The 230,686-nt window shown below is 40.9% G+C and carries 199 protein-coding genes, 1 pseudogene and 1 other annotated feature (2 of these 201 running past the window's edge); of the genes and pseudogenes, 107 read left to right on the forward strand and 93 right to left on the reverse strand.

Annotated features, from left to right (window positions below; genetic code table 11):
- Positions 1–2,054, reverse strand: partial view of a tetratricopeptide repeat protein gene (locus ABKW31_RS01480; protein ID WP_348614383.1) — the 5' portion only. It extends 94 nt beyond the left edge of the window; only the first 2,054 of its 2,148 coding nucleotides appear in the window; the start codon lies at positions 2,052–2,054; the stop codon falls past the left edge of the window.
- A 388-nt stretch (positions 2,055–2,442) separates the two neighbouring features.
- Here ABKW31_RS01480 and ABKW31_RS01485 point away from each other — a divergent pair, with 388 nt between their 5' ends.
- From ABKW31_RS01485 to ABKW31_RS01500, 4 genes are read left to right on the forward strand one after another with little or no spacing between them, the layout of a single operon-like run.
- Positions 2,443–6,150: an ATP-binding protein gene (locus ABKW31_RS01485; protein WP_348614385.1), complete on the forward strand. Its 3,708-nt coding sequence runs from the start codon at positions 2,443–2,445 to the stop codon at positions 6,148–6,150.
- Positions 6,147–6,782 carry a hypothetical protein gene (locus ABKW31_RS01490; RefSeq protein ID WP_348614387.1) on the forward strand — a complete coding sequence of 212 codons (636 nt, stop codon included), beginning with the start codon at positions 6,147–6,149 and terminating at the stop codon, positions 6,780–6,782. Before ABKW31_RS01485 ends, ABKW31_RS01490 begins: the two co-directional genes overlap by 4 nt.
- A 34-nt stretch (positions 6,783–6,816) precedes the next feature.
- On the forward strand, positions 6,817–8,037 hold the full coding sequence (locus tag ABKW31_RS01495) for a phosphoenolpyruvate carboxylase (protein WP_348614389.1): 1,221 nt from the start codon (positions 6,817–6,819) through the stop codon (positions 8,035–8,037).
- A gap of 5 nt (positions 8,038–8,042) precedes the next feature.
- Positions 8,043–8,897 (forward strand): hypothetical protein, encoded by an 855-nt coding sequence (locus ABKW31_RS01500; RefSeq protein ID WP_348614391.1) that lies wholly within the window; start codon positions 8,043–8,045, stop codon positions 8,895–8,897.
- Positions 8,898–8,909: 12 nt separating this feature from the next.
- Here the strand turns inward: ABKW31_RS01500 and ABKW31_RS01505 are convergent, their stop codons facing one another.
- Positions 8,910–9,536: a LysE family translocator gene (locus ABKW31_RS01505; RefSeq protein ID WP_348614393.1), complete on the reverse strand. Its 627-nt coding sequence runs from the start codon at positions 9,534–9,536 to the stop codon at positions 8,910–8,912.
- 154 nt (positions 9,537–9,690) lie between these two features.
- Positions 9,691–10,248 (reverse strand): NAD/FAD-utilizing enzyme, encoded by a 558-nt coding sequence (locus ABKW31_RS01510; RefSeq protein WP_348614394.1) that lies wholly within the window; start codon positions 10,246–10,248, stop codon positions 9,691–9,693.
- Between the two features lie 153 nt (positions 10,249–10,401).
- Between ABKW31_RS01510 and ABKW31_RS01515 the strand changes: the two genes are divergently transcribed.
- Entirely contained in the window at positions 10,402–12,162 is a 1,761-nt protein-coding gene (locus ABKW31_RS01515) for a monovalent cation:proton antiporter-2 (CPA2) family protein (RefSeq protein WP_348614395.1), read from the forward strand.
- A gap of 4 nt (positions 12,163–12,166) precedes the next feature.
- Here ABKW31_RS01515 and ABKW31_RS01520 read toward each other — a convergent pair whose 3' ends face one another.
- The 4 genes from ABKW31_RS01520 to ABKW31_RS01535 are packed head-to-tail and all read right to left on the reverse strand — an operon-like array spanning position 12,167 to position 16,905.
- Positions 12,167–13,777, reverse strand: coding sequence for a TIGR03016 family PEP-CTERM system-associated outer membrane protein (locus tag ABKW31_RS01520; protein ID WP_348614396.1), 1,611 nt, complete (start codon positions 13,775–13,777; stop codon positions 12,167–12,169).
- Positions 13,777–14,664, reverse strand: a complete 888-nt coding sequence (locus ABKW31_RS01525) for an XrtA-associated tyrosine autokinase (RefSeq protein WP_348614397.1) — start codon at positions 14,662–14,664, stop codon at positions 13,777–13,779. Before ABKW31_RS01525 ends, ABKW31_RS01520 begins: the two co-directional genes overlap by 1 nt.
- Positions 14,661–16,241: an XrtA system polysaccharide chain length determinant gene (locus ABKW31_RS01530; protein ID WP_348614398.1), complete on the reverse strand. Its 1,581-nt coding sequence runs from the start codon at positions 16,239–16,241 to the stop codon at positions 14,661–14,663. The genes ABKW31_RS01525 and ABKW31_RS01530 overlap by 4 nt, the downstream gene beginning before the upstream one ends.
- 28 nt (positions 16,242–16,269) lie before the next feature.
- Positions 16,270–16,905, reverse strand: a complete 636-nt coding sequence (locus ABKW31_RS01535; protein WP_348614400.1) for an XrtA/PEP-CTERM system exopolysaccharide export protein — start codon at positions 16,903–16,905, stop codon at positions 16,270–16,272.
- A 172-nt stretch (positions 16,906–17,077) separates the two neighbouring features.
- Here ABKW31_RS01535 and ABKW31_RS01540 point away from each other — a divergent pair, with 172 nt between their 5' ends.
- Genes ABKW31_RS01540 through ABKW31_RS01555 form a run of 4 tightly spaced genes read left to right on the forward strand, consistent with a single transcriptional unit; the run spans position 17,078 to position 21,765 of the window.
- On the forward strand, positions 17,078–18,490 hold the full coding sequence (locus tag ABKW31_RS01540) for a TIGR03013 family XrtA/PEP-CTERM system glycosyltransferase (RefSeq protein ID WP_348614401.1): 1,413 nt from the start codon (positions 17,078–17,080) through the stop codon (positions 18,488–18,490).
- A gap of 3 nt (positions 18,491–18,493) precedes the next feature.
- The gene (locus ABKW31_RS01545; protein ID WP_348614402.1) at positions 18,494–19,342 is read left to right on the forward strand and encodes an XrtA system polysaccharide deacetylase; all 849 of its coding nucleotides are present in this window, start codon (positions 18,494–18,496) and stop codon (positions 19,340–19,342) included.
- Between the two features lie 51 nt (positions 19,343–19,393).
- On the forward strand, positions 19,394–20,881 hold the full coding sequence (gene xrtA, locus ABKW31_RS01550) for an exosortase A (protein ID WP_348614404.1): 1,488 nt from the start codon (positions 19,394–19,396) through the stop codon (positions 20,879–20,881).
- A 35-nt stretch (positions 20,882–20,916) separates the two neighbouring features.
- Positions 20,917–21,765, forward strand: coding sequence for an FkbM family methyltransferase (locus ABKW31_RS01555; protein WP_348614407.1), 849 nt, complete (start codon positions 20,917–20,919; stop codon positions 21,763–21,765).
- Positions 21,766–21,785: 20 nt separating this feature from the next.
- On the opposite strand, the gene ABKW31_RS01560 is transcribed toward ABKW31_RS01555, so the two are convergent.
- The 4 genes from ABKW31_RS01560 to ABKW31_RS01575 all read right to left on the reverse strand — a co-directional run bounded on the left by ABKW31_RS01560 (position 21,786) and on the right by ABKW31_RS01575 (position 27,772).
- Positions 21,786–24,686, reverse strand: a complete 2,901-nt coding sequence (locus ABKW31_RS01560) for a hypothetical protein (protein WP_348614410.1) — start codon at positions 24,684–24,686, stop codon at positions 21,786–21,788.
- Between the two features lie 113 nt (positions 24,687–24,799).
- On the reverse strand, positions 24,800–25,885 hold the full coding sequence (locus ABKW31_RS01565; RefSeq protein WP_348614413.1) for a right-handed parallel beta-helix repeat-containing protein: 1,086 nt from the start codon (positions 25,883–25,885) through the stop codon (positions 24,800–24,802).
- Between the two features lie 73 nt (positions 25,886–25,958).
- Entirely contained in the window at positions 25,959–26,540 is a 582-nt protein-coding gene (locus tag ABKW31_RS01570; RefSeq protein ID WP_348614415.1) for an acyltransferase, read from the reverse strand.
- Between the two features lie 2 nt (positions 26,541–26,542).
- Positions 26,543–27,772: a TIGR03087 family PEP-CTERM/XrtA system glycosyltransferase gene (locus tag ABKW31_RS01575; RefSeq protein ID WP_348614416.1), complete on the reverse strand. Its 1,230-nt coding sequence runs from the start codon at positions 27,770–27,772 to the stop codon at positions 26,543–26,545.
- A gap of 223 nt (positions 27,773–27,995) precedes the next feature.
- Here ABKW31_RS01575 and ABKW31_RS01580 point away from each other — a divergent pair, with 223 nt between their 5' ends.
- Both ABKW31_RS01580 and ABKW31_RS01585 read left to right on the forward strand, forming a co-directional pair.
- Positions 27,996–30,290: a VanZ family protein gene (locus ABKW31_RS01580; RefSeq protein ID WP_348614417.1), complete on the forward strand. Its 2,295-nt coding sequence runs from the start codon at positions 27,996–27,998 to the stop codon at positions 30,288–30,290.
- Positions 30,291–30,371: 81 nt separating this feature from the next.
- A complete protein-coding gene (locus tag ABKW31_RS01585) occupies positions 30,372–31,148 on the forward strand; it encodes a hypothetical protein (protein WP_348614418.1) in 777 nt (258 codons plus the stop codon).
- A gap of 68 nt (positions 31,149–31,216) precedes the next feature.
- On the opposite strand, the gene ABKW31_RS01590 is transcribed toward ABKW31_RS01585, so the two are convergent.
- Genes ABKW31_RS01590 through ABKW31_RS01610 form a run of 5 tightly spaced genes read right to left on the reverse strand, consistent with a single transcriptional unit; the run spans position 31,217 to position 37,131 of the window.
- The gene (locus ABKW31_RS01590) at positions 31,217–32,101 is read right to left on the reverse strand and encodes a glycosyltransferase family A protein (protein WP_348614419.1); all 885 of its coding nucleotides are present in this window, start codon (positions 32,099–32,101) and stop codon (positions 31,217–31,219) included.
- A gap of 27 nt (positions 32,102–32,128) precedes the next feature.
- Positions 32,129–34,054 (reverse strand): acyltransferase family protein, encoded by a 1,926-nt coding sequence (locus tag ABKW31_RS01595; protein ID WP_348614420.1) that lies wholly within the window; start codon positions 34,052–34,054, stop codon positions 32,129–32,131.
- A gap of 23 nt (positions 34,055–34,077) precedes the next feature.
- Positions 34,078–34,902 carry a hypothetical protein gene (locus ABKW31_RS01600; RefSeq protein ID WP_348614421.1) on the reverse strand — a complete coding sequence of 275 codons (825 nt, stop codon included), beginning with the start codon at positions 34,900–34,902 and terminating at the stop codon, positions 34,078–34,080.
- Positions 34,899–36,248: an O-antigen ligase family protein gene (locus ABKW31_RS01605; protein ID WP_348614422.1), complete on the reverse strand. Its 1,350-nt coding sequence runs from the start codon at positions 36,246–36,248 to the stop codon at positions 34,899–34,901. Before ABKW31_RS01605 ends, ABKW31_RS01600 begins: the two co-directional genes overlap by 4 nt.
- A 1-nt stretch (position 36,249) precedes the next feature.
- A complete protein-coding gene (locus ABKW31_RS01610) occupies positions 36,250–37,131 on the reverse strand; it encodes a sulfotransferase (protein WP_348614423.1) in 882 nt (293 codons plus the stop codon).
- Positions 37,132–37,485: 354 nt separating this feature from the next.
- On the opposite strand from ABKW31_RS01610, the gene ABKW31_RS01615 reads away from it, so the two are divergent.
- The gene (locus tag ABKW31_RS01615; RefSeq protein ID WP_348614424.1) at positions 37,486–38,757 is read left to right on the forward strand and encodes a glycosyltransferase family 61 protein; all 1,272 of its coding nucleotides are present in this window, start codon (positions 37,486–37,488) and stop codon (positions 38,755–38,757) included.
- A gap of 166 nt (positions 38,758–38,923) precedes the next feature.
- On the opposite strand, the gene ABKW31_RS01620 is transcribed toward ABKW31_RS01615, so the two are convergent.
- The 22 genes from ABKW31_RS01620 to ABKW31_RS01725 form a co-directional block, all read right to left on the reverse strand.
- Entirely contained in the window at positions 38,924–40,357 is a 1,434-nt protein-coding gene (locus tag ABKW31_RS01620) for an oligosaccharide flippase family protein (protein WP_348614425.1), read from the reverse strand.
- A gap of 35 nt (positions 40,358–40,392) precedes the next feature.
- Complete coding sequence (locus ABKW31_RS01625) at positions 40,393–41,442, reverse strand: glycosyltransferase (protein WP_348614426.1); 1,050 nt, start codon at positions 41,440–41,442, stop codon at positions 40,393–40,395.
- 158 nt (positions 41,443–41,600) lie between these two features.
- The gene (locus ABKW31_RS01630) at positions 41,601–42,605 is read right to left on the reverse strand and encodes a glycosyltransferase family 2 protein (protein ID WP_348614427.1); all 1,005 of its coding nucleotides are present in this window, start codon (positions 42,603–42,605) and stop codon (positions 41,601–41,603) included.
- Between the two features lie 42 nt (positions 42,606–42,647).
- A complete protein-coding gene (locus ABKW31_RS01635) occupies positions 42,648–44,126 on the reverse strand; it encodes an oligosaccharide flippase family protein (protein WP_348614428.1) in 1,479 nt (492 codons plus the stop codon).
- Positions 44,127–44,153: 27 nt separating this feature from the next.
- A complete protein-coding gene (locus ABKW31_RS01640; protein WP_348614429.1) occupies positions 44,154–45,302 on the reverse strand; it encodes a glycosyltransferase family 4 protein in 1,149 nt (382 codons plus the stop codon).
- Positions 45,302–46,345: a sulfotransferase gene (locus tag ABKW31_RS01645; protein ID WP_348614430.1), complete on the reverse strand. Its 1,044-nt coding sequence runs from the start codon at positions 46,343–46,345 to the stop codon at positions 45,302–45,304. Before ABKW31_RS01645 ends, ABKW31_RS01640 begins: the two co-directional genes overlap by 1 nt.
- Positions 46,346–47,479, reverse strand: coding sequence for a glycosyltransferase (locus ABKW31_RS01650; RefSeq protein ID WP_348614432.1), 1,134 nt, complete (start codon positions 47,477–47,479; stop codon positions 46,346–46,348).
- Positions 47,476–49,383, reverse strand: a complete 1,908-nt coding sequence (gene asnB, locus ABKW31_RS01655) for an asparagine synthase (glutamine-hydrolyzing) (protein WP_348614433.1) — start codon at positions 49,381–49,383, stop codon at positions 47,476–47,478. The genes ABKW31_RS01650 and asnB overlap by 4 nt, the downstream gene beginning before the upstream one ends.
- Before the next feature lie 61 nt (positions 49,384–49,444).
- Positions 49,445–50,482: a FemAB family XrtA/PEP-CTERM system-associated protein gene (locus ABKW31_RS01660; protein ID WP_348614434.1), complete on the reverse strand. Its 1,038-nt coding sequence runs from the start codon at positions 50,480–50,482 to the stop codon at positions 49,445–49,447.
- The gene (locus tag ABKW31_RS01665) at positions 50,483–51,493 is read right to left on the reverse strand and encodes a polysaccharide deacetylase family protein (RefSeq protein WP_348614435.1); all 1,011 of its coding nucleotides are present in this window, start codon (positions 51,491–51,493) and stop codon (positions 50,483–50,485) included.
- Complete coding sequence (locus ABKW31_RS01670; protein WP_348614436.1) at positions 51,493–52,608, reverse strand: glycosyltransferase; 1,116 nt, start codon at positions 52,606–52,608, stop codon at positions 51,493–51,495. Before ABKW31_RS01670 ends, ABKW31_RS01665 begins: the two co-directional genes overlap by 1 nt.
- 16 nt (positions 52,609–52,624) lie before the next feature.
- On the reverse strand, positions 52,625–53,575 hold the full coding sequence (locus ABKW31_RS01675) for a glycosyltransferase family A protein (protein WP_348614437.1): 951 nt from the start codon (positions 53,573–53,575) through the stop codon (positions 52,625–52,627).
- An 18-nt stretch (positions 53,576–53,593) separates the two neighbouring features.
- A complete protein-coding gene (locus tag ABKW31_RS01680) occupies positions 53,594–56,182 on the reverse strand; it encodes a hypothetical protein (protein WP_348614438.1) in 2,589 nt (862 codons plus the stop codon).
- Positions 56,179–57,099 (reverse strand): GNAT family N-acetyltransferase, encoded by a 921-nt coding sequence (locus ABKW31_RS01685; protein WP_348614439.1) that lies wholly within the window; start codon positions 57,097–57,099, stop codon positions 56,179–56,181. Before ABKW31_RS01685 ends, ABKW31_RS01680 begins: the two co-directional genes overlap by 4 nt.
- 262 nt (positions 57,100–57,361) lie before the next feature.
- Complete coding sequence (prsT, locus tag ABKW31_RS01690; protein ID WP_348614440.1) at positions 57,362–60,103, reverse strand: XrtA/PEP-CTERM system TPR-repeat protein PrsT; 2,742 nt, start codon at positions 60,101–60,103, stop codon at positions 57,362–57,364.
- Positions 60,104–60,215: 112 nt separating this feature from the next.
- Complete coding sequence (locus ABKW31_RS01695; protein WP_348614441.1) at positions 60,216–61,091, reverse strand: cupin-like domain-containing protein; 876 nt, start codon at positions 61,089–61,091, stop codon at positions 60,216–60,218.
- A 92-nt stretch (positions 61,092–61,183) separates the two neighbouring features.
- Positions 61,184–62,806 carry an FAD-binding protein gene (locus tag ABKW31_RS01700; protein WP_348614442.1) on the reverse strand — a complete coding sequence of 541 codons (1,623 nt, stop codon included), beginning with the start codon at positions 62,804–62,806 and terminating at the stop codon, positions 61,184–61,186.
- 186 nt (positions 62,807–62,992) lie between these two features.
- Positions 62,993–63,814, reverse strand: coding sequence for a PEP-CTERM sorting domain-containing protein (locus ABKW31_RS01705; RefSeq protein ID WP_348614444.1), 822 nt, complete (start codon positions 63,812–63,814; stop codon positions 62,993–62,995).
- A gap of 235 nt (positions 63,815–64,049) precedes the next feature.
- Positions 64,050–64,871 (reverse strand): PEP-CTERM/exosortase system-associated acyltransferase, encoded by an 822-nt coding sequence (locus ABKW31_RS01710; protein ID WP_348614445.1) that lies wholly within the window; start codon positions 64,869–64,871, stop codon positions 64,050–64,052.
- Complete coding sequence (locus tag ABKW31_RS01715) at positions 64,871–65,731, reverse strand: patatin-like phospholipase family protein (RefSeq protein ID WP_348614447.1); 861 nt, start codon at positions 65,729–65,731, stop codon at positions 64,871–64,873. Before ABKW31_RS01715 ends, ABKW31_RS01710 begins: the two co-directional genes overlap by 1 nt.
- 76 nt (positions 65,732–65,807) lie before the next feature.
- Positions 65,808–66,407 (reverse strand): YdcF family protein, encoded by a 600-nt coding sequence (locus ABKW31_RS01720; RefSeq protein ID WP_348614448.1) that lies wholly within the window; start codon positions 66,405–66,407, stop codon positions 65,808–65,810.
- A 213-nt stretch (positions 66,408–66,620) separates the two neighbouring features.
- Positions 66,621–67,640 (reverse strand): NAD-dependent epimerase, encoded by a 1,020-nt coding sequence (locus ABKW31_RS01725; protein ID WP_348614449.1) that lies wholly within the window; start codon positions 67,638–67,640, stop codon positions 66,621–66,623.
- Between the two features lie 111 nt (positions 67,641–67,751).
- Between ABKW31_RS01725 and ABKW31_RS01730 the strand changes: the two genes are divergently transcribed.
- From ABKW31_RS01730 to ABKW31_RS01750, 5 genes are all read left to right on the forward strand, one after another.
- Positions 67,752–68,519, forward strand: a complete 768-nt coding sequence (locus tag ABKW31_RS01730; RefSeq protein WP_348614451.1) for a serine protease — start codon at positions 67,752–67,754, stop codon at positions 68,517–68,519.
- 141 nt (positions 68,520–68,660) lie between these two features.
- Positions 68,661–69,350 (forward strand): hypothetical protein, encoded by a 690-nt coding sequence (locus ABKW31_RS01735; protein WP_348614452.1) that lies wholly within the window; start codon positions 68,661–68,663, stop codon positions 69,348–69,350.
- Between the two features lie 4 nt (positions 69,351–69,354).
- Entirely contained in the window at positions 69,355–69,606 is a 252-nt protein-coding gene (locus tag ABKW31_RS01740) for a hypothetical protein (protein WP_348614455.1), read from the forward strand.
- Positions 69,603–70,457 carry an HprK-related kinase A gene (locus tag ABKW31_RS01745; protein ID WP_348614458.1) on the forward strand — a complete coding sequence of 285 codons (855 nt, stop codon included), beginning with the start codon at positions 69,603–69,605 and terminating at the stop codon, positions 70,455–70,457. Before ABKW31_RS01740 ends, ABKW31_RS01745 begins: the two co-directional genes overlap by 4 nt.
- Entirely contained in the window at positions 70,457–71,560 is a 1,104-nt protein-coding gene (locus ABKW31_RS01750; RefSeq protein WP_348614460.1) for a nucleotidyltransferase family protein, read from the forward strand. The genes ABKW31_RS01745 and ABKW31_RS01750 overlap by 1 nt, the downstream gene beginning before the upstream one ends.
- A 67-nt stretch (positions 71,561–71,627) precedes the next feature.
- On the opposite strand, the gene ABKW31_RS01755 is transcribed toward ABKW31_RS01750, so the two are convergent.
- The 3 genes from ABKW31_RS01755 to ABKW31_RS01765 all read right to left on the reverse strand — a co-directional run bounded on the left by ABKW31_RS01755 (position 71,628) and on the right by ABKW31_RS01765 (position 76,720).
- Positions 71,628–73,802 (reverse strand): malate synthase G, encoded by a 2,175-nt coding sequence (locus ABKW31_RS01755; protein ID WP_348614461.1) that lies wholly within the window; start codon positions 73,800–73,802, stop codon positions 71,628–71,630.
- Between the two features lie 116 nt (positions 73,803–73,918).
- Positions 73,919–74,857 (reverse strand): LysR family transcriptional regulator, encoded by a 939-nt coding sequence (locus ABKW31_RS01760; protein ID WP_348614463.1) that lies wholly within the window; start codon positions 74,855–74,857, stop codon positions 73,919–73,921.
- Between the two features lie 261 nt (positions 74,858–75,118).
- The gene (locus tag ABKW31_RS01765; RefSeq protein ID WP_348614465.1) at positions 75,119–76,720 is read right to left on the reverse strand and encodes an isocitrate lyase; all 1,602 of its coding nucleotides are present in this window, start codon (positions 76,718–76,720) and stop codon (positions 75,119–75,121) included.
- Between the two features lie 266 nt (positions 76,721–76,986).
- Here ABKW31_RS01765 and ABKW31_RS01770 point away from each other — a divergent pair, with 266 nt between their 5' ends.
- Complete coding sequence (locus ABKW31_RS01770) at positions 76,987–77,937, forward strand: chemotaxis protein CheV (RefSeq protein ID WP_348614466.1); 951 nt, start codon at positions 76,987–76,989, stop codon at positions 77,935–77,937.
- Between the two features lie 144 nt (positions 77,938–78,081).
- Positions 78,082–79,374: an alkaline phosphatase gene (locus tag ABKW31_RS01775; RefSeq protein ID WP_348614468.1), complete on the forward strand. Its 1,293-nt coding sequence runs from the start codon at positions 78,082–78,084 to the stop codon at positions 79,372–79,374.
- Positions 79,375–79,458: 84 nt separating this feature from the next.
- Here ABKW31_RS01775 and ABKW31_RS01780 read toward each other — a convergent pair whose 3' ends face one another.
- The 9 genes from ABKW31_RS01780 to ABKW31_RS01820 all read right to left on the reverse strand — a co-directional run bounded on the left by ABKW31_RS01780 (position 79,459) and on the right by ABKW31_RS01820 (position 85,989).
- On the reverse strand, positions 79,459–80,160 hold the full coding sequence (locus ABKW31_RS01780; RefSeq protein ID WP_348614470.1) for a VC0807 family protein: 702 nt from the start codon (positions 80,158–80,160) through the stop codon (positions 79,459–79,461).
- Positions 80,161–80,285: 125 nt separating this feature from the next.
- Positions 80,286–80,852, reverse strand: coding sequence for a rhomboid family intramembrane serine protease (locus tag ABKW31_RS01785; protein WP_348614472.1), 567 nt, complete (start codon positions 80,850–80,852; stop codon positions 80,286–80,288).
- A gap of 76 nt (positions 80,853–80,928) precedes the next feature.
- The gene (locus tag ABKW31_RS01790) at positions 80,929–82,092 is read right to left on the reverse strand and encodes a glutathionylspermidine synthase family protein (RefSeq protein WP_348614474.1); all 1,164 of its coding nucleotides are present in this window, start codon (positions 82,090–82,092) and stop codon (positions 80,929–80,931) included.
- Between the two features lie 14 nt (positions 82,093–82,106).
- The gene (locus tag ABKW31_RS01795; RefSeq protein WP_348614475.1) at positions 82,107–82,721 is read right to left on the reverse strand and encodes a DUF1190 family protein; all 615 of its coding nucleotides are present in this window, start codon (positions 82,719–82,721) and stop codon (positions 82,107–82,109) included.
- Between the two features lie 8 nt (positions 82,722–82,729).
- Positions 82,730–83,146, reverse strand: a complete 417-nt coding sequence (locus ABKW31_RS01800; RefSeq protein WP_348614476.1) for a DUF350 domain-containing protein — start codon at positions 83,144–83,146, stop codon at positions 82,730–82,732.
- 41 nt (positions 83,147–83,187) lie between these two features.
- Positions 83,188–83,832 carry a YjfK family protein gene (locus tag ABKW31_RS01805; protein ID WP_348614477.1) on the reverse strand — a complete coding sequence of 215 codons (645 nt, stop codon included), beginning with the start codon at positions 83,830–83,832 and terminating at the stop codon, positions 83,188–83,190.
- Complete coding sequence (locus ABKW31_RS01810; RefSeq protein ID WP_348615175.1) at positions 83,825–84,883, reverse strand: potassium channel family protein; 1,059 nt, start codon at positions 84,881–84,883, stop codon at positions 83,825–83,827. Before ABKW31_RS01810 ends, ABKW31_RS01805 begins: the two co-directional genes overlap by 8 nt.
- Before the next feature lie 21 nt (positions 84,884–84,904).
- A complete protein-coding gene (locus ABKW31_RS01815) occupies positions 84,905–85,585 on the reverse strand; it encodes a PspA/IM30 family protein (protein ID WP_348614478.1) in 681 nt (226 codons plus the stop codon).
- Between the two features lie 14 nt (positions 85,586–85,599).
- Positions 85,600–85,989, reverse strand: coding sequence for a YjfI family protein (locus ABKW31_RS01820; protein WP_348614479.1), 390 nt, complete (start codon positions 85,987–85,989; stop codon positions 85,600–85,602).
- A gap of 196 nt (positions 85,990–86,185) precedes the next feature.
- Here ABKW31_RS01820 and ABKW31_RS01825 point away from each other — a divergent pair, with 196 nt between their 5' ends.
- The 8 genes from ABKW31_RS01825 to ABKW31_RS01860 all read left to right on the forward strand — a co-directional run bounded on the left by ABKW31_RS01825 (position 86,186) and on the right by ABKW31_RS01860 (position 96,036).
- On the forward strand, positions 86,186–86,476 hold the full coding sequence (locus tag ABKW31_RS01825) for a DUF6471 domain-containing protein (protein WP_348614481.1): 291 nt from the start codon (positions 86,186–86,188) through the stop codon (positions 86,474–86,476).
- Between the two features lie 31 nt (positions 86,477–86,507).
- On the forward strand, positions 86,508–87,002 hold the full coding sequence (locus tag ABKW31_RS01830; RefSeq protein WP_348614482.1) for a TIGR00645 family protein: 495 nt from the start codon (positions 86,508–86,510) through the stop codon (positions 87,000–87,002).
- 244 nt (positions 87,003–87,246) lie between these two features.
- On the forward strand, positions 87,247–88,296 hold the full coding sequence (queA, locus tag ABKW31_RS01835) for a tRNA preQ1(34) S-adenosylmethionine ribosyltransferase-isomerase QueA (RefSeq protein WP_348614483.1): 1,050 nt from the start codon (positions 87,247–87,249) through the stop codon (positions 88,294–88,296).
- 254 nt (positions 88,297–88,550) lie between these two features.
- Positions 88,551–89,663, forward strand: coding sequence for a tRNA guanosine(34) transglycosylase Tgt (tgt, locus tag ABKW31_RS01840; RefSeq protein ID WP_348614484.1), 1,113 nt, complete (start codon positions 88,551–88,553; stop codon positions 89,661–89,663).
- A 76-nt stretch (positions 89,664–89,739) separates the two neighbouring features.
- The gene (yajC, locus tag ABKW31_RS01845; RefSeq protein WP_348614486.1) at positions 89,740–90,078 is read left to right on the forward strand and encodes a preprotein translocase subunit YajC; all 339 of its coding nucleotides are present in this window, start codon (positions 89,740–89,742) and stop codon (positions 90,076–90,078) included.
- Positions 90,079–90,149: 71 nt separating this feature from the next.
- Positions 90,150–91,994 (forward strand): protein translocase subunit SecD, encoded by a 1,845-nt coding sequence (secD, locus tag ABKW31_RS01850; RefSeq protein ID WP_348614487.1) that lies wholly within the window; start codon positions 90,150–90,152, stop codon positions 91,992–91,994.
- A 10-nt stretch (positions 91,995–92,004) separates the two neighbouring features.
- Positions 92,005–92,946: a protein translocase subunit SecF gene (gene secF / locus ABKW31_RS01855; RefSeq protein ID WP_348614489.1), complete on the forward strand. Its 942-nt coding sequence runs from the start codon at positions 92,005–92,007 to the stop codon at positions 92,944–92,946.
- Between the two features lie 177 nt (positions 92,947–93,123).
- Positions 93,124–96,036: an insulinase family protein gene (locus ABKW31_RS01860; RefSeq protein ID WP_348614490.1), complete on the forward strand. Its 2,913-nt coding sequence runs from the start codon at positions 93,124–93,126 to the stop codon at positions 96,034–96,036.
- Positions 96,037–96,114: 78 nt separating this feature from the next.
- Here the strand turns inward: ABKW31_RS01860 and suhB are convergent, their stop codons facing one another.
- Positions 96,115–96,888 carry an inositol-1-monophosphatase gene (suhB, locus tag ABKW31_RS01865; RefSeq protein WP_348614491.1) on the reverse strand — a complete coding sequence of 258 codons (774 nt, stop codon included), beginning with the start codon at positions 96,886–96,888 and terminating at the stop codon, positions 96,115–96,117.
- A 298-nt stretch (positions 96,889–97,186) separates the two neighbouring features.
- Between suhB and trmJ the strand changes: the two genes are divergently transcribed.
- The 10 genes from trmJ to ABKW31_RS01915 all read left to right on the forward strand — a co-directional run bounded on the left by trmJ (position 97,187) and on the right by ABKW31_RS01915 (position 104,746).
- The gene (trmJ, locus tag ABKW31_RS01870) at positions 97,187–97,909 is read left to right on the forward strand and encodes a tRNA (cytosine(32)/uridine(32)-2'-O)-methyltransferase TrmJ (RefSeq protein ID WP_348614492.1); all 723 of its coding nucleotides are present in this window, start codon (positions 97,187–97,189) and stop codon (positions 97,907–97,909) included.
- 2 nt (positions 97,910–97,911) lie between these two features.
- Positions 97,912–98,733 (forward strand): serine O-acetyltransferase, encoded by an 822-nt coding sequence (gene cysE / locus ABKW31_RS01875; protein WP_348614494.1) that lies wholly within the window; start codon positions 97,912–97,914, stop codon positions 98,731–98,733.
- Positions 98,734–98,831: 98 nt separating this feature from the next.
- Positions 98,832–99,320: a Fe-S cluster assembly transcriptional regulator IscR gene (iscR, locus tag ABKW31_RS01880; protein WP_348614496.1), complete on the forward strand. Its 489-nt coding sequence runs from the start codon at positions 98,832–98,834 to the stop codon at positions 99,318–99,320.
- 12 nt (positions 99,321–99,332) lie between these two features.
- On the forward strand, positions 99,333–100,556 hold the full coding sequence (locus ABKW31_RS01885) for an IscS subfamily cysteine desulfurase (RefSeq protein WP_348614498.1): 1,224 nt from the start codon (positions 99,333–99,335) through the stop codon (positions 100,554–100,556).
- A 108-nt stretch (positions 100,557–100,664) separates the two neighbouring features.
- The gene (iscU, locus tag ABKW31_RS01890) at positions 100,665–101,048 is read left to right on the forward strand and encodes a Fe-S cluster assembly scaffold IscU (protein ID WP_348614500.1); all 384 of its coding nucleotides are present in this window, start codon (positions 100,665–100,667) and stop codon (positions 101,046–101,048) included.
- Between the two features lie 28 nt (positions 101,049–101,076).
- Positions 101,077–101,400: an iron-sulfur cluster assembly protein IscA gene (gene iscA / locus ABKW31_RS01895; RefSeq protein WP_348614501.1), complete on the forward strand. Its 324-nt coding sequence runs from the start codon at positions 101,077–101,079 to the stop codon at positions 101,398–101,400.
- An 87-nt stretch (positions 101,401–101,487) separates the two neighbouring features.
- Entirely contained in the window at positions 101,488–102,015 is a 528-nt protein-coding gene (gene hscB, locus ABKW31_RS01900) for a co-chaperone HscB (protein ID WP_348614502.1), read from the forward strand.
- Between the two features lie 36 nt (positions 102,016–102,051).
- Positions 102,052–103,920 (forward strand): Fe-S protein assembly chaperone HscA, encoded by a 1,869-nt coding sequence (gene hscA, locus ABKW31_RS01905; protein ID WP_348614503.1) that lies wholly within the window; start codon positions 102,052–102,054, stop codon positions 103,918–103,920.
- A gap of 42 nt (positions 103,921–103,962) precedes the next feature.
- Complete coding sequence (fdx, locus tag ABKW31_RS01910) at positions 103,963–104,301, forward strand: ISC system 2Fe-2S type ferredoxin (protein WP_348614504.1); 339 nt, start codon at positions 103,963–103,965, stop codon at positions 104,299–104,301.
- Between the two features lie 154 nt (positions 104,302–104,455).
- On the forward strand, positions 104,456–104,746 hold the full coding sequence (locus tag ABKW31_RS01915; protein ID WP_348614505.1) for a YebG family protein: 291 nt from the start codon (positions 104,456–104,458) through the stop codon (positions 104,744–104,746).
- Between the two features lie 566 nt (positions 104,747–105,312).
- Here the strand turns inward: ABKW31_RS01915 and ABKW31_RS01920 are convergent.
- A complete protein-coding gene (locus tag ABKW31_RS01920; protein WP_348614506.1) occupies positions 105,313–107,046 on the reverse strand; it encodes a GNAT family N-acyltransferase in 1,734 nt (577 codons plus the stop codon).
- Positions 107,047–107,268: 222 nt separating this feature from the next.
- Here ABKW31_RS01920 and ABKW31_RS01925 point away from each other — a divergent pair, with 222 nt between their 5' ends.
- A complete protein-coding gene (locus tag ABKW31_RS01925) occupies positions 107,269–108,180 on the forward strand; it encodes a LysR substrate-binding domain-containing protein (RefSeq protein ID WP_348614507.1) in 912 nt (303 codons plus the stop codon).
- A 182-nt stretch (positions 108,181–108,362) separates the two neighbouring features.
- The gene (locus tag ABKW31_RS01930) at positions 108,363–108,761 is read left to right on the forward strand and encodes a hypothetical protein (RefSeq protein ID WP_348614508.1); all 399 of its coding nucleotides are present in this window, start codon (positions 108,363–108,365) and stop codon (positions 108,759–108,761) included.
- Between the two features lie 60 nt (positions 108,762–108,821).
- Here the strand turns inward: ABKW31_RS01930 and glnD are convergent, their stop codons facing one another.
- Both glnD and map read right to left on the reverse strand, forming a co-directional pair.
- Positions 108,822–111,437 carry a [protein-PII] uridylyltransferase gene (glnD, locus tag ABKW31_RS01935; protein ID WP_348614509.1) on the reverse strand — a complete coding sequence of 872 codons (2,616 nt, stop codon included), beginning with the start codon at positions 111,435–111,437 and terminating at the stop codon, positions 108,822–108,824.
- 148 nt (positions 111,438–111,585) lie between these two features.
- Complete coding sequence (gene map, locus ABKW31_RS01940; RefSeq protein WP_348614510.1) at positions 111,586–112,377, reverse strand: type I methionyl aminopeptidase; 792 nt, start codon at positions 112,375–112,377, stop codon at positions 111,586–111,588.
- Positions 112,378–112,677: 300 nt separating this feature from the next.
- Between map and rpsB the strand changes: the two genes are divergently transcribed.
- The 18 genes from rpsB (at position 112,678) to tilS (ending at position 133,187) form a co-directional block, all read left to right on the forward strand.
- Positions 112,678–113,409: a 30S ribosomal protein S2 gene (gene rpsB, locus ABKW31_RS01945; protein WP_348614511.1), complete on the forward strand. Its 732-nt coding sequence runs from the start codon at positions 112,678–112,680 to the stop codon at positions 113,407–113,409.
- Between the two features lie 128 nt (positions 113,410–113,537).
- A complete protein-coding gene (tsf, locus tag ABKW31_RS01950; RefSeq protein WP_348614512.1) occupies positions 113,538–114,410 on the forward strand; it encodes a translation elongation factor Ts in 873 nt (290 codons plus the stop codon).
- Between the two features lie 128 nt (positions 114,411–114,538).
- Positions 114,539–115,273 (forward strand): UMP kinase, encoded by a 735-nt coding sequence (pyrH, locus tag ABKW31_RS01955; RefSeq protein ID WP_348614513.1) that lies wholly within the window; start codon positions 114,539–114,541, stop codon positions 115,271–115,273.
- Positions 115,274–115,295: 22 nt separating this feature from the next.
- Entirely contained in the window at positions 115,296–115,853 is a 558-nt protein-coding gene (frr, locus tag ABKW31_RS01960) for a ribosome recycling factor (protein ID WP_348614514.1), read from the forward strand.
- Positions 115,854–115,871: 18 nt separating this feature from the next.
- Positions 115,872–116,615, forward strand: coding sequence for a polyprenyl diphosphate synthase (gene uppS / locus ABKW31_RS01965; RefSeq protein ID WP_348614515.1), 744 nt, complete (start codon positions 115,872–115,874; stop codon positions 116,613–116,615).
- A gap of 22 nt (positions 116,616–116,637) precedes the next feature.
- A complete protein-coding gene (locus tag ABKW31_RS01970; protein ID WP_348614516.1) occupies positions 116,638–117,501 on the forward strand; it encodes a phosphatidate cytidylyltransferase in 864 nt (287 codons plus the stop codon).
- Positions 117,501–118,715: a 1-deoxy-D-xylulose-5-phosphate reductoisomerase gene (gene ispC, locus ABKW31_RS01975; RefSeq protein ID WP_348614517.1), complete on the forward strand. Its 1,215-nt coding sequence runs from the start codon at positions 117,501–117,503 to the stop codon at positions 118,713–118,715. Before ABKW31_RS01970 ends, ispC begins: the two co-directional genes overlap by 1 nt.
- The gene (rseP, locus tag ABKW31_RS01980; protein ID WP_348614518.1) at positions 118,708–120,060 is read left to right on the forward strand and encodes a sigma E protease regulator RseP; all 1,353 of its coding nucleotides are present in this window, start codon (positions 118,708–118,710) and stop codon (positions 120,058–120,060) included. The genes ispC and rseP overlap by 8 nt, the downstream gene beginning before the upstream one ends.
- Before the next feature lie 60 nt (positions 120,061–120,120).
- Positions 120,121–122,598, forward strand: a complete 2,478-nt coding sequence (gene bamA / locus ABKW31_RS01985; protein ID WP_348614519.1) for an outer membrane protein assembly factor BamA — start codon at positions 120,121–120,123, stop codon at positions 122,596–122,598.
- A 49-nt stretch (positions 122,599–122,647) separates the two neighbouring features.
- Positions 122,648–123,163, forward strand: a complete 516-nt coding sequence (locus tag ABKW31_RS01990; protein ID WP_348614520.1) for an OmpH family outer membrane protein — start codon at positions 122,648–122,650, stop codon at positions 123,161–123,163.
- Positions 123,164–123,189: 26 nt separating this feature from the next.
- Complete coding sequence (gene lpxD, locus ABKW31_RS01995) at positions 123,190–124,224, forward strand: UDP-3-O-(3-hydroxymyristoyl)glucosamine N-acyltransferase (protein WP_348614521.1); 1,035 nt, start codon at positions 123,190–123,192, stop codon at positions 124,222–124,224.
- Between the two features lie 38 nt (positions 124,225–124,262).
- Complete coding sequence (gene fabZ / locus ABKW31_RS02000; protein WP_348614523.1) at positions 124,263–124,709, forward strand: 3-hydroxyacyl-ACP dehydratase FabZ; 447 nt, start codon at positions 124,263–124,265, stop codon at positions 124,707–124,709.
- Positions 124,710–124,711: 2 nt separating this feature from the next.
- Positions 124,712–125,479, forward strand: a complete 768-nt coding sequence (gene lpxA, locus ABKW31_RS02005; protein WP_348614524.1) for an acyl-ACP--UDP-N-acetylglucosamine O-acyltransferase — start codon at positions 124,712–124,714, stop codon at positions 125,477–125,479.
- A gap of 3 nt (positions 125,480–125,482) precedes the next feature.
- On the forward strand, positions 125,483–126,634 hold the full coding sequence (lpxB, locus tag ABKW31_RS02010; RefSeq protein WP_348614525.1) for a lipid-A-disaccharide synthase: 1,152 nt from the start codon (positions 125,483–125,485) through the stop codon (positions 126,632–126,634).
- On the forward strand, positions 126,635–127,228 hold the full coding sequence (gene rnhB / locus ABKW31_RS02015; RefSeq protein WP_348614526.1) for a ribonuclease HII: 594 nt from the start codon (positions 126,635–126,637) through the stop codon (positions 127,226–127,228).
- On the forward strand, positions 127,229–130,702 hold the full coding sequence (gene dnaE / locus ABKW31_RS02020; protein ID WP_348614527.1) for a DNA polymerase III subunit alpha: 3,474 nt from the start codon (positions 127,229–127,231) through the stop codon (positions 130,700–130,702).
- A 44-nt stretch (positions 130,703–130,746) separates the two neighbouring features.
- The gene (accA, locus tag ABKW31_RS02025; RefSeq protein WP_348614529.1) at positions 130,747–131,703 is read left to right on the forward strand and encodes an acetyl-CoA carboxylase carboxyl transferase subunit alpha; all 957 of its coding nucleotides are present in this window, start codon (positions 130,747–130,749) and stop codon (positions 131,701–131,703) included.
- Between the two features lie 86 nt (positions 131,704–131,789).
- Positions 131,790–133,187, forward strand: coding sequence for a tRNA lysidine(34) synthetase TilS (gene tilS, locus ABKW31_RS02030; protein ID WP_348614530.1), 1,398 nt, complete (start codon positions 131,790–131,792; stop codon positions 133,185–133,187).
- A 235-nt stretch (positions 133,188–133,422) separates the two neighbouring features.
- On the opposite strand, the gene ABKW31_RS02035 is transcribed toward tilS, so the two are convergent.
- Positions 133,423–133,818: a DUF3718 domain-containing protein gene (locus ABKW31_RS02035; protein WP_348614532.1), complete on the reverse strand. Its 396-nt coding sequence runs from the start codon at positions 133,816–133,818 to the stop codon at positions 133,423–133,425.
- Positions 133,819–134,189: 371 nt separating this feature from the next.
- On the opposite strand from ABKW31_RS02035, the gene ABKW31_RS02040 reads away from it, so the two are divergent.
- The 5 genes from ABKW31_RS02040 to ABKW31_RS02060 all read left to right on the forward strand — a co-directional run bounded on the left by ABKW31_RS02040 (position 134,190) and on the right by ABKW31_RS02060 (position 141,444).
- Positions 134,190–135,143, forward strand: coding sequence for a DnaJ C-terminal domain-containing protein (locus ABKW31_RS02040; protein WP_348614533.1), 954 nt, complete (start codon positions 134,190–134,192; stop codon positions 135,141–135,143).
- Positions 135,144–135,145: 2 nt separating this feature from the next.
- Positions 135,146–135,478, forward strand: a complete 333-nt coding sequence (locus ABKW31_RS02045) for a chaperone modulator CbpM (protein ID WP_348614534.1) — start codon at positions 135,146–135,148, stop codon at positions 135,476–135,478.
- A 160-nt stretch (positions 135,479–135,638) separates the two neighbouring features.
- Positions 135,639–136,916 (forward strand): exonuclease subunit SbcD, encoded by a 1,278-nt coding sequence (gene sbcD, locus ABKW31_RS02050; RefSeq protein ID WP_348614535.1) that lies wholly within the window; start codon positions 135,639–135,641, stop codon positions 136,914–136,916.
- Entirely contained in the window at positions 136,913–140,584 is a 3,672-nt protein-coding gene (locus ABKW31_RS02055; protein ID WP_348614536.1) for an AAA family ATPase, read from the forward strand. The genes sbcD and ABKW31_RS02055 overlap by 4 nt, the downstream gene beginning before the upstream one ends.
- Positions 140,585–140,904: 320 nt before the next feature.
- The gene (locus ABKW31_RS02060) at positions 140,905–141,444 is read left to right on the forward strand and encodes a GNAT family N-acetyltransferase (RefSeq protein ID WP_348614538.1); all 540 of its coding nucleotides are present in this window, start codon (positions 140,905–140,907) and stop codon (positions 141,442–141,444) included.
- Positions 141,445–141,530: 86 nt separating this feature from the next.
- On the opposite strand, the gene ABKW31_RS02065 is transcribed toward ABKW31_RS02060, so the two are convergent.
- Both ABKW31_RS02065 and ABKW31_RS02070 read right to left on the reverse strand, forming a co-directional pair.
- Positions 141,531–141,830 carry a HigA family addiction module antitoxin gene (locus ABKW31_RS02065; protein WP_348614539.1) on the reverse strand — a complete coding sequence of 100 codons (300 nt, stop codon included), beginning with the start codon at positions 141,828–141,830 and terminating at the stop codon, positions 141,531–141,533.
- A 61-nt stretch (positions 141,831–141,891) separates the two neighbouring features.
- Complete coding sequence (locus tag ABKW31_RS02070) at positions 141,892–142,197, reverse strand: type II toxin-antitoxin system RelE/ParE family toxin (RefSeq protein WP_348614540.1); 306 nt, start codon at positions 142,195–142,197, stop codon at positions 141,892–141,894.
- A 597-nt stretch (positions 142,198–142,794) separates the two neighbouring features.
- On the opposite strand from ABKW31_RS02070, the gene ABKW31_RS02075 reads away from it, so the two are divergent.
- The gene (locus tag ABKW31_RS02075; protein ID WP_348614541.1) at positions 142,795–143,127 is read left to right on the forward strand and encodes a type II toxin-antitoxin system RelE/ParE family toxin; all 333 of its coding nucleotides are present in this window, start codon (positions 142,795–142,797) and stop codon (positions 143,125–143,127) included.
- Positions 143,114–143,428 (forward strand): type II toxin-antitoxin system MqsA family antitoxin, encoded by a 315-nt coding sequence (locus ABKW31_RS02080; protein WP_348614542.1) that lies wholly within the window; start codon positions 143,114–143,116, stop codon positions 143,426–143,428. The genes ABKW31_RS02075 and ABKW31_RS02080 overlap by 14 nt, the downstream gene beginning before the upstream one ends.
- Before the next feature lie 550 nt (positions 143,429–143,978).
- On the opposite strand, the gene ABKW31_RS02085 is transcribed toward ABKW31_RS02080, so the two are convergent.
- Entirely contained in the window at positions 143,979–145,763 is a 1,785-nt protein-coding gene (locus tag ABKW31_RS02085; RefSeq protein WP_348614543.1) for a DEAD/DEAH box helicase, read from the reverse strand.
- 296 nt (positions 145,764–146,059) lie between these two features.
- On the opposite strand from ABKW31_RS02085, the gene ABKW31_RS02090 reads away from it, so the two are divergent.
- Positions 146,060–147,466: a M20/M25/M40 family metallo-hydrolase gene (locus ABKW31_RS02090; protein ID WP_348614544.1), complete on the forward strand. Its 1,407-nt coding sequence runs from the start codon at positions 146,060–146,062 to the stop codon at positions 147,464–147,466.
- 322 nt (positions 147,467–147,788) lie between these two features.
- The gene (locus ABKW31_RS02095; RefSeq protein WP_348614545.1) at positions 147,789–148,658 is read left to right on the forward strand and encodes a DMT family transporter; all 870 of its coding nucleotides are present in this window, start codon (positions 147,789–147,791) and stop codon (positions 148,656–148,658) included.
- A gap of 100 nt (positions 148,659–148,758) precedes the next feature.
- On the opposite strand, the gene mtgA is transcribed toward ABKW31_RS02095, so the two are convergent.
- Positions 148,759–149,439 (reverse strand): monofunctional biosynthetic peptidoglycan transglycosylase, encoded by a 681-nt coding sequence (gene mtgA / locus ABKW31_RS02100; RefSeq protein ID WP_348614547.1) that lies wholly within the window; start codon positions 149,437–149,439, stop codon positions 148,759–148,761.
- Positions 149,440–150,315: 876 nt separating this feature from the next.
- On the opposite strand from mtgA, the gene ABKW31_RS02105 reads away from it, so the two are divergent.
- Positions 150,316–152,031 carry an amidohydrolase gene (locus tag ABKW31_RS02105; RefSeq protein WP_348614548.1) on the forward strand — a complete coding sequence of 572 codons (1,716 nt, stop codon included), beginning with the start codon at positions 150,316–150,318 and terminating at the stop codon, positions 152,029–152,031.
- Positions 152,032–152,237: 206 nt separating this feature from the next.
- Here the strand turns inward: ABKW31_RS02105 and ABKW31_RS02110 are convergent, their stop codons facing one another.
- Positions 152,238–153,122 carry an aldo/keto reductase gene (locus tag ABKW31_RS02110; RefSeq protein WP_348614549.1) on the reverse strand — a complete coding sequence of 295 codons (885 nt, stop codon included), beginning with the start codon at positions 153,120–153,122 and terminating at the stop codon, positions 152,238–152,240.
- A 253-nt stretch (positions 153,123–153,375) separates the two neighbouring features.
- Between ABKW31_RS02110 and ABKW31_RS02115 the strand changes: the two genes are divergently transcribed.
- Both ABKW31_RS02115 and ABKW31_RS02120 read left to right on the forward strand, forming a co-directional pair.
- Positions 153,376–154,236, forward strand: a complete 861-nt coding sequence (locus ABKW31_RS02115) for a type II CAAX endopeptidase family protein (RefSeq protein WP_348614550.1) — start codon at positions 153,376–153,378, stop codon at positions 154,234–154,236.
- Positions 154,237–154,392: 156 nt separating this feature from the next.
- Positions 154,393–154,691, forward strand: a pseudogene (locus ABKW31_RS02120) (transposase); the annotation flags it as partial.
- Between the two features lie 523 nt (positions 154,692–155,214).
- Here the strand turns inward: ABKW31_RS02120 and ABKW31_RS02125 are convergent.
- The 3 genes from ABKW31_RS02125 to ABKW31_RS02135 form a co-directional block, all read right to left on the reverse strand.
- On the reverse strand, positions 155,215–155,610 hold the full coding sequence (locus ABKW31_RS02125; RefSeq protein WP_348614551.1) for a DUF3718 domain-containing protein: 396 nt from the start codon (positions 155,608–155,610) through the stop codon (positions 155,215–155,217).
- A gap of 463 nt (positions 155,611–156,073) precedes the next feature.
- A complete protein-coding gene (locus ABKW31_RS02130) occupies positions 156,074–158,524 on the reverse strand; it encodes a CHRD domain-containing protein (RefSeq protein ID WP_348614552.1) in 2,451 nt (816 codons plus the stop codon).
- Positions 158,525–158,730: 206 nt separating this feature from the next.
- On the reverse strand, positions 158,731–159,201 hold the full coding sequence (locus tag ABKW31_RS02135) for a hypothetical protein (RefSeq protein WP_348614553.1): 471 nt from the start codon (positions 159,199–159,201) through the stop codon (positions 158,731–158,733).
- 337 nt (positions 159,202–159,538) lie between these two features.
- Between ABKW31_RS02135 and ABKW31_RS02140 the strand changes: the two genes are divergently transcribed.
- Entirely contained in the window at positions 159,539–160,108 is a 570-nt protein-coding gene (locus ABKW31_RS02140) for a gluconate 2-dehydrogenase subunit 3 family protein (protein WP_348614554.1), read from the forward strand.
- A 2-nt stretch (positions 160,109–160,110) separates the two neighbouring features.
- Positions 160,111–161,805, forward strand: a complete 1,695-nt coding sequence (locus ABKW31_RS02145) for a GMC family oxidoreductase (protein WP_348614555.1) — start codon at positions 160,111–160,113, stop codon at positions 161,803–161,805.
- Positions 161,806–161,811: 6 nt separating this feature from the next.
- Here ABKW31_RS02145 and ABKW31_RS02150 read toward each other — a convergent pair whose 3' ends face one another.
- Positions 161,812–162,360 (reverse strand): hypothetical protein, encoded by a 549-nt coding sequence (locus tag ABKW31_RS02150; protein WP_348614556.1) that lies wholly within the window; start codon positions 162,358–162,360, stop codon positions 161,812–161,814.
- A 139-nt stretch (positions 162,361–162,499) separates the two neighbouring features.
- Between ABKW31_RS02150 and ABKW31_RS02155 the strand changes: the two genes are divergently transcribed.
- On the forward strand, positions 162,500–163,099 hold the full coding sequence (locus ABKW31_RS02155; protein ID WP_348615176.1) for an ATP-binding cassette domain-containing protein: 600 nt from the start codon (positions 162,500–162,502) through the stop codon (positions 163,097–163,099).
- Positions 163,096–164,229 carry a DUF6136 family protein gene (locus ABKW31_RS02160; protein WP_348614557.1) on the forward strand — a complete coding sequence of 378 codons (1,134 nt, stop codon included), beginning with the start codon at positions 163,096–163,098 and terminating at the stop codon, positions 164,227–164,229. The genes ABKW31_RS02155 and ABKW31_RS02160 overlap by 4 nt, the downstream gene beginning before the upstream one ends.
- A 43-nt stretch (positions 164,230–164,272) precedes the next feature.
- On the opposite strand, the gene hisIE is transcribed toward ABKW31_RS02160, so the two are convergent.
- The 10 genes from hisIE to hisG all read right to left on the reverse strand — a co-directional run bounded on the left by hisIE (position 164,273) and on the right by hisG (position 173,497).
- Positions 164,273–164,893: a bifunctional phosphoribosyl-AMP cyclohydrolase/phosphoribosyl-ATP diphosphatase HisIE gene (gene hisIE, locus ABKW31_RS02165; RefSeq protein WP_348614558.1), complete on the reverse strand. Its 621-nt coding sequence runs from the start codon at positions 164,891–164,893 to the stop codon at positions 164,273–164,275.
- A 197-nt stretch (positions 164,894–165,090) separates the two neighbouring features.
- The gene (locus ABKW31_RS02170; RefSeq protein WP_348614559.1) at positions 165,091–165,438 is read right to left on the reverse strand and encodes a four helix bundle protein; all 348 of its coding nucleotides are present in this window, start codon (positions 165,436–165,438) and stop codon (positions 165,091–165,093) included.
- Positions 165,439–165,623: 185 nt separating this feature from the next.
- A complete protein-coding gene (hisF, locus tag ABKW31_RS02175) occupies positions 165,624–166,397 on the reverse strand; it encodes an imidazole glycerol phosphate synthase subunit HisF (protein ID WP_348614560.1) in 774 nt (257 codons plus the stop codon).
- Between the two features lie 170 nt (positions 166,398–166,567).
- Positions 166,568–167,566: a branched-chain amino acid aminotransferase gene (locus ABKW31_RS02180; protein WP_348614561.1), complete on the reverse strand. Its 999-nt coding sequence runs from the start codon at positions 167,564–167,566 to the stop codon at positions 166,568–166,570.
- 178 nt (positions 167,567–167,744) lie between these two features.
- Positions 167,745–168,479, reverse strand: coding sequence for a 1-(5-phosphoribosyl)-5-[(5-phosphoribosylamino)methylideneamino]imidazole-4-carboxamide isomerase (gene hisA / locus ABKW31_RS02185; RefSeq protein WP_348614562.1), 735 nt, complete (start codon positions 168,477–168,479; stop codon positions 167,745–167,747).
- 2 nt (positions 168,480–168,481) lie between these two features.
- Positions 168,482–169,084, reverse strand: a complete 603-nt coding sequence (gene hisH, locus ABKW31_RS02190) for an imidazole glycerol phosphate synthase subunit HisH (RefSeq protein WP_348614563.1) — start codon at positions 169,082–169,084, stop codon at positions 168,482–168,484.
- 2 nt (positions 169,085–169,086) lie between these two features.
- Positions 169,087–170,157 carry a bifunctional histidinol-phosphatase/imidazoleglycerol-phosphate dehydratase HisB gene (hisB, locus tag ABKW31_RS02195; protein WP_348614564.1) on the reverse strand — a complete coding sequence of 357 codons (1,071 nt, stop codon included), beginning with the start codon at positions 170,155–170,157 and terminating at the stop codon, positions 169,087–169,089.
- On the reverse strand, positions 170,154–171,263 hold the full coding sequence (hisC, locus tag ABKW31_RS02200) for a histidinol-phosphate transaminase (RefSeq protein WP_348615177.1): 1,110 nt from the start codon (positions 171,261–171,263) through the stop codon (positions 170,154–170,156). The genes hisB and hisC overlap by 4 nt, the downstream gene beginning before the upstream one ends.
- Before the next feature lie 20 nt (positions 171,264–171,283).
- Positions 171,284–172,582: a histidinol dehydrogenase gene (hisD, locus tag ABKW31_RS02205; RefSeq protein WP_348614565.1), complete on the reverse strand. Its 1,299-nt coding sequence runs from the start codon at positions 172,580–172,582 to the stop codon at positions 171,284–171,286.
- Positions 172,583–172,597: 15 nt separating this feature from the next.
- A complete protein-coding gene (gene hisG / locus ABKW31_RS02210; RefSeq protein WP_348614566.1) occupies positions 172,598–173,497 on the reverse strand; it encodes an ATP phosphoribosyltransferase in 900 nt (299 codons plus the stop codon).
- Positions 173,498–173,577: 80 nt separating this feature from the next.
- Positions 173,578–173,689 (reverse strand) — a sequence feature (His leader region).
- A gap of 287 nt (positions 173,690–173,976) precedes the next feature.
- On the opposite strand from hisG, the gene ABKW31_RS02215 reads away from it, so the two are divergent.
- Together ABKW31_RS02215 and ABKW31_RS02220 are read left to right on the forward strand one after the other, a co-directional pair.
- A complete protein-coding gene (locus tag ABKW31_RS02215; protein ID WP_348614567.1) occupies positions 173,977–174,279 on the forward strand; it encodes a hypothetical protein in 303 nt (100 codons plus the stop codon).
- 298 nt (positions 174,280–174,577) lie between these two features.
- A complete protein-coding gene (locus ABKW31_RS02220; protein ID WP_348614568.1) occupies positions 174,578–174,955 on the forward strand; it encodes a hypothetical protein in 378 nt (125 codons plus the stop codon).
- A gap of 208 nt (positions 174,956–175,163) precedes the next feature.
- Here ABKW31_RS02220 and ABKW31_RS02225 read toward each other — a convergent pair whose 3' ends face one another.
- The gene (locus tag ABKW31_RS02225) at positions 175,164–175,613 is read right to left on the reverse strand and encodes a hypothetical protein (RefSeq protein WP_348614569.1); all 450 of its coding nucleotides are present in this window, start codon (positions 175,611–175,613) and stop codon (positions 175,164–175,166) included.
- Positions 175,614–176,021: 408 nt separating this feature from the next.
- On the opposite strand from ABKW31_RS02225, the gene ABKW31_RS02230 reads away from it, so the two are divergent.
- Positions 176,022–176,759: an AAA family ATPase gene (locus ABKW31_RS02230; protein WP_348614570.1), complete on the forward strand. Its 738-nt coding sequence runs from the start codon at positions 176,022–176,024 to the stop codon at positions 176,757–176,759.
- Positions 176,760–176,966: 207 nt separating this feature from the next.
- On the opposite strand, the gene ABKW31_RS02235 is transcribed toward ABKW31_RS02230, so the two are convergent.
- Positions 176,967–177,419 (reverse strand): c-type cytochrome, encoded by a 453-nt coding sequence (locus ABKW31_RS02235; RefSeq protein WP_348614571.1) that lies wholly within the window; start codon positions 177,417–177,419, stop codon positions 176,967–176,969.
- Between the two features lie 409 nt (positions 177,420–177,828).
- Positions 177,829–180,090, reverse strand: a complete 2,262-nt coding sequence (locus tag ABKW31_RS02240; RefSeq protein WP_348614573.1) for an MMPL family transporter — start codon at positions 180,088–180,090, stop codon at positions 177,829–177,831.
- A 271-nt stretch (positions 180,091–180,361) separates the two neighbouring features.
- Between ABKW31_RS02240 and ABKW31_RS02245 the strand changes: the two genes are divergently transcribed.
- Together ABKW31_RS02245 and ABKW31_RS02250 are read left to right on the forward strand one after the other, a co-directional pair.
- Positions 180,362–181,234 (forward strand): alpha/beta hydrolase, encoded by an 873-nt coding sequence (locus tag ABKW31_RS02245; protein WP_348614574.1) that lies wholly within the window; start codon positions 180,362–180,364, stop codon positions 181,232–181,234.
- Between the two features lie 137 nt (positions 181,235–181,371).
- A complete protein-coding gene (locus ABKW31_RS02250; protein ID WP_348614575.1) occupies positions 181,372–182,274 on the forward strand; it encodes a fatty acid desaturase in 903 nt (300 codons plus the stop codon).
- A 1-nt stretch (position 182,275) separates the two neighbouring features.
- Here the strand turns inward: ABKW31_RS02250 and ABKW31_RS02255 are convergent, their stop codons facing one another.
- Positions 182,276–183,313, reverse strand: coding sequence for a fatty acid desaturase (locus tag ABKW31_RS02255; protein WP_348614576.1), 1,038 nt, complete (start codon positions 183,311–183,313; stop codon positions 182,276–182,278).
- A 161-nt stretch (positions 183,314–183,474) separates the two neighbouring features.
- Here ABKW31_RS02255 and ABKW31_RS02260 point away from each other — a divergent pair, with 161 nt between their 5' ends.
- From ABKW31_RS02260 to ABKW31_RS02275, 4 genes are all read left to right on the forward strand, one after another.
- Positions 183,475–184,299 carry a hypothetical protein gene (locus ABKW31_RS02260; protein ID WP_348614578.1) on the forward strand — a complete coding sequence of 275 codons (825 nt, stop codon included), beginning with the start codon at positions 183,475–183,477 and terminating at the stop codon, positions 184,297–184,299.
- 201 nt (positions 184,300–184,500) lie between these two features.
- Positions 184,501–186,096 (forward strand): GH3 auxin-responsive promoter family protein, encoded by a 1,596-nt coding sequence (locus ABKW31_RS02265; RefSeq protein WP_348614579.1) that lies wholly within the window; start codon positions 184,501–184,503, stop codon positions 186,094–186,096.
- Positions 186,086–187,138, forward strand: coding sequence for an aromatic ring-hydroxylating dioxygenase subunit alpha (locus ABKW31_RS02270; protein WP_348614580.1), 1,053 nt, complete (start codon positions 186,086–186,088; stop codon positions 187,136–187,138). Before ABKW31_RS02265 ends, ABKW31_RS02270 begins: the two co-directional genes overlap by 11 nt.
- Entirely contained in the window at positions 187,138–188,283 is a 1,146-nt protein-coding gene (locus ABKW31_RS02275) for a hypothetical protein (protein WP_348614581.1), read from the forward strand. Before ABKW31_RS02270 ends, ABKW31_RS02275 begins: the two co-directional genes overlap by 1 nt.
- Before the next feature lie 40 nt (positions 188,284–188,323).
- Here the strand turns inward: ABKW31_RS02275 and ABKW31_RS02280 are convergent, their stop codons facing one another.
- From ABKW31_RS02280 to folE, 4 genes are all read right to left on the reverse strand, one after another.
- Entirely contained in the window at positions 188,324–189,319 is a 996-nt protein-coding gene (locus tag ABKW31_RS02280; protein ID WP_348614582.1) for a hypothetical protein, read from the reverse strand.
- A 414-nt stretch (positions 189,320–189,733) separates the two neighbouring features.
- Positions 189,734–190,687, reverse strand: a complete 954-nt coding sequence (locus ABKW31_RS02285; protein ID WP_348614583.1) for a family 16 glycosylhydrolase — start codon at positions 190,685–190,687, stop codon at positions 189,734–189,736.
- Positions 190,688–191,152: 465 nt separating this feature from the next.
- Positions 191,153–191,869 carry a PEP-CTERM sorting domain-containing protein gene (locus ABKW31_RS02290; RefSeq protein WP_348614585.1) on the reverse strand — a complete coding sequence of 239 codons (717 nt, stop codon included), beginning with the start codon at positions 191,867–191,869 and terminating at the stop codon, positions 191,153–191,155.
- Between the two features lie 430 nt (positions 191,870–192,299).
- Positions 192,300–192,977, reverse strand: a complete 678-nt coding sequence (gene folE / locus ABKW31_RS02295; protein WP_348614586.1) for a GTP cyclohydrolase I FolE — start codon at positions 192,975–192,977, stop codon at positions 192,300–192,302.
- A gap of 142 nt (positions 192,978–193,119) precedes the next feature.
- Here folE and folM point away from each other — a divergent pair, with 142 nt between their 5' ends.
- Entirely contained in the window at positions 193,120–193,827 is a 708-nt protein-coding gene (gene folM / locus ABKW31_RS02300; protein ID WP_348614587.1) for a dihydromonapterin reductase, read from the forward strand.
- Positions 193,828–193,857: 30 nt separating this feature from the next.
- On the opposite strand, the gene ABKW31_RS02305 is transcribed toward folM, so the two are convergent.
- Both ABKW31_RS02305 and ABKW31_RS02310 read right to left on the reverse strand, forming a co-directional pair.
- Complete coding sequence (locus tag ABKW31_RS02305; RefSeq protein ID WP_348614588.1) at positions 193,858–194,808, reverse strand: MBL fold metallo-hydrolase; 951 nt, start codon at positions 194,806–194,808, stop codon at positions 193,858–193,860.
- Entirely contained in the window at positions 194,801–196,024 is a 1,224-nt protein-coding gene (locus tag ABKW31_RS02310; RefSeq protein ID WP_348614590.1) for a saccharopine dehydrogenase NADP-binding domain-containing protein, read from the reverse strand. Before ABKW31_RS02310 ends, ABKW31_RS02305 begins: the two co-directional genes overlap by 8 nt.
- A 181-nt stretch (positions 196,025–196,205) precedes the next feature.
- Between ABKW31_RS02310 and ABKW31_RS02315 the strand changes: the two genes are divergently transcribed.
- Entirely contained in the window at positions 196,206–196,724 is a 519-nt protein-coding gene (locus ABKW31_RS02315; protein ID WP_348614591.1) for a nuclear transport factor 2 family protein, read from the forward strand.
- A gap of 94 nt (positions 196,725–196,818) precedes the next feature.
- On the opposite strand, the gene acnA is transcribed toward ABKW31_RS02315, so the two are convergent.
- Complete coding sequence (gene acnA, locus ABKW31_RS02320; RefSeq protein WP_348614592.1) at positions 196,819–199,557, reverse strand: aconitate hydratase AcnA; 2,739 nt, start codon at positions 199,555–199,557, stop codon at positions 196,819–196,821.
- Positions 199,558–199,884: 327 nt separating this feature from the next.
- Here acnA and ABKW31_RS02325 point away from each other — a divergent pair, with 327 nt between their 5' ends.
- The gene (locus ABKW31_RS02325) at positions 199,885–200,589 is read left to right on the forward strand and encodes a tellurite resistance TerB family protein (RefSeq protein WP_348614593.1); all 705 of its coding nucleotides are present in this window, start codon (positions 199,885–199,887) and stop codon (positions 200,587–200,589) included.
- Positions 200,590–200,828: 239 nt separating this feature from the next.
- Positions 200,829–201,935, forward strand: a complete 1,107-nt coding sequence (locus tag ABKW31_RS02330; protein WP_348614594.1) for a DUF2855 family protein — start codon at positions 200,829–200,831, stop codon at positions 201,933–201,935.
- Between the two features lie 11 nt (positions 201,936–201,946).
- Here ABKW31_RS02330 and ABKW31_RS02335 read toward each other — a convergent pair whose 3' ends face one another.
- Positions 201,947–202,447, reverse strand: a complete 501-nt coding sequence (locus tag ABKW31_RS02335) for a DUF2244 domain-containing protein (RefSeq protein WP_348614596.1) — start codon at positions 202,445–202,447, stop codon at positions 201,947–201,949.
- A gap of 203 nt (positions 202,448–202,650) precedes the next feature.
- On the opposite strand from ABKW31_RS02335, the gene ABKW31_RS02340 reads away from it, so the two are divergent.
- From ABKW31_RS02340 to ABKW31_RS02355, 4 genes are read left to right on the forward strand one after another with little or no spacing between them, the layout of a single operon-like run.
- The gene (locus ABKW31_RS02340; RefSeq protein WP_348614598.1) at positions 202,651–203,547 is read left to right on the forward strand and encodes a sulfite exporter TauE/SafE family protein; all 897 of its coding nucleotides are present in this window, start codon (positions 202,651–202,653) and stop codon (positions 203,545–203,547) included.
- A 49-nt stretch (positions 203,548–203,596) separates the two neighbouring features.
- A complete protein-coding gene (locus ABKW31_RS02345; RefSeq protein WP_348614599.1) occupies positions 203,597–204,478 on the forward strand; it encodes a formate dehydrogenase accessory sulfurtransferase FdhD in 882 nt (293 codons plus the stop codon).
- Positions 204,479–204,485: 7 nt separating this feature from the next.
- The gene (locus ABKW31_RS02350; RefSeq protein WP_348614601.1) at positions 204,486–206,783 is read left to right on the forward strand and encodes an FdhF/YdeP family oxidoreductase; all 2,298 of its coding nucleotides are present in this window, start codon (positions 204,486–204,488) and stop codon (positions 206,781–206,783) included.
- A 21-nt stretch (positions 206,784–206,804) separates the two neighbouring features.
- On the forward strand, positions 206,805–208,115 hold the full coding sequence (locus tag ABKW31_RS02355) for an alpha-amylase family glycosyl hydrolase (RefSeq protein WP_348614602.1): 1,311 nt from the start codon (positions 206,805–206,807) through the stop codon (positions 208,113–208,115).
- Positions 208,116–208,192: 77 nt separating this feature from the next.
- On the opposite strand, the gene yeiP is transcribed toward ABKW31_RS02355, so the two are convergent.
- The 4 genes from yeiP to ABKW31_RS02375 all read right to left on the reverse strand — a co-directional run bounded on the left by yeiP (position 208,193) and on the right by ABKW31_RS02375 (position 211,966).
- Positions 208,193–208,762, reverse strand: a complete 570-nt coding sequence (gene yeiP / locus ABKW31_RS02360) for an elongation factor P-like protein YeiP (protein WP_348614603.1) — start codon at positions 208,760–208,762, stop codon at positions 208,193–208,195.
- Positions 208,763–209,234: 472 nt separating this feature from the next.
- Positions 209,235–210,131 carry a sensor domain-containing diguanylate cyclase gene (locus ABKW31_RS02365; protein WP_348614604.1) on the reverse strand — a complete coding sequence of 299 codons (897 nt, stop codon included), beginning with the start codon at positions 210,129–210,131 and terminating at the stop codon, positions 209,235–209,237.
- Positions 210,132–210,470: 339 nt separating this feature from the next.
- Positions 210,471–211,247, reverse strand: a complete 777-nt coding sequence (locus ABKW31_RS02370; protein ID WP_348614605.1) for a hypothetical protein — start codon at positions 211,245–211,247, stop codon at positions 210,471–210,473.
- A gap of 212 nt (positions 211,248–211,459) precedes the next feature.
- On the reverse strand, positions 211,460–211,966 hold the full coding sequence (locus ABKW31_RS02375) for a GAF domain-containing protein (RefSeq protein ID WP_348614606.1): 507 nt from the start codon (positions 211,964–211,966) through the stop codon (positions 211,460–211,462).
- Between the two features lie 191 nt (positions 211,967–212,157).
- Here ABKW31_RS02375 and ABKW31_RS02380 point away from each other — a divergent pair, with 191 nt between their 5' ends.
- The 12 genes from ABKW31_RS02380 (at position 212,158) to ABKW31_RS02435 (ending at position 222,739) form a co-directional block, all read left to right on the forward strand.
- Positions 212,158–214,089, forward strand: coding sequence for an ATP-dependent DNA helicase (locus ABKW31_RS02380; protein WP_348614607.1), 1,932 nt, complete (start codon positions 212,158–212,160; stop codon positions 214,087–214,089).
- Positions 214,086–214,772 carry a tRNA (adenosine(37)-N6)-threonylcarbamoyltransferase complex dimerization subunit type 1 TsaB gene (gene tsaB / locus ABKW31_RS02385; RefSeq protein WP_348614608.1) on the forward strand — a complete coding sequence of 229 codons (687 nt, stop codon included), beginning with the start codon at positions 214,086–214,088 and terminating at the stop codon, positions 214,770–214,772. Before ABKW31_RS02380 ends, tsaB begins: the two co-directional genes overlap by 4 nt.
- Before the next feature lie 126 nt (positions 214,773–214,898).
- Positions 214,899–215,207 (forward strand): hypothetical protein, encoded by a 309-nt coding sequence (locus ABKW31_RS02390; RefSeq protein WP_348614609.1) that lies wholly within the window; start codon positions 214,899–214,901, stop codon positions 215,205–215,207.
- 100 nt (positions 215,208–215,307) lie between these two features.
- Positions 215,308–215,913 (forward strand): Slp family lipoprotein, encoded by a 606-nt coding sequence (locus ABKW31_RS02395; protein WP_348614610.1) that lies wholly within the window; start codon positions 215,308–215,310, stop codon positions 215,911–215,913.
- A 125-nt stretch (positions 215,914–216,038) separates the two neighbouring features.
- Complete coding sequence (locus tag ABKW31_RS02400; RefSeq protein ID WP_348614611.1) at positions 216,039–216,887, forward strand: alpha/beta hydrolase; 849 nt, start codon at positions 216,039–216,041, stop codon at positions 216,885–216,887.
- 140 nt (positions 216,888–217,027) lie between these two features.
- Positions 217,028–218,683 (forward strand): long-chain-fatty-acid--CoA ligase FadD, encoded by a 1,656-nt coding sequence (gene fadD / locus ABKW31_RS02405; RefSeq protein WP_348614612.1) that lies wholly within the window; start codon positions 217,028–217,030, stop codon positions 218,681–218,683.
- Between the two features lie 64 nt (positions 218,684–218,747).
- Complete coding sequence (gene rnd / locus ABKW31_RS02410) at positions 218,748–219,914, forward strand: ribonuclease D (protein ID WP_348614613.1); 1,167 nt, start codon at positions 218,748–218,750, stop codon at positions 219,912–219,914.
- 11 nt (positions 219,915–219,925) lie between these two features.
- On the forward strand, positions 219,926–220,213 hold the full coding sequence (locus tag ABKW31_RS02415; RefSeq protein ID WP_348614614.1) for a YcgL domain-containing protein: 288 nt from the start codon (positions 219,926–219,928) through the stop codon (positions 220,211–220,213).
- A gap of 16 nt (positions 220,214–220,229) precedes the next feature.
- Positions 220,230–221,183, forward strand: coding sequence for a lytic murein transglycosylase (locus ABKW31_RS02420; RefSeq protein WP_348615178.1), 954 nt, complete (start codon positions 220,230–220,232; stop codon positions 221,181–221,183).
- Between the two features lie 3 nt (positions 221,184–221,186).
- Positions 221,187–221,867 (forward strand): fumarylacetoacetate hydrolase family protein, encoded by a 681-nt coding sequence (locus tag ABKW31_RS02425; RefSeq protein ID WP_348614615.1) that lies wholly within the window; start codon positions 221,187–221,189, stop codon positions 221,865–221,867.
- Positions 221,868–221,870: 3 nt separating this feature from the next.
- Positions 221,871–222,248: a hypothetical protein gene (locus tag ABKW31_RS02430; RefSeq protein WP_348614616.1), complete on the forward strand. Its 378-nt coding sequence runs from the start codon at positions 221,871–221,873 to the stop codon at positions 222,246–222,248.
- Positions 222,245–222,739: a YcgN family cysteine cluster protein gene (locus ABKW31_RS02435; protein ID WP_348614617.1), complete on the forward strand. Its 495-nt coding sequence runs from the start codon at positions 222,245–222,247 to the stop codon at positions 222,737–222,739. The genes ABKW31_RS02430 and ABKW31_RS02435 overlap by 4 nt, the downstream gene beginning before the upstream one ends.
- Positions 222,740–222,818: 79 nt before the next feature.
- Here ABKW31_RS02435 and dsbB read toward each other — a convergent pair whose 3' ends face one another.
- Entirely contained in the window at positions 222,819–223,331 is a 513-nt protein-coding gene (dsbB, locus tag ABKW31_RS02440; protein ID WP_348615179.1) for a disulfide bond formation protein DsbB, read from the reverse strand.
- Between the two features lie 23 nt (positions 223,332–223,354).
- Entirely contained in the window at positions 223,355–224,944 is a 1,590-nt protein-coding gene (gene nhaB / locus ABKW31_RS02445; RefSeq protein WP_348614618.1) for a sodium/proton antiporter NhaB, read from the reverse strand.
- 247 nt (positions 224,945–225,191) lie between these two features.
- On the opposite strand from nhaB, the gene fadR reads away from it, so the two are divergent.
- The 3 genes from fadR to ABKW31_RS02460 all read left to right on the forward strand — a co-directional run bounded on the left by fadR (position 225,192) and on the right by ABKW31_RS02460 (position 227,167).
- The gene (gene fadR / locus ABKW31_RS02450; protein ID WP_348614619.1) at positions 225,192–225,902 is read left to right on the forward strand and encodes a fatty acid metabolism transcriptional regulator FadR; all 711 of its coding nucleotides are present in this window, start codon (positions 225,192–225,194) and stop codon (positions 225,900–225,902) included.
- Between the two features lie 209 nt (positions 225,903–226,111).
- Positions 226,112–226,468, forward strand: a complete 357-nt coding sequence (locus ABKW31_RS02455) for a hypothetical protein (protein ID WP_348614620.1) — start codon at positions 226,112–226,114, stop codon at positions 226,466–226,468.
- A 111-nt stretch (positions 226,469–226,579) separates the two neighbouring features.
- A complete protein-coding gene (locus ABKW31_RS02460) occupies positions 226,580–227,167 on the forward strand; it encodes a hypothetical protein (RefSeq protein WP_348614621.1) in 588 nt (195 codons plus the stop codon).
- Between the two features lie 309 nt (positions 227,168–227,476).
- Here ABKW31_RS02460 and ABKW31_RS02465 read toward each other — a convergent pair whose 3' ends face one another.
- A complete protein-coding gene (locus tag ABKW31_RS02465; RefSeq protein ID WP_348614622.1) occupies positions 227,477–228,949 on the reverse strand; it encodes a DUF3336 domain-containing protein in 1,473 nt (490 codons plus the stop codon).
- A 271-nt stretch (positions 228,950–229,220) separates the two neighbouring features.
- Between ABKW31_RS02465 and ABKW31_RS02470 the strand changes: the two genes are divergently transcribed.
- Positions 229,221–230,438 (forward strand): DUF445 family protein, encoded by a 1,218-nt coding sequence (locus ABKW31_RS02470; RefSeq protein ID WP_348614623.1) that lies wholly within the window; start codon positions 229,221–229,223, stop codon positions 230,436–230,438.
- Between the two features lie 48 nt (positions 230,439–230,486).
- Positions 230,487–230,686, forward strand: the 5' end (the start) of a protein-coding gene (locus tag ABKW31_RS02475; RefSeq protein ID WP_348614624.1) for a TetR/AcrR family transcriptional regulator. Its footprint extends 457 nt past the window's final position; 200 of the gene's 657 nt are visible here — the first part of the coding sequence; it begins with the start codon at positions 230,487–230,489; its stop codon lies beyond the right edge, outside the window.

Consider the following 230,686-nt stretch of genomic DNA (forward strand, 5'->3'; position numbering starts at 1 on the left):
TTTATGAATCTCTGGTCGTCAGCAAGGGCTGAAAACAAAGGGTCATATTCAGTCCACCACTCACGCCAACCAGTTTGATAAAGCTCCTCTAACAATTTTATTGCTTCTTCATTTTTATTAGTTAGTGCAGCAATTCGAGCGGTAAGGAAGGTATGATTTTTTTCGACAATGTTACTTTTTATCGCCTGATTTAATTTGATTTCACACTCTTTCAACAACAGTTGTGATTCATTGATTTTATTCAGCTGTTGCAGGGCCCAAGCTAACTCAATGGCTGGGCTGCAATATGGCATTGCATACAATTCATTCGGGCCTAAGGTTTGATAAATGTCTTGCATGTTTGAAATACCCTGTGATTTATCACCAAGTAAAAGTTGATACCAACCAGCTTCAAATTTTATCCAAGGGTCATCTGGATTAGCCGCAATTTGAAAGCTCATGTATTCAAACAATTCAGAGAGCTTATTTTTATTGATTAAAAGTTGCGGCCGATAGAACGGGTCGTCAGTTAACTGTTCTACTGCTTGATCAAATTTAAGCATAATAAGAATTCCGATAAATCGAAACTTGTAGGTCGTATTATCTGGTGATAGTTGACTCGCCTTGTGCCAATTCATCATACTCATGGCCAGTTTACCAACTTGAAAATCAATATCAGCTAACCCAGCATAACCTAGGGGTGAAGAAGGATATTCTGTTACCAAGTTGTTGAAATGGTTTTTTGCTTCATGCAAATCACCTCTGCGGCTAAGCTCCGTGCCTAAATTAAATTGCAGAGTTCTAGATTCGGGATCCAAACTTAATGCGACCTTAAGAGTAGAAAACGCTTCACTTTCTCGTCCAATGTCCCGTAGTAACAAATATTTCCACATATGGGCAATGGCTAAACTGGGATTAAGTTCTATTGCTTTGTTGAATGCTGAAAGCGCTGAATCTTGCTCATTGCCTAAATCAAATACTCGCCCTTGTACCGCATAGGCTTCTGCATACTCTGGTGCTCGTACCAGCGCCTTAGCTAAATGTTGGCTGGCAAGCTGTTTTGCTATCTCAGGTTTTAGTATACCGAAATTACGACTACCGTCAGCCAGTAAGGCAACCGTATCAGCCAAGGCCACATAAGCTTGGGCATATTCTGGGTCAAGGCCGATAGCTTGCTCAAACAGCTTTCGCGCCTCTTTCAGAGATTCAGTGGTTTGTTTGAGGTATTCCTCACGGCCTTTGAGATAAATCACGTAGGCATCAGTGCTTTTGGTGGCAGCATTGTTGGTTAATGAGCCGGTTTCGATATAGGTGTCTTGCAGCATATTAACCGTTGAGCGGGCGATTTCACTTTCAACGGCGAAGATATCGCTGAACTTACGTGCAAAGGATTCACTCCACAAAACTTTGGCATCAAAGGCATTTATCAATTCTACGCGGATTTTAAGTTGGTCACCGGTGACTCTTACACTGCCAGTTAATACAGTATCTACCTGTAAGCGTCTGGCTATGCTGACGGGATCAAGGCCCTTGTCTGCCAATATGCTTGTTGAACTGGATGCCGCGACTTTTAAACCATTAGTGCGACCCAATAAGCTGGTGATTTCTTCAGCTAAACCTTGGGCTATAAAGGCTTGGTCTTGGTCTGCGCTGGCATCTTTAAAAGGCAGCACGGCAATAGAGTTGGCAATAAAAGTTTGCTGAATACCGTCGTTGGCCTTGGCAAACTCAATTTGTACCGTTGAAAAATAGCGATAGGCCAAGAAACCTGAGCCCAAAGTAATGAGGGTGAGCACTGCCCAGCGAGATAGACCAAAAGGTGATACCTCCTCTGACTCTGCATCAGGGATAGGCAATAAACCATCTAGGGTAAAGTCAAAATACCACGACAAATACAGCATAATGGGCATGCCGGCGAATAAGATGACGGCCACTAAGGTATTGAATAAGGGTGAAAGATTGAACATGGGGGTAATAACACTGATTATTTGCAAAATCAGCCAGACAAAACCTAAGTAAGGCACAAAGGTTTGAAATACTTTACGGCGGCGAATTTCAGCAAATAATGCGGACACAATGCCTCTCATGTTAATTATGTGAAAATGACGAGTAACTCACCAATGCACTCAACTAAATGAGACAGCTGCAAACTTCTGGCTAGGCCTATGATATTACGCAGTTTATCTCGAAAGTTAAGCCCAAAGACAAAATAATCTGTCGAAATTCGTTAATGGGTAAGTATAGGTGGCGGCCAGTGAGTTGTTGGTTATTTAAGCAAATAACTAGCTTCGTTTTTAACAGACAAGCCATTTACTTAAAACTGGGCTTCTTCGGCATAAAACCAGACTTGCTAGGGTATGCATTAGCATTAAAACTCGGTAATATTCGGCCCATTCTTTTTGCTAGCCACTCAGCATTTTTGTGCTGTTGGTAAGCGTTAATTTAGCTAGTAGTAGGTTGTTTATGCCTGGTTTACATCGCATTATTCTTATTGATACTCATCTACCCGGCGTGGTGGAATTAAAACTAAATGGTCACACTAATATTTGTGGCACAAACGCCTCGGGTAAAACCACCTTACAACGTTTGATCCCGGTTTTTTATGGCGAATATCCTAGCCGAGTTGTGCCGGCGACTCGCGATAGTTTTGAGCGTTGGTATTTGCCGCGTGAATCCAGTTTTATTATTTACGAATATGAGCGTAATGAGCTGGACTTATGTCAAGTCGTCTTGGCCTCTGGCGGCAATGGGGTGAATTATCGTTTTATCGGTAAACCTTTTGAATTAAGTGACTATTTGTTTAAAAACAATGCGGGCGAACATGTCAGCGTGTCGATGAATGAACTAGCGCGCAGCTTAAAACGATCTAATATCTTGGTCACCAACCTGCTTAATACCAAAGACTACCGGGCGATATTGCAAAATGACCGCGGGGTATTAAATGGTTCAGCCAATAACCGAGAGTTACTCGGTTATGCACGTATTTTTAGTTTATGCGATAGCAGTCATCATTTGCGTCATATCGAAAAGCTAGCCAAGGCCGTGCATTCAAAAGAAGGCAAGATGGAAACCATCAAGGCCATGATAGCTGCCATCTTGGAAGAAGATGGCGTGCAACCGCCTACCTCGAGTTTAAGTCGCAATCGGGTTGAAGATTGGATCCGCGAATGTCATTTAATCAAAGAGTTTGATGAAATTCGCCCGCAATTTGCCAAGTTAGAACGGGCCGATCATGAACTCAGTCAAAACGAAGGGCGTTTAGCCGAGTTGAAATTACAATTTGATTTTGACCTGAGTAAATTAGCCGCCAATATTATTAAGTTACAAGGTCAGTTTGACGAGACTTTACTCGACGTCAAAAAACAAGAAGGTGAGTGGGCCAATAAACGTGATGTGCTTAATCAGCAGTTGTCTGCCGCCAAAGCCGACAGCCGTAAACTTGAAAAAGATCTCGAACAAGTCGAAAAAGAATTTGATGACTGGCAAAGCCAAGATATTGAAACCTTGCAGGCTAATTTGCAATTGCTGCCTCAATGGACAAGTGAACTCGACACGGCCAATACTCGCTATCAACTATTGACCGAAAAACACCAAGACGTTGAATCTGCCTTTAATAAACGCATTGCTGAATTAACCGAAAAGCTAAATTTGGATCTTGAAGCTTTTGGCGAGCAAAAGCAGCAACTACAAGACAAGTTATCTGAGCAGAAATCGCAAGAACAACAGCACTTACAAGAAATTAAACAAGACTTTGCTGAGCAACAAACCCAGTTAAATGATGAATTTCAGCAGCGTTTAGGCGAGCTTAAAATTCAGCAGGCGACCTTAAGTGCCAGCATAAAAAATGCCGGCTTTAGCGAGTTTGAACAAAGCCAAATCGACTTACTGGACGCCAGTATCAGAGAGTTGAGCCTGATTGAAGATGATACGCGCGACAAACTGCGCGCGGCCCAGCAAGGTTATCAAACAGCACAGCAACAGCGCAGTAAAGCCAATGAGGTGTTGGAGCAAGCAAGAAAACAGTATTTACAACAGCAACAGCAAGTGAATAAAGTTGAAGCCTTGTTATACCCTGGTCATAACAGTTTGTTAGAAGTGCTGCGTAAAGAACAGCCTGGCTGGGAGCAAAAACTGGGTAAGGTCATTCATCCAGAATTACTTAAACGCAGTGACTTAAAACCCAGTTTTAGCCAAAAAAACGATAATCTTTTTGGTTTACAACTAGAACTTGGCAATGTATCGGTGCCTGAATATGCCCAGTCTGAGCAAACCTTACAACAGCGTTTACATGAGGCACAACAGACTTTGGCCAGTTTGTTAGATAGTCAAAATGACGCCGAATTATTGCTTGCTAAAGCCAGCGAGGAAGTGCGCAACAAAGAATTACTCTGCGCTAAATGTGAAAGTGATACTCGTACAGCTGAAGCCAAGCGGAAGCGTGTGCAACAAGACAAAGAGCTATTGCAGCAAGAATACGCCCAAGCTCTAAGTGAGCGTAAGCAGCATAATAAAACCGCCCTAAAGAAAAATGAAACACAGCAAAGCAAAGAACAAACCTTGCATGCTGAGTCTAAACAGGCCTTGCAAGATCAACTACGTGAAGCTCAAACTGAACACCAATTTCATTGGCAACAACTACTAGGTGACACCCAGCAACAAGTCAATCAGGTTGAGCAATATATTCAAAAGGCTCGGCAAACAGCAGCGCTTGATAAGAAAAAATCTGAACAGTGGTTGGCTGATGAATTAGCTAATCGGGGCGTGGATGTGGATGAAATAGGTGGTTTACAAAAACTGATCAAACAGCTTAAGCAGGATATTCAGCATACCGAAACCCATCGCCATAAAGTGAAAGATTATGAACATTGGTACAAAACTATTTTTACTGGGCATAAACTCAGTTGGCAGCAGCAACTGGCAAAAGCCAAAAAAGTGGCCAGCACTGCCGAGCGCGAGTTAAGCCAAGAACAAGCCGCGTTTAAAGCCTTAATAGGCCAGTTGAAAGAACAACAAAGCGAATTTGAACAAGGTCTAAAAACCGCTAGAGAACAGGAATTAGATGTCCAGAATATCAAACGCTTATTAGCTAAAATAAGCTTAGTAGCGGTGGAGTTAGCCGCACAGAATACCGGCTCAGAAACCTTAAATATTGCCCAGCGTATTTCTGAAGGTCAGGCCCTATTGCAAAATCGCGAAACATTGTTGAGTGATATTAAAGCCTATGTCGAACATTTTGACCAGCTTATTGCCGCGCAGGCTGGAACAGGTTTATCGGATACCTGGGAGCGTTCGCGAGAAGAGTGTGCTTATGTGAATGATAAGGGCATAAGAGGGGTGGATCACCGCCGTTTGGTGAGCCACTTAGCCCGTTTGTTAAATGAAATTGTGCCACAAAAAATGCAAGGTTTACGTGAACAAGGCAGAATTTTTGGGGCGGATTTAACTCAGTATTACAACGTACTGGAAGACATTGATAAACGCATTGCCAGTCAAAGCAAACGCATCAGTAAAGAAGTTGATGATGAACTGTTTTTAGAGGGTGTATCGGAGTCAGCAGTTAAAATACGTTCGCGCATCAGTGAGTTAGAATTTTGGCCAGAGCTCGCACAATTTCAAAAACTCTATCACGAGTGGATGAGTGAAGGGGCCAATGAGTTGCCAGACGATGATTACGCCCAAAGTATGCGCAAGGTCTTAGATATCCTAGGGCGGGCGGCCTTAACTGGCGGGATCAGCAAGTTACTCGATATCGAATTACATTTACGTGAAGGCAACAGTGATTTGATCATACGCACCGATCGCCAACTGAATGAGTCCTCTAGTCATGGTATGGCTTATTTGATTTTATGTAAGTTTTTATTGGCCTTTACCCGTTTATTACGTGGTAGCGCCAACGCGACCATTCATTGGCCAATCGATGAGCTGGGTACCCTGCACCAAAGCAACGTGAAGAAAATTTTTGATGCCTGTCAAAACAATAATATTTGCGTTGTGGGCGCCTTTCCTAATCCTGAATCAGAAGTACTGACCTTATTTGAAAATCGTTATCTGATTGATAAAGGTACACGGCAATTACAAGTGGTTGAGCCTAAGGTGAGTGCCATTACTGAACGCCTTAAACAGGCTAAAGCTCGTCAACAGCAGACCAGTAAACCGGAGGCACAAGCATGATCACTGAACAAGGCCGTATTTTAGAATTATTGTTGTCTGGTGCTTTTATCTGTCAAATTAGTGATGAAGAGGCTTGGCGTTATTTAAAAACCTCGGGCAACAGCGACAAAGTCGAAACTCAGCTGAATATACTCAACCGGACCTTGGCCAGTGCGGCTGAGGGGGATGTGTTTTTTGCCGCATATCAGAGTTTGTATGATAACGAACGCAAGCAACTGGGTAGTCAATTTCAAGAGATATCCAGTCAACTGATGCCCTTGGTTGAATGGCTATTATTGGTGCAGCAAGCCAATGGGTCCGATGTGCCAGTCACGCAAGGGGCGGCAATTCGTTTAAACGAATTGCAAACCACCATTGAAGATACCCCAGCCTTTGCCGAACAGTTAGAAAAAATCTCGCGTAATCGTTTATTTGGCTCCACCAGTACTCAATTGGATGGCCAACTTAAATTGGTATTTAACCGCTTAACTCAACTTGGTTACTTGCTAAAACCCAATGCTGAAAAACAAATTTATATCGGCACCGGTAAAATTGAGTATTTGTATGACGTGCTGAAATTTATCGATGAAACCGAAGCCTTGTCCTTAAGCGAGCAAGCCGAAAACGCGGTGCAACAGGGCAACTTATTATGATTTTGCTGCTAAGTAAGCTGAGGAGTTTTGGCCTATGAACCAACATTTGCAACAAGCGGGCGTTAAGCTACTTAATGCCCTTAGTCGCCATGCTGAGATGATTATGCAGGTGTATTTGTCAGGCACCTTGGATGAGAGTAAATATAGCCCGAAAGTCATAGAAGGCCTTTGTCAACTGGGTATCTTGTGGCGGCCAGAGTCAGATACACAACTGCGTTTAAAAAGTGCCGTGCGCAATCTATTAGAAGGCAGTTTACATGATGAACGCAATCGTCAAATTGATGCCAATATAGGTTCGGCGCTGGCCAGCTTAAAAACCTTGGCTCAGCACTACAAAGAAGCCCTGTATCATAACCGCTATGCTGAAGTTGATGCGCATTTATCCGACTTAAGCGAACACGTTTATGCCTTAACGGAGTCCTTATCAAATAGTGTGCGTTTATTGTTTAGCCGGATTAACAATGAATTTGGTTATGTATCGTCTATCGATGCAAAAATTCGTGAAAACGAGTTAGCGCAAAGCCAAGTGAGTGAATTGCTTAATCAACTTGAAATGTTTCGTTTTGATGAATTAAGTGAACTGGCTGGCAGTAATCGTGAGCTTCGTCATTTGCTAGTGGTGATCTTACAGCACAGTTTTTCAAAAGTGATCCAAGAGTTGTCGATCGTGCAAGCGCGCTTACTCGAGTTAATCGGGCGTTTTCGTGAATTTAAAGGCCGCACCCAGTTACTCAAAGGCTTTCTATTGCACATGGAACAAAAGCCCGACTTTAGGCCAGTCAATTACAGTCAACTTAGCCAAGTGCCGATGTTATTTAACCAAGCTGCGGCCCTAATTAAACCGGCGGCAGTGGATGTGCATCGCATTGAACATGAGCAAGATTTACAACAATTAGTAGGTGCGATAAAAGCCTTTAATCGCTCCAATACGGCCAATCAACCAGAACGTGCTGCGCAAAAAATTAATGTGGAACAACAAAGCGCTGCACAATTTGCCGAAGACAAACTAAGACTAGCGGTAGAGGCTTATTTTTGTCAGGTAATCGACAGTGGTGAACGTTTGACTGCCCTCGATTATCACCAACAACACGAGCTGGAATTTGATCCAGAAGTATGGATTTACCAAGTGGTCGGCGGTTACCAGGGTTTAACCTTAGAAGAGCAAAGTTACTTCGCCTTAGACACTAATGGCGAGGTTCATCCAATCTATTCAGGCAACTACATTATTCGTGATGTGGAACTGGGGTTACGGTAATAGCAATGGAACTGGGTAAATCAGAAATAACTGCATTAAGTCGCTTTTTTCGTGATGAGTCCAAGTTATTACTGAGCAGTAAAGGCAAGCTAAAGCAGTGGCTAGAGCAGAATTTTGATTTGTATCACAATGGTAAAGGCTTTGTGTTTGACGCAGCGAGTAAAGAGCAATTACGCAGCGAAATTGAGTTGAGCTATCCGCGATTGAATATGCGTGCAGGCTTGCCCAGCGAGCAAGACAGAATTGCCATTAGCCAATACATCAATAATGAAAAATTGGCAGATATAAAGCCGAGTGATCATCATGTACTGGTTAAAAGCCACAATACGCCTTTGATTATTGCGGGCGACACATTTCACTTGCCCCAAGGCACGAGTTTGCGCCTTGCAGTTGATGATATCGACTTTAGTCAGTTCGCTTCGATTATTATTGTGGAGAATCTCGATGTATTTGATGTGTGGCACAAGATCAATTTGCAACACAGCATACCGTCAAGTTTAATCGTTTACCGTGGTCATGAGCATGCCACAGCCAAAGGCCTTAAGTTGTTATTGGCAACCCTACCCAACAATATTGCGGTCATCATGTTTGCTGATCTCGACCCTAAAGGTCTAGAAATAGCACTTACCACCGAACGAGTGATAGGGGTATTAGCACCGAGTATCGACGATATTAATAAGCTTTTACTTGCTTACTCACAATCTGCGGTCTTTTTACGCCAACATAGTTCCGTTACTTATATAGCGCAGCGCCAAAATATTGCTTGGCAGGGGGTATTGGAGTGCGTGCTTCAACACAAACTAGCTGTGATGCAGCAAGTATTTGTTGCCTTGAATATGCCCTTGATTTGCTACAAATAAGCCAGCATTCACTCAGGCCGTCGCCATATCAAATAGTTCTGTCACCACTGGCACCAAAGATAATAACAACAAGGTTGCCATCACAATATTGAAAATTCTCAGATGGCGCGGACTGGCTAAATAACGCTTTAAGGCTGTACCAAAACCAAGCCACAAAAAGGTGCAAGGTGTGCCAAAAGCCAAGAAAAACATAGCGATGATAGACACCTGCAAGAGATAACTTATATCTGCCACTGTGTAGGTCACAATAGCGCCAATAATCATGATCCATGCCTTGGGGTTAACCCATTGAAAAAGTGCCGCTTGTATGAAGCTCAGAGGCTTCCCTTGTATTATATTCGACGTATCCGCTACCAATGGTGTCGTTTGACTCGTTGCGATGCGATAGGCCAAATAAGTGAGATAAATAATCCCAGCTAGTTTGAGCCAAATTAATAAAGCAGGCACTTGCACAAAAAGCTGACTTACGCCTAAACCAACGGCAATAATCATCAAAGTAAAACCAATATCAATGCCTAATAAATGCGGGAGACTGCGGCGAAAACCATAATTAACCCCAGAACTCATGATCATCAAATTATTGGGGCCAGGGGTAATGCTGGTGGCAAGAGTAAACAGAAAAAGAGCACTGTATTCCATGGTATTCGGCTGATGGTTTTAATCGGGAGGGTATTGTGCGATGGCGCAGGGCAAATGCCAAGACAAGCTTGCATTAAAACTGGCCAATAGATTTTTGGAGTAAGTAAAAAACGTGGAGCAGCAAGTTTTACTTGCCGCTCAGGTATTTAAGAGTCTAAGGCATGACTTTCATCAGATGACTAAATCGATCTTGGCTTTTGACTACCCAGCCTGGGGTTGCTTTGCCGGTGCCAGCAAAAAGCAGTTTTGGGTGACGAGTAATGATGGCGTCTAAAATGGATTGTTGCTCCTGACTTATATCTACAAAAAAAACATGTTTACCTTTACTCAGCAGCTCTTGAAATTGTTTAAATTGATGGTTGGGTAATTGGATACCAATTAATCCACCTTGCCATGTGCAAAAACCCAATACGACAAAGGCGGAGAATAAAAAAGGTACCCAACCAACCGCACTTAGGTGCCACTGCATTAAAAAGGCAACCGCCAAAAGTATACTTGCACCGAAAAGGCCAAATAGCGCGCCTATTTGGGTTGAGCGCACCACATCTTTTTTCAATACAGGCTCTATGGCATGTAAGTGATGCTTTTCTACTTCGGCATCATTTTCACTGAGTACATGAAATTGTGGCGTCTTGATACCTTGTTTTTGCAACTCACTTTCTAAACGCTCTAATTCATCTAAATCGTCGCTAATATAATAATGTCTTTGCATGATGCTTCTCCAAAAAAGTTTGATTGATTGGCATAAGACCGAAAACCTTAAGTATAGCAGCGTTTTGAAAATGTCTCGGACCACTTGTTAGTTATGCCATTTACATAATTCTGATATGCTATTTTCAGCAAACAATGGAATAGTAGAAAGTCGATGACAGGTCTTGGTTTAGGGTTGGTATTTTTGGTCGCCACTGTGGTGGCAGTGCCTATTTTTAAAAAGTTAAAATTAGGCGCCATACTGGGTTATTTGGTGGCGGGGTTGGTCATCGGGCCGCAGGTCATGGATTGGGTAAACGACCCTCAAACGATCTTACATGTTGCTGAATTAGGTGTGGTGTTATTGCTGTTTCTGATCGGTTTAGAACTCGCCCCCGAAAAATTGTGGAAAATGCATAAACAAATTATCTTTTCCGGTGGTGGGCAATTAATTGTTAGTGCCTTAATTATTGGCGCAATTTTGTATTTCTTATTAGGTTTTAGTTTCGTTATTTCTAGCATTATCGGCTTGTCATTAGGTTTGTCTTCAACCGCATTTGCAATACAACTAATGACTGAGCATAAAATACTCAAGTCGCCACCGGGCCAACAAGGTTTTTCCATCTTATTGATGCAAGATCTCGCCGTTATCCCCATTTTGCTCTTAGTAGAAAGCGTGTCGACGACTAATATTACTGGCGGACCCGAGTGGTGGGTGAGTATTCTGGCGGTAGCAGGTATATTGGTTATCGGACGTTTTTTAATTAATCCATTTTTAGGCCTAATCTCCTCCTATGGTAGCGCCGAAGTGATGACTGCGGCGGCACTGTTAATTGTTATTGCAACGGCCTTAGGTATGGAAGAGGCTGGCTTGTCGATGGGGATGGGTGCTTTCATCGCCGGAATACTTCTAGCCAACTCGACTTTCAGGCATCAATTAGAAACCGAAATAGAGCCCTTTAAAGGTTTGCTATTAGGATTGTTTTTTATAGCCATTGGCATGAATTTGGATTTAAGCCTACTAGTCTCTGAACCGCTATTTATTATCTGTGCCAGCGTTATTTTGGTCTTGATAAAAACGACAATTATTTTTGCTATTTTAAAAGCCAACAAACAACTCACGACTGATGCCATGCGGATTGGACTGATGTTGTCCCAAGGTGGCGAGTTTGCCTTTGTCGTCATGGCTCAAGCTGCCAGTAACGGTATATTGCCCACTGAGGTGGCAGCCCAAGTTACCCTTATTGTTGGTATCTCAATGGCGCTTACTGCTCCTTTGGTCATATTACATAGTCTTTGGTTTACCAGTAAAAATTGCCCTGCGGTGTATGACAGTCACAGTGATGAAAGTGAACCTCAAGTGATTATTGCCGGTTTTGGCCGTTTTGGACAGGTCAGCGGTCGCATATTGGCTGCCAACAATATTCCCTTTACCGCCTTAGACAAAGACGCCAAGCATATTGAGTTTGTAAAGCAGTTTGGTAATAAAGTGTTTTATGGTGATGCCTGCCGCTTAGACTTATTAGAAACCGCAGGTATAGAGCAAGCTAAAATTTTGCTGATTGCCGTAGATGGTGAAGATGAAGGCTTAAAGATCGCTGAATTAGTTCATCATAACTTTCCACATGTGCGTATTATTGCTCGGGCTAGAAATCGTTTTGCCGCCAGACGTTATGCTGAAATTGGCGTTAACCACTATGTGCGTGAGTTATTTGCTGGTGGGCTTGAAGCCGCCAGCATGTTGTTGACAGAATATGGTTTTAGTGACGAGCAAGTAAGAGAGATGGTGGATATCTTTGCCAAACATGACAAAACCCTGCTAGATAAAACAGTTCATGAACAGATGAGTATGGATGACTTAATCAAAACCAGTAAACAGGGTAGGGAGGAATTGGCGACCTTGTTTAAACGTGATCGCCATTTAAATGAGAAATAATGAACTAGAAGGTGTAGTTGAGGCCCACTGTTAGACGGTTATCGGTTATGTTGCGCTCACTGCTGTCAGAGTCTCTATCTAAATATCGAAAGGAAGAACTAATAGAAGTCCTTTTACTTACGTTTCTATTTAAACCAAGGGTTATCGTTAAAGTATCCTCGTTGCCAATTGCATTCTCAGAGTCACGATTTCTTTTCGATAAGTTTGTGGTTAAGGACAGAGTAGTAGACTTTGCCAACTGGTAACTTGCATTAACTGAAAGCGTTTTGTTTTTTTGTAAGCGTTGAGACTCTAAATATTCGGTGTTTGCATAACGATAATTCAAAGATAATTTAAGTTTTTTCTTGTCATAGCCTAAGGCAATTTGCCCTACTTTATTTAAAATTACTTCATCTGTTATATCAGACGTAATATCGTTATAACTTCTAAACTCTTCTCCTGGTTCAAGAACATAGCTTAAGTCATTAGGTTGAAAACATTCAAAGAATTCTATTGAACCGACGGGACAAACGAATAAGCCAAGGGAAACTTCTGAAAAGCTGAGTCTAGAATAGGAAGTAACGTCCTCACTGTATGACATTGAACTACGAAAAGACTTTAAATTATAGCTTAAATTAGCGCTATAAGCATCACCATAAAAACGCTTGCCGTATTCTAAACCAAGTCTAGTTCGTTCGGTAAAGGCCCAGCTAGAACTCAAGCCTAAATACTTGGTTTCTTGTAAATCTTGTTCAAGCTTATTATAAGATAACTCTATGTACCTTGCGTTGCTTGGAGACCACCTCAAACCGGCACCATAACTAGTGGTATCGATGTTTCTTCGATTTGCACTAGCGTTTTCTGATGAGATATTATAAGCAGAATCACTACCTAACAGCACAAAGCTTAAATCTTCGAATAAACCAAATCTTATGTTTCCATTTATTATCTGAGATTCAAAGTTTTGATTATTTCTGCGTGTTGTATCATTGTATTGAGCGCCAAAATTAAAACTAATACGTTGTAAATTTCTACCATTATACAAACTTAGTGTAAGACCTTTATTATCAGAGCTCAAAGCCGAACCATCGTTAATTGAGTTATCTGCCGATGTTTTAGAATAAAGTGCCTGCCAATTAACACCTACAAAACTTGGATTTGGGGTTGTAAAGTTAAGCAGTCCAGTATGTTTCTTAGTTTTGGATAGCTCATTGGCAGATAGAAGTCTGTCTGTAACAAATCCATCTAACTGACTTCCTGCTCGATAACCTTGGCTAGCATTGACTGACAACCTGAGCATATTTTCGATTAAAGTTGCGGTGGAGTTTAAATTATAATCAGTGTAGCTTCTATCGTACGCTTCATCATAACCACCTTGCTCTACTTTTGTGTGATTAATGGTAAAGTCACCATAACCCCCCTTACTTTGAAAAATGGAAACTAAGGAAGGATTCACAGTAAGTGCGTATCCCTCTTGGTTTTCTTCGTTATCTCTTTTGGTTTCATAAACTATCCCTTTGGTATTTAGAGCCTTATTAAACGTTAATTCGCCTGCAATTAGCGTATGAGGCACTAAAAGTGTCGTTGCAATGATAGCTCGAGGAATTAATTTAAAATACGAATCTGCCAAAGACACTAACGAGCTCCCGCATAATAATATCCATAACCAGTACCATCGCTATTAGATTGTTGTGATTTATTGACCACGAAACCAATGGCCATTTCTGGGTTCAATTGACTGATAGCTTTTTGGATATCATTCATTTTTGATTTATTCTCTTCCGTCACCACAATAGCTTGACCGGCGAGATTAGCAAGAATAGCTGTTTCATTAATGCCTAGTAGTGGCGGTGTGTCAACAATGACAATACGATCTGAATATCGATTTGCCATTTCTTCTACTGCTTGATACATCCTTTCACTTGCTAATAACTCGGTCGATAAATGGTGAGATTTCCCAGCCGATATAATGCGCAAGTTAGGTATATTCGTTTTACAAAGTATTTCGGCCAAGTTGTTTTTTTCACCTAGCAAAAACTCCATCAAACCTATTTCATTTTTTAGTTCTAAAGTGCGCATTACGTTTGGCCTTAATACATCCGCATCAACAAGTAATACAGTTTTATCTTGCTCAAGAGCAATACTGAGTGCCAAATTAATTGCGGTAAATGTTTTACCTTCACCAGCTCGAGAACTTGTAACCATTATTATATTGCTGTTCGTCAATGATTTAGATAAAGGTCCAAACGCGTTGTCAATAATTTTACGTTTTATCGCTCTATATTCTTCATTAATTAGTTGTCTACTTGTAGTAGTTGACACAAAACCTTTAGCACTCAATTTGTTTAAGTCTATTTCAATAAAATTAGCTGCCATAGATTCAGGTTTAACTGCTTCAGCCTTTGCGGATAAATGCTCTGCGCGTTCAATGGTGCTATCCGGCAATGGCGTTTTCACAATTTCGGGCTCTTTATTAGCCTGACTATTCTGCTGTTTCAATAATGCTTTCTCAATAGAATTCATGAAAAAATCCTCGCATATACATTAATATGAAGCAGTTCAAAACCAACTAACGCCGCAAAAGTGAATAAAATCACTCCACTTGAAGCAATAAATACCAAGAGCCTATTCCTATTACTTTTGCGAATTTCTTGTGTATTTAAATGACTCACTATGCCAAACACAGGGTAGGAAGTTAGGGATGTTAATTGATTAGCTCTGAGTAATATCGGGTTGATTTGGCTGATTAAAAAAGCAATGGCTAAACCAGAAGAAAATCCTATGAGTAACACTGCAATATATCCAATAAGCCTATTAGGACCACTCGGTTTTTGGGGAGCCAGCGGTGGGTCTATCACTCTAAATTTAACATCATCTGAGGATACTTCTGCTTTCTTAGATAGTTCATTTGATTCCTTTCTTGTCAATAACTCTTCATATTTCTTCTTAGTTATTCCGTAGTCACGATTCAGGGCTGTTGATTCGGCTTCTATCTGCGGAACTAAATCTATTTTTTGTTTGATAGCATTGATCTTAGATTCGTAGTCTGCCTGTCGTACTTTCAATGAAGCGATTTGTCCCTGCAAACGAGTGGCTTCTAATTTTAACTCGCTAGAAATTGAACCTGCTGGTGCGCCATTTTCATTATTTTCATTTGAAGAGTAATACTCTTCGATTTCTTTTTCTCGTAGTTCTTTTAACGACTGCAGGAGATTATTTGCTTCAATGACATCCGGATGAAACTTGGTGTATTTAAGCATTAACTGATCTAAGTTAGCTTCTAAACTCTCTATTCTGGTGTCATAGCGCGTCGTTAGCGCAAACTTTGAGTTAGAAGGCCTTACAGAGAATTGATCACCCTCAGCTCTAGAACCATTCGCTTCACCAATTAAGGTTTTCATTTGTTGTTCAGTTTCTTTAATCGTTAGTTTAGTGTTTTCCAATTCCTTTTCTAGCTGATTATAATTCTGTAAGAAAGAACCTTGATTGGGTAACATATCGGCATATTTTCTTTTGAAGTCAGCTACCCGTTGCTCAGCTGCAACTAACCTGGTCTCGTATTCATCTATTTGCTCTTCAATAAATTGTGTCGCAGAGTCTGAGTCCTTACGACTATTTCCATGCGTACCCTCAACAAATAAATCTAAAGTTTCTTGTACAATAGTCTTAGCCATTTCTGCGTTTGGATTGAAATAAGATATGGTATAAATATTGTCTCTACCTGCAGATTTAAGTTGGATGTTGTTACCTAAAGAAGCTATTAGATTTTCGTATTCTGCAGCGCTCTTAGCGGTAATATCCAAATCAGCTTCGCGCGCTATGATCTCCAAATTAGATCGACTAAGAAGAGTCTTAACCATCATTGCAATTTCTTGTTGAGGGTTTGATTGAATAGCGAGTCCTCTTAATAATGGCTGTAAAACCGAACGGGTATCAACAAAAACCCTTGCTTCGGATTTATATACGTCAGGCATAGATGCGACATAAATAAAACCGATTGGACAAATTAACCACGAGCAAATCATAACATACCGCTTTTTTATCCAAACTCCCTTTAGATAATCGATAATCTGTTCAATTGTTTGTTGTAAATCCTGCATTTAAGTAATTTTCCGTATTATAGCGTTTCTAGAACCAAGCTTCAGGGATAATCAGAATATCACCGGGAAGAATATCGATATTTTGTAATATGTCGCCTTCTCTAATCAGGTCATCTATTTTTACAGTGTAAGTCTTTTGTTTGCCATCAATAGTCCTAACCAATTTAGCTTTGTTACCTGCCGCAAAATCTGTTAATCCACCCACTGCGATCATTAAATCTAACATGGTCATTTTTTCAACATAGTTGATGGCTCGAGGGTTAGTAGCTTCACCGATAACCCTAACTTGTTCACTGAGTGGCCCGTTAAATCCGTTCACACTCACTGTAACTCTAGGATTGTTTATATACTTTGAAAGTTGTTGTTCGATTTCGCGAGCCAACATTGTAGGTGTTTTTCCTGACACTGGCACATCTTCAACGAGTGAGGTGGTTACCTTACCATCGGGTCTTACGATAAATGACCCCGAAATATCTGGATTTCGCCAAACAAATATTGATACTGAATCCCCAGGACCAATTAAATATTGATAATCATCAACTGATGTCGTTATTGAGGGGTAGGTTGTGGCTGTTGGTAAAACACCATCACTACTTGCACACCCTGTAAGAATAAAAATAGGTAAAAAAAACAATTTGAACAATGCTATTTTGTTAGTCTTCATGTAAATTACGACTCCGTGTGTTTAAACTTGTTGTTCAACAATGTAACAAGTTTTAGACTTGCTCTACAACAATAATATATTGTTAATATTTAAAATTTGTCAGTATTTTACGTTCAATGCTCATAGATGAACGAACACTGTGTATTTTGCACAGCCCATGAGGAAGATGTAAATGAGTTTTGGTAATCGCAAAGAAGTTCGTCGCTCAAACATTTTAATGATGCTTGAGGCGATATTCGTTAGTTATGTAGGGTATTTATCCTTCGAATTAGTGACTCAATTTTACAGTTCTCCGCCCTTAGGTTTAGTTGATTTATTTACTGTTATTGGATTGTTTACGTTTTTGGTCGTAGTGTCAGCATTGTCAGTTGGCCTTTACGAAACTAAACTCAGAGAAACCTTCAGAGGTATTATTCGTCGTATTTTTGTCAGTGTGGCCCTCGCTTATTTCGTCATGGAAGTATTAAGAAATACCTTTATTAGTCAACTTGAAATCCATCAATATTTTTTACCTTTTTTTGCCGGACTTACTATCTTAGTCATTGTGATTTTTCGTTATTTTGTCAACAGACTCGGAATTTTGGGACTTGGCCAAACTAAAATCATCGTTATTGGCGCAGGTGAGAGAGCTTCAATAATCGAAAAACGTATGCGTCGCGAAGTTGACCGAGTTGGTTTTGAGTTATTAGGGTTTATTCCAATTCCAGGTGATAACCGCGAAGAAGGGATTCAAAATGAAAAACTTATTCATGTAAAAATTGATGAAAACTTTAGAAACTTCATTTCAGATAATGACATTGATGAAGTCGTTATTGCCTGCGACCAACGTCGCGGCACTTTGCCTGTTGAAATCTTGTTTGATTGCCGCCTAAGAGGCGTTGAAGTCACAGATTTACTCGACTTCATGGAACGTGAAACAGGGCAGATAGTTGTGAATTTGATGTACCCAAGCTGGGTTATTTACTCAAACGGCTTTAACTCGCAAAACTACTTACGTGATGCCCTTGATTACGGCGTTAATTGTATTCTTGCTTCTCTGGTGCTTCTAATTGCATGGCCCTTTATGTTGTTAACCGCCATTATTATATTTTTTGAAGATGTGCGTAATTCCAAGGCGTCCATTTTTTACAAGCAGGAAAGGGTTGGACTAAATGGAAAACTCTTCAATATTATTAAATTTAGAAGTATGCGACCTGACGCAGAAAAAGACGGTGCGAAATGGGCTACGACTAATGATTCGCGCGTGACCAAGATAGGTCTGTTTATCAGGAAGTATCGTATAGACGAGTTACCACAGCTTCTCAATATTTTTAGGGGTGAAATGTCTTTTATAGGGCCAAGACCTGAGCGCCCCCAATTTGTTGAGCAGCTTATAAGAGAAATACCTTATTACAATCAGAGGCATAATGTTAAACCAGGTTTAGCAGGATGGGCGCAGCTTAACTATCCCTATGGTGCGAGCGTTGAAGATTCGATGGAAAAACTTAAATTCGATCTCTATTACGTCAAACATCAGAGCTTGATGTTAGACATACTCATACTGATCCGTACGGTTGAAGTGGTTTTATTTGGCAAAGGACGATAAGCAATGAAAGATGCCGTACTCAATGCAATGACGGTTGATGTGGAAGATTTTTTTCATGTTTCAGCATTTGAATCGATCATTTCGCCAGAACAATGGAAAGATTATCAACCCAGAGTTGAGGCTAACACCAAAAGATTGTTAGAACTTTTTGCAAAACATAAGGTTAAATCTACGTTTTTTGTTTTGGGCTGGGTTGCAGAGCGCTATCCTCAACTTATCATAGATATACATCAGCAAGGTCATGAAATTGCCAGCCACGGCTATGCTCATAGACGGGCAACCGAACAAACTCGAGAAGAATTTACTACCGATGTAAGACGATCTAAAGATCACTTAGAAGACTTACTCGGCATAAAACTGACCGGTTACCGGGCACCCAGTTTTTCGATTGGTTATAATAATGAATGGGCGTTTGAGGTCCTAGCTGAGTTAGGTTTTAGTTACAGTTCGAGCACCTATCCAGTAAAACACGACCTTTATGGTACACCTGATTGGCCTCGATTTGCGTATAAACGCAAAGAAGGAATTATAGAGATCCCTATTCCAACTCATAGAATACTGGGTCGTCAAACACCCATCGGTGGTGGTGGATATTTTAGACTTTATCCTTATGGTCTAACCAAACTTTTGGTTAACAGTTACCTTAAGAAAGAAAAACAGCCTTACTCATTTTATTTTCATCCATGGGAAATAGATAGTGAGCAACCTCGCCTGAACAATGCTCCTTTAAAGTCTAGATTTAGACATTATGTCAATCTTGACAAAACCTATGGAAAACTAGAGCGCCTGTTGACAGACTTCTCGTGGGGTACCATGAAGGACGTATACAATATCGATGCTAAACAAAACTAAGGCCTAGTTAATGCCGGGTGTAAAGCATGAATTATCGCAAGGAATGAAACATTGTCGGTCAATAAAGTTTTTGTAGCAGGGCTTTTCTTAACATTATTTTGGTGTTTACTTTTTTGGCAAGGCATCACAACGGCTGTTAGCATCTGGCTAGAGTCAGATGTTTTTAATCATTGTTTATTTGTATTGCCAGGTGCATTTTTTTTGATGTACATGAATCGAGATAAACTATCGATTAATGAAATATTACCTAATCTTTGGGTATTACCACTGTGCATTGGTTGCTTGGTTTTATATGCAATAGGCTTAGCCGGCCAACTTCAATTGTTTATGCACATAGCTACTTTTAGTTTCCTACCTTTAGCAATTTGGGCCTATATCGGCAATAAACTTGCTTACAAACTGATGTTTCCTTTATTTTTTATTCTTTTTTGTATTCCAATTGGTGAAGAACTGGTACCCAACTTACAAGAAATTACCGCTGATTTATCAGTCGTTATGCTCAACTGGACCAGTATTCCGATTTACCGCAGCGGTCTTTATATTGAAATTCCCAATGGCCGGTTTTTAGTGGCTGAGGCATGCTCTGGTATTAGCTTTCTTATTGCTTCCATAGTGATTGGCAGTCTTTATTCCTACCTTAATATTCGCTCAACAAAACGCAGAATATTGTTTGTTAGTATTTCGATTTTATTTCCTATCATAGCCAATGCCATTCGCGTATTCGGCATAATAGTTATTGCCTATCTCTCTAATATGGAATACGCAGTTGGCGCAGATCACCTGATTTACGGTTGGTTTTTCTTTGCGTTTGTTCTTATTTGTCTTTTGGGCATTGGCGAGTTAGTGCGCGAAAAAGGTATAGTTGAAGAAAAGTTAGATACACTAAACCCCGAAATTACTAAGTCGCTCAAGACGAATAAAATCAAAGTGCTTTTTGCGATACAAGGCATCGTTTATTTAATTTTTCTCTGGTGGTTTAATAATATTCAACATCAATTGGAAATTGTTTCTGAACCCACGAAAATCCAACTAAAACTCGAGGGTGCAGAGTTATTAGAGCAGCACAAGATCAAGCAAAGTCCATGGGAGCCATTGTTCCCTGAATCATTTGATGCAGCTAAACTGATAATAAATGTTGATCCTCTTGAGCTTGATATTTTTGTAGCTTGGTATCCTGCAGGTCAGGGTGAATTGATCAGTTCATTAAATCGTTTTTATCAGCAAGAACGTTGGACGCAAGAATCTGTTACATCTATTTCAGTTTCTGAAAAGGCTAAGATAAGCTTACTGACTCTGGTAAGCGCAAATGAAACACGCTTACTCAGTTACTGGTACGTAGTGGATGGCAAAATATTTGGTGATCAAAAACTGGCTAAGCTTTATGAGATTTATCGCGTTTTGTTGGGTGAATATCGTGGTGGTGGTGTTGTAGCTATTTCGTCATCTATAGAGCGTATGTCTCTTGATCCGTACACCAAAGAATTTGAGAAAAACATCGGAAAGCTTATGCCTTCTCTCAGTCAGAGTTTTGAATTTTAGCCATGCTGACTAAGGTAAAATTTAACAGGTTCAACGTGCTTACTAATGCTTTATTATGTAAAATACAGCAGCACGATTGGCCGGGAAAATATCGTTTTTACCAGTGGTTTTCAAAAAGATTTGGCGATCACATTATTCAACATCAACTTGGTAAAAAAGCGTTTGTGGTACCGGTTGATGAGTGGTGTTTTTGGTTGGAATTTGGTCCGCAAAACTATTATTTGAATGAGTTTGTGCCTTTTTTTGACATCATAAATGCGTATGAGCAAGAGTTTATTTTTATCGATCTTGGTGCTGACATTGGCACTGTAAGTGCCTTGGCAAATGCCTACTGCCCTAAGTTACTCAATATTATTGCCTTTGAACCAAACCCTCAGTCGTATAATCTTTTACATACCAATTTAAGTAATATAAATAAACCCAGCCTTGCTATTAATGCTGCGGTATCTGATTTTGTTGGTAAAGCTAGTTTTAATCATTCGACAACATCAACTATCGATCACGAAGGCCATATTGACCTGACTAAAGAAGGTAATACTGCTGTTACCAGTCTCGATGCTTGGTTTGCGCAAAATGAAATTGAGTTACCATTGTTAGTGGTGCTTAAAATTGATGTAGAGGGACAAGAAGATGCAGTGTTTAGAGGTGCGCAACACCTGCTTAAACAATGTCAAAACTGTGTTGTGTTACTCGAAATTCATCCCGATGTGCTCAGCGCGAGCAATATGCAAGCTGAGCATTTATTTGAACAAGCTGAAGCTATTCGGCCTCTCACTTGGATGGTTCCACTGCTGGGAAATCAAATCGTAAACCGAGATTTACCTTTGTTTGACCAAGTGCCGCGTGGCCAATACGACATTATTGGGGTTTCATCCTTAAACTGACAAGTATTTGTCCTATCAATCTAGTTTTTTATCGGGCTCACCGTAAAGGTCCTAACAATTTTATTAATATTGCCTTGTTTATCTTTAATAGAAACATCTAACATAGCTTCTGGCAACATGGTTATGGGCGTTTTTAGTACATACTCATAAACACCGGGGCTGGTGTTTATGAAAAATTGACTTAATTGTGTGTTTGCTGCTTTATCATCTACATCAAAATTGGCTGTTACCGAGAAGCTTTTTAGATCGATACCTGAATAATAATCATCGAAGCCAATAATTATGCGGGTCAATGGTCCTTGTTGTTTACTTGATTTTGGTGAGGTTAAAGTGAGAGTTGGTCTAGTTTCATCTAAAAACCAACCGAAACCATCTTTGTCAGTATTTTTAGCGGTATCAATAGGACAGCCTAAATCAATCCAACGTATGAATGCGAGTTTTTGTGCGTCATCTAGTGGCGCAACATTAGAGTTAGGGGGGGGCATTATTGAGCCCGTATAATCGATATCAACCAAGCCCGTGTTTGCCCCAGCAGGAATCGTAGAGGGGTCACCGAGCACGGTTTCTGTTGGATGATCGGTATTGCTCCATCCATCTACTCGTTTACCTAAAAGTTTCCATGTTAATAAACTTCGACGGCTTTGAAACATACGGATATAACGGCTGGCATTGGTTTGATTCCAGCCAGGTTTTTTATTCTTACCAGCATACAAAACAGGCGGGTAGCCCCAATTAGCCTCCTTATCTGCACAGAGCCTTGCATAATCGTTAGGTATCAGGGAATTAGAAGGCAATTCAGTGTTATCTAAGCTCAGCCTTCCAGGGGCTTCCTCGTCACTCCCCTTATGGCAAGACACGCAACTGTTTTGTAATATTGGACGTATATCTTTGTAGAACTCAACATCGACAGCGGGGGATTGAGCATAAACTATCTTTGGTTCGCCTGAATTTGAGTGACTTATTAAAGGTGTGTTTTGGGTTAAATCCCACACTTTGTATTCTTTATTTGCCGCGGCAGTGTTTTCAAAATCTACTGGAATCTGACTATGAGCATGACATCCTCCGCAATTTGTTCGTACTTCTCCGGGTCTTACTTGATGCCAGGTTTGTGACATATTTAGTACACTGCCATTGCGGTCTAGGGCTTGGAAAGTAAAGGGGACATCGGCTGGTATTTTAGCTAAAAAGCTAGTGTCAGGATCTCCAGTATAATCTAACAATTCAGCGCCATCAGGTGATATTTTTCGAAGTGGTATCTCTCCTAAAATCCTGAGTCTCTCTCGAGCGTGATTGATATAAAATTCACTTCTATGATTACTTCCACCAGGACCATAATTTTTATCGCTGTAAGGTTCCATAGCTATGATTCGAACGGCCCAAATGTCGTCGTTGGAATATTTACCGGCATCTGCACCTTGTAATACCCAATTGCTACTTTTGCTTTTGCCTCTAGTATTAAATTCATCTAAGCCATCAAACGGCAATTTTGCTGCGTGTCTGGTGGCACCTGGCGACGATTCTCGATTGTAAAAACTCGATGCGCCTACAAGTCCATAAGGCGAACCTTTAGCGAGGTTTGAGTTAATCTTGCCATCATTTGGCAACCAAGCTAACTGTTTAGGCTCTTTAATACCGTGAATAGCTTCATATGGAACTACCGCTCGCGGCCAGACTTCGTTGTAGGCAGGATCATTTCTGACTTTTATTAGTTCTTTAGCATCTTTTACAATATTGCTTTTTTCAATTAAGTAAATACCTGAATCAACAGAAGGGAACGGCCAAGGTCGTTTTAATCTGTTGACTGGACCATCTGACCAGACGACCAATAAGTCGTTATCAGGCGCTGCAGATGGGTGAGTATACTTACCTTGTCCGTCTACCGCAGCACTATCTGAGGAGCTTGTAGTAGGAGTCACTGCGTAGATCCCTTTTGGTGAAAACGGGAGTCGATAAGGACGCAACTTCCCTTTTACTGTTTGTAGGATTGGGGGGGCTTGTACAGCACTAGCACTAAAAAATTGCGGATAACTCGGCGCTGACATATCTGGTAAAGCATAAAGGGTGCCAAAACCAAAATTATTTCTGTTGTAGTAGTCTTCGAAGATAAATTTTCCATCACTAATTTGGGTCATAAAATGAAAGACACTTGCGTGTCCAAAAGCACTCACTATAGGCTCCCAATTTTGACCATCAGGATGTATTGCCCACAAACCCCATAAGCGCAAATCTCGTAAACCCTGACTTTCGTAAGTGCTAAATACTACTCGACCGTCGGTTAGTGGTGTTGGGTGCAAGGCGGACCCGAGGGTCATTGGAGAAACTAACTCGACATTTTTACCGTCTTCATCCATGACAAAGAGCTGCAGATTAAGCGTTGTGTAAGCGTTAGCCGGTTTAAAGCCGTTACGATTACTAGTGAAAATAATTTTACCACCAGCAATTGGCGCTGGACCTAAGTTAAATATTCCATAACCTAAGGCATTATATTCTGGACCAGGGTTTGCTGGATTATTGGTATCCCAGTTGCCACTGCCAGTATTTGGCGTAAATTCTTGATGGGTTAATCTTATTATCTCTCTAGTCTCAATATTTATTTTATAAATATCTGCCCCTAAACGAGATAAATTGTTTTGTTGTGAATTAATATTATCTTTGACTAAGTCAGGAAAAAAACTGTAGTAAACCCAATTACCATCAAATGAAACAAAAGGATCGGTTACCGCGCCATACCCAGCGTCTACTAATATTTCTTCACTACCATCTGGCTTGAGTAACATGAGATCTGAACCGGGCGGAACAGAGGCTGGGCTAAAGGCTTCCGGCCACAGTGTGTGCTCATTATCACCTAAACGCGGTTGTCTTACATACACGACACTATAATCGATGGCTATGACATCGAAGCTCGCAAGGAGAAAAAGCAAGAATATTTTAATGCTTTGCTTTAATTGCTTTGGATTTAAAATTCGGAATAAAAACACAAGAAAACGAAGATTCCTTTAGTTAACGTAAATTGAGTAACCAGTCTAACAGAATACTACGGTGCATCGAATGCCCATTTTTTTATTTGCTCATCGGATAGAAAATCACTAATTAGATTGCTACGTTGATTATTGTTGACGGTGGCTTGGGCACCATTCCGTCGTCGAATTGCTTTGTTGGTCAAATTCTCGGAAATTGTGACGTTAGTGGTGTTTGAAAATCGATACTCTATGGCGTTAGGGTAGTCATGCAGTAGCAATATTTTATTGTTTTTCACTAGAGTATTTGGGCTTTCTTCAATGATGATACCAGCATCAGCATAGGGGTGCTGATTATTACTGTGAATGATCAGATTATTACTAATGGTACCACCAAGTGTTGGTCTGCCTTCTAAGCCAAAACCAATACCTCTATCGCAATTGATAATAATATTTTGGTCGACTAATGTGTGTTCAGTATTATTCCAAAAATGAATTGCATGTTCAGCAACATGGTTACTTGGACTAGCAATATTGCGAAACGTGTTGTGTTTAACTGTCCAATTTTTTCCTCCATGTATATCAATTCCACCAATATAATACTGGGGACCAATGCCCGCACTATAACTAAATTGACAATTTTCAATCAATCCATGATCGCTGGCGACTTTTGTTTTACGGTTATAACTGACTTTAAAAAGTTGCTCATAACTGTCTCTTAGGATGCAGTTTCTTAACACTGGAAAATCTGCATTTTCTTCTCCCGCTATTTGAACTAAATGATTGCCTGCTTGTTCAAGTGTTATTCCGTCAAGTGTGAAATATTTACCAGATACTCTGATTAAATTGTCTACTTTTTTAGACGCTCGCATGCCATTACCACTAATAATAACTTGCTGAGGGTCCTTTGATTGCGAATACAAACCGATATGGTCGCCGCTAATCACTAAGGTATTAAAAACAGAATAGTGGCCGTCCGTTAAAATTATGTCAGTATTACCCGTTTTATTGGCTAGAGTTATTGCAGTAAAAAGCTGATTTTCATTATTGACAATTAAACTTCGAGGTTCTTCATTAGATTGAACATGTGTTGATAAAATTGTGCATAGCAGTGAAACACAAATAGTAGAAAAGAAACTAGTGTATTTAATAGGTAAACCCATGGTGGTTGTATTCCCAATTTTTGCAGGAGCAAAATAAATTACTGCACATAGCAGAGTGATAAATCCCTCTTAGCTATTGTCGCATTTTTATAATTTTGGCCGGATTGCCGCCAACTATCGCATAGTCTGGTATGTCATTGACAACCACCGCGCCTGCAGCGACAACGCATTTTTTACCTATGTTTGCCATAACAATTGCACCGTTCCCTAGCCAACTGTCTTCACCTATGGTGATTTTAGTAAAACTTCCGCCTTGGTCTTTTAATGGTACATCGATATCAGAGAAATTATGTTGTGCTTTACCGCTTAATATATGTACCCCACTGCCAATTAGGCAGTATGCACCTATAACACATTTACCGATATTGCATTGTGGACCAATATACACGCCTTCTTCTATCTCTGTATTCTGTTGTGAAAACAAAGTACCAAAAGAAATGACCGTATCTTTATTACAGGTTTGCATACTGAGTCTAAAAAAAGCGACTCGTAAATAGGTGCCGAATTGACCTGGAATCAAGCTGAACAATTGTGAAAAAGAAGAGAAGACACGGTCTTTATCACCGATCAATAAATTTATTAAGTAGAGAATATAAAGTGGTAATGCTGCGACTAAAAAAAGAGCTTGAATAATAGATTTTAAGAGAGTTTTCATGACTAATTCGCTTGAGTTTTCAAAGCATTAGATACAGCTAAAATTTGTTCAAAAGGCAATAAAATACTATCCCAACTATAATGCTGTTGAATAACAGTAATCGCATTTTCACGGATAAACCGATAGTGACTATCGCTGTTTAGCAAATCTTCAATCTGCTTTATAAATTCGTTTGGCGTCTCTGCCAGCAATATACTCTCTCCATTTAAGCAGCGTATACCCTCTGCACCCATTGGCGATGCAATAACCGGTAATCCGCAAGCAAAAGCTTGCAAAACCTTATTCTGGACACCTCGCGCTATCCTAAATGGCGCCACAAACAAATTGGCTTGATCAAAGTAATGTATTATATCTTCGACAAATCCGGTGACTTCGATTCCTTTTAAGTTTGCTAAATCTTTAATTTTTTCAGTCGGGTTCATTCCAGCAATTATAAATTTTGCTTTCGGCCACTTTTCAATAATTGTTGGCCAAACATGAAGCGAAAACCAAAGTACAGCATCAATATTTGGTGGGTAGTCCATAACTCCCGTAAACAAGATTATGGGGTTAGTGTGGTCATGATGAACTAACGAAGGTTTAAATATACTGTTATCTATTCCGTTTTCTACAGAATGGATATTTTGCAATTGTGGATGTTGTTTTAAAAACAAGTCTTTTTCTGCATCGGTAATAAAAAAACAAGCAAAGAATGCCTTAGCTATTTTGAGTTCAAAGGTAGAGATTAAATTCGCCTCTCTTAAGTAAACCGCTTTCATCAGGCCTTTGGAACGTTGTGAGTACTGACGCCATTTATCTGAGTCAAGATCCATAAAATCCATCACTAATTTAGGGGGATTTTCAAGATTTAACAGAGCTTTTGATTTAAACACATATTCAGCCATGCTTGAGGCTGTGCATAAAATGACGTCGATTTTATTTTGATTAAGAAACTGATCTATTTTTTTTTGCAAGGCTATAGAGTAAAAATTGGCCACACTCAATGCTTTACCAGTGAGTAACGCTAAAGGTAATCTAAAAATTTTATGAGGTAATTTATGATTTATAACGCCTTCGCAATATTCGTCTTCTAACGCTTTGAAATTAGCGATCTCGATTGATTCTTCAAAAGGAGCGGCCAACGTTATGTTGTGCCCTTGTTTAGCTAAATATTGCAGCTGGTGAAACGTTCTTATCTTTTCTCCTTTGTTAGGTGGAAAGGGGACACGTTGTGAAATAATTAAAATATTCATTCAATTGATATTTTTCTAAGTTTTAGGCCGTTTAAAACTGACATGAAGCAAATCTAATTAACGACGAATTGCGATTTTGACACTTAGCTTATATTGCATTAATGGTAGAGGCAATGACATACTTCCAATCCAACTTTAGATATGAAACTCAATTATTTTTAATATTACAAAAAATGTTAAGGATTTGTTCTAAATGATAAATAGTTTATTTAAGGTGTATTAATTGCAAAATTCAATTCGAGGTTTTGCCTTATGGTTTTGTTTTTTATATGGCATATTTATTGTTTATGGGAGCTTTGTTCCACTTAACGTCAACAGCCTAAGTTTTAACGAAGCAGTAAATCAATTTTGGGCCTTACAGTTCTTAGATTTTAAGATTATCAATCGTTCTGATTGGTTTACTAATTATCTGTTATTTATTCCTTTAAGTTACGCCTTGCTATTTGTTTTGCCTGCAACCAAAAATTTTGCCAGTTTAATGGTTAAGTTAGCTGTTATTTTGATTTTTTTAATGGCCCTCTCCATTACAATTGAGTTTTTTCAGATGTTTATTTCGGTTAGGGTGTCTTCTTTTAAAGATGTTTTTGCTCAATTCTTGGGCACTCTTACCGGATTTACTCTGTTTTATTTTAGTCGTCATACTGCTCGTAGCTACTTTTCCCTTTGGATGAATGGAGAAGCCAACGACAAGTGGTTGGTTTATGCTAGTGGTTTAGTGGTGGTATTTACCTTTTACAATCTTATGCCTCTCGACCTGTCTATTAGTCCAGTAGAAATTTACAACAAGTGGCATGCTGGAAAAATTAATTTATTACCTTTTTATAAAGGTCCCGATCCTATCATCCCCTATGTGTTTGGCATCGTATCGGACTTCGCGATTTGGTTTGCAATAGCTACGCTTTATTTAAAAAGTGGTAAATATACCGTTCAGAAAATTCTACTGATTTGTGTACTTTTGTCTTTGATAGTAGAATTTTTACAGTTATTTGTACTAAGCCGATACACCGATATCACGGACGTTATAACCGCTACAATTGGCGGCATATTCGCCAGTAAAGTATCTCCGTTTTTTGATACTTCCTCAACGTCGCTGCCTTCAACTACAAAATTGCACAGCACCTACAAAATCATTAGTGTTGAGTTAATATTAGTATTGTGGTGTTTAATTCTATTGTTTTTTGCCCTTTTCCCAGCAGAATTAATTCAATCAAAATCTGAATTTCTTTATAAATGGCGAGCTTTTTTTGCTGTTCCATTTGAAACATATTGGCGCGGAAATCCTTACTCTGCAATAACGCAACTTTTACGCAAAGTGGTATTGACCATCCCCTTAGGCATGCTTATAACGGCAGTTACTTTCAAATATCAAGTAAGAAAAAAATACTTTATTTTCCCTATCTTATTTGGGTGTTTTTATGTCTTGGGACTGGAGCTTTTGCAATTACTCTTAGTTAACAAAGTCGCGGTATTGAGTGATGTTATTTTAAATATTGGTGGTTTATGTTTGGGATATATCATGTTTAAAAAACACCAAAATAAGGGACAATATGCAGTGAATAATGCTAATCAACATACAACGACAACATTTCCGGTACGTTTATTTCTGAGTATATTAGCTGTGTATGTGTTTCTACTGGCGATGATTAATTTTGACAAGACGCCTTATAACGTTAAAGAATTATTTGATCAGTTTCCCCCTTTTGTCAGTGCAGGTTTAATCAGCATAGTGCTATTTTTTGCCATGGGCTTTCCGAAAAAGTGGGTCGAAATTTTAGTAAGTAAAGACAGGTTTGATTTAGTCACCTTAGTTTTTAGTCCAATTTTACATTGTGTAATATTATTTAATTTAGTCTATCTTACGTTTCCGCTTGAAAGCATTCACGACATCTTGGGGTTTCCAGTATGGCATAGTTGGCCAACATATCTTGAGTTAGGCTATCGCTTTATCGGCTTTTACTTATTTATATCGGGGGCATTTTTTGCGGTGGCAAGCTGGTATGTTGAGAGCAATATCATTGCGGTTAAAACAGTTAAAATATTGTTTTCGTTAATTTATATGTTCATATTCTTACCTGTTAGTTTTATAGTCATCGTAATACAAGCTGGAACCGACAATATAGTAGAGTTACTACAAAATAACGGTTACTCGTTTAAGCTACTTTGGATTTCACTTTATTTAGTAGTGTTAGTTTTTTTGAGCACTAGTTGGTTGCCAAAAAATCGGCCAGCGAAAACCTTCTATCTTGGTTTTTTAATACTGCTAACAATAGGGACCGGGCCTTTAGGATTTTTTTTAGTCGAAGCAGGTTTGCAAGAATTGCTGATTAAATATGGGCAACCGTTCTCCGCATTGCAGTTTTTATTGAGCCCATCACGTGAACAATTATTACAAGAAAATCAATTATTTCCATTATTTTGCATTTTGCATTTTTGTATTTTAGTCGTGATATATTGTGTGATTTGGTCTTTGGATGGCCAAACGGGTCGTCGAGCTAACACTGTAATGAGAGTTAATTAAACTCGTTAAACGTATTGTGTATTTATAAAAACAGTTAATACCTATTAAAAATAAAACTCTGTAAATTCTCCAAGGGAAAACATGAAACTAGGCATTGTCATACCTCTTAAATCAAAGCAAATATCACGTGATTGGAAAATAACGAGTGACACTTTGCAACAATCACTTGAATCTTTAAAGAATCAAACCTTACAAAATTTCGAGGTTATGGTTGTGGGTCATGAATGCCCTACATTTTTACAAACTAGTTTTGGTGAAAACATCCATTTTACCGCGGTTGATTTTGCAGTACCAAATAGAAGTGCGGCTGATTTTTCTCACCAGAAGTTAATCCAAGACAAAAACATGAAGATCGTTACAGGCCTTAAAGCCTTGCAAAATAATAACATCAGTTATTGGTATCAACTCGATTCAGATGATGTACTTAGAAGTGACTTTATTGAAAAGATAGCGGTTGTTGAAGGGCAATCAGGCGCAGTTATTGAGGGTGGATACTTAATTTATAGCGAGCAAAAACGGTATATTGAAACAAAACAGATGTCACAATATTGTGGCTCTACATCAATAATCGCTAATGACTATATGACTATTCCACCTAATGTATCGCCAGATTCGATAAAGACAGTGCCTTGGGCTCGTTATTCACATCGAAATATAAAACAGTTTTTTAGTAAAGAGTTAAAACAGCCAGTAACGCTCATTAATGACAATATTCTTGGTTATGTACTCGGTAGTGGCGATAATATCAGTGACAGATGGAGAGACTCACCGATCAAGGCATTAAAAGCATATTTGAAGCCGTATATTAAAGGCTCAAAAATAACTAAGCAATTCTCTAAAGAATTCGCCTTAAAATAAATGTTTGTAATTACATCCTTTTTCCCTATTCTTGTTATTACAGGGTGGCGTTGTGCTCTGGCTTTAACTCAAAATACCTTTTTGCCGGTTATTCGTGTTTTTTGCCAAGAATACATCGATTTAAGGCCAGAAAGAAAATCTCGAATGTATAACTTTAATGAGGCTCTATTTTCATTTTCTAATTCATCAGGTAAATGAAATGTCTTAATAAATTGATTATCCATAGGTAAACCCGCATCACCTCCAGCGGTGTTTGATACATTTTCACCTGTACCTTGAATCCAGCAAGCTGAATAAAAGGGAAGGGCTTTAGGAATAAAACCTTTATTTTTGAAATAATTAAAATTAATCAAATGGTTAGATAACAGATTAACGACGAAAAAATGTGAGGTGGCGTCAATGAGTTCTTTCTGGGTAGATTCGCTACTAATGTTTTGATGGATATTTGCTTCAGACATTAAGAATTGGTAGTCGTAAACAAACGTACTGCCACAATAGCGAACTAAACCACTGCGCTTTTTATATTCTTTTTTGTCAAGATTGACAAAATAACCTTTATCGACATACCAGATGGGATGTGCTGGGGCGCTATTTAAGAATGCTATAAAATTAGTATTGACCCAATCATCAGAATCCAGAATGTAGACATAGATAGGATTAAACTGTTTTGCGTAAAGTAAGCCCGATAAATATTTACTACCCTTGTCAGTAAACTTCTGTTCTACATTAAGTTTGCCGTTTTCTTTAGCTACAGCTGGAAAATGAACTACATGAAAATGGATACGGTCATCTTGAATTGAAACCTGCGGTAAGCGATTGCAAACTACAACTACTCTGAAATCTTCAACAGTTTGACCAACGACTGAATGCAAAGTATTACTTAGTAAACGCTCTACATTCTGATAATCATTAGCGGTATCCGGGTGCTTCAAAGCAAGTAAAAAAATAAACATATAGTTTCCAAGTTGTTAAAGGTCAAGCTATTGACTTATTTGCTCGAGGACTAAAGATGCCCCAAAATTACTTAAGTGGTTATTATCAAAGTAAACAGCTTTGCCATTTATTACAGAGTGACAATAAGAATCATCGCACAGTTGAACAGCAGGTTTTAAACTGGATATGGCGTACTTTTTTACTAATCTTTCTAGGTTGTCATTCGCATAACTCGCAAAGTTGTCAAATTGACCTTTAGGTCTGTTTAATAAACTCTGATTTAATGTAACATTAAAAATCGTATTTGGCGTTGTAAGCTTCTTTATGTCCGCTATGGGTTCAGGCGTAGGAAATAATACGGTAATTTGTTTGCCACTATCTTTTAGTTTTTTGATTATCAATTCGAAACTTTGCCAATAGAGGGCATGCAATTCTTCCTTGCTCGCTTCTTCTTTTTGTGACAAAACCTTTCTGGGTCGATTTAATTCGCCATGAGGTTTACTTATATAGGTCGTATGTCTAAATGCCAACAATACATGAGTTACTTGACTATTTTCTACCAAATACTCAAGCGCTTTTACCATCCATTCATGACACCCTTTTACAGGTGTTTCAAACTCTATAGCTGGTGGACAACCTGAATATGTGAGTTGTTGGACTGCGGTTTTTTCTCTTAGTTGTTTACCTAGAGCATAACTTAATTCAACTCCGTGACTATCTCCCAAGACAGCCCAATTGTTTTTCGTAAGCTTAGCATTAAATATACAGGGATTCGCAGGGGGCGGACCCACGCCGAAATTTGCATGGCATGAGTAGCGCTCTGGACTAAAATCAATTGAACTAAAATCAAAATCCACCTGGAATCGCTGTGGCCACCCCTTGTATAAGTGCCCTAAGATGCCAATCGTAATAAAAAATAGTAGGCCTATAACCGACAAAGTGAAAATCTGTTTTTGATTTAAAAAATCTTTTTGCCGAAATGGGCTTTCAATAATACGATAACTCAACCATGCTGCAATTAGAGATAAGGTAATAGCCAATAGAAAGGCCAAATCTGATGGAGAGTCTAACGATTTAATGCGAAGAATAGCAAAAATAGGTTGATGCCATAAGTATAAAGAATATGAAATGAGGCCTATAAATACTAATGGACGAATACTTAATATTTGTGCTGTGAAGGTGTTTTTTGCAAAAGCAATAATGAGTAAGGTTCCAATGACTGGCAATAGGGTTGGAAAACCGGGATGTGCTAGATTTTTGTTTAAGACCGTCAAACTGAAAATCAGTAAGAAAATTCCTAGTGCACTTAATATTTGACGAGTATTACTCTTAACTGCGGCTAAGGTTTGATAGTTCAGAGCCACTATTGCGCCGACAAACAACTCCCAAGCACGGCTAGGAAGTAAGTAAAAGTTGGCAGAGGGGTCGCTATCAATAAGGATCAAACAAGTAATAAATGACGCACCCGACAGTATAAAAAGAGTGCTTAGTAGTGACTTGCGGCTGAACCATAAAATAGACATTAATATTGGGAAAATAACGTAAAACTGTTCTTCTACCGCTAAACTCCATGTATGCAACAATGGTAACTCTTCAGAAGCGGTAGCGAAATAGCCACTGGTTAAGTAGAAGTATATATTGGATGCAAAACCATTTACTGATACTAGACTTTGGCTATAGGATTTGAGTTCTTCTGGACCAAGCATGAAATAAGCTATGACTGTTGTAACAAACAACACTGAGAATAATGCGGGCAAAATGCGTCTAGCGCGTCTTTCGTAGAATCTCATAATGGAATATTTATTGTGGCTTAAGTCATGGGCAAGGATGGAAGTGATTAAAAAACCACTTATAACAAAAAAGATATCCACTCCTAGGTAGCCACCGATAAAAAACTCACTGCCAGAGTGATACAATATAACCGGTATTACTGCGACAGCACGCAGCCCATCTATGTCTTTTCTATATTCCATTTGTTTAGCCTAACTATAAATCGTTACAGGGTTGTTGATTTTGATTGACGTCGAATTATTGTTAGCCCAATTAAGAGAAATAAGGCTGGCAAAGGCCATTTTAGCCAATAGGTAATACGTTCAAAATAATACTTCTTTGTTATAAAGTGCGAGACACCATCCCAGCGCTGATAGTCTTGTGCATAGGCGCGCCTCAGCGTGGCAATTTCTCGCTCACTAAATCCTTTTTCTTGGTAAAAACTTTCAATTAACCAAGGAGCTGCTTGTATTTCTTCAATTGTATGCGGGACTAGTACTCCAAAGTCGGCATCATAGGTAAACTCGCTACCTAGACCATTTTGTGCCGCTACCACAACATGCCCAGGGAAACTTACGATCTGGTTAGTCGTTCCCTGTTGATTGAGGACTTGAGACATAATCATTGACGCATCACCACAAATGCCAATTCCACGTTTTAAGCTGCGCTTATAATCTGCAAAGTGGTATTTTTGAAACTCTGGCATGTCAGTAAATTGTCCGACAAAGTATAAAAAATAATTTTCCCATATGGGCACTAATTGATTGTAAACTGTATTGTCTTCTTCCTCATTCCAATGAATATGAGCCAAGCTGTCTGCAATTACGTCAGTTATTCTCTTATTAAAGTCAGACTGAGACTCCTGTGGTTGTTTTTTTAATGAATGTATTGCTTGCTCATAGGTCATTTTCAAGTCATCTTTAAATCTATAATCTTGATGATTCATATTCTCAGGTCGAATATTTTGAGTCAGACCAAAGAGGTTTATACCTGTCAAAGTTAAACCGACTAAGATGAGTAAAATGGTCAAAAAACGAATTATATATTTCATGTTTTTACTAATTTATTCCGTTGAAGTAAACGTTGTGCGGCAGCAGTAATTGGTGCAGTCTGAAATTTCAAATAGTAGATGTTATAGGCACATGCTATATATAACAAACACCAATACAATATTTCTGCTCTCAGACGATTTAAGAAAGTCATCGAAACTATAAATGAAATACAAGCAGCTTCTATAGCCAGCACTTTAAAGTAATCATCTATATCTCCTCTTTCTTTCAACAGTATTCGGCTTTTTTTCGCCACTCTATATGCACTAAACAACATTGCTACGAATGCAAATAAGCCCAAGTAACCTATTTCTGTTAGTGTTTCAAACCAAGTTGAGTGAACCGTTCGCTGTAATCTTTTACCTGTATTTACATTTGCGGGCATGTATAGGTAGCCAAATCGATTAAAACCTAAATAACCCGCACCAAATGGATGATCTTTGGCCATTTCCCAAGCTGCGCCCCAAAAAACTGTGCGAGTCGCAGCTGTTTCTCGATCTTCATTCACTTCTGTATCAGTAATTGTTCGCATACGCTCAATAAAAGAGTCATCTGCTAAAGTAGCAGCCCCCATAAGGCCGAATACGGTAATAAATACAGCCATTAGTTTCTGCTTAGGGCGTTGAAAAGAGGATGTATACATATGGTACATAAAGTAAGCTAAGCTGACTGCCGCAGCTAAAAATGCGCCTCGACTGTTAATTAATACCAACCCATTCGCAATAAATACGCCCGCGACAATAAATAAGGCTTTTTTCCACCACTCATTCGATATCCAAAAATAGTAAAGACTCAAAACTAAGGCAGGAGCGATAGCTGCTGCAATACCGTTGGCATCAGGAGAATCAACGGTGCCTATGCCTTCTAGTCGGTCTCCACTGGTGCGTCCGGTTTGATATGCGACAAACCCGATGTACCAAGCACCAAAAATGTACCCAAATAGCGCATAGTCTAGCTTTTTACTCGTATCAATCAGTTTGTAGGCCAAACTGACGATAAGTATTGTTTTGAAATAGTAATCAAGATAACGGGCGTGAGTTTCTGGATTGTTAGCATAGAAGTAGGCTATTGCATAAAGTATTAAAACAAAGTACATCCACCGAAAATGTGGTACGGATAATAATTTATTTTCTTTGAATGTCTTATATTTAATAATTACTAAAGTGAGTACCAGTAGCGATACATACAATGAGTAACTGAGGTCTGGCACCATTGGGGCCCACCAACGTTGTTGGGGGTTATAAAAATAGACTGCTTCGTATAATACAAAGGCAAAAACCGGCATACGCCATATGGCAAGTACAAATCCAGCTAAATATGTGGAATAAAACATTAAAACATTCAACATATTATTTAATCCGTATCGATGGTTGTTTGCTGTTTTTTTTGAAGGATTTATAACGGGCCTTGCGCCATTGCCATTGCAGCTGTAATTCACCTACTATTTGCTGATGCATCTTGTAATACAGGCTTTCATAAAAACTAGGTTTAAGCGGTGGGATTGATAAATCATAACCCTGTGACTTTAACGTATCTTGTGCAACAAAATTGATAATGCCTATTTGGCGAGAGCTTAATTTATTTTCCCACTTAGTCGCTAATCTTAAATCGGGTGGCTTTTTAGTGTTGATATTACTGGCATTTTCTTTAAATTGCGCTTCTTTTTTATTATATTTGAGCATGGTTTCGTCAAATACAATATCTAAGTGAAAACAAATTTGACGAAGTGAGTGTTCCATGTCGCTGATAAAATCTTCGAAACGGATAACGAGAGTTTGTTCTGGAAATTTTTTGGCAAAGGCAATTTGTTTATCGACCTCCATTTTCCAGCGTTTAGCCCCTGTATAGGCATTGGTGCCCAATCCCCACCTATTATCTATATAGGAATTAACAACCCCTCTGGCATCCCTAACAATAATAATAAACTTTGATAATGTAGAAAATTTTTCGAGGGCGCTAAGATGATCGGTTAACTCAGGGTCTTTTATGCCCCAATACTGCTTCTTTTGCGACAGCATTATTTGATTAATATTTTGTTTATGCCGTTTTAGAATTTGTGTATCCATCGCATCAAGCATGGCACTAGCGTCTATTTTTTCTGGAAACACTTGCTCCACACTGATTTCATTTTGGATAAATAAATCTTTATGGGCGGAAAGCGCCCGAGTCAGTAAAGTCGTACCTGCCCTTTGAGTGCCTAAAATAAAAAGAAGAGGACTTGATACTGTCATATACATTGAATTCCTTGGGAAAGCTGGCCAAAGCCATTGCCTCTCGTTACCTAGTTAGTATGTCAAAGCTACAATTCTGTGAAACAACTATATTGGTTAAGTTGTAGTCTCAATAATTGGTATTTTAAATTATTCAGTTACAAAAATTCACTAAAATAAAAAGAGTAAAGCTACAAGCAAATTCGGGTTAACTCAATTACACTTTTAACAAACATTAAAAGTAATCTAATAAAGCTACAGCCATTAGCAGTATATTATAACTTCTTCTCATATTATCAAACGATAAGGTATATTATATAGTACGTATTGAAAAGGGGTGTGTTACAGACTAAATATTTTTCACAAGGAAACTAGATGAGTAAAATAAAAAAGGCAAAAAAAGTCTTTTACAAAATATTATTAAAAACAGGAATGATTAAACAATTTAGTTTGTTTGCAGTGACCGATTTTCAGAATATTCATATTGTTCCATATGAAGACTTGTTAGACCTTCCATTCGGTCGCTCAGATCACAAAGGGGGGCCAATTTGGTCGGTTTGGAATGATACAAACAATTTACGTCACAAAAGGGATGAGTATGTAGATGTTAGACCAACATTGCCTAGCACTGAGGATATTTACGAAGAAGAGCGCGAACTTTTTTGGTGTGGCGCAATAGCAGAGCATTACGACCAACAGAGTGACAAAATTTCTGGTCACTTTGGTCATCAAGTCGCTGACTTTATGTCAAGAATTCCAGCGTATAAAGAATACGAAAAAACCACAGGTAAACAGGGCTATTATTGTTTTGCAGTAAGAAATAATAGTCTGATCACTCAAATAAAAGATACTCCAAGTTACTTTCAACAAATCCTAAGGTGGTTTGAAATAGACCCAACTAGGGTCGTGATTGTAAACAAACCAATTTTGGCTAAAAAGTTGTTAGTTACCCCCCAACTTGAATGTTTGAATCCAAATGGACCTGTTTTAAATGATCGTTACTTATCTCTTCTCAATGAATATGTTAATAGCAGACTAGGAGTGGCTATCACGAATGATAAGACGCTTTATATATCGCGCAGTGCCATAAAGGGAGGAGAATTAGCCGGGGAAAGTTATTTGGAACGGTTCTTAGAGAAAAACGGAGTTGTAGTGATTCATCCTGAAAAACTGCCTTTAACAGAGCAAATTAAAATGTATCGGGAGGCAAAACACTTAATCTTTTTAGAGGGCTCATCATTGCACTGTTTACAATTTTTAGGCAAGTCAGATGCTAAGGTGTATGTTATTAATCGACGACGTGGTTCTAATTTAATGAGGAGCTCTCTGGAAAGTCGTTTCCCCCGAGTCGAATATCTTGATATCACCGATTTGGTTCACGGTTTGTCTGCAGCGGGTAAAAAGGCGAGGTATGATGGCATTTCTATCTTAAACAAAAATTTACTTTTTAAGTTTTTTGCAGATGTTAAATTCGATAGCACATTTTGGGAACAAGAAGAATTTGAGAAGATTCAAAAAAGTCATCTGAAAATTTGGTATCAAAGGAAAGAAAAGGCCCAAGTTTCTGGGCACAAAAACTCATTGATTCTAATAGATAATATGTTTCATGAATTAGGTATTAAAGTTGAAGACCTAAAGAAATACTAAAAAAGACCAAGCAATCTATTTGTAAAGATCGATTTTGCTCTTCCTACTTAAGATAATCATCTCAAGTTATTACATTACAAACTAGTTGTTTGTTCACCTCATTTACTTGTTTCAGTATATTGATAATCTGAAATAAATTCATATTGTTGTCGGTAACGACCATACATTATTTTTTACTGACCACTCTTTTTAGCTCGATTTTTAGCGGATGGTTAGTTAAGATTATTGTGCTTATCCAAACTAAAAAAGTCGAAACACCTAATAAGGGAACAACTATTGCCGCATTTTCTGCGCTAAAAGGCATAATAAAATGATCAAAGATAAACGCCCAAGCAGAACACGTTGCCGTTAATGTAATTATAGGTAAGAGCGACGATAATTGGGTTTTAATTGAAGCTTCAAACTTTACTTTAAATAAATAGCTAAGAAATACAAATCTCATAATAGCCGTCACCACATCAGCTAAAGGCACATAAATAAGGCCAAACGGATAAAGAAAGTAAATTAGGATGGTATTGAGTATTAATGTCATTAGTCCTAAAAGAAACATTGTTTTTTCTAATCCGCCAGTGAGTAAAAGAGAGGGGGCTAGGGTATTAAGAAAATGAATCGAACTGGCAATGCACATAATAGACACGAGCGGCGCACTGGCCCCCCATTGGTCACCAAAAAAAAGAGTAATGACGGGTAAACTGGCTATACCTGCTACGGCTAATGCTGGAATAACAATGCTACTCATTAAACTCGCTGCATGGAAATAGGCTTCGGCATACCGTTCTCCGTCACGTTTTTTACTCGCCAAATAAGGTGTTACAACGGGTCTGATGCCACTCGTAATAGTACCCGCCAAAAAACTGATAAAGCCAGAGGCTCTAGATAGATAAGCAACTTCCTCTGCCGTTCCCCGTTTTCCGACAATCAGGGCGGTCATATTTGCATTCATACTCATTACAAAACTAGTGCCCGTGACATAAATGCCAAATTTTGCAATACCTTTCATTTTATTAAAGGCAGGCTTTACTGTGTACAAGGCTGGTTTAATCATCAAGATAATTAATAACTCAACACCAAAGCCTATTGCATTTGAATAGGCGAGAGAGAAATAGCTTTGTCCTAGGTATATAAAAGTAATCGCTGCTGCGAATTGACAAACTTGGCTCGCAATTTCTGCGACCATTTTGTGTTTAAACATAAAATACCTATCTAGCAATGACTTACCAATACCAATATGCGGGGATAAGAAAAAACTAATAGATAAAAATTGAACAAGAAAAACCAGATCGGGCATTTCGTAATAATCGGCAATAGCCCAAGAACCTATTACCATGACCAGACCTGCACCCCAAGAAAGTATCATGCTTAAACCAAGAGCATTTGATACTTTCTCTGCGTTTATTTTTTCTTCACGGATTAAATAACCACCTACACCAAAAGATTTAAGTTCTGCTGCTATTAGGGTAATGGCACTGGCAATTGAAAATAATCCTAACTCCTCCGGAGTTAATAAGCGTGCAATTAAGACAATTGAAGCCATATTTACAGCACGGCTTAACCATTTTGAGAATACTGAGTAGCCTAGAGCACTACGAACTTTACTCATTTACTTTTCCTGTGAAAATGTTTCTGTATTAAGAGTTAATCAATTTCTCTATCTAAATTATTGAACATGATTTTTGCAGCGTTGAAGAAGGTAAAGAGTTCTGCGTGTTTAATTATTCTAGTCGCATCCCAATTAGTAGCTTGTGCTTTAGAGATGGCCTTTTCAATTTCAGTATCTGTAATGTCACTGATAAAAACACCCGTTTCAGGTGTAATGACATCCCGTAAAAATCCTGCTTCAATAGACATTATCGGGCAACCATAACTTATCGCTAACATTGCTGTTCCTGAGGTCAGAATTTCTGTGTAAGGCATGATCATAATATCACTCGCGGCTAGATACATTGGAACTTCTTCATTGGGAATAAACTTGGCGTCTAGTCGAATATTGGATGGTTCGGATTTTAATAAGTCGGATATCTCACGTTGATAGTCATCGTCTTTAAATTGGCCTGCAATTAAAAGGTAAAGATCTTTGTTTTGATTTCCTTTTAGTAATTCAATTAAAACATGAATGTTTTTGTATGCTCGTAATTGCCCAAAAACTAATAATACAAATTTGTCCTTTGGCAAAGATAAAGCGTCCTTAGCAAAGTTTTTTTCCGAAACAGAACCATAGTAGTTGATCCAATTTCCATGTGGTATTTCTATATTTTTATGTCTGCTCGATGGGAAACGTGTTTCAAGTTGTTTGCGAGCAAAACTACCATGAACAAATATGCGTTTACTGAAGAAAATTATTAAATGTCGAGCAAGAATGTCAAAACTGGAAATAAAGTTGCGGTCATGCGGTAATAGATTATGTGCAGTCCACCAGATTTTCGCACCTGATAGGCGGATAACTATAAGAATAACGAAAAATTTCAAAAAACTTATAATAGCAGGAAGTGTCGACTTTGTTGTGTTGTATGCGAAAGAAGGCCAATGAATGTGGACTATATCTTCTCTACGTAAATGTTGCCTAAACCAACCAAGGGACCAGACACCTTCTTTTACACTAACGCCACAATCAATCATACATCCGTACAGTGGGCTTGTGTAGGAGCCCTTCATGGGGAAGGCCCAAATATGTTTATTTCGTTTCATAAAAAAGGTTCTTTTAGGGTTAATTTTTTCTGATCTAAATTAGGCAAGACATTTAAGTTCTATTTATTTTAAAGGTGGTAAAAATATCTACAAACTGTGTCAGGTAGACATTATTTAATCCTTAAAACTAAGAGTCGCACCTAAACATCTACCGATGCTCACTTAAATGAATAATAAGCGTATTTTACTAAACAAACTAAAAAAGATTTTATATATAAAAGGTTCTTTGGTTGTAATCTCCAAGCATTAAACATGGCTTTTGAGGCTTGTCGGTATTGTTGTTTTTGTTGTAAAGCAATGGAAAGCTCCCATGCATTAACTCTTGCTAATTCGTGTTTAATAGCGTCAGTTTCATTTTGATTTTTAGCTAAATCAAGTAACTCACCATAACCTTTCAGCATTGTTTCTGCACTTTTTTGCAATTTATTTGCATCAGCACCAGCCACAAGAGAGATATGAGAGTCATGTATATGGTATATTTGGTGGGTATTTTTTACGAATGCAAATGTAAAGCCTGACATTACTGCTTTGATTGCAAAAAATCTATCATAAGCAGTTCGGTAACTATCATCAAAAAGATTATTTTCAAACAAAGTTCGTCTAATTAAGGCACATTGGGTACTGCCAGGTACACAATGTAGAATTGCTGTTTCGCTTGCTTTTACATCATTTATAACGTTTATTTTTCCTCTTTTATCATTTTGTAATCCGATAAAAGGATGTGTTGTACCAGATTTCATTATGAAATTACTGGCTTCTTTTATTTTTCCTGTGCCATGTTCTATGCGACGTAAGCTACCAAAAAGCCAATCAACATTGGAGTATTTCTCAAGCGCTTCGACAAATTCGGATAAATGATAATCTGGCCATTCATCATCACTGTCTTGAAATGCAATATACTTGCCCATTGCTATGTTCAGCCCTCTATTGCGAGCAGAATAAGGACCACTATTACTCTGTTTCAAGTAAACAGTCGGCTGTCCAGAAATCAATTTATGTTGGTTTATCCATTGCTCAGTCCCATCAGTACTGCCGTCGTCAACGAGGACAAGTTCAAAATTCTGATAAATTTGTTGAGCTAAATTTGCAAATAGCTGAGGTAAAAATTGCTCTCGATTATAAAGAGGGATAATAACACTCACTAGAGGAGAATTGTCTGACATTTGCGTTAAGCCTTTATTACATATTTATATAATTTAAACAAATTAGCGTTTCAGCTTGTTTATCAATGTTTTACTCAAAGTGTCCGAAATGACTTTTTTTATATAAGCAAACTCTGCCGATATGAACGAAAGTCCAAAAATTAAACCTGACATTATGCCAATATAACAAGTTACATACACACTACCAGTGATAAAAAATTTAAGGATTGTAGGTATATCATCTAAAGGCAAATATATATTTAGTAGATTGGATATGCCTAATGCAATTAAACAACAAAGGGTTGTGAGTATTACTACAACAATTACTTTCAATTTAATGAATTTATTGACATAGATGAGCAAGGCAAAAGTAACGAAACATCCAAGTAATCCTCTAACAAGAGCAAAACTCTCTATTTGACTATTTCTAGCCATTAATAGTCCAACGGCAATGATAACTAAACTGACTATATCAAAGTAAAAAGCTTGTTTTAATTTATTGGCCGCGAGTAAGTACTGCTCAAGAATTAAAAGAAATGGAAAATAGAATGCCAAAATTGCCAAATTACCTAAAATTGGTGCGGTTTGGTTCCATTTTACACCTAAAAACGTTTCTATTAATAAAGAGGGATATTGATAAATAAATACCGTCAGTGGCGCCACTATCATTCCCACAATATATAAACTCAAACGAACGTGAGATGCCATTTTTTCTGGAAAATAACGATAGTTTTTTAGTACAGCCAATAATGGCTCAATCGCTGGGGCAAGTAAGTTATGGCTGGGTAAAAGTGCTACATTTCTAGCAATATAGTATTGGCCTAAAACAGTTTGAGAATACAATAAAGAAACAGTAAAAGTATCTATTTGTGAGCGAAGATAACCCACTATACTTTTTGGAATCATCCATTTAGAAAAACTCCATTGATGCTTAATTTCAGCAATTGAAAAATGGGGGACGTACTTGATAATTAAATAAGAGCCAATAGTAAAAACTGCACTTGCAACTAAATCTGCAATAATAATTGCCCAATAATTTTCATATAAAAAGGCTAATAAAACCACGGTCAAAAACGAGCTTACTTTTTGAATCAATGAAAGCCAGAATATTCCGTTGTAATTTAACTCTCTCTTTAACTTAAAAAGTGCGGGATTTCTAAGGGAGTTGATCGGTAATACAAATGAGGCAGCTATTAATGCATACATGAGCTCAAATTTATCGTAAAAATTTGCGATAAGGGGAGTTGTTATGATTAACAATATAAAAAGACTAGTTTTTATTAAAATATCTAACGACCAAGCAGTATTAAGGTCTGTGTCGGCTAGCTTTTGTTTTTGAATAATGTACTGTTCACTTCCAAAATTGGACAGAACATCGAAAAAGTATATAAAAATAGAAACCAGAGCTGCAATTGCGAAATCACCGGGTGATAATAATCTTGCTAATATTAGTAAACTGACAACACCAATTAAACGCTGTGAAAACGTTATCAATATAGACAGAGCGGAGCTATTTATTAGACTAGCGGAAGGGGAAGCCATTTTTTATTTAAGTGCCAACTATAAATACTAGTTAAAATGCTGTTTTATTAATATTATTAATTGCTTCCAATCTAAAGTACTTTCAACATGCGCTCTTCCTAATTTTCCCATTTCATTGGCTTTGTCGGGGTAGGAAAACAAGTAGCTTATTTTTTTGACTAGTTCATTTGGAGTATTACAGTCAACAATAAACCCACTTTCATTAATTTTCATCGTTTCGGATGTTCCTCCAGAGTTACCCGCAATGACAGGCTTGCCACAGGCTTGTGCCTCGACTAAGACAATCCCAAATCCTTCAATATCATTGTCAACGGTTCTGTTTGGCAAAACAAAAACATCACACTGTTGATAACATTGGATCATTTGTTGATCGTTTATCTCATCCATAAACATTACATGCTTTTCCATGCTTAAGGTTTCAACTAGCTTCTTCAAGTGTTCTTTCTGTTCGCCATTTCCAATAATTGCGTAAAGTGTTAAAGGAAATTTATCAACAATGGCGGGCAGTGCTTTCATGAGCATGTCATGGCCTTTTCGCTCTTGTAAGCGACCTACTGTCAAAATTACATTTCGATTTTCCCAATTTAGCGTCGCTTTGATATTTTCATCGGGCGTTGCTGGACTGAATTGCAGAGCATCGACGCCGGGATTGATTACAAAAGTTTTCGAAGGGGGAGAATCCCATTTGTCCAAAAGTATTCTGGCGCTGTTTTGACTGTTACATATTAATTTAGTTGCCCCATTCAGTGCTTTGTTAACAATCCAAGTCAATTCTCTGCTTGTTGCTGCTGTTTCAACATCTTCGCCATGTATGTAACAAATATAGGGAATACCGTGGAGCTTTTTAATTAAGTATCCAATAAATCCTTCTGGTAAACATCGTCCGCAATGTAAAATTTCTATTTTTTCATTTTTGATTAAACGCCTAACTTCGCGATAAACCCGCCAATAGTAAAGTAAGCCACTTTTACTTTTTAAGCCCCAGCTATGTGAACTTAAGGGCAATCTGTAAGTTTTTAAAGGACTTGTAGTATCAAAATTATAGGCTGATTCTGTTTGTCCAGCCGCTACAACAATATTTTCTGCCGGAAGACGAGTATATACCTCCCAAAACCAACGTCCACTGCCGCCTTTGACCGGGGGGAAAATTTCACTTAGTAACAAAGTTTTACGCACTATTCTTCCCTCGTTGGGCTTATTTTACCCAACATTAACGTTAAGTTTTCTTCACAAATATTTTCATGTTGTTTAAACCAACTATCATCTGCATAGCCTTTCCAACGGTTTGATTTTGGAGCCTGAATAATAGAACTAAGTTTCTCTACGTTTACATTTTGAATATTTAACTTGTTAAGCAGAATGGATATGTGTTTTTTGGGATCTTCAGTTAGTTCTTCAAAACTCAAACTATAGTTACTATATTTAAGTCCATGTAAATAGCTGAGTTTCCACAAATAATAAAATCGCTGATAAGGATGTGGAGTATGTTTCATATCGAGAATTGGGTAATAGCGCGCTAAGTCGTTACACCAAATATCAAGATAAAAGCCATCAACATAGGTGTCTTGTACATCGTCTTTATTCATTTTCTTTTGGTCAAGTAAAAACGAACACCATTGATCTCTAGGATTCCTATATAGATGTATTATTTGTGCATCAGGAAAATTATGTTTTATCCAAGGAAGACGGAAATCAATCCGATTAAATTGTAACACTGGACGTAATGGGGCTGCGGAGATTAAGCTCTCTATGTACGCTTTCATTTTTGGCAGCCAACTCTGTTCGGTCATTAATAAATCAGAACGGATCCACTCTTCATCATACAAATCATTTAAGTGAGCTAGATTGTCGTATTCAGACCAATAGTCATCTACACCACGATGGCTATTATCAACCTCAACACCACGAAGTTCTCGATTAAACCATTGTCGTTCATTAAAAGGTTCATAAAATGAAGTACAGACACCTGACTGTCGAAACAAATTCCACAATAGAGTTGAACCACTGCGAAAGCGGCTTGAAATAAAAATAGCGTTTTCATTTGCGCTATCTCCTCTCTTTTGAGCACTCGTTGTAGCATAGGGAGATAGATCATTGTTTATCTTAGGTAAATTTAGTGCACCTTTTCTAATAGCATGTTGTAGCACCTTTGAAATATTGTCTTGCTCTAGAAATTTAATAAAGATGTAACTAGCTAGTTTTTTAAAATAAGAAATCATTCAATTATCCAAATTATTATTGGAGGCAATATACAATTTTTGGTAAGCCTGATTCATTTTTTGTAAACTAAAACAGTTATTGAAGCGCTTTTTAGCTTCAACTCCAAACTGAGCCATTAAGTTCCGGTCACTACTTAAGCTGATGATTGCTTCAGCGAAGGCCAGTGCATCATCGTTGGGAGTAACTAAACCGACCACATTGTTATCTATGATTTCTGGATTACCGCCTGCATGAGTAACTATACAGGGTTTACCGATAGACATTGCTTCCAATAAAGTTATCGAAGTTCCTTCACTTAAGGATGATAGTAAATAAATGTCCATCATAGCGAGCAAATTTTGCGGTTTTGGTTCATAACCAGTTAAGATGACGTTGTTTTTCAGGCCCAGAGTAATTATCGTATTTTCAATATTGACGCGTTCTTCGCCATCTCCGACTATGAGTAATTTTGCATCGATGCCTGACTCTAATACAATTTTGAAACTCTCTAACATCATTCTATGATTTTTGATTGGATCTAACCTAGCAATGGTGCCTAAACAAAGTTGTTGCTCGGTAATGTTATAGTATTTTTTTAACTGGCTGATTTTATTATCGTCATAATGTAAGGCGGCAGTACCATTATAAACCACTTCTATACCTTCACGCGGTAAGTTTTCAAATATAACTAAAGCATCTTTAGTCGCGGCTGAAATGGAAGTTGTAGCTGCGGTAAGACGGTGCAGTATCGGATTAATTAATTTACGTTTCCAAGTACCAGAATCAGGATAAAAACGCCCATGTTCAGTAAAAATAACTTTTGTTGACGTCAGCATAGCGGCAAATACCCCATAAATATAAGGGGTATACTGATGACAGTGCACGATATCAATCTTATGTTGCTTAATATGTTGTCTGATAGCTTTTATCAGACTCAAGTCAAAGCCTGGTTTTCTAGCATGTTTAACTATTTTAATACCAGCGTCGAGTAACTCAGCGGCAAAAGGACCCAAAGGCGATTCGATACAAAAAATACTCATTTCTAGCAAGCTATGGTCAGAACCTTCAATGATACTTTTAATGACCATTTCGGTGCCACCGATGCGCATATCATAAGTGATGTGCATGACCGAAATTTTAGCTTGTTTCTTCATTGAGCTTGTTCGCCTTCACTACCTGTTTGCATATAGCGAAACCACCACATTTGAAACATCAACATGCTCCACAGTACGGTGGCATGATCGGCTTTTTGTGACTGATGTTGTTGCCATAAGTCTTGCACAACCTGCATATCAAAAAACTGTTGAATACCTTGGCTTTTGGTAAACAAGTAATCGTGGGCTAAGTCCTTAATTTCGTGCCTAAACCAAGACGCGAGGGGCACAGAAAAGCCCATTTTTTTACGATACAGAATGCCATCCGGTAGTAGAGGCTTAAAGGCCTCTTTTAGTATGTGTTTCTTTTCGCCGTTTTTGAATTTCATGTTTGAGGGCAGGGTAGCGGCAAATTCGACGATGTCTTTATCTAGTAAGGGCGCTCTGACTTCTAAAGAGTTTGCCATGCTCATGCGGTCTACTTTGACTAAAATACCGCCAGGCAGATAGGTCTTCAAATCGGTATACAAAATTTTAGCGAGATGGTCGGGACCATCAGCCTTGTTATATGCGTCTAAGGTTAACTGTGCTGGATGATAGCCGGCTAACTTCTGTAGTGTGTCACTTGTGGCTAAACGCTGCCATAGGCGGTCTTCGATTTGCGCATTCGTGATATAAAATCCCATCGCTGGTTCGAGGCTCAGACTGTTGAGTAATGATTTTGCCTTGCGAAATACTGTCATCTCACTTTTAGCAAAAAGGTTTGCTAGTGGCGGAAACACAGACTTGCGAATCAATTTTGGAAACTTCTGGCGTAGTTTATTTTCAATATCATCGGTGGTGTATTTTTCGTAACCAGCAAATACTTCATCGCCACCATCACCTGCTATGGCTACCGTTACCTGCGCACGCGCTAACTCAGAGACAAAAAATGTGGGCACTAATGAAGGATCTGCAAAAGGTTCGTCAAAATAACTGACGATATGCTCTAAATTTTCAGCCACATTTTGATGCACCATAAATTCATGGTGCTCTGTGTGGTATTTTTCGGCTACTTCACGGGCAAATTCAGTTTCGTTGAATTTTTTGTCATCAAAACCAATAGAGCAAGTTTTAACCGGCGTTTTACTATTCAATGCCATCATGGCTACAACACCGCTTGAATCAATGCCACCGCTTAAAAATGCGCCCAAAGGTACGTCACTGACCATGCGATCTTTGGTGCGTTGGGTCGCCAAATCAAGTAACTGTGTGGTTAATGTCGCTTCATTTTCAAGACTGGTATTTTTAAAACTTACATCCCAATATTGTTGTATTTCTATACCATCGGCACTTACCCACATATAGTGGGCTGGGGGTAATTTGTGGATATTGGTAAAAATTGTTTTTGGGTCTGGAACATATTGATAAGCAAAAAAATCATGTACTGCGTCTATGCGAATATCTTTTGGTACATTAGGCAAGGTTAAAATTGCTTTTATTTCTGAGGCGAAGGCAAACTGCTTGTCTGTATGCAAATAGTAAAGTGGCTTTTTACCCAAGCGGTCTCTAGCAATAAGTAATTTTTTGTTTTGGGTGTCCCACAAGGCAAAGGCAAACATGCCATTCAGTTTATCGAGCATTTTAATCCCGTCGCGAGCATACAGGGCCAATATGACTTCAGTATCTGAATGGGATCTAAACACGTAGCCTTCGTCGACTAAGATTTGTCGATGCTGCTGAAAATTATAAATTTCACCATTAAAAGCGATGATATAACGCCCATCAACTGAGGTCATGGGTTGCACACCAAGTTCGGATAAATCAATTATGGCTAATCGTCTGTGGGCTAATCCGACATGCTCATCAAGATACTCTTTACCTGCATCGGGCCCACGGTGGATGATACTTTCACCCATACGTTTAAGGGTGTCTAGGTTACCCATGTTACCTGAAAAGTGCGTAAACCCAGCAATTCCACACATTGATGTTTATCTCCAAAAAATTTAGTTGGTCGACTAGGCTAGTGTGCTTTGATGTCGATTATTACAAGCTGATATATTTTCTTAGTTGTGGTCCCAGGGTTGTTGTTAAACCTAAAGGTAAACGAGACCATACTGTTTCAACTAATGCTCTTAATTGGCTCTTCTCGACCACGGCAGCATTTTGTTCTGAGGTTTGACTGGCTAAGTCAGACCACACTAAATGAACGGGTTGTGCTCCCCATTGCTGCTTGAATTTATAGGTACCTTCTCCAAAAGTCGAACGACCGAAATCAAACTCGCTGCCTCCCACGTCACAGGCATGCTTGAGTAAAGACCAATAGAGCATCATATTTGGCGCAAGATAGTTAAAATCTGCATCTGTAGAAGCCCACGGAATGGCGAATTTATGATTGTTGCTAATAATAATGCCAGCGCCAATAGGGGTGGATTGTTTATATACCACGCCGAGGAAAATATCGTCTTTGTAATGTTTAAATAAGCTTTCGAACCAAGCCTTGCTGTGCACAGGAGAGCCTAATTTACGCATATTCTTAGCAAAGATAAGATAAAAATTATCGATTGCCTGCTGATTGTTATTAATGGTGCAGCTTAAACCATTTTTTTCAGATTTACGGATTTGGCTGCGCAACTTAGACTTAAATCCATCAAATAAAGCGGCAGAAGAATCAGGTAAGGCCATCAGCATTCTTACTTTTTGCGAGGCTATTTGCTGTTCTGTGATGGTTAACTCAGTATCACGATATTCGAACACTTGACCTTTTTGCTTTGCCAATAGATTCAGGGCATGGTCTTGCAGGGCACTAACAATGTCTTGATTATCAGCAATGGCGTGACCAATATCGCAAAAGGGTAAGGCGCAAAACTTGGTTTTGGCAAATGGTCGAGACATAGCAACGCAGGGTAAAACACCCACGATTTTAGTATCATGAGTGGCTATTAAGCCAATATTTTGATGTTGATAGGCCTCTTCAACTGACTGCAGCCAAGCATATTTATGATAAGGCGAGCCTTGTGGATGACGAGAAACATAGTCATCCCAGGCAACTTGGTCGATGGCAATTACAATTGATATAGACATTTAGCGCAGTGCTTCCGATGATTTATTGAGTTTTTGAGCTGCTTCTGAAATGGTACAAAACTCGATATTATAGTGTTCTGTCAAATGCTTGGTGACCTCAGAGACTGCCTGTGTAATAAAGGAAAACGCATTCTTATTGCCTAACAAACTATTCTGATTATCAAGTAGACTTGAGCTATGCATGTACATATGCAGTACCGGATAGCCTTTAGCGATGACCTTGTCGCACAGGGCTATCATATCCTCAACGGCTGAAAGTTCTGGGCACAAATAGTTCTTGCGTAACAATTTGGTATGCCAAGCGAAGCCATTAAATCGGGTTAAACTCAATGGTGGCAACGAACAGGCTTGGTGTATGGCATTGCAAAATTCAAAGTTATCTCGATTAAAGCCTACGGTAACCGGTAATTCAAAAATTTGACGCTGTTCTGATGCTTTAAGTGGATCATTTAAGTCAGGCCAATAGGGTAGTTGGGGAGCCCCTAGACAAGTGAAAAATTCATTTTGATAAAAAGGATATACGCTGGAGTCAACATTAAAACCGTACTTGACTAATAATTTCATCACCTTGCTGTCAATACCCCAGCGCCCCGTTCTGAAGGAACTAGGCTGGACATTTAAGCTACTCTGAATTTTTGCCACTAAGCTGTCTAATTTTTGTTCAACTTGAGCTATGGGCAAGTTGATCACGTGGGATTCTGCTTCTCCTACTTCGCCAAAATAGGGGGGATTACACCATGGGTGCAAGTGAGCACCAATCTCACAATCAGCCGACAAACAAAACTCCAACATTTTGGCACTAGCGCTAGTTGAATTGACTACTGCATAATCGACGAAATAAGTCGGTTTGATCCCTAAGCCAGTGCACAGTTTATGGAAATCTGGCAAGCGGTCTATGTTTTGCACTTGTGCTTGTTTTTGAGGGAAAGGGCCTGACCAATCCCATTCTTCTTCAGTATCAACAGAAAGAATAAATAGAATAGTGGGCTTGTCATCCTTGTGCTTATTCATTAATCCAGTCCTACTAACTCTGAAAATAACTCAGTATATTCTGCGGCCATGCGATTGGCTGAATAATGCTGATAAACATAGTCTTTTGCAGCCGCGGCTAATTTGGTTGCATGTTCGGTATCAAATAACAGCTCTTCCCAATATGTTAACAGAGTCTCTTTATCGCCCAATGTGGCAAGTAATCCGGTTTCCTGATGGCTAATTAATTGATCAATACCAGCAATGTTATAGGCAGCTACTGGAATACTGGCTGCGGTCGCTTCCATAAGACAGCGAGGAATACCTTCTAAGGTTGAGGTCATGACAAACAAGTCAAAGGATTTAAGTAAGGCTAGGCGGTCATCACGAAAGCCAAGAAATTCTATATTATTTTTACTTTTTAAGTTTTGACTGTAGCTCTCTAACTCTTGACGGGAGTCACCGTCACCCAACAGCAATAAACGTGTATTAGGGTGTTTTTGATGCAGTGATTCAAAAACATCGAGTATATCAACAATATTTTTACGGCTGATCATTTGCCCAACGAAACCAATTCTTTTTTCGCCGTCTTGGGGGCGAACAGGCGCAATGGTGGCCTCTACTTCGGATAAATCCACGCCATTTTGAATATATAAGGTTTTATTTTTATTTACGCCCATTCTTAATACGTCACTCAGCAATTGCTGTGACAGAGGCACAACTTTGGTGCCGTATTTCATAGCTTGGCAGCCTAACCAAATGAAAACACGCAATTTGATATCTTTTGCATTTTCGAAGCCATGGGGAGTAACCACAGACTTTATGCCTGCTTTTCGAGCCGCTAATACGCCGATGATGTCAGATTTGTAACCATGGGTATGGATAATGTCGATATTGTTAGCTTTGATTAAAGCGGCAAGTTTACTTACTGCAGATAAATCGAATTTATTTTGCATTGGCACAATATGGGAAGCTAAACCAAGTTTGTTATATTCACTCACTAATTCAAGCTTTTTCTGGCTAGGCTCCATCGTGACTGCTAATTCGCAGTCTACTTTTTGTGGATCTAAATGCTTAGCCAGGGCCAAAACCCAACGTTCAGCGCCATAGAAACCTGTGGGGCAAATAAATTGTAATACTTTAATTGGACGCGTCACGTCATGCTTCCTTGTTCTATTTTACTTTAATGGTTTTAAAAAGGCCGGCAAACGTTCCTATTGCTCTAGCAGGAAAATACACCATATAAAACCATAATATAGGAATTAATTGTACTTTAGATTGTGCCAAAATAAACAAGCGTGAACTGTAAACAACAACTGGCAGCATGGCGAATACTAATGAGACCATAGCTAACTCTGGCCAACCACTGAGCAAGCAGAAGACAGATGCGACTAGAAGGAATAAAATTGCTGGAGGTACAAAAAAGCTGGGTAGTTCTCGCAGTGGTATCTTTCTTCCCGCTAAGGATTGAATATTAGATTGTCCGCGCCATATTTCTTTTTTGAACATAGCACTAAACTCTTTGTCTTCGCCAATGTGTCGATAATTCGCTAACGAAGTATAATAGAGCTTACCTAATTTGGCAGCTTGATCGGTAAAGTAGTAATCCTCACAAGTCACTAAGTGTTCAGGAAAACCACCAATTTTTTTAAATGAAGCCTTGCTCATAAACAAGTTCCGACCCGGTAAAAACGCCACATCTTGGTCTATTTCTACATTGCTTAAACTCGTACGGATTTGTTCAAGCGCCGGAGCATCGGCGTTACATACCTGCATTGCACTTACTATGATTCGCTCAGGTGAACCGAGAAGCGCTGAAAACATCTGCTCAACCCAATTTGATGACAAATAAATGTCAGCATCTAAGAAGGCTAAGTAGTCTCCTTGGGCCTGCTCTACGCCAAAGTTCCTAGAGCTGGAAATTGTATCTTCAACTGGACGAGTGAATACCTTTAGCTCGAGTTTGTCAGACGTCGTTAATATGCAATCTTTTATCTCGTCAGTTTGGCTCACCACTATGACTTCAAAGCTATGGTCTGACGTTTGCTGATTAATAATAGATTCAATTGTTTCAATCAACATTTCGAATCTACCCTTGTGGGGAATTATAAAAGACAGTTGCATTAAAAAGTGTATCCCCAGTTATTTTAATCGCTTCTTGAGCCAATTAATTTCATTTTTTATTGAAAGTTTTAACAAACGTTGACTAAAGGATTTTATAATACTGATAACTAGGTTGCGACTTTCATAATTTGGTCTCGGCCAATCCTGTCTGCAGGCCTGCTCAAATATAACCTGTTTACGGTTTTTATAAAAATCAACCATTCCACAATTTTGTAAGACTAGCACTAAAATTCGGGTGTAAGTTTTGGTTAGCGAACTATTTAGCCTGTGTGCTACTTCATTTTCAAAATATATAGCTTTTGTTAAGTAATCTTGTTTTTTGTCCGGCGCATAGTAATAAGCTGCAGCAAGGACATTAGCTTTTCTTAAGTCCTGGGCCGTCCATGTATCATTCGGATATTCCAAAATGTCGGGCTTATCGAGATACATGTATTCGTTGTCTGCCATCCAGTCAGCAAAGTTAATTAAACAATCTCGACAATAATAAAAATTGTCATCCATTTCGTTGCGCGTTTCTTTGACAGATAAATAACGCACTACTGCTTGTAAAAACACCGTATAAAACCACGTAGTTTCAACATCGGTAAGCTTGCGCTGCTTGATGTCTTCATTGGGATGAACAGTGTTGATAATGACATGTTCTGCTTTGAGCAAATAATGGTGCTCATTGGTTAGTTCGAAACTATCTAATAAGGCAATAATATAATTTGCAGTACCTCTGTCGAGTGGATACTGGCCAGTAAAATGATTTTTAATACCTAATAAATTACGATTTTTAAGGGCTAGTAACAATTCTAGGCAGGTACCAGAGCCTTCATAAACATGAGTTATCCAATTAGTTAAGGTCAAGACTGCCTGCTTGGATGTCTCTTCTCCGGCAATAAAATAGTGCAGTGCCATTCCGCTGGTATAACAGTGCTGACCACCAGGTCCACCACCACCAGCATGATCTTGATATGCATTGGCGGTTTGATGTTTAGAATACGAGCGATGACTAGAAGTATAAGCCTGCAGATAATGATCGGTATGCCAAAATAAACCACCGTTATATTCAGCTTTATCTTCTGTGGTTTGATAGATGTCAATATTCTTTACATGTCTTGCTAAGTCATCAGCAAGTTCAAACCAACGTTTGTCTTGAGTAGATAAATACTGTCTTAAAAATCCTAAAATAGGATCATATTGATTATTATAATGAGAAACAAAGGTGTCACGGCTATTGTATCCTGCCGTTTCATGGTCTGCGTAGATATCACCAAAATTTCTCCAACCAAATTCATCGAGTTTTTCACGTTTGTTAAAAAAGCTTTCCTTTCCGCTTATTCCAATCTCAAATAAGTCATCAAACAGACCCTTTCCTTGGTTTAAAACATAGGGTGTATTTAATAAAACTTGTTGCGTCCATGTGGCTGGAGGGATTAGATAAATCCGCTTATGGACCCAATCCAAATTTGTTTTACTTTTACCTAAAGAAAGCCACATTTTGTGGGTTTTACTCTCTCCACCTTGAAGTTCATGTGGTGAATTTTCAATTGTTGGAAATAGTGAGCAAATAAAACTATTTCCTTTTTGAACAAGGGCTTTGGGGAAGTTCTGCCAGAATTTCTCAAACGTAAACAACACAATATCATTAATATAAACAGTGGGTGTTGCTCTTAAAATCTCTATTTCGACCTGATTGTGAAAATCTAATAATGCTCCTTTTTTTGAAAACGGTATCTGCCCGCTACTATTTACATGGACAGGGCTAAGCCAGTTTTTCCCACCACTACTGGCTTGGAATAAAGTAAATTGGTTTTGAATTGTTTCGTGCCACTGTCCCTTAACCTGAGATTGTAGTTGCAATACCTTGATTGAATTGAACTCTAAACATATGTTTGCAGAGTCAAAGAGTATCGAACCTTTATCGCCTAAGTCCCAATGCCCATTTGTGTGAGTTGCTGCTTTGGAATTATGCAGGGTGTGTTCAATACTAACTGTGTTCTGTTGATTATAGAAAGTAAAGTAAAGCGTGTTCTTGATGTGTGATGTTTGCGCTGTCACTCCACATAGCTCTAATATCAATTCGACTTTTTGCACTGAGCCGTCAAATAAATCTATAAAAGATTCCAATTTATGGCTGGTTATATCAAAGGACTGGGCTACTTGGCTTTGATCAAAGAGCTGTAAATAACCCTCAATAGTCTCGTTTTTACGATTTTTTTGATGCAGGGTAAACCTTGCCGTATCAAGCAATAATTTAAAACAAAGTTCATCGATTACTATTTCTATGTTGTCTTGGTCTGTCTGACAGGAGATTTCTGATTGGGCTTTATTTTTAAGCCTTTTAACATCACTAAGCTGTAATGAATATTCCGCATTATCTACGTTACAAAAAAAATCAAAGGTAACCCATTTGATACTGTCATCTTGCCATCTTGATGTGATTTTAGCATTACAACTGATTGCTTTATCATTTTCGAGCAGAGATAGTTGACTTAAACAAATGACTCTTTCTTTTGGCAAGGGAACAGCAAAAGAGCAAAGTGATGACCTTGTTAGTCCATCTGACACAATGAGGTTTATCAGATTTACATTGTTCGTGTTTTGAGATGAAGGGCTTGTCATTCAATTTTCTTTTCTGTGTTTATATTCAAGTAATTTTTGATGTATCTTAAACCCTCCCTAAGCTTCAAAGATAAAGTGGGTTTATAAAAACACACTAACTTTTGAAGATACTCCTCGGTGTTACTGAGAGATTTCTTATATCTAGCATCACCAGCTAAGAACCGATATTGGAGAGCTCCACTGGCAATGGCCTCTTCTATGACTAATGTATGGATGACTAAACCTACTTTAATTCGATTATCGCTGTGTGGTTTAATCGCAGATAAATAGAAATTCCAACTTGTTTCCTCGGCTAAAATGTATATATATCCCAATGCTTCATTATTTAAAAACAAGCCGTATAATTTAGAATATTTTTGAGATTCGTCTTCCAGTATAATTTTTCTATGAAATTTGTTGAATACAGGATTGTTAAATCCACTGCCAAACCTTGTATTACTCCATTTATCTATGTGTATTTCCGCAATTTCACTTAAAAAATGTTGTTTTTCTTTGATATCATTGGCCTGCTTTAACTCCAGTTGTCCCTGATTTTCCAGTAGTCTCTTTGACCGCAAAATTTGGCTACGGGAGTTTTTAGAAAGATCCGCAAGGTAACTGTCGACCGAATACTTGCCGGTTAAATTGACGGTAAAACTCGGAGATTCAATTTCAGTTCGACTACTAGCTAATTGTTCATGAAAAGCAGATAAAATTGGGACCTTAGACAAACCAACAAATATTTCGTGCCATTCTAAGTTGTTACCAACTAGATAGTTTATCATGGCATTTCGAATCATTGACGACGACTGGGCATCTACCAAAAAGTCATTATGCTCAATCCAAACTTGGTCAATTGATTCACAGCCATATCGATGCAGCCACAACTGCTTGATTTTGCAGCCAGGGAACAGATTATAGTGTTTAGTTGAGAACATAGCTAAACCTACAGTCTCATTCTTGTCATTCGCTTCTAAAACAATTGGAGGCTCAGGTAACGTTTCTATCCAAGCAGAAATCCAGTGCCATGAAATAAAAAAATTGGGACTGGATTTCTTGGTAAGGTTAATCCACTTATCCTTAAATTCGGCATTTTCCTGATATGTGTAATGGTTAACAGATATAATGACACATTTTCCTTAGCAAAAATAACATGACTAAAACGTAATAATTTTAAGTTAGTATTACTGTATGGTGATGCTAAACATTAACCAATAATTTATTCAGTCTTGCTAATGTTACTTTATCTGATTCCTTCAAGACTTTTATTTCACTGAGCATATTTTTTGCTTTGTTAATATTTCCATTTGCGATCAGTACTTCTACTAAATGAAGCTTAATTTCAATGTTTTGAGGTTGTTCTTCATTTGCTTTACTTATAAAAGTGAGTGCTTCAGCGAATAATCCTTTTTTGAACAGAACCCAGCCATAGGTATCTAAAGCAAAATGTGACTTTGGCTTTAAGTTTATGGCCTCTGTTGCTAATTTTTCGGCACTATCTATATTTTCCCTTTGGAGTTCAACCAACGCATAGTTATTTAGGGTAATAAAATGCTGTGGATTCTTTTCGAGAAACATTTCGTAATATTTTGCTGCTTTATCATACATTTTGTTTGCCGTAGCGTATTCAGCTACAGTATGAAGTTCAACAAAAGCTCTTCCCAGTTTTTGCAATTCAAGCTCTAATATTTTGATACCCTCGTCAGATTTGTTGACACCCTGCAAAGCATAAGCAAGGAATTTGGCATTTTCGAAAGTTGGGTATTCATCATAGTGGGGGGATAATATTGAGACGGCCTTTTTAAAGTCGTTTTGATATAATGCTAACTTACCTTCAAAGAGTGGAAAACCGACAAGTCTATTTCGGTACTGATTGACGGATTCTAATTGTATCTTTGCTTCGGAAATACGACCCATTTCAAGTAAAAAATTGCCATATAAAGCTGTGAATCTAGGATCATTTGGAAATAAATTAGATGCTTTGAGAGCCGTATCACTAGCAAGTGCTATTTCTTTATTGAGTTCGTAAGCTGATATCAATCTAAACCACGCTTGTGAGTCAATTGGGAATTTACTGGTCGATATTAAAAAAGTAGAAATGGCTTTAGTAAATTGGCCTTCTTTTAAATAAATATCACCTAAAACCTTGAGCATGTTGGAGTCTGCACGATCTATGTTTTTCGTTACAAGTTCAATACCTTTAGTTGGTTCGCCCTGCCAAGCATACAATAAGCCTAAAGCTGAAACTGGTGCAATTTCTTCTTTATTTTCCTCAATAGTTTTGTTGAAGAAGTTTTCCACTGATTTCAAATCGTCTATGGCGATGCCAAAGTTTATTAAGTCAATCATTAAATTGAAATTGCTTGGGTTATTAGCAATTAGTGGTTTGGCAATATTAATTGCTTCTGTAAATTTCTCCTCTTTTGCGTTCAATAACATTAGAAATCTTGATGTACTCAAATGCAGCGGCTCGAGTTCTAAAACACTATTAAATATATTTCGAGCCTTATCATTTTTATCTGTTTTAAGATAGATATAACCTTCAATAGAGAGTCCACGAACTTTATCAATTTCTTGCCACTCTTTAGCTATTTTAAGCGCTTCTATTGGTTTATTGTCTCGCAAGTTAGATTCAATAAGTAACATCCAAGCTTCATTAATACTGTCATCGAATTTCACAGCATTCTCTAAATTTTCAATCCCACTGGTATCATTCGAACTCAACTTCACTAAACCTTCTTTTAGTTGGTTCTGTGCATTCTTGTTGTCTAATGCATTCACCTGAGCAAAATACTTGGCCGCATTGACTAAATCACCTTCTTGAAACTTTTTAATGGCAACGGCGCTTAGTAACTTAGTATTTTCTTCGTCAGAAACTTCAAGCGTTTTTAATTGTTCAAGCACTTCATCTGTGTATCCGAGTTGAAGACGTACTTCAGCAAAAATTCGATTAACTATATGTGTTGGAGGAAACTTGTCTGAAATTTGAGAAAGATAAGAATATGCGGTTTCTGGTTTACGCAGTTTAAAGGCTGATACGCCACCTATGAAGCTGGCTTCTATACTTCCAATACCCCTTGGGTTAGCTTTTTCCGCATATACTAGCGCTTGCGGAAAGTTTTCTTTTTTAAAGTATATTTTAGCTTGGAGTAAATTAGCGTAAGCGCTATCAGAATTAATATCTAATAAAAAATCCACATGTTTTTGGGCTTTATCGAGTTGATTTACTTTTACTAAAAGGTCTGCCAACTGAAATCTGACAAAATAATAGTTAGGCAGCATGTCCATTATCTTGGTGTAATGTTCAACGGCAGCTTCATTCAAACCTAACTGAACATTAATGAATCCTGCAAGCAGTAATTTTTCAATCGCTTCGTTAGATGGATCAGTAAATTTGTCTAAATATTCAGCAGCTTCTGACAGCTTCCCTAGAAAAAGTGCTTGATAAGCTTGAGCAATTACATAATCATCACCTATCAGATTAGAAGGGAATTGAAGCGCGGTTTCATCCTGTATCCCACTTTTTAACGCTGATAAATATCGAAATAGTTCAATCTGACTTTGTACTTTACTTTCTTCACTTTGGAACGCTTTTGTAAATAAATAAACCCTGTCAAAATCATCTTGGTAATACATCGATTTGGCTAATAAAGGACCTAAATTGTCATTTTCTTCACCTAGTTCTTCTGCTTTACGTAATTCTTTTTCAGCATTAGCAAATTGGCCTGAGATAAAATAAAGATTACCTAAGTTAAATCGGGCTTCTTTACTTTTCGGTGCATCAATAAGGGCATTTTTAAGTTCAATAATTGCTTTATCGATTTCCCCATTTTGTTGCAACAGGCTTGCTTCCTGCAGTCGCTCTTGTATTGTTTTTTGTGAACAACTCGAAATGGATATTAATGCGCCTAACAGGCAACAAATTAAAATTCTTTTACTCACCAAATATCTCCTTTTAGCATTTGATTCAGTTCCAATCCATGTTTCAAAACATTAATTTGTAAACTTTCTTTGCTTTAGACTAACAATGTTATTTTAAAAAATATGATAAATTTTACTTAACATTAAAATTGTTTTTAGAAAACTCAGCAGCTCGTTGCTTTATTTGCTTCGCCAAAATTAATAATTTGGGATAGCCAGCCAATTCTTGAAACAATCTTCTTAACATTTTCCAATTTGAAACATCTTTACTGTATGCATCAATTAATTCCTTTCCTTGTCCGCCATAATTGGAAAACTTATCTGGAAAGAATGCTGAGTTTACCAAAGGCATTGTATTTCTCAATTTTACTATTTCAACTTCCCTCCGACCTAATATACTATTTAAGTTAGGTGTTGTGGGAGTAAAAACCCAATTTAAATTTAAGTTAATGGGTTCCATAGAGTGTACCTCATGATACCAATATCTGGGCAAAAACAATATGTCACCGGGTAAAGTGTCAAATTCGTAGAAGTCAAATTTATCCGGGTTGTAGGTGAAATCTTTTCCAACTAACCCAGCAAACATGAAAGGAATACTGGGTAAGGGAGTATTCGGAGACGTGATAATCCAGTGCTTTTTACCAAGTACCTGCTGATTGAGCCCGTGTAAACTATTCCCATCATAATGAGGCAAGGTAACATGACCTTGTGGCTGCATAAACAATCGCATTGGAGATTGTCGCACCGACATATCCTCTCTGGCCAAAATCATTTTTACTATAGTTGGAATTTGGATTGTTCCATTGTCGACTAAATCGGCATCAAACCAACCCGCTTCTCTTTTTGTTTCATCAGTGAAATGTTCTAAAACATAATTAGGCGTTAATATATTTGTATCAAATGTATTGACCTGACTGATTATCAGAGGCTTTTCTGGGATCAGATACTGTTCTATAAAAACGGAGTCTTTTAAGTCGGGTAATGCAACCTTATCGATATCTAATTTCATTATTAATTGCTCTCTGTTAGGTCAAACAAGTGGTTAAATATTATACTTATTACTAAATAAAAATTTAACTTGTTATGTTGCAAAGTACACTTTTACGGATTATACCTGTTGGGAGCTAGTATTCTGTTCGGATCCAATGTTGATTTAATAAGGTCTGTAGTTTCCCAAAATATGTGCTCGGATTCCAATTTTTTCTGTTGTGTAGTATCCAGCCTATAAGGTACAAATCCATATTTTGCCCCCTCATTTATAAGGTGATCTAGACATGAATGGGCGTTTTTTACTTCTGTGGCATTGCTTAAGTTAAAAACCAGAGGAACAGTAGAATCAACACAATCATGTTTAAGGTTAGTAAACGTTATCAAAGGTTCGATACCGTATAGAGGTGTTATTTTTCTAACGAAATCAACAAACTTACTGAGTGATTGCGGTTCCATTTTTATAAGGGGCGCATACCACAGTAAACCACATTCGTCCTTTGATGGAGACATAATCTTAGATTTATCAGGTCTAATTTTAGCATTTCGCCAATAGGGTAGGGGCAGCGCGACTTGATTGGGTATTCCTAACATAATGTCAATTCCTTCTCGCAAAGACTCCAATTTTTGTTTTGTATCGCCTAAAAAATTATTATTAGGCGATGTGAATTTTAAGAAAAAGTCAGCCAATCGTATTAATAATGAATCTGAGTAAAAAACAGTACCTAGTTTTTTCGCTTTCTTGCGGAACAACTTTTTACTTGCTTTGACGATGTCTTTATCACCATACATTGATCCTACTACCATCCATTGAGGCAGCTTTTTATTCTCTGATTCTTTAGCTATTTGACTCTCAGTCATTAGTTTTCCGTTTTCATGACCATTAGGGTTTTCAGAGGTGATAGATATTAGTCTGCGCTGATCCATAAGGTTGATTGAACCGACAATGCCAGAATAATTTTTAAGCGTGTCTTTAATCAATGAAACCGCGTCCTCAAAACTTTCACTTTTGGGAATTTGTAGATAAAAAGCGCAAAAATACTTAGGTATCGGGGCTAGCCTAATAGTCATTTCTGTAACAATAGCTAAATTACTTTGTGTGAAAAGTCCATCGATATACGGACCTAGTCCCCATTTATACGTTTTATCTGTAAAATCTTCTCCTGATTTATCGATCGCACTAATTGCTGATTCGTAAATTCGCTCACAAAATTCTGGATGTGGCAGGTAAGCCTTTAAAGCAGTGCAGGCATAAAAATGATCGTTGTGAGGGGTAATACCATAACCTCGTTCTAGTGCATTACTCAACAAGCTACAAGTTGGACCCGCACCGGTGACAGGTACCATGTACTGCCAATTATTTTTTGTAAGAAAATCATAAAGTTGCTGTTGTGTCACTCCAGGTTGTACGGTGACCAATCCGAGCTCTTTACTCGTAGGAATTATTTTTTTTAGTTTACTAAAATCTAATATTACATTGGGCCTATTATCGGAAACATTGAATGAACCATAACCCCAATTATTGTTTGTTGAGACAGGATAAATATTGAATAGATACTTATTAGCCAATTTTAAAATCAAACTGATTTCTTCAATATCATTGATTACCACCGCCGCATCCAATGCTACTGGTTCCGAAAATGTTGTTTTGCCATATTTATTGGTGGCGTCTTGAAGTGATAGTATTTCAGTGTTAAAAATTTTAGTTTGGTCTTTAAGTATCTCTACAACGTCCATCTACTGATCCTACAGCTCTAAATCATATAGTGAGTATGGAGAATTTTGTGTTAGAAGACTATTTAATTTATTTAGATAAAATATGAAATCGAAACTTGATAGGAGTTTACGTAATAATGGATGAGATTTTTTCAGAAAAAAAAAGGCCGGATTATCCGGCCTTTTTTAAACTAATCTAATTTTTGACTATTTTTTCATTCTTTTTGCTAAGCCCAAACCTAAAAGACCAAGACCTAAAAAGGCTAAGCCTGTAGGTGCTGGAACTGGGCGATTTCTCAAACCGATAACAATGTTATCAAACTCACCAGCTACACCGGTTGAGGTTATTCTTACTCTGTCAAAAGCATCAGCGAACGAGAATGCAATATTAACATAGACGTTTGAATCACGGTTAGTTTGACTACCATTTACACCGCCAAGCTGTGCCAATAAAGATGACCCAGTAATTGTTTCTATCAATGAACCACCTGAGTAAAACTCAAAATCGTTATAATCGTCAACTGAGCCCCAATAGAAACCTAGGTAAGTAATACCAGTGTCCAATTGAGCAGCTAAGAAACCAGAATAATCGATTTCAACCCAAGAAGGTAATGCACCACCCTGACCAGGAGTATAACCGTAACAAGTTTGGTCACCTAATGGAGCAGCTGCAACATTACTTACAGAACCACTACGAACACCTAAAGCATTTGCTGCACTTGCTGAAACCACTATGCCAGGAGTACCAGCACCGTTTACAGCGCACGAACTTGCAGGGTCAACATTATAATCTTTAGAACCAGGGCCTACACCTACTGTTTGAGTGGCATCATCAAATGTTTCAACGAAGAAACCAGTAGATCCATCTAATAGGTTTGACGGATCAACAAAGCTGCTTGTTAAGCCAGAAAGGTCAGTTGCAGCTTGGCCACCAAAAGAAACGGTAGCAGCGTTAGCGCCAGAAGTTACTGCTAAGCCAAATACCATGCTTGCAGCGAGAAGTTTTGTTTTTGTTAACATATTTTTCATATTTTCGTCCTTTTTTGGAATTGAATGTATCGGTAAACTGTTACGGAATTAAATGCAGGAGCTGTGCCAGAAATAATAATTCCTTTTATAACAATGCCTTATGGTTTTTGCTTAAATTTTTTTTTTGCAAAGTGTAAAGAAATCCGACAATTTGATGTTCTGAAAACGCCCTATATTATACATTTAAGAACATTTGTTATTGGTCACTATTTTTTGGCATTGCTTTAAAGTAAATTTAATTGTTTTTTTGTTTAAACTGCAGGGCTACTCTTTTTTCTATGTTTTGAAGCATTTTTTTAAATCCCGGGCTCAAACCCTCCATTAAGAGTTTGCGACTTATATAGTAAGGCGCTCTTTGTCCGTGGTATTCAACTACTGGGCCTACTTGTTGAAACGGAATGCCGACGAATCTCAAACTTCTGGCCAATCTGGGTTCCATCATAACAAAGCAATGTTGAATGCCATGGTGCAGTGTTATGGATGCTGCAGATAAATACAAACCAACAGCGATGAAAGGAAAACATCTGAGTTCTCGTTCAGAATAAACATGTTCATTAATCGCACCTGTTGCTGAACCTGAAAATTTATCCGTTGCACGTTTTCTAAATTGTGCCGGTATGGCTAGCCTCGATATTTCACAAATTTGTTCTCGCGGAAAATCACTAGGGTGAACACTTTTTTCATCGATTGAACTGATGCAATATTTTTCAATAGGTAATAGTTGTTCAGCGCTGTTGGTTCTTACAATTCTTACTGTTCCTGCATAAGCTCCAGTTGGAATATGTTTAATCAGGCAGTGGGTTGAATGTAAATCAAAGTCGTCAGTTTCTTGGGAATTCTCTTTTAAGTCCTCAAACTTAAGTTCTTCACAGTAAACATTATGGCGAATTTTAAAAGACTCACTTTTAAATTCATTTGAGAAAGCCACTATTGGATGTAAATATTCAGAAAAATGCTGTGAAATTTGATTTGCTTTGCGGCTTACCACAAAGTTCATTATTTGCTTAACCAATCTTCCAATGACAGGTTTATCTGCGTATTTTCTTAAGTTATTCATCAATTGCGGTCCAAAAGAACAGGTTCCATTATAATCTCTTTTTTTCTAGCAGCTAAGCGTTTGGGTACAAAGGTAAGGGCGGTTTCATATCCTACTTTAAATAGATATTCCTTTTGCTCTAATGACATGTTGAAATCCACTGGCGATAGCAGCCCAGTGTTGATAACAATCGTATTTTGCCAATGATTGTCATGCACATACTCTCTCGACATTGCGGTCATAAATGTTCTTATTAGCATCATCACATATTGCTTTAGGGGTAACCAACTTTTTTTAAAACGCGGTTCAGTAATCTGCTCACTTTTAAGTCTAAAACACAGAATGTTGGTGCCATCTCCCGCCCAATCATTATAAAGAGCATCTTCAGAGAGTATCGCACCATCTACTAGTATATGTTCTTTGTAATTTTGAAAACTAAAAAATAGTGGGATCGACATCGAAAATCTAACCGCTTTTGAAATTTTTAGGTCAGGTGAGTTGATTTTGTTAAAGACAACTGGACCTCCGCCATTAACATCTGTCGCTAATACGTGAAGGTTTAACTCGATGTCTTTGAAGGTTACCCCGTTGAGGAGTTCGTCCATCCATTGCTCAAAACTATCCCCAGAACAAAGGCCACCTTGTGTGATAAGTCTAAATAATGAAAAACCACGAAACTTTTTAAAGTCGGTTTCGAGGGCAAGTTGTTGAATCTTTTCAATTGATAAACCACATGCAAATAACGCTGATACGATGGAGCCTCCCGATACGCCGACAATATGTTCAAACTTAATATCTAACTCAGTTAAAGCCTTTAATATGCCGATATGAGCAGATAATTTGGTTCCACCACCGGAAAAAATAGGAACAATTTTACTCATTTAATCAAGGGCCTATTCATATTATTTCCATTAAACGTTTGGTAAATTATCGTGCAGTTTCTGGTAAAGTAAAATTTTATAAAAACAAATTTTGATGTACCAAACCTAAATACTCATGAATAGCTCGTTCACTGCGGTATAAACTTCGCGCACTGGGTAAACTTAAACTCATTTCAATATTTATTCGACTTAGATGCTCAACAGGCACAGGGACAACCTGTATGTTTTTGTCAGTAAAATATCGCATAGCTCTTGGTAAATGGCTGGCGGAGGTGACAAGGGTGATTTTGTCAGTTTTTAGAATTGACAAAAGGGCGCGAACTTCAGTTTCAGTATTTTTACCCTTTGTAACAATGTGAATGTCTTCGGCTTTAACGCCAAATTTTATTAAAAAATCTCTATTATGAACGGCTTGTGGCACCTTATCTTTGTAACCAAGTATATCTCCAGCTAAATAAACGGGCATTCTGTGTGCTTTATATAAGAGAACTGCTTCCATGTTCCGTTGCAACGAACAATTTGGCCATCGAGATAAAAATGGCAGGTTTTCGTCTTCAAAATAATTACAAGCTAGCACTACAATCGCACCGGTATTGCGCCATTCTTCCGATTCAATCTTTATAACGGGGTATTGGTCTTCAAGTGGTTTTATCAGCACTACACTTGGATAGGTCATACTACATAAAAAAAACCAAACGATTGGTATATAAGACAGAGCTCTAAATAGCACTTTACTAGCCGAAAAGTGAAGCGCTACTCTTAATGATAAATATATCAAGGGAGCATGGACTAAGGGAGAGCTTAATATGTTGGCAATTTCCGATAACATAACTTTAATTTCTTCCTGTCATTTATGCTAGAGAGTTTAGACTCGTTTGGTGGCACAAGTTTACCCTATTTTGTAAAAATGCTTATACCATTCAACAAAGAGCTTGATGCCGTGTACTAGATCCGTACTGGGTAAATATCCAACATCTGCCGATAAAGCTGACACATCAGCATAGGTATCTGGAACATCTCCAGCCTGCATGGGGAGAAGATTCTTTTGGGCATTTTTACCTAAGGCTTGTTCTAGTGTTTCTATAAATTTAAGTAAATTAACTGGGGTGTGTGCGCCAATGTTATAAATTTTCCATGGGGCTTTACTTGTACTGGGATCAGGACTTTTACCCGCCCATTGCTCATTGCCCTCTACATTTTGATCGAGAGAAAGAATTATCCCTGAAACGATGTCGTCTATATAAGTGAAATCTCGACGATGATTACCGTAGTTATATACGTCAATTGATTCATCTTGCAGGATAGCTTTGGTAAATTTGAAAAGCGCCATGTCTGGCCTTCCCCAAGGTCCATAGACGGTAAAAAAACGAAGTCCAGTGGTTGATAAATTATATAAATGGCTATAAGTATGGGCCATTAATTCGTTGGCTTTTTTACTTGCCGCATACAATGAAACAGGGTGATCAACATTATCTTTTACTGAAAAAGGCATTGTTTCATTCGCCCCATAAACGGAACTCGATGACGCATAAACTAAGTGTTTGACTGCGTTATGACGACAACCTTCTAGTATGTTTAGAAAACCGACTATGTTGCTTTCTACATAGGCGTGCGGATTTTCGATTGAATACCGTACCCCAGCTTGCGCAGCCAAGTTGATAACCTTGTCAAACTTTTCGGTTTCAAACAGACTTGCTATTTTATCTCGAGCGGCAATATCTAATTTAATAAAAGTAAATAAGCTGGAGCTTTCATGTTTAGCTAGTTCTTCGAGACGTCCTTGCTTTAAACTTACATCATAATAATCATTTAGGTTATCAATGCCGACCACAGTGTCACCGCGAGTAATAAGGTAACAACAAACATGAAAACCGATAAATCCAGCTGCGCCCGTTACTAAAACTTTCATTTAAATCCTTGATTTATACTGTACAGTTTTACATCTACTACTAGTAGAGCCTCTTAATGTTTGTAATCATAACAAAAATTAATTTAAATATTGAATAGTAAGGTCTAACTCATGAATTTAATTTTAAAAGTAGCATCAATTTTTGTTTTTATACTTAGTGCGACGCATGTTGAAGCAAGTTCCGTTTCAGACATTGTTACAAAAGTAAAACCTTCAGTAGTTGGAGTTGGTTTGTATGATGCAATGTCGGCCCAAACCCATCAACTAAGAGGTACCGGGTTTGCCTTTGGTGATGGCAGTCTTATTGCCACTAATCATCATGTTGTCTCGATTGTGCTTGACCCTAAAATAGTCCAGTATCTTATCGTGTTTGCAGGTCAAGGTGCTCACCCAACTATTTATCGAGCTGAAATTGTAGCAAAGGATATTGAACACGATATAGCGATTCTTAAAATTGCTGCAAATTTGCCTGCACTTAGATTAGCTGATGATTCGGTGGTTGCTGACGGCAATGAAGTGTTACTTACCGGCTTTCCTATTGGTGCTGTTCTTGGTTTATATCCTGCCACACATAGAGGTATTGTCGCAGCTTTTACGCCTGATGTAATCCCAAGTATGAATTCGACCCAGTTAAGCAATCGGATATTAGATAGACTAGACAAACCTTCAATGATTTATCAGTTAGACATTACTGCCTACCCGGGCAATAGCGGCAGTCCGCTTTATAATGCTCAAAATGGCGATGTGATTGGTATTTTAAATAAGGTATTTGTTAAAGAAACCAAAGAATCAGTGATTGAAAAACCCAGTGGTATTAGTTACGCCATCCCGGTTAAATATCTGAGAGGACTTACATTACAAAGTGGATTGGCGCTATAATAAGGCATAAAACACAAGGAATGTGTCAAAAAAATTTACACATTAATTTCTTGCTAAATTTTTTTCTATATAATTCATGCGCTTGTGTTTTGGCGTGTTTTTTGCATTTGATATTTAAGATTAAGTTTTGGGAAAATGACAATGAATGAACTAGGGAGTGAAAAAATGCCTAAAGTCGAGAAAATACAACAAAATGCTAGACGTAAATTTTTAATTCAATCATCTGCTGGTGTCGCGATCACGACCTTACCAGCCCAATCTGTTTGGGGTGCGTGCAATACCTCTGGTTTGTCTGGTGGTTCACGCAGCGCAGGGACGGTTTGTATTATACCTCACGTAACTGGTGGGCGTTCTCCCGGAAGCTGGACAAAATTTGTTGACTTGGCGGCCCCAGACAATTTAGCTCGCAATAAAGTAAGAGAAATGTTTAGTCTTGGGCCAGGCGGTGGACCGAGTGCACCATCAGAGAGCTCTTTGAATGCTGCATATTGCAACGTACGGACCCACATTAGGGGCTTACCTACATTGACTCTTGTTGACCCCCAAGGGATTTTTGCTGACGTAGATTTCAATGTCGAAGATTACTTAAATGATAGTGGGCCAGAGAAAAATTTTGCTGCCTATTATTTGAATGCTCTATTTGGCTTTTATGGCCCATTAGCACCGCTGGCGGACGCTGATGAATTAATCCAACATGTATGGGGTGTTATGCTGGTTAAAGGTGATGCAAACTCGACAGGTCCTACCAACACGGCAGACCTAGAAGCCGCATGGGTACCAGAAACCTCAACTACCTCAGCTTATCTCCCCAGTGGAAGCGGTTGCTCTTAAGACTTTGACGAAGTATAACATCGCTCCTAATATGGTTTGTCATATTACATCTGACTTAAGTGGATTAGTTTTTTTTTCGACCCAAGACTTTTCCACTTCTTGTATTCAATTTGATTTATCGCCCTACAGAGATTGCCGCTTAGCTGATGGCCAAATTGATTTACATCGCTTTAATTTGGCATGTAAAGTTGATGAGGCTATTAGTGAGTTGAAACGTCAGTTACTGAAATACAATTTTTTAACTGAGCAACTGTGAACTCGATACTAGACTTAGGCATTTATCGCTTTAATATTGAACATTGTCCTAAATTTATTCAGCCCAGTTTACGGCTGCTGTACGATGAAAGTGTAAATTTACACCCAGACAAACCCATCGATTTCCATCTGACCATTAAGAATACTTCTTTTTTGCGCCGCTTTATCAAACCTCAGGTATGTATTTATATTGATCAACAAAGGCCCTTTCATCCCTTGAAAAAAAGCTTGTTGTTGCCTTCTTTAGAATGGGGATTAAACTGGTGTATTGCCTCTTTTGATTTTAATCATTTATTGATTCACTCTTCAGTCATTGTAAAAAATGGCAAAGCCATTATTTGTCCTGCCCAGCCAGGCTCAGGTAAAAGTACATTAGCCACTTATTTTGGTCTTAAAGATTGGCGAGTGTATTCTGATGAAATGGCGATTATTAGTTTAAATACTAATCGAGTGAGGCCGATGCATCGGCCAGCGTCCCTTAAAAACAAGTCTATTGATGTTATAAAGAAATTGGTCCCCGAAGCTGCTATGTCCCCTATTGCTCATGGCACTCACAAAGGTGACATTGCACATGTAAAATTGATGACTCGTGCCCAGTACAATGAGCTTGGCGATGTTGAAGTTGTCGCTGTGGTTTTTCCAAAGTACCAAGCGAATAGTCAACTTAACATTAAAAAAATATCCCAAACTGATGGTTTTTCGCGTTTAGTGCATCATGCGTTTAATTATAATGTGGTGGGTGAAGATGGCTTTAATACTCTAAAAGCAGTTGTGGATAGCAGTCAATTTTTCGGGATTAGCTATTCTTCGTATGATGGCCTGAGTGCATTTTTAGATGAACTGGTAAGGTAATGACGAGTCTATTTACCGCACAAAAATTTTTCGCTCTATTTGCTCACTCTGAGTCAATCGCGGGGCTTAGTCTGAAACAGTGGGAGCAGTTACTCAGAATTTTGCGTGGTGCTGATATGCTGGGCTCGTTCTATTATTTTTTGCAACGACATGAGCAACTGAGTCATGTTCCTGATTTTGCCCTTGGTCATTTATTATCGGCTAAACGCTATGCTGACCGACAGGTCCAACAAGTTAATGCTGAGGTGAGTTTACTAGCAGCTTGTCTGGCGATTATTGACTGCAAACCGGTGTTTCTAAAAGGTGCGGCGTATGTGCTCAATAATTCCAGTAATCACTTTGGTCGTGTCATGAGTGACATAGATATACTCGTTCCTAAAGTTGATTTACTAAAAGTTGAGAATGCATTAAAAAGCGACGGCTGGCTTGAAAAGAAATTAGATGATTATGACGAGCAGTATTACCGAAAATGGGTACATGAACTCCCGCCATTCACGCATCCCGAACGTGGTGTTTCTTTAGATGTGCATCATACTATTATCCCACCCATTACTGGTATGATTATTCCTCAGCATTATTTATTTGGTAATAAAATTAAAACCGAATTCGGTCATCTGACTTTAAGTGCAGAAATGGTTATTATGCACTGTATTATTCACTTATTTTACAACGAAGATTACGAAAAAAGTTTCCGGGATATTGTTGATATCCATATGTTATTGCTAGATTACGAGAGTGAGCATAAGTTAACGGCAATTAACCAAGTTGCCAATGATTTACATTTTGCCAAAGAGTGGCATTACGCTTTGTATTTATGTGATCATCTGTTTAACGTTAAGCGAATTGATACTCTATCAAAAGACACTCGCTTTTATTCTCTTGCTTCTATAAATACCTTGTTTATCAAAGTTATTATTCTACCTGCACTGATACCAAGTCATGATTTATTTGACAGTCGATGGAATAAATTTGCTCGTTTTGTGATGTTTTTACGTGGTCATTTTTTAAAAATGCCTTTAAAGATTTTAATTCCCCACTTTTTTGTGAAGTCACTCAGAGCATTAGTTATGCTAATAATGGGGCCTCACCATTACGAGAAGTAGTGTTTCAGCGCAATGTTGAGGCAACCAGTATTTGTTCTTTCCTAACTTAGCTAAGTTGAGTGTTTAGTTAAAGTGTTTTCAAACTTCTTTTCATTACTATTCTCTTGGCATGCAACACCGGCTCAGTATAACCATTAGGCTGTTCTTTCCCTTTAAATATCAATTCTTTGGCCGCATCAAAGGCGATAGAGTTTTCAATATCATCCGTCATAGTAATATAGTCGGGATCATTGGCATTTTGTTGATCAACTAAAGCAGCCATTTTTAGCATTGAGGCGCTTACTTGCTCTTTTGAGATAATATTATGTTCTAACCAATTCGCAATGTGCTGACTTGATATACGCAGCGTTGCGCGGTCTTCCATCAGTCCAACATTATTAATATCAGGTACTTTTGAACAACCTATGCCCTGGTTTATCCAACGTACAACATAGCCTAATATGCCTTGTACATTATTATCCAGTTCTTGTTGAATAGTGGTTTTATCAAGCACTTCATCTTTATTTAATAGCGGAATGTCGAGTATCGCGTCGAGCATGCCTTCACTGCGTAAATTGAGTTGCTCTCTTAAAGTAAATACGTCGAGTTGGTGGTAGTGCAATGCATGCAATGCTGCCGCAGTAGGGGAGGGTACCCAAGCGGTATTGGCGCCAGACTGAACATGGCCGAGCTTAGCTTTCATCATGTTGGCCATTTCATCGGGAATGGGCCACATGCCTTTACCTATTTGGGCTTTGCCTGACATGCCTGTTTGGATGCCGTTGATTACATTGAATTTTTCATAAGCCATTAGCCAGGGGCGTGTTTTAATCTCGGCTTTAGGCGCAAATGCCCCGAGTAACATAGAGGTATGTATCTCATCACCGGTTCGATCTAAAAAGCCGGTATTGATAAAAACCGCACGGTCTTTAGCGGCAAATATACAGGCTTTTAGATTAACACTGGTGCGACGCTCTTCATCCATAATGCCCATTTTTATTGTGTTTGCAGGTAATTCGAGTAAGTTTTCTACGCGCGCAAATATTTTGTCACTAAACGCAACTTCTTCCGGTCCGTGCATTTTGGGTTTGACGATATAAATACTACCAGCTTGGCTGTTTTTGAATTGGCCGTGATCAAGTAAATCATGTTTAGCGATTAGTGAAGTAATAACCGCATCCATTAGTCCTTCAGGGATGGGCGCACCGGCATATAAAATCGCATCATTGGTCATTAAATGTCCTACGTTGCGGATAAACATTAAACTGCGGCCCATTAGGCTCACTTGGCCACCATTTAAGTCATGGTAGTTGCGGTCTGGGTTTAACTTTCTCGAAAAGGTAGTGCTACCTTGTTGAATCTCAGCACTGAGGTCGCCTAAGATTAAGCCCAGCCAGTTTTTGTAGACTAAGGTTTTGTCTTCGGCATCAACTGCCGCTACTGAGTCTTCACAATCCATAATGGTGGTCAACGCGGCTTCAACAATAATATCTTTAATGTTTGCCACATCACCACTGGCGTTTTGACTATCACCGTCAAACACCATCTCAAAATGTAAATTATTGTGCTCAAACAAAACAAGGCTTGGCTTTTGTATCGTGCCATCAAAACCCTTCAATTGCTTGGGGTTTTGTAAGGCTGTTGTGCTGCCATCGGCTAAGGTAACAATAAGGGCACCAGATGAAATATCGTACTGTGTGCTACCTGTATGGCTGCCAGTTTGTAAAGGAAGCAAAGTATCAAGCCAATGCCTAACATACTGAACAACGGCTTTGCCTCTAAGCGGGTTGAAGCCTTTAGATTTCAACTTGCCATCTTCTTGGTCAATAATATCTGAGCCATAGACGGCGTCATATAAACTGCCCCAACGCGCGTTAGCTGCATTAATGGCAAAACGGGCATTGTTGATGGGAACGACCAGTTGTGGGCCTGCCATCGTTGCGATTTCTGGATCAACATTTTCTGTAGCAATGCTAAAGTTTTCAGGCCCTGGCAACAAATAGCCTATTTCAGTTAAAAACTGTTTATAGTCTGTTAACGATGTCGTCTTGTGACTTACACAATAATTGTCAATTTGACCTTGTAGCTCATCCCTTTTGTTTAATAAACGCTTATTCTCTGGGATTAATTCAGCTAACAGGTTTTCGAAACCTTGCCAGAATAAAGATTCATTTAAACCTGAATTGGGCAGTACTTCATGACTTAAAAAGGCATGGAGTTGTTGTGCAACTTGCAAATTGCCGAGCTTGATATAGTTGTTCATGATTGACTCTTATAATGCTGATCATTGCTCAATACTATTAAATTTAAAGTATATTGTTTAATTTATGTTGAACATCCTAGCTATTTATTTTATGAATGTTGTGTGCTTTATATCCATCAGCTTAATTCTGCACCAATATCGGTGATCAAGCGTCTTAACCAAATATGGCCGGCGTCATGCTGTAACAGTGCGCTCCATGCCATTTTTAAAGCAATAGGGGGAATATCAAAAGGGGGCGCTAATATAACCATCTCTGGGTCATTTTTATATAAGTTAGCGGCTTTCGACGGTAAGGTCGCCACCAGATTTTGCGCCTTAGCTAATTGTAAAGCCACATGATAGTGGCGAGTAAATACACAGATATCACGTTTCTTACCAATTTTGGTTAGCTCAGCATCGACCCAGCCTAGTTTTTGTACTTCAGTAGGGTCAATACCGACACCGACACCGAATCCGGTTTTACTTACCCAGATATGGCGGCTAGTCAGATAATTATTTAAATCAAACTGTTTAACGATAGGGTTTTTGCTGTTCATTACGCACGAAAAACCGTCATACCAAATGACTTTTTGATGGAATGACAGAGGTAGTTCTTCAAAGCGATTGATGGCCATATCGACCCGGCCCTGCTCAACATCATGAAATGTCACATCACTAGGTGTAATCAGATCTAAGGTAATGTTTGGCGCTAATAAACTTAAGCGCCGAATCACTTCGAGTAGTAGGGTCGATTCAGCATAGTCACTGGCCATGATCCGAAATGTGCGGCTACTCGTTTGTGCAGTAAACTCAGTTTCCGGTTGTATGGCTGATTCTAGTTTTGACAATACATCTCTAATAATCGGCTGTAATTCTGCAGCGCGTTTAGTCGGCGTCATCCCTTCGCTTGTGCGCACTAGAAGCGGATCTTTAAACACATCACGTAAACGTTTTAAGCCGTTACTCATTGCCGGTTGAGTGATACTCAAATGATTTGCCGCTTTCGTCACACTGCCTTCACGGAGTAAGACGTCGAGATAAACCAGCAAATTAAGATCAATTTTAGCTATATTCATATACTTGATGCTCGCAAAATAAATATTGTATTCATGAATTCTACAAGGCCACATAAATATTGCTAGAGAATTGTAAATTTAATTTAACTTTTATATAAATATTAATCAGAACAAGTGCTTAGCTTATATTTTTGTCTTCTTATTTAATTGTCAGGAAGGAGAGAATGATATTTTTTATAAAATATATGAATTGATTTAAAAATATTTATAGTTAAAAGTGATAGCGAGCTAGTTTAGCTCGCTATCGTTTAAGACCTAAGCTTAAGAAACCATATCAAATTGGTTCATAGTGTTGTCTTTACCAGACGCTTTAAGAGCCTGTTCACCTGAAAAATATTCTTTGTGATCGTCACCTAAGTTTGACCCAGCCATGGCTTGGTGTTTAGCACAAGCCAAGCCTTGACGAATTTCTAGTCTTTGCACACCTTTGACATAAGCCAACATGCCTTCTTCACCAAAGTAACCTTTAGCCAAATTGTCTGTTGAAAGTGCAGCAGTATGGTAAGTCGGTAATGTAATTAGATGATGGAAAATACCCGCTTCACGCGCCGCATCGGCTTGGAAGGTTCTAATTTTACTATCAGCTTCAGTTGCTAACTCAGTTTCATCATAGCTTGCAGACATTAACTTATCGCGTTGGTAAGCACTTACATCTTTTCCTGCTTCTACCCATAAATCAAAGATTTGCTGACGGAAATTTAGTGTCCAGTTAAACGATGGTGAATTGTTATAAACCAACTTAGCGTTTGGAATGGTTTTTCTGATTGCTTTTACCATGTCACCAATTTGGCCGACATGAGGTTTTTCAGTTTCAATCCACAAAAGATCAGCACCATTTTGAAGTGAAGTAACACAGTCTAGTACTACTCGGTCAAAACCGCTGTTCTCTTTAAATTTGTATAATCCATTAGGCAAACGCACTGGCTTAACAAGTTGCCCGTTTTGTTTTAGAACTGAATCACCTTCCTTTAAATCATCAATAGAGTCGACTTTTGAGGTCTCAAGAAAGTTGTTGTACTGAGTGGCCAAGTCGCCAGGCTTTTGAGAAACGGGGATTTTCTGGGTTAAGCCTGCGCCCAATGAATCGGTGCGAGCAACAATCACTCCGTCATCCACACCCATCTCTAAAAAGGCGTAACGAACTGCATTTATTTTTGCTAAGAAATCTTCGTGTGGCACGGTGACCTTGCCATCTTGGTGGCCGCACTGTTTAGCATCAGAAACTTGATTTTCAATTTGAATACAGCAAGCCCCTGCTTCAATCATTTTCTTAGCTAATAGATAGGTTGCCTCTTCGTTACCAAAACCGGCATCGATATCTGCAATAATTGGCACAACATGAGTTTGATAGTTTTCGATTTCTTGCAAAACAGCACTATGCTCTGGTGTATTAACTGCAGTTTTGTCGAGTTTTTGAAATAGTTCACCTAATTCACGTGCATCCGCTTGGCGTAAAAAGGTGTAAAGCTCTTCGATTAATGCAGGTACAGTGGTTTTTTCGTGCATCGATTGGTCAGGTAATGGACCAAATTCAGAGCGCAGTGCTGCTACCATCCAACCTGAGAGATAGAGGTAACTTTTATCGGTAGTACCATGGTGCTTTTTAACCGCCAACATTTTTTGTTGGCCAATAAATCCATGCCAGCAACCTAGTGATTGTGTGTATTGAGCAGGATCTTTATCATAATCAGCCATGTCTTTACGCATAATTGCCGCAGTATATTTAGCGATATCCAATCCTGTTTTAAAGCGATTTTGCATTTTCATGCGAGCGACATAAGCTGGACTAATAGCGTTCCAAGTGCCGTGTTGCTTGGAAACAAGTTGTTCAACTGCAGTCATATCTTTTTGATACTGTGACATAAGGATGTTCCTTTTATTGTAGAGTTAATCAGCATGGAAGACATATTTTGGTATTTGTCCACCGCGATGAAGCTATCCTATGCTAAAATAACACCATATAAATAGTGTATATATTTCATTTTCAGTATTCACTATGTGAATGAATGGTGGAAGTCTTCGATAAACAATTAGGTATTTAGTCTATTCAGTGACTACTATTGTTTATTGTGAATCTAGCTTAATATCCAACTATTAACAGGAGTTAGTGCATCCAATGGTGAAAAGATATGTCTGAGTTATTAGCATCTATAGACTTACGAACCCAGTTAGTGGGTGAAAATAGACTAGAAATATTGATGTTTAAACTGGGTACCCGTCATACCTTTGCGCTCAATGTATTCAAAGTACGCGAAGTTATAACCGTACCTTCGTTGAATCAACTGCCTGGCTCTCACGCCCATCTTAAAGGTGTGACTAATTATCGCGGCGCTTCGATACCCATAATCGATTTACGTGCCGCCATAAAAATGAATGACAATTCAGAATATAAACCGGCTAATGTCATCATTACTGAATACAATCGTAGTGTTCAGGGATTCTTGATAGGTCAGGTAATGAATATCATCAATACCTCATGGAGCGATATTCAACCACCCCCATCTACTGCAGGAAAAAATCATTATTTGACCGCCATCACCCAAGTCGATATTGATGGTAAGCGAGAGCTCGTTGAAATTATTGATGTTGAAAAAGTCTTGGCTGAAATCATTGAATACGACACGACTATTTCAGCAAATATTCTAGAAGATCCTGTTTCCGAATATTTGAAAGGTAAAAAGGTATTAATTGTTGACGATTCTGCGACGGCCCGCTGGCAGATTAGAGAAACATTACAGCAACTAGGTATTGTTATTCTTGAAGAAAAAGATGGCTTGAAGGCTTTAACAAAATTGAGGCAATGGGCCGATGAAGGTAAGAAAGTCACGGATGAAATTTTAATGATGTTTACTGATGCCGAGATGCCAGAAATGGATGGTTATCGTTTAACCGCTGAAATACGCCAAGATCCTCGAATGAGCGACCTGTTTATTGCACTTAATACTTCGTTGAGTGGCAGCTTTAATGAAGCAATGGTAGAAAAAGTCGGATGTGATCGTTTAATCTCGAAGTTTCAACCTGATTTATTGGTTGAAGTGGTACAACAACGCATGCGTCAGATACTCGACTTAGCGGATTGATTCATCTTTAGCAGTAAACTCTTTCAGCCTATTGGCAGCCAATATACTTAAAAAGTGTAAACAGGTTTGTTTTCCTTACCCATTGCTATCAGACCTAGCTTATACTCCTATCTGATAAATATAATGAACTCTCTTGGAGAATTGATGAAAAAGAGTGCAATTTTACTTTTAGCCTGTTTGTGTGCGCCAATTTATGCCAATCCAATGCCGAAAAATATTATTATGGTAGTGGGTGATGGCATGGGCCCAGAGTACACAACTGCTTATCGAATGTTTATGGATGACAAAAGCACGCCAGAAGTCGAGTTAACCATCTTTGACCAATTACTAGTCGGTATGGCAAGTACCCATCCTGCTCATTCACAAGGATTTGTCACTGACTCGGCTGCAGGCGCTACAGCACTCTCTACAGGTGTTAAAACCTACAATGGTGCCATTGCCGTAGATGTAAATAAACAGCCTGTATTAACAGTGCTTGAATATGCCAAGCAAAATGGGCTTAAAACAGGGGTAGCTGTGACTTCGCAGATTAATCACGCTACACCTGCAGGCTTTGCTGTGCATAACATTAGCCGTCAAAATTATGATGAAATAGCTGATAGCTACTTTGATGATAAAATTAATGGCCAATATAGGCTTGACGTTATGTTAGGTGGCGGTTGGAAGTATTTCATTCGTGACGACCGTAATTTAGTCGAAGAGTTTAAAGCGGCTGGTTACCAGTATATTGATGATCGTCAACAGTTAGACAACATTAAGGCTAAAACACCCTTGTTAGGTTTGTTTGCTGATGTCGGTCTACCTTGGGCCTTAGACGAACAAGATAAACAGCGTTTACCTTCGTTGGTTAAAGCGGCAGTTAAGCAATTAGAGAACGATAAAGGTTTCTTTTTATTGGTTGAAGGAAGTCAAATAGATTGGGGCGGGCATTCTAACGATATTGCCGCATCAATGGGCGAGATGCATGACTTAGCTATAAGTTTAGAATGGATGTTACAATACGTTGACAGTCATCCTGATACTTTGTTTGTGGTAACGGCTGATCATAGTACCGGCGGTATGACAATTGGGGCAAATGGAGAATATAACTGGGAGCCTACTTGGTTAAAAAATCTTAAAAGTTCGCCAACCAATATCGCTAAGATGCTAGTAGACAGCAAAGACCGTAGCGCAACCGCAAATGAACAACTTGGTTTTGCATTAAATCAGGATGAACAAACTCAATTAAGTAATATTAAGTCAAATGACTATAAAGTGTTTTATAAGGCGCTAAAATCTATCCTAGATCAACGCAGTTTTACCGGTTGGACAACCACGGGTCATACTGGCCTAGATGTGCAAATATTTGCCAAGGGGCCAGGTAAAGAGCTGTTTAAGGGCCATTTAGATAATACTGATATTGCCAAAAAAATATTCAGTTTACTGGGCCAAAAGTAATCGCTCAGATTTATATTGAGTGAACAAAAAAGCCAGTTTCCACTGGCTTTTTTGGGTTTTAATCCTGAGGGATAATCTTAGCTTTTACTTAGTTTCAGCTAAGAAGTGGTCGAGATCTTGACCAGTTAGTTTCTTGATTTGTGCAAACACATACCACAAGGCGCCAAGCAGCATGATCATGCTGGGGATCACGATAACAGGGTAGCTTAACGCCGTCATGTGGCCAAGTTCTTCAGTATATTCAGTGGTGCCAGGAGGGCTAACCAATATGACCTTAGCCAGGATATAGTTGAGTGCTGATGACAGAAAAAATGACCCGGCAACAATATACGAACTGATCGCTAGCTTTTTCTCGAATAAGTCAGCTGTACCCGTTTCTTCGAGTGACTTATTTAAATTATGCCAATTTACAATCTGCTCGTTGAGTACAAATACTTTTAGCAATGGCTTACTAGTGCGTTGAGTAATCAATACTGCTAAGCCAATTAATGCCGGTATAGCCGCTTCTTTAATCGCGATATATTCAGCGGGCAATTGTAACAAACTGATACCGCCGGTTAAAATAACGCTAACAATACCTAAAATTGAGAATGCGTTCACTTTGCCTGATTGTTTTAAGTCCCATAAACCAAAGCCAATTGGGAAAATTAACGCAACAACAATGCTCCAAGCCGGCCCTAAACTGTCTTCACCACTTAGTTTGGTCATGATCAACACAGGAATGATAATGTTAAAGGCTAAGTTACCTAACATTCCGCCTGGTTTTTTTTCGATATTTTCGCTCATTTAAACCCTATTTAAAAACGCTAATTTCAGCTGCATTATATGGTTATTCTAAAGGTAGACCTACCAATAATTTGATTTAAGCTGAACTGTGCCTCGTGATCGGTGCTACTTATTCATAGTTCAGCTTATTTTGTTGGTTTAGCCCATAACCTAGCGGCAATGACGCCAGCAATAAATCCAAATAGATGGGATTCCCACGATACAAATGGGGTGGTTGGCATAACCCCAAAAATGAGTCCGCCGTAAAAGAAGGCCACAATAATAGAAATAGCCAGTAATTTAACACTTTTACTTAAAAAGCCTGCCAGTAATAAAAAGCCAAAATAACCATAAATGAGCCCGCTGGCACCAATATGGCTGGCAGAGCGTCCAAACAGCCACACTAATAAACCTGACAGCAGAACAATCCATACAGTCACAAGCCAATAGCGTTTAGCGCCGTATTGCAGTGTTAAATAAGTGAAGATACCTAAAGGGATAATATTAGCGAAAAAATGTTGCAAACTACCATGTAAAAAAGGCCCAAAAATGATGCCTTTAAGCCCAGGAACATAACGCGGAATATTGCCAAATTGATTCAGAGAGCGACCGCTTAATAGATTGATAACCTCAATGGCAGAAATGACAGCGAGGACTAACAGGACCCACTTTATTTGTTGTGTTGTATCTAAATTTTTCCAACGTATATTCATATAAGCCAATTTAATTATGCCTGTTAACTTCAGTCATATTCTGAGCGTATTTGTGTTTAAAAGACGTGTCAAATTGTCACAAAATAATATGAGGCAAATAACGGGATAAATCCTGAGTGATAAGTGACTTATCCTCGCGAATTGATATACCGGCTGCTTGATCGTCCACTAACCAAGAGCCAATTAAGGTGTGTTTTTCGCCGAAGGTAGGTAAGGCATGAAAACTTTGATAGATAAACCCTTCTTGTCCATAAGGGCCGTCACCATCGATAATAGTGCGACCTTGATCTAACAAACTAATATTGGCGCCCTCTCGCGAAAAGAAGGGTTTTTTAATTAATTTATGCTCTGTGGCCAAGTGCAGTTCATTCTCAAAATAGGAAGGTAATAAATTGGGATGGTTTGGAAATAACTTCCATAACATCGGTAATAGCGCTTTATTGGATAAAATGGATTTCCATAATGGCTCTAACCAATTGACTTGAGCGGGCATGATGAAAGGGGCAAACTCCTCTCTTTGCATAAACTCCCAAGGATACAATTTAAATAAGGTTTCAATAGGGCGGTTATTCAAATCGGTAAACCGTTCACATTCGCTAATACCAATATCTTCAATAAACACAAAATCACTATGAAGCTGGGCCTCTAAAGCACAATCTTGTAAATACTGTACGGTACCACGATCTTCGATCGTGTCTTTACAACATGCAAAATGCATTGAATCAATATCGTAATGCTGGGCGATTTTAGAAAACTGTTTTATGAGTTTTTCTTGCAGTGAATTAAATTGGTCTGCTTGTCTACTAAGCCTGCCCAAATTAACTTGTTCTTCAAGCCATAACCACTGCCAAAAACCAGATTCATACAAGGATGTAGGCGTATCCGCATTATTTTCAAATAACTTTGCTGGTCCAGAACCGTTATAGGCAAAATCTAAACGTGAATAAAGGCTAGGGGCTTTGTTGGTCCATGAGTCTAAAATAGCTTGCCAAAATAACTCAGGTATTTGAAATTTACTCAGCAGTTCATCGTCTTTGGCTACAAGGTCAACTACTGCAAGGCATAGTTGATGGATTTCTTCTGTTGGTCCTTCAAGATCACGTTCTATTTGCTGCAGAGTAAATTGATAATAAGCACTCTCGTCCCAATAAGGTTCCCCATGCATAGTATGAAAAGTAAAACCAAACTCGGCGGCCTTTTTGCGCCAATTATGACGCTCTGCAATATCTATTCGAAACATAATTTCAGCCGGACTTAACTGCCCCAACTACTTTTAGATGATGAGCTTCCCCAGCTTGATTTGGCTCTGACACTGCTGCCAAACCCGCCTCGGCTCATGGTTTTTGTCACGGATGGTTTTGCTTTCAAGGCCTCTTTATTGACGCGCATCTTACGTTGGCGTTGGTCGCCAAAATCATAACCATCTGAGCCTACCCAGCGATTACGGTAAGAAGAATAAGGTGAATAAGACGTATACATTGGCTGACTATTAAAGCCTCTAGGAGACATTAAATTACTCAACATATAGCCGGCCATAAAGGGCATAAAAAACGAGCCACTGTCTTGGCGAACCACTTGGCATTGATTCGCACCAAACTCGGCTTCACAGTCTCTGGCTGAGTTGTATTTGGGGCCAGTGCGCTGTGCTTCTGCAATGGCTTCTTGATACGCCGTTTTGCATTGTTCGACCATGTTAGGGTTGGCGTCGGCACATTCATCTGCATTGGTATAAATGATTGCGTCTTGCTTTTCTTCTCCACAGGCGGCTAAAAATATGACTGCAATGCCCAAAGCCAAGGGTTTAACCGTAAAGCTTTTGCGCATTCTGGTTAGATTGATAGACCTTGAGCGTTTTAGCTTAGCTTGCATATTGCCTCCTAGTAAGTCATGCAGGCGGCGTTAAGCAGCCCAACAGAAATTGACATCGCCGCTAACATAGTACCGGCAGAGACCTCATTTTGATTTATGCGCTCAGCAATTTTGGGCATAAACGTAAAACGTAAGAGGGCAAAGGCAAATGATTGAGCAATCATGGCGACAATTCCCCAAATGATAAAATCAACCAATGATAAAGAGTTTGTAGCGGCACCTGCTAAGGCAATACTGAAACCTATCATTGCTCCACCAAAACCCACCGCAGCAGCAACATTTTTATCTTCTTTAACCAGTTTCCACTCATCATGAGGCGTCACGAGGGCATAAATAATTTTGAAGACAAACAACAGCGCTATTGAGATTGCAAAATACATGGCAAAATTTCCTAAGCCCGCAATTGAATGTAATATTGTTTCCATGTCGACTCCTCTTATTTGGGGTTTTTAAATATTAAAGGTGACTAACCGTTAATGGTAATGTCACCTTGGGTCAAATTAAAACCAGTGCTGATAACTAAACAGCGGTCAAGGTTACCATTGACTAATTTTTCTTCGCCAGTGACCAACAGGGTTTCAACCTGATCATCGTCTAAATTACGTTCGTATAACATTACAAATTGATCGGTTTCACTTATGTCACCGTCTTCTTCATAGGTGCGCTCTGTCATCGCCACAGGCGGAGAGTTGTCACCCACTGCATCCCATACTCGCGAAAAGGTGTAGCCCTCGACGTTATATTGCGGTTGTGAAATATCAGTATTAATGAGTGATTGCCACTGTTTTTCACTACCGACGGTTTTCGTCTCGTAAAAGTACCATAGCTTGACATCAGTTATATGACTTTCAGTCACACCGCCATCCAGAATAACTTGTAAATAAGCATCATCGTCAGTGTAGAAGCGCAGTATCTTGCCACCCGTATCTAAGTCAACTTCACCAACAGCTTGAATAATATGGGTTGATGCGGCTTTATCTATAATTAATTGGGGCTCGAGTAAGCGCAGTTTTAACGGCTCGATCTGAAACGAACCACCAAGGTACAAGCCCATGATTTCTGGCGTTTTTGCCTTTTCTGGCGGTTTTTTACCAAATAAACGACTAAACATAAGTTTCTCCAGCAAGCGCGTGCCAATCAAAGTTTCTAATTCTGTCATCAGCAATGTAAAATATTTTATCCTCAGCAAACACTTCTTCGTGTAGGTCTGGGTTAACTTGAATCTTGAGTCGGTCTTGGGCTCTGGCTACCCCAATCAGGGTGGCGCGATAATCTCTTTTTAGAGCGATAAACAATTGGGCAACTTTAACCGAGGGTGTGCCTGGGGGTAAGGTGACTGAATATTGCGCATTACCCTCATCCACATCGAGCAAATCATGATGTAATAAACTTGAACCGGGATCAAAAGCCGCTTTAGCCAGCATTTCTACCGCAACACTCGGGGTGCATTCAATATTGGGGCAATGTTTTTGTAATAAGGGCACTAGGCTTTCGTCATTAAAATAGGCAACCATTTGCGCATGGGGATTTCGTTGACTGCAATACAATGCGGTAGTCATGGTGAGGTCATCTTCAGGATTATCCATCAAGATCACTTTGGCAGCAGCGACACAGGCTCTGTCCATATCGATGTCATTACTAAAGGTGCCGACTTTAACAAACTCAATATCATCTGGCATGGGGTTAGTAATTTCAGCTCTAACACACAATACTATTGTTGGATTACCCTCTACTGAAGCACGTTCACGCAGTAATAATTTTAACAAACGCAAGGTACGATGACCGTTCCACCCTAAGACTAGTATATGTTCGTCAACATCTAAATCTTTCAAACCTCTTGCTCCTTTTTGCCATTGATCGGATACCCAAGCGGCGATACGACCTAGTACTAAAGCAAAAATACTGAGGCCCATGGGAATAATATAAAAAGCGACTAAGTATTTACCCGCGTCAGTAGAAGGCGAAAAGTCACCGTAACCCACAGTGGAGCCGGTGACCACCAACCAATAAATAAAGTCGCTACTTTGGGTTAATTCTTTTTCGCCCGCAAACCATAGCAATAACCACGTGCTCAAGGCATAAAAAGTGAGCGCCAGTACAATAGTGTACCAGCGCATTTCTGAGAAAACTTTAGCAAAAAGTTTGCGAAACTTCCGACTAATCATTTAACTTGAGCACTAGTATCATTTACCTAATATTCGGCTTAGTTCATCATCAGCAGAAACATTGCTACCTTTGATTCCCGCGGCCGCTAAACGTTTTTCAAGATCGTCACTACTCTCATCGGCAGCCAGCTCTTCTGCGGCTTGCAATTCTGCCGTACGCATCGTTTGCTTTTCTTGGATTCGTTGCAACGATTCCGTAGCCGTTTTCATTTTACTGTTGGCGCCTAAGTGGCGTGATGAAACCGCTACTTGTGCTTTTTGCACCGATTCAGTGGCCTTGACCATATCAACTTGTTGCTCAAGTCTTTTCAAATTAGCCTTGGCTTGTTTAATATTATTGGCCAATTGCTTTTCTGATTGACGGAACTGGGTAAGAAACTGATTTTCAGAATCTTGTTCAACCTTCAAATCTGCAACTTTCTGGGCGCAATCTAAGGCCAATTGACGATCCGTATCTATGGCTTTACGAGCATGTGTTTCATATTGCTCAATTGACCCTTGCAAGCTGTCCACCTTTTGTTGAGCGAGTTTGCACTTCGCTAAAATTTGGGTTCTTGCATGATCTGATTTACGTAATTCGTCTTTCGCTTCACGAATTTCCTGCTCAAGAATGCGAATTGCCTGACCATCAACTACAGATTGGGCTGCTTCTGTTGCACCACCTTTAATTGCGGTGACTAATTTTCTCCAAACTGACATAATCTTTTCCTCAATTATTTTAAATGTACTTGGTAAGCGTCAATAAAAGCTTCTACATTTTGAAATAGTGTATTTAGTTCAATAGCAATACTTTCAGCTTTAGACTGAGAGCTCAGTGAACCAAACGCAGTGTAATATTCATCACCACCCACTTGCGAAATACCTACGGTTGTGAGGGGGAACAGCATGTGTGTCTTTAGAATTTCTTCATTTAATACCGCACAGTCCTTGACCTCACTTTTGGCAAATAATAAGGTTTCAATGATGATTTGTTCTCCACTTATGGCAAGCCACGCATCAATTCCATCGCTATTGGCGATCATCAAGCAATTTTGTTCTTTAGTCACAACTAAATCTGCGTTATCACCCAATAGGGCCTCAAGTTGGTTAAGATCCCAAGTCATGGTTACTCTCCTGTAAGTCGTATGACCATTAAATGATGTACATCGATGACATCACGGGTCATAGTTTAGCCAGTAAAAAAGTAAATAGTCAAATATATTTTCAACATTTGATTATTATTTGTTTTAAATGTAAATTATACGTCACATTAAGCGGTTTAATCTAAATCACAAAACGTAACTTGAAAGACTCATATTTATGAATATATCCATTGAAAATAAACCTCGTCCTGCCGATTGGCGTCAACTTGTTCAACGTTTATTAAAAGCTGAAATGTCAAAACGCGGCACAAAATATCAAGATTTGAGCGACCGGCTGCTAAGCATAGGGGTCAATCAAAGCGCAGACAACTTAAGAAATAAAGTAAATAAGGGCATTATGGGTGCGGATTTGTTGTTACAAATCATGTATGTGCTTAATATGCGCCGCATTGAACGAGACGAGATTATTGATATCTTTAACGACTTAGGGCGACAATTAGATAATTAATTAGACTGAGGTCTATTGCGGAGAAGCGTGAATGGAAAAATATATAGAGAATTTACTCTACAATGCTCGATGGTTATTAGCACCGATTTATTTGGGCCTTAGCCTGGCACTTTTTGCATTAGTGGTTAAATTCTTTCAAGAGCTTATTCACTTAGTGCCAGTCTTGTTTAGTATTAAAGAGACGGATCTGATACTAGTGATTTTATCCTTGGTGGACATGTCTTTAGTGGGGGGGCTGCTAATAATGGTCATGTTTTCAAGTTATGAAAATTTTGTCAGTAGAATCGATATTGAAGAAGGTAAAGAGAAACTGGGTTGGTTAGGCAAAATGGACGCCGGCTCTCTCAAAAATAAAGTGGCTGCGTCAATTGTAGCTATATCGTCGATTCATTTATTAAAGGTGTTTATGAACGCTGATAATATCAGCAATGATAAATTATTTTGGTATGTGGTTGTACATTTAACCTTTGTGATTTCTGCTTTTCTGATGGGCTATTTAGATAAGATTACCCGTATTCAGCATTAAAAAACCATATATTGGTGCTAAGCATGTACTCCAAAATATTGAATTTCTACCCAAAATAAAAAAAAAGCCCGACACTCAAATAGAGGTCGGGCAAAAACAGTCTTAGGAGAAACGTCAATAATATAAACTGTGAACTTAGTCTAAGGGTTTTAACCTCAACATCAACTTAGATTGGGTATCCAGAATGGATTGCAGGTATAGATAAATATACGTAAAATAAACAATAAACTTTTTTGAGACAGCTATGAAACTTGCCGATTTTCGCTTTGAATTACCTGAAGATTTAATTGCTCGCTATCCCACACCTGAAAGAACCGCTAGTCGTCTTATGCACTTAGATGGCAACAGTGGCAAAATTGACCATTGCCACTTTACAGACATCGTCAATCTAGTTGAAGCAGGTGATTTACTTGTATTTAATAACACTCGAGTTATTCCGGCACGGCTTTTAGGGCAAAAACTCTCGGGTGGAAAAGTAGAAGTATTAGTGGAACGTATACTGGACGAGCACCGTGTATTGGCCCACATCAGAGCGAGTAAATCACCTAAAGTAGGCAGCCAGTTGTTACTTGAATCAAGTCTGAAAGTTGAAATGCTGGCCCGCCATGACGCGCTTTTTGAGCTGCAATTTCTATCGGACGAACCGGTATTGGCCATCCTAGAAAAGTTTGGCCACATGCCATTGCCCCCCTACATAGACCGACCTGATGAAGATTCGGATAAAGAGCGTTATCAGACTGTCTACAATCAAGTACCGGGCGCAGTAGCCGCACCGACGGCGGGTTTACATTTTGACCAAGCTATATTGCAAGAGTTAAGGGATAAGGGCGTTAATATTGAGTTTGTTACTTTGCACGTTGGTGCTGGAACATTTCAGCCGGTTAGAGTTGACAACATTTTAGAGCACAAAATGCATGCAGAATATGCCGAAGTAGGTCAGTCAGTTATTGACGCTATTCAAGCAGCTAAGGCTGCGGGCAAACGTGTGGTGGCAGTGGGCACAACTTCAGTTCGTTCATTAGAATCCGCTGCTCAGCATTCTCTTGAACAAAATAGTCCTTTGTCTCCCTTCTTCGGAGATACCAGCATTTTTATCTACCCTGGTTATCAGTTTCAGTTAGTAGATGCCTTGCTGACTAACTTTCATTTATCTGAATCAACTTTGCTGATGTTAGTGAGCGCTTTTGCCGGTAAACAACATATATTTGATGCGTATGAGCAAGCAATAGCCGAGCGATATCGCTTTTTTAGTTATGGCGATGCTATGTTTTTGGAGCGTAAAACCAGTAACTAAAACAATTACAGTGCTCAATTTATCTAGCTGGGGCATGTGGGCTGCAACAAATTATCGCTGTTTTGGCTCACCTTAGCATCGCAGTCGTTGGAATTTTGTACACTTTGTAACTCTAAAATCGAATTGTCGGCTATTAGTTTTGTTCATAGCCGCATTTCATATATAATCCTGCGACTTTTTTGCATCACATCGAAACGATGTTATGCCACAGATATTGAGCACTGGACTGTATTCCGGTTAGCAGGGTGGATTAAATGAAATTTGAATTAGATAATACCGATGGCAAAGCGCGCCGTGGGCGACTTATTTTTGAGCGCGGCATAGTCGAAACCCCTGCTTTTATGCCAGTGGGTACCTATGGCACCGTAAAAGGCATGACGCCCGAAGAGTTAGATGATACCGGAGCGCATATTTGCTTAGGTAATACCTTTCATTTGATGTTGCGACCGGGCACCGAAATTATCAAACTACATGGTGATTTGCATGACTTTATGCATTGGCATAAACCGATCCTAACGGATTCAGGTGGTTTTCAGGTTTTCAGTTTAGGTGAGTTGCGCAAAATTACCGAAGAAGGTGTGACTTTTCGTTCGCCCATCAATGGTGAAAAAATTCTGCTTACGCCAGAAAAATCTATGCAAGTCCAGCGTGATTTGGGTTCTGATATCGTGATGATTTTTGATGAATGCACCCCTTATCCGGCGACTGAAAGTGAAGCTCGAGTGTCAATGGAGTTATCATTGCGCTGGGCAAAACGCAGTAAAGATGAACATGGTGATAGCTCCTCTGCTTTGTTTGGCATTGTTCAAGGTGGCATGTATGAGGGGCTGCGTGATATTTCATTGCGTGGCTTAGAAGATATCGGTTTTGATGGATATGCCATTGGAGGCCTTTCAGTCGGAGAGCCGAAAGAAGATATGATCCGGGTTCTCGATCATATGGCAGATAAAATTCCAGCGCATAAACCTCGCTACCTGATGGGTGTGGGTAAACCAGAAGATATCGTTGAGGCGGTGCGTCGTGGTATTGATATGTTTGATTGTGTGATGCCGACCCGTAACGCTCGCAATGGTCACTTATTTGTCACCGCAGGTGTGGTGAAAATTCGAAATGCAGCTCATAAAACCGATACGGGTCCGCTAGACGAAAAATGTGATTGTTACACTTGTAAAAATTATTCTCGGTCATATCTCCATCATCTAGATAAGTGCAACGAGATACTTGGGGCTCGATTGAACACCATTCACAATTTGCATTATTATCAAAGAGTGATGAAAGGGTTACGGGATGCCATAGCGAGTGAGAGCTTAGCTGATTTTGTGGCAGATTTTTATGCGCAAAAAAACATGGCAGTGCCTGATCTATAAAGGCTTTTATGATGAGGTTGGCGCAAAAGTCGGCTTATCTATATTTTTAATTATATTATTACAATAAGGAAGAAAAATGAGTTTATTTATATCTGATGCATATGCGCAAGGAGCTCCTGCTGGTGGCTCTGGTGGTGGTTTTGAAATGTTGATTATGCTGGGCGTGTTCGGTTTGATTTTTTACTTCATGTTATACCGTCCACAAGCGAAGCGCGTTAAAGAACATAAAAACCTTGTTTCCTCGTTAAGCAAAGGTGATGAGGTCTTAACGCAGGGCGGAATGGTGGGTAAAATCACCAAAGTATCTGAAGATAAAGACTTTATTGAAATTGGCTTAAATGATTCAACAAATATTGTTATTCAAAAGTCAGCAGTCTCAGCAGTGTTGCCAAAAGGTACAATGAAGGCCATTTAATGGCCTTTTGTTTAAGCTCAAATAGCGCCTATTTGAGCTTAGCCAATTTTGCAAAAAGAAAGGAATAACTTGTGTTAAACCAAACTCCATTATGGAAGTACATTTTGGTGATCTTCGTGATCGGCATTTGTACTTTGTATGCCTCCCCCAATCTCTATGGTGAAGACCATGCAGTGCAAATTTCAGCTGGTCGTAACGCGGTTGTTGATGCTCAATTGGTAGAAAGAGTTAAAAATGAATTAACCCAGTCGAATATTGATAGTAAAAGTGTTGTGCTGGAAGGTGACCAAATACTGGTTCGTGTAAAAGATGCTGACACTCAATTAATTGCCCGCGAAACCCTCGAAAAGAATCTTGGCGAAAACTATTTCGTTGCGATGAATCTAGCGCCAGATACACCAAGTTGGTTAAGTGCTTTAGGCGGCGAACCCTTAAAGTTAGGTCTAGATTTACGTGGTGGTGTGCACTTCTTGATGGAAGTGGATATGAAAAGCGCCTTGGATAAAACGCTTAAAGATTCAGACAACGATTTTCGTACTGCTTTGCGTGAAGAAGATATTCGTTATCGCACCGTTAAACAACTTGAAGACGGCTTGGAAATATATTTCCGTGATCAAGATACCTTAGAAAAAGCCGAGACTTTCTTAAAAGATCGTAACCGCGATTTCATTTTTACTGAAAGAGCCGATTTGGTTTTGTTTGCCACTATGTCTGAGCAAAAATTACTTGAAACTCGGGACTATGCAGTAAAACAAAACATTACCATCATTCGTAACCGTGTTAACCAACTGGGTGTTGCTGAACCTACCGTGCAAAAACAAGGCCCTGATCGCATTGTTGTGCAGTTACCGGGTATTCAAGATACTGCCAAAGCTAAAGAAATTTTGAACGCGACAGCCACCCTTGAATATCGTGAGGTGGATATTGAACATGATATCAGTGACGCGGTTGCCGGACGTGTTCCTCCTGGCTCTGAATTATTACCTGATGAAAACGGTATTCCTCAGTTATTGAAAAAGAACATTATTGTTGAAGGTAACCACATTATCGATGCCACTAGTGGCGTTGATCAAAACGGCATGCCTAAGGTATCGATTAAGTTAGACTCCAAAGGTGGAGCTAAAATGTTAGCCTTTACCAAACGTGCCGTAGGTAAACCGATGGCAGTGGTATTTATAGAGTACAAAGCGACTGGCGATAGAGATGAAGCTGGTAAATTAATTTTTGAAGCCAAACGTACCGTTATTAGTGTTGCTAGAATTAATGGTGTTTTTGGTAATCAATTTGAAACCACTGGTTTAGATTCTCCTAAAGAAGCCCAAAATTTGGCCTTATTGTTGCGCGCCGGAGCACTTATTGCACCCATTCAAATTATTGAAGAACGCACAGTCGGTCCAAGCTTAGGTAAAGAGAATATCAAACTAGGCAAAGAAGCCATTGCCGCGGGATTTATTATGGTTTTGGTTTTCATGCTCATTTATTATAAAAAGTTTGGTTTTGTTGCCAATATCGCCTTGGCCCTAAACTTAGTCATGATGATAGGTATTATGTCGATGATCCCGGGCGCCACATTAACCTTGCCAGGCATGGCGGGTATTGTATTGACTGTGGGTATGGCAGTGGATGCGAATGTACTTATATTTGAACGAATAAGGGAAGAAATTGCAGATGGGCGCAGTCCACAGCAAGCGATCCATTTTGGCTACGACAGTGCTTTCTCGACTATTTTAGATGCCAACATTACCACTTTTATTGCGGGTTTGATTTTGTTTGCCGTGGGTACAGGGCCGATAAAAGGCTTCTCAATTACGCTGATGATAGGTATTGCTACTTCAATGTTTACTGCCATCATCGTTACACGAACCATAGTCAATGCATGGTGGGGCGGTAAACGTCTGACCAAGTTGTCAATTTAGGAGTCAGACCATGCAAATCTTTAACGGAAAAAACACCGTCAACTTTATGAAGTTGTCGTTGCCAGCAGCAATCATTTCGACAATATTAGTTATTGGATCGTTTACTACGCTGGCCATTAATCAACTCAACTGGGGCTTAGATTTCACCGGGGGTACACAGATTGAAATTGGCTATCAGGACACTGCTAATCTAGATACTATTCGTGAACAACTAGCCGCGTCTGAATTCAATGATGCAGTTGTGCAAAACTTTGGTTCAAGCAAAGATGTGTTAATTCGTCTTGCTTCTCGTGAAGGGGTCAAACCCTCTGAGTTAGGCGATAAAGCGATTGCCATATTAAAACAAGCTGACAGCAGCGCAGAAATGCGTGGAAGCTCTTATGTCAGTGCCAGTGTAGGTGAAGAACTCACCGAGCAAGGCGGTTTAGCGATGTTGATTTGCCTATTGTGCATACTCGTCTATGTCACCATGCGATTCGAATGGCGCTTTGCCTTAGGCTCGGTAATTGCTCTGGCCCATGACGTGGTTATCACCTTGGGTTTATTCTCTATTCTTGGTTTAGAGTTTGATTTAACGGTACTCGCTGCCGTGCTCGCGGTCATCGGGTATTCGTTAAACGATACCATTGTTGTATTTGACCGAATCCGCGAAAATTTCAGAAAAATCCGTAATATGGAGCCGACTGAAATTATCAATACTTCTTTGACTCAAACGCTCAACCGAACCACGATTACCTCGGGTACAACCTTGTTGGTTTTGTTTGCCTTGTTCTTTTTAGGCGGCGCGACTATCCATGGTTTTGCTACAGCCCTATTGTTTGGTATTTTCATCGGTACTTATTCATCTATTTATATCGCCAGTTTGGTGGCCTTAAAATTAGGTGTAAGCCGAGACGATTTGATGCCAACCGTGATAGAAAAAGAAGGGGCCGATCAAGATCCCATCTTGTAGTTTTAGTATCAGAAAAAATAAAAACCAGTGTCTAGCCGAACTGGTTTTTTTTTGCTTTGTTATCACTGAACACAGATTGAGAACACATATTTACTAACAGATTAATCAGGCGTTGAGCTAGTAAGTCAGTTATATTTGCCAGCCTATTCGATTGTCATGCGATTACAAGGTACGTTCATGATGTTAAGCAAGTCCTCATTTGTTCCAATCATTTTAGCTATTTGCCATATTTTACTGTTAAGCGCTTGCAGTAATGTGGCACCTAAAGCACCAGCGGTAGTTTCTGTTTTACCCGAGCCGCAACAGAAGATAGTCAAAAGTCCTAACGATAAGCGTTTATACAAGTCGATTATTTTAGACAATCAACTAGAAGTGATACTTGTCTCTGATCCGACTATCGAAAAATCGGCCGCGGCCTTAAGCGTCAACGTGGGTTCATTTCAGGAACCCAAAGAGTTTGGTGGTCTGGCGCATTATCTTGAGCATATGTTGTTTCTCGGTACTATTACTCATCCAGAAGTAGGTGACTACAGCGAGTTTATTAGCCGCAACGGTGGAACACAAAATGCCTACACTCAATTGGACCACACCAATTACATGATGGCGGTAAATAACGACGCTTTTGAAGAGGCCTTAATGCGTTTTAGTGGTTTTTTCTATGAAGCCACCTTAGACCAAACCTATGCAGATAAAGAGCGCAATGCCGTGCACTCTGAGTGGTCTATGAAAAGTCCCAATGACTGGGTTATGTTAAGTCAATTAGATGGTCTAACCTTGAATTCAGCTCATCCTATTCACCAATTTAACTGGGGTAACTTGAATTCCTTGTCCGATAAAGGTGAGCTTAAATTGCAAGACGCCTTAGTTAAGCTCTATCAAACGTATTATTCAGCTAATTTAATGAAAGCCGTGCTGATCAGTAATTTATCATTGGATGAGATGCAAACGCTGGCTAAAAGTTATTTTGGTTTAATACCCAATAAACAAACCCCTGCACCCCAAGTACTTGTGCCAGTCGCCACTGCCGAAAACTTGAAAAAGATCGTCCATTACGCCCCGCAAACAGAAATGAAACAACTGCGGATCAGCTTTGTGATGGCCAATAATGCAGATCAATTTGCGGTAAAGCCAAATGGTTATGTGAACTATCTATTGAATAACGAAATGCCTGGCACCCTCGCTTCAACGCTCAGAGATTTAGGTTTAAGTGAAGGCCTGTATACCAGCTTTGATGCTAAAGAATATGGCAATGCAGGTAGTTTTAATCTGTATATTGATTTGACTGAAACTGGTTTGAATAATCGAGATAAAGTAATGGCAATAGTCTTGCAGTATCTTGATTTGTTAAGGGCCAAAGGTGTCGATCAAAAGTATTTTTCTGAGATAAAACAATCGTTAAGTAATAGCTTCCGCTTTAAAGAGAAAAGCAATGATTACAATTATGCCATGCAAATTGCTGCCGATTTACAGCACCTGCCAACCGAATACGTATTAAGCAGTGATTACGAGTATCAACGCTTTAACCCACAAGCCATTCAGCAAGTATTAGATCAATTAACCTTGGAAAATGCCCGAGTCTTTTATATTGATCAAGCGCAAGTTACAGATAGTGCAATGGAAAACTTTGTCGGGCGTTATTCAGTGGAGGATATTGATCCTGCTACAGAAGCATTATGGGGTTCCTTAGGTCAAGATATTACGCTTAATTTACCGCGTATTAATCGATTGATGCCTGAAAATTTCACCCTAGTAAGTCCTCGTTACATCGACAAGCCCATTCAATTGGTAAATGAAGCTAACTACAGCGCATTTTTAGGACATTCTTCTCACTTTGAGCAGCCTAAAGGTTTAGTCACTTTGGACTTAAACAGCGGCGTAACTAAGGCCAGCGCGGGTAATCAAGTTATGGCTGAGTTGTTGAATCGAGGCTTAAGCCAAGCCTTAGTTGAATTGCAAAATGAAGCAATTGGCGGGGGCATGGGGCTCAATGTTAGCTTGTTCAATGGTTTATCCATTACCACTAACGGATTTAGTGATAAACAAGGGGTGCTTTTAGGGCAGGCAATCCAAGAAATTATCAAATACCAAATGACTGAGGAAGAATTAGCTAATTTTAAAGCGGCATTTAAATCAGACCTCATCAGTAAAACCAAAGGCATTTTGCTCAATCAACTTTTTCCTAAATTTAGCCAAATATTTGCTTTAGATGAATTTAGTGATGAAACGATGTTGGCAGCGGTTGATGGGATTAAGTTGTCTGATATTTCTGCTTTAAAGACCCAAATTCTGCAGCAAGCTAATTTACGTGTATTCGCCTTTGGTAATTACAGTGAAGAGCAAATTAAAACTATGTCGCAATTGGTCTTAAGTGAATTGCCTAAGGGACGCAAGGTGGGGCCTATTTATGAGTCGCCAAAATTCAAACCGCAAGCAGGACAAATATATAATTGGCAAGAAGAAACGCAGTTAACCGATGTGGGTTTGGTGAGAGCCTATTTGTCAAAGCGTAATGCAAAAGATACGGCGACCGCAGAGATATTATCGCAACTGCTTCAGCCAGCCCTGTTTAAACAAATTCGTACGGAAGAGCAGCTAGCCTATGCGGTGGGTTTTTTCAGTCAAACCAATAAAGAGCAGATGTTTACCGCCTTTTATATTCAGTCGCCTGCTAAAGGCTTGGCCGAAGTAGATGCACGTATTAACGATTTTCGTCAGAAATTTACAACTCAATTGTCACAAGTTTCAGCACAAGAGTTTGCGACTACTAAAAACAGTGTGCTTATTTCTTTGACTCAGCCACCAAAAAATTTGAATGAAGAAATGTCTCGATTCATTGGTGATTGGCGGGAACAAAATTATGAATTCGATACACGAGCTCAACTTATCGATGCCCTGAACAGCGTTTCACTCCAAGACATTATCGATTTTTATAATAAATTAGAAAAAGGGCAGGCCTTTGGCCAATTATTAGTGCAAATGCGGGGTACTCAATTTAGCGATAAGGATTTTGTGACGCTTGAAGGGGCAAAAAATATTAACAATATAGATGAGTTTCATCAAAGCCAGTTAGCCGTACAAAATCCAGAATAAGAAGTTAAATGGCATAAAAAAGGTGAGCGCAAGCTCACCTTTTTTATAAAATTTGAGATTAACTACGCTAATTTCAACTTATTTAAGATGCTTAACTAGCGCCTGAACCACTTTGGGTGCACCAGCAACAATCTCACCTTTTTTCATCGGATCGTTACCACCGCTAAAATCTGTTACCAAACCACCGGCTTCACGCACTAACAGTTCGCCGCCAGCAATGTCCCAAGGTTTTAAGCCACTTTCCCAATATCCATCATAGCGTCCGCATGCAACGTAAGCTAAGTCTAAGGCGGCAGAACCACAGCGACGTATATCACCCGCTTCCATATATATTTTGCTAAAGCTTTCTAGACACTTTGGAAATGCGGCTTTATTTTTGAAAGGAAAGGCTGTGGCTAATACGGTTTGACTTAATTCACGTGCTTTACTCGCACGAATACGAAAACCATTAAGCTGGGCTCCGGCGCCTTTGCTTGCGGTAAATAACTCACTACGAATAGGGTCGAATACTACGGCTTGATCTAAGCGGCCTTTGTGCATTAGCGCAATAGAGACTGCAAAGTGAGGAATGCCTTTGATAAAATTAGTGGTGCCATCTAAGGGGTCGATGATCCATTTGTAATCATCGTCGCCTGCAACTAAGCCGCCTTCTTCACCCACAAAACTGTGCTCAGGGTAAGATTGTTTAATTTTGCTAATAATTGCTTGTTCAGCTTCTTTATCGATTCGTGTGACATAGTCATTGTCACCTTTGGCTTGAGTCATTAAGTCAGACTGATTCTCGAAACCACGAGAAATAATTGTACCGGCAACACGTGCCGCACGCACTGCAATATTCAGCATAGGATGCATAGATAAACCACCAATTGTAAAAGAACGTTAGCTCAGGCCAACCCATAAGATTGACCAAAAAATCGCCGCGCAGTTTACCAGCTATTCATATTTACGCAATCATAAATTGCTGACCTTTGATTTTAAGCGTATTGCTACACAGTTCATTATGAGGCATTTTTGCTGGAGATTTTTATAACAAAGACAGGTTAAGATGATGAATTTGAGCTAAAAAATCCTAGATTGACCTTGTCAGCAAACTGTTCAGTGAGTTGAATTATTGCTATTATCCGCGCCCTTATTTAATTAGCGTAAAGTCATGTTAGAAAATATCCGCATCGTATTAGTTAACACCTCTCATACTGGCAATATTGGCTCAACAGCGCGCGCCATGAAAACGATGGGTTTGAGCCAACTGGTTTTAGTCGATCCGGTGACGCCTCCTGATGGTCAGGCTAGTGCTCTTGCGGCAGGTGCTGGTGATGTACTTGCTGGTGCGCGTCAAGTTGCCACTCTAGCGGAAGCAATAGCAGGCTGTGGACTGGTCGTTGGCACGAGTGCCCGTTCGCGTACCTTGTCATGGCCGATGTTAGAACCCAGAGAATGTGGTGAAAAACTCGTTGCTGAAGTCAGTCAATATCCAGTTGCCTTGGTCTTCGGACGCGAAAATAACGGTTTGAGTAATGAAGAATTACAACAATGTCATTTTCATGTGTGTATCCCTGCCAACCCTGAATACAGCTCTTTAAATTTAGCCGCAGCAGTGCAAACCCTGTGTTATGAAATTCGCATGGCTTCTTTGCAGATGACCCGAGAGCAAGAAGTAGTTGAACCTTATCCCTTGGTTGATGACCTAGAGGCTTTTTATAGTCATTTGGAACAAACCCTACTTAAAACGAATTTTATAAAACCACAACATCCGGGTATGGTAATGCCCAAGCTTCGTCGCTTATTTAACCGCGCTCGGCCGGATGAGCAAGAATTCAATATCTTGCGTGGTATTCTGGCCTCCATTGAAAAAACTATTAAAGCGAAAGACTAATTATGTTTGAACGCATTAAAGAAGATATTCAAAGTGTTTTTCATCGCGATCCAGCAGCGCGTACGACGATGGAAGTGTTGTTTAACTATCCAGGTTTACATGCTATTTGGTTGCATCGTCTAAGCCATCGACTTTGGAAGGCGAATTGGCTGTGGTTAGCGCGCTCTGTTTCAACTTTTTCACGTTGGTTAACTGGCGTCGAAATTCACCCAGGCGCCACCTTAGGGCGACGGTTTTTCATCGACCATGGTATGGGAGTGGTAATTGGTGAAACCGCAGAGATTGGCGATGACGTTACTATATATCATGGGGTAACCCTCGGCGGTACTAGCTGGTCTGCAGGTAAACGTCACCCTACTTTAATGGATAACGTGGTAGTTGGGGCAGGGGCCAAAGTGCTGGGTCCTATCACCATGGGCAAAGGTGCAAAAGTGGGCTCAAACTCAGTGGTGGTTAGAGATGTGCCTGAAGGAGCCACCGTCGTCGGCATTCCTGGTCGGGTGGTCATGCAAAAGTCTCAAGGTGAGAAAGAAGCAGACAAAGCTAAAAATGGTTATCGCGAAAAAATAGCGAAAAAATATGGTTTTGATGCCTATGCTGTTGCCGCAGATAACCCTGATCCCGTTGCTAATGCCATTGGCATGATGGTTGATCATGTGCATTTAATCGACATTAAAGTGGAAGAAATGTGCGCTGCCATCAATAAAATGGGCGGTGGTGTGTGTGGTAAATCCTTGCCAAGCTTAGAACTAGAAGAGTTTACTAATCAACAGGTTGAACTTAATAGTAAACAAGCCAAAGAGTCCTTTGACCCGCAAATATAAAGTGCATAATTAATACCCTACTAAAACACTCAGGTATATACTTGACTAATTTAGTAGGGTATGTGAGAATTTAGTCACTTTTTGAGCGAGTAATGTCTATGAAATTAACATCTAAAGGCCGTTATGCGGTGACAGCAATGCTGGATGTATCCTTACATTCACAACGTGGGCCGGTGTCTTTAGCTGACATATCTGAACGACAAGAAATTTCTCTCTCTTATCTTGAACAATTGTTTTCAAGATTACGTAAAGAACAATTAGTCGAGAGTGTGCGTGGTCCTGGTGGTGGATATAAGTTAGGGCGAGAAGCTGCACTCATCTCTATTGGCGAAGTGATTCGTGCGGTAGACGAGTCTGTTGACGCGACACGTTGTCAAGGCATGTCAGATTGCCAGAGTGGCGTGCGTTGCCTAACTCACAACTTGTGGGAAGGTTTAAGCGAACGCATCAGTATGTTTCTAAACAATATTACTCTCGGTGAACTCATGACGCAGCAAGATGTTAAAATAATTGCTGAGCGTCAGGATAAAAACAAACATTTTAATCAATTAGCTGCGAACGAAATTTCAATTAACTTGCAGTTGTAAGCGGAGTAAAAAATGAGCGATATGAAGCTTCCCATTTATTTGGATTATTCATCAACAACTCCTGTGGATCCTAGAGTTGCAGCCAAAATGGCTGATTGTTTAACCAGTGATGGTGTTTTTGGTAACCCAGCAAGTCGGTCTCACCGTTTTGGTTGGGTTGCAGAAGAGGCAGTCGATATTGCCCGGAATCAAATTGCCGAGCTAGTTAATGCTGATCCACGTGAGATCGTATTTACCTCTGGTGCCACAGAATCAAACAACTTGGGCATAAAAGGCGCGGCTAATTTTTATGCCAAGCAAGGCAAACATATCATTACGGTTAAAACTGAGCATAAAGCAGTATTAGACACTTGCCGTCAGCTTGAGCGTGAAGGATTTGAAGTTACTTATTTAACGCCTGAGCCTAATGGTTTAGTCGATTTAGACAAGCTAGTGGCTGCAATCCGTCCTGATACGATTTTAATCAGCATCATGCATGTCAATAACGAAATTGGTGTGATTCAAGATATTGCCGCTATAGGTGAAATCTGCCGTCCACGTAAGATACTATTTCATGTTGATGCAGCCCAAAGTACAGGCAAGGTGCCGATTGACTTAGAAAATTTGAAAGTCGATTTAATGTCCTTTTCAGCACATAAAACTTATGGTCCCAAGGGTATTGGTGCTCTGTATGTAAGACGTAAACCACGTGTGCGCCTAGAAGCACAAATGCACGGCGGTGGTCACGAGCGCGGCATGCGTTCAGGTACCATGGCAACTCACCAAATCGTTGGAATGGGTGAAGCTTTCCATATTGCCAAATTGGAAATGGGCGCAGAGAACGAACGCTTAATGATGTTGCGTAATCGTTTATGGGACGGTATTAAAGATATCGAAGCTGTTTATATTAACGGCGACCTAGAACATCGTATTGCTGGTAATTTAAATGTCAGTTTTGCTTATGTTGAAGGCGAGTCATTAATTATGGCGCTTAAAGATATGGCTGTATCTTCTGGTTCTGCTTGTACCTCAGCCAGTCTTGAGCCTTCTTACGTATTGCGTGCCTTAGGTTTGAATGATGAATTGGCGCACAGTTCAATTCGCTTCACCATGGGCCGCTTTACAACTGAGGCAGAAATTGATTATGTGATTGGGGTTATTCGTAACGCCATCGACAAATTGCGTGAAATGTCACCCTTGTGGGACATGTATAAAGAAGGTATCGACTTAAGCACAGTTGAATGGGCACATCACTAATAGTGTCGCCCTCAGTGTTCAAAACAAACGAGCACTAAACGGTTTAAGAGTAAAGAACGTTAATTTTAGTTAATAACGAGCGCATTAGCTCGAACGAAGGCAAATACCATGGCTTATAGTGAAAAAGTAATCGACCATTACGAAAATCCCCGCAACGTTGGTGGGTTTGATAAGAACGATCCAAGTATCGCAACTGGTATGGTAGGGGCTCCTGCTTGCGGAGATGTGATGAAGTTGCAACTTAAGATAGATGCAAATGGCATTATCGAAGATGCAAAATTCAAAACCTATGGTTGTGGCTCAGCTATTGCCTCTAGCTCATTGGTAACTGAATGGGTCAAAGGCAAATCTATTGACGAAGCGATATTGATTAAAAATACCGATATTGCCCACGAGTTGGCCTTACCGCCAGTTAAAATTCACTGTTCTATCTTGGCAGAAGATGCCATTAAAGCGGCAGTGGCTGATTATAAAAGTAAACATAATCAATAAATTGGCAAATGAGTTAGAGGACCATACCTTGGGTATTAAAGTATCTGAAGCGGCAGCAAATAGAGCTCTGAGCTTTCTGAACAACAGAGGTTCAGGGATCGGTTTGCGGCTGGGAGTAAAAACAACAGGTTGTTCAGGCTTGGCTTATGTACTTGAATTTGTAGATGAGTTGAATGCGGATGACTCAGTTTTTGAAGATAATGGCTTAAAAGTCATTATTGATGGAAAAAGCTTGGTTTATCTGGATGGCACTCATCTCGATTTTGCTAAAGAAGGCTTAAATGAGGGGTTTCAATTCAATAACCCTAACGCTAACGGTGAATGTGGCTGTGGCGAAAGCTTTAATGTGTAAATAAGACAATATTCAAGTGGATATTGTCTTATCTCCTCAATGCCTAAGGCTTACTTTAGCCGTCCTTATCAAGGTAAATCGAGCCCTATGAATTATTTTGAGCTGTTTAACCTCGAAGTCAGTTTCAACATCGACTTAGGCAAACTGGCAACAACCTATCAAAAACTGCAACAACTTACCCATCCAGATAAGTTTGCCACCGCCAGCGATCGAGACCGTCTGCTCTCGGTGCAAAAAAATGCGCAAGTGAATGATGCTTATCAAACATTAAAATCGCCACTGTCTCGCGCTGAATATATGCTCAGCCTTAGAGGTATTGATTTACAGCACGAGCAAATAACATTGCAAGATAATGCATTTTTAATGCAACAAATGGAGTGGCGAGAACAACTCGAAGAGCTTGATAGTGAAGCTGAACCAGAGAAAAAGCTGACGGAACTTGATGGCGAAATAAAAAACATCATACAGTCAGAGTTAGGTGCACTTGAGCAGGCTTTGGTTTCAAGTAGTGAACAGGCTAATCAGTCAGCTGCACTTGTCATCCGTAAATTAAAATTTATGTACAAATTACGTCAAGAGATTGAACGTAAAGACGAACAGCTTAACGACTTTTAATTTTTACTTTAAACGACTAATAGACGAAACGAGATTATGGCATTTTTGCAAATATCCGAACCCGGCCTCAGCGCCGTTCCTCACCAACGTAAATTGGCCATTGGCATCGATTTAGGTACCACTAATTCTCTGGTAGCCAGTGTACGTAGCGGGCAAGCAACTACGCTAAGCGATGAAGATGGCCAAGATTTATTGCCCTCAGTTGTACACTATCAATCTGATGAAGTTGTTGTTGGCAAAGCAGCAGCACAACAGGCAAGTCTCGACCCAGCCAATACGATAGTGTCAGTAAAGCGGTTTTTGGGCCGCGATTTGAGTGATATCCAACATGCTTATCCCAACTTGCCCTATATCTTTAACGAGCAAGAAAGTGGCTCGGTGCAAATGCAGGTAAGTAGTGGCCAAGTTAACCCTATTCAGGTCTCGGCTGAAATTTTAAGTGCCTTACGTATAAGAGCAGAACATACTTTAGGTGATGAACTAAGCGGTGCTGTAATCACGGTGCCTGCTTATTTTGATGATGCACAGCGTCAAGGCACCAAAGATGCTGCGACGCTTGCTGGTTTAAAAGTACTGCGTTTATTAAATGAGCCCACCGCGGCTGCGATTGCCTACGGATTAGATTCAGGTCAAGAAGGGCTAATCGCCGTTTATGATCTAGGCGGAGGCACCTTTGATATTTCTATTTTGCGCTTAAATAAAGGCATATTTGAAGTACTTGCCACTGGTGGAGATTCAGCCTTAGGTGGTGATGATTTTGATATGTTGCTGGTGGAATACATCCGTCAAAAAAGTGGGCTAAGCGGTCAGCTTTCTAAAAACTTGCACCGCACTTTATTAGATCAGGCGAAAATTGCTAAAGAAACCCTCAGTCAAGAGTCTGCAGTAACAGTGGTGTTTAGTGATGATCAGCAAAATGAACATAATGTCGTTATTAGCGTTGATAAATTTGAAGCGCTAATAGCGACACTGGTTAAGAATACTTTGCGTGCTAGTCGTCGTGCACTGCGCGATGCTGAATTAGAGAAAGAACAGATACTGGCCGTTGTATTGGTCGGTGGTTCGACACGTGTGCCCTATGTACGTCAGCAAGTTGGTGAGTTCTTTGGTCAAAGTCCTTTGACATCTATTGACCCTGACAAAGTTGTTGCCATTGGCGCAGCGATCCAAGCTGATATACTAGTGGGTAATAAACCTGACAGTGATATGCTGTTGCTTGATGTATTGCCCTTGTCGTTAGGCATTGAAACGATGGGCGGCTTGGTAGAAAAAATTATTCATCGCAATACCACCATTCCCGTGGCCAAGGCCCAAGAGTTTACTACCTTTAAAGACGGTCAAACCGCAATGATGGTGCATGTCCTGCAAGGTGAACGAGAGCTGATGGACGATTGCCGTTCATTAGCAAAATTCACCCTAACAGGTATACCACCTATGGCCGCAGGTGCTGCGCATATTCGAGTAACATTTCAAGTTGATGCAGATGGGCTGTTAAATGTTACTGCCATGGAAAAATCCAGTGGAGTGCAGGCTGAAATTGTGGTTAAACCCTCATACGGCTTAGATGAAAACAGTATCACAGCAATGCTGAGTGCATCGATGGAGCATGCTAAAGAAGATATGGCTGCGCGTATGCTAAAAGAGCAACAAGTTGAAGCAGCCCGAGTAGAGGAAACCTTGCGAGCTGCGCTGCAAGCAGATGGCCAAGACTTACTTAGCGCTGAAGAAATTGTAGTTTTGGAGCATAGCTTAAGTCATTTAAATCAAACGGCTTTGGGTGAAGACAAAGACGCCATTAAGCAGGCGATTGAGCAAATAGATAAACTCAGCCAAGCCTTTGCAGAGCGTAGAATGGATCATTCAATACGTAAGGCTTTTGCGGGTCAATCAGTTGATACCATATAAAAAATTAATAGATAATACCGATCTTAGAACAGGAATAATGTAATGCCTCAAGTGATATTTTTACCTCATCCAGAACTTTGCCCAGATGGTGCAGTAATCGAAGCAAAGTCTGGCGTATCAGTGCTCGATGTGGCTCTGTCTAATGGCATCGGGATAGAACATGCTTGCGAAAAAGTCTGTGCCTGTACCACCTGCCATGTATTGGTTCGCGAAGGTTTCGATTCCTTAGACGAAGGTGATGAACTAGAAGAAGATATGCTTGATAAAGCTTGGGGTTTAGAGTCAGACTCTCGTTTAGGTTGCCAAGCAATTATTAAAGACGCAGATCTAGTGATTGAAATCCCAAGATATACTGTTAATCAAGTCAGTGAAGGCCATTAAAATATAGTGCCAACCAACTAACAAAAAAGCCAACATATGATGTTGGTTTTTTTATAGGCGAAATAAATTAATAAATACTGTTTTAATATACAGTGTTTGTGGTAGTCTAACTGTGTTGTATATCAATTCATTGTAATAAACAGAGGAAGCTGAAATGGCCATTATCATTCGCTATGTTGTAGAACATAAAGGGGTAGAGAAGTTTGTGACAGCAGATAAAAAAGAAGCAGACAAATATGACAAAATGTTGGATTTGGCTGATAACCTTAGTGAGTATATTGAAGCTAAAGGCCTCGCTATAGAAGGTGCTGTACTTGAAGAGTTAGGCATAATGCTGGCTAAAAATTCAGGCGCCCTAGCTAAGTTACTAAAAGGCACTACTGCCGAACAAGTATTAGCTGAAGACAGTGCCGAAGTGATTACTTTGGACAAAAAGAAAGCCTGATAGCAGGACTTTTTTAAAGCGTTGAGCGCATGCACTACTGACACGGAGCATGCACTGTGCCCATTAATCTTGGGCTGCCGCCACCAAGACCAAGTGCTGCGCCACAAAAGCATGTGCTTAGTATTGTTATCACCACTAGGTGATAAAGCATGCGCTTTGCTTCCCACGACCCACACTGCACTGACGCCATCCCTGGCGATGTTTAAAACTCATACCGAGAGTTTTACTGACGGCTGTAAATAGTAAGAAAAAAATTGCTGTTCTGCGCCTAACTTATTATTCAACTTTAAGCCTCTACTTTTTGACCAAACCGGTGTTAATAATACCTGTATGCACTCACTACGCCTTGTTTGGGATAAGAGTAACCGTTTGGATCATGACATTTTTAGAGTTGAGAGTTAGCACGTTATTGACGATCTGCTTGGTAAGGGACCAACATCTATGCAGCAAGGCAGAACATCATATACACCTTATCGATACATCGTTTCAAAAACGCAACGCAACACATTGCAGTCGCTAAGCGTTTACCTAGGCTACGCTTGATACGCCCAGCGAAGGCCGGTTGTCTAGCGACAATCTGGTGCGGAGTCTACTATGGCTGCATTGGGCATATACCGTTTACGTTTTTTGGCTTTGAGTTTACTGATATCAGCCAATATCAAGCCGTCAATACAATCACTAAAATCGGGGTCAACATTAAAGTCTATAAAGTGCACTCCACCTTCTTCGTAGGTTTCAGTGTATTGCTTGTAAAGAATAGGCACGGCTACGCCCGTATTGGCGAGTAAGTGCTTCAGTGTTGAAAAGTCTTGTTGATAGTTGTTACCGACAAAATATTCTATATCTGTTGGCTTGATTATATAGGGAGTTTTAGATTTTGCGGTGGCTACGGGATGTTTAAAATAGAGGGTGTAAAAACTAACGAGTAGATCTTTTGCGGCTGCGGGGTAGTTGTTGCTCATACTAACCGGGCCAAATAAATAACGGTATTGCGGATGACGTTGCAAGAATGCACCTATCCCATACCACAGGTAGTCTAAACTCCGTTTACCCCAATATTTAGGTTGTACAAAACTTCGTCCTAGTTCAAGTCCTTGTTCAAAATATTGGTCCATGCCCGGGCCGTAGTCAAACAACGTCGAAGAGTAAATACCTTTGAGACCCTTTGATTGAATTAATTTTTTAGCATCACCAAAGCGGTAGGCGCCAGCAATTTCTAGCTCTTCTGGATCCCATAAAATTAACTGAAAATAATCTTGATCATATTGGTCAAGATCACGCTTTTTATTCGTTCCTTCACCTACGGCGCGAAATGCTATTTCACGCAATCTGCCTATCTCACGCATTATTGGAGAGCTGTCAACGTGCTGATAAAGATAGATTATTTTTCCGTCTAGCGTTGCGCCCAAACGTTCGCAGTTTTTCTTCAAAGCATGGATCAGTTCAACTCGACTTTCAGGTAGGGCAATGGGTTTTTGGGTTTTAAATATGCCGGCTTTATCATGTCCAATTTTGTAGAGATGTTTTTTAAATAATGAGACTAGATGTTTTTTACGTAAATTTAGCTTATTGAAAGCATCAAGGGGAATGATCTCACCGATGCGCATAGGTAAGTGTTTGTGTTGCTGTTTAAACATTTCAGTAACTAACAACATGGCGGCCAATGGTTTGTAAACCATTGATAAGCTGTAAAATAACGGCGAATTTTTAGCATCAATGAATACTGGCAAAATAGGTGACTTACTTTGTTTGGCAATGCGTAAAAAACCACTTTGCCAAGCCGTGTCCCGAATACCTTGCGGGCGTAATCTCGATACCTCTCCGGCTGGAAAAACAATAATAACGCCTTCTTTTTCCAAGTGCTGTTGAATATTCTGAATGTGCTGTTTAGGTGTGCCACCTTGCATATTATTGACAGGTAATAGTAGGGGTTGCAAAGGTGATAAGGCCATTAAGAGTTGATTAGCAACAACCTTGATATCGGCTCTGATTTCAGCCACCAACTTAATAAGAGCTAAGGCATCTAAAGAACCGATAGGATGGTTGGCAATAATGACTAAGCGACCTTCACTGGGTATATTTTGCTTTTCTACATCTCTTACCGAATAAGATATTTTGAAGTGATCGAGGACTTGCTCAACAAAATCAATACCTCGCACATGAGGATATAGTTGAGCAAATTCATGCATTTCGCGCTCATGCAGCAGTCTGCGTAATAAAAATGTGAGCGGTTTAGATAAAAGCGGATGGTTGGCTACGCCAGGGTAGTGTTTAGTCAGTACTTCATCAACAGTAAACATAAAGCTCACAAATAAATTAAGGCAGTTGCATTAGCGTATTCAGGGTTTGTGACAAATGAGTGCTATTTTTATGGCGTTTAGATGAACTAAATTGCTCGGATGAATAAATTTTACTTGATACAGTTTAAGGCTCATGTAATTTATGCTCTTGGTGCTTGACGATATTAGCGCAAAGGCATTTTATATTCATACAATGACACAGCCGTTGTTCTGGAGTTGAAGTTGAATAAACAAAACAATCACCGTTTACCTTCATTAAATATACTGCGTGTGTTTGAATCGGCTGCGCGTCATTTGAGTTTTAAAAAAGCGGCTGAAGAATTGTGTATTACTCCCCCTGCAGTCAGTCACCAGATCCGGACTTTAGAGACGCAACTTGGGATTGTGCTATTTACTCGTCTGAACCGTTCGCTAGTTTTGAGTAGCATAGGGGAGCAGTACTTTGCTCAAGTGCAATCTGCTTTACAGCAATTGCAAAGCGCCACCAATGAATTGCTTACAAATAATACTAAATCGACGTTCGTTATTAACACCGTGCCGATGTTAGTCAGCACCTTGCTTGCGCCGCATATTCACTCTTTTCAAGAATCTCAAGCGAGCTTTAATATTCAAATTGATTCAGATGCATCCAGAACGGACTTTGCAATTAACAATATTGATGTGGCTATTCGTCGGGTAAAAGGCGATGAACCTAATTTGATCTACAAACCTATTTTTAAGATCGCTATTGCGCCGGTATGCAGTCCTAGCTATTTAGATAAAAACCCACAAGCAAATTTAACCACCTTAGAAAATTGTCGCCTTATCCGCACATCAGTTGATATGGGCAACTGGCCTTTGTGGCTTAAACAATGGGGTTACCAGGCGCCCTCCACTAATGAATTATTATTGAATAGTTTTCGTGCTGTATTAGATGCCACACAAAGTGGGGCAGGAATTGCCATGGGATATTTACCTATTATTTCTGCCTCAATAAAACGCGGAGACCTAATAACTCCCTTCGGTAATAAAAGCAGTTTTTATGGTGAACCTTGTTTGGTTTATCGTAAAAAAGATCAAGACAAACCGATATTAAAGGCTTTTGAATCTTGGCTTGATGAACTGTTAATTCAGTTAGGGTGGTCAGATAAATAAAACTAACCCGAAGGTAATTAATTTTGCATTTGTCACACATTAATTCGTAATTTAAGCTATTTTTAGTTTATCAAAAGTTTTCTATCCCTTTGTTTTAAAGCGTTTTTGTGAAAAAAAATACTCTGGATTAGAATATTTTAAAAACGTGGGATAGTAGTTTATAGAAGGGAAATGTGATCATCATGCTAATAATATTGAGGAGTTTTGTATTACTTTCGTTTAGTTTTGTTTTTCTATCCTTAAGCTTTGTACTCAAAGCAGCTGAAGTGTCGTATGAACAAGGCTTGAATTGTTACGTATTTAAAACAACGAACTTAGACTTAGGCAGTAACCTAAGTAATTTGAGTGAGTTAAGCATCGAGCAACAGTACTCGGCGCTTAGCGGAGATTTGGACCCAAGAATATCTGCTAGTGATCAAACGGATACGACAGTAAATAAGCCTGACTGGTTTACATATGGGCTTTCATTTTACCGTTTTGCAATGATGATCCCGGCACCTATTGTTTTTATCTGCTTGTGGCTCATCGCGTTTAAGTTACTGCGTATACCTAAACCAGAACTTAATAGGGCCAGTGCGTAACAAAAAAGGCTTTGAAAAGCCTTTTTTGTTACACCAATAGATATTAGAAAAACCTTATATTCAGTGCAAGGTCTCGTTTAATCGAGCTTTGAATTGCACTTGCTGATTTTGCGTTAACTGGGTGTTGTCTTTGCTGCTCACAATAAATAAATCTTCTGCTCGTTCACCAATAGTGGAAATTTTAGCCATGTGTAGGTTGAATTCTAACTCGACAAAAAGTTCACCAATCTTGGCTAATAAACCGGGCGCATCAAGGGCTTCTAATTCGACTAAGGTAACATTACTGTGGCCAGGATAAAAACGGACCTTGGTCGGCACGTCTAGTTGTTTCATTTGTCGTGACATTTTGCGTTTATTACTGTGGTCTTGTCCCGGTTTGGTGAGCTGGGTCTCAACTGCTTTTTTCAAGCTATTGAGTCTTGAAAGGGATTCAATGCGGTCACCGTTTTGTTCAAGTATGATAAAACTATCAAACACATATCCGTCATGAGTGCGCATTATCTGGGCATCATGGATAGACACATTGCGACTATCGAGAACTGATGCTATTTGGGCAAACATGTTTTTCTTCATCTTGCCATAAACAATCAGCTCAGTACCTGATTTTGCAGTGGACTCATTGGCTTCAACCAGTAAAAAGTCATCAGTCATTGGATGTGAAGCAAGAATAACATTGGCATGCCAGGCTATTTGTTCCGGTTTAAATCGGGCAAAATAGTCGTCACTAAGGCGCTTCCAAAATTGTTCAATTTGCGTAGAGTTCACACCATTCTCTAACAAAATGGCTTTAGCTTTGGTTTGATGTTCATCCACCCTATCTTGAATAGCCACCTTGCATTCAAGACCATTATCCAAGGCTTTTTGAGTTAATAAATATAGCTCACGTAACAATGAGGCTTTCCAATCATTCCATAGATTATCGTTGGTAGCGCGAATATCAGCCAAAGTGAGCACATAAAGCGTATTCAGATTATTATGCGTGCGCACTTGATTGGCAAAATCATTGATAACATCCGCATCGTAGATATCTCGTCGCTGAGCAATGACTGACATCAATAAGTGGTTTTCTACCAACCACTTAATTAACTCAGCGTCCTTATTTTCAATTTGATGGGCGATACAAAATTCTTCGGCGTCTATGGCACCTAATTTCGAATGGTCACCGTTACGCCCTTTGCCAATATCGTGAAATATGGCGGCAATGTATAATAACTCTGGTTTATCTAAGTTTTTAACAATGCGCCCACAGCGCGGAAAATCTTTGTTCTCCGGCAAACCATAGTGATGTACATTTTTAACCAGTCGATGGGTGTGTTCATCCACCGTGTAAGCATGAAATAAATCGAATTGCATCATGCCCACAATATGATCCCATTGGGCTAGGTAGGCTTGAATGATGCCGTGTTTGTGGGTGATATCCCAGGCAATGGCAAAAAAGTTGGGATGTTTCATTAGCTGCATAAACAAAATGCGCGATTCAGGGCGTTCAGAAAAATACTGGCTGTGAAACTTACGTCTAGCTAAGCGTAACTGACGTAAACAACTGGAATGTAAGCCTACGATACCGGGATGGTCTGCGATAAGTAATAAAAATCTTAGAATATCTTCTGGGACGTCAAAAACATCATTACCGCGAGGTGCAATAAGACCATCAAGTGATTCAAAATCGGTATTAATTACCTCTATAGACTTAACCTTAGTGGCCAGTACGTCTGAACTAAAACGTTGCAATAACATTTCGTTCAACTCACTAATGCGACGGACGGTGCGGAAAAAGCTTTTCATCATGCGTTCGACAGAGGCTTTACCATCTTCACCGTAACCTAGTTTAGCCGCCACATCCGTTTGGAAGTCGAATAATAAACGGTTTTCACTGCGTCCAGCGATAAGATGCAAAGCAAAACGAATACGCCATAAATGATCGCGGCATTCGATTAACTCTTCAAATTCTTGTTCGTTAAAATAGCCTTTTTCAATCAGTTCAGTGCCATCAACTACTTTAAAATGTTTTTTAGCCACCCAACCGATAGACTGAATGTCACGCAAACAGCCGGGACTTTCTTTTATATTTGGTTCAAGATTATAGGAAGTGCCTTTAAATTTAGAATGCCGGTGTGTCTGTTCTTCCAGTTTAGCTAAAAAGAAATCTTTGCTGCTCCAATAAGAGCGAGATTGTAACTTGTTGTGAAGTTCATCAAAGGTATCTTGACTACCTGCCAGTAGGCGAGCTTCGACTAAATTGGTGGCAATGGTGACGTCTTGTTTCGCATTATTGAAGGTTTCTTTAATAGTACGCACTGATTGACCAAGATCTAGACCAATATCCCACAGCAAGGTAATGAATCGGCTAATGCTTTCTTGTTGGCTTTTGGAATATGTTTTACTGCTCAATATGAGTAAATCAATATCGGAATAAGGTTGTAATTGACCCCGACCATATCCTCCCACAGCAACTAAACTGAGATGCTTTTGCTGATTAAGCTCGACTAAACGCCATAAGTGCCTTAACAAACTATCGATAAATGTTGCACGGCCGGTGACTAAGCCTGTCACGTCTCCACCGCTAAACTCACTGTTTAGCCAATCATAACTGTTGGCAATGCAAGCCTTGAAACCTTTAATGTTATCGGCTGAATTTATGAGTTTAATTTGTGCAATTAGGCTTTGTAACGACAAGCTAGATTCCTTTTAATAGACGTCAGGGAGTCACTCTACAAAGAGTTTTTAATAACGTTAAACACTGTTAAGTTAATGTTTTTGTTGAGAGTTACTGTGTCAGTTAACAAAGTATTTTGCTAGCTTGATATCAAGCTAGCTTATAATTTTAATGACTAATGATGCGGTCAATCTGTTCGTCATCTCTGAGGGTCAGGATTTCCACCCCATCTTTGGTGACTAATAAGGTATGTTCCCATTGGGCACTTAAACTACGATCTTTAGTGACGACCGTCCATTTGTCAGGTAGGACCTTGGATTGTCTCTGACCGGCATTGATCATCGGTTCGATGGTAAAACACATACCTTCCTCCAATACTTCCCCAGTGTTGGGTTTACCGTAATGCACTACTTGCGGATCTTCATGAAAGTTTGCGCCAATTCCGTGCCCGCAATATTCGCGCACAATAGTATAATTATGGCTTTCAGCGTACTGCTGAATAACATGGCCAATATCGCCTAAGCGTATGCCAGGTTTAACTAATTTGATGGCTTTGTACAAAGACTCTTGGGTAACTCGAATTAACCGTTCCGCGAGAATACTGGGTTTACCCACCACAAACATTTTAGATGTGTCACCATGATAACCATCTTTTATGACGGTTACGTCAATGTTGACTATATCGCCATCTTTAAGGTTTTTATCAGATGGGATACCGTGGCAAATGACATGATTCACTGAGGTACAAATTGATTTGGGGAAGGGAGGACGGCCATAGTTGAGCGGTGCAGGAATCGCTTGCTGCACGTCTACAATATAGTCATGGCAAATCTGGTTCAATTCTTCAGTCGTCACCCCTTTTTTTACAAAGGGACCAATCATTTGTAATACATCGGCGGCAAGACGACCCGCTACACGCATTTTCTCTATTTCAGGGGCTGTTTTTATCGTCGCAGGCAAAACGTTTATCCTATTTAAAAGTCAAATTATTCACAAACGGTGAATGCTGGTTGTATCTTAACTTTTCAGCAAAGTGATGTATAGACTCTGCAGCTTAAACTTGAATATTGTCTTTTTGCATGGTATAAAGCGCCCCGCTGAAATTAGCATGGTTAAAATAGCCGTGTTAATTGTCGGTAAACTAACTTAAATAACACACATATATCGACACAGTGTTCGGGGTGTCTTCTACCAAGATATTAGGTAGGCGATCGAGTGCTGGGATATATGGAGGCCTAACCCCATATTGAGGAATTTATAATGGCAAATGTATCTATGCGCGACATGCTTCAAGCAGGCGTTCACTTTGGTCACCAAACTCGTTATTGGAACCCAAAAATGAAACCTTTCATTTTCGGTTCACGTAACAAAGTTCATATCATTAACTTAGAAAAAACAGTTCCAATGTTTAATGAAGCATTAAGCTTTGTTGGCAGTGTTGCTGCTAAGAAAGGTAAGATCTTATTCGTTGGTACCAAACGCGCAGCAAGTGACGCAGTTAAAGAAGCTGCTGATAAATGCGACCAGTTTTATGTAAATAAGCGTTGGTTGGGTGGTATGTTGACTAACTGGAAAACAGTTCGTCAATCAATCAAACGTTTAAAAGATCTTGAGCAGCAAAGCCAAGATGGTACGTTTGAAAAAATCGGCAAAAAAGAAGTACTGATGTTACAACGTGAAATGGCCAAACTAGAAAGCAGCCTAGGTGGTATCAAAAACATGGGCGGTTTACCTGACGTCTTATTCGTTGTTGATGCTGACCATGAGCACATTGCTATCACTGAAGCTAGAAACCTTGGTATTCCAGTTATCTCTATTGTTGATACTAACTCAAGCCCAGATGGTGTTGATTACATCGTACCTGGTAATGACGATGCTATTCGTGCTGTTCAATTATATTTGAACGCCGCAGCAGCAGCTGTTATTGAAGGTCGTGAAAAAGACCTAGTAGTTCAAGCTGAAAAAGGCGAGTTCGTAGAAGCAGCTGAGTAATCACCTGCACAACGGAGTTATCTTGTCTAGGTGCAGGCCTTTCTGCACTAACGAAAAAATAAATTTCAGGGGCAACTGCCCCTGTTTTTAATAGTTAACCAAGAATTTTATTTGCTGAGGAAACGAAAATGGCAGTGACTGCAGCCCTAGTTAAAGAATTGCGCGAGCGTACAGCCGCCGGCATGTTAGATTGTAAAAATGCATTGGTTGAAGCCAATGGTGATATTGAACTTGCAATTGAAAACATGCGTAAGTCTGGTCAAGCAAAAGCCGCGAAAAAAGCTGGCCGTATAGCCGCTGAAGGCGTGATTTTGACCAAAGTTGAAAATGGTGTTGCCACCATGTTGGAATTGAATAGCGAAACTGATTTTGCCGCTCGTGACAAAAGTTTTGTTGCCTTTGGTGATAAACTCATCAATGTGGCTCATGCTAACAAAGCAAACGATATGGAAACCTTAAATGGTCTTGATATTGATGGTAGCAAAGTAAGCGAAGTACGTGACACTTTGGTTTCTAAAATCGGTGAAAACATTAGTCCGCGTCGTGTTATCTCTTTAGAGGGTGACAATCTTGGCGCTTATGTTCACAGTGCACGTATCGGCGTTCTAGCTATCCTTAAAGGTGGTGACGAAGAATTAGCTAAAGATATCGCAATGCACGTAGCGGCGTCTAATCCTCAGTTCGTAAGACCTGAAGATGTGCCTGCTGAAGTTGTTGCTAAAGAAAAAGAGATCCAATTAGACATCGCTATGCAGTCAGGCAAACCTGCTGATATCGCTGAAAAAATGGTTTCTGGTCGTATGAACAAGTTTACTGGTGAAATTAGTTTAACGGGTCAACCGTTTATCAAAGATCCAAGCATACTTGTTGCTGCTTTACTTAAATCAAAAGGTGCAGAAGTGGTTAGCTTCGTGCGTTTTGAAGTGGGTGAAGGTATTGAAAAGAAACAAGATGATTTCGCAGCTGAAGTTGCCGCTCAAATGGCTGCTGCTAAGAAATAAATGTGCCTTTGGCTTTTGCCAAAAGCCATTGTCATATAAACTACGGGCACCTCAACTTGAGGTGCTTTTTTTTAAGCATTAAATAGCTTACCTTCGACACAGTTATAAACCTAAGGAAATGCCAATCTATGAATATTGCTCCTAAATCCGTCTATCGCAGAATTTTGTTGAAGCTCAGTGGAGAAGCGTTAATGGGAGAAGAAGGCTTTGGCATCGATCCCAAAGTACTTGAGCGCATGGCGCAAGAAATCAAAGAATTGGTTGAACTGGGTATTCAAGTTGGTCTTGTTATTGGTGGTGGTAACTTATTTAGAGGTGAAGGCCTAGCCAAAGCCGGCATGAACCGTGTTGTAGGGGATCACATGGGTATGTTAGCGACGGTAATGAATGGCTTAGCTATGCGAGACGCACTACACCGTGCTTCTGTGAATGCCAGATTAATGTCTGCTATTCCACTTAATGGTGTATGTGATGACTATAATTGGGCTGAAGCCATTAGTTTGCTGAAGTCAGGTCGTGTAGTGATTTTTTCAGCAGGGACTGGAAATCCATTTTTTACCACTGATTCAGCTGCGTGTTTGCGCGGTATTGAAATAGAAGCAGATGCGGTATTTAAAGCAACTAAAGTGAATGGTGTATATAACGCAGATCCGGTTAAAAACCCAAATGCAGTGATGTATAAAACATTAACTTACAATGAAGTATTAGATAAAGAATTGAAAGTAATGGATTTAGCTGCCTTTACTTTAGCTAGAGACCATAATATGCCAATCAGAGTATTCAATATGAATAAACCTGGCTGCTTAAAAGCAGTGGTAATGGGTGAAGATGAAGGCACATTAATTTGCCACCCCGAAAAATGACTACAAAAATAGGAAAATTATCGTGATTGATGACATTAATGAGGACGCGCGCCAGCGCATGGAAAAAAGTATTGTTGCTCTACGTGGCCAGTTAGCGAAGATTCGCACTGGTAGAGCACATCCAGGATTACTGGATAGTATCATGGTGCCTTATTATGGCACCCCAACGCCAATCAGGCAGTTGGCGAATATCATCGCAGAAGATTCACGCACGCTTGCGCTAACCGTTTTTGACAAAGCAGCGGCAACAGCGGTTGAAAAGGCCATAATGCAATCTGACTTGGGTCTAAATCCAATGAGTGCAGGCTCTGTTATGCGCATCCCAATGCCAGCATTAACTGAACAGCGCCGCAAAGATTTAATCAAGATTGTACGTGCTGAAGCCGAAGGTGGCAGGGTTGTGATACGTAGTATTCGTCGTGACGCTAACAATGATATTAAAGAGCTGCTGAAAGAAAAAGAGATCAGCGAAGATGATGCACACCGCGGTGAAGACTCAGTGCAAAAAACGACTGATGTTTTTATCAAACAAATTGATGAAATTCTTGCTCAAAAAGAACACGATTTAATGGAAGTCTAAGTAGGTGTCGTTAATTTAATGGAAATGGAAAATCATATTGTTGACCCTATTATGCCTAAGCATGTGGCTATTATCATGGATGGTAATGGCCGTTGGGCGAAACAAAAAGGTAAGATTCGTACCTTTGGCCACAAAGCTGGTGTTGATGCAGTAAAGGCGTCGGTATCTTTTGCAATTAAGAATGATATTGCTGTGCTGACCTTATTTGCCTTTAGCAGTGAAAATTGGAATAGACCGGTAGAAGAGGTCAGAGTATTGATGGAGCTGTTTAAATTAGTGTTAAGCAGTGAAGTTAAAAAATTACATAAAAATAAGGTGAGACTGAGAGTTATTGGAGATATCAGCCGTTTTGATGCTAAATTAGTCGATAAAATAAGCAAAGCTGAAACGATGACAGCCAATAACACTGGTTTAACCTTAAACATTGCTGCGAATTACGGTGGAAAGTGGGATATAGTCAACGCCGCGAAGACAATGTGCGCGCAAGTGCAAGATGGAAAGATAGTATTAGACGATATTTCTGAAACGCTATTCCATTCTTATACCTGCGCAAATGATCTGCCGGAAGTGGATTTATTAATTCGTACCGGTGGTGAACAACGCATCAGTAACTTTTTATTATGGCAATTGGCTTATGCCGAGTTGTATTTTACTGATGTATATTGGCCTGATTTCAGTGAAGAAGTGTTTCTTCAGGCTGTAACGAATTTTTCTGAGCGTCAACGTCGTTTTGGATTGACCGGCGAACAAGTTTGTAGTTGAACGCTCAGTTTGGAATATTAATGTGTTAAAACAACGTATTATCACCGCTTTAATTCTGGCGCCTATGGCGCTATTTGCAATTTTATTCTTGCCGTTAATCGGCTTTGAATTATTGATTGCTTTGGTCGTAGGGCTCGGCGCTTGGGAATGGTCCAGCATGTCGGGTATGACTCGTGCCGCCACTAAATTTGCTTATGCTGCGGTGATTGTGGCTACGTGTTTGGTTTTAGCGTGGCTATTACCTATCCACATGATTTGGTATCAAGGGCAATTAAACGGCCTATATCAGTATATATTGTCAGTGGCTGCTGCTTGGTGGTCGATTTCGTTATTGATGATCATCCTGTACCCTAAATTTAGCTCTGTATGGCATACAAGTAAGATATTACGGGCCATCTTCGGCTTGTTGACTTTGATCCCCACTTGGGTGGCCGTTGTGTCATTGCGTACTAGCCTGTATGAGGTTGATCCTTTCTATGGTGCTTCATTAATTTTTTATGTACTGGGTATTGTGTGGGCGGCCGATATTGGTGCCTTTTTTGTTGGGGTTAAATTTGGAAAACATAAACTGCGTCCAAACGTTTCACCAGGCAAAACAATTGAAGGACTGATGGGCGGTATTTTTGCGTCTTCGGCTATTATTGCATTTGCGGCCTTGCATTATCATGTTGAACCCTCACGAATTTGGTTACACATTTTGGTCGGAGCGCTTACCGTAGGCGTTTCAGCCCTGGGCGATCTGAACGAAAGCATGTTCAAACGTTGTGCAGGTCTTAAAGACAGTGGCACATTATTGCCCGGACACGGTGGCATTATGGATAGAATAGATAGCTTGACCGCCGCATTTCCTGTATTCGCTTTTTGTTATGTGCTGTGGATGGCTTAATGCAATCAATTTGTATTTTAGGCTCAACGGGATCCATCGGTCAAAGCACCCTTGATGTTGTTCTCAGGCACCCAGAACAATTTCAAATATTTGCTCTGTCTGCACATAAAAACCTCAATTTATTGATTGAGCAAGCCGTTTTGTGCCAACCACAATATATTGTATTGGCAGGTGAAGAGAATTACGTCCAAGCAAAAACTCTAGTACAGCAACATGGTTTACAGTGTGAGATCTTGTGTGGGCCAGAAGCGTTGCAGCAGGTGGCCTGTGCTAGTCAAGTTGACGTTGTTATGGCCGCTATTGTCGGTGCGGCTGGATTACTGCCCACGATGGCCGCAGTAAACGCAGGTAAAAAAGTTTTGTTAGCGAATAAAGAAGCCTTAGTGATGTCGGGTAACTTATTCATTCATGCAGCAAATCAATCTAAAGCCCAACTGTTACCTATTGATAGTGAACATAATGCGATTTTCCAATGTTTACCCGTCGATTTTGAATATGGAAATTTAGCCGCTAGCGGTATCAGTAAAATATTATTGACCGGCTCAGGTGGACCCTTTTTAAAAACCCCAATGGAACTGCTTAGTAGCATGACACCACAGCAAGCCTGTGCGCATCCTAACTGGGATATGGGTCGTAAAATTTCTGTCGATTCAGCCACAATGATGAACAAGGGGCTAGAATTTATCGAAGCCCGTTGGTTGTTTGGTCTGCAAAGTAAAGATATTGAGGTGGTCCTGCATCCGCAAAGTATCATTCATTCAATGGTACAATATTGTGATGGTTCGGTATTGGCGCAGTTAGGGAATCCTGATATGCGCACCCCAATTGCACATGCCTTGGCTTATCCACAGCGTATTGAGTCAGGTGTTGCACCACTCAACTTCATGCAATTGGCTGACTTTAGTTTTTGTGCGCCAGATGTGCAGCGTTACCCTAACTTAAAATTAGCTATTGATGCTAGTAACGCCGGACAAAGCGCGACCACGGTATTAAATGCGGCGAACGAAATAGCCGTGGAGGCTTTTTTACAAGACCAAATCAGGTTTACTCAAATTGCCACAGTAAATGAAAGTTGTTTAAACGCCATCGCAAGTCAAGAGGTTAGCGACATCAACAGTATTATTGAGTTAGACCAACGAGCCCGCCGCCAAGCTCTAGTGGCCATCGAACAACTGAATCAATCTTCGTCACGCATAAGTGCCAGTCATGCTTGATATTCTCCAAACTATCATCGCTTTTATCGTTGCAATAGGTATTTTAGTTGCTGTGCATGAATGGGGACACTTTTGGGTTGCCCGTCGTTGTGGGGTGAAAGTACTGCGCTTTTCTATCGGGTTTGGCCCTACCTTGTGGTCTCGTACTGATAAATTAGGTACCGAGTACGTAATTGCAGCTATCCCCTTGGGCGGTTATGTAAAAATGTTGGACGAGCGAGTAGAGGAAGTATCTGCAACTGATCTGCCTTTTGCCTTTAATCAGCAAGTAGTATGGAAGAAAATAGCGATTATTGCGGCTGGCCCATTAGTTAATTTTATTTTTGCGGTCTTTGCCCTCTACGTGATGTTTTTAATCGGGGTGCCGACCAGTAAGGCCATGTTAGGTGAAGTAGTGCCAGACTCAATTGTCAGCCAAAGCTCGATAACAAGTCATGCAACCATCACGGGCGTAGGTGAGCGACAAACTCGCAACTGGGAAGAAGTTAATCTCGAGTTAATGTCATACATCGGCCAAGACGCAATTGCTATAACCTGGCAACCAGAAGGCCAACAGTTTATAAAAACCACCAATCTAGATATTAAAGAATGGAAATTTGACCCCGACAAAACTTCAGCAGTTAGTAGTCTAGGCTTCAGTGTATACCGTCCTGATATCATTTTAGTGTTGGCGCAAGTGGTGAAAAATTCGGCTGCTGAACAGATTGGTTTACAGGTTGGCGATAAAATTCTGCAGTTCGATGGAACTACTATGCAAAATTGGGAACAAATAGTGGGTTATGTTACTGAAAGACCCAAACAGCCAATAGTTATTAAGGTTGAACGCGATGGCCAGATACTGGCGTTGAATGGTTTAATTGGTGAAAAAACTGATAAAGGCATTACGCGAGGCTATATGGGTTTCTTACCAACCTTAGAAGCTTGGCCAGAAGGGGTGTTGTTCGACTATCAATATGGTGTTGTTGATGGTGTAGCTAAGGCCTTAGATAAAACCTGGCGCTTAATGACAGTGAGTGTTGGGATGTTAGGAAAACTGATAACAGGAGATATATCAGTTAAAAATTTGAGCGGGCCTATTGCTATCGCTCAAGGCGCAGGAATGAGCGCGAGTTCTGGATTAGTCTACTTTTTGGGCTTTTTAGCGCTAATTAGTGTCAATTTAGGAATTATCAACCTATTACCTCTACCAGTGCTTGATGGTGGCCACTTACTCTATTATTTTATAGAGCTTGTTAGCGGTCGGCCTGTGCCTGAGTCTGTGCAGGAAGTAGGTTTTAAAATCGGCGGCGTTATTTTGCTGCTGTTAATGAGCATCGCGATTGTAAATGATATAACGCGTTTGTAGTTTTTATCGGCCGATTTGGTCATGCGCAAATTGTTGTGCGTTTAGGAAGAATATTAATAAATGAAGTTTAAACAGTTAGTTGTTGCCGGATTGATTCTTTCCATTACTAGCTTTGCTAATGCGGCTGCCAAAAGTGAATTTGTTGTTCAAGATATTAAAGTCGAGGGCCTACAAAGAGTTGCCTTAGGTGCGGCATTGACCTATCTGCCGGTTAAGGTTGGTGATGAGATGAATGGTTTCAGGGTAAGCCAACTGATCCGTTCTCTTTATTCTTCCACGCATTTTGAGAGCATCCAGATCCTACGTGATGGTGATACCTTATTGGTGCGAGTTAAAGAACGCCCCACGATCAGTAGTATTATTTATGATGGTAATGATGATATTAAAGATGAGCAGTTGCAGGAAAGTTTAGATGGCAGCAACATCAAAATTGGCGAGCCTTTAGATAAAACAGTGCTCACCTCAATAGAAAATGGTTTAAAAGACTTTTATTACAGCATTGGTAAATATAACGCGGATGTTACCGCTATTATTACCCCGCTGCCACGTAATCGGGTCGATGTGAAATTACTGTTTGAAGAGGGCGATGCGGCAAAAATTCAACAAATTAATATTGTTGGTAATCAAAAGTTCGCTGATCAAGAGTTGTTAGACCAAGTTGAACTGCAGTTTGACACACCGTGGTGGGATTTCATGTCTGAAACCCGCTATCAGAAGCAAAAGCTCTCCGGCGATATGGAAACGATTACCAGCTATTATAAAGATCGCGGCTACTTACGTTTCAGTATTGATTCAACCCAAGTATCAATGACCCCTGAAAAAAGCGGTATTTACATTACGCTAAACGTTGATGAAGGTGAGCAATACACTATTTCTGATGTAGAGCTCATAGGTGATTTACTTGGGCACGAAGACTATATCAAATTAGTTTTACCATTGACCAAAGGTGAGCTGTATAACCAAGCTGAAGTCACCTATACAGAAGAATTTATCAGCAAGTATTTAGGCCGCTATGGTTATGCTTATCCTACCGTTACCACTATTCCTGATATCAATGAAGAAGATAAAACCGTCAAGTTAGTCTTGTCCGTCGATCCCGGTAAACGTATCTATGTGCGTCGTATTAACTTTCAAGGAAACGCCAGTACCTCTGATGAAGTATTACGCCAATCGGTTACACAGATGGAAGGTACATGGTTATCTAATGCCACACTGGAGTCTTCCAAAAACAGTTTGTCGCGTCTGACTTATATGGAAAAAGTTGATTTTGAAACCATTCGTCTACCTGGTGAAGATGATAAAGTTGATGTGAATTTCGACGTGAAAGAACAAGCTTCTGGTTCATTTAACGCGGGTATTGGTTATGGTGATAGAACCAAACTGAGCTTACAAGCCGGTATTCAACAAGATAACTTCCTCGGTACAGGTAAGCGTATCGCATTTAACGTCAGTACCGTTTCTTATCAGAAAAGCGTGCAAATATCTTATACCGACCCTTATTTCACCATCGATGGGATCAGTTTGGGCGGCACCATTGCTTATAGTGAGTTCGATGGTAGTTCAGCTAACTTAATTCAATATAATAGTAAGCAATACTCTATAGGTGGCAATATTGGTTATCCAATTGATGAGTTTAATCGTATTAACTTTGGCTTAACTTATAGCAGTGTAGAATTATTTCAAAACACGCCTTATATCCAAACTACGCGCTTTAATAATCAATTTATTGACCCCAATAACCCTGATGCAGCGATTAAATACGACAGCTATTTGGCTTCAGTAGCGTGGTTACGTACAACTCTTAACCGAGGTGTATTTCCCACTGCAGGTTCGTCACAACGAGCATCGTTTAGTATTACCACACCAAATTCTGACGTGAATTACTTTAAAACGGAAGTCGATACAAAATGGTATTGGCCTTTGTCACGTAATCAACGTTGGTCTTTCTTAGCACGCTTTAAAGCGGGCTACGGTAACGGTTATGGTTCAGTCAATGGTATCGATCAAATATTACCTTTCACTCAGCACTTTACTGCGGGTGGTAGTGATTCCTTGCGTGGATTTGAAAATAATACCGTCGGGCCTCGTGGTATTCAGGTTTCACCCAGTTTAGTATTAACCGATCCAAATGGAGTACCGATTTATTCAGGTCCAGAAAACGATACGATTAGCATTTCCAGTCGTTCTCTAGGCGGCAACGCGATGGCATTAGGTGGCTTGGAATTGATTGTTCCGACCCCATTTGTAGATGTTGACTTTGATAACTCGGTTCGTACTAGTATCTTCCTCGATGTAGGTAATGTGTGGGATACTGAGTTTGATTATAATAAATATAAACAATTAACCATCAACAAAAGCTTTAACAACGATGATTTGCTTGATTACAGTGATCCAACTCTTTTTAGATCTTCTTACGGACTCTCTGTACAATGGTTATCCCCTATGGGACCCATGGTTTTTAGTTTTTCTAGAGCTTTAAAAGAACGTGAAGGAGATGATATTAAGTTCTTCTCTTTCAACATTGGTCAAACATTTTAATAATTACATTGGCAGTAATGCCAGTTATCGATAGAAGTAGGAGTGTGTTTTGAATAAGTTTACTAAGAGTTTAATTGCCAGTGCGTTGTTGACTACAGCTATGGCCAGTACAGTTGCCATGGCAGAACAAAAAATCGGCGCCGTTAATGTGCAAGGCATTTTTCAATCCATGCCACAAGCAGCCACTATCCAGCAAACTATTGCCGCTGAATTTAAAGACAAAACCGAAGAAGTCAGCCGTTTAGAAAAAGATATTAAGTATTATCTTGAAAAAAACCAACGTGATGCGGCGACAATGAGTGCCAAAGAGAAAAAAGAATTAGAAGATAAAATCATTGCATTACGTGAAGAATATACGGTTAAGGCCCAGCCTTTACAGCAAGAAATTCAGCAGCGTTTGAAGGATGAGCAAAACAAGCTACTTGGTTTGATTAAGCAAAGTATCGATGTTGTAGCGGCCAAAGGAAAATACGATGTTATCTTAAATGCTAATGCCGTGGCCTTCATCAGCCCTGATCACGATATTTCTAAGTTGGTTCTAGACCAAGTTTCTAAAGTTAATTAACCCGCAAAGGTTTAAGCAAGGTTCACTTGATTAATGCCATTAGTTTAAAAGATATTGCTTCAGCCATCGGTGCACAATTGCACTTGGCTGAAGGCGATAGTGAAAATACGCTAATTCACTCAATCTCCACTCTAGCGAAGGCCGGCGATGGTCAGATTTCATTTTTGGCCAATAGCAAGTATCGTAGTCAGTTGTCTAGTACATCTGCCCAAGCGGTTATTGTTAATGCTGATGAGCAAGCACACTGTCAACGTACTGCCTTAGTGATGGCTAATCCCTACGTGGGTTTTGCCAAAGTAGCGCAGTTGTTAGATACCACGCCAGCGGCTGCCCATGACATTTCGTCAAGAGCGGTCGTAGCCGATGACGTCGTTCTGGGGCACAACGTTAAAATTGGCCCTAATGCGGTCATTGAGCGGGGTGTGCAGTTGGGCGATAACGTAGAAATTGGCGCAGGCTGTTTTGTAGGACAAGACACCGTTATTGGCGCTGATACCAAGTTATGGGCCAATGTGACTATCTACCATCGTGTGGTAATTGGTAAAAATTGTTTGTTTCAAGCCAACACTGTTATTGGCAGTGATGGCTTCGGTTACGCCAATGAAAATGGTCAATGGCTCAAAATACCTCAACTCGGGAGAGTTTTGATTGGTGACCGTGTTGAAATTGGTGCAAGTACCACGATAGATCGCGGTGCACTAGATGATACGATATTGCACGACGGTGTTATAATTGATAATCAATGTCAAATAGCACACAACGTAGTCATTGGTGAAAATACCGCAATGGCAGCGTGTTCAGTGGTTGCTGGAAGCACTAACATTGGCCGCAACTGCAGTATTGCAGGCTTAGTCGGGATCAATGGTCACATTGATATATGTGACGGTGTCTTTATGACAGGCATGAGTATGATCACTAAAAATATTTCTGTGCCTGGGGTTTATTCGTCTGGAATGCCAGCGGCACCCAACAAAGATTGGCGCAAAAACATGGTTGCACTGAAAAATATTGATAATCTCAATCAGCGCATCAAAACTTTGGAAAAGTTACAAACCAAATAGTCTGACTATTTGGTTGTTGTAGTGTGAGGAGACGCCTTTTGGCAAACGAATTACAAACTATCGAGATAGAAGAAATACTCAGTCTTCTGCCACATAGATACCCATTTTTATTGGTTGACCGTGTCACAAATTACACTCTGAATGAGTCAATTAGTGCCTATAAAAACATCACCTTTAATGAACCTTGTTTTACTGGCCATTTTCCTGGGAAACCCATTTTTCCGGGGGTACTAATTCTTGAAGCGTTGGCACAAGCTGCCGGTATTTTGGGTTTTAAAACCTCAGGTAACTCAGACGATTTGTATTTGTATGCTGGCATCGATAAGGCGCGTTTTAAGCGACCAGTGGTGCCAGGAGATAGAATGGATATGGATGTCATATTGAAGAAAGAACGTCGTGGCATCTGGATGTTCCAAGGTGTTGCTAGCGTCAACGGTAAAAGCGTTTGCGAAGCCGACTTTATGTGTGCAATGCGGAAAATGTAATTGTGATCCATTCAACAGCTATTATTCATCCTGAAGCAGAACTCGGTAACAATGTCTCGGTGGGCCCATTTTGTATTGTTGATGCAAATGTGACCATCGGCGATAATACCAAGCTAGAATCGCATATTGTGGTAAAGGGAAAAACCACGATTGGCAGTGGTAATCACTTCTATCAGTTTGGTTCTATTGGTGAAGATTGCCAAGATAAAAAGTACAAAGGTGAACCAACAGAATTGATTATTGGTGACAATAATGTATTCCGTGAAGGTGTCACTGTACATCGTGGCACTGTGCAAGATAAAGGCATCACCCGCATTGGTAATAACAATTTGTTTATGACTAATGCGCACATTGCCCATGATTGTGTGATTGGCGATAACAGCATTCTAGCAACACTGTGCACGTTAGCGGGCCATGTAACCGTAGATGATTGGGTGATACTAGGTGGCATGACTGCTGTTCATCAGTTCTGTCATATTGGCTCCCATAGTTTTGTCGGGGGTGGGGTCATTGTACTACGTGATGTTCCGCATTTTGTCATGCTCGGTGAGGGCAGCGTACCGCGTGGAATTAATACTGAAGGCTTAAAACGCCGCGGATTTTCTGCCGCAACAATTATGCAAATTAAGCGCGCTTATAAAGTACTCTATCGTAATGGTAATTTGGCTGACGAAGCTGTTGTCATCTTGCGAGAAATGGCGATAGAGACACCTGAAATTATGGCTTTGGCAGACTTTGTTGAACATTCAGTACGAGGTATTGTACGCTAACTCATGCGCGACAAACCTCTTAGAATTGGCATAGTAGCCGGTGAATCCTCCGGTGATATACTCGCTGCTGGTTTAATAAAACAAATCAAACTGCGTCATCCAGATGCACACTTTGTGGGCATCGGTGGGCCAAAGATGCTGGCCTTGGGCTGCGAATCCTTATTTGAGATGGAAGAGCTCTCGGTAATGGGCTTAGTCGAAGTTTTATCGCGTATTCGCCGTCTATTGTTTGTACGAAAATCCTTACTTAATTACTTTTTAGCCAATCCTATCGACTTATTTATTGGTGTTGACGCGCCTGATTTTAATTTAGGTTTAGAGCTTAAGTTAAAACGTCAGGGCATACTTACCGTGCAATATGTTAGTCCCACTGTCTGGGCTTGGCGTGAAAAACGCATATTCAAAATTGCCAAAGCAACTAATCTAGTACTCAGTATTTTTCCCTTTGAAAAAGCGGTATACGACAAACATGCTATTCCCTGTGCTTTTGTTGGCCATACCTTGGCCGATGATATTGCAGTGGAGCCTGACAGAAACGCGGCACGCAAAGCTTTGAATTTAAAACCGCAAGATTGTGTACTAGCCGTGCTGCCGGGTAGTCGTCAAAGCGAAGTTGAAGCCTTATTAGAGGTCTTTATGCAAAGCTGCGAGATCCTTACTCAGGCCAAACCAGACTTAAAAATACTCATACCTGTGGTAAATCGTCAGCGTAAAATTCAAGTGGAAAGTTTTTTTGCTAATCATGCAATGTATGTTGATTATCGTATTGTGATCGGTCATGCCAGACAAGTGATGATCGCGGCGGATGCCGTGTTATTGGCATCAGGCACCGCGACGTTAGAAGCCATGTTATGCAAACGCCCTATGGTTGCAGCTTATCGATTGAATAAACTTACTCATCTGATGATGAAATGGTTATATAAAGCCAAATTTTTCGCTCTGCCTAATGTACTAGCCGACGAAAAAGTAGTACCAGAATTATTGCAAGAAGAAGTCAATGCTCAAACCATTAGCGAGTTACTGTTACCGATGTTGAGCGATGATAATGTGCAACAACAGCTCAACGCTAAATTTACTGAGCTGCATCTCGCCTTAAAGAAAAACGCTGATGTACAAGCTGCGGATGCGGTACTTCAGTTAATTGAGGCCAAGTAAGTGATCAGGCTGCTTGCGGGAGTGGACGAAGTGGGTCGCGGCCCCTTGATTGGTGATGTAGTAACCGCAGCGGTGATCCTTGATCCCAATAAACCTATTTTAGGTTTAGCTGATTCAAAAAAACTATCTGAGAAAAAACGTGAAGCTTTAGCGCAGATTATTCGTCGCGACGCATTGTGTTGGGCTATCGGGCGCGCGTCGCCACAAGAAATTGATGAGTTGAATATATTACAAGCTACTCTGTTAGCGATGACACGAGCAGTACAAGCTCTGTCTGTGCAACCTGATCACGTATTAGTAGACGGTAATCGTTGTCCTAAGTGGGCTTATTCTAGTGAAGCGATTATCAAAGGTGATGGGCTGATTGCAGAGATATCTGCCGCCTCAATCATTGCTAAAGTGGCCCGTGATCATGAAATGCTGTCGCTTGATAAGCAGCATCCAGAATACGGTTTTGCCAAACATAAAGGCTACCCGACACCCTTACACTTAGCTAAATTGAATGAATTAGGACCTTTGTCCTTACATCGTATGAGTTTTAAGCCAGTGCAGCTTGCTTTAGCGGCACGTGACGGCCAATTGGCAGGAAATTAAATGGCACAAGCGCCGGTAAACTTTGTGCATCTGAGAGTGCACAGTGACTATTCAATGATGGATGGCTTAAATAAAGTTAAGCCATTAATCTCGAACATCAAAAAACTTGGCATGCCTGCGGTCGCAATTACCGACCAGATGAACATGTGCGGCTTAGTTAAATTTTACAGTGCCGCCCACGACAATGGTATAAAACCTATTGTGGGTGCCGATTTTTGGGTACAAAGCACTGAGTTAGAAGACAGTATCTTTCGACTAACTATCTTGGCCATGAATAATGCGGGATACAAAAATGTCACTTTGTTGATTTCCAAGGCGTATTTACGCGGTTCAGTAAAAGACAAAGCCGTGATAGACCAGCAGTGGTTAGTGGAACATGCCGAAGGACTGATTGTATTATCGGGAGGGCGTGTAGGTGACTTAGGCCTGACGCTTACCAAAGGCAATGTAGAAGCGGCAGAACGCATCACGCAATTTTATCAACGCCATTTTAGCGAACGTTTTTATCTTGAGTTAACGCGCACCGGACGACTGGGCGAAGAAGATTATATTCATCGCGCAGTAGCTTGGGCCGCCAAACACGATTTACCTGTCGTGGCGACCAATGAAGTGTGTTTTATTGAAGAAAAAGGCTTTGCTGCTCATGAAATTCGGGTCGCAATTCATGACGGTTTTACCCTTAATGATCCAAGGCGTCCTAAACTCTACAGTGAACAACAATATTTGCGTAGCAGCGAAGAAATGGTGGCATTGTTTGCTGATATTCCCGAGGCCATTGAAAATACCGTAGAAATAGCTAAACGTTGCAATGTCACCATCACTTTGGGTGAATACTTTTTACCGCAATTCCCCACTGGCGGTTTAACCGATTCAGAATATTTAGTAAAAGTGTCTAGAGAAGGTTTAGAAAAGCGTCTTGCCTTTTTATTCCCAGATGAACAAGTGCGGCTCGAACGTCGTCCAGAATATGACGAACGTTTAACCATAGAGATGGAAGTGATTAACCAGATGGGTTTTCCCGGTTACTTCCTGATAGTTATGGAATTTATTCAATGGAGTAAAGATAACGGTATTCCTGTGGGACCCGGTCGTGGGTCGGGTGCCGGTTCGCTGGTGGCCTATGCTCAAGGAATTACTGACCTTGATCCCCTGCAATTTGATTTATTATTCGAACGTTTTCTTAACCCCGAACGGGTATCCATGCCTGACTTTGACGTCGATTTTTGTATGGACAGACGGGACGAGGTGATTGAGCACGTTGCTGAACTGTATGGCCGCCAAGCGGTATCACAGATAATCACTTTTGGTACCATGGCCGCTAAAGCGGTAGTGCGCGATGTAGGTCGAGTACTTGGCCATCCTTACGGCTTTAATGATCGCATATCCAAGCTTATTCCGCCCACTCCAGGTATGACCCTTGAAAAAGCCTTTGCTGAAGAGCCGCGTTTACCTGAGTTATATAATGAAGATGAGGATGTCAAAGAACTCATCGATATGTGCCGCATACTGGAAGGTGTAACACGTAATGCTGGTAAACATGCCGGTGGTGTGGTCATTGCCCCGACCCAAATTACCGACTTCGCCCCCCTGTATTGTGATGATGAAGGCAAGAACCCAGTAACCCAGTTTGACAAAAATGATGTTGAATATGCCGGACTTGTTAAGTTCGACTTTTTGGGTCTGCGCACCCTGACGATTATTCAGTGGGCCATTGATATGATTGCCAGTGGCCGCGGAGTTAAAATTGATATAACCGCTATTCCATTGGTGGATGCCAAGTGTTTTAAATTACTGCAAAATGCTGAAACGACGGCGGTATTCCAATTAGAATCCCGCGGTATGAAGGAGCTGATCAAACGACTGCGGCCTGATACTTTTGAAGATATTATCGCTCTAGTGGCCCTGTTTCGCCCCGGACCCTTGCAGTCAGGCATGGTAGATAACTTTATCGACCGTAAACACGGTCGTGAAGCCATTTCTTATCCAGATGCGCAATATCAGCATGAATGTTTGAAAGAAATCCTAGAGCCTACCTACGGTATTATTTTATACCAAGAACAGGTTATGCAGATTGCCCAAGTTATGTCGGGTTATAGTTTGGGCGGTGCAGATTTATTACGCCGGGCTATGGGTAAGAAAAATGCTGATGAAATGGCCAAACAGCGTGAATCATTTGAGACCGGTGCCAAAGATAATAATATTGATCCCGACTTGGCGATTAAAATATTCGATTTGGTTGAAAAGTTTGCCGGTTATGGTTTCAATAAATCTCACTCTGCTGCTTATGCACTGGTTTCGTATCAAACCTTGTGGCTTAAAACCCATTATCCAGCTGAATTTATGGCGGCGGTTATGTCCGCTGATATGGACAATACCGACAAAATAGTTACCTTGGTTGATGAATGTCAACGCATGGGCATCGAAATATTACCACCTGACCTTAATGCCGGTGAATACAAATTCACCGTCGATGAGCAGGGTCGTATTGTCTATGGCATCGGTGCCATCAAAGGGGTGGGAGCCGGTCCTATCGAGGCGATTATTGCCGCCCGTGAAAAACATCAAAAATTCTCAGATTTGTTCGACTTTTGTGCCAAAGTTGATGTTAAAAAAATCAATAAACGTGTACTAGAAAAATTGGTTTACGCTGGTGCCTTTGATACCTTTGGTCCTCATCGTGCATCGATTATGGCCACCTTGCCCAATGCCTTGGCAGCCGCTGATCAACACGCCAAAGCCGAATCCTATGGGCAGTCAGACATGTTTGGTTTACTAACCACCGAGCCTGAATTAGTTAAACAAGCCTTTGTTGATGTACCAAAATGGCCGGAAAAAGTCTGGTTAGACGGCGAAAAAGAATCTTTGGGTTTGTATTTAACCGGACACCCCATTAACCAATATCTTGGTGAAATAAAGCACTATTCGCCAACTCGCTTGGTTGACCTTAAACCCACCCATAAAGACCAAACATCCTATGCTGTGGGCCTAGTGCTGAGTGTTAGGGTGATGACTAATAAACGAGGCAAACGTTGGGCTTTAGTCACCTTAGATGATAAAAGTGCGCGGATTGATGTTCGCTTTTTCCCTGAGATGTATGAACAATACGAAAGTATGCTGTTGGCAGACAAAATATTGGTTATTAGTGGACAGGTCAGCTTTGATGAATTCTCTGGGGGCAATACAATGCAAGCCCGCGATGCCATGGATATTGTGCAAGCCCGTGAAAAAAATGCCAAGGCTGTGCAAATACAATTGGAATCAAGCTGGTGCAATCCTGCAAGTCTGGCTAAACTGCAGACTATACTAAAGCCTTATCAAGGTGGCAGTTGTCCGGTGCTGGTGCGCTATCGCCACCCCGATGCAGAGGCAAATTTAGCCTTTGGCGCGCAGTGGTATATAAGCCCTGAAGATGAATTATTATATGACTTACAGCAGTATCTGGGTGCGACGCAGGTCGAACTCGTCTTTCATTAAGGCACAGTGTTTACTCTGCTGTAAGCAAAACAATTAGGTGTGTAATGAGTGTAAATTTCTTAGAATTCGAAAAACCTATCGCCGTATTAGAAGCGAAAATTGAAGAATTGCGACAGGTCAATCAGGGTGGTGAATTTGACGTTAGCATCGAAGAAGAAATTACTAAATTGCGTGAAAAATGCGCAGAGCAAAGTAAAAAGATCTTTGCTAATTTAGGTGCGTGGCAAATTTCGCAATTAGCCCGTCATCCGATGCGTCCTTATACCTTTGATTATGTCTCTAGAATATTGACTGATTTTGAAGAGTTGGCTGGTGATAGAGCCTTCGCGGATGATAAAGCCATCGTAGGCGGTTTAGCCAAATTGGATGGTCGGCCTATTATGGTCATCGGCCATCAAAAAGGCCGTGATACTAAAGAAAAAATTCGTCGTAACTTTGGCATGCCCAAACCTGAGGGATACCGCAAAGCATTACGATTGATGAAAATGGCTGAGCGTTTTAATTTACCTATCATTACCTTTATCGACACCCCTGGTGCCTATCCTGGTGTCGGTGCTGAAGAGCGCGGTCAAAGTGAAGCCATTGCCACAAATTTAAAAGTCATGTCAGGTTTAAAAGTGCCGATTATTTGTACGGTAATTGGTGAGGGTGGCTCAGGTGGCGCCTTAGCCATTGGTGTAGGTGACAGAGTGAATATGCTGCAATACAGTACTTATTCGGTTATCTCGCCCGAAGGTTGTGCATCGATTCTGTGGAAAAGTGCTGACAAAGCACCGCTGGCGGCAGAGGCGATGGGCGTGGGGGCCAAACGAATTAAAGAATTGGGTTTGATTAACCATATTGTAGAAGAGCCATTAGGTGGCGCGCATCGTGACCACGACAGTATGGCCGCCAATTTGAAAGCGACTCTGAAACAACAGTTGGCTCAATTGTCGACCTTATCGACTGAAGATTTATTAGAGCAACGCTATGAGCGTTTAATGTCGTTTGGTTATTGCTAAACCAAGCTACATGACAAATATAAGCCATTGGTTGTAACAACAACCAATGGCTTTGTGCTTTTAAAAGCAGAGTAAACTGAGCCCTTATGGATTTGATAGCTACCTTAGATCACCAATTTAAATGTGTTGCTTTGCAATCCGAGCAAACGCTAGTGCTTGCTTACAGTGGTGGTATTGACTCGCATGTCTTGCTCCATGCTTTAGTTGCCTTGCGGGATAAAGGTTTGGTGACTAATCCTATCAGTGTAGTGCATATTCATCATGGTCTTAGCCCGAATGCTGATAAATGGCTAGCCCATTGTCGGCAGATTTGCTTAGATATGAAGGTGGCATTTCAAGGGGTAAAGGTAAACCTCGCGAGTGACTCAGGTCAAAGTCTAGAAGCACTAGCGCGTGAAGCCCGTTATGCAAAGTTACTGGAGCTTGCGCCAGCTAACAGTGTTATTTTGTTGGCTCAACATCAAGATGATCAACTTGAAACCTTTCTATTACAGCTAAAGCGCGGAGCAGGGCCTAAAGGCTTAGCGGCCATGGCATTGTATAGTACTAAATCCGTTGGCCAACTCAATAAAGTGGTTCACCTGTTGCGGCCATTTTTAGCCCTTACTCAGCAAAACATCAATGACTATGCGAAACAGCAAGACTTAGTTTGGGTTGAAGACGAGTCGAATCAAAACACCCATTTTGAGCGTAACTTTCTGCGTCATGACATTCTGCCTAGTTTAATAAAAAAATGGCCTGACATAGCTAAAACTGTGTCGCGCAGTGCAGCCCTTTGCGCCCAACAGCAAGATTTACTTGAAGAAGTGGCCCAAGAGAAACTGCAAGCAATACGCACAAGTGATAACACCTTGTGCCTGCAAGCCTTAAGTAAACTAAGTTCCGCATGGTTACATCAAGTGGTGAGGCAATGGTTAGATGAACAAGGCATTTCAAGTCCTTCACAGGCGGTTTTACAGAAACTGCAACCTGAGCTGATTGACGCTAAAGAGGATGCTAAGCCCATCATTCAATGGGGCAGTTGGCAGTTTAGACGCTTTAATCAGCATTTATATATATTAGCACTTGCGCCCACAATACCAGCCCATACCTTGTTGTGGCAGGGACAAAAGGTAGTCAGCCTACCAGCGCCGCTCGGCACTTTAAGTAAATCCCCCTTTCAGCAAGGAGACCCTGGTGATCTGGGCTTGCTCTTAGACCCTCAACTAGGCGAAATTAAAATACAATTTGGCGGCTTTGCCCAACGTTTTACTCCGGCAGGCGGGCAACATTCTAAACCCTTAAAACAGTGGTATAAAGAATGGCGAATACCGCCGTGGCAACGAGATAAGATTGCCTTAGTCAGCCAAAATGATATGCCTCTCGCCCTGCTAATTAATGGTGTTTGGCGCTTGGCCAACAGTGCAGTGCAGCAAGACGAGAGGGCAAGTCTGATGGTATTGCGATATAGAGCTTCGAGCGGCGAGTCATTAGCTTCGAGCTAAAAAATATAAAAGCAAAGGCTGGTGTATTTTGCCTGTTGCTATCTTTTCAATGCATAAAAAAACGGCCTCAAAAGAGGCCGATTTTTTAGGAGGAGAGATTAATCTCCACCCACCATGTTGAACGGTGGAGCAGCGACGAGCTATTAGCGTCGAGCTGCGAGTGGCGAGCTAAAGATAAAACTAAAACGCTTTATTTTTTGCTCGCGGCTCGCAGCTAGAAGCTCGCCGCTATCTTTTAGATTCTTTCGTTAAGAGCAGCCACGATAGGCGAGCTATCTAAGCCTTTTTCAGTGGCCCAGGCAGAGATGGTTTTGCCATCTGACTCTGGTGAGCTTAAGTCGCCCTTAGGCATCTTCTTAACCATTAACGTACCGGTCTCAACTGCGTTGTTTAACATCGCGGTGCGGATTAAGCTTTCGCCGCCACATGAGATACCTGAGTAATAATCTTGTAATTGTAAACGGTAGTCAGACTGGACCATTTTCATTTTTTTGCGTAATTCGCCTTTATCGTCAGCTTTAACGATAGTGCAGATATTTTGTAGTGCTTCGTTTATATCGGCCTGAGCATTACCAGCAACAATGAAAGAAGCGGCGGCTAAAGCGATAGAAGTTTTAACGATTTTCAACATGGTCAATTCCTCAATATATTCATAATTAGTTAGGGTTTAGTTTAAAACGTTGCCTGATAGTTGCCGCGTTTCGATGGGTCTATTAAAGCCTATTTGAACTGATTAAAAAATCTACGAGGTGATACTTAGGTATGTGCTTACATAACAAGATTAGATAAAGTTAATAAAATCAATAGATAAGATTTTCAGTTTTCAGCAGAAGTTAATCACTTCTGTTATTTTACTAAGGGATGATAGTAATCAACTAGACTCAGTGTAAGCTGGTAGGATTGATCAAGATCAAACTGTTTAATTTCATCATCACATACAATGAATATAGTTGATCCAACACAGTAAACTCACTTTCGGGCGTGTTGCTTTTAGGGGCTAGAATGAATTTTAAAGATTATTATAAGGTGCTTGGTATTGAGCCTGAGGCCGATGATAAAGCCATAAAAGTGGCTTACAAAAAACTGGCTCGACAATATCACCCTGATGTTAGCAAGCATGCTGATGCCGAGGAAAGATTTAAAGAAATCGGTGAAGCCTATGAAGTGCTGCATAGTGCCAAAGAACGGGCGCAATATGATGAACTGCGTCGCCATCATTTAAACCGATCGCGCAATCAGCATAGTTCGGCTAATGCACAAGGCAATTATCAACAAAGTGATCCGCAAACCGATCAAGAGTTTTCTGATTTTATTAATTCAATATTTGGTGCAAGGCATGGCGGTTTTGAGCATGGACGGCAGCACAGGGGTAGCCAAACAATGCGTCAAAAAGGTCAAGATATTGAAATCGAATTCCCGCTGTTTTTAGAAGAAACCTTAGTTGATAGTGTTAAACCCGTAAGCTTCACTCTGCAACAGCAAGATGCCAATGGTCGCGTGAGCGATCAGCCCAAGTCGCTGAAAGTGAAAATTCCGGCTGGTGTCGCTAATGGGGAGCGGATTCGTCTTAAGGGCCAAGGCGGACCCGGTACAACAAAGGCGGATAATGGCGACTTATATCTACAAATTCGTTTTGCACCCCACCCATTGTTTGATGTAGACGGTCGAAATTTGAGCATAGTTGTACCCATTGCTCCTTGGGAAGCCATATTGGGTACCAAAGTTAAACTACCCACCTTAAGTGGTGATATTCAACTGAATATCCCTGCCAATAGTCAATCGGGACAGCGTTTACGCATTAAAGGCAAGGGCTTGCTCAATAAAAAAGTACAGGGTGATTTATTCGCCGTGCTTAAAATTGTAGTGCCTACCTCAACTGACGAAGCAAACAAGACTCTGTGGAATGAGTTGGCAGAAAAAAGTCAATTTGATCCGCGCGCCAATTGGAGTAAATAAACATGTTGCAGATTACTGTTTCAGAACAAGACCGCTGGCTAAGTAGCGAAGAGCTATGTGCTTGCAGTGAGATTGATTCAGCTATGTTGTATGAACTGGTTGAACATAGCATTGCTATTCCAATCCAAGGAGAGGTGATTGAGCAATGGCAATTTAGTGTGACCAGCTTAGTAAGCGTCAAAAAAGCCGCGCGTATTAAACGTGATCTATTGCTCGATTGGGCCGGTATCGCCTTGATACTCGACCTGCTAGATGAACGTGAGGAGCTGGAACATGAAATTCACAATTTAAAACAACAACTCAGTCGCTTCAAACTGCCTAAGACTGAGGAGTAAATATTGAGTTGTTACTCTTTGTTTACTGATTTTTAGGTGAATAAATGTTTTTCATCTGCCAACCACACCAACGATAGTGTAATGTTCGTTTCTTTAGGACTAACAAGCAGTTATTGCGTCATTCTTGAACAAATAGCTGTTAAAGCGTGGGATTTTAGGCATGAAGCTGCTACACACCTCAGACTGGCATTTGGGTCAGAGTTTTTTCACTAAAAGCCGCAAAGACGAACATCAGGCTTTTATCAATTGGTTACTGGCGCAAGTGGCGCAACAACAAATTGATGCAGTGATCATTGCTGGTGATGTATTTGATACTGGCACACCACCTAGCTATGCCCGCGAAATATACAACCAGTTTGTGGTCGACCTCCAGCAGCTCAAGTGTGTATTGGTGGTGTTGGGCGGTAATCATGACTCGGTATCAACCCTGAATGAATCCAAACAAATTTTAGCTTGTTTAAACACCTTTGTGGTGGCCAGCACTGGGGTTGATATCAACGAGCAAGTGTTTTGTATTCCTGATAAAAGCGGTAATCCAGGGGCGATTTTATGTGCCGTACCCTTTATTCGCCCCCGTGATGTACTGCAAAGTTCTGCCGGTGAAAGCGGTATAGACAAACGCCAGGCATTGGGTAATGCCATCAAACAGCACTACGCCAAGCTCTATCAACTGGCCGTAGTGATGCAACAAAAACAGATGCAACAAAGCGGAGTAACTTTACCCATTATTGCTACCGGCCATTTAACTGCGCTGGGTGTGAGTCAATCCGACAGTGTGCGGGATATATACATTGGTACCCTCGATGGCTTTGCTGCAGATGGGTTTCCCCCTGCAGACTACATTGCTTTGGGGCATATTCATCGGCCGCAATTAGTGGCTAAAACTGAGCATATTCGTTACAGCGGCTCGCCCATTCCCTTGAGCTTTGATGAACTCACTTCGCAAAAGCAAGTCATGCTGGTGGAGTTTAAGGATGGCACTCGTCATCTTAGCGCCATTGACGTACCGCGTTTTCAGCCTATGCAGGTGATCAAAGGTGATTTAGCGACTATCGAACAGGCCTTGCAACAATTCACAAGTCAAGAGCAGGCAGTACAAGAGATGCCTTGCTGGCTGTGTATTGAGGTAGAGACCCAAGATTATTTATCTGACCTACAACAACGCATTCAAAGCCTGACCGAAGGCGCAAATGTAGAGGTACTGCAGCTGCGCCGCAGTCGCAATAAACAACGTCAGCTATTAAGCCAGGAGCAGCGCGAGACGCTAGCAGAACTCAAACCTTTAGATGTATTTGAATTACGTTTGAACATGGAAAAGTTTGCAGGTGAAGCAGAGCTAGCAAGGGTGCAGCGCGTGCGCCAGCAGTTTGAGCAGATATTATCTGAAGCCCAGCATCAAGGCGCCAGCACCGCGTCTGACGGGGGGCAGCAAGCATGAAAATTCTCACCCTACGTTTAAAAAACCTTAACTCCTTAAAAGGTGAATGGAAGATTGATTTTACGCAATCGCCTTTTGCCGATAATGGTTTGTTTGCCATCACTGGCCCTACTGGTGCGGGCAAAACTACCTTGCTTGATGCCATTTGTTTAGCGCTTTATCACCAAACGCCGCGTTTGGGGCAAATCACTACCTCATCTAATGAGATCATGACTCGTGGCACCGCCGAGTGTTTGGCCGAGGTAGAGTTTGAAGTAAAAGGCATGGCCTACCGGGCGTTTTGGAGCATGCGTCGCTCCCGTGGCAATTTGGAGGGTAATTTACAGCAAGCTGATAGCGAATTAGCCGAAGTGGTTAGTGGTAAGGTGATTGCCACCCAAATTAAAGCGAAAATCGAGGCCGTCGAGCAATTAACGGGTTTAGACTTTGGCCGTTTTACTAAGTCGATGATGTTATCCCAAGGCGACTTTGCCGCCTTTTTAAATGCCGATGAGAGAGAGCGGGCCGAGTTGCTTGAAGAGCTCACTGGCACCGACATTTATGGATTGGTATCTATCAAGGTGCATGAGCACTTTACCCAAGCCAAACAAAGCCTTAAAGAGTTGCAAGCCAGAGCTGACACCTTGCAATTACTCAGCCCAGAGCAAAAACAGCAACTGCAAGATGAGCTACAACAATGCCAGCACCAGCAACAGGCAATAGAGCAGCAGTTAATCCAGTGTCAACAGCATCTTAGCTGGTGGGATAAACTCAGCAGTGCTCAACAACAGCGGCAACAGGCCAGCGAGTTAAGCCAACAGGCCAATATAGCCCTCTCAGAGTCAAAAACTGAACTACATAAGTTAGCCAATAGCGAACCGGCCGAACGGTTGCGTACCCAATGGGAATTGCTTAAAAGTGTGCAGCACGAGTTGGCAAAAATGACCCAGCAGCTCGTGCTTAAACAGCAAGAGCTCACTACTGCGACTGCGCAAGCTAAGCAGGCTGATGTAGCCCTAACGCAAGCCACTAGCGCGCTAACACAGGCCAAACAAGGGCAGCAAAGCCAAGAGCTGCTTATTACTGACAAAGTACTGCCCTTAGATGGGACTATTCAAAGCCAAGCCGGCAAACTTGCTGATATTACACTCGAGCTGACTCGTCTTAAACAGCAGCAACACACTAGCACTGAGCAACAACAAGCAAAGCAAAGCACTTTACTGGCCTTGCAACAGCAACAGCAGCAAATTCAAACTTACCTAAGCAGCCATCAAGCAGACAGCGCGGTAAGTGAGCACCTTAATAGCTGGCAACAGCAACTCAGCCAGTTAGCCCGTGAGCAACAAACTCAGCAAGCTTTAGAACAAGAGTCGGCAAGCCTTAACCAGCAAGTTAAGCAACAAAGTGGGCAAATCTCTGAGCTCAATGAGCAAAGACAAACCCGTGAAAAGGCGCTTAATCAGCAACAACAAGATTGGCAAGATAAAGAGCAGCAGTTTACTGATTTAGTTAAACAAGGCGACATTGACCAACTAGAACAAAAACAAGTTAAGTTAAGTGCCAAATGGCCAGAACTGCTTAAAATCCAAGATACCCAGCGTCGCTATCTTCAATTAAGCGCAGATAAAAGCAGCAAGCAAACTGAGCTGCAAGGTCTGCAAGTTAAAGAAGCCCAACTCAGCCATAAGCGCAATGAACTGGCCCATCAATTTAAACAGCACAAGCAACAGCTTGATGACTTGCAACGCTTGGTGTCACAAGAAGAACAACTGGCGCAATATCGCCAGCTATTGCAAGACGATGAAGAATGCCCCTTGTGCGGCGCCACTCAGCATCCCTTAGCGGCTGAACAAGCTTTAGATATTCCTGCGACGATTAACCGTTTAGATCAAGCCAAGTTGGCCTTTGATAAAGTCACTGAAGTGGGCATGCAAACCCGCGAAAGCCTGCAATTGACAGTCCAGCAAATAAACGAAGTTGAGCTAAAAATGCATGCCTTAAGCGGCAATATTGATGATTTGCAAGCTAAGTGGCAAACACTCAGTCATAACTTGCATCTGCAAAGTGAAATAGCCAATGAAACCGCCTTAGCCAGTTTTGAAAGTCAGTTAAAACACGATCTTGAGCAAATTACCCAACAGCTACATAGCCTGCGCCAACTCGATAAAGCCCGCTTGCAAAGCAGGCAGGTCTTAGATAATGAACAGCGTGCCGTGGATAGCCTTAACGCCGAGCTTAAGTTACTTGAGCAAAATCGCAGCAGTGGGCAAGCCAACATCGATAAAATTGCTCAGCAATTGGCGGCACAACAACAGGCGATTACAGACAACCAACAGGCGCTGAATAATAAGATCAGCGAACTCGGTTATGCAATACCCCAGGGCGATTTGCTTGAGTGGATAGCTGCTAAGCGCCAAGATGCGGCCCACTATCAACAGCAAGTTAAACAAGATGCAGAACTGCGCCAAGAGCTCAGTCAACAGCAACATCAACTGACAACGCTCACAGAGCAGTTGCAACAGCAAAACACCCAAGTCGCATCTGCCCAGCAAACGGCAGACTCCTTGCATCAGCAACTATCAGCGCTAAGACAAGAGCGCAGTGAACTATTTGGCGACCTTACGGTGGCGCAAGCTCGGCAACAGGCGAGTGCTACCTTAGATTTTGCTGAACAAAGCTGGGCCAAACAAAGCGACTTATATAAGCAGGCCGAACAGGCTTTTAACCATATCACCATCACCATTGCAAACGAGCAGCAACGTCAGCAAGACCTGCAACAACAGATACAGCGAGACCAAAATAGCTGGCAAGAGGCTCTCGCGCTTAGTCCCTTTGCTACCCAGCAAAGCTTCGAGCAAGCCCTGCTATCGGAGTCAGAACGCACACGCTTAAATCAGCTCAAACAACAGCTCGACCAACAAACGCAGCGTGCGACTACTTTATTTGAACAAGCCAGCGAGCAATTAGTGGTATTGCAAAATGCTGAACAGGCTGCTACATGGCAAAAAACACCGCAAGAGCAAGTACAAATAAAGCTGCAACAATGCCACAGCGATAAAGATAAACTCGTGCAAAGGCGAGGGGAGCTTAACCAGCAACTACAAGCCGACCTAGCGTTAGGCGAACGGCAAAAAGACCTGTACCTGCAAATTACCCAACAACTGCAAGAATACGATGATCTGAGTTATTTACACTCACTAATTGGCTCAGCCAATGGCGATAAATTCAGGCGTTTTGCCCAAGGGTTGACCTTAGACAACTTAGTTTATCTAGCCAACAAACAACTCGACAGGATACATGGCCGTTATTTGTTAAAACGCAAAGACGCAGAAGGTTTAGCCTTAAGTGTTATCGATACCTGGCAGGGTGATGTAGAGCGCGATACCAAAACCCTATCAGGCGGTGAAAGCTTTTTAGTCAGCCTTGCGCTGGCCTTAGCCCTGTCTGATTTAGTCAGTCACAAAACCAGCATCGACTCACTGTTTTTAGATGAAGGTTTTGGCACCCTCGACTCCGAAACCCTTGATATCGCTTTAGATGCCTTGGATAACCTGAATGCATCGGGCAAGATGATTGGGGTGATTAGTCATATCGAAGCCATGAAAGAACGTATACCGACGCAGTTGCGGGTGACTAAAAAGAGTGGCTTGGGGGTGAGTGAATTGGATAGGGAGTTTGCTGTTGTTTAAGATTTACGCTGCGCTTTGCGCACAAGGCATTCACTGCGTGAATAGAGCATTCGCTTTGCTCACGTCATCCCGCGCGGCGTCCGCATGACGTTTTTCAAGCCTCATCCATGAGGACCGACTTTAGTCGGGAAAAAACAACCTCTTTAATAAACTTAAAATGTGACCTTAAAAATAACATTTGCTTTTGTTTTGTTCGGCCCTAAAGGGCCTCCTACAATAGGTGCGGTTGAAACCTGCAGGGTCAGAGACGATGAAAATACTGGTAGATGGCGCGGTATATTTATCATATTGGCAAATTACACTTACTAGGATCTAAACCAATGATAATCAATCCTTCAGAACGTCTTAGCTATCGACTGATGACTCTAGCCGATGGCCCACGTTTACTTGATGTTGACAGTGATCCGCTGGTGATGAAATACATTACTAAAGGCGTGCCGAGTACTTTGCAAGATATTGAAGACCGTATGCTGCCGCGATTGGCTAAGTATCTAAACCCTGAGAAAGGTTGGGGGATTTGGGAAGTCTGCGACACGGCAACAAAACTTTATTTAGGTTGGGTACTCGTCAGGCCTATGCACTTTTTTAGTGAAAAACCAGAGTTTGATAATTGGGAATTAGGCTGGCGCTTTAAGCAAGCAACTTGGGGTAGGGGCTACGCCACAGAAGCGGCAAAACACATTATGCATGTGTTAGCAGATAAACATCAGGTGAAAAGCTTCTCTGCTATTGCGGTAAAGGAGAATGGGGCGTCGATACAGGTTATGAAAAAACTGGGTATGGTGTTTGAAAAATCAGCCTTGCATGTTGACCCGCTGTTCAGTGAAAAAGTGGAATATTTCCGTATTGATTTTGCTTAGAGGTCAGAATGTCTTTTTGGAAAATCAATGGGGTCAAATCGCTTGATTTTTGACTCCATTGATTTTTGTACTTTTTTCTAGAACTTTTAAGCGACCTTGTAATCTGGTATAGGCTGGATGTTATCAGGAAGGGGCATATTTTCAGCTTCCCAGGTGTCAAGCTTTGCCTGCATGTTTATCCAAATGGAAACGCCCGTTCCTGTCGACTCAGAGAGCCGTCTGGCCATAGCGTGAGAGCACTTTGCTTTGCCATTAATAAACTCGCTTAATGCTTTTCTTGAAACTCCAAGATAAGTGGCTGCGTCCGTAATAGATATATTACGTTCGTCCAGTATGGTGAACTTAAAAAACTCACCCGGATGCGATGGTTTTCTAGTTTGTTTCATCTTAATCTCCATACCTCTCTTTAAGAGGGCTGCTAAATTTTTTGGTAATATTAGGTAGATGTTAAACTGCCTTTATTGATTTACCGTGGTAATCACGGTAATCCACCAGTACTGCTCCATCATCATGTATTTGGAAGGTGATCCGCCAATTGCCATTCACCTCTAGGCTATAAACCCCTGCCCCGGAGCCTTTCTTTTCTGCAAATTTATTCCCATAAATACTTTTTAAGTCTTTTGGATGATGTGAAGCATCTACCGCGTCTAATATATATCCTACTTTTTGCAAGTGGTTAGCTTGTATGCCACTTGTATCGCCATTATAAAAAAACTTTTTAAGCCCTTTATGTTTAAAACTTTTGATTGCCATGCCAGATCCCTCTTGTGCTGGTAGTCAATAGGTAATGGTCAATTTGCTTTACTGTAACGTGTAACGTGTCGGGTGTCAATTCGTGCTGTTTAAGCTTGGTTTTAAATCGATATAGAAGGGACGTATTTCTTTGCAGTTGCGGAAAGGGGAAAGAGTGGGGGGCTCTACAATTGTTGTTTGACTGTGCTGTGCATCGAGGAAGGCTGAATAAAATAGATTGGAGTTTTATGAACAGCCAATCGCTAAAGAACATAAATAATCACCAGTATCGGTTAATAAATTGGGTTTGTTTCCATTAACTATTTAAATCACCGATAACGGTGAATTTTATTTACTACGAATTCAAAGAGCCACCCACGATAATGAAATTCTTTGTTAAACGTAATTAAAACAATAATTTGTAAATTTTTTTCGATTGAAATGTCGGGTGTTGGTGAATAAACAAGGGCTGGTAATGCTTATAACTGGATTTTTAGATCTTTTCCTCCGTGTTCTTTGTGCCCCCACAACGGAGTTGTCTGTGGTTTAATATCTTTTTACTGGTAAGTAAGAGAAAGATAATTTGTTGTCTATACGTATATTGCGTATACTTTGCCGATGAAATCAGTATTTATCGAATCAAGTATTTTTGAAAAGTTTCGTGCTGAGTATTTGTCAGATGAGGGTTTTCAACTCTTGCAATGTGAATTGTTAGCAGAGCCTGACAAAGGCGATGTGATCCAAGATACTGGCGGTTTACGAAAAGTTCGAGTAGCGGCAAAAGGTAAAGGCAAACATGGTGGTGCTCGAGTAATTTATTATTACTTTGATCAATATCATCGTTTCTACTTGCTCACTATCTATGCCAAAAATGAAATGTCAGATTTAAGCAGTGCTCAAAAGAAACAATTAAAAGACTTTTTGGAGGTGTGGAAACATGAGCAAACGTGATTTATTTGCAGAACTAACAGCCTCTCTGCGTGAGGCAAAAGAGCATAGCGAAGGTAAGTTAACTTTAAAAACGCACGAAATGGTAATGGCTGATGAATTGGTAATTTCACCCAATGAAATCTTATCCATTCGTGAAAAGTTTAATATGTCTCGTGGGGTATTTGCTAATTACCTGCACACTTCGGTGCGAACATTAGAAAACTGGGAGCAAGGGCGTAGTGTTCCTAATGGACAAGCAGTAACGCTGTTGAAGTTAGTACAATCCCATCCTGAAACCTTGTCGCATATCGCAGCGCTATAATTCTCGGTAATTTATAAACCTGCGGTACAGGTTCTTTGAAGTACTTTTTTAAAAGTTAATATTAATAAAGTGCCATCCACGTTTAAAAAAATTGATTAAACGTAATTAAAACAATTGCTTGTAAATATTTTATTTGATTGAAATAAGGTTGTCTTTTGCTTTGACTATTGTTTTTTCGCAGCTAACAACTCCGTTGCGGAGCAGCTCCTACGTGTTGGGCGCAGGCCGCGGTATTTATTCATTATCTAGCATTTAATTTTTGCTATTTTCTAGCCTACTTTTTTAGATCTTTTCCTCCGTGTTCTGTGTGCTCCCACAACGGAGTTGTCTGTGGTTCAATATCTTGGTTTTTTAACAGTTAAAAACTCGGTGGTGAATAGCTGTGGTCTTTAGTTTTAGTTGTTGTTTTTTCGCAGCTAATAACATCCGTTACGGAGCAGCTCCTACATGTTGGGCGCAGGCCGCGGTAATTATTCATTAGCTAGCATTTAATTTCTGCTTTTATCTGCTTGATTCTGCAGCACACTGCTGCTTTTTGTTCATGGAATTCTTAACTAAGCTCATTCGCTTTTCGATAAGGCCCCTCGTAATCAAATAAACGCTCGGTCACTTGCCAGTGATGTTTTTGCTTTTTGGCTATCACAAAGTCAGGCGTTGGCAGGTAAGGTAAAAACTTCTCCAGCTCTTCAAGTGAGTTGAACTGAAGCGACTGACTTCCGTTAGCTAACCTTCGGGCAAATAGTTGGTTAAAGACTTGTCGCGAATTTTTAAAATTAAAGCGGAAGGTTTCTGATAAAGTGAGGCCGTCTTCGTCGTGGTAGGTGACTTTTAAGCACTTGTCCGCCCAGATAATTTCTGGCGTTATGGCGGCGCAGCGCAATACTTTATTATGTTTTAAATTTAACGCTCTTCTCAATATATCATCGGGATCAATGAGTTTCTCTGAGCAATGCTGGCATTGTCTGGCGGCGATATCGTTTTCTTGGTTGCAATGCGGGCAGTGTTTGAAGCGAAAACGGTAAGTGCATTGCATCTCGTATTTGGTGCCATCTGTGCTTTCAGGGCCATCTGGGCCTTCAATCAAGCCATGGCAACGACGGCCAAAATGCTCAAGAATATTCCCTTCAGGGTCTTTTCGGCCCCAAAATGCGTTGGCAAAACCGCATTGAGGGCAATGAATTTGCACCGCTACTGAATCTTGTGTGGGCTTTTTTTCGCCAATTTCTGGCTGAAAAATATTGTAACCATTATTGGTGTAATCCAATACTAAGCAGTCCTTTTTGCCCGGACTCAGGCGCAAACCACGACCTACAATTTGTTGGAATAAACTGACGGATTGAGTGGGGCGCAAAATAGCAATGACATCCACGTGGGGCGCATCAAAGCCTGTGGTTAATACAGACACATTTACAAGGTACTTAATCTTTTTGGCTTTAAACGCGGCTATTAATGCGTCACGTTGTTTTAGTTTTGTGGTGCCGGTAATTAAGGCCGTTTGCTCTGCAGGTAAATAACCGCAGATTTCTTGTGCGTGATCAATGGTCGCAGCAAAAATCATTACGCCTTGACGGTTTTGGCTAAGCTGTAAAATTTGCTCGGTCACCGCCTTGGTCACGCGTGGATATTTGTGGATGAGTTCATTTAAGGCGATATCATCGGTGTCTTGTTCACCGTCTAAACTTTGTGTCAACAAACTAAAGTCGTAATGGGCAATGGCGGCATCATAATGAATGGGCGGCGTTAAATAACCGTTTTTTACCATGTGTTGGAGTGGCAGTTCGAAAATACATTTTTTAAAAAAAACGTCGGTGCAGGGGCGCGTGTAACCATGGTAATGATGCTGATAAATCCAGCCGCTGCCTAAGCGATAGGGGGTAGCGGTTAAGCCAAGCACCTTTACGCTAGGATTCAGCCTGCGAAAATGCGTTATGGTTTTATGGTATTGACCAGTTTCGTCCATGCCCACTCGATGACATTCATCAATAATAATCAGGCTGGCAGGGCTTTGAAAAGCGTCGAGGTTTGCTGACAGTGATTGAACACTGGCAAAGACGGTTTTGGCCGAAGCGTTTTTTTGGCCCAGCCCTGCTGAAAAAATACCTGCAGCTGAACCCGTAGCCAGAAATTTTGCATGATTTTGCTCAACCAATTCTTTTACATGGGCAAGGCAGATGACGTGACCTTTGGCCAGTCGACTTAACTCAGCAATCACTAAGCTTTTACCTGCACCGGTAGGCAATACAATTACCGCAGGGTCATCACCATGACGAAAGTGCTTTACCGCCGCCTCAACAGCGTGAGTTTGATAATCGCGTAATATGAATGCTTGGCTCATAATGCTTCGAATATTGGGTGATTGAGAGGGGGAAGGTGTTAATAGTACAGTAACATCGTGCTCAAAGTGGTTTAGATGTTTTACAAAATATTAAAGCAGGGGGCAAGTCACTTTTTAAAATCAACTTAAGTACGCAATAAAATTAACCAGCCAATTTGAGTCTCAGCGAGATTGGGGAAATCTGTGAGACTTCACCACAACACTGTTTAAGCCGGCTAGGTGAAAACTAAATAAGTGAGCGGCTGACTGTAACTGAATAACGTGGCATCATAAAAAAAACAATTAAAGGAAACTCCATGAACCTGATTAAAATGACGGCTGTTGCTGCCTTGATACTTGCCGTACCAACATTTGCTAGTAACAGCATCATCCCCGTGTCTACAGAAACCAAAGATATGGCTGTTAGCTTGCGTGATAAGGCCATGAAAGACGATAGTGCTTACGAAATATTAAAATCGCTCACTACTGAAGTCGGTGCGCGCCACCCTGGTACACCTGGTGAAAAAGCGGGTATTGAATGGGGAATAAAAAAATTAAAAGCCCTAGGATTCGATAAAGTTTATACCGAAGACGTTGAGATGAATGGTTGGGTTCGCGGCGTCGAAACGGCTGAAATCCTTATCCCTTCCTATCAAAAAATGACGATCACTGCCCTAGGCCGTTCAAAATCAACACCTGAAGGTGGCTTAGAAGCATCAATAGTGCATTTTGCCAGCTACGCTGATCTCGAAAAAGCCGCTGATGGCAGTTTAAAAGGAAAAATTGCCTTTATCAGTAATCGAATGGAACGCTTTCAAGACGGTGCTGGATATGGTCCTGCTAATATCGCCCGCTCAAAAGGCCATGAGCTCGCAGCCCAAAAAGGAGCGGAAGCCTTGCTCATCCGTTCTATTGGGACAGACGATCACCGCAACCCTCATACTGGTGCAACCAACGTGGCGATGGGTTATACAATGGTACCCGCTGTCGCGCTATCTAACCCTGATGCCGATCAGTTAGTGCGTTTAATTGAATACGGTCACAGCCCTAAAATTCGCCTGAATATTCAAACCAAAGATCTGGGCCCGATTGTCACCAAAAATGTCATCGGCGAAATAACTGGCCGTGAATTTCCTGATGAAGTGGTTGTGATTGGCGGCCATTTGGACAGCTGGGACTTAGGCACAGGCGCAGTGGATGATGGCGCTGGCGTTGCTATTGCTATGGCAACTGCGACACTGATTAAAAACAATACTAAACAAGCTCCGCGCCGCACCATAAGAGTTATCCTGTGGGGCGCAGAAGAGCTGGGATTAATTGGTGCCCGCGCTTATGCCAAAGCACGAGAAGCAGATGGCACTATTGCTAAGCATGTTATTGGCTCTGAATCTGATTTTGGTGCTGGCCCTGTTTATGGTCTGCAATCTTCAGATAATGTATCGCCAAACGCGCTGCATGTGGTGGATACCATGGCTGCACTAATGGGTGAACTGGGTGTTACTCGTCGCAGCGGTGATACCAGCGGCGGTCCAGATATGATGCCCTTGGCGGCATTGGGCGTGCCCGCACTAAACCTGATGCAAGATGGCACCGACTATTTTGACTTACATCACACCCCAGACGATACCTTTGATAAGGTTAATCCCGAACATATGCGCCAAAACGTAGCTGCTTGGATTGTGTTTACCTATATCGCGGCTGAGTGGCCGGGTTCTTTTAAATAAATCAAGCAAAGTTAAGACCTGGGGGGTCAGAGCCGTTGAAGACCTGGGGGGTCAGAGCGGTTGAAAAATAGCGAAGATCCACACTGTAATTTCCTCAAATTAACAGGACATCCATATTAACGCCTTTCAGAACAACTCAATTGTTAGTTCAGTTATGTGTGGATGTCCTGCTAAGTGTGGCAAATGACATTTTATTTTGTCTATACTCCGTTTCCTCAATGTGATGACTTCTGTGCCTGACAGTAATAATTTCTGCCGGGTTTGACTTGACTCAGGTAGAATGCTGGCGCTTAGCTTATTCATTTTTTTGGACGTATTCTAGATGCAAATCAATCGCGTACTGCTGATTGCTATTGGCAGTGTTTTACTCGCTATGGTGACAATTCAATCTGGTGCGTCTTTGGCAAAACAACTTTTTCCTTTGGTTGGGCCAGAAGGCACTACTGCACTGCGTTTAGGTTTTGCCGCGGCCGTACTTTGGTTAGTGTTTCGTCCATGGCGAGCACTACCTCAGGGGCGCGATTGGCAGAGTATTATTATTTACGGCCTGTGTTTAGGCGGGATGAATATTCTGTTTTACTTAGCTATTGAACGCATTCCTTTAGGTATTGCTGTGGCCCTTGAGTTTACCGGTCCTTTGGCCGTGGCTTTATTTGGCTCTAAGCGAAAAAGCGATCTCCTTTGGGTTGCGTTGGCATTAGCGGGAATTTCTCTGTTGCTACCTGATTTAGCGAGCGCACAAGGGCTTGATCTTACTGGCGCATTAATGGCATTAGGAGCTGGTGCGTGTTGGGCTGGTTATATATTGTTTGGGACTCGCACAGGCAAACAAGCGTCAGGTGGCATTACTGTAGCGCTAGGCATGACAGTGGCAGCCATTGTACTTGTGCCAATTGGCGCAGTGAGCCAAGGCTTAGCGTTAATTAGCTGGGAAGTCTTACCCCTTGGTTTATTGGTGGGGGTATTATCCAGTGCCTTGCCTTACTCCTTGGAAATGGTCGCCCTAAGAAATATGCCTACCCAAGCCTTTAGCGTGCTGATGAGTTTAGAGCCGGCGATTGCCGCATTGGCTGGTTTTATCATTTTAAGTGAGCAACTGACCTTGTTACAGTGGGCTGCCATCGGCTTGGTCATTGTCGCTTCAATTGGCAGCAGTTTTACGCCTAAAAAAGCAATCGAGATGGGGGTGTAAGCCCTGTTGCTAATCTTCCTTGCTCGTTGTGGTTTCAAATCAGAGCTTGTCACTTGCATAAAGTTTCAAGGGCTCTGCCCACGCAAATGCCGCAAATGCTTTAATGATCAAGGATAGGTTTTAGGTAGCCGACACCAAGTTGCTGCATTTGGCGTTCAACCCACAGCACTCTTTGGCGCAGATAAGGGCTTAGATTGCGAGGATCTCGTTTACGCGGGCTTGGCAGTAGCACTGCCAGCTGGGCGGCTTCGTTAGTCGTTAGCACGCTAGCAGATTTATGAAAATAATGTTGGCTAGCTGCTTCTACTCCGTAAATCCCTTTACCGAATTCAGCGACGTTTAAATACACTTCTAAAATACGTTTTTTGCCCCAAATTATTTCAAGACTTACTGCTAAACCCGCTTCGAGACCTTTGCGAACAAAACTTCGCCCCGGCCATAGTAAGAGGTTTTTTGCAGTTTGTTGCGTGATAGTGCTGGCACCACGAAGGGCGTCACCATCATCGTATTGATTGAGGGCTTTACTAATGGCATTTAAATCAACACCGAAGTGCTCTGGAAAGAGTTGATCTTCCGAGGCAACCATTGCCATTGGCACGTGCGACGGCAGCTTATCAATGTTTATCCATTGCTGAGTAACGGGATACGGGCTTTGTAGCATAAATGCCGTAGTCGATAGCGGCATAAATCGTAGCAACAGTAAGAACAGGATCAGTAATAGTAAACAACGCCATACGACAAACCATATCCAAGCGAAAACACCTCGTTTACCCTTTGCCATTCCCCGTCTCTTATTAGATTAAATGAGCTTTTGATGCTTTGAAGCCCGCGACGAGTAGAGTATAGCGAATTACAGATTCATCCACGATAATAAAATTAAATCTTATTAAAACAGTCTGTTATGAAGATTATGGATAGTTTTTATGTCGGGTGCTGGTTAATAAATAAGGCTTGGTTTTACCTGCTGATTAGACTGATTTTTGTTCTGGATTCTCGGTTAAATGGGGTATTTAGGGCTTTTCTACTTTGCTTTTACCATCAGTTATTTTCTAGCCACTATGCACAGTTATTGAACTTAAAATGTACTATCTGTCACTAGAATAAACTTAATGAAAAATAATTAACAGACAATTGAACTTATGCTGTTTATTTCGCTCTGAATATATAGTTTTTATGTGTGTTCTATGTGTGTTTCCATTTTTAAGCCTGATTTTTATCAGGCTTTTTTTTTGCCATTTTTTTGTCTACACCGAATTAACGAACAAATCACCAAAACAGCCTTCGCTATTCACTCGAAATTTAAGGGCCTGCATTGCCAACATAATTATGCGAGTCTGAATGGCATGCTACCTGTCATAATTTACCTGTTTATTACTCTTTATCCGGGGTTCGGCAGGTCCTGCAGTAAATAACTAATAATTAATCGATGGCAGAATAACGTTAACGCAGTCTTCGAGCAGACAAGTGGCTCGGCAGTTTCTGCGTGAATCCCTTGTGAAACAGGTCATTTTCAAGAAACGCAGTGTCAATATTTTTACTGTTTATTTCTGCTTGCATGTTTTTTATATCCTATTAGTCTAAATCAAAATAGGCATGAATAAAAAATGAGATATCAGCCAATTATTGTTATTTAAAAATGGATCTGTAGGAGGACAAATTGTTGGTTAGAAATAATTTAAGAATATTAGGTGCGCTGGGGTTTTGTCTGGCCTTGATGTCATGTAGCCAGAGTGAGAGGACGCCAGCAGGCTTGTCGGCAGAATGTCTTGCTGCAGATATGGTGCTTCACAACACAAAAATTTATACGGCAAATGACGCACAGTGGACTGCTGAAGCAGTCGCAATGCTTGCAGATAAAATTGTATTTGTGGGTTCAAATGCCGATGCCGTTAAATATATGTGCGGCGATGCAAAAATAATGGATATGGCCGGAAAATATGTGTACGCCGGTTTTACCGATAGCCACCAACATGTGGAAGGTGTCGGACAGCGTCCAAAAACACTCAGTCTATTTGGCCTTGCTACACTTAAAGAAACCGTTGATGCCATTGAAGCGTTTGCAGCAAAAGTGCCAGCCAATGAATGGGTTCAAGGGCGTGGCTGGATTGAGCGGGAGTGGAGCGACGAAAAAAGGTTTCTGAGTAAACATGACGTCGATCCCTTCACCTCTGACAAACCCCTATTTATGCCACGCGCAGATGGTGTTTCTGCCTTAGTTAATTCAAAAGCACTTGAACTTGCTGGCATAAACAAAGATTCTCCAGATCCCCTTGGGGGCAAGTTTGAACGTGAGGCAGACGGCACACCAAGCGGCTACATTCTTGCTACGGCAATGGATATTTTCCGAGCTATTATTCCGCCACAAACACGCGAATACAAAAAAGATAGTTTAGTACAGGGCATGTATGAAAACGCTAAGCTGGGTTGGACCAATACGCAAGACGCAGGAATGCCTTACATTAACGTTGAGATCATGAAGGAGATCCACGCAGAAGGAAATATGTCGACTCGTATATATGCGGCGGCAAATGTCGCAGAAGCGTCGACAATGCTGGAGCGTGGCCGCGAATCAACACTTGATAACATGTTCGATTTGCGCGGTATCAAGGTGTATATCGATGGAACCCTTGGTTCACGTGGTGCCGCACTGCTTGAAAATTATGCTGATGCTGATCATAAGGGGTTTATGAATCGCACCACAAAAGAAGAACTGGCCCCCATTTTACGTGAAGCATTACGGAAAGGTATTCAGATAGAAACTCACGTGATTGGCGATCGTGCGGTTCGTGCGCTGTTGGATTGGTACGAAGAAGCGTTTAATGACGTACCAAAATCCGAATGGGCAGTGGCTAACCCAAGGTGGAGGCTCGAACACGCACAAATTATCCCCGCCCAAGACCAAGCGCGCCTTGTTAGTTTAGGTATTCTACCATCTATGCAACCCAGCCACGGAATAGGTGATCTTAACTTTGCACCAGATAGACTTGGTTCTGAGCGCCTCGCTTATGCTTACCCTTGGCAGCAATTGGTTGATCGCGGTTTAATCATACTAGGCGGGTCAGATGCGCCAGTAGAACTCGGTGATCCACGGATTGAGTTTTACGCAGCTGTTGCTCGTAAACGACTTGACGGAACATCCGGCGAAGGTTGGCATCCGGAACTTGCGGTAAACCGCGAAACCGCTCTTAAAATGTTCACCATTTGGCCTGCTTACGGTGCATTTCAAGAGGATATTCGCGGCTCTGTGGAAGTGGGTAAATATGCTGACTTTACCATTTTTGACCGCGACTGGTTTAGCATCCCAGAAGCAGATATTTTGACATCAGAAAACCTAATGACCATCGTTGGTGGCAAAATCACTTATCAAAAATAGTGAGTAAATTGAGCTGAGAATTAATTAACGGGCAGAACAAACTTGACTCATTTTTAGCTAGCCAAATAACAGGGCTCGAGAGTGAGACAACGAGATTGCTCTGCCCTGATATTTTAAACGCCTACTATGTAAAAGAAGTTATTTGGTCTAAAACAAAAGCCCATAGACAGGCAAATAAATTGCCTGTCTATGGTGTTCAATACCCCTTATTCGGGCACCCGCATCTTCATATTGCTTTTATATGCGGTGTCAGGATTGCCGCCGTACCTGTGGTTTCTATTAAGTTGATTGATTGTTGTTATCTCGTCAGCGCTGAGTTCAAATGAATTTAACTCGAGATTGGCTTTAATATTTTTATCGCTCTCTGCTTTAGGAATGGCGATGCGGCCTTGTTGCAGATCCCATTTCAAAATAACTTGTCCGGCACTGATGCCATATTTTTCAGCAATATTTACAATGATAGGATCAGCGATGGGTTTTTCATTGGTGGGCACTCCACTCCAAGTACCAGAGCCGAGTGGTGACCAACAAGACACATAAATTTCATATTTATCACACACAGCGCATAAGGCTTGTTGGGTCAAATAGGGGTGCAATTCCAGTTGATTATATATGGGTTTAACCTCAGCAAAAGACATGAGTTGCTCAATGTCTGACTGCCGAAAATTAGATAAACCCAAATACCGAACTTTGCCTTGTGCATGCAAACTTTCCATTGCTTGCCAAGTGGCCTGAGTTTTATTGGGATTAGGCCAATGGACTAAATACAAGTCGATATAATCCATGTCTAAACGTTTAAGGCTGGCATCAAAGGCTTTGAGGGTTTCTTCATAACCTTGCTCGCTATCCCACACTTTGCTTACCACAAAAAATTCTTGTCGCGGGATCCCCGATGCTTTAATCGCCTTACCGACACTGCGCTCGTTGCCATACAACGATGCTGTATCAATATGTCGATAACCGGCTTTGATTGCTTTAAGAATGGTGTCAACCACGTAGTCATCATCTTGTTGCCATGCGCCGATAGCACAAGTACCAAAACCAAGGGCAGGGAAGCTACTGCCATCATTTAATACGATTTGTTGCTGCATCAAATATTCTCCTGTTGTAATACATTACATGAGGCCAAGAGAAGCACATTCAAGCTAAGGCTCCGAACTTAGTTAAGAATATAGGGGAAGATCATGCATCAATTAATTCCTTCGCCACTATTTAAATACAATAATTTACCTAATCCACTAACCGAATGGTCAACATAGAAAACCATGACAAAAACTAACTTTTAAACCTTTGTTGATCTCATTGCGACATATTGAGCAATTAGGCATGAAAAGTAATTAATATATGGAAAACAAACTTAATAAACACTCCATCTTGTTATTTTTAGCACTGGCTCTGGGGTTGTCGTGTGCTTACTGGGGCTTGTTTTTTCTGCATGATCATAGCTGGCTGCCATTTAATCCTTCTTCAGACATTATGGGAGCACTAAGGGGTTACGGCCCGAGCATAGCTGCATTTATTGCGGCAACTGTCATTTATGGACGCAAAGGTACTAGCGAACTTTGGATGAGAGTAAAGATGTGGCGCATTCCACTATGGTTATTTGTACTAGCCGTTTTGGGTCCAATGATAGGTAACCTTGTATTAATCATCATTGCCTATTTTTCTGGTGTGGAATTGCAACTAAATTCAGAAAGTGTGCCACTGCCCAAGCTATTTATTATTTTCTTTTTCTTCGCCATTGTTGATGGTCCAGTGGGTGAAGAAATTGGTTGGCGTGGCTTCCTTTTACCTCGTTTTTTAGAACGATATGGCGTGATAGCCGCGTCTAGCTTACTTGGACTTGTTTGGTTTGTGTGGCACCTACCGTTATATGTAGCCACGGACAGATTTGATATCACTCTGGGCTTTTTCTTTGGCTATCTACTTAACAATGTGGCATTTTCGTTTCTGCATACTTGGTTTTTTGTGCGTTCTGGGGGCAGTGCGTTATTGGCGATAATTTTCCACACCGCAAGTAACTATTTCGTGTACCTTGCTGTTACCCTTTTTCCTGAGCTCGATCAGTCGCCTATGACACAACCCATTTATCATGGAATACTGGTTATTGTAGCAATTATTGCAGCCATTTCGTTATGGCGTAATCCACATTACATGATAGGCAAAGTTGATAATCCCACAGCCATTAATGCTGTTCAAAGTTAGTATTCAACTATATTTTTCGGTTTTTGGGCATTGATCGCTGTATCGCTACTTGCCAGCGCGCTGAAGGGAAGATTACTTAAGATTTAACACAGTGCTTAGGTTTACTACATTAATAACTAGACATAATGAACACGCAAAAACCATGGATGGTGTATCATGCAACCAAGGCGTAAAAGTCAAATCTCGTTAATCGAAACCTCTTATTACCACTGTGTTTCGCGCAACGTCAAGCGCTCGTTTTTATGCGGTATGGACACATTCACTGGCCAAAGTTATGAACATAGTCGAGGCTGGGTTGAGTCGCGTTTGTTGTTTTTAGCGTTGTTGTTTGCCATTTATCGCGCGGCGACCTTATCTCAGCGTATGACGTGATGAGCAACCACGCTAGTGTGGTGCTGTGGGTCGATAAAAACCAAGCTGATAGCTGGTCAATGAAGGAGGTGATTAAACGCTGGTAAGGTTTACATAAAGGCACCGCGATAGCCAAAAACCGCAAACCACTTACTCCAAAACTAAACAGAATCTGCGAATTTGAATGAACAATGATAGCTAGCAAAGCGATAATATTGCAGTTATTTAAAATGGATGTTTTATTTTCTGGCAAATTATCATGGCTGATGTCTTACTAAATAAGGTTTCTGATAAGATTGAGTATCGTGATACGGGCGGAAGATTGCCTTTGGGCGTAATGGTGGAGTATCACAACGCCGCCTGGATAATGGTAATAATTTCGAGCTAAAAGGGTAAAAAATTTTTTCTATCTTTTACTCGAAACTCGAAACATGCAGCCGCTTCATTAATGCATAAAAAAACGGCCTCAAAAGAGGCCGTTTTCTAAGGAGGAGAGATTAATCTCCACCCACCATGTTGAACGGTGGAGCAGCGACGAGCTATTAGCGTCGAGCTGCGAGTGGCGAGCTAAAGATAAGACTAAAACGCTTTATTCTTTTGCTCGCGGCTAGAAGCTCGCCGCTGCTGTTAGATTCTTTCGTTAAGAGCTGCCACGATTGGCGAGCTATCTAAGCCTTTTTCAGTGGCCCATGCAGAGATGGTTTTGCCATCTGACTCTGGTGAGCTTAAGTCGCCCTTAGGCATCTTTTTAACCATTAAAGTACCGGTTTCAACAGCGTTGTTTAACATCGCGGTGCGGATTAAGCTTTCGCCGCCACATGAGATACCTGAGTAATAATCTTGCAATTGTAAACGGTAGTCAGACTGGACCATTTTCATTTTTTTGCGTAATTCGCCTTTATCGTCAGCTTTAACGATAGTGCAGATATTTTGTAGTGCTTCGTTGATATCGGCCTGAGCATGTCCAGCAACAATGAAAGAAGCGGCGGCTAAAGCGATAGAAGTTTTAACGATTTTCAACATGGTCAATTCCTCAATATATTCATAATTAGTTAGGGTTTAGTTTAAAACGTTGCCTGATAGTTGCCGCGTTTCGATGGGGCTATTAAAGCCTAATTGAACTGATTAAAAAATCTACGAGGTGATACTTAGGTATGGCGTTGTATAACTGTTAGGCAAAGAATAACAAAGTAGGCTAGCAGGTAAGGTGTTTTTTAGCGGGGAGTATCGAGCAACGAGCTTCGAGCAAAGATAACAACTACGACGAGAGTAATGTCTTCGTAGTTTTTTATTTTTCTAGCTCGAAGCTCGAAGCTCGAAGCTCGAAGCTCGCCACTCGCAGCTGCTCTTAACAATAAAAAAAACATCCACCCCAATTTATTCGAAATTGAAATGGATGTCTTTGTGGTTTCTTATTTCTTTAGCTCGAAGCTCGAAGCTCGAAGCTCGTCGCTCGTCGCTCGAAACTCGACCCTCGCAGCTGCTCTTAAAACCCTAAAGTAATTTGTCCACGCACTTCACCACCTGGGTTTGCTGCAGTGTGAAAGTTGGTATACAAACCACCGGCCTGCATCAGTGCCATAGAGTCAGCATTTAGGGTGGTGTTAACTGTCCAAACACCGTTGCCAGCATTGACAAAAGGCACTGCTACACCGCCGTTAACTCCTACCGCACCCACATGTATGTGTCCCATACTTGGCATTAAGCCTGACATAGTCATGGTACCTGTTATTTCCATTGTGGTGGTGTTTAAGGTAATCGAACCCGTTGCCATTGCATCGGTAGTAACAGCCGGGACTTCTTGAGCACCCGTTGCAACCACACCGTAGACTTCGATGTTGCTAGCAGTGATTTGTCCGCGTAACTCACCGCCAGGGTTGGCCGGTGTATGAATATTAACGTAGTGTCCACCTGATAGAAGCAACATAGCAGTCGCATCTTCTAATACAAGCTCTCCGCCGCTTGACCACTGGTTTACATCATCTGCGTTTTGTACTAGTGGAACGAGTACGCCGCCAGATACACCAGCAAAACCAGTATGAATGTGCGCCATTGTTGCGTCTTCAACACCTGTAGTGACCACATTCAATGTCACACCGTTATTTAGAGTGTTAAATAGTGCATAACCATAACCCATTGCATCTGATACAACGGGTGGTACTTCTTGTGCACCACTTAACATGAACGTGACTACGGCTGTCGTTGCTGGCACGATTTGTCCGCGCACTTCACCACCTGGATTACTTGGTGTGTGCACGTTTAGATACCACTGACCACTCTCTAATGCGGCTAGACTTGCTTGAGTCAAATCAGTGGCAGCTAAAGTAAAAGTGCCATCTCCTTGATTAATTAAAGGGTAGGCAACCCCACCATTCATACCGATAGTGCCAGCATGCACGTGTGCTGCCGTTGCACCATCAACCATGCTAGCGTCTAGTGTTATGCTGAATGAGGGCAATGTCTCATCAATTTGTACCGTTGCAGTAGCACTAGAATCAGTCATGACCATGGGCACTTCTTGATCGCCGCTTAAGTTCACGGTGAACGTTTTGTTAGCAGTGAATGCCGGCGCTAAATCATCAGCCGTTAAGAGGGTAGGACCGTTTGCTGAATCAATCGCTATGGCTGTGTAAACTTTATTTACTGCTAAGCTTAGCGTACCAGTTTCTATGGCTGCATCTTTTGAGCCCGCGCCTGTTACTGTAACAACGTAATCCCCGGCAGCAAGTTCGACATACCCGGTTTCTGCTAACATTGGAGTAGTGAACGGCACTGCTGCAAAGGCTGGATCCACATTGGCAATGTCGCCGTCAGCCGTAACATAAATATCGACATTTCCTGCATCGGGTGAAGCATGAAAAATGCGAACTTTAGCGGCAGTGGCAATAGGTCTTGGCATATCGACGACTAAATCTAGGCCGATTGTAGCAAGGTCACTATTTGCAAATGCGGTGTAAAATTTACCGCTTTCAACGACGATTTCAGCATCATCAATGGCAACGATTGAGTTGTCACTGTCTACCGCGACATCAATCAAGTAGGTACCGGCATCCACCGCAGCGTAGCCAGTAATATCAGGAAAAGCAACGCCATTAAAAAGAGTGAGAGCGTTGTTAGCTATAACATCTACCGCTGGTGCATCCGACACCGCGTGCACAACACGCACATTGGCTTTAGAATTTACATCCCACAAGATAAACGAGTTAGTTCCATCACTGGCAAGTAAACTCACTGGTGAACTACCTGTACCCGTATTTGTGGTGGCCATCACTAACAGGTCTGAACCAGCAGTGAGACTTACTGTACCTGAGTCGTAGACAACGGTTTTGGTTCCTGCTGGCGTTAATCTAATTTGATAATCGCCTGCCGTAACTTCAACTTGGCCGGTAAAATCTTTAAAGGCTGCGGTAGCTAATGGTTGCTCTACCTCAATATCAGCCATCGGAGCAGTCACGTAAACATCAACAGTTGGAGCGGTCGACGCTGCATGAACTACCTGCAGGCGAACATTACCGGCTCCAATGTCCGATTTCGTATTGGCTACAATCAGTGGCTCAATTGAGCCGTCTGCCGCAGACCCCACAGCAAGTACGCTGTATGTCATATCGCCATCTAGGGTAACGTTGGCACTAATAACATCGGCATTGTCGCCTGGTAAGTTAGCTTCGACCCGCACTGCGTAAGAAGCGCTGTCGACCTCAATCCAAGGAGATGCTCCCTGATAGTCGACATTTTCGAGACCACCGAAAAGCGCGCCATCGACAAAAACATTGACTGTAGGCGCGTCATAAACTGCGTGAATAATTTGTATATTTGACTTCGCTACCACCTCAGGGATAACAGCATCATCATCAGAATCACTGTTACAACCTAGCAGCCCGAAAGCTAATGATCCGACTATTAAACCTTTTGTAAGTATTGCTTTGAATCTTTTCATATTAATACCTTGTTAAAATTTTGGTTGTTTAGTGTGCGATATTGTTACGGCAGAAAATTTTGGGAGGATCACAGCTGATATTGGAAAATATCGAAATATGTTTAAAAAACCGCCACCTTAAAGTTAAGTAAGTTTTTAATAACAAAGGTTTAGATGATAAATAAGCTAGCCTGAAAGGGCTGAAAAATCGGTGGGAAAGTGTAAGTTTAGGGTTTATTTAATTCATTGTTGATGGGTTCAGCTTGAGTTGACAAACTATCACTGAGTGGCGTGACATAAATGGCAACAGCTCGAGTGAACTGATTGGTAATAGGAAAACTCAAACCAATGCCAATCCCCACATTACGCCCAGATATGCCACTGCCGGAGCCGATGGAACCGGTAATTTCCTCTTCGGTTTGCTGCAGTAATACGCCATTGGCACCTAAATTAGCCGCTTCCTGTTTTAATCTGTCAATGATCACGTTTTGCATCGCTTCTTCACTAAAAGCTAAAGAGTTTTTGCTACTGGCTTGGATAAAGGCTATTTGCTCGTAATTAACTGGTTTTTCGCGATAAATTATTACACCTTCAGGACTAATAGGCGTTCTTTTTTCACCGACGATTTGTCGTGATGTAGTCGAGCAAGCATTCAGTAAAGCCAACACTACGCCCAACACTAACAGTTGTAACTTCATTTTATCTGTACCTTATAAAAAGTAGCGAATTACATCTTATACCCGCTGAATCAAATACCCTACAGTACTTATTCTAGACTTTTGACGTTAAGCAACCAAGGTACTAAAAACTAACTTAACAGCGACTGAATAACTGATATAAACGTTGATAAGTTTGTTAGATAGTTTGTCGTATTTCACTATGCTTTTATCTTTTTTGGGGTTATGACTTATATCTGGTTTATTAGTATTTCTTTACTTTATTTTTTTATCCGGATGTCTCAGGATGCAATTACAGTATTAACTTTTTGTTAACCCCTTCACTACGATGGCGTAACAATAGTATGTGAGATGCATAATGAATAGACGGCAAATATTAAAATATACCGCCATGTTAACAGGAACAGCTATATGCGCTCCTATCACTGGCATGATGCTTTCAGGGTGCAGCGAGCAGGTCAAAACAGCTCCAGCATTGACTGCTCCGCTGCAATTTTTCACATCGGATGATTTCCAATTAATCACCCAGTTAATGGATGTTATTTTACCTAAAACCGACAGTCCATCTGCTTCTGAAGTAAGGGTGAATTACATTGTGGATAATATGTTTGGGCAAGCTTATCCCGCTGATTATCAACTAAAATTTATGACTATTTTTGCTGAACTTAAGGCCTTCTTGAAGACTAATAGGTTTGAATCACTGACAACGCAAAAACAGGAAGCACTGTTACTCACTTTAGAATCTTTGCCTGAAACTCAGCGCAATAATGCGTACTGGGCTTACATCGATGTTAAACAGCAAACTGTGGCTTTTTACTTGTCGACTGAAGAAATAGCAGAACATTACCTTAATTATTTACCCATTCCTGGCGAGTTCAAACCTTGTGTTTCGTTGGCTGAATTGGGTGGCAAAGCGTGGGCAATATAACAATGAATGAAAATAATAAATTTGATGCTATCGTTATCGGTTCAGGTATTAGTGGTGGTTTTGCCGCCATGGAACTTTGTACTAAGGGATATAAGACCTTGGTGCTAGAGCGCGGCCCAATGATTGAACATGGTGATTATCCCACTGCCATGTTAGATAAATGGGATTTGCCCAATCAAGGTAAAGTATCGCAGCAAGAAATTAGTAAACATTACCCCAAACAAAACCGTCTGGCTTGGTGGGTGAATGAAGATAACAAACACTTAATTAATAAAGACGACGAATACCCCTATAACGAGGACGAGCGTTTTGACTGGATACGCGGTCACCATGTCGGTGGACGTTCGTTAATGTGGGGGCGTCAATGTTACCGCTGGAGTGATATTGATTTTGAAGCCAATGCTAAAGAAGGTGTGGGTGTGGATTGGCCCATTCGTTATGCTGATATTGCGCCATGGTATGACTATGTTGAAACATTTGTTGGTGTGAGTGGACAAGCTGAAGGACTTAAGCAAGTACCTGATGGCGTATTTCTAAAACCGTTCCCCTTAAACTGTGTCGAGCAAAAATTCCGCGAGGCAGTGGCTGAAACTTACCCTGATCGCGTGGTAACGCCTGGTCGAGTGGCAAATCTAAGTGAATATAATCCTGAAATCCATAAAGGTAAACGCGGGCAGTGTCAGAGTCGCGATCGTTGCTGGCGGGGTTGTCCTTTTGGTGCTTATTTCAGTAGTCAGGCCGCCACGTTGCCAGTTGCTACCGATACAGGTAATTTAACGCTACGTCCCAACAGTATTGTGATGGAAATTATGTATGATGCTGCAGCGGGCAAAGCCTCCGGTGTGCGGGTTAAAGATGCGACCTCGGGTGAAATCACTGACTATACGGCGCGCATTATATTTTGTAATGCCAGTACCGTCGGTACCACCGCTATATTATTAAATAGCCGTTCTGAAACCTTTCCGAATGGCTTAGGTAATAACAGCGGTGAAATTGGCCATAATATTATGGATCACCACTATGGCATGGGAGCATCTGCTTTTTGGCCGGGTAATGAAGATGATTATTATCAAGGGCGCAAACCTACCGGTTTCTACATACCGCGGTTTACCAATATCGATGAACAAACCCAGCGTAGCGATTACCGCCGTGGTTTTGGCTATCAAGGTGGCGCAAGACGAGTTGAGAATATACCGGAAGGAAAAGTAGGGGTAGGTCTTAAGCAAGAAATATTTAAACCGGGTGGCTACCATATCGGCATGACCTGTTTTGGTGAAATGCTTCCCCATCATGATAATCGTATGTATCTTAATTTTGATGAACGAGATCAACACGGTATGCCCATCATTACCTTTGATGCAAAATTGCGAGAAAACGAATTAGCCTTGCGCGAGCATGGGGTTAAATGTGCCGTTGAAATGTTAGAAGCGGCCGGTTGTACTAATATTAAAAGTTATAACAGCCTGACGGCACCAGGTGCTTGTATTCATGAAATGGGCACAGCACGCATGGGCCGTGATCCTAAAACCAGTGTATTAAACCAATGGAACCAAATGCATGATGTTGCCAATGTATTTGTCACTGATGGCGCGTGCATGACCAGTTCGGGTACCCAAAACCCTAGTATTACTTATATGGCTTTAACCGCTCGTGCGGTGGATTATGCTCATAAACAAATACAGGCAGGCGTACTTTAATTTTAACTAGTTGTTGGCATTAAAACGTTGTTTCCAAAGCTGACGAGCTGCTTGTAATGTTTGCTCGTCAGTGCTTTCTCCCTGAGCTAATTCGGCGGCTATTTGTTGAATTATCTTATCTCTGTCAGCGACTAATTGATCAGCCTTCGCAAACAAATCCTGTGCTTCGGGATATTGAATTTTTAAGGGCTCAATGTCGTACAAATCATAATACGCTTGTTCTACCGCATCGTTAAATAAACTGCGTTTGGCGTGAAACTCAAGATAATTAACCGCCATATCAGACTGTAAATAACTGATATCTTCTTGAGGTAAGCCCGCTTCTTTAGCTAGGGCAATGGCTTTTTCTAACGACTGTTTTACTGCGGCGTCGTCTTGTTGTCTAACAGCTTGTTTAACCCCAGCAACTAAGTCACTGGCCTCGAGGATATCTTGACGTGAAATCACTGGCACAACTTGATTAACATCAGTATCTGTTACCTGCTCACTAGGTTGTGAATACCAAAACCCTAATCCAGCTAATACAATAATAATAGCGGCCCACAAGACTTTCATATGACTTCCTTTAATAATAAAACGACCAGTAAAAACCGCGCAAAGCCTAGCATACTGGAGTTGTACTCAACAAAACTAAAATGCTTTAATACGCCTTATTGTACAGCGGAATAAAATCAAAGGATGAGTTCGATTGTTAGTGTTTGAAAATATCAGTCAATATTACCAACAACGTTGTGTGTTCAATGATTTTTCCCTAGAGATTAACGAACCCAGAGTGCTGATCAGTGGCCCTAATGGCAGCGGGAAAACCACATTATTAATGCTGGCGGCGGGTTTGATTGCACCCGATATGGGTAAGGTGAGTTTTAATCAACAGTCAGTATTAGACACAGAAAGTAAAAAGCGCATCGGTATTAGCGCGTCTAAGGTAGCCTTACCCGGATTTTTGAGCATAGCTGAATTAGTTGATTTTCAGGCGCGCCAATTTGCTTGTGAACCGAGCGAGCACTGGCTTGTACAATTTGACTTAAAACAATATTGGCATACAAAAGTAGCTAATTTGTCTTTAGGGAATTACAAAAAGTTAAGTTTACTCACCGCTGTCATGCATCAACCCGCATTATTACTGCTGGATGAGCCAGCCAATGGCCTTGATGACAAAGCCCGTTTAGCCCTTAACTTGTTGCTCAGCGATTATCCTGGACAAGTAATTATTGCCAGCCACGAAGCGATTGCGGCTGAGCATCAACAAGTGAGGCATATTCAATTGCAGCGCAGCGAGCCACAAGCAGTATGAGTTACTGGCAGTTTCGGCTCAGACTGTATAATGAGTCGCTGAAACAATGGTTAGAAAGTCTCAAGCAAATAAGTATGGGGCTGGTGGCTTTGTTTCCTTTGGCACTGCCTGCTTTAATATTTTTACCTTTTGTGGCTTGGGGTATTTTATCCGAAGCCAATAGCGAGAATACCCTTTACCTCAATACCTTATGGGGCTATTTGCTGTTTTTATACAGTTGGATGCTACTGCAACGCCATGGCATTTTAGCCACCCAGCATGGCTACTATGTTGATAGTTTGGCTGTTACTCACAGCAAGCGGCATTGGTGTGAAACGGGTTTAATTGTATACAGCGCGAATATTTTGGTTTTAGGGCCACTGGGCCTATTGTTGTTGATGGTGTATCAGGGGGGGGATCGCTTTTTGACCCTGCCGTTTAGTCAAATTATTGAGCAGCTCGCACCCATTATTGGGCTGGTAGCCTTAGTGAGTTATTACAGTGTGAGCGCAGTACGTGTGCCTAAACTGCCTTGGCTGAGTTTATTGTTGCTGCCTTTAGCACTTATTCCTATGGCAGATGAGCTGAGTAAAATCCAATGTTTAGTGTTGTGGTGTGCAGCAATTCTGATTGAACGCCACATACCTGCGTTTTCGTTTAATTTAGGCGCTTGGCCAAAAGGACTCTTGCGATTGCAACTGCAAGCAGATTTACACAATCCGCGTTCTGAAGGTTTACGTTTAGTGGCTTTATTATTAATGTCTATTTTGTTGGGCATTATGTATGGCGGGGTAAAATCCGAGGCACAAAGTTATATCGCCGGTTTTCTGAGTTTTTGTGCTGCCTTGCTGATGGCCAGTAGTTTGTTTGACTCGCAAGCTTTACAGCGTTTATATCAGCCTTACTTTAGCAGTTTGCCCATGTCCAAATATACTATGTTAGGCCACTGTCTGCTGTATGTGGGTTTAAAAGCCATACCGGGTTTGTTGTTACTGGCGTATATGGGCTTGTTTTCGGCCATGCACTGGGCGTTGTGGTTGATGTTTTATATCACTAGTCTTATTGGTATTTTAGTGCGTCCCGCGTGGTTTTTTATCGGGCCGATTGTTAGTGCTATCGTGGTGTTTTTGCTGGTGGAGTTGGTGGGATAAAAGCAGCAAGCCTAAGTTGTAAGGCTTGCTAGACGATACCAATCTATTTTGCGTGACGCTCGCGGAGCACTTTGACCACATCGCTTAAGTTTAGGTCACTGGCTTGCAGTAATACAATCAGATGATAAAGCAAATCAGCTGATTCATTTTTAAGCTCTTCTAAGTCTTTAACCGTGGCGGCGAGTGCGGTTTCAACGCCTTCTTCTCCGACTTTCTGGGCTATGCGTTTTATGCCTTTACTGTAAAGATGCGCGGTATAGCTCGACTCTGGATCGGCACCCTTGCGTGAGGCAATTACTTGCTCTAATTCACCGATAAAGCTCAAATCTGCAGAGGCACTATCAAACCAGCACGTTTCAGTCCCGGTGTGGCAAGTTGGGCCATTAGGATGCGCTAAGACTAAAATCGAATCTTGATCGCAATCAGCACTTATTTCGACTAAATCCAAAGTGTTATTAGAGGTTTCACCCTTAGTCCACAGCCGTTGTTTTGAGCGACTTAAAAAAGTCACTTTGCCGGTTTCTAAAGTATGTGCCACGGCGTCTTGGTTCATATAACCTTGCATTAAAACCTTACCACTAATGGCATTTTGCACAATACAAGGTAGTAAGTTATCCATTTTCTGCCAAGCCAACTCAGCAATATTGTCTTTATTAATCTTCATAAGTAGTCTCAAAAACAGCGACGAGTAGCGAGCTTCGAGCGGCGAGCGAAAAGATAGTCAAAACTACTTTTTACACCTTTCCCTAGATTGTTATTCGTCGTTTTACGGTTGAATTTTTTATAAAATAGCGACGAGTTGCGAACTTCGAGCGGAAAGACAGCTAAAACTGTTTCTTGCATCTTGTTCGATATAGCTATTCATCGTTTTATATGTAAATTTTTCATTAAAGCACCGAGCATCTTAGAAATCTCTTCAGCTTCGGTGGCTATCATTTTGCCAACGTCAGTTGTCAAATAATCAATTTCTATGGCTATCAAAGTTTGGGTCTTCAGCTCACCTATTGAGCCTTTTGCGATAGACAAAAATCTGTGTTTTTCTTGCTCAGTGTACCTTTCCCAACCTACAGCAATATTACTGGGAACAGATAATGCGCTCCGAGTAATTTGCGCTTTAAAACTGAAATCACGACAACTTTCAAATTCTTTATAAATTTCTACAGCAAGTCGATAACTCCTCTTCCAGACATCCAAGTCTTCGTATTTCATAAACACTCCTTGTTGAAGTTTCGAGCTGCGAGCTACGAGCTACGAGCTTAGAGCAAAAGACACTTCGCTGCTCAGATCTTATCATATCTCGTTCGCTCGCCGCTCGCCGCTCGCAGCTCGAAACTCGCCGCTGCTTTAGCTTTATCTGTTGCCCGCAGCCCGCAGCTCGCCGCTCGCCGCTGCTCCTAATCCCTAATAGCTATTCCCTGCGCTCTCAAGTAAGCCTTTAAGTCTTGAATAGGGATGATGCCTTTGTGAAATACTGAAGCGGCTAAAGCGCCATCGACATCGGCTTGTTCAAATACGTTTTTAAAATGCACCATTTCACCGGCACCGCCAGAGGCAATGAGTGGCACTTTGCAGCTTTGGCGAATTGCGGCTAATTGGGCGATGTCGTAACCTTGGCGCACGCCGTCTTGGTTCATACAGTTCAAGACAATTTCACCGGCGCCGCGTTGTTGTACTTCTTTAACCCAATCTGCGGTTTGCCAAGCGGTCACTTGTGTGCGGCTTTCATCGCCAGTGTATTGATGCACTTGATATTGACCGCTTGCTTCGTTGAAGAAACTATCAATACCCACCACCACACACTGCTGACCAAAAGTATCGTGTAAACGCGTGATCAGTTCAGGATCGGCCAGAGCTGGGGAGTTGACTGAGATTTTGTCAGCGCCCATTTCCAGAATATAACCCGCCTGCTCAACGGTTTTAATACCACCAGCCACACAAAAAGGAATATCAATGACTTGGGCAATACGTGTAACCCAACTTTTATCAACCACACGCTGATCGCTAGATGCGGTAATATCGTAAAATACAAGTTCGTCGGCGCCTTCTTCAGCGTAACGCTGGGCGAGGGGCACTATGTCACCAATGATCTCATGGTTGCGGAATTTAACGCCCTTAACCACTTTGCCATCTTTTACATCTAAACAGGGAATAATGCGTCTTGCGAGCATAATAGTTCCTTAAGAGCAGCTGCGAGTTTCGAGCCACGAGCTGCGAGCAAAAAATTTAAATCAACATCGAGTTGCTAGCTGCGTGCGTCTGCCGTAAAAAACAAAAGTTTATCAGCGCAAATATAAGCATGCTTTGCCTTTTCTTTTACTCGCAGCTAGTCGCTCGAGGCTCAAATGACTTTCGTTAACCAACCATGGGTATCAGGTGCTTTGCCCCATTGAATGTTGTTCAATGCTTGACGTAGTTTTTGCGTTGTTGGGCCTGCTTCACCTGAGCCTACGGTGTATTCTTTATCGTTGTGGATAAAGGTACCGATTGGCGTTAATACCGCTGCAGTGCCGGATAGGGCGGCTTCAACGCCTGGTTTAGCTGCGCGTTCTAGCAATTCTGTCACCGTAATATTGCGTTCACTTACTGTCATGCCTAAATCAGCGGCTAAAGTTAAAATAGATGAACGAGTTACACCGTGTAAAAAGCTAGAATCTAAGCCTTTGGTAATGATCTCATTGCCATCAATTAGTAAAAAGTTGGCGGCACCTGTTTCTTGAACGTCGCCCTTAGGACAAAACAATATTTGGTCTGCTTGAACTTCGGCTTTGGCTTTTAATATTGGGCCAAGGGCACTGGCGTAGTTGCCGCCGCTTTTGATCATGCCCATATGCGGAGCGCAGCGCATGCCAGTTTCATCTAATAAAATACGTAAGGCTTTGGCACCGGCAGTAAAATAATCGCCCACTGGCGATAACAGCACATATAACATCGATGTCGATGTGGGCGCTGCGGCTTTACCTATTGCGCCTTCTGTACCAATGTGGGTTGGGCGAATATACAGTGAGCCCGGTGGTGCAGGGACTTCGTCTTTGTACTGCGCCACAATGTCTAAGATCATTTGTGATACTTGGGCTTCATCAATGGCGGGTAGACTTAAGAAACGACTGCTTTGAGCGAAACGTTTGACGTTTTGGTCCATTCTAAATACATGAATACTGCCATCTTCATGACGAAAGGCTTTTAGACCTTCAAAGCATGTACTCGAGTAATGCAAGACGTGCGCACCGGGATGCAATTTAATGCTATCTGCTACTACTGTTGTTGCTGGGCTCCATTGATTGTTCTCGAAGGTAGTTAATGCCATATGAGGCATAAACACTGTACCAAACGCCGCCATTATCGATTCCTATTAAGTAATTGTTTTGTATAAAGCACAGACCTAAAGTTCCATGCAATTTAACTTGAGGGTTGAATTATTCAGCAACAGCCCATGAGGTGCAATCTTGATAGGGATTTTAGCCCCATTTTTTTATTGCACGGTTGTTTGTTTTACTTTCCAGCGTGTTTTATCGGCTTTATGCTTGCCAACAGGCAATCGCTTGTTCAAGCGTAAATTTACCTTCCAGTAATGCTCTGCCCAGTATCACACCGCTGACGCCCGTTGGCTTGAGCACTTCAATGTCAGCTAATTGACCGATACCGCCTGAGGCTTGCCAACCAACAGTGGGGAAACGGGCAGCTAACTCAGCGTACAACTGATGATTAGCGCCTTGAAGGGTGCCGTCGCGGCTGATATCGGTACACAACACATGTTGAGCGCCCACTGATAAAAAGTCTGCTAACAAGGCTTCAATCGATACACCTGAGTTTTCTTGCCAGCCGTGGGTAGCAATAAACTTATTACCGCTAGCATCGATGTTAATATCAAGAGCCAAGACGATGGCTTCGCTACCATATTGGCGTACCCATGATTTAACCAACTCTGGCTCTTTTACGGCTAATGAACCAATAACTACCCGTTTTACCCCGATATCGAGTAGCTGGGCCACATCTTGCTCAGCGCGAATACCGCCGCCAGCCTGAAAATAAATGCGCTTAGTGGCGACCATGTCAGCGATTAATTTTAGTTGACGTTTACTGGTGTCTTTGGCACCGGTCAAGTCAACTATGTGTAACCACTTAGCACCTTGATTGGCGTAATCATTAACTACATCTATCGGGTTTAATTTATATTCAGTTTTTTGCGCGTAATCACCTTGGTAGAGGCGTACTACATTTCCATCTATTAAATCTATGGCTGGGATAATCATGCTTACAACTCTATAAAATTCTTTAATAACTGGGCACCGGCATCGCTGGAGCGCTCAGGGTGAAACTGCACACCAAAGAAATTGTCTTTGTGTAAGGCAGCAGAAAAGTCCATACCGTATTGGCAACTGGCCAGAGTGAACTCACTGAGCGCAACAGCAAAACTGTGAACAAAATAAAAGTAGGTTGCCGCTGGAATACCTTTAAAAAGCGAGGTGTTATCTATCGGCGTAACAGTATTCCAGCCCATGTGAGGTAAGCGTAAGTCGCCTACTTGCATGCGTTTTACTTCGCCGGGAATAAGATTTAAACAAGGGGTTGAACCGTTTAAGCTTTCAGCCGATTTTTCAACCATCAACTGCATGCCTAAACAAATTCCCAGTACCGGTTGTTGTAAACCTTGAATACAGTTAACCAAGTTCTTTTGTTCAATACTGGCCATAGCCGCATTAGCACTGCCAACACCGGGCAAAAAGACTTTGTCTGCACGCTTAATAATCGCCAAGTCGTCACTGACTTGTACTGTTACACCTAAACGCTCAACAGCAAATTTAACCGAAGAGATATTAGCGCAGCCAGTATTAACGATAACGATTTGCTGACTCATGCTTACAGCGCTCCTTTGCTGCTTGGCAGGGTTTCACCTTGTTTATGAATGGCTTGACGTAATGCGCGGCCAAACACTTTAAATAAACTTTCTACTTGGTGATGGGCATTGCCCTCTGTGGTTGACAGATGTAGCGATAATCCCATGGCTTGGGCAATAGAATAAAAGAAATGCGGCACCATTTCGGTGGCCATTTCTCCTACTTGATCGCGGCTAAAATCCGCCTCAAATTTCAGGTGGGGACGATTTGAAATATCCATAATGCATTCTGCGCGGCATTCATCCATGGGTAAGGCAAAACCAAAACGGCCAATACCCCGTTTGTCGCCTAAGGCTTTTTTCAGCGCTTCACCTAAGGCAAGGGCGGTATCTTCAACACTGTGGTGATCATCAATGTGTAGATCACCGTCGGTTTTAAGGTTCAGCTCAAAACCACCGTGGGTCGCGATTTGATCGAGCATGTGATCAAAAAAGCCCATACCAGTATGAATGCTTGATTTAGCGCTTGAATCCAAATCAACGGTGACTTCAATCTTGGTTTCAGAGGTCTTACGCACTACAGTGGCCACGCGGGTTGAAGCCAATAATTGTTTTTCGATGGCCAACCAATGATTATCTGTACGATCGTATTTCATGCCAACGATGCCCATATTCTCAGCTAACTGAATATCAGTAGCTCTATCGCCAATCACGAAAGAGCGGGTAAAGTCGACCCTACCTTGTTGCAGATAGTCTTTAACCATGCCCAATTTAGGTTTGCGGCAACTGCAATTTTCATGTTCAAAATGCGGGCAAATCAAGACATCGTCAAATTTTACCCCTTGGCTGGCAAAGATAGCCATCATCATATTGTGTGGTGCATCAAAATCCGCTTGCGGAAAACTGTCGGTGCCTAGCCCATCTTGGTTAGTCACCATCACCAAACGAAAACCAGCTTGCTGTAATTTAAGTAATACAGGGATTACCTGTGGTTCAAAAACCAGTTTTGCTAGGCTGTCCAATTGTTTATCAATGGCAGGCTCTTCGACTAATGTGCCATCACGGTCGATAAAAAGAATAGCTTGTTGACTCATGTTGGGGTCCCTAAGGTTTGGTAAAATTGATTAATTAGCGCTAGCAATTGCGCATTTTGTTGCGCACTGCCTACAGTAATACGCAGGCAGTTGGCCAAACTATATTGTTTACTTTGATCACGAATAAACATTTTGTTGCTGACTAAAAAGTCCATTAAGGCTTGCTTTTGCGCGCAGCGAAATAGAATGAAATTAGCTTTGTCATCACCAACTAGCTCTATCTCTGAGAAGGCTTTTAACCCCTGCTTTAGCTTGTTTTTTTCAAGCCCGATAATATTAACTTGTTCTGCCATGATGCTGACGCCTTTGCTACTTATCGCTTGGGCGGCAATTTGGGCCACTGGCTCTGGCATAGGATAAGGTGCTATCACTTTAAGCAAGGTATGAATAATGGCTTCGTTAGCCAAAGTAAAACCACAACGGATACCTGCTAGTGCAAATGCTTTGGATAAGGTACGTAAGATAACCAGATTAGGATAGTCAGCTATGCGTCGAGCAAAGCTACTTTTTAAGTCAAACTCGATATAGGCCTCATCGACCACAACTAAAGCAGAGTCAGCAAAGTGAGTGAGTACTTGCTTTATTTGCTCTGCCGCAACACTGGTGCCTGTAGGATTGTTGGGCGAACAAATAAATACTACGTTGACCTTATCTTTAAAGGCTTTAATTGCTTCAAGGTCTAATGTGAAATCAGCATTTAAGGGCGCGATATCCACACCCACATTACAAGTTTGAGCACTAATAGCATACATACCATAGGTAGGCGGACAAATTAAAATCCTATCCTTGCCTGAGGTACAAAAAGCACGAATAAGTAATTCAATGCCTTCATCCGCCCCGCGACTGACTAATAATTGTGTGTCGTAGACCCGTGCGTAAGCAGCATAAGTCCTAATAAGGCTGCGTGGTTGGCAATCAGGATAGCGGTTGAGACGCTCGCAATCCAAGACATAATCATTGGCAAAAGGCGATTCATTGGCATTAAGCCACACTGGAATCTGTGCATCTTGGTTGTTGTCACTGGCTGCAAATAAACGGCGTGCTGATTCATAAGGCACTAAAGCTTTTAGATTTTCGCATGCCAACTTATCGACTAAGGTAGTCACTTGGCTGTTGAGTAATTGACTCATTTGCGCACTCCTTGATCAAGGCGCAGTGCTACCGCTTGTCTGTGGGCATCGAGTCCTTCAGCATCGGCCAAGTCCATAATGGCATTGCCGATATAACGCAGTCCTTGATAGCTGAGTTCTTGAACCGTGTAGCGGCGCATAAAGTCAGCTAAGCCCAAGCTAGAGTAATTGCGGGCATAGCCATAAGTTGGTAATACATGGTTAGTTCCACTGGCATAATCGCCCGCTGATTCAGGTGACCATTGACCGACAAAGATAGAACCGGCATTTTTTAATTTTGGCAGTGCGTCACGAGCTTGCTCTACTTGCACAATTAAGTGCTCAGGCGCATAGGCGTTACTGACTTCATACGCTTCATCTATTGAATCGGTCAGAATATAACGGCTATGTTGCACGGCTTGTGCGGCAATTGTTTGGCGACTTAAAGTAGTTAGTTGTTGGCTGACTTGTAGTTTAACTGCGTCAATTAATGCGGCACTATCTGAGACTAGCACTGCTTGAGAGTCAGCACCGTGTTCTGCTTGCGATAATAAATCTGCCGCAACAAAAATCGGATTAGCCTTAGCGTCTGCAATAACCAGTACTTCAGAAGGACCTGCGGGCATATCAATAGCGGGACCCGCTGGAATGCGGCTGACCTGCTGTTTAGCTTCGGTAACAAAACTATTACCCGGACCAAAAATTTTATCAACTTTGCTTAGCGATTCGGTACCTAAGGCAAGGGCTGCAATCGCTTGGGCGCCGCCTACTAGGTAGATTTCATCTATGCCACATAGTTTTGCTGCATAGCGAATTTCAAGGGCAATTTCACCTTGTTTGTTGGGCGGCGTGCATAATACTTTGCGTTCGCAACCTGCTACTTGTGCCGTTACCCCTAACATTAATACGGTAGAAGGCAGGGGCGCACTGCCGCCTGGAATATACAAACCGACAGAGGATAATGGCGTGTGTTTAAGTTCACATAATACACCAGGCGAGGTTTCAACTTTGACGTCACTTGGATATTGGGCCTGATGAAAACGTTTAATATTGGCATAGGCCTGCTCAATGGCGCGCTTCACTTTGGGCTCAAGCTGAGCTTCAAGGTCTTGCATCGCCGATTCAGCAATCGCTAATTGGCTGAGCTTGGCACCGTCAAAACGTTCAGTTAAAGCGAATAAGGCTTTATCGCCTTGTTCTTTTACTTGCTGGATAATATCCGCAACAATTTGACTTAGCTTAGCCGTATCGGCCATGGCAGGTCGACTGAGTAAAGCTTGTTGTTGTTCGGTATTTAGCGCTGACCACTTTTGCATGACTACTTCGTGCTCCTAGTTCATCATCTTTTCAATGGGCATAACGAGTATAGAACTGCAGCCCAATGCTTTAAGTTTTTCCATAGTTTCCCAGAATAAGTTTTCTGGGCTCACCACATGGATTGCGACGATGTTATCGTTACCCGCAAGCGGCAATACGGTTGGGTTTTCAGAACCGGGCAACAAGGTCTTAACTTGTTCTAAGTAAGCTTTGGGCGCGTGTAACATGATGTATTTGCTTTCTTTTGCTTGGATCACACCATCGATACGTGGCAATAACTTATTGATCAAGGCTTGTTTCGCCTCGGTCAATTCACCTGAACGTTGGATAAAAATTGCTTTAGAGCGAAAAATGACTTCTTCTTCACGTAAGCCATTGGCTTCTAACGTGGCGCCCGTAGAGACCAAGTCACAAATAGCATCTGCAACGCCGGCGCGTGGCGCGACTTCAACCGAACCCGTTAACATGACCGCTTGGGCATTAACGTTGTTTTCTTTGAAAAAGCGCTCCAATAAAAAGGGGTAGGTGGTTGCAACCTTTTTACCAATCAATGATTGCACGCCTTGATAATTAAACTCATTGGGGACAGCAATAGACAAACGACAGCCACCGTAATCTAAACGACGTAATTCTTTATAGTCATGACGTTTACCCGCGGCTTGGCGCTCAAGCATTTTTTCTTCTAACTCGTTTTCGCCAATAAAACCTAAATCAACTACGCCATCCATAACTAATCCAGGGATATCGTCATCACGCACTAATAATAGGTCGATGGGCTGATTGGTTGAATGAGCAATCAACAAACGATCCCGTATTTGTAGTTTGATGCCAATGGCTTTTAACAAAGCAATGCTGTCGTCACTAAGGCGACCTGATTTTTGCACTGCGATACGAAGTCTGTTGTTGTCACTCATGGTTTATCCCGTTTAGTTTTCTAATTTCAAATTGTACTTGGCAACATTGCCGATGATTCATTGCTCGGGGTCTTTAAATGAAAAACCCCCGAAAGTTACCTTCCGAGGGTTGAGAAAAATTTCTGCGCCACTGGAAGGATAATTAAACCCTCCAGCCTAGACCTGAAAGGTTAAGCTTTATGGTGGTGATGGACGCCTTGCAATGAATTTTTCAAAATATGTAATCCTGTTGTTAGGTGCGAAACGACTATACTCAGTTGTATTTTGTGACCCACTCAATCTTGGCGCATACATTATTCAATTGGCCTTATTAATGCAAGTCTAAATAGCGCTTAAAGTAGAGGTTTTTGCCTCTTACTTAAAACTAAATCGACTAAATAGGGTCTTAACACTACAGTAGTGATCCAAAGCATTGGGTAAAGACTTGTTAAAGAGTGACGATATAGTTCAATATTGGTTAAAAAACAGGCTAAAAGCTTATGAGTAGCGATTTATTATTTTCAATTTTACCCCGCGAAGGTAAAGAGCCCATCAAGCATGATGAGCTAAAAGTACATAAAGTGCTTAAAGAATCGGCCTTGCGCGAGCTGAGCGATGAAGAGCAAGAGCTTCATTTAGAAGAGCGTGAAGCCCGTCAACAGCAACAATCTAAGTTTAAGAAAAAACCGAAGGAACAAGAGATTAAAAAAGTTGAAGAGGACTCGGAGCCAAGTACTGATAATGAAAAAGATCAAAACGACAAAGATAACAAAGGTTTTAAACACCTTGATATTTATGTCTGAGGTAAATGATATTTTGTAAAATAAAGGATACGATTACTTGAGCTCATCTTAGCTTTAGTCGCTCAGTCTTGAACTGTCTTTTTAACAGGCAGAAACAAAGCCGATATCAAAGTGTGGATAAATTAAAATAGTCAGTGCTTAACCTAACAATAGAGATTAAAAAATCTGATATCGAGCTAAGGGCCAGATGTCATTCAGGGATTAAACTCTCTATGCAATTTCAGCGGCTCTGACCCCGCAGTTCTATAGCTCGAATTTAGTGTAATGCTAAGTAGAGTATAATGAGAAGTTGAACGCTATGAAAAAGACCCTCCTGATAATTGGATCCATTGCAGTTTTCATTGCTGCACTTATCTGGTCATTACCGGCGCCTATCGATGACGATTTGAATCAAATTGGCAATGGCAAAAAGTCAGTGGTTTTTATTTACGATCTCAATCGTGTAGTGAGCAATCAACAGACGATTGAAATAAATAATGCCAAGGCGGAGCTTGGTGATACCGTGAACTATTTAGTATCACGCACAGGCTATCCAGAAACAGATAAATTTATGCAAAAGTACAAGGCAGAAATTGCCGAACTCTTGTTCTTCGATGAAAAGGGTGAACTTTTCAAGCGCAAATTTGCACTCGTCAATGCAACGGACTTAACGATAATATTGGCTAGCGTCGACTAAAATATCATTAGTATGCAGCTTTGCTCTTTCGCTTTCGCTCTTTTTTGCCGTTCGCCAAAACGAATCACATTGTAAGATCACTAACTGGAGCTTGAGTGGGAAGTCTGTGCCAAAAGCGGCTCTTCATGTTCTATCCAGTGAACGATCCCAATTAGCAGGAAAGCGGACGTTGAAGTTTTGCTGTATAAATACGAATTTGACGATTTATTTAGCGCTCTGCGATTAATTCAGCAAAAAATTTAACTACGTAATTTTGTCGAATACAAAATGAAAGCTCCATAGCTTCATGATAGGAAGTAAGTGATTTCTCTAGAATATTTTTTAACTCTGGCAAATGATCTATTCTGCCTTCATCAAGCAATTTTTTGACTAAATCCGTAGTTAGGAAGCTATCTTTTGGATAGTTATTTTGCTCCCAAAGATGAAATACTGAACACAGTAATTTAATAGCACTCGCCTCATGCAATAACTCAGCGTCAGGTTCGGAGAGACTATGTTCTGTTGCTACACAATCAATATAGACCTCAGGATCAAACTTACCAAACTCATTGCAGTCGGTATACAAGCCAGTATAGTCAAGCAACTCCATATAAAAATAAAGAACATCTTTTATGGCTTCTTTTGCTCTTAAATGTTTTTCAAATTGTTCACTTTCCATTTAAGCTTCTCCTAACTGCCCAATTCGATGAAAGAATTAAACTAAAATATTTACACATTGCTAAATGTAATGAGCTGTGAACTGCGGGGTCAGAGCCGCTGAAATTTGCAGAGGGAATGTTATCCCTGAATATCCGCTTCTGGCGCACATGCGAAATTCGGCTTCGAACTACGAGGGGACGCACACTGAAATCCCTATGTGCTTGAATCAGCGTCTCTGACCCCGAAGATTTCTAAGATTTGACGATCCCAAATAGCAGTATGGATGCAGTGGTATTTGCTTCCATTATTTCCGCTTTGAGTCGAAACAGACATCAAAAATCAATTAGACCCACTTTAATCACTAGCTAATGAAAGCGTGTGTTGCGAAGATGGAAGAATAACAATACTTAATTACAGTAAGTGCATTATGAGTTTTAATGAAAAACCATACCTAAAAAAAATCGAGTTAAAACGGGATAAAATAAGTAGTTTTGATGATTTTCCATTCAGTATTCCAAGTATAAAAGGTCTAGAACACCTTGATTTTCATCCTGATGTGACATTTTTTGTAGGAGAAAATGGGTCAGGAAAATCTACCCTCATTGAAGCGATTGCTGTTGCTATGGGATTAAACCCTGAAGGAGGTAACAAGAATACAACTTTTGCGACTGAAAAAACCCACTCAACACTCGGCGATTATCTGAAGACTATTAAGAGTTTTAAAAAACCAAGAGATTACTACTTTCTTAGAGCTGAGAGTTTTTACAATGTCGCTACCTATATGGATAATCTTGTACCTCCCCCAATTCAAGGATATGGCGGAAAGTCTCTCCATAAGCAATCGCACGGTGAATCCTTTATGGCAACTATAAGCAACAAACTGCGAGGTAATGGTTTATACCTAATGGATGAGCCTGAGGCTGCATTGTCACCTACGAAGCAAATGTCAGCTATATCGGTAATTCATGAATTAGTTGAAAAAAACTCACAACTTATCATAGCAACTCACTCTCCGATTCTCTTAGCTTACCCAAGAGCAAAAATCTATCACTTTAGTGAGTGTGGGATTCATGAAACTCGATATGAAGAAACGGAGCACTTTGAGGTAACAAAAAACTTTTTAAATCGGCATGAACTGATGATGAAAATATTAATGGAAGAATAAGTTTTTTATTTTAACTCCGCTTTTGAAATAATGTAACGTTAACTTTGAATGACTCCTATCTCAATAAAGGCGATCTTCAGGACTGATTAATCGTATGACAATAATTAACTCAAAGCAGCTTGTCAGATCGAATATCAGCCACTACAGATAAACCATATTTTCAATGGCTTGTGCATTCATGCGTGGTGCTTGCACAGATTTGCTCTCTTAATAATAACGGCCATATGGCGTATATTCATTAGGTTTTACTTTGTAAGTCGGTTGCAAGAACGTGACTAAATCTACCAGCTCTGTGACGGTCATCACATCATTGTAATTACGCATTTTTGACTTACCTGATTCGCTGACTGAGTCTAGCATATAGCCCTGAGCAATCTTGTGTGAGGGATTAATTATACTGGTCACCAGCTCCGCGTAGGTTGTCACTTTAGTCGTTCTGCCGCCTAATTGAACCAAGGTGGCCAACTCAGGCTCGATTGTATCATCACTGACACCCTCTAAAGTGTGGCAAGCAAGGCATTTGTGTTTGACTAATACCTGTTGACCATTGGCTGCATCACCTTCAGGTAAGCTAAATCCCCTAGAAGCGTTTGGGCCATATTCACAGCCGGTTAGAGAAATAAAACCGATTATTAACAGTAAAACAGAATATATATTCATTGTTTTTCCTTGAGAAAATAGTGAGTTGATTACTTCATTTTACAAATGTGTTGTGCACTAACCATAACATTTACGCGCATTTTAATTGTTGACACAGATCAAATTGCAGGCAGCCGATTAATTCAAATGGCTGCTGATTTTTTTGGTGGGGTTAACGCGGTTTCGATATTAAATCGCTGGTAAATAATTGATCTATCCTCCAGTGACATGAATTTAAGCTTGCTGTACTGTCGAACTGTTGTTACCAGCTCAGTGTCCTTATCAGATAGTTCTTTTAATCAAAAATTCAATTAAACAAAACTTCATGCCGGTCATAAATGGTGAGCAAAAAAATAATGCAGTCACTCATACACTGTACTTATTGATAAAGTTTAGGATGAATAGCTAGGCTAATATTTCGCACTGCTTATCATCTTGAATTTAGGGCTTTGGATTTAAAAACGTGCTCCCAAACTCCTTTGGGTATTGACATCAATACAGCAGGTAATAAAACCAAATTTGAGATTAAGGCCATACTAACCACAATTGCGGTTAGCATTCCAATGTCACGACTCGGTCCAAACTCCCCAAAACATAGCGCACTGAAACTAAAAATGAGTATCAAGCTGGTTACAACAATGGGGGTACCGGCTTCATCGATTGAATCACGAATGCTCTGGCTCACTCCAATGGATTGTTGCATGCAACGACGAAATGCCACTAAAAAATGAACGGTATCATCAACCACAATGCCGAGCATAATGGTGCCAACCATTGCTGTTGCAGGATTAAGACCTATATCTAAAGCCGTCATCGCCCCCAGACCTATTGCCACCGGGACTAAGTTGGGGATCATCGCGATAATGGCGAATATCCACGACTTTAAGAGTAATCCGATCAGTATAGTTATGATGATTAGGGCTAGGCTGAGACTTTTAATCTGGCTCGAGAGGATATGTTCCTCCATCGCAGCCATTAAATTAGTATGCCCAGTTATTTCAACTTTTAAGGTTTCATCAGGAAAGCGTTGTTTTATTTGCTCTTTGACATAAGGTAGTTGGTCAAGTGCAAGCTTAGCGTGTGTCAGGGACACTCTGCCTGAAATCCGTGCTTGCGAAGCATCACTTGTTACCCATTGTTTGATGTTTGCTTGTACATCCGTATTGTCTAGCAATAAATTTATCCCAGTTTGAGTGGGAAATTGCGGCCTTAACTCATCATTTCTGCCAATTTCTTTTAATATATCAACGATTGAGATCACTCGCGTTATAACGGTTTCTTGTTCTAACCAAAGCTGGAATTCCTGCAGTTTCTCAAGCGTCGAAAGATTTTTTAATTCTCCTTTTTTGCTTGTCACTAAGAACTCGACTGAAAGGCTTCCACCTAGTGCGGCATCGATCTTAGTGGTGTCAATATAGACAGGATCTTCCTTATCAAACCAAGATAAGGGGTTGACACCGACCTCAACCCGCAGGGCAAGTATGCTAGAAAAAATCAATACCAGAGCGCAAATGATCATAATTATCCGCGGTTTGCTGTTACTTTTTGAATTGCTAGAAAAAAACCATTCACAATAGGGGGTAATTGAACTGATGTAAGATGCAGCGGGTCTGGGAGACATGTAATATAAAATAACCGGCACTAACACCGTGCTAACGATAAATGCCATGCTCACGCCTATTGCTGCCGTATATCCAAACTCCCTAATAGGCACAATATCGCTGACTATCAGCGCTAATAATCCTGCAACGGTAGTGGCACTGGTAAAAAAACACGGTTTTAGCACTCTTATCACGGAGTTCACCACGGCTAAGTCGTTATCCGTTTCAGTTTTTAATTGATGATTATACTGACTGATAACATGTATTGAATCGGCTACCCCTATTGCTACAATAATCGGCAATAGTGCGGTAGACACCATGGTTAACTGTAAACCTAATAGCCCCATGATGCCGAAAGTCCATATCACTGCCACCGTTACAATTAATAGTGGAATAGCCGCAAGGGCTGCTCGCTTCAAGGTAAACCAAGAAATAACAAAAATCATAAAAATCATAAAGGGTATAACGGTGCTCATATCCGCTTGATTCTGTTTCATACTGGCATAGTCAGTCACGGGTGAGCCTGCAACTCGGATGTCCAGTACCGCCCAACTTTGCTTTGATGCTAGCAATTCATAGACGGATTCGACGATAAGACGTTTATTGTCAAATGTATTCCCTTCCCTGAGGATCTGAATAATGATTGCGCCCGTTTTTCCATCATGAGACACAAATGTTCCTGGTAACAGACTATTGGCTAATACCTGCTCACGCACGCTGGGATCGCCCTCCTCAAGGGGAGGATAATAGTTTGCCAAACTGGTTATCGAAGAAACTGTGTGTACAAAAGGAATATTTTTTGATGCTTGGGTTATTTCATCAATCGCGTCCCAGATAGTGGGCTCAAATATATCGTCTGCAAATACACCAATTACAATAATTTCATCCGCACTAAAAGTGTTGGAGAATTGCTCATACGATAAAATTGCAGGGTCATTTTCAGGAAACCAAACCTTAAGTGATTGTTCTTGTTTTACCTTAGCGGCAAATATCAGGGCAATGACAGTGAGTAAACCGATGGTTGCAAACATTAAAAATGGATGTTTACAAAGCCGCAATATCCAAGTGTTAATACTCGGCTTAACTATCATTTATTGCACTCCTGACGTACTACATGAGAACGAAAAATCACTATCTTTTATTTATTCTGAATGATTAATAAATGAATTGTGTGTTGATTGGTTTTCTACTTTGCTGTTGATTAAAGACATGTACCGGATAAATCTCACCTAGCTATAGGATAGTAACTGCAATATTTATGTATTAGTGCGAATATAGCGAACAGTTTTGGACAGTAGAGTACTGCGAGACACCTTAGGGTAAATTTCCTTATAATAAAAGCACATATATGAATTTGATAAAATGATTTGGACAGCTCTGGAAAATAAATCGTTATTAAGGCACTACCCCAAGACTCCTGAAATAGAAGGCGTGGATTGGGCGTTAACTGACTTTTTTAATGCGCTAGATAATCATCAAACTGCCGATTTAGCTGATGCGCCTTTAATTCACATTGTGCTGGTTAAAGGACTCATGGGTGATCACATGTTGAATCACTTCAAAGACGTAAAAGAGCATTTTCTACAACAAGGATATGAGGTTTCAGTAGCGCCAACTTCTGGCACGGCTAGTATCAAGGATAACGCCGCGGCAATAGCCTTACACCTGAGTCAAATTAATAAGGATATTTACCTTCTTTGCCATTCTAAAGGAGGCCTAGACGCCTTAACCGCTTTGGAAAATGACCAACAGATTTGGCCTGCAATAAAAGGCGCTATTTTAGTACAAACACCTTTTGACATTTCCCCCGTATTAAACAGCATATTAACGGGTGCGTATCCCAGAGGTAAAAGAACAACACTTAAGGAAGCAGTTTATAAGGTCTCTTTATACTTATTGTCTGCCAAAAAGGCTTGTTACGACCTGATCAATCCTAATATCAAACCTTATCTAAAGAACTATCACTTTCCATTCCCCGTTATTCAGTGTGTTACTTGGTCGGTTCAACCCACCAGTTGGGTCGATTCATTTCATAAAAGGCTCAGTGAAATCGATAAAGACGTAGCCCATGATGGGCAATTTTATGTGCACAAAATGCTGTGGCCCTGTTTTCCTAATATCTTAGTTGGCGGCATCGATCATGCTCAGCCTGTGGTAGGAGGTTATGGTTTTCAAGCTGGGCATTTTTGGGAACAATGCCTAGCCACGCTCAAATCACTGCCAAACCAAGCTTAATATGACTTTAAAAAAGACAGAGAAACGGTTTTTCTACTTTTATAAACGAGGGCTTAGTGTATAACTCAAGGCATTATTTGTAATATCGTTGTCATTGTCTCTACCTTACTGAAATGAGAATAAGCAAAGGAATAAAATTGAAAAACTATAATTTGGTAAATTTATGTGTGCTCTTGCTTCAGTCTCTTGCTTGGTTCACTGTTATTTTCTTACTTCACCAAGATTTAAATATCATGGTGAAAATTGGATTAGGCCTATTTTTCTGCTTGATGATGCAAGGGGTGTTTTCTTTTATGCATGAATGTTTTCATGGAAGTGCTAATACCAATAAAAAAGTTAACTGGTTTTTAGGTTTTTGGTCCTCCACTCTGTTTGGTACAGCCTATACGTTTTTTGAAAGAAACCACGAAGGCCATCATGTTCGAAATAGAACCCGACCTGAACTTGTTGATTATATTTTTCCAGACGAGTCAGCCGCCAAGAAAATTTCTATCTATTATTTAGCGATTTTCGGTGGAATATGGCTTGGGGGCCTTATTCTACCGCTTATCTGTTTCTTTATTCCCGACAGATTAAAAACGTCATTGGCCATTGATACTAAAAATAATACTTACGCAGAAGCCTTTAATCAATTTTCTAGTGGCGCTTGGCGCTTAATGAAAATTGAGACTGTATTACTGCTAACATTCTGGATATCGGTCATTTATATCTTTAACTGGGATATTACGATACTAGCGACCTTATACTTCTTTTTTGCCTTTTCATGGTCGTCTTTGCAATGGGTCTACCATGTGAGAACCCCTATTCATAGAGTAGAAGGTGCCTATAATTTAAGGGCTCCATGGTTAATAAGAGCATTATTTTTAAACTTTAATTACAATCTTACTCATCATCGAAATAGCGCCATTCCTTGGCAAGAGCTCTTTTCGGTATCAAATCAACAAGAAACACAACCTCTATGGCATCGTTATTTACGGATATTTTTGCCACCACAAACTATGCCTAAAGACATTGATAAATTAGAGAAAACGTACTTTTAAACTAGTTGACGTTTACCGCCTTGTGCTTAGCGCTCGGATAAATGGCGCTATGATTGTCGATGTACCATTGTCGCAAAGCAGGTAAGTTCTCTAGTGCCACTTGTGGGTGAATGTGATGAACAATATGGTAGCCAATGTTCCGCGGAGCCAAAAATAATCGCCCCCAATGACCAAGATGATGATCGCGGGTTGTATTGATTATTGTGCTTATAGAGCGGTCCATAGTGGCAGTATAATTGTGCTCAATAAGCACTCGATAGCCTCCTAATAGACCCGCAACCACCCCGGGTATAAAGTAGTACAGCAAAATTTGGTAGGGATATACCCAAGCAAACGCAAGCAAAATAGTATGTATGCTTGCCTGACCAAATTCTGCCTTGGCACAATTAATCAGTTCTTTTTGCTTGGTGAGATCCTCGCCTGACTTCTCTTGCATAAATATGCGAGCATAGCTATTGCGCATGGCAGGTATGAAATAAGCCAACGAACCATAATAACCACGAATGATCCATGCCGGCATTAGCAATATGTGGCGTAACCAAACTAAAAAGAAAATGCCAGGATTATCTTTGATTGCAGGGTCAAAATATGGATCGTTTGGCATACCACTGTCTCGATGATGGCGAATATGGTGATAGCGCATAGCGTTCAAGGTTGAAGCCATCGAATAACCAGCAAAAATTTCAACAAATCGTAGTTTCCAATTTTTTACTTTAAAGCTCTTATGAATTGCATCGTGCAAAGTCACGCCAAATGCATGTATACGACCAGCGATCAAAAGCACCCAGAGAGGATAAAAAATAGGTGGAGTATAGGCCATGCCCAGCCAAAATGACCCAATCCACAACCAATCTACTACTGTGTAGCGAACAAGCGTTAAATCGTTTGCCCGCTCTAATAAATTTTTAGGTATATCAGAGCGACGGGATCCTTCGACCGGAGAATCAGCAGTATTGAGAGCATCATTTAGACTTTCAACTAAGTGGTCAGCTGAATTTGAGTTTGGGATCAGTGAATTAACTGGAAGGGCTTTGTTCACACAAGTGTTCCTCGAAAAATGTTACCTAGAGATGTGTTGTCGGCTCATCAAGCTGATAATGATTAGCTTAACCCCATAGCCTGACGATACTGGCTGAAAAAATAATGTAGTGCAAATATAGTGTGAAAAAGCCGAAGCTAGACTTTTAAGTTTTGATAACGTTGACAAAATCAATTACTGTTGCCGCGCTTGATGGCATTCCGCCAATTTATATTCCTTATAGGTCCCAAATTTTTATGCTCGCCAAAAGTGGAAAGCTACAAGGGAAAACGCTTAACATCATTGGCTTAAGTGCAAGCTTGAGAAGCGATATGTGGATATTGTTTCAACGTTACTATACCGATATTTCGCAAGCCCAGTTTGCCACAGATCTTGAAGCTAAGAGTAAGGTTATTCTGCTAATAGACTCCGGTGACAAAAGTGTCCAAGGTTTTTCAACCATAGAAATTTATAAGCGCAAGATAGCAGGTAAGGCAGTCCATGCTATTTATTCCGGTGATACCATTATTGCTTCTGATTACTGGGGGCAGTCGGCATTGCAGATTGCTTTTGCTAAGTTGCTAGGTAAACAATTTTTACTGAACAGATTGCAACCTATACATTGGTTTCTTATTTCAAAAGGCTATAAAACGTATCTACTGTTTAGCCGGAATCTGTTGAATTATTATCCGAGGCACGATCAAAGTACACCCGTATGGGAAGAAGCTGTTATTGATACTCTATCAAGGGAAAAATTTGGCGATAATTGGCAAGCACATAAAGGGGTTCTGCAGTTCATTAATCCTGCTGGTCGTTTGCTTGAGGGTGTAGCACCCATAGAACAATCGCTAATCGATGATTATCCTGATATACGTTTTTTTGTAGAAAAAAACCCAGGCCATCAACAAGGAGATGAACTTTGCTGCATTGGCAGGATAGATAAGTCGACTTTTTTGTACTTTATTTCGCGAACGCTACGCAAAACCAGACGGATGCTAAAAAGTTAATATTGCCTCCTTATTTACCCAGTCGACAAACAAGTGAGCCATTCAGACGGTACTTTGTTGTTTAATCCAAACAAAAAACCAAGGGAAGTGTCCATACCCATATGCTAGCTTTTCACTACACAATTTCAAAGACTCGGCGCAAAAGACCCAGTATGCATTATGTAAAACCTGAATCAAAACCGCTTAAATGAATAGCCTATAATGAGTAAGCATGTTTTTTGGGCTCACACTTTATTCTGCTTCGCCAGTTTTTATTCTTTTCTGAGATTCAGGCTTAATAAAAATCAGTTAGAAAAAGTCCAGCGAAAAAAATTAAAACATATTCTATCCCAGTTAACCGGCACACAAACGCTGGCTGGAACCTCTGAAAATTATGCAGAATATGAAGATTTCACCCAAGCTTTTGCGGTGACTACGTATAAGGATTGGCAAGCGGCTATTTTGCGCCAAATGCGCCAGGGCGAACAAGGAATGGTTTGCTATGATTGCCATCGCTACCAACCTACGAGTGGCTCTACCGATACACAAAAGTGGATCCCTTATTCAAAGGCTTTACTAACAGAGTTTGGATACGCCAGTTCTGCATGGTTATTCGACGTCTACAGGGCAAATAAAACCTTGCTCACCACCAAGCATTATTGGTCATTGTCATGGCTGCCAGATAATCAGAGAACTTCGCAGGCAAACTTAAATGATGGAGAGTTGTTCTCCATATTCAAACGTTATCTGCTGGGGAGAATGTTTGTTGTGCCTGAGAGTGTATCTTTGGCCAAAACCGATCGTGACGCGATGATAGCGACTGCGTGTTTTCTGTGCGCTGAGAAAAGACTTGGACTGATTTCGGTATGGAGTCCTTCATTTGCACTTAATTTACTAGAGACGATATTAAGGCATAAAGAATATATTCAAGCGGTGTTGGCAAGCGGGTCTTGGGGCGTGTTAGGCGAGTCTTTAAAACAAACTAAAGCGCCATTTGCGCCCAAACGAGTTGAATTATTACAGGAATTAGTTGAAATGGAGGATTCTGATTTTTGGAAAATATTTTGGCCTCAGCTTACCTTAGTCAGTTGTTGGGATACGGCACTAGCTAAAACAGGGGCAATTAAACTAAAAAAAATACTTACCCATGCCACACTTCAAGGCAAAGGTCTTTGGTCAACCGAAAGTGTGGTATCGATTCCTTTTGCCAGCCAATACCCATTGGCTTATCAGAGTCATTTTTATGAATTTGAATGTGCAGAGACGGCTTTGATCCTTCCTTCCTGGCAGCTAAGTTTAGGGATGAAAGTTATCCCTATAGTCACAACCGGTTCAGGTCTTATTCGATATAAAAACAACGATCTAATTGAAGTCACTGGTTTCTATGGTGACATTCCTAGCTTCACATTTTTAAGTCGAATAGGTCACAATGACTTTGTCGGTGAAAAATTAGCCAATGAATTTGTAGCCCACGTTATTCAGCATATCTCGATTCAATTTCCAAACAGTAAACCGCTGACACTGTTGGCATGTGAAGATAAGAAACCAAAATATGTATTAATCCTAGACGGCATTTGGCGAGATGACCTATCTGCAATCAAGACAGCATTAGCATCACTACTTAGAACATCGTTTCATTACAATTTGGCTAGAGATTTAGGTCAATTGGCACCTGAAGAGGTTTTGTATGCAGAAAACGCGCACCAAAAGCATCTTGAACTGATGGCTAGACAAGGTTTGATAAAGGGACAAGTCAAAATAGAAGCGATTACAGTAGTGAAGAAAATTGAGGATTTAAATTTATTTTATGAACATTAAACCTTTAAGTGAGCGAGACGGAAAACGCGTCAATAATTGGTATATCCTTTGTTTAGCGTCAGAAGTGGCCCAAAAGCCCATTCGCAGGATTATGTATGATAAGCCCTATGTCATCTTTCGGGATGAAAATGGCGGGCTAAGCTGTTTAGAAGATCGTTGTTTGCACAGGGGCACAAAACTGTCTGAGGGCCAATGTAAAAATGGCCAGATTGTGTGTCCTTACCATGGCTGGACCTATGATAAACACGGTCATGTGACAGATATACCCTCTGAAGGCCCGGACAAAAATAGTCGATACAAAATTGCTCGGCCGCATCAATACGAAAAAAATGGCGTATTGTGGATATGTCCAAGCCAAGAAATGCCGCTTGACGCAATACCGACTTGGACGTTTCCCTACGCTGAAGATCCTGCATGGACAAAATATTTTATGATCACTGACTTCGATAATGAAGTGACTAATTTAGTCGAAAATTTCATGGATGTAGCGCATACCGTCTATGTGCATGCGGGCTGGTTTAGAAATAAAGCGCAAATTAAAGTCCCCATGAGTATTGAAACCAAAGAGGGAGCGGTATTAGTGACATACAACCAAGAAAACGACAAAATTGGTGGTATCACAAACCGTTTGTTGAACCCTAAAGGTGTGCCTATGACTCACACGGATAAATTTATTTATCCCAATATAACCCGCGTTGATTATTCATATAATAATGAATATGGCTTTGTTATCAACAGTCAAATAACACCCATTTCGACTCTTAAGAGTAGAGTGTATACCTATATAGCTTATAAATTAGTGAGCTTTAATTGGATAGCTAAACCCTTCGTGAAGTTTTATACACGACAGGTGATTGAGCAGGATGTAGCGATTATGAGAAATCAGGGGGAGAATCTTAAGCTAGACATTAGCCCCCGGTTTCGTTCCACTGAGGCTGATACCGTCCATTTGGCTATTGAAAAGCTTCGAGACACCGGAAAAGAAGATCAGCAAGCGGTTAATCTAATTCAAAGCAGCAAAAATAAAGAGTTTTGGATCTAATGAAGTTGGCCGAACTATTAGCTCAATTTCCGGCTTTTTCTTTAGCGACTCGGGAAAATAATGATGAAATTTTAGCTTTCTTTAATCAGACTTCGATGAATACGCCGCTCATTGATATTCAATACAATAGAGGGCCTGACTTTTTTTCTTTTTTACAAAAATCAAGCAATCAATACTTCGTATTAATAGCCAGAGATAAAAGCGGAAAATTGGGATTCGTAGCGAGTTTGATCATCCGCAAAGGTCGAATAAATAATAAAAATACTGACGTTGGATACCTAGGCGACTTAAGAATAGCTCCTAAGTTAGAGCTTGTTGTTGCGTGGAAAAAGTTATTATCTATTCTCTTGTATAATCTTAGTCAGATTGAAGAACTTAATGGACTGAAATATCTGATTACCGCTGTGATGGATGAAAATAGTAAAGCCATCAATTCATTGATAAAAAAAGCAAAAAATGAATTTATTTATCGGAAATTGAGCGCTTATCGCATGGTTAATGTTTTCGCCAAGGTACCTTTCTACCAATATTCTAATAAGTATCATATTGGTTTTGCGAAGCAAGATGATCGCTCTACTTTGACATCATTTTTGAAAAAACAGAATCAAGACAGAGCTTTTGGTTTTTCCTACGATGGAGAGCAAAACGAACTGAGTAGAAGATTAAATAGTTGGGACAACTTCACCCTAGAACAATTTATACTAGTAAAAAATCAGCATAAGCAAATAATTGCCTGTGTTGCTCCTCATAATCCTTCGCCGCATAAAAGCATATTGGTTAAATCAATTTCGTGGAAAATCCGTGTTTTACTGAAGCCTATTAGTCTGATTAAGCCTATGCCCAAAGCAGGTATGGAGTTGAATATCGCTTACCTTACCCATCTTGAAATTGCTAAGGATCTTGAAAAAGACCTCAGAACTAAAGTCTTCAATAATCTACTTGCATGGACTTGGCAGCAAGGGGTTTTCGTTAATGCGCATATTGTTGCTTTATGCGATTTTGAGAGAACGCTACAAGACGGGCTGAAGGGTTTTATTTACACTACTGAACCAATGTCGCTATATCAAGTGTATCATTACGAGCATGAAAATTTATTGCAGGAAGTCGGCACAATGCCACCGGGTTTTGAAATGGCTTTGGTATGACATGTGACATTGAAAAATGCCGTACTCAATAATGGTTAAATTATAAAAAAGATGCATACATATGCCTCTCACCTTGATACTGCGTGCTTGAATGCATAAACCGGCGATTATCAATAATTAATAGTTCATCTGTGTCTAATTTTACAATGACTGAATTATTAAAGAGTTTGCAAAAGTCGTTTTGTGAGTGATACAGAGGCTTATAACGAAATTCTTCAGACTTAGTTATAAACAAATTCGCGTCTTTCACTTTTTTGAAATAAAGATTATTTTTTAAAATAAACTCACTAAACTTCTCTCGAATGCTGAAATCATAAAATCCTTCAGAAAACCCCAGTGTTCTATAGTTTTGACCATTGAGTGCTTTCTCCAGATCAAGCTGCTTGGCAAATTTACTAAAACGGATAATAGGTATACCATTTTCAGTAAGCGAGCCTATGACAAATGGAATACCAAGTAATCTCAATATACTCGGTATGATGTTGTTCGCAAAAAGCAGTAAAAAGAGTATCAATAACAAGGGCTTGAAAAGTTGAGGCATTTTTTTCAAGAAGGGAAAGGTATGATGAATTATTTCCACAAAACTTGGCCATTCTTTTAGGCGCCCGGGAACAGGTATAAATATAGATCTTTTAAAACTGACTTTTTCATCGATATTTTCTGATGGGATCAATATGCTCTCTCCACCTGTTTCTGCAGATTTTTGACAGTAAAAGAACGCGACTTGAAATGATCCTCCCCGAGGATTACTCTCACAATGTGGCGGAATTATAATATCAGGGTTTCTCTGGTCAGCAGTTGAAAAATACTTAGTTTTGACCTCTCGCCATCCGACGAAATTAATATTGCCACTGGCAAGAGTGTCTTCAAAGGCTCTCTTATCAGCTATTTCTTCCTTTTTACCTAGATACCGATAAATATCGTCTATTTCTTCACTGTTAATTTTTTTAACAACAGTGAATCCATTGCGAATTATTTCGCTACAGTGACGCTCAAGTTCAGAGACCTTGCACGCAGTTATTACTTGTTTAGTCATGTTTTTCATTTCATCTGGCGTTTCACTATAGCATTTTGAGGTAAGGTCATGCGGTTTTCATACATTACGTCTACTTCTTTAATCAAAGCCCAGACTATCGCGGCCTAGTAGCTGAATTTTTTCATATACCTAGCTTAGCTGACAGAATTGATTGCATAGAGAAGAAAAAGTATAACATTGCCTATCTTACAGGGGATGTGGATGGCAACTAGACTCGCTACTGTCCTAAGGAAAGATCAATGTATGTGTTTTTGGACAATGCCAAGCAAGGGGGGAACCGCTTTTTACCCTTTGGCTATGAGTCCAACTGTATTATTGATCTTCAGAAAGGCTGCGTTCAATTTCAGCAAATTCCTTAGCGGATTTTGATGAAATTACTCTGTAACCAAACAGCCGCGGCAGTAGTTATTAACCTTACCAGCCCTTCACTGGATGAGAGTCCAATTGATAATAACGAAACCAATCATATTGCGTTTTCATAGGATAAACATTGTCGCGTTTGTTGCCACCAAATGCATCTTGAATAACATCATTGGGGATCCAGAAATTCATAAAGATAGAGCTTTCATTGTCTGGAATAGGTGTGGCTTGTTTTTGTGATTGCTGACACTCAGGTTGGCAATCAAGATCATCTTGCGCCAGGGTCTTAACCAACTTCCCATCCACATACCATCGGATAGCATCGGGTAACCACTCAATAGCAAATACACGCCACTCGTCAACTGGACCGACAATTATTTTATCTTCCCAAGCACCATATTCCCGTGTGCGCCACCATTCCCATGTATTCATACCGTAGATTAAGTTGGCTTGGAATTTATCTGGGCGACCACCTTCCAATTCTACATCGATTTCCTCCCACTCCTGAACACCGGCTTTAGGTGCATTACGATCAAAATCGTTGGTGTAAGTAAATAAAGAGGAGATATAACCAGAGGCACTGTTGCGATCAGGGGCCTTCATACGGGTTTCAATCCGCCCGTAACGAACTTTCTTATCGGGATGTGTCCGCAGTTCGCCGCACAAAAACTTATAATCACCTTTGTGCTGTTGATGATCTGTCGACCAACTTGCTTGAACGAGCTCTTCAATAACCACCAGTTCCAATAAGCCGTCAACTATGCGAATACCCTTATCATGAAAACGGCAAATCGACTCACCACCTACTGCTCCATCGCCTTTTTTCCATACTGCTTCGTTAAAATGGTCAAATCGCTCATCCAGCACTAGGCTAAAACCGTCATAGGCTCCCGTATATTTCGGATAGGCGATTAAGGGGGCGCTAACTGACTTATTTGCAGTGCTTTGGCTTGAACAAGACCACAACGTTATGGAAAAGACGACACCCAAAAGACTTGAAAATTTCATCAGAAAAACCTTAATCGCTGAACACACTTTTTGCTTTGTTAAAATCTACCATCAAACTTGTAGGAACTAAAAGAGGTAAACGGCAAGTATTGTCAACAAGTATTTTAGAATGAGGCCTTATTGTTAATTAACCATATACGAATTTGGTTTAATAAAAGCAACTAAATAGCTGTTCGAAGATCGGTCCTTTCGACTCAACGTTGCCTACACGTTTTACTATCGAAACGATAAGCGACAAGTTAAAGAATATTTCTTTTATAGAGCTATCAAAACAAGGTGTGACTGATTACATATTCAATTAAATCGCCGGGTTAATGGCCTATTGTTTAAAATAAACCACCCTTAATTTTACAGACGTAGACCATAATTCTACGATTGTGGCTTAAGCTGATCTCGGGTTAATAAGTATTGCATCATAAATAAATAAACCCACCGAAGTGGGTTTAATCTATCAAAATCTTATAACTATTTCTTGCGGCGACGTGCTCCAGCCATACCCAATAAACCAAGGCCAAGTAAAGTTAGCATGGCTGGCTCGGGCACGTCATTCGTCAAAACCGAGCCATTTATAGCAAATGGCAATTCAACAGTGAGTTGGCTTCCAGCATCAAATAACGTTGAGAATAAACCTGAATTTGCGGATTGTTGGGCATTACCTGTGCGGGCATCAGACATAGTTGGTATCCAAGGACCAGAGGCTGCGGAACCAGTAAGACTCCAACGAAGCCAGTAGTCGCCGGCACCTAAAACTAGATCGTCAATATCTGCATTTGCGAGGTAAATACTTCGGTCTGTATTGGCGAGTGTTGTTGAAGTCACTCTATAGCCTTGGAAACCACCATTTGTAAGGGCGTTAAGGTTTGATGCCATTATAGTACCACTATTTACATCACCCGAAACAATGCTCCACGTGGCGTTTACAAATGTAAAACCAGTAGCGAAGGATTGATAACTAAAAAAATCTAAATCGGTAATTGTCCAAGTTACTCCACTGGCAATAGTGAAGTTTTCTGCCACTGAATTTCCGGCTGTAGTTTGTGCTCCAGCTCCCAATAGAGTTGATGGAGAGGTAATAACTGATAAGCCACTACCATCAACTACGGGACCGTTGCTGTATAATAGTGCTGCTTGAGATAAAAAAGAGCTAGTGCTAAGTATTAAAGCGAAAACATACTTCTTCATAATGGATCTACCTTGTAAGTAAGTTGTTATTATTTAATTAGTTACGTCAGTTGAAGGTAACTGCATGCTTAAAACGGACTCTACAGTGTCAAATGAAACAGTCTGATTATCATTAAGCATATTTCGAACCATTTTATATTTCTTTATTAAAAACAGTTGCTTGTGCATATTTCTTTAGTTTTTAAAAATGTTGTTGTAAATTATTTTGACAGTTTCTACTAATGATTTAGACGTTTCTAGTATTAACTTTTTGGATTGTTTGATTAAAGTGCCCAAGTTTTACCATAAACTACAACCTTGAACATGAATACTTGGGCCTTGATTGAATTTGCATGTAGACAGTTATTTCAACATTACGCCTTTAGTTTATTTCAATTTATTACGCGATGGAGTTGAGATGCACATATTGCTATGTGCATTTGAGGTAAGTTTAATCTTTGGCGAAGAATTCAGCACGTATGGCAGGGTCTAGTTTAAACACACCGCCTAATGCACTGGTTTTAGTATTGGACGTGGTGTCTCTTATGCCGCGTGCTTTGACACAATAATGGGTTGCATTAATTGTCACCGCTACATCTTCAGTCCCCACAATAGTTTGGATGGCAACCAATACTTGCTGGGTTAAGCGTTCTTGTACCTGTGGCCTTTGTGCAAAAAAATCAACGATACGGTTGATTTTTGACAGACCTAATACGCGATCTTGCGGGATATAAGCTACGGTTGCCATGCCATCAATAGTGACAAAGTGATGTTCACAGGTACTGGTTAGGCTGATGTCGCTGACTTTAACCATTTCGCTTGTTTGCATTTTATTGTCGATAGCGGTGACTTTGGGAAAATGCCTATAGTCCAAACCGGAAAATATCTCATCTACATACATTTTGGCGATACGATGTGGAGTATCACATAAACTATCGTCGTTTAAATCTAAGCCTAAGGTTTGCATTATTTGTTGCATAGCAGCCTGGATACGGGCACGCTTTTCAGAATCACCGAGGCCATTTTCAACCATGGGTGTTTCCAGCCCTTGGTCAATCAAAGCTTTACGGACGGCTATTGCTTGTTCAGAAAGTGAATCTCGTACTGACACCACTTTGGTTTTTAACATTTATAGTTCCTTCGGAATACGCCTGAGGCACGATTTGTGTTAGGCAAATTTAATTTTTGTGATTTATTTATGATCACCATAAGAGCCAAAACGTAAGTAAGCTGAATTCGGATTACTTAATAGTTAAAAAGAGGACAATCATTTGCATAATCCTATCATTATTACCGGCGGAACTCAGCGTCTTGGCTTGGCGATTGCTGAAAGTTTGCACAAAAATGGCCATGAAGTTGTTGTTACCTACAGAAAAGTCAAAGCTTGCCATGAAGATTTAGCAAATAAGGGCATAGAATTAGTGCAAGCTGACTTTTCAACTCAGCAAGGGATCGACGGTTTTATCCAGCATATCAAGCAGCGGTACCCAAGATTACGCGGCATTATTCACAATGCTTCTGACTGGGCGGCGGAAAGTGGCAACAGCGACCCATCTGAGCTTTTTATGCGCATGATGCAGATTCACGCCAGTGCCCCTTATCAGCTCAATTTAGCCTTCCAGTCCTTACTGATCCAAGATGATGGCGTCACTGACATCATTCACATGACGGATTACGTGCAAGAAAAAGGCAGTAAAAAACATATTGCCTATGCCGCCAGTAAAGCCGCCTTACACAGTTTAACTTTGTCTTTTGCTGCCTCACTGGCGCCCAAAGTGAAGGTCAATTCAATTGCACCAGCTTTACTTATGTTTAATGACCACGACACTGAAGATTACAAACAAAAAGCCTTGAAAAAGTCATTGCTGGAGATTTGCCCTGGGGCACAAGAAGCAGTGAAAGCGGTTAACTTTTTATTAGACAGTGATTATGTTACCGGCCGCACTATACATTTAGATGGCGGAAGACAGCTTAAATAATTAAATACCATGATGTTCAGCAAATAGTACTCAAGGCAGAGGGTAACGCAGCATATCTTCAGATAAATCGACCCTGCCAGCATAGAACTGTTTGATCAGCCTAATGGTCTCGGTTTGACTATCATTGGTGCGTTTCATGAAATGAGTGAGCAATATTCTTTTAACCTTAGCTGCTTGGGCTATTTTGCCAATTTCTGAAGGGGGCATGTGTAAATTACGCGCTGCGCCTTGGGCTTGTTCGGGAATCGCGTTGTTGATAACTAATAAATCTGCGTCTTGGGCTAACTGCCTAAGATGCTGGGTTTGATTATTCATATCGCCCGAAAAACTCACTATACAACCTGCGATATCTACTCGCCAAGCAACAGCGGCCACCGGGCCATGATGCACAGCTATGGCACTAATACTTAAGTCGGGTGCAAGTGAGTAAGTAAGGATCTGCTTGGGCTGTTCGGGCGAGTTTGTAACGTTAAACGCCTGTAAATAAAACTCAGTGTTCGAGGGCACTAAATAATCAGCCAGATAAGGATAAACTCCCCCTTGAGCAAATAAGCGTTGCACAAAATCACTAGTAGAGGGCATTAAGGCGTTTGCATCGGGGCCATATATCGGCAATACCCGTGTCCGAGAATTAAAGTACGCACCTTTTACATAAGCGGGTAAGTCACTGCTGTGATCAACATGCAGATGAGTTAAAAGAATCCCATCAAGTTCATTAAAATCGGCCCCTGCACGGCCAAAATTAACACTGCTGCCTGGACCAATATCGACTAATAATCTGCTACGTTTATTGTGCCAAATCACATAACTACTTGAAGCGCGGCCATCGTCCAATTCGGGGCCGCCAGAGCCTAACACTTGTAAATCAACCTCCTGCTTTTGACATAAAGCAGGAGCCGATAAGACAAATTGACTGAGCATTAACAAGGTTAAGCTGGTAAATACCAGCAGAGCGCGTGACAGCAGGCCATGGTTAATCATCAATGACCTCGAAAGTTAAACCGGCATGCTGTTGTAAACGAGTGAGTAAGTGCTCTGCAAAAATACTTGCTGGGGTCCAAAAACCACCTGATTTATCTTTTTTACTGATATCAAGCGCTAAACATAGGGCTGCTTGCGAGAGTATTTTAGCGGTAGAGCCATAACCCGGATCTTGGTCACCAGTTACTTTTGTTGTGATTTTTTCACCGCTAGCAGTAATACCGATAAAGCGTAAGTCATAGTGACCTTGTTGCTGTTGTTGCAAGGATGGGCCATCACCGGGTTTAGGTAATATAGTTGATTCCATTAACCAACGGGTGGGCGGTAACATAGCGGCCATGGCAAAACCGGCCAATCCAGCGCCTATGCCATAGGCTTTAGAGCCGCCAAGCAGTCCTTGACCCGTTAACATCGCCTCGTCATAAGTAAATTGCTGACTGTAGGGTTCGTTGAGCAGAGTGTTGGTGCGCAGCACAATGCGGGTATTGATGCCTGCCATAATAAAAGGCGCTGTCCATGCAGTAAACAGCGGATCATACTGAGGGCGCTGTAAGCTATTTTGTCTTACTTTATATGCGTAATCTTCAGGACAGATAGCATAAGGATTGGATAATACTTTTCTTAATTGTTTATCGCTGGCTACTTCTTTAAATATATTGGTCATGCTGGCGACCGTGCCGCCTGACGCTGCTCCTTTCATTTTAGCCACCCGCATGTGCACGGATTCACAGGTCTTGGCAAATTGGAGTTTGGCTTGTTGTTGCAGAAAATATACGCCCATGTCAGAGGGGATAGAGTCAAAACCACAACAATTGACGATGCGTGCGCCCGTGATCTTGGCTATTTGTTCATAACGACTAAGCATTTTCGCAATCCACTGTACTTCGCCGGTTAAATCGCAATAATCTGTCCCAGAGGTGACACAGGTTTTAACCAGTAACTCGCCAAAAAGTGCGTAGGGCCCAACGGTTGATACCACTACTTTTGTTGATTCACATAAGGTTTTCAGTTGCTGTTCATCTGCCGCATCAGCAATCAAAGTATCAAGATTAGGTGCATTGATGGCTTCTTTAAGTTGCGCTAGCTTGCTGGCCGAACGTCCCGCGATTGCCCAGCGAACTTCACTGCTATTGCCTAAGTGCTCAAATAAGTAGCGAGCGGTAATTTGTCCGACAAAGCTGGTGGCACCAAAAATTATAATGTCATATTGAGGCATATCTGTTTCACCTTTTAGTGTTAATTGCTCTTATTATGCGTGTTTACAATCCAACTGTCGCCTCGAGTGTTTTTAATACTCTTTGTTGATAAGAAACTAGACTTTTTGCATGACATTGCTTTCAATCAGGATTCAACTATAAGCCATGTGGCTATTGGAATTCACTACAGAGGATATGACCGTGGTCACTATAAAATATATTCAGTTTATTTTATGCAGTGTTATCTTGATCCTGATGACGCAAACGTCGGTATTTGGCAAGCAACAAAGCCAAGACGATCAACAAGTTAACCAAGTACTCGATAGTTTGCATGATGCAGCGAGTAAGGCACAAAAACAGCGTTATTTAGCTTTATTTACTCACGACGGTATATTTATGGGCACTGATGATTGGGAGCGTTGGTCTCGCCCAATTGAATTTGATGCCTATGTAGACAAGGGTTTTAAAGACGGTGAGGGCTGGACCTATCACCCAGAAGAGCGTCATATTAATTACTCTAACGACGGCAATACGGCCTGGTTTGATGAAATTACGGTGTCACCTAAGTGGGGGCGTTTTCGTGGCACTGGGGTGCTTATTCGTCAGGCGGATGAGTGGAAAATAGCTCATTATGCTTTGTCATTTTTAGTGCCCAATGAAGCTTGGTCGCAAGTGTCAGCAATAAGCACTAAGGCGTTTGAGGATAGAAAAGAAAAGTAGTTTGGCAATTTAAGGTTGTTCTGACTCTTATAATTCCACTGGCAAATATTTCGAAAGACAGGCCAAGAATATGGCCTGCCTCGGTTAAGTGATGTTAGTCGGCGGTAGCTAGATTACGCAAAACATAGTGCAAAATGCCGCCATGTTGGTAATAACTGAACTCGTTGGGCGTATCAATGCGAATTTTCGCTTCAAACGAGCGTTCACTGCCATCTTTGGTTTTAACCGATACTTTTACTGTTTTCTGCCCTGTGCTTACAGCAGGAATACTGAATTGTTCTTCACCGCTGAGCTTGAGTGAATCAGCACTGTCTTCTGGCATAAATTGCAAGGGCAAAATTCCCATGCCCACCAAGTTAGAGCGATGAATGCGCTCGTAACTTTGGGCAATAACCGCTTTTACGCCCAGTAAAGCCGGTCCTTTAGCCGCCCAATCACGTGAACTCCCAGTACCGTATTCTTTGCCGGCTAAGACAATCGAAGCAATCTTCTGTTGCTGATATTGCATCGCTGCATCAAATACACTCATTTTTTCACCTGATGGCATCATGCGAGTCCAACACCCTTCGGTGCCTGGTGCTAATAAATTACGCAAGCGCACATTGGCAAAAGTGCCACGCATCATTACTTCATGATTGCCCCGTCTGGAGCCATAAGAATTGAAATCTTTGGCTGCAACCCCTTCACTTTGCAAATAATCTGCAGCAGGGCTATCCAAGGCAATTGAACCCGCTGGTGAGATATGATCAGTGGTGACACTATCTCCCAGTTTTAACAAACATCGCGCATTTTCAATATTGCTAATTGTCGGAATTTCAGCGCTGATATTATCAAAAAATGGTGGCAGTTTAACGTAGGTAGAGTCGGGCCAATCATATTTTTGGCTTTGCACCACATCCATATCTTGCCAGTCTTTATTACCGCTATATACATCGGCATAACGAGAAATAAACATCGAACTGTCGATGACTTTTTCGATAACTTGCTTAATTTCTTGGCTATCCGGCCAGATATCATGCAAATAAACCGGCTTACCCGATGCATCATTACCTAGAGATTCAGTAGTGATGTCTATCTTCATATTACCGGCTAACGCATAAGCCACGACTAGCGGGGGTGAAGCTAAATAATTGGCTTGTACTTCTGGGTGAATGCGTCCTTCAAAGTTACGGTTACCGGATAAAACCGAGGTAACAGCTAAATCACCTTGATGAATCGCTTCGCTAATTTCACTGGGTAAAGGACCTGAATTACCAATACATGTGGTGCAACCGTAGCCCACTAGCTGGAAGCCAAGAGCATCCAAATCCTCATTTAAACCGGCTTTAAGCAGATAATCGGTCACCACCTGTGAACCGGGTGCAAAGCTGGTTTTCACCCAAGGTTTAACATCCAAGCCCTTCTTTCTAGCATTCCTAGCTAACAGACCTGCGGCAATTAATACGGATGGATTGGAGGTATTTGTACAACTGGTGATCGCAGCGATCACTACCGCACCATGTTTTAAGATAAAGTCTTTACCCGCATATTGGCAAGGTACACCGCTATCGCCATCACTGGCCGGCAATACTGCCGAGGTATGACCGCCCTCACTTTCAAAACCACTTTCATCTTGGTCGGAATTAGCTGGTTTAAGGCCGTTTTGTAAATCGAGCCAGTCGCGATAGGCAACACCAGCTCGGTCTAGAGAAATTCTATCTTGTGGGCGTTTGGGGCCGGCAATAGAAGGCACTACGTCATCTAGTTGCAAGGACAATCGACTATGATAAACCGCGTTCTGTTGAGACTCAGTTCCCCACATATCCATCGTTTTTAAATAAGTCTGGATACGTTCAATGTGCTCGCTGTCCCGCCCAGTCAATTGCAGATAGTCGGTGGTTTGATGATCGATGGGGAAAATACCGCAGGTCGCACCGTACTCCGGCGCCATGTTGGCAATAGTGGCTCTATCGGCCAAGGTTAGTTCATTTACTCCACTACCAAAAAACTCGACAAACTTACCCACCACACCGGCAGCGCGTAATCGTTCGGTCACGGTCAACACCAAGTCGGTAGCTGTGGTGCCGGCCGGTAACTTACCCTTCAACTCAAAGCCGACAATTTGTGGTAACAACATGGTGACCGGTTGGCCTAACATAGCCGCTTCTGCTTCTATGCCGCCAACTCCCCAGCCCAACACGCCTAGACCATTAATCATGGTGGTATGTGAATCGGTGCCGACCAAGGTATCTGGATACAGTAAATTATCTTCATCTGGTTTGTTGAATACCACTCGGGCTAAATATTCTAAATTAACCTGATGCACAATACCGCGACCAGGGGGGACCACTTTAAAGTTATCAAAACTTTGCTGGCCCCAGCGCAAAAACTGGTAACGTTCATGATTGCGTTGAAATTCAATTGCAGTATTTTGTTGCATTGCATCGGCTTGACCGAATACATCGACCATCACAGAGTGATCAATCACCAGTTCAACCGGATTTAAGGGATTGATTTTGTCGGCTTGGCCGCCCATTTTGACAATGGCATCGCGCATAGCGGCTAAATCAACTACGGCTGGCACCCCTGTGAAATCTTGTAAAATTACACGGGAGGGAACAAAGGCAATTTCAGTATCCTGCCAGTTGTCTACATCCCATTTGGCTAGAGTCTCAATATCCTCTGGCTGAACAAATGCACTACCTGCGTGGCGCAATAAATTTTCCAGTAAAATTTTTGCGGCAAAAGGCAAACGTGAAAGATCATAGCTGTCTGCCAAACCATCAAAACTATGGTAGTGGCAAGTTTCACCATTAATTTTAAGCTGCTTCAAACATTGTATCGAATTGGCCATTAGTCGTCCTCTCCATTAAAAAATGTTGTAATCATCATCCTAAACTTATTCACTCTACCCTAACATACTTGAGCCCTATATTTAATCGGACGTCGTAAGGCAGTGTCGAGTTGAGATACCACAGCATAGGTTATGCAAACGAAAAACGTCGGAAGAGTTAGTTAGTGTTTGAATGCTTAGAGGATAAAGGTTGAAAATTAGGGCGTTATGGAGAAAAACCAAAATACAAAAATAAGCCCTATGGTTTTTTGGCATATTTGTTTACAAATTAACCTAATCCAACATTTATTATTTACGTATTATTTAGCTAACCAAAGAGGAAATAGCATGAAAGATCTTAACGGAATTATTAGTGGCCTAAGTAAAAGCGGTTTAATGTCTGGCTTTGCTGGTGGTTTAGCTGGAGGTGCACTATCTGGTGCACTGATGAGTAAAAAAGGCCGTAGTGTTGGAAAAAGTGCTTTAAAGTTGGGAGCCTTGGCTGCCATAGGTGGTGTGGCTTACAAGGCTTATCAATCTTATTCGCAGAAAAATGCTCAGCAAGTTGCCCATTCAGCTCCTGTTTCGCCGTCGCCTAGTGTTTCTACTTATATTCCTTCACAACCTAAGGCTAACTTAACGTATTCGCCTGCGAGCCTTTCAAGACAACAATTTGAAAACGTGGTGAACGATGACAACTCTGACAATGGTCAAATGTTGCTACTACGAGCGATGATTGCAGCAGCAAACGCCGACGGACACATCGATGAAAGTGAAAGACAAGGTATCTACCAACAAGTAGATAACTTTGATCTAAGTGTTACCGACAAAGCCAGTTTATTTGACGAACTGCGCAAACCGCTCTCACTCGATGCTCTGGTCAATGCCGTGCCGAATTCTGAAACCGCGGTAGAAGTGTATGCCGCTTCTGTATTGGCGATTGATTTGCGCCAACCAGCGTCAGAACACTACTTAAGTAGGCTTGCCAGTTCGCTTATGATCCCTAAAGAATTAGTCAGTGCCATTCATCAACAAGCCTTAGAAGCTGCTTAGTGAAAAAACAGCGCCGCGGGACAAAAAGTCCGCGGCGCTGTTATTACCAAATCAGGATAAAGTTTAGCAACTCAATTAAGCTGCAATCCTTATTGAATGACAGAGTCTGAAATAAACGCCTGACAGTCAACTCTTGTCTATAATCAAATCGATTTATTTACCCCTATTCAAAAGGATGATGCCATTGCAAGCTGGATCACCTTATTATGTCCTACAGTTTAAAGATAAGAGTACAGACGATGACAACACACCTGCTTGAAACTCAGCAAATATGGATCGATAAAAGCGACTTAAGCCAAACTAAAGCGGTAGACAAAGTATTGGATCTTAATACTTTGGAAGACGGCGAGGTCTTACTCAAAATTGATACCTTTGGTTTTTCTGCTAACAACGTGACGTACGCTCTATTGGGCGATAAGTTTGGTTACTGGGGCTTTTTCCCAGCTGACAAGGGTTTTGGCATTGTGCCTATGTGGGGTTTTGCCACGGTTGCATATTCTAATTGCACAGGTGTCGAAGTAGGTGAGCGTTTATTTGGATATTTGCCTATGGCTTCCCATTGGATTGTGCGACCCAGCAAGGTATCGCCACAGGGCTTTTATGATGCACATCCGGCGCGTAAGAGTATTTCACCGGTCTACGATAACTATTTACGCTGCGACCAAGACCCTGGTTATGATGCAAACAATGAAGCGGTACAAATGAATATTCGTCCTTTATTTATGACCTCATTTGTACTTGATGACTACGTGGGTGAAAATCTTGATACGACAGTGAAAAACATTATTTTGACGAGTGCTTCCAGTAAAACCGCTTACGGTACTGCGCATTTGTTACATAAACACAAAGCGCAGCGGGGCGATAATTATCAAGTGGTAGGCTTAACTTCAGCGGCCAATCTTAGTTTTACTGAGCAATTAGGCTGTTATGACAAAGTATTCACTTATGATGAACTTGAGCAACTCGCTGCCAACGAAGCGAGTTATTTGCTTGATTTTGCTGGTAATAAGCAACTGTTATTAAGCATTCAACAGCAAATGACCACTAAGCTTGCCAAAATAATATTTATTGGGGTGACTGATGTTGAGGCTCAACGGGGAAAACCACAAGGTGCCGTTGATGGCGAGGTGTTTTTTGCACCTGCTCAAGTTAAGAAACGCAGCCAAGAATGGGGGCAGCAAGGTTTTGCTCAACAGTATGCCAAAGCATGGCAGAGCTTTATCGGTTTAGTCGAAAACACGGTGGAAGTAGAGCAATACCAAGGTGCGGGCGCTTTGCAAAACGTATATAAACAAGGCTTAGCGGGGCATTTGAGTAACGCAAAGATAAATGTATTGAGCTTTTAATAAACTAACATTTATTTTCTGAGCCACCAACGGTCGCTCTGAATGTGCACGCCCGCCTGTCGCAAATAATCAAGGGTTAACAGGCGGTCATCTTGATTCAGGAACTGGCCAAAAGCTAAGTGGTGTTGTGCGTCTTTAAAATGCAGCTCACTAAAGTCGAAAGGTAAGGTGGGCTCTTTAACATTTATACTGAGTTGCTTTAGGTCAAATTGGAATAAACACTTAGGATGATAAACACCCGCTTCGAATTTTAAAGTGTCTTGGTTGATTGTAATCACTTGTTTTCGATAAGTAGAGTACGATCCGCGGTAAAGTAAAAAAGCCAGTAAGCTTACTTCCAATCCTGCAAAGGGTAAAATAATCCACACGCCCAATGCGGCCCATATCAGGGCAATACATAGCACAAATAGGCCAATAATCGTGATGAGGGTTTTGGTTTGTGTCCAATTTGCGGAGCGATTGGGACTCAAAGTGACGATGGCGATATTTTTATCAATCTTTCTTTCAACCATGGTTTTTCCCGTTGAACTTTAGCTCGCGTTGGTGCGTAATCTTGCTTAATACGTTAAAACTAAAAATAGCGGATCAAAGCAAAATTGCCAGTCAAAGAAACCACAAGCTTAGTTGTTAAACTTAACAAAAGGCTTTGCCTGCGAGCTGCAAATCTGGCAAAGTCCGCGCGCTGTTTTGTCTAGCCTATAGGAAGTTATTGGGAATGTTAGGGGCCATATCTGCACTACAAATCCGTGTATTGTTGGGCATAATCTGGTTGGTTGTATTTTTTTGTACAACTGATCCCATTGGTCTATTTGAAGAATATGCTGGTTTTACGCTCTTGGGTGTTGTCGGTGCTGTGTTTGCCAATGCCACGGGAGCAGGCGGGGGCGTAGTGTTTATGCCATTTTTTAGTCAACTGAATTTTTCAGCAGCGACTGCTGTTTCGACCAGCTTTGCTATTCAATGCTGCGGAATGACTGCCGGAGCGATCACTTGGTGGGCGTTTTACCGCAAGTTAAACGCGGTCGATGGTGAGCTTGCTAATCAATGGCAAGGGATTGGCAAGGTACTATTGCTAACTGTGCCTGCCTCCATAATAGGCGTGGTTTTAGTACAATACCTGCAAGACTCCCTCAGCATTGTGGCCGAACACAAAACGTTAGATTTGTTTTTTGGCTTATTTTCTATTGTCTTGGCCGTGGCTATTTTTATCACTGTGCCACTGATGAAAGTCAGTCAATTTAGTCAGATACTAGGCCAGCGTGATCATATTTTGTTGCCACTCATTGCTTTAGTGGGCGGGATAATTACCGCGATATTATCCATCGGAGTGGGGGAGTTGGTGGCTGTATATTTAATATTACGGCGTTTTAATGTCACCTTTGCTATTGCCTGTGCCGTAATGCTCAGCGCGTTTACTGTTTGGGCTGGCATTGTTTATCACTTGTTGATTAGTCAGGCGGTTTACTGGCCCATCGTTTTGTTTGCCGGACCAGGGGCTATTATTGGCGGTATATTGGCAAAACGACTGGTATTGTTTTTTTCAGCTAGAAATTTAAAACTGTTTTTTGCTGGTTGGATACTGATTATGGGGCTTAGCACTTTACCCTATTAAGTGGCTGAGTTAGCTTAGGCATATTATTAAAAAAATATAGTGTGTTACTTTGCCATCTATTGTTAGTTTTGCTATTGACCAATTTCATCAAGGTGAGGACCAGCAATGGTTATCACATTTAATAGTTGATCATATTATTAGCGAGGAGCCCTTAGAAATTTGGCTCAAAGTTCTTTCGCCTGAAGCTATGCCTGCCAGCCTTCTGTTGACCCTAATGCGCACTCCAGGTGATGACCTTAATTTGGTCACTGGCTGGTTATATACCAGTGGTATTATTGAGTCCTTAGCGAGCATATACTCAATCAACCACACGGGGCAGGGGCGCCTTAAAAATACTACAACCAATCAAATACTGGTCACCTTAGTGGCGGGGGCAGTTGTTGATATAACTCAGCAGCAGCGCCAAGAATATGTCAACTCTGCCTGCGGTGTCTGCGGTCAACAAAGTATTGAACAGCTATTAAGTCGCTTGGAACGAGTTCGAGCGACTAGCACTCAAGTAGCGTCGCCTTTGTCACTCTCAACAGTGACCCAGATTGCGGCAAAATTATTTACTCAGCAGCCTTTGTTTCAACAAACTGGGGGTAACCATGGTGTTGCCTTATTTGATACTCAGCAAAATATTATCGATGTTAGAGAAGATGTTGGGCGGCATAACGCTTTAGATAAGTTGATTGGTGCTAATGCCCAAACATTGTTGCATGACAATACGGTCACTGAGACCGCTCCGATGGGGGTAATTTTGAGTGGTCGGGTAGGTTTTGAAATGATCCAAAAAGCGGCGATGGCAAATATTCGTTATGTATTGGCTTTTGGCGCGCCGTCTAGTCTGGCTATAGAATTAGCCTTGGAGACTGATATTGCCTTGCTGGGTTTTATCAAAAATCGCGGTTTTAACATCTATTGTAACCTACAACTATTAAGGCCCTAGGCAAGTTATGAGCAATAAGAGTGATATCAAAATATTAGAGCTTAGCGCACCCAAAGAGTGGGCTGCTGGGGTGCCGGCAGTGATTTCTGCGTTTAAAAATACTTTAGACAAGGTCGGCTTAGTTGAAGGTGCCAAACTCTTAACTCAGTTGAATCAGGTAGATGGTTTTGATTGTCCTGGCTGCGCATGGCCTGATCCGTTGGCAAAGCGAGCGACCTTTGAGTTTTGTGAAAATGGCGCTAAAGCGGTAGCCGATGAAGCGACATTAAAGCGCGTAGGCGCTGAGTTTTTTGCCAAATATAGCATTACAGAACTAAAGACTCAGTCTGATCGTTGGTTGAATGAACAGGGCCGCTTAGTTACGCCAATGTTACTTGCAGAAGGAGCAAGCCATTACCAGCCAATTAGCTGGGAGCAGAGCTTAGAGCTGGTGGCTAAGCACTTACGACAATTAGACTCACCCAATCAAGCGGCGTTTTACACATCTGGTCGCACGAGTAATGAAGCTGCCTTTTTATATCAATTATTTGTGCGTCAGTTTGGTACTAATAATCTGCCTGATTGTTCCAATATGTGCCATGAATCCAGTGGGGTTGGCCTAAATGAAACGATAGGTGTGGGCAAGGCGACAGTTTCACTTGAAGATTTAGAGCATGCCCAAGCGATCTTCATTTTTGGTCAGAACCCTGGCTCTAATCATCCGCGTATGCTCAGTTCATTACAGGCGGCAAAACGTCAAGGCGCGAAAATAGTAGCGATAAATCCCTTAGATGAAACCGGTTTAAAACGTTTTAAAAATCCACAAGAGTTAAATGGTGTCATTGGCCAAGGTACTGCCCTCAGAGACTTGCACCTTCCGATTAAAATTAATGGCGATGTGGCTTTTTTAAAAGGCTTATGTAAAGAACTAATCGAACGAGATGACAGTGGGCAAAAAGTCCTCGATCTAAAATTTATTGAGCAGTATTGCCACGGTTTCGAGGCATTCAAACAAGATATGTTAGTCACATCGTGGAGCGACATTGAGCAACATAGCGGACTTAGTCGACAACAAATTTGTTTGGCCGCCGACATTGCTGCTGGCTCTCATAAAACGATTTGCTGCTGGGCCATGGGCATGACACAGCATAAAAATGCGGTAGCCAATATACAACTAATGACCAATTTTTTGATGTTGCAAGGTAACTTAGGGAAAGCAGGAGCGGGGGTCTGTCCAGTCAGAGGGCACAGCAATGTGCAAGGCGATCGTACTATGGGGATCTGGGAAAAACCCAGTGCGGCTCTTCTTGATGCTTTAGACGCTTATTATCACTTTGCTGTACCACGTGAACATGGCTTTGATGCGGTTGAGACAGTACATGCTATGCAACAGGGCAAGGTAAGAGTGTTTTTTGCCATGGGAGGCAATTTTTATCGGGCCATGCCGGATCACAGTGCTACCGAGCCAGCTTTAGCGCAATGCGAACTTACTGTGCAAGTATCGACAAAACTGAATCGCTCCCATTTGTACACGGGAAAAACGGCGTTAATTTTACCTGCATTAGGACGAACTGAAATAGATCGCCAGCACAGTGGTATTCAAACCGTTACAGTAGAAAACTCCATGGGAGTTGTACAAACATCACATGGCAAAATTCCACCGGCAAGTGCTGAGCTTAAAAGTGAAGTCGCTATTGTAGCTGAGTTGGCTCATAAGGTCTTGCCGCAAAGTCGTGTTGATTGGTTGGCAATGCGTGATGATTACCGCTTAATTCGCAATGGTATTGCCAATGTAATTGCGGGTTTTGAGAATTTTAATCAACGTATTGAGCAATTTGGTGAATTTGTCTTGCCCAATCCAGTGCGGGATAATCGCCAGTTTAATACCCCATCGGGTAAAGCGAATTTTGTGGTGCAGTCTATCAATAATAATACCTTAGCTGAAGGGCAGTTATTAATGATGACGATTCGTAGTCACGATCAATTTAATACAACCATCTATTCTGATAACGACCGATATCGCGGTATTCATGGTAGTCGTCAGGTGCTCTTTGTTAATGCAGAGGATATTGCTACCCTCGGTTTTGTGGTAGGAGATAAAGTGGATATACACAGCCATTGGCCTTCTGAGCGTCAATCTGTGCGTCAAGCAAAAGGTTTTACTTTAGTGGCTTACAATATTCCGCGCGGTAACGCTGCCGCTTATTATCCTGAGACTAATGACCTGATCCCACTAGGTAGTGTGGCAGACAAAAGCAATACTCCTGCCTATAAGTCGGTGGTGATCAGTTTGCACAGTGATAAGGTAAAAAGCCCAAGCGTTTAAAAACACTACGGAGGAATATCAATGGATGAGAGCCACCCCTATTCACCAAAAAACTTAGTCACTATTACACACCCTAAGTGGTGTAAAAATGCGGTGATGTATCAAATTAATATTCGTCAGTTTACGCCCCAGGGCACCTTTAACGCGGCCCTGGGGCACCTCCCCAGACTTAAAGAATTAGGTGTTGATATTATTTATTTAATGCCAATCAACCCCATTGGTCTTAAAAATCGCAAAGGAAGTTTAGGCAGTCCTTATGCGGTGCAAGATTATAGGGGCGTTAATCCTGAGTTTGGTAATATTGACGACTTCAAAGCTTTAGTTCAGGCCATTCATGACCAAGGTATGTATGTGATCCTCGATTGGGTGGCAAATCATAGCGCGTGGGATAATGTACTGGTGGAGCAGCACCCAGATTGGTATAGCCAAGATCATCAGGGGAATTTTCATCCTACTCCTTGGTGGGATTGGGATGACATTATCGATTTTGATTACTCTAAAACCGCACTTCGAGATTACATGGCTGGGTCCATGCGATATTGGGTAGAGGAGGCCGATATTGACGGATATCGTTGCGATGTAGGCGGTATGGTGCCTACTGACTTTTGGGTACAAGTAAGGCATGACTTAGAGCAGATTAAACCAGTATTTATGCTTGCCGAGTGGGAAACTCGCGATATGCACTATGCCGCCTTTGACATGACTTATGCATGGACATGGAACGAAGTTATGCATGCCATCTGTATGGGCCATGGCAAAATTGAAAAGTTGTTTAAATACTATTCTTGGCACGAAAAGTCCTATCCACGTGAAGCAATCAAAATGACTTTTGTCAGTAATCACGACAAAAATGCTTGGGATGGTACTGAGTTTGAACAGTTTGGAAGTGGGCTAAAATGCGCGGTAGTGCTCTCTTTTACGGGGGACGGCATGCCACTTATTTATAATGGGCAAGAGGTGGCTAGCCCCAAACGTTTAGCTTTTTTTGAACGTGATCCTATTGATTGGCGTGAACATGCGATAGGGACTTTCTATCAAAAACTTATTGCACTTAAAAAGACTAAAAGTGCCTTAGCTAATGGTCAGTGGGGAGCCATCATGCGCCATGTGCCTAATTCAGCGCCCAGTGCGGTACTGAGTTTTGTGCGCTTGGATGACAACGGTGGGGTGTTTGTCATGCTTAATTTATCCGCGCAGCATGAAAAAGTGAAATTTGCTGGAAGCATACAATATGGCAGTTATATGGATTATCTTAGCCAACAGGAGGTGGATGTTGATGCTGATTTTACAATTGAAATAGCACCCTGGGACTACCGAGTCTGGGTAAAATAAACGATTATCGTCTTGAGTTATTTTAGGCAATAAAAAGCCGACATGAGTCGGCTTTAAACATAGTTTGTATAAAAGTATTAATCAGCGCGACTGATAAATTTACCTTCTTCAGTATTGACTCGCACTTTTTCACCGCTAGAAATATATTCAGGGACTTGAATAACTAAGCCTGTAGTTAATTTAGCGGGTTTGGTGCGCGCGCTAGCAGAGGCACCTTTGATAGACGGGTCGGTCTCTTCAATCACTAAGTCGACAGCTGCAGGGAGTTCAATACCTACGGGCCCACCTTCGACTAACAATACTTGTAGGCCTTTGGTTTCTTCTGTGATAAATAAAATTTCGTCAGCGATGGTTTCTTTGCCCAAGGGATAAGAGCTGTAATCTTCATTATCCATAAAGAAATATTCATCACCATCAATATAAGACAAGGTGACTTTACGGCGACTGAAGTCGACAGTTGTTAGCATTTCATCGGCTTTAAAGCTTTCGTCAGCTTTAGCACCAGTCGCAACTTCGTACAAGCGCATGCGATACAGGCTAGCACCGGCGCGACCGCTGGGGGTTAATTTATTAATATCTTTAACTAAGTATATTTTGCCGTTGTATTCAACTGCGGCGTTCTTTTTAATTTCACTGGCTTTAGGCATAAGCGCTCTCCAAAAAAGGGTGCGCCAGAAAATAACATGAAAACAGAAATTGGCAATACACAAAGCGACTTTTCATCGAAGGTTCAACGTTTCTTTTATGAAATATTGGCGTTTAATGCCAAAGTTTAGCGGCTAGCAATCAAGTATCGTTTAGTGAAACCGGGTTCTTTTGCGCAGTGAGGCGGGTCTAAGTCCTTTTAGAAAATGACTTTTCAACATCAACAGGGAAGTGTGATTATTGCCCATGGCAGTATTGAGATTAAATAAGATACTGTGCATGAAGCGTTGGATATGAGCTTACAAGATGATAAATCTTCTCGGGCCGAATCGAGCTATATTATGCGCAGTGCTTAGGTGGGTGCAGAAAATCCACAAGGTTTGGTTTTTTGTGAACAGGAGGTAGAGGTATGGCTGCAATTGAGCGACATGTTAGATTGTAATCTTCAGTGATACTGCTAAAAACACTTAACCTTTATTGTTTGCGATTTAGTGGGTTTTCCACAAATACCTTGTTTTTAAGCTTGGTTGAGTACATCGCTTTATCTGCAATATTTAATAAATCATTTTTTGTGCTGGCATCGTCTGGAAAGACGGCAATGCCAATACTACTACTGAGGTGTATTTTTTGACCCTCTATGAGGTACTTTGTATTAAGTGTTTGGTAAAGCAACTCAACCATATGAATGGCATCTTGCCTATCTGATATGTTTTCTAGCAAAATAACAAATTCATCGCCGCCAAATCTGGCCGCTGTATCAGAACTGCGTATTGCACCTTTAAGACGAGAGGCAATTTGGATTAGCGCTTGATCACCAAATGCGTGGCCATTACTGTCGTTGAGGGCCTTAAAGTAATCTAAATCGATGAACAGAAGGGCAAATTTACGTGCATCTCGGTTAGACTGAGCAATTAAATGTTCAATACGGTCAATCACCACATAACGGTTTGGTAGATTGGTAAGATGGTCAAAATGTGCCAAATGCTGCAAACGTTCTTTCTCATGGATTTTTTCGGTAATATCTCTGTTGACACCGATAGCCCCGATAATTTGTTGCTCTTCATCGTATACAGGTACACACATCGACTCAATCCAACCGATACTGCCATCCTTTCGTAACATTCTGATTTCACCAGACCATTTACCCTCGACTTGCACCGCAGCTATCACCTTAGTCGTGATATCGTTTGAATCCTCAGGCACATGTAACATACTCACATGCTGGCCAATGGCATCCTCTCTGGAGTAACCATATAAGAGTGTTGAACCTTGATTCCAGTCGATTATCCTACCTTGTAGATCAGTCACGACTACTGAGTCAAACAGATAATTAAATGCTTTGGCGCGTTGCTTTAAGAGGTCTTGATTCATGGTTATCGTAATTACTCCAATTGTCCAAGATAAAAAGCTAAATCAGCTGATGCTCAATGGCTTATATTGAATGACTTAGCAAAATATTTCACTGCGCTACAAGCGCAAAGCCAACTAACTTACTCAAAAATCCCCACCTTAAATAAGGCTTCATTAAAATAACTACAGCGGTTTAAAGTGCATATCCATTAGGGAGGCCATGTTACTTTAACGTTTACCTAGTATTTGCATTATTGATTGTCAGTACCTTCTCTATTACAAAAATCAACATATCGTGGTTTGCACTTTTTAACTATAGGGATTGAGAAAAAATCAACAGTCATCCCTATAAACTGTCATTTAATTGAATAGACCTTTGAGTTTATCGCTAGCTTTGTCCAACAACTTTTCTTTTTGTTTATCGAGTTCTTCATTGACTTTCTTCTTAGCTTCTTCTGTTAAGCGTTTTTTTGCTTCAGCTTTGGCCGCAGCAATGACGTTATCGAGCATGGCGTTGACTACCGCAAGCCCTACTTGATCTGCTGGCATGCCATTAGGTTGACCGATAGGACCCGCATTGAAAGTGGGTAAGGTAACTTCATAGATTTTTTTATCTATTTGGATGTCACCGGTAGAAAATTGTTCAAAATTGAAGCTCAGTCGTACATCACTCACTGTCACATTTTCAACAATTAACAAAGGGTTGGCACCTTCTTTTTCAGGGGGGGCATTTTCAGTTTGTGGCAATTTGGCGACTAAGTTGTTTTTCAGTACGGTTAGATTACCTTGGCCACTTGCATCCACCTCATAAAGAATCTCTGGTGCATTGATGCTAATTGTTTGCACCACGTAAGGCTCTTCCATGCTCTCACCTAAATCCAGGGTGATTGAATCGACACTGAAGGCGTTGTTATCACTGAAACCTTTAGGGTTTTTTATGTTCAGCGCACTGATGGTCATTCGCCCCTCAGTCAGAGCTAAGTCTACCTTGGCCACTGATACCTTAGCGTCAAGATATTTGCTGCCCTGTTGTTCAATTTGGGTCCGAATTAAATCGCCCGCCCCACTCAACAAATACCAAGCACCACCTGCAATCAGCAGTACTAAGCCAGTAAAAACTATCAGTGCTTTTTTCATCTTAATCTCTCTCAATTAATTGGTTTGGTTATTGTAACAGCACATTTATTCATTTTACTTGCTACTAAATGACCACCGAGTTGCGATAAACGCAGTATTATAGTTAAACGTGAGTTACACAAGATAACTGAAAACATAACACGTACTTTATGCTGTGGTCTTTCATTACTCCCATTTATTTTGATGAGATTTTAGTAAAAGATAAGGAAAAACTAATTTGAATTGACCTTGTTAAGAGGGAATACAGAGGATATTACGCCTGCTATTTTTTTTATGTCATTTAGTTCTTGCTCACCCCAAACTGCGCGTTTTCCAGCGCTTTCACAACATATAATGCCTATAGGTGCGCCGTCTTTATACAGTATGTAATCGAGTAATGAGTGAATGTGATTAGGGATAAAATAAGAGTCGTGAAAATCTCGGGTTGCCTGATGCTCACGAGCATTAGGAGCGACCAGCAGTTCTTCATTTATTATGGCATTGAAATAATCAGGAAAATCTATTCTAGCTAAACGTAAACCTGAAGAAATGCTTGTATCAATCTCATCATAACTTTTTAAACACACTATCTCATCCAATTGGGGGGAGAATTGCCACAAACTCACGCGATTTGCGTGGGCCATGAGCTGTGTAATAGTCATACAAACTTCAGCGAGCTTGTCGTCAATACTTGTATTTTGTTGCTTAACGATTACCTGTAACTGAGTAATTGAATCCACTTAACACCATGATTAGTAGAGCTTAATTTATTGGAGTATAGCAAGGTATTAGTGTTTTTCTGTGACAAAACCTAAGATATTTACTTTATGTTACATGATTGACTTAATTCGCTTTTTTTCTCGTTTGTTGCCCTTGTTTTTGGCATACTTAGGGCCGAAATTTTCCAGTCACTCCTCTTAATCAGGTCTTAATGTCGCAATCTTCTCTTTTATTCGTTGCCGATGGTTGTCTTTCAACTGCTATTACAGGTTTTGTGCCTAGACAATCCCAGACCGACATGGCCCAAGCTATTGAACAATGCATTGCAGATAAAGTGCCGCTAATTGTTGAAGCGGGAACCGGCACAGGTAAAACCTTCGCTTATTTAGTGCCAGCTATTGAGTCAAACAAAAAAACGATTATTTCCACTGGAACTAAGAATCTGCAGGAGCAGCTTTTTCATCGCGATTTACCTTTGATTAAAAAAGCCTTGGGGAGTCATACCAAAGTAGCATTGTTAAAGGGACGTTCAAACTATCTTTGTTTACATCGCCTGCGCCAACATGGAGGTAACAGTACTTTGCTGGATGTCAATATTCTAGGCGAGCTAAGCGAAGTTCGTCGTTGGTCGTCTAGCACTAAAACCGGGGATATGGGCGAAATGAAAGGCTTAGCAGAAGATGCCAAAGTCTTACCTTTTGTTACGTCGACTGCAGATAATTGTTTAGGCAAAGATTGCCCCGATTATGAAGATTGCTACATGGTCAAGGCACGGCGTAAAGCCCTAGATGCTGATTTGGTGGTGGTTAATCATCATTTGTTTTTCGCCGATATGGCCCTAAAAGATACAGGCTTTGGTGAACTAATACCGGAAGCCGACCTTGTGGTATTTGATGAAGCCCATCAGATCCCTGATATTGCGAGTGAGTATTTTGGCGAGACATTTTCAAGTCGTCAGTTACATGATATTTGTCGCGATATTGATGTGGTATATCGAACTGTTTTAAAAGACGCTAAACAGCTCAGTGGCGCTGCAGATAAATGTAAGATGATCGTCGCCGATTTCCGATTGTTTTTTCCGGAAAATCCACAAAAAGGCAATTGGCGTCAGATGCTCCTGAATAACGAAATCCAGCAGCATATAAGTAAATTGACCGATAGTTTAAACATCTTGGCCGAAGTGGCTAAATTGCATGTGGGGCGCGACAAAGATTTAGATAATTTGTATGAACGGGTGCATGAAGCAAAAGGTAAATTGGAACGTTTAACCAATGTGGAACAACTGGGTGTTAGTTTATGGTATGAGACAAGCCATCGACATATTGTTCTGCATCTAACCCCTCTGAGTATTGCCGCAAAATTTGCTAAATTTATTGCTGAGCCAAAGCGCAGTTGGGTCTTCACCTCGGCCACCTTGATGGTTGATAATGCTTTTACGCATTTTCAGCGTCAAATGGGCCTAAACGATGCCAAAACTCTGGCATTAGATAGCCCTTTTGATTATCCAACCCAGGCGATGTTATGTGTACCGCGATTTCTGCCTGAACCCAATGCCAGAGAAATGCGTGAAACGCTGTTAGATATTTCTATTCAGTTGATCAAAGCCAGCCGTGGGCGTTGTTTTCTATTATTTACCAGCCACGCTACGCTCAAAGCTATTGCGTCTCAGTTAGAGGGTAAAGTCGATAATCCTTTATTAGTGCAAGGCACAACCACTAAACGTGCATTATTAGATGAATATCTCAGTAATAAACAAGCTGTATTGCTTGGCACAGGTGCATTTTGGGAAGGGGTGGATGTGCGCGGCGATGATTTAACCTGCGTACTTATCGATAAACTGCCCTTTGCTTCACCAGATGATCCCTTGTTACAAGCCCGTATCGAAGATTGTCGTAAGTCTGGAGGAAATCCCTTTGCCCAGATTCAAATTCCGCAAGCCGCTATTGCCCTAAAACAAGGTGCCGGGCGCTTAATTAGGGATGAAACTGACAGGGGAGTCTTGGTGATATGTGACAATCGTTTGGTGACCAAAGATTATGGCAAAATATTTTTGGGGAGTTTACCGAATATGCAGCGTACCCGTGATTTGGCCAAAGCGGTGGACTTTTTAAATAAACTTAATAGTACAGAGGAAAATCTATGAATTGTTTGTTGCTTGACACCGCAACTGAGGCTTGTTCGGTAGTATTACAGTGCCAAGGGCAAGTACTTAGCCGCTTTGAAATCTGTCCACAACAGCATAGTCAACGCATCTTACCCATGGTCGATGAGGTATTAAAAGAAGGCGGAGCTGTATTAAACCAACTTGATTTTTTAGGTTTTGGCCTAGGGCCTGGCAGTTTTACTGGCGTGCGCATTGCTACCGGTATATTACAAGGGCTGGCCTTAGGTTCTGAATTACCGGTAGTAGGTATTTCAACTTTAGCTGCGATGGCACAACAAGCTATAACATTGTACCAAGCACAAGAGATTTATTGTGCTATCGATGCACGTATGGGCGAAGTTTATTTTGCGCATTATAGTGCAATAGAAGGCTTGGCGACCTTACAGGGGATTGAGCAAGTGATACCTCCCGAAGTAGCTGCTGAACTCATTGATTCAACTTTGCTCGCCTATGGTGTTGGCACAGGTTGGGCGGCTTACCCACAAATTATCCCCCCACAAAATTTTACCCTCGCCACTGACATTTTGTATCCCAATGCAGAATTTATGTTGCCACTCGCTCATGCGCTTTTTATTCAAGGAAAAGCCCAAACAGCAGAACAAATACAACCCGTTTATTTGCGAGATACAGTGACGTGGAAAAAGTTACCTGGCCGCGAGTAGCAAAGCTGGAACAAATTTTGCGTTAGATTTCGGCTCAAAGGCGAATATGTGCCATGAGTCAGGATAATAATATTTGTTTTAGGCAAAACGTTGCCACGGTGCAGTAATTAAGCAAGTGAGGGAAAGTTGGCTATAGAGTCTACTGGATTATCATCGATTCGTTCTATAGGTGTGCCTGCCACAGGGAAGGAACTTGCTCGTTCTGCACAAACGTCACCAGAAAAAGAAAATGCTAAACCTAGTTCTGCGCTTGTTATCGCGCGTCAAGGCAGTGAGCCGGTATTTAAGCAAGCGGATGCATTCAGGCAAACGGCAGGTATTCAAAGTGCGAGTGGACAAAAAGAGCGTATTGCCATTGACGCCTATGAATCCATAGCCAAAGAACAGCAGCGCCAAAACATCCAACAATTACTCGGTGTTGATACATTTGTTTGAACTTAAACCGTTGTTTTTCGTTCTTATATAGTGAGACTGGCAGTTTTTACTTGCAAAAATATGCTAGCTTATAGCCTATATTAATGAGTCGAGGTTCCATATGTATAAAAGTATTTGCTTAGTGCTGGTATCACTATTGGTGACGGCCTGCTCTACTCTTCCTGAAAAAATTCAATTGCCAGAAGGCACTAACTTAGTCAGTTATCAAGACGCAGCATCGCAGTCTGAGCAAATGACCGGACAAAAAGCCCGCTGGGGTGGCGTGATTGCAAAAGTTGACAATAAGGCTCAAAACACACTTTTAGAAGTGGTTTACTATCCATTAAAAAGCTATGGACGACCAATTGCTGGCGACGAAAGTATCGGGCGTTTCAGAGTTTATATTCAGGGCTTTATGGATCCAATGGTCTATAAGGTGGGCCGCTCAATGACTTTTACCGGTGAGTTTACTGGGGTAGAAGAAGGTTTAGTCGGTGAACATAAATATGTTTTTCCTACTTTACAAGGCAGTGGCTACTACTTATGGCAGGACATTCAACAAGTTGATGTGACTTCAGTGCATGTATGGCCCTATGATTATTGGTATGGTTGGTATCCACGCCCTTATTCTCGAAGTATTTACATTCGAAGTTCAGGACACTCTAACTTACCAGCCGGTGCAGCAACTAAACCACTGCCGGTTAAAACAGAAAGAGCAAAACAGTAGTAGGCGAATTTCTGCCATAAAGGCGGTGAGATATAGTAATAAGCGGCAATATAGTGCCGCTTTTTTATTGCCGGTTGTTTGCTAAATGCAGTTTAATTTTAAGAATTAAGAGCAATGGACTAGGTATGCAAGAATTGAGTTTTAAGTTAAGTCACTTAACAATACGAGGAGTGGGATTGGGCGATCCTAACAAACCCATGATACTGGCCTTACATGGTTGGTTAGATAACGCCGCAAGCTTTATTCCCTTATCACAATATTTGCCAGATTATTACATTGTCGCTATCGATATAACTGGACATGGATTATCAGACCATCGCCCTAAGGGCTGTCATTACCACCAAATGGATTTTGTGTATGATATTCATGAGTTAGTTGAAAGTCAGCAATGGCAGTCTTTTATTCTATTAGGTCACTCAATGGGGGGCATTATTGCTAGCCTTTACGCAAGTTGCTTTACTGAAAAAGTGACTAAGTTGATCTCTATTGAATCATTTGGGCCGATGAGTAAAGACGCAGTTAGTAGTCCGGTACAGCTTAGAGAGTCAATTGAAAATAGGCTCAAAGCCAATGCTGCAAAACCCAAGCACCCGAGCAGTATTGAGTTAACCATTCAAGCGCGAGCCAAAGCAGGAGATATGAGTATCTCGTCTGCTACTCTATTGATTCAAAGGAACATAGAGCAGCGCGCTGGGCAATACTTTTTCAGAACCGATCGCCGCTTGCGTACTTTTTCTTCGTTGCGTATCACTGACTCTCAAGCAGAAGCCTTTATGCGCAATATCATTTGTCCGATGTTGGTGATTATGGGTGACAGAGGTTTTGAGTCGATGAAAAAATCCTTGTCACACAGACTTAAGTGGGTTGCAAATTTGCAAGTTATCGAGTGTGAAGGCCATCATCATTTACATATGGACGGACCGATACCGGTGGCACAGCAGTTAAATGCTTTTTTATTAGACAAAATTGCGTAAATGTTAATCGATTGTTTATTAGTTGATTTATCTTTGCGATTGCTTTGGTTAGAATCAACTGGTCTTACCCCTTAATAATTTATCTTCGCTTTAATCAATCTTGCTGGTGAAAAGTGACATAAGAAGTGCCTGGAGGCAAAATGGAAAAAATCTGGTTAAAAAATTATGATCCCAGAGTACCGGTTGAAATTGACCCGGATCGGTATTCTTCCATTGTTGATATTTTTGAGCAATCTGTTGAGACCTTTTCGTCAAACATTAGCTACATCAATATGGGCAAAAGCATCACCTTCGGTGAGCTAGACAGATTGTCCCGTAATTTTGCTGCATACCTTCAGGATTCAGGTTTAAAGAAAGGTGATGCAGTTGCCATTATGATGCCTAATCTTATTCAATATCCGGTGGCTTTATTTGGGATATTACGGGCTGGTATGGTGGTGGTAAATGTCAATCCACTTTACACTGCAAGAGAATTACAACATCAATTAAAAGACTCAAATGCACAAGCGATTGTGATTGTTGAAAACTTTGCCAAGACACTCGGTGATGTTATCGAAAATACTGAGGTTAAAACGGTATTGCTCACGAGTCTTGGTGACATGCTTTCCCCGGTTAAGAAGTTAATAACTAACTTTGCAGTAAAGTACGTTAAGAAGTTGGTGCCTGAATATGTTTTACCCAAGGCTCAGAGTTTTACTCAAGCATTGAAGCGTGGAGCCAAGAAAAACTATACCAGACCACTAGTTGAAGGTTCAGACTTAGCTTTTTTACAATATACTGGCGGTACAACAGGGGTTTCTAAAGGGGCGATGTTAAGCCACAGAAATATTGTGGCCAATCTTGAACAGACGTCAAATATTCTAGAAACCATTATCGATCCAGGCAAAGAATTAGTGATAACCGCCTTACCGCTTTATCACATTTTTGCTTTACAAGGCAATTGCTTGACCTTTGTGAAGTTTGGTTGTCCTAATTTGTTGATCACCAATCCTCGAGACATGCCTGGTTTTGTAGCAGAAATAGCCAAATATCCCTTTACTGTGATCACGGGGGTTAATACATTATTTAATGGTTTACTTAATACTCCTGGGTTTGACGCTCTTGATTTTAGTAAGTTGAAGTTTGCCTTGGGCGGTGGAATGGCCGTGCAACGTTCGGTAGCTGAGCGTTGGGAAAAAGTGACCGGTAAAATTTTACTAGAGGGTTATGGCCTTACTGAATGCTGCCCAACCGTAACTGTAAACCCGCCACAGATAGAGGCTTATAAAGGTTCAATCGGTATGCCAGTGCCATCAACAGATATCAAACTGGTTGATGATGACGGTAAAGAAGTTGCCATTGGCGAAGCGGGTGAAATGCTGGTTAAGGGTCCTCAAGTCATGGTGGGGTATCTCAACCGTCCAGATGCGACAGAAGAAATGATTGTTGATGGATGGTTGGCCACGGGCGATATCGCTCGTTGTGACGAGGATGGCTACTTTTATATTGTTGATCGTAAAAAAGATATGATTTTAGTTTCTGGATTTAATGTTTTTCCAAATGAAATTGAAGAAGTCGCTGCGATGCATCCTAGTGTAGTAGAAGTTGCCGCAGTGGGGCAGCCAAACGAGGCTACCGGCGAGCTGGTCAAGTTATTTGTGGTTAGACGAGATGAATCATTAAGTGATAAAGACTTGATCGCGCATTGTCGATTACACTTAACCGGTTATAAGGTACCGAAAAAAGTTGAGTTTAGAGACGAGCTTCCTAAATCTAATGTTGGTAAGATACTGCGCAGAGAGCTTCGTGATAAGTAAGTGTCACCTTTATTAATCATGTAAAAAGCCGGCTATTGCCGGCTTTTTACTATTTTGGAATGTTATGCAATATACCTTTATTACTGATACAAACGCCTTAGAGCAGTTTTGTGCAAAGGCGAGTCAGAGTGATACCTTGGCTGTCGATACTGAGTTTGTTAGAACTCGCACCCTTTATCCCCAATTGGGCTTGATTCAACTATACGATGGCCATGAGTTGGTATTGGTTGATCCCCTTAAAATAGATGATTTTTCAAGTTTGATTGGGCTACTAACTAATCCCAAAGTAGTCAAAGTGTTGCACTCCTGTTCGGAAGATTTAGAGACGTTTTGGCATGCTTTTAAAATTATGCCCAGTCCTATATTTGATAGCCAATTTGCCGCCAGTATTGTCGGTATGGGCACGTCTTTGGGATATGCAAAATTAGTAGAGACTATGCTTAATGTGACTGTGGACAAAGGGGAGTCACGTACGGATTGGTTGGCTCGTCCTTTAAGGCCTGAACAATGTGCCTATGCGGCTAACGATGTATTATATCTTTATCAACTTTATCCTGAATTAAAAGCAAAAGTGGTTGAGCAAAATAAATTAGCGTGGATCCATACAGAAATAGCCGGTTTAGCAGTCAAGAAAAAAACCACTATGCCCTTAGAATCTGTTTATCTCGGGATTACTCACAATTGGCAGTTAAGCGGTAAATCCTTGCTGATATTGCAGCGTTTGGCCGCATGGCGAATGGAAACGGCTAGGCAAAGAGATTTAGCGGTTAATTTTGTAGTGAAAGAACAAAACTTGCTTGAGGTAGCCAAAAAGCAACCCACAAATAAAGGCGCACTAGCCAGTGTGCCCGGCATCAATCACCATGAAATTCGTATCCATGGTGAGGCAATGTTAGCGATTATACAAAGTTGCCAAGATGCGCCCTCAACCACTTATCCACCTCGCGTGGAGCGCTTGACCGAATATGCACAATTTAAAAAAGTAAGCACAGCTATTCGTGAAGTATGCAAGCAAGTGGCGGAAGAACTTGAAATTCCTATTGAAATAGTTGGATCTAAAAAGCAAATTAATCAACTCATTTCATGGTGCTGGTTTCAATACGATGAGTTACGCGCTATGGGATTAGAACCTGACTTAATCAGTGGTTGGCGCCGAGAATACTTTCTACCTCAATTACTGGGTGTAGATGAGTTAAAGTTAGCTGAGAATGTGACTAAAAACGAAAATTAGGGAGCTATTAAATGTTGTGCGCTGTGTATAAAAGCAGTAGAAAAGATGAGACCTATTTATATGTGCCCGGTCGAGATGATTTTAGTAAAGTGCCAAAGGCTCTTATGCAAACTTTTGGTTTACCCATTTTTCTTATGATTATGCCTTTGAAAGAGGGACGAAAACTAGCCCGATTGGAGGTGGCTAAATTACGCGATGAACTCAACACTAAAGGGTATTATTTGCAGCTTCCACCGCCTCAAGAAAACCTGCTAAAAACCCATTTAATTGCACAAGGTGGCCATAACAATGATGCTTAAAAGTACACTGTGGCTAATGTCGATATTTTATATTACCTTGTCGTCACTCGCGTCTGCTCAAGTAAGTTTTGACGATTATATTCAGCAGCTAAAGAAAGAGGCAGTTCAACAAGGATTTAAAAGTGAATTTATTGAACTACAATTTAGTGATGTGCAATTTCACCAAAAAGCTGTTGTAGCAGACAAAAATCAGCCTGAAAGCAAAATAACCTTGGACAAGTACCTAGCCACACGTGTACCTGATTGGAAGGTGAAGCAGGCACTAGAGTTGATGGAACAACACAAAGTGGTTTTGGCACAGGTGGAGCGCCAATATGGTGTTCAAGCACGTTTTGTTGTTGCCTTGTGGGCCAATGAAAGTAACTTTGGGCGCTACATGGGCAAATATCCAGTTATTTCGTCTCTAGCAACTATGGCTTACGAAGGTCGCAGAGAGGATTTCTTTAAAAAACAATTGTTTGCAGCTCTGACTATCGTTGAACAAGGGCACGTTAGTCATGATGATTTTTTAGGATCGTGGGCTGGAGCTATGGGGCAAAGTCAATTTATGCCAACGACGTTTTTAGCCTATGCTGTGGATTTTGACGCAGATGGCAAGAAGGATATTTGGGCCAATACGGCCGACGTGTTTGCGTCTATTGCCAACTTTTTAAAATCAGAAGGTTGGAACGATACCCTGACGTGGGGGCGTCAGGTAAGCTTACCTAAAGAATTTGATATGACCTTGATTGGCCTAGGTAAGCTAGATCGTAAGACTTTACTGAATTGGCAAGCATTGGGGGTGCGGCGTTATGATGGAGAGGATTTGCCTGCGCTTGATCTTATGGCTTCCCTTATTGCTCCTGACGGTCCAGATGGACGTATATACTTGGTGTATGAAAATTTCAATACCTTAATGAAATGGAACCGCTCGAGTTATTTTGGTACCGCTATTGGGTATTTATCAGACAGAATTAAAAAAGGAAGTTGAGACTTGTCAGTTCCTGAGGAATATCAATACCAGCATATAAGCTTATCAGGGCAAAAAATTCCCTTGCCTGCGGGTAAGGTTGTATGTGTTGGGCGCAATTATCTGATGCATATTAAAGAGTTGAAGAATGAGGTGCCGGATGTCCCCTTGCTATTTATTAAGCCATCTACAAGTTTAATATACCTAAGTAAAAATATAGATATCCCACAAGGGCAGGGGGAGTGTCATAATGAACTTGAATTGGCTGTACTTATAGCAAAGCCACTCAAGGGTGCTTCACAGAACGAAGTGGCTGACGCTATTTGGGGATACGGCTTAGCTCTGGATTTAACGTTAAGAGATGTGCAAGCTCAATTGAAAAAACAGGGACATCCATGGGAAAGAGCCAAGGGTTTTGATGGCAGCTGTCCTGTGTCACCTTTTGTAGAAAAGTCAGCTATCGACAATCATGATAATTTGAACTTTGAATTAAAAGTAAATGGTCAACAACGCCAGTATGGTAATAGTGGGGATATGATTTTTAGTATTAATGCATTATTAAGTGAAATTTCTCAGATATTTACCTTGCTGCCTGGAGATATTGTACTAACGGGCACTCCACAGGGTGTGGCAGCTTTACATCAAAATGACATTCTTGATATTAGTTTCCAACACTTTTTTCAGCTTTCCACTAAGGTTAATTAAACTGTGAATTTTTCTTTTACCTATGAGGTAGATGTACCCAATAAAATCCTCATTTGTGAGGCTATAGGCTCAGTATCTAAAGTGTTAGATATTGAACGTATGTTAAAAAATATTGTTAAGTTAGCCGGTAAAAATCAAGTGAAAAGTGTGGTGCTTGACGTTACTCAACTGATTCTAACTTACTCGACAATGAACATGACGAGGTTGTTGATGATCATGAGCGAAGAAGACTGGTGTAATGACATTAGAATTGCACGCATTATTAATCCGCAAGATAACAATCAAAACTTAGTAGGTGAAATGGCGGCAAAATATGAGTTACCGATTAAAAACTTCGATAATCGCAGTGATGCCATGATGTGGTTGTTATTTAATAAATGAGCCTACCATATTGGGAAGTAAAAACCCTTGAGCAAATGACTCAAGACGAATGGGAAGGGGTTTGTGATGGTTGCGCTAAGTGTTGCCTACATAAATTTATTGATGATGATAGTGTTGATGAAGCGGTTGTGACTGACAAAATTAAGGATAATGAACAAGTACATTACACCAATATTGCCTGTGGTTTATTGAATACTAAAACCTGTGCATGCACGCAATACAGTCAGCGAACAAAATTAGTGCCTGAGTGTGTTAAATTAACCAAAGAAAACTTACAAGACATCTTCTTTATGCCGGCAAGTTGTAGTTATCGTCGCTTACAAGAAGGACGCGGCCTAGCGTCTTGGCACCCCTTGCTCAACAAAGGCAAAAAGACCGCTATGCATCTAGCAGGCATGTCAGTCAGAGGTAAAACGGTTGCAGATCACGATGTCAATTTAGACGACTTTGAAGACTATATTGCTTTATGGCCATTGCAGGACTTAGATTAACTAAGTTGTCCTTTGGATATCGAATATCGGCATTTATCCGCAGTAAAGCTTAGTTACTGGCTAAAATGTAAAAAAGCGCTTATCGCGCTTTTTTATTTATCATTTTACTCATTAGTACTAAGGCAAGTACCCCTGTATAGATCGCGAAGATGACTATCATCCATTGTGGCATGGACATACCGACAAAAGACCAATTGATGTCACCACAGTCCCCTGTAGCAGCAAATATACTAGGCATCCATTCGTGTAGGGGTGCCCAAGTTGGAAAGTTGGGTACTATCTCACATATAGCAAAAAGTGATTTAGCTGTTTGAATTTCGACATGTTCGAGTGCGATCACTAAGCCCCAAACCGCTGAAACCCCTACGCCTATGTAAGCGAGCAGGCGAGTAAGAATATTATTACTAATCAGCGGTAGGCAAGCCGAAAACAAAATACCAAAGACAGCCGTGCGTTGATAAATACACATTATGCAAGGGCGTAATTCCAGCACATATTGGAAATATAATGCCGCTATTTCTAATGTTAGGGCTGATAAAAATAACAATACCCAAGCGACCGGTTGACGGCCAAGATTCGCAAGAAAATTAATCACTGTAACTTATCCTTTTATGCCTAATGAGCTACCGGTATAGCTGATGCAGCCGCGGCAGCTGCCGAATGATGTTCAATTAAATGCACACTGTATAACCAAGCAGTAAGGTCTTCTAATCCAAAATAAACACTCGCCAAACCCACAAGGGTTAGCACAATGGTGTAGGGCAATGCCATATATACCATGGTGCCGTAGGAAAGGCGCAGTAGCGGAGCGATTGCAGAAGTGAGTAAGAATAAGAAGGCCGCTTGTCCATTCGGTGTCGCGACACTGGGTAAGTTAGTGCCTGTGTTGATTGCTACTGCCAACATATCAAATTGGTCACGGCTAATAGCACCACTTTTCAAGGCTGCAGATACTTCAGTAATATATACCGAGCCTACGAAGACATTATCACTGACCATTGATAACAAACCATTGGCTAAATAAAACAAAACTAACTGTGTTTTACCTTCGTAACTGAGCACCCAATCGATGACGGGTGTGAACAGACCTTGATCAATGATGACAGCCACGATACCAAAAAATACACACAGCAGTGCAGTAAAAGGCAGTGACTCTTCAAATGCTTTTCCAATGGAATGTTCGTCAATTATGCCGCTCATTGAGGTCGCTAATACAATAATTGATAAGCCGATAAGCCCTACAGCTGCAAAGTGACCAGCTAGTCCAATAATTAACCAAACGGCAATTAGACCTTGCACACTCAATTTGACCTTGTCTTGAGTGGTTAAATTTTCATCTACATTTTTGCTGTAACTGGTTAATATGTCACGAACTACGGGGGACAATTGTGCACCGTAAGTAAATAATTTAAATTTTTCAACAGTATAAGTCGTCAATAAACCAGCGATAAAAACTGGAACAGTGACAGGTGACATACGGATAAAGAATTCTACAAAATTCCAACCGGCTTTATCTGCGATTATCAAATTCTGGGGTTCACCCACCATGGTCATTACACCACCTAAGGCTGTACCGATAGCAGCATGCATCATAAGATTTCTTAAAAACGCTCTAAAATCTTCTAAATCTTGGCGACTGGGGTGGGGCAACTCTTCATCTTTAGAATGATCATGATCTGAATGGAAATCTTTACCAGATGCTACTTTGTGATAAATAGAATAGAACCCCATGGCGACTGTCATGATGACGGCTACCACAGTTAATGCGTCTAAGAATGCAGATAAGAATGCACAAGCCGCAGCGAAGGCGATGGACAAGGTGATTTTGTTTTTTAACCTAAGAAGCAACTTGGTAAACAAATACAACAACAAGCCTTTCATAAAGTAAATGCCTGCCACCATAAACACCAGTAACAGAATTACTTCGACGTTGACCACCATTTCATGTTTCATATGTTCTGGTGTTGTCATGCCTATGAATAAGGCCTGGATGAGCAATATGCCTCCTGGTTGCAGGGGGTAACATTTTAATGCCATGGCTAGAGTAAAAATGAACTCTGCGACTAAGGCCCAACCGGCGATAAAAGGGTCCAGCATAAATAATAGTGGATTGATAACGAGAAAAGCCACAATTGCTTGTTTGTACCAATTTGGTGCTTTACCTAAAAAATTGGCGGCAACAGCCCGAGGTATCGACATTTGCATAAGTTGAGGTCCTTGTTGAGACTTGGAATTATTATATAACTGTTTTAAATAGTGTAACGTAAAAAAGCAAGGTAAATCTAAAGCTTACATACTATTATGCGATTTAAATTAACAGACCTTTACCGGATAAGGTCTTACTTAAAATAATAACTGTAAATGAGCTGCAAAGTTTAATTGTTCCGATTAAAAATCATCTGGTACAATCAGTTAACAAAAATAATAACAAATTCACCCAAGCGAGTAATACATGATTTATAAGGCCCAAAGCCCAGCTGGTTTTGCTGAAGAATACATTGTTGAATCAATCTGGAGTGGTCGGTTTCCGCCTGGCACTATTTTACCTGCAGAACGTGAACTGTCTGAACTTATAGGTGTTACTCGCACTACACTCCGCGAAGTATTGCAAAGATTAGCTCGCGATGGGTGGTTAACCATCCAACATGGTAAGCCGACCAAAGTGAATAATTTCTGGGAAACCTCTGGGTTAAATATTCTTGAGACGCTTGCACGACTCGATGAAGAGGGCATTCCTGAGTTAGTGGATAATTTGTTGGCAGCAAGAACGAACTTAAGTGCGGTATTTATTCGTGGCGCGATTCGTAATAATCAGCAAAAAGCCATTGAAATTATGCAGAAATATTGTGATTCGCCAGATAATGGCATTGAGTTCGCTAAAAATGACTATCAATTGGCACATGATTTAGCTAATGCATCGGGCAACCCTGTTTATGTGCTTATGATGAATGGTTTTAAGGGATTATATTCTCGAATTGGTGGCTATTTCTTTTCAAATCCTAAGTCTCGTGAATTAACCACGTCTTACTATCATCAATTGCTAGAGCTTGCACAAGCCGGTGATTACAAACAAGTGCCGCTTGTTATCCGAGCTTACGGTATTAAAAGTGGCAAAATATGGCAAGAAATGCGCAACGATATGCCAAAAGGTTTAGTTGACTAAACTGTTCACATTATTTTATTAGAACCCGAGGCCAAAAAATAGTTTTGGCCTCGCCCCTCTGCACCAAATTAAAAACATAATTCCTGTTAAATCAAAATAATATGACTTTTTTGAAAAAAAGTTGTTCATTTAGTATGCGATTTCTAATTCAAAGTCTTATTCTTAGTTCCAGTCAAGACAATCAATCTTAAACAAACGAGGAAAACCCCATGACTAAATTAGACACGTTAAAAGGCAAAGTAACTGACGCTGAAGAATTTGCACGTAAAATCTGGTTAGCTGGTTTAGGCGCTTATGGTAAGAGCTATGATGAAGCCCAAGGTCGCTATGAAAAACTAAGCGCAGAAGCATCAAAGTTGTTTGACGAGTTAGTCGACAAAGGTGCCAAAATTGAAACTGAAGCAAAAGACAAGTTTCAAGTTAAAACCAATGTTGAAACTCGTGTAGCAGACGTTCGCAAAAAGTTGGGCTTAGATAAAGTCAGTGCTGATCAGAAAGTTGAAGAATTATCTGCCAAAATAGATGCCTTGACTGATGCAGTTGCTAAATTAGCAGCTAAAGGCTAGTCAACATCGACTTACCTGAAAGTCATTACAGATATTCTTAGGATATGAGTAACGATTTGTTGTTCAACGACTCTGAGAGTCGTTGAACAGATTTTCAAAAGGAGAATCAAAGTGAAAAAAACTCAATCATTTGAAACAATAGCCCATAATGGTGTATTGGCATCGGTAGGTGTGGTTGATTCCGGTAAAGACAAAGTTGTGCAAAAACTAGATCAGTTATTCGAAGAAAGTACATCATTTTTCAATAACTTACTTATCAAAGGTGAATCTGTTGAAGCTCAACTGCAAGCAAAATTGAAGGTAGGGAAAATGATGGATGACAAAATATCAGCGGTATTAGCTAAATTTGGTTTTGGCCAATCTAAGCGAGATGCGCAGTTAGAAAAATTGTCTGACCGAGTAGACAACTTAATTGATGTTGTTGCAAAGTTAGTACAGCAAAAATCACTAGAGAAAAAAGCTCAAGAAAAGCCTGTTGCGGTCAAATCTGCTGCAGTTGCTAACACTATTGTGGACAAAGAAACACCAACCGCTGTAGCGACTAAACCGGCAGCGAAAAAGCCTGCTCCGAGAAAAGCTCGAGCGCCCAAGGCAGCTGCAAAAACAAGTGAGCCTGCTGAAACTAAGGTGACTAAACCTCGAGTACGCAAGGCAGTCAGTAAGCCAGCCAGCAAGCCAAGTACACCGAGCGCTGAATAAACACAATTTGCTTAGGTTTGCTCATTAACAAATAAAATTTTATATGGTGCTTTTATTAAGCGCCATGTTTGATTATGGTTAAGCAAATACCACTCTAATTCTGTTAAATTTCCGCTCAATTAAACGACTGTGAGTGATATTTAATTAACGCTAGACCCTTTCCCCGCGACTCACACAGCTAATCAGCCTTGCTTTGAGCGCAAGCAACAATCAATGATGCTCTTAGCGATACTTGCTTATTACACATAAACCTTATGCAACACCAGACCAATATTACCGAAACCAGTCTGGTGTTTGACGTAAGTGATATTACTGATTAACCACCTTGAGTTTTACCGGATTAGTCAGAATTTTTGCCTCTCTTTGTTTCAATAATTTCAGATAAATACGTAAGGTTTTACTGATCTTAGTATTACGCTTAATTAAGTCTAATTGTGGCCAGGTGGCTCGTTCACCGTTATGAATGAGCTGGGTAATGCTTTTTAAACTTGGATTGGCAGCTATATACTTGAGATTGGTAAAATTTGCCTCAGGTAAGATATTGATGTCGCCCACATACTGCTGGTCAATGATTGAACGCAATTTATGGATCCCTAATTTAGTTGGACTATGACTAATTACATTTTCTAATAAATCAAAAGCGAAGATACTGTTGAGTTTTATAATGTTAGCAGAATGACGTAAAGCAAGACCAAGGACTCCAGTGGTGTCACGTTTGTCTCTCGCCAAAAACGGCACAGCAATAGGGTTGGTTTGACTGACAATACTATGGTTAACGCCATAAAGGCGAGCAAGTCGTTCGAAAGGCAGGTCAGCCATGATAGAGCCATCGGCAAAACGTCGATTAGGAATGTAAGGCACTATCTGACCAGCTTGATTTTTTGCTTTTAATTGTACCGGTTCAAAGATAAAAGGAATGGCACAAGACGCCCTTACTGCTTGAGTAATGATGGCATTTGGTGAGGTTTTAGCATTGAGAAGGCGTGAAAACTGATGCAAATCTGCCGCAGAAACCGTCACTGTCATGTGACGTCCAGTGTGTCGGTAGGCTTCTTCAAAGGTAGTTAAATCAAATAATTCAATCAGAGCGTTTTCAAGATTGGTACTACTGAGCAAACTTTCCTGACCAAAGCCCTGCCATAAACGCCATTCTCTGAATTTTTCATAAATAAGCTCTGGTTGTAAAGAGCTTATTAATTCTGCATCAGTGCGAGTGCCCACTAAGGCTGCAATGATTGACCCAGCGCTGGCTCCGGAGACCACTTCAGGCAGTAGTTCGTTTTCTACCAATGACTTAACCACCCCGCCATGGAAAAATCCCAAGCCTGCCCCACCACTTAACATTAAGCAGGTGCGTCCAAAGGCATGCGCGGTTTCATCAAAAAATGATAATTTTTCATAAAAATCAATTTCGTCTTCATCAGCATCATAGATAAACTCTAGGGCTTCGCAAACTTGTTGAATAAACTCTTCAATTAAACGTTTTGTGCCTATTTTGGCATGACGATTTAGTGCAGGCGCAGCAATTTTACCTAAGTTACCGTGCAGACCTTCATGCAGTATATACATAAGGCCCGCAGCATCACCTCGAGCTTTAGCCTGTTTTATGCGTTGTACTCGCTTACGTATCAGTCGATAGTCATAATCACTGCTGGCATCTTGCGCTTTCCATTCTTGCGCCCCTGATAGTTCATCATGCTCTTCACATGCTTGTTTATATTCCTGATAATTTGCGGCGTGTTTGATGACATTCTGAAGTTCAGAAAGCCTTTTGTTTGACATGAGTCAGCCTCTTTTTACTACAATAGCGGGATATAATCGTAAAAAATTAGAAAATGCTACCCAAAATTAGCAATTTATTAACAACTTAGCGGCCTAGATATTTTATCTTCAATCTAATCTTTTGTTTTTAAACATAAAATTGTTTTAAGAGCTCAAGCCTGTTTAATTCGAAATATTCATATTTTAGATTGACCATTCTAAATGCAATGGTTAGCCTCATTAGAGACTTATTATTTTTCAGACTACTATTGAATAGGCGTGTTTGCTATATATGCAATTACTTGAGCAACTTTTAACTAATCTACCGTTATTGTCTATTCCAATTATTAGTGCATTTGTTGGTTGGTTCACTAATTTTCTTGCGGTCAAGATGATGTTTTATCCTATCGAGTTTATTGGTATTAAACCGTTTCTAGGGTGGCAAGGCTTAATTCCAGCTAAACGTCGGGAGATGGCTGAGATTGAAGTAGAATTAGTCCTTGGCAAACTACTTAGTGTTCAAGAGCTCGCGGCACGAATCGATCCAGTAGAATTAACCAAAGCTATTGAAAGGCGCTTAAAACAAGTAATACGTAAAGTGGTTAACGAAGTAATGCAAGAGGCAGCACCACAATTGTGGGCGTCCTTGCCAGTGCAAGCTAAGAATTTGGTTTATGCGCGGGTGGAACATGATATTCCCAACGTTGTGAGTAAAATGGTCGGTGATTTCAAACATAACATTGAAGAAATCGTTGATATAAAAGAACTTGTGGTAACACAGTTAGTAAATGCACCAGAATTAATTAATGAGATATTTTTAAAGTCCGGCGCCAAAGAGTTTCCGTTTATTGAAAAATCAGGTGCCTACTTCGGCTTTTTATTTGGCTTGCCAACAATGGTCGCGTGGATCTACTTTCCGCAGTGGTGGGTGTTGCCCACTGGAGGATTAATTGTCGGTTATTTGACCAATTGGATCGCTCTAAAAATTATTTTTGAACCCAAACACCCTGTAAAGTTTTTGGGGATTACTTTTCAAGGAATGTTTTTAAAGCGTCAAAAAGAGGTATCTCGGGTTTATGCAGATATTATCGAATCTAAATTAATGACCTCAAAAAATATTATGGAAATCGCTCTGCATGGTTCAGGTTCTGGACAGCTTCTTGAACTTATTGAGATGCATGTTAATGATGCAATTGAGCGTTATGTCGCCATGGCCCAACCTTACTTTGGTTTAGGTGTTGGTTCAGAACGATATTTCCAAATGAAACAACTCGCCGTTAAACGCATATTTGAAGATTCTGAAAAATATCTAGCTTATGCCTATGAATATACAAATAAAGCTTTACGTATCGGCGACGACTTATGTGAGCGAATGCAGGCTCTATCACCTGAAGAGTTTGAAGGTGTGCTACGACCGGCTTATGAAGCGGATGAGTGGAAACTGATTGTAACTGGGGCGCTATTGGGTATGGTAGCGGGTTTTATCCAGCTGTATTTAGTCTTTATGTAGTGCATAGTTCTGGGATAATCACTAGTTTGATAGCAAGGAAAAAGATAAATGAAAACATCGGAACGAATATTGGTAACGTCACTGGATATTTTTAATCAGCAAGGTGAAACCAATGTGAGCAGTGTTGAAATCGCGATGGAACTCGATATCAGCCCCGGTAATCTTTATTATCATTTTAAAGGCAAGGAAGTCATCGTTGCTGCTTTGTTTGAGTTGTATCAAGAGCAAATGCGCAGCATATTAGAAGC

The sequence above is a fragment of the Paraglaciecola sp. 25GB23A genome (assembly GCF_040012495.1).
GTDB lineage: Bacteria > Pseudomonadota > Gammaproteobacteria > Enterobacterales > Alteromonadaceae > Paraglaciecola.

Excerpts from the sequence above, each read along its gene's own strand:
- ABKW31_RS02160 (WP_348614557.1), top strand. The coding sequence starts at position 163,096 with ATGAGTTACTGGCAGTTTCGGCTCAGACTGTATAATGAGTCGCTGAAA.
- ABKW31_RS01780 (WP_348614470.1), bottom strand. The coding sequence starts at position 80,160 with ATGAGCGAAAATATCGAAAAAAAACCAGGCGGAATGTTAGGTAACTTA.
- suhB (WP_348614491.1), bottom strand. The coding sequence starts at position 96,888 with ATGCATCCTATGCTGAATATTGCAGTGCGTGCGGCACGTGTTGCCGGT.
- ABKW31_RS01765 (WP_348614465.1), bottom strand. The coding sequence starts at position 76,720 with ATGTCACAGTATCAAAAAGATATGACTGCAGTTGAACAACTTGTTTCC.
- ABKW31_RS01660 (WP_348614434.1), bottom strand. The coding sequence starts at position 50,482 with ATGTCTATATCAATTGTAATTGCCATCGACCAAGTTGCCTGGGATGAC.
- ABKW31_RS01685 (WP_348614439.1), bottom strand. The coding sequence starts at position 57,099 with ATGTTCTCAACTAAACACTATAATCTGTTCCCTGGCTGCAAAATCAAG.
- ABKW31_RS01680 (WP_348614438.1), bottom strand. The coding sequence starts at position 56,182 with ATGACAAGCCCTTCATCTCAAAACACGAACAATGTAAATCTGATAAAC.
- ABKW31_RS02150 (WP_348614556.1), bottom strand. The coding sequence starts at position 162,360 with ATGAAAGTCTTGTGGGCCGCTATTATTATTGTATTAGCTGGATTAGGG.
- nhaB (WP_348614618.1), bottom strand. The coding sequence starts at position 224,944 with ATGCAAATGTCGATACCTCGGGCTGTTGCCGCCAATTTTTTAGGTAAA.
- ABKW31_RS01805 (WP_348614477.1), bottom strand. The coding sequence starts at position 83,832 with ATGTTTAGTCGTTTATTTGGTAAAAAACCGCCAGAAAAGGCAAAAACG.
- ABKW31_RS02070 (WP_348614540.1), bottom strand. The coding sequence starts at position 142,197 with ATGGCAATCAAAAGTTTTAAACATAAAGGGCTTAAAAAGTTTTTTTAT.
- sbcD (WP_348614535.1), top strand. The coding sequence starts at position 135,639 with ATGAAGCTGCTACACACCTCAGACTGGCATTTGGGTCAGAGTTTTTTC.
- hisB (WP_348614564.1), bottom strand. The coding sequence starts at position 170,157 with ATGAGTCAACAAGCTATTCTTTTTATCGACCGTGATGGCACATTAGTC.
- ABKW31_RS01625 (WP_348614426.1), bottom strand. The coding sequence starts at position 41,442 with ATGAAACGAAATAAACATATTTGGGCCTTCCCCATGAAGGGCTCCTAC.
- ABKW31_RS01535 (WP_348614400.1), bottom strand. The coding sequence starts at position 16,905 with ATGAAGACTAACAAAATAGCATTGTTCAAATTGTTTTTTTTACCTATT.
- ABKW31_RS02075 (WP_348614541.1), top strand. The coding sequence starts at position 142,795 with ATGAAATCAGTATTTATCGAATCAAGTATTTTTGAAAAGTTTCGTGCT.
- hscA (WP_348614503.1), top strand. The coding sequence starts at position 102,052 with ATGGCATTTTTGCAAATATCCGAACCCGGCCTCAGCGCCGTTCCTCAC.
- secF (WP_348614489.1), top strand. The coding sequence starts at position 92,005 with ATGCAAATCTTTAACGGAAAAAACACCGTCAACTTTATGAAGTTGTCG.
- ABKW31_RS01540 (WP_348614401.1), top strand. The coding sequence starts at position 17,078 with ATGAGTTTTGGTAATCGCAAAGAAGTTCGTCGCTCAAACATTTTAATG.
- ABKW31_RS02365 (WP_348614604.1), bottom strand. The coding sequence starts at position 210,131 with ATGAATCAAGACCTCTTAAAGCAACGCGCCAAAGCATTTAATTATCTG.
- hisA (WP_348614562.1), bottom strand. The coding sequence starts at position 168,479 with ATGATTATCCCAGCCATAGATTTAATAGATGGAAATGTAGTACGCCTC.
- ABKW31_RS01715 (WP_348614447.1), bottom strand. The coding sequence starts at position 65,731 with ATGAGTAAAATTGTTCCTATTTTTTCCGGTGGTGGAACCAAATTATCT.
- ABKW31_RS01800 (WP_348614476.1), bottom strand. The coding sequence starts at position 83,146 with ATGGAAACAATATTACATTCAATTGCGGGCTTAGGAAATTTTGCCATG.
- hisD (WP_348614565.1), bottom strand. The coding sequence starts at position 172,582 with ATGCAAAAGTGGTCAGCGCTAAATACCGAACAACAACAAGCTTTACTC.
- tgt (WP_348614484.1), top strand. The coding sequence starts at position 88,551 with ATGAAATTTGAATTAGATAATACCGATGGCAAAGCGCGCCGTGGGCGA.
- ABKW31_RS02455 (WP_348614620.1), top strand. The coding sequence starts at position 226,112 with ATGACTAAATTAGACACGTTAAAAGGCAAAGTAACTGACGCTGAAGAA.
- ABKW31_RS01750 (WP_348614460.1), top strand. The coding sequence starts at position 70,457 with ATGACGAGTCTATTTACCGCACAAAAATTTTTCGCTCTATTTGCTCAC.
- tilS (WP_348614530.1), top strand. The coding sequence starts at position 131,790 with ATGGATTTGATAGCTACCTTAGATCACCAATTTAAATGTGTTGCTTTG.
- ABKW31_RS02230 (WP_348614570.1), top strand. The coding sequence starts at position 176,022 with ATGAGTTTTAATGAAAAACCATACCTAAAAAAAATCGAGTTAAAACGG.
- ABKW31_RS01575 (WP_348614416.1), bottom strand. The coding sequence starts at position 27,772 with ATGAATATTTTAATTATTTCACAACGTGTCCCCTTTCCACCTAACAAA.
- ABKW31_RS02085 (WP_348614543.1), bottom strand. The coding sequence starts at position 145,763 with ATGAGCCAAGCATTCATATTACGCGATTATCAAACTCACGCTGTTGAG.
- yeiP (WP_348614603.1), bottom strand. The coding sequence starts at position 208,762 with ATGCCTAAAGCCAGTGAAATTAAAAAGAACGCCGCAGTTGAATACAAC.
- ABKW31_RS01885 (WP_348614498.1), top strand. The coding sequence starts at position 99,333 with ATGAGCGATATGAAGCTTCCCATTTATTTGGATTATTCATCAACAACT.
- queA (WP_348614483.1), top strand. The coding sequence starts at position 87,247 with ATGAAACTTGCCGATTTTCGCTTTGAATTACCTGAAGATTTAATTGCT.
- mtgA (WP_348614547.1), bottom strand. The coding sequence starts at position 149,439 with ATGGCAAAGGGTAAACGAGGTGTTTTCGCTTGGATATGGTTTGTCGTA.
- hisIE (WP_348614558.1), bottom strand. The coding sequence starts at position 164,893 with ATGAAGATTAATAAAGACAATATTGCTGAGTTGGCTTGGCAGAAAATG.
- cysE (WP_348614494.1), top strand. The coding sequence starts at position 97,912 with ATGTTTGAACGCATTAAAGAAGATATTCAAAGTGTTTTTCATCGCGAT.
- ABKW31_RS02035 (WP_348614532.1), bottom strand. The coding sequence starts at position 133,818 with ATGTTGAAAATCGTTAAAACTTCTATCGCTTTAGCCGCCGCTTCTTTC.
- ABKW31_RS01790 (WP_348614474.1), bottom strand. The coding sequence starts at position 82,092 with ATGTTTCGAATAGATATTGCAGAGCGTCATAATTGGCGCAAAAAGGCC.
- accA (WP_348614529.1), top strand. The coding sequence starts at position 130,747 with ATGAGTGTAAATTTCTTAGAATTCGAAAAACCTATCGCCGTATTAGAA.
- ABKW31_RS02140 (WP_348614554.1), top strand. The coding sequence starts at position 159,539 with ATGAATAGACGGCAAATATTAAAATATACCGCCATGTTAACAGGAACA.
- ABKW31_RS01570 (WP_348614415.1), bottom strand. The coding sequence starts at position 26,540 with ATGAAAACTCTCTTAAAATCTATTATTCAAGCTCTTTTTTTAGTCGCA.
- ABKW31_RS02305 (WP_348614588.1), bottom strand. The coding sequence starts at position 194,808 with ATGATTAACCATGGCCTGCTGTCACGCGCTCTGCTGGTATTTACCAGC.
- ABKW31_RS01695 (WP_348614441.1), bottom strand. The coding sequence starts at position 61,091 with ATGAAATTAGATATCGATAAGGTTGCATTACCCGACTTAAAAGACTCC.
- rseP (WP_348614518.1), top strand. The coding sequence starts at position 118,708 with ATGCTTGATATTCTCCAAACTATCATCGCTTTTATCGTTGCAATAGGT.
- ABKW31_RS02290 (WP_348614585.1), bottom strand. The coding sequence starts at position 191,869 with ATGAAGAAGTATGTTTTCGCTTTAATACTTAGCACTAGCTCTTTTTTA.
- ABKW31_RS01605 (WP_348614422.1), bottom strand. The coding sequence starts at position 36,248 with ATGTTGAATGTTTTAATGTTTTATTCCACATATTTAGCTGGATTTGTA.
- ABKW31_RS02045 (WP_348614534.1), top strand. The coding sequence starts at position 135,146 with ATGTTGCAGATTACTGTTTCAGAACAAGACCGCTGGCTAAGTAGCGAA.
- ABKW31_RS02380 (WP_348614607.1), top strand. The coding sequence starts at position 212,158 with ATGTCGCAATCTTCTCTTTTATTCGTTGCCGATGGTTGTCTTTCAACT.
- ABKW31_RS02240 (WP_348614573.1), bottom strand. The coding sequence starts at position 180,090 with ATGATAGTTAAGCCGAGTATTAACACTTGGATATTGCGGCTTTGTAAA.
- ABKW31_RS01785 (WP_348614472.1), bottom strand. The coding sequence starts at position 80,852 with ATGAATATACGTTGGAAAAATTTAGATACAACACAACAAATAAAGTGG.
- tsaB (WP_348614608.1), top strand. The coding sequence starts at position 214,086 with ATGAATTGTTTGTTGCTTGACACCGCAACTGAGGCTTGTTCGGTAGTA.
- ABKW31_RS02325 (WP_348614593.1), top strand. The coding sequence starts at position 199,885 with ATGAAAGATCTTAACGGAATTATTAGTGGCCTAAGTAAAAGCGGTTTA.
- hisF (WP_348614560.1), bottom strand. The coding sequence starts at position 166,397 with ATGCTCGCAAGACGCATTATTCCCTGTTTAGATGTAAAAGATGGCAAA.
- rpsB (WP_348614511.1), top strand. The coding sequence starts at position 112,678 with ATGGCAAATGTATCTATGCGCGACATGCTTCAAGCAGGCGTTCACTTT.
- fadR (WP_348614619.1), top strand. The coding sequence starts at position 225,192 with ATGATTTATAAGGCCCAAAGCCCAGCTGGTTTTGCTGAAGAATACATT.
- trmJ (WP_348614492.1), top strand. The coding sequence starts at position 97,187 with ATGTTAGAAAATATCCGCATCGTATTAGTTAACACCTCTCATACTGGC.
- ispC (WP_348614517.1), top strand. The coding sequence starts at position 117,501 with ATGCAATCAATTTGTATTTTAGGCTCAACGGGATCCATCGGTCAAAGC.
- ABKW31_RS02130 (WP_348614552.1), bottom strand. The coding sequence starts at position 158,524 with ATGAAAAGATTCAAAGCAATACTTACAAAAGGTTTAATAGTCGGATCA.
- ABKW31_RS01815 (WP_348614478.1), bottom strand. The coding sequence starts at position 85,585 with ATGTCAGTTTGGAGAAAATTAGTCACCGCAATTAAAGGTGGTGCAACA.
- ABKW31_RS02280 (WP_348614582.1), bottom strand. The coding sequence starts at position 189,319 with ATGACTAAACAAGTAATAACTGCGTGCAAGGTCTCTGAACTTGAGCGT.
- ABKW31_RS02170 (WP_348614559.1), bottom strand. The coding sequence starts at position 165,438 with ATGAAATACGAAGACTTGGATGTCTGGAAGAGGAGTTATCGACTTGCT.
- asnB (WP_348614433.1), bottom strand. The coding sequence starts at position 49,383 with ATGTGTGGAATTGCTGGGTTTACGCACTTTTCAGGTAACATGGGTAAC.
- hisG (WP_348614566.1), bottom strand. The coding sequence starts at position 173,497 with ATGAGTGACAACAACAGACTTCGTATCGCAGTGCAAAAATCAGGTCGC.
- ABKW31_RS01820 (WP_348614479.1), bottom strand. The coding sequence starts at position 85,989 with ATGACTTGGGATCTTAACCAACTTGAGGCCCTATTGGGTGATAACGCA.
- ABKW31_RS01930 (WP_348614508.1), top strand. The coding sequence starts at position 108,363 with ATGCTAATAATATTGAGGAGTTTTGTATTACTTTCGTTTAGTTTTGTT.
- ABKW31_RS01730 (WP_348614451.1), top strand. The coding sequence starts at position 67,752 with ATGAATTTAATTTTAAAAGTAGCATCAATTTTTGTTTTTATACTTAGT.
- ABKW31_RS02135 (WP_348614553.1), bottom strand. The coding sequence starts at position 159,201 with ATGAAGTTACAACTGTTAGTGTTGGGCGTAGTGTTGGCTTTACTGAAT.
- ABKW31_RS02465 (WP_348614622.1), bottom strand. The coding sequence starts at position 228,949 with ATGTCAAACAAAAGGCTTTCTGAACTTCAGAATGTCATCAAACACGCC.
- ABKW31_RS01510 (WP_348614394.1), bottom strand. The coding sequence starts at position 10,248 with ATGCAAAGACATTATTATATTAGCGACGATTTAGATGAATTAGAGCGT.
- ABKW31_RS01735 (WP_348614452.1), top strand. The coding sequence starts at position 68,661 with ATGAATGAACTAGGGAGTGAAAAAATGCCTAAAGTCGAGAAAATACAA.
- ABKW31_RS02435 (WP_348614617.1), top strand. The coding sequence starts at position 222,245 with ATGAGCCTACCATATTGGGAAGTAAAAACCCTTGAGCAAATGACTCAA.
- ABKW31_RS01700 (WP_348614442.1), bottom strand. The coding sequence starts at position 62,806 with ATGGACGTTGTAGAGATACTTAAAGACCAAACTAAAATTTTTAACACT.
- ABKW31_RS01710 (WP_348614445.1), bottom strand. The coding sequence starts at position 64,871 with ATGAATAACTTAAGAAAATACGCAGATAAACCTGTCATTGGAAGATTG.
- tsf (WP_348614512.1), top strand. The coding sequence starts at position 113,538 with ATGGCAGTGACTGCAGCCCTAGTTAAAGAATTGCGCGAGCGTACAGCC.
- ABKW31_RS01770 (WP_348614466.1), top strand. The coding sequence starts at position 76,987 with ATGTCTGAGTTATTAGCATCTATAGACTTACGAACCCAGTTAGTGGGT.
- ABKW31_RS02370 (WP_348614605.1), bottom strand. The coding sequence starts at position 211,247 with ATGAAAAAAGCACTGATAGTTTTTACTGGCTTAGTACTGCTGATTGCA.
- ABKW31_RS02340 (WP_348614598.1), top strand. The coding sequence starts at position 202,651 with ATGTTAGGGGCCATATCTGCACTACAAATCCGTGTATTGTTGGGCATA.
- ABKW31_RS02095 (WP_348614545.1), top strand. The coding sequence starts at position 147,789 with ATGCAAATCAATCGCGTACTGCTGATTGCTATTGGCAGTGTTTTACTC.
- lpxB (WP_348614525.1), top strand. The coding sequence starts at position 125,483 with ATGCGCGACAAACCTCTTAGAATTGGCATAGTAGCCGGTGAATCCTCC.
- ABKW31_RS01825 (WP_348614481.1), top strand. The coding sequence starts at position 86,186 with ATGAATATATCCATTGAAAATAAACCTCGTCCTGCCGATTGGCGTCAA.
- ABKW31_RS02060 (WP_348614538.1), top strand. The coding sequence starts at position 140,905 with ATGATAATCAATCCTTCAGAACGTCTTAGCTATCGACTGATGACTCTA.
- ABKW31_RS01720 (WP_348614448.1), bottom strand. The coding sequence starts at position 66,407 with ATGACCTATCCAAGTGTAGTGCTGATAAAACCACTTGAAGACCAATAC.
- ABKW31_RS01500 (WP_348614391.1), top strand. The coding sequence starts at position 8,043 with ATGGAACTGGGTAAATCAGAAATAACTGCATTAAGTCGCTTTTTTCGT.
- ABKW31_RS02400 (WP_348614611.1), top strand. The coding sequence starts at position 216,039 with ATGCAAGAATTGAGTTTTAAGTTAAGTCACTTAACAATACGAGGAGTG.
- ABKW31_RS01485 (WP_348614385.1), top strand. The coding sequence starts at position 2,443 with ATGCCTGGTTTACATCGCATTATTCTTATTGATACTCATCTACCCGGC.
- ABKW31_RS01860 (WP_348614490.1), top strand. The coding sequence starts at position 93,124 with ATGATGTTAAGCAAGTCCTCATTTGTTCCAATCATTTTAGCTATTTGC.
- ABKW31_RS02215 (WP_348614567.1), top strand. The coding sequence starts at position 173,977 with ATGAGTAGCGATTTATTATTTTCAATTTTACCCCGCGAAGGTAAAGAG.
- ABKW31_RS01590 (WP_348614419.1), bottom strand. The coding sequence starts at position 32,101 with ATGTTTATTTTTTTACTTGCTTTGAAGCACCCGGATACCGCTAATGAT.
- ABKW31_RS02225 (WP_348614569.1), bottom strand. The coding sequence starts at position 175,613 with ATGGAAAGTGAACAATTTGAAAAACATTTAAGAGCAAAAGAAGCCATA.
- ABKW31_RS01675 (WP_348614437.1), bottom strand. The coding sequence starts at position 53,575 with ATGCAACTGTCTTTTATAATTCCCCACAAGGGTAGATTCGAAATGTTG.
- iscU (WP_348614500.1), top strand. The coding sequence starts at position 100,665 with ATGGCTTATAGTGAAAAAGTAATCGACCATTACGAAAATCCCCGCAAC.
- ABKW31_RS01530 (WP_348614398.1), bottom strand. The coding sequence starts at position 16,241 with ATGCAGGATTTACAACAAACAATTGAACAGATTATCGATTATCTAAAG.
- ABKW31_RS02310 (WP_348614590.1), bottom strand. The coding sequence starts at position 196,024 with ATGCCTCAATATGACATTATAATTTTTGGTGCCACCAGCTTTGTCGGA.
- folE (WP_348614586.1), bottom strand. The coding sequence starts at position 192,977 with ATGTTAAAAACCAAAGTGGTGTCAGTACGAGATTCACTTTCTGAACAA.
- ABKW31_RS02090 (WP_348614544.1), top strand. The coding sequence starts at position 146,060 with ATGAACCTGATTAAAATGACGGCTGTTGCTGCCTTGATACTTGCCGTA.
- ABKW31_RS01490 (WP_348614387.1), top strand. The coding sequence starts at position 6,147 with ATGATCACTGAACAAGGCCGTATTTTAGAATTATTGTTGTCTGGTGCT.
- ABKW31_RS01545 (WP_348614402.1), top strand. The coding sequence starts at position 18,494 with ATGAAAGATGCCGTACTCAATGCAATGACGGTTGATGTGGAAGATTTT.
- ABKW31_RS02110 (WP_348614549.1), bottom strand. The coding sequence starts at position 153,122 with ATGCAGCAACAAATCGTATTAAATGATGGCAGTAGCTTCCCTGCCCTT.
- ABKW31_RS01620 (WP_348614425.1), bottom strand. The coding sequence starts at position 40,357 with ATGAGTAAAGTTCGTAGTGCTCTAGGCTACTCAGTATTCTCAAAATGG.
- ABKW31_RS02080 (WP_348614542.1), top strand. The coding sequence starts at position 143,114 with ATGAGCAAACGTGATTTATTTGCAGAACTAACAGCCTCTCTGCGTGAG.
- ABKW31_RS02115 (WP_348614550.1), top strand. The coding sequence starts at position 153,376 with ATGGAAAACAAACTTAATAAACACTCCATCTTGTTATTTTTAGCACTG.
- ABKW31_RS01725 (WP_348614449.1), bottom strand. The coding sequence starts at position 67,640 with ATGAAAGTTTTAGTAACGGGCGCAGCTGGATTTATCGGTTTTCATGTT.
- ABKW31_RS01615 (WP_348614424.1), top strand. The coding sequence starts at position 37,486 with ATGAGTAAAATAAAAAAGGCAAAAAAAGTCTTTTACAAAATATTATTA.
- fdx (WP_348614504.1), top strand. The coding sequence starts at position 103,963 with ATGCCTCAAGTGATATTTTTACCTCATCCAGAACTTTGCCCAGATGGT.
- ABKW31_RS01830 (WP_348614482.1), top strand. The coding sequence starts at position 86,508 with ATGGAAAAATATATAGAGAATTTACTCTACAATGCTCGATGGTTATTA.
- ABKW31_RS02065 (WP_348614539.1), bottom strand. The coding sequence starts at position 141,830 with ATGAAACAAACTAGAAAACCATCGCATCCGGGTGAGTTTTTTAAGTTC.
- yajC (WP_348614486.1), top strand. The coding sequence starts at position 89,740 with ATGAGTTTATTTATATCTGATGCATATGCGCAAGGAGCTCCTGCTGGT.
- ABKW31_RS01600 (WP_348614421.1), bottom strand. The coding sequence starts at position 34,902 with ATGAAATATATAATTCGTTTTTTGACCATTTTACTCATCTTAGTCGGT.
- ABKW31_RS01920 (WP_348614506.1), bottom strand. The coding sequence starts at position 107,046 with ATGTTTACTGTTGATGAAGTACTGACTAAACACTACCCTGGCGTAGCC.
- ABKW31_RS02330 (WP_348614594.1), top strand. The coding sequence starts at position 200,829 with ATGACAACACACCTGCTTGAAACTCAGCAAATATGGATCGATAAAAGC.
- ABKW31_RS01505 (WP_348614393.1), bottom strand. The coding sequence starts at position 9,536 with ATGGAATACAGTGCTCTTTTTCTGTTTACTCTTGCCACCAGCATTACC.
- ABKW31_RS01565 (WP_348614413.1), bottom strand. The coding sequence starts at position 25,885 with ATGGGTTTACCTATTAAATACACTAGTTTCTTTTCTACTATTTGTGTT.
- ABKW31_RS01775 (WP_348614468.1), top strand. The coding sequence starts at position 78,082 with ATGAAAAAGAGTGCAATTTTACTTTTAGCCTGTTTGTGTGCGCCAATT.
- ABKW31_RS01650 (WP_348614432.1), bottom strand. The coding sequence starts at position 47,479 with ATGAAGAAACAAGCTAAAATTTCGGTCATGCACATCACTTATGATATG.
- ABKW31_RS01515 (WP_348614395.1), top strand. The coding sequence starts at position 10,402 with ATGACAGGTCTTGGTTTAGGGTTGGTATTTTTGGTCGCCACTGTGGTG.
- ABKW31_RS02275 (WP_348614581.1), top strand. The coding sequence starts at position 187,138 with ATGAAGTTGGCCGAACTATTAGCTCAATTTCCGGCTTTTTCTTTAGCG.
- ABKW31_RS02415 (WP_348614614.1), top strand. The coding sequence starts at position 219,926 with ATGTTGTGCGCTGTGTATAAAAGCAGTAGAAAAGATGAGACCTATTTA.
- ABKW31_RS01585 (WP_348614418.1), top strand. The coding sequence starts at position 30,372 with ATGAAACTAGGCATTGTCATACCTCTTAAATCAAAGCAAATATCACGT.
- rnd (WP_348614613.1), top strand. The coding sequence starts at position 218,748 with ATGCAATATACCTTTATTACTGATACAAACGCCTTAGAGCAGTTTTGT.
- ABKW31_RS02235 (WP_348614571.1), bottom strand. The coding sequence starts at position 177,419 with ATGAATATATATTCTGTTTTACTGTTAATAATCGGTTTTATTTCTCTA.
- ABKW31_RS02145 (WP_348614555.1), top strand. The coding sequence starts at position 160,111 with ATGAATGAAAATAATAAATTTGATGCTATCGTTATCGGTTCAGGTATT.
- iscR (WP_348614496.1), top strand. The coding sequence starts at position 98,832 with ATGAAATTAACATCTAAAGGCCGTTATGCGGTGACAGCAATGCTGGAT.
- ABKW31_RS01610 (WP_348614423.1), bottom strand. The coding sequence starts at position 37,131 with ATGACAGTATCAAGTCCTCTTCTTTTTATTTTAGGCACTCAAAGGGCA.
- ABKW31_RS02420 (WP_348615178.1), top strand. The coding sequence starts at position 220,230 with ATGTCGATATTTTATATTACCTTGTCGTCACTCGCGTCTGCTCAAGTA.
- ABKW31_RS02285 (WP_348614583.1), bottom strand. The coding sequence starts at position 190,687 with ATGAAATTTTCAAGTCTTTTGGGTGTCGTCTTTTCCATAACGTTGTGG.
- ABKW31_RS02395 (WP_348614610.1), top strand. The coding sequence starts at position 215,308 with ATGTATAAAAGTATTTGCTTAGTGCTGGTATCACTATTGGTGACGGCC.
- bamA (WP_348614519.1), top strand. The coding sequence starts at position 120,121 with ATGAAGTTTAAACAGTTAGTTGTTGCCGGATTGATTCTTTCCATTACT.
- ABKW31_RS01595 (WP_348614420.1), bottom strand. The coding sequence starts at position 34,054 with ATGGAATATAGAAAAGACATAGATGGGCTGCGTGCTGTCGCAGTAATA.
- ABKW31_RS02470 (WP_348614623.1), top strand. The coding sequence starts at position 229,221 with ATGCAATTACTTGAGCAACTTTTAACTAATCTACCGTTATTGTCTATT.
- dnaE (WP_348614527.1), top strand. The coding sequence starts at position 127,229 with ATGGCACAAGCGCCGGTAAACTTTGTGCATCTGAGAGTGCACAGTGAC.
- ABKW31_RS02245 (WP_348614574.1), top strand. The coding sequence starts at position 180,362 with ATGATTTGGACAGCTCTGGAAAATAAATCGTTATTAAGGCACTACCCC.
- ABKW31_RS01635 (WP_348614428.1), bottom strand. The coding sequence starts at position 44,126 with ATGGCTTCCCCTTCCGCTAGTCTAATAAATAGCTCCGCTCTGTCTATA.
- fadD (WP_348614612.1), top strand. The coding sequence starts at position 217,028 with ATGGAAAAAATCTGGTTAAAAAATTATGATCCCAGAGTACCGGTTGAA.
- ABKW31_RS01755 (WP_348614461.1), bottom strand. The coding sequence starts at position 73,802 with ATGAACAACTATATCAAGCTCGGCAATTTGCAAGTTGCACAACAACTC.
- ABKW31_RS02220 (WP_348614568.1), top strand. The coding sequence starts at position 174,578 with ATGAAAAAGACCCTCCTGATAATTGGATCCATTGCAGTTTTCATTGCT.
- ABKW31_RS01915 (WP_348614505.1), top strand. The coding sequence starts at position 104,456 with ATGGCCATTATCATTCGCTATGTTGTAGAACATAAAGGGGTAGAGAAG.
- ABKW31_RS02265 (WP_348614579.1), top strand. The coding sequence starts at position 184,501 with ATGAGTAAGCATGTTTTTTGGGCTCACACTTTATTCTGCTTCGCCAGT.
- ABKW31_RS02125 (WP_348614551.1), bottom strand. The coding sequence starts at position 155,610 with ATGTTGAAAATCGTTAAAACTTCTATCGCTTTAGCCGCCGCTTCTTTC.
- hscB (WP_348614502.1), top strand. The coding sequence starts at position 101,488 with ATGAATTATTTTGAGCTGTTTAACCTCGAAGTCAGTTTCAACATCGAC.
- ABKW31_RS01795 (WP_348614475.1), bottom strand. The coding sequence starts at position 82,721 with ATGCAAGCTAAGCTAAAACGCTCAAGGTCTATCAATCTAACCAGAATG.
- ABKW31_RS01665 (WP_348614435.1), bottom strand. The coding sequence starts at position 51,493 with ATGAATAAGCACAAGGATGACAAGCCCACTATTCTATTTATTCTTTCT.
- ABKW31_RS02335 (WP_348614596.1), bottom strand. The coding sequence starts at position 202,447 with ATGGTTGAAAGAAAGATTGATAAAAATATCGCCATCGTCACTTTGAGT.
- ABKW31_RS01645 (WP_348614430.1), bottom strand. The coding sequence starts at position 46,345 with ATGATTTCTTATTTTAAAAAACTAGCTAGTTACATCTTTATTAAATTT.
- ABKW31_RS02055 (WP_348614536.1), top strand. The coding sequence starts at position 136,913 with ATGAAAATTCTCACCCTACGTTTAAAAAACCTTAACTCCTTAAAAGGT.
- ABKW31_RS02180 (WP_348614561.1), bottom strand. The coding sequence starts at position 167,566 with ATGGCGGCGTTTGGTACAGTGTTTATGCCTCATATGGCATTAACTACC.
- ABKW31_RS01630 (WP_348614427.1), bottom strand. The coding sequence starts at position 42,605 with ATGTCAGACAATTCTCCTCTAGTGAGTGTTATTATCCCTCTTTATAAT.
- uppS (WP_348614515.1), top strand. The coding sequence starts at position 115,872 with ATGGAAATGGAAAATCATATTGTTGACCCTATTATGCCTAAGCATGTG.
- acnA (WP_348614592.1), bottom strand. The coding sequence starts at position 199,557 with ATGGCCAATTCGATACAATGTTTGAAGCAGCTTAAAATTAATGGTGAA.
- ABKW31_RS01525 (WP_348614397.1), bottom strand. The coding sequence starts at position 14,664 with ATGAATTCTATTGAGAAAGCATTATTGAAACAGCAGAATAGTCAGGCT.
- hisH (WP_348614563.1), bottom strand. The coding sequence starts at position 169,084 with ATGAGTCAGCAAATCGTTATCGTTAATACTGGCTGCGCTAATATCTCT.
- ABKW31_RS02270 (WP_348614580.1), top strand. The coding sequence starts at position 186,086 with ATGAACATTAAACCTTTAAGTGAGCGAGACGGAAAACGCGTCAATAAT.
- ABKW31_RS01495 (WP_348614389.1), top strand. The coding sequence starts at position 6,817 with ATGAACCAACATTTGCAACAAGCGGGCGTTAAGCTACTTAATGCCCTT.
- ABKW31_RS02355 (WP_348614602.1), top strand. The coding sequence starts at position 206,805 with ATGGATGAGAGCCACCCCTATTCACCAAAAAACTTAGTCACTATTACA.
- ABKW31_RS01705 (WP_348614444.1), bottom strand. The coding sequence starts at position 63,814 with ATGAAAAATATGTTAACAAAAACAAAACTTCTCGCTGCAAGCATGGTA.
- ABKW31_RS01760 (WP_348614463.1), bottom strand. The coding sequence starts at position 74,857 with ATGAATATAGCTAAAATTGATCTTAATTTGCTGGTTTATCTCGACGTC.
- ABKW31_RS02350 (WP_348614601.1), top strand. The coding sequence starts at position 204,486 with ATGAGCAATAAGAGTGATATCAAAATATTAGAGCTTAGCGCACCCAAA.
- pyrH (WP_348614513.1), top strand. The coding sequence starts at position 114,539 with ATGAATATTGCTCCTAAATCCGTCTATCGCAGAATTTTGTTGAAGCTC.
- ABKW31_RS02040 (WP_348614533.1), top strand. The coding sequence starts at position 134,190 with ATGAATTTTAAAGATTATTATAAGGTGCTTGGTATTGAGCCTGAGGCC.